The 230,686-nt window shown below is 40.2% G+C and carries 214 protein-coding genes, 5 tRNA genes and 1 rRNA gene (1 of these 220 cut by a window edge); 84 read left to right on the top strand and 136 right to left on the bottom strand.

Annotated elements, in window-relative coordinates:
• Window positions 1-266, bottom strand: the 5' portion of a protein-coding gene (locus BFP71_RS08700; RefSeq protein WP_069835102.1) for a nucleotide pyrophosphohydrolase. 76 nt of this gene lie to the left of the window's left edge; the window shows 266 of its 342 coding nt (coding positions 1-266); it begins with the start codon at window positions 264-266; the stop codon falls past the left edge of the window.
• Window positions 266-718: a D-aminoacyl-tRNA deacylase gene (gene dtd / locus BFP71_RS08695; RefSeq protein WP_069835101.1), complete on the bottom strand. Its 453-nt coding sequence runs from the start codon at window positions 716-718 to the stop codon at window positions 266-268. Before dtd ends, BFP71_RS08700 begins: the two co-directional genes overlap by 1 nt.
• Window positions 719-828: 110 nt before the next feature.
• Between dtd and BFP71_RS08690 the strand changes: the two genes are divergently transcribed.
• Together BFP71_RS08690 and BFP71_RS08685 are read left to right on the top strand one after the other, a co-directional pair.
• Window positions 829-2,013: a hypothetical protein gene (locus tag BFP71_RS08690; RefSeq protein ID WP_069835100.1), complete on the top strand. Its 1,185-nt coding sequence runs from the start codon at window positions 829-831 to the stop codon at window positions 2,011-2,013.
• A gap of 62 nt (window positions 2,014-2,075) precedes the next feature.
• Window positions 2,076-3,917, top strand: a complete 1,842-nt coding sequence (locus tag BFP71_RS08685; protein WP_069835099.1) for a Xaa-Pro dipeptidyl-peptidase — start codon at window positions 2,076-2,078, stop codon at window positions 3,915-3,917.
• A 52-nt stretch (window positions 3,918-3,969) separates the two neighbouring features.
• Here BFP71_RS08685 and BFP71_RS08680 read toward each other — a convergent pair whose 3' ends face one another.
• From BFP71_RS08680 to BFP71_RS08665, 4 genes are read right to left on the bottom strand one after another with little or no spacing between them, the layout of a single operon-like run.
• Entirely contained in the window at window positions 3,970-4,620 is a 651-nt protein-coding gene (locus BFP71_RS08680; RefSeq protein WP_069835098.1) for an NAD(P)H-binding protein, read from the bottom strand.
• Window positions 4,578-5,213: a thioredoxin family protein gene (locus BFP71_RS08675; protein ID WP_069835097.1), complete on the bottom strand. Its 636-nt coding sequence runs from the start codon at window positions 5,211-5,213 to the stop codon at window positions 4,578-4,580. Before BFP71_RS08675 ends, BFP71_RS08680 begins: the two co-directional genes overlap by 43 nt.
• 39 nt (window positions 5,214-5,252) lie before the next feature.
• Window positions 5,253-5,669 (bottom strand): YkvA family protein, encoded by a 417-nt coding sequence (locus BFP71_RS08670; protein ID WP_069835096.1) that lies wholly within the window; start codon window positions 5,667-5,669, stop codon window positions 5,253-5,255.
• Between the two features lie 8 nt (window positions 5,670-5,677).
• Window positions 5,678-6,199 (bottom strand): DUF7935 family protein, encoded by a 522-nt coding sequence (locus tag BFP71_RS08665; protein ID WP_069835095.1) that lies wholly within the window; start codon window positions 6,197-6,199, stop codon window positions 5,678-5,680.
• Window positions 6,200-6,306: 107 nt separating this feature from the next.
• Here BFP71_RS08665 and BFP71_RS08660 point away from each other — a divergent pair, with 107 nt between their 5' ends.
• Entirely contained in the window at window positions 6,307-6,618 is a 312-nt protein-coding gene (locus tag BFP71_RS08660; protein ID WP_069835094.1) for a HesB/IscA family protein, read from the top strand.
• Entirely contained in the window at window positions 6,618-7,508 is an 891-nt protein-coding gene (locus BFP71_RS08655) for an ATP-grasp domain-containing protein (RefSeq protein ID WP_069835093.1), read from the top strand. Before BFP71_RS08660 ends, BFP71_RS08655 begins: the two co-directional genes overlap by 1 nt.
• Window positions 7,509-7,515: 7 nt before the next feature.
• Here the strand turns inward: BFP71_RS08655 and BFP71_RS08650 are convergent, their stop codons facing one another.
• The 4 genes from BFP71_RS08650 to BFP71_RS08635 are packed head-to-tail and all read right to left on the bottom strand — an operon-like array spanning window position 7,516 to window position 11,589.
• Entirely contained in the window at window positions 7,516-9,399 is a 1,884-nt protein-coding gene (locus BFP71_RS08650) for an IGHMBP2 family helicase (protein WP_069835092.1), read from the bottom strand.
• Between the two features lie 17 nt (window positions 9,400-9,416).
• Window positions 9,417-9,782 carry a dihydroneopterin aldolase gene (gene folB, locus BFP71_RS08645; RefSeq protein ID WP_069835091.1) on the bottom strand — a complete coding sequence of 122 codons (366 nt, stop codon included), beginning with the start codon at window positions 9,780-9,782 and terminating at the stop codon, window positions 9,417-9,419.
• A 1-nt stretch (window position 9,783) separates the two neighbouring features.
• Complete coding sequence (locus BFP71_RS08640) at window positions 9,784-10,665, bottom strand: DivIVA domain-containing protein (RefSeq protein ID WP_069835090.1); 882 nt, start codon at window positions 10,663-10,665, stop codon at window positions 9,784-9,786.
• 12 nt (window positions 10,666-10,677) lie between these two features.
• The gene (locus BFP71_RS08635; protein WP_069835089.1) at window positions 10,678-11,589 is read right to left on the bottom strand and encodes a WD40 repeat domain-containing protein; all 912 of its coding nucleotides are present in this window, start codon (window positions 11,587-11,589) and stop codon (window positions 10,678-10,680) included.
• A gap of 137 nt (window positions 11,590-11,726) precedes the next feature.
• Between BFP71_RS08635 and BFP71_RS08630 the strand changes: the two genes are divergently transcribed.
• Window positions 11,727-12,332: a 4'-phosphopantetheinyl transferase family protein gene (locus BFP71_RS08630; protein WP_069835088.1), complete on the top strand. Its 606-nt coding sequence runs from the start codon at window positions 11,727-11,729 to the stop codon at window positions 12,330-12,332.
• A 3-nt stretch (window positions 12,333-12,335) separates the two neighbouring features.
• Here the strand turns inward: BFP71_RS08630 and BFP71_RS08625 are convergent, their stop codons facing one another.
• The 4 genes from BFP71_RS08625 to BFP71_RS08610 form a co-directional block, all read right to left on the bottom strand.
• A complete protein-coding gene (locus BFP71_RS08625) occupies window positions 12,336-13,193 on the bottom strand; it encodes a transglutaminase-like domain-containing protein (protein ID WP_069835087.1) in 858 nt (285 codons plus the stop codon).
• 2 nt (window positions 13,194-13,195) lie between these two features.
• On the bottom strand, window positions 13,196-14,824 hold the full coding sequence (locus BFP71_RS08620; RefSeq protein WP_069835086.1) for an acyl-CoA carboxylase subunit beta: 1,629 nt from the start codon (window positions 14,822-14,824) through the stop codon (window positions 13,196-13,198).
• Window positions 14,825-14,917: 93 nt separating this feature from the next.
• Window positions 14,918-15,895, bottom strand: coding sequence for an MlaD family protein (locus tag BFP71_RS08615; protein ID WP_069835085.1), 978 nt, complete (start codon window positions 15,893-15,895; stop codon window positions 14,918-14,920).
• Window positions 15,896-16,786, bottom strand: a complete 891-nt coding sequence (locus BFP71_RS08610; protein WP_176723339.1) for an N-acetylmuramoyl-L-alanine amidase family protein — start codon at window positions 16,784-16,786, stop codon at window positions 15,896-15,898.
• Between BFP71_RS08610 and BFP71_RS08605 the strand changes: the two genes are divergently transcribed.
• Window positions 16,767-19,535 (top strand): putative LPS assembly protein LptD, encoded by a 2,769-nt coding sequence (locus BFP71_RS08605; RefSeq protein WP_069835084.1) that lies wholly within the window; start codon window positions 16,767-16,769, stop codon window positions 19,533-19,535. The two genes, BFP71_RS08610 and BFP71_RS08605, sit on opposite strands and share 20 nt — an antisense overlap.
• A 6-nt stretch (window positions 19,536-19,541) precedes the next feature.
• On the opposite strand, the gene lysS is transcribed toward BFP71_RS08605, so the two are convergent.
• Window positions 19,542-21,272, bottom strand: a complete 1,731-nt coding sequence (gene lysS, locus BFP71_RS08600) for a lysine--tRNA ligase (protein ID WP_069835083.1) — start codon at window positions 21,270-21,272, stop codon at window positions 19,542-19,544.
• 148 nt (window positions 21,273-21,420) lie between these two features.
• On the opposite strand from lysS, the gene BFP71_RS08595 reads away from it, so the two are divergent.
• Both BFP71_RS08595 and BFP71_RS08590 read left to right on the top strand, forming a co-directional pair.
• Window positions 21,421-21,780, top strand: coding sequence for a BlaI/MecI/CopY family transcriptional regulator (locus BFP71_RS08595; RefSeq protein ID WP_069835082.1), 360 nt, complete (start codon window positions 21,421-21,423; stop codon window positions 21,778-21,780).
• Window positions 21,773-23,035 (top strand): M56 family metallopeptidase, encoded by a 1,263-nt coding sequence (locus tag BFP71_RS08590; RefSeq protein ID WP_069835081.1) that lies wholly within the window; start codon window positions 21,773-21,775, stop codon window positions 23,033-23,035. Before BFP71_RS08595 ends, BFP71_RS08590 begins: the two co-directional genes overlap by 8 nt.
• A gap of 66 nt (window positions 23,036-23,101) precedes the next feature.
• Here the strand turns inward: BFP71_RS08590 and BFP71_RS08585 are convergent, their stop codons facing one another.
• On the bottom strand, window positions 23,102-24,280 hold the full coding sequence (locus BFP71_RS08585; RefSeq protein WP_069835080.1) for a proline dehydrogenase family protein: 1,179 nt from the start codon (window positions 24,278-24,280) through the stop codon (window positions 23,102-23,104).
• Window positions 24,281-24,362: 82 nt separating this feature from the next.
• On the opposite strand from BFP71_RS08585, the gene BFP71_RS08580 reads away from it, so the two are divergent.
• The 8 genes from BFP71_RS08580 (at window position 24,363) to BFP71_RS08545 (ending at window position 32,869) form a co-directional block, all read left to right on the top strand.
• On the top strand, window positions 24,363-25,466 hold the full coding sequence (locus BFP71_RS08580) for a chorismate mutase (protein ID WP_069835079.1): 1,104 nt from the start codon (window positions 24,363-24,365) through the stop codon (window positions 25,464-25,466).
• A gap of 268 nt (window positions 25,467-25,734) precedes the next feature.
• On the top strand, window positions 25,735-26,829 hold the full coding sequence (locus BFP71_RS08575) for a bifunctional 3-deoxy-7-phosphoheptulonate synthase/chorismate mutase type II (protein WP_069835078.1): 1,095 nt from the start codon (window positions 25,735-25,737) through the stop codon (window positions 26,827-26,829).
• Complete coding sequence (gene aroB / locus BFP71_RS08570; protein ID WP_069835077.1) at window positions 26,826-27,860, top strand: 3-dehydroquinate synthase; 1,035 nt, start codon at window positions 26,826-26,828, stop codon at window positions 27,858-27,860. The genes BFP71_RS08575 and aroB overlap by 4 nt, the downstream gene beginning before the upstream one ends.
• 1 nt (window position 27,861) lies before the next feature.
• Window positions 27,862-29,076 carry a 3-phosphoshikimate 1-carboxyvinyltransferase gene (locus BFP71_RS08565; RefSeq protein ID WP_069835076.1) on the top strand — a complete coding sequence of 405 codons (1,215 nt, stop codon included), beginning with the start codon at window positions 27,862-27,864 and terminating at the stop codon, window positions 29,074-29,076.
• 94 nt (window positions 29,077-29,170) lie between these two features.
• Window positions 29,171-30,922: an ABC transporter ATP-binding protein gene (locus BFP71_RS08560; protein ID WP_069835075.1), complete on the top strand. Its 1,752-nt coding sequence runs from the start codon at window positions 29,171-29,173 to the stop codon at window positions 30,920-30,922.
• Window positions 30,923-30,925: 3 nt separating this feature from the next.
• Window positions 30,926-31,504 (top strand): GDP-mannose pyrophosphatase NudK, encoded by a 579-nt coding sequence (nudK, locus tag BFP71_RS08555; RefSeq protein WP_069835074.1) that lies wholly within the window; start codon window positions 30,926-30,928, stop codon window positions 31,502-31,504.
• A 45-nt stretch (window positions 31,505-31,549) separates the two neighbouring features.
• Window positions 31,550-32,200, top strand: coding sequence for a GDSL-type esterase/lipase family protein (locus BFP71_RS08550; protein ID WP_069835073.1), 651 nt, complete (start codon window positions 31,550-31,552; stop codon window positions 32,198-32,200).
• 159 nt (window positions 32,201-32,359) lie between these two features.
• Window positions 32,360-32,869, top strand: coding sequence for a DUF1036 domain-containing protein (locus BFP71_RS08545; protein ID WP_069835072.1), 510 nt, complete (start codon window positions 32,360-32,362; stop codon window positions 32,867-32,869).
• A gap of 31 nt (window positions 32,870-32,900) precedes the next feature.
• Here BFP71_RS08545 and BFP71_RS08540 read toward each other — a convergent pair whose 3' ends face one another.
• The 3 genes from BFP71_RS08540 to BFP71_RS08530 all read right to left on the bottom strand — a co-directional run bounded on the left by BFP71_RS08540 (window position 32,901) and on the right by BFP71_RS08530 (window position 36,393).
• Window positions 32,901-33,671, bottom strand: coding sequence for a helical backbone metal receptor (locus tag BFP71_RS08540; protein WP_069835071.1), 771 nt, complete (start codon window positions 33,669-33,671; stop codon window positions 32,901-32,903).
• Window positions 33,671-34,741 (bottom strand): M42 family metallopeptidase, encoded by a 1,071-nt coding sequence (locus BFP71_RS08535; RefSeq protein WP_069835070.1) that lies wholly within the window; start codon window positions 34,739-34,741, stop codon window positions 33,671-33,673. The genes BFP71_RS08540 and BFP71_RS08535 overlap by 1 nt, the downstream gene beginning before the upstream one ends.
• Before the next feature lie 65 nt (window positions 34,742-34,806).
• A complete protein-coding gene (locus BFP71_RS08530; RefSeq protein WP_069837007.1) occupies window positions 34,807-36,393 on the bottom strand; it encodes an acyl-CoA carboxylase subunit beta in 1,587 nt (528 codons plus the stop codon).
• 138 nt (window positions 36,394-36,531) lie between these two features.
• On the opposite strand from BFP71_RS08530, the gene BFP71_RS08525 reads away from it, so the two are divergent.
• Window positions 36,532-37,473, top strand: a complete 942-nt coding sequence (locus BFP71_RS08525; protein WP_069835069.1) for a Ppx/GppA phosphatase family protein — start codon at window positions 36,532-36,534, stop codon at window positions 37,471-37,473.
• A gap of 2 nt (window positions 37,474-37,475) precedes the next feature.
• On the top strand, window positions 37,476-38,552 hold the full coding sequence (locus BFP71_RS08520; protein ID WP_069835068.1) for an Ldh family oxidoreductase: 1,077 nt from the start codon (window positions 37,476-37,478) through the stop codon (window positions 38,550-38,552).
• Window positions 38,553-38,557: 5 nt separating this feature from the next.
• Here BFP71_RS08520 and BFP71_RS08515 read toward each other — a convergent pair whose 3' ends face one another.
• The 5 genes from BFP71_RS08515 to carA all read right to left on the bottom strand — a co-directional run bounded on the left by BFP71_RS08515 (window position 38,558) and on the right by carA (window position 42,696).
• Complete coding sequence (locus tag BFP71_RS08515) at window positions 38,558-39,133, bottom strand: hypothetical protein (protein ID WP_069835067.1); 576 nt, start codon at window positions 39,131-39,133, stop codon at window positions 38,558-38,560.
• Between the two features lie 54 nt (window positions 39,134-39,187).
• Window positions 39,188-39,487: an FtsB family cell division protein gene (locus BFP71_RS08510; RefSeq protein ID WP_069835066.1), complete on the bottom strand. Its 300-nt coding sequence runs from the start codon at window positions 39,485-39,487 to the stop codon at window positions 39,188-39,190.
• Between the two features lie 49 nt (window positions 39,488-39,536).
• Window positions 39,537-40,121, bottom strand: coding sequence for a hypothetical protein (locus BFP71_RS08505; protein ID WP_069835065.1), 585 nt, complete (start codon window positions 40,119-40,121; stop codon window positions 39,537-39,539).
• 163 nt (window positions 40,122-40,284) lie between these two features.
• Complete coding sequence (gene eno, locus BFP71_RS08500; protein WP_069835064.1) at window positions 40,285-41,571, bottom strand: phosphopyruvate hydratase; 1,287 nt, start codon at window positions 41,569-41,571, stop codon at window positions 40,285-40,287.
• A 12-nt stretch (window positions 41,572-41,583) separates the two neighbouring features.
• Window positions 41,584-42,696, bottom strand: coding sequence for a glutamine-hydrolyzing carbamoyl-phosphate synthase small subunit (gene carA / locus BFP71_RS08495; RefSeq protein ID WP_069835063.1), 1,113 nt, complete (start codon window positions 42,694-42,696; stop codon window positions 41,584-41,586).
• Window positions 42,697-42,903: 207 nt separating this feature from the next.
• On the opposite strand from carA, the gene BFP71_RS08490 reads away from it, so the two are divergent.
• Window positions 42,904-45,762 carry a hypothetical protein gene (locus tag BFP71_RS08490; protein WP_069835062.1) on the top strand — a complete coding sequence of 953 codons (2,859 nt, stop codon included), beginning with the start codon at window positions 42,904-42,906 and terminating at the stop codon, window positions 45,760-45,762.
• 56 nt (window positions 45,763-45,818) lie between these two features.
• Here BFP71_RS08490 and rplQ read toward each other — a convergent pair whose 3' ends face one another.
• From rplQ to BFP71_RS08265, 47 genes are all read right to left on the bottom strand, one after another.
• Window positions 45,819-46,451, bottom strand: a complete 633-nt coding sequence (gene rplQ / locus BFP71_RS08485) for a 50S ribosomal protein L17 (RefSeq protein WP_069835061.1) — start codon at window positions 46,449-46,451, stop codon at window positions 45,819-45,821.
• 5 nt (window positions 46,452-46,456) lie between these two features.
• Complete coding sequence (locus BFP71_RS08480; RefSeq protein WP_069835060.1) at window positions 46,457-47,446, bottom strand: DNA-directed RNA polymerase subunit alpha; 990 nt, start codon at window positions 47,444-47,446, stop codon at window positions 46,457-46,459.
• A gap of 31 nt (window positions 47,447-47,477) precedes the next feature.
• On the bottom strand, window positions 47,478-48,083 hold the full coding sequence (gene rpsD / locus BFP71_RS08475) for a 30S ribosomal protein S4 (RefSeq protein WP_069835059.1): 606 nt from the start codon (window positions 48,081-48,083) through the stop codon (window positions 47,478-47,480).
• 17 nt (window positions 48,084-48,100) lie between these two features.
• Window positions 48,101-48,493, bottom strand: a complete 393-nt coding sequence (rpsK, locus tag BFP71_RS08470) for a 30S ribosomal protein S11 (protein ID WP_069835058.1) — start codon at window positions 48,491-48,493, stop codon at window positions 48,101-48,103.
• Window positions 48,494-48,518: 25 nt separating this feature from the next.
• Window positions 48,519-48,896: a 30S ribosomal protein S13 gene (gene rpsM / locus BFP71_RS08465; protein WP_069835057.1), complete on the bottom strand. Its 378-nt coding sequence runs from the start codon at window positions 48,894-48,896 to the stop codon at window positions 48,519-48,521.
• Window positions 48,897-48,898: 2 nt separating this feature from the next.
• Window positions 48,899-49,015: a type B 50S ribosomal protein L36 gene (ykgO, locus tag BFP71_RS19145; RefSeq protein WP_045460160.1), complete on the bottom strand. Its 117-nt coding sequence runs from the start codon at window positions 49,013-49,015 to the stop codon at window positions 48,899-48,901.
• A 6-nt stretch (window positions 49,016-49,021) separates the two neighbouring features.
• Complete coding sequence (gene infA / locus BFP71_RS08460; RefSeq protein ID WP_069835056.1) at window positions 49,022-49,240, bottom strand: translation initiation factor IF-1; 219 nt, start codon at window positions 49,238-49,240, stop codon at window positions 49,022-49,024.
• Window position 49,241: 1 nt separating this feature from the next.
• The gene (gene map / locus BFP71_RS08455) at window positions 49,242-50,015 is read right to left on the bottom strand and encodes a type I methionyl aminopeptidase (RefSeq protein WP_069835055.1); all 774 of its coding nucleotides are present in this window, start codon (window positions 50,013-50,015) and stop codon (window positions 49,242-49,244) included.
• Between the two features lies 1 nt (window position 50,016).
• Complete coding sequence (gene secY / locus BFP71_RS08450) at window positions 50,017-51,345, bottom strand: preprotein translocase subunit SecY (protein ID WP_069835054.1); 1,329 nt, start codon at window positions 51,343-51,345, stop codon at window positions 50,017-50,019.
• 4 nt (window positions 51,346-51,349) lie between these two features.
• Complete coding sequence (gene rplO / locus BFP71_RS08445; protein WP_069835053.1) at window positions 51,350-51,796, bottom strand: 50S ribosomal protein L15; 447 nt, start codon at window positions 51,794-51,796, stop codon at window positions 51,350-51,352.
• Between the two features lies 1 nt (window position 51,797).
• Complete coding sequence (gene rpmD / locus BFP71_RS08440; protein ID WP_069835052.1) at window positions 51,798-51,977, bottom strand: 50S ribosomal protein L30; 180 nt, start codon at window positions 51,975-51,977, stop codon at window positions 51,798-51,800.
• 6 nt (window positions 51,978-51,983) lie between these two features.
• On the bottom strand, window positions 51,984-52,499 hold the full coding sequence (rpsE, locus tag BFP71_RS08435) for a 30S ribosomal protein S5 (RefSeq protein ID WP_069835051.1): 516 nt from the start codon (window positions 52,497-52,499) through the stop codon (window positions 51,984-51,986).
• Window positions 52,500-52,504: 5 nt separating this feature from the next.
• The gene (gene rplR, locus BFP71_RS08430) at window positions 52,505-52,849 is read right to left on the bottom strand and encodes a 50S ribosomal protein L18 (RefSeq protein WP_069835050.1); all 345 of its coding nucleotides are present in this window, start codon (window positions 52,847-52,849) and stop codon (window positions 52,505-52,507) included.
• A gap of 8 nt (window positions 52,850-52,857) precedes the next feature.
• Window positions 52,858-53,412: a 50S ribosomal protein L6 gene (rplF, locus tag BFP71_RS08425; protein ID WP_069835049.1), complete on the bottom strand. Its 555-nt coding sequence runs from the start codon at window positions 53,410-53,412 to the stop codon at window positions 52,858-52,860.
• Window positions 53,413-53,427: 15 nt separating this feature from the next.
• On the bottom strand, window positions 53,428-53,823 hold the full coding sequence (rpsH, locus tag BFP71_RS08420; RefSeq protein WP_069835048.1) for a 30S ribosomal protein S8: 396 nt from the start codon (window positions 53,821-53,823) through the stop codon (window positions 53,428-53,430).
• A 154-nt stretch (window positions 53,824-53,977) separates the two neighbouring features.
• Window positions 53,978-54,247 carry a 30S ribosomal protein S14 gene (gene rpsN / locus BFP71_RS08415; protein WP_069835047.1) on the bottom strand — a complete coding sequence of 90 codons (270 nt, stop codon included), beginning with the start codon at window positions 54,245-54,247 and terminating at the stop codon, window positions 53,978-53,980.
• A gap of 2 nt (window positions 54,248-54,249) precedes the next feature.
• Window positions 54,250-54,813 carry a 50S ribosomal protein L5 gene (gene rplE, locus BFP71_RS08410; RefSeq protein WP_069835046.1) on the bottom strand — a complete coding sequence of 188 codons (564 nt, stop codon included), beginning with the start codon at window positions 54,811-54,813 and terminating at the stop codon, window positions 54,250-54,252.
• Window positions 54,814-54,823: 10 nt separating this feature from the next.
• Complete coding sequence (gene rplX / locus BFP71_RS08405; protein WP_069835045.1) at window positions 54,824-55,141, bottom strand: 50S ribosomal protein L24; 318 nt, start codon at window positions 55,139-55,141, stop codon at window positions 54,824-54,826.
• Between the two features lie 2 nt (window positions 55,142-55,143).
• The gene (rplN, locus tag BFP71_RS08400) at window positions 55,144-55,512 is read right to left on the bottom strand and encodes a 50S ribosomal protein L14 (protein WP_069835044.1); all 369 of its coding nucleotides are present in this window, start codon (window positions 55,510-55,512) and stop codon (window positions 55,144-55,146) included.
• 2 nt (window positions 55,513-55,514) lie between these two features.
• Window positions 55,515-55,772 carry a 30S ribosomal protein S17 gene (rpsQ, locus tag BFP71_RS08395; protein ID WP_069837006.1) on the bottom strand — a complete coding sequence of 86 codons (258 nt, stop codon included), beginning with the start codon at window positions 55,770-55,772 and terminating at the stop codon, window positions 55,515-55,517.
• A gap of 6 nt (window positions 55,773-55,778) precedes the next feature.
• A complete protein-coding gene (gene rpmC / locus BFP71_RS08390) occupies window positions 55,779-55,973 on the bottom strand; it encodes a 50S ribosomal protein L29 (protein WP_069835043.1) in 195 nt (64 codons plus the stop codon).
• A gap of 2 nt (window positions 55,974-55,975) precedes the next feature.
• Window positions 55,976-56,398, bottom strand: a complete 423-nt coding sequence (rplP, locus tag BFP71_RS08385) for a 50S ribosomal protein L16 (RefSeq protein WP_069835042.1) — start codon at window positions 56,396-56,398, stop codon at window positions 55,976-55,978.
• A 24-nt stretch (window positions 56,399-56,422) separates the two neighbouring features.
• Window positions 56,423-57,154: a 30S ribosomal protein S3 gene (gene rpsC / locus BFP71_RS08380; RefSeq protein ID WP_069835041.1), complete on the bottom strand. Its 732-nt coding sequence runs from the start codon at window positions 57,152-57,154 to the stop codon at window positions 56,423-56,425.
• A 2-nt stretch (window positions 57,155-57,156) separates the two neighbouring features.
• Entirely contained in the window at window positions 57,157-57,558 is a 402-nt protein-coding gene (gene rplV / locus BFP71_RS08375) for a 50S ribosomal protein L22 (RefSeq protein ID WP_069835040.1), read from the bottom strand.
• Complete coding sequence (gene rpsS, locus BFP71_RS08370; protein ID WP_069835039.1) at window positions 57,558-57,833, bottom strand: 30S ribosomal protein S19; 276 nt, start codon at window positions 57,831-57,833, stop codon at window positions 57,558-57,560. The genes rplV and rpsS overlap by 1 nt, the downstream gene beginning before the upstream one ends.
• Complete coding sequence (rplB, locus tag BFP71_RS08365; RefSeq protein ID WP_069835038.1) at window positions 57,833-58,657, bottom strand: 50S ribosomal protein L2; 825 nt, start codon at window positions 58,655-58,657, stop codon at window positions 57,833-57,835. The genes rpsS and rplB overlap by 1 nt, the downstream gene beginning before the upstream one ends.
• Window positions 58,658-58,667: 10 nt before the next feature.
• On the bottom strand, window positions 58,668-58,955 hold the full coding sequence (gene rplW, locus BFP71_RS08360) for a 50S ribosomal protein L23 (RefSeq protein WP_069835037.1): 288 nt from the start codon (window positions 58,953-58,955) through the stop codon (window positions 58,668-58,670).
• Between the two features lie 7 nt (window positions 58,956-58,962).
• On the bottom strand, window positions 58,963-59,589 hold the full coding sequence (gene rplD / locus BFP71_RS08355) for a 50S ribosomal protein L4 (RefSeq protein ID WP_069835036.1): 627 nt from the start codon (window positions 59,587-59,589) through the stop codon (window positions 58,963-58,965).
• Window positions 59,590-59,593: 4 nt separating this feature from the next.
• Window positions 59,594-60,226: a 50S ribosomal protein L3 gene (gene rplC / locus BFP71_RS08350; protein WP_069835035.1), complete on the bottom strand. Its 633-nt coding sequence runs from the start codon at window positions 60,224-60,226 to the stop codon at window positions 59,594-59,596.
• 320 nt (window positions 60,227-60,546) lie between these two features.
• Complete coding sequence (rpsJ, locus tag BFP71_RS08345) at window positions 60,547-60,852, bottom strand: 30S ribosomal protein S10 (RefSeq protein ID WP_069835034.1); 306 nt, start codon at window positions 60,850-60,852, stop codon at window positions 60,547-60,549.
• A gap of 18 nt (window positions 60,853-60,870) precedes the next feature.
• Window positions 60,871-62,970 carry an elongation factor G gene (gene fusA / locus BFP71_RS08340; RefSeq protein ID WP_069835033.1) on the bottom strand — a complete coding sequence of 700 codons (2,100 nt, stop codon included), beginning with the start codon at window positions 62,968-62,970 and terminating at the stop codon, window positions 60,871-60,873.
• Between the two features lie 13 nt (window positions 62,971-62,983).
• Window positions 62,984-63,451 (bottom strand): 30S ribosomal protein S7, encoded by a 468-nt coding sequence (rpsG, locus tag BFP71_RS08335; protein WP_069835032.1) that lies wholly within the window; start codon window positions 63,449-63,451, stop codon window positions 62,984-62,986.
• A gap of 15 nt (window positions 63,452-63,466) precedes the next feature.
• Window positions 63,467-63,847 (bottom strand): 30S ribosomal protein S12, encoded by a 381-nt coding sequence (gene rpsL, locus BFP71_RS08330; protein ID WP_069835031.1) that lies wholly within the window; start codon window positions 63,845-63,847, stop codon window positions 63,467-63,469.
• Window positions 63,848-64,045: 198 nt separating this feature from the next.
• The gene (locus BFP71_RS08325) at window positions 64,046-64,369 is read right to left on the bottom strand and encodes a DUF3467 domain-containing protein (RefSeq protein WP_069835030.1); all 324 of its coding nucleotides are present in this window, start codon (window positions 64,367-64,369) and stop codon (window positions 64,046-64,048) included.
• 4 nt (window positions 64,370-64,373) lie between these two features.
• Window positions 64,374-68,687 carry a DNA-directed RNA polymerase subunit beta' gene (gene rpoC, locus BFP71_RS08320; RefSeq protein WP_069835029.1) on the bottom strand — a complete coding sequence of 1,438 codons (4,314 nt, stop codon included), beginning with the start codon at window positions 68,685-68,687 and terminating at the stop codon, window positions 64,374-64,376.
• A gap of 48 nt (window positions 68,688-68,735) precedes the next feature.
• The gene (gene rpoB, locus BFP71_RS08315; protein ID WP_069837005.1) at window positions 68,736-72,605 is read right to left on the bottom strand and encodes a DNA-directed RNA polymerase subunit beta; all 3,870 of its coding nucleotides are present in this window, start codon (window positions 72,603-72,605) and stop codon (window positions 68,736-68,738) included.
• 158 nt (window positions 72,606-72,763) lie between these two features.
• Window positions 72,764-73,144, bottom strand: a complete 381-nt coding sequence (rplL, locus tag BFP71_RS08310; RefSeq protein ID WP_069835028.1) for a 50S ribosomal protein L7/L12 — start codon at window positions 73,142-73,144, stop codon at window positions 72,764-72,766.
• A 41-nt stretch (window positions 73,145-73,185) separates the two neighbouring features.
• Window positions 73,186-73,719 carry a 50S ribosomal protein L10 gene (rplJ, locus tag BFP71_RS08305; RefSeq protein ID WP_069835027.1) on the bottom strand — a complete coding sequence of 178 codons (534 nt, stop codon included), beginning with the start codon at window positions 73,717-73,719 and terminating at the stop codon, window positions 73,186-73,188.
• 2 nt (window positions 73,720-73,721) lie between these two features.
• Window positions 73,722-74,420, bottom strand: a complete 699-nt coding sequence (gene rplA / locus BFP71_RS08300) for a 50S ribosomal protein L1 (protein WP_069835026.1) — start codon at window positions 74,418-74,420, stop codon at window positions 73,722-73,724.
• A 12-nt stretch (window positions 74,421-74,432) separates the two neighbouring features.
• Entirely contained in the window at window positions 74,433-74,876 is a 444-nt protein-coding gene (gene rplK, locus BFP71_RS08295; protein ID WP_069835025.1) for a 50S ribosomal protein L11, read from the bottom strand.
• A gap of 1 nt (window position 74,877) precedes the next feature.
• Window positions 74,878-75,435 (bottom strand): transcription termination/antitermination protein NusG, encoded by a 558-nt coding sequence (nusG, locus tag BFP71_RS08290; RefSeq protein ID WP_069835024.1) that lies wholly within the window; start codon window positions 75,433-75,435, stop codon window positions 74,878-74,880.
• 15 nt (window positions 75,436-75,450) lie between these two features.
• The gene (gene secE / locus BFP71_RS19140) at window positions 75,451-75,639 is read right to left on the bottom strand and encodes a preprotein translocase subunit SecE (protein WP_088124951.1); all 189 of its coding nucleotides are present in this window, start codon (window positions 75,637-75,639) and stop codon (window positions 75,451-75,453) included.
• 22 nt (window positions 75,640-75,661) lie between these two features.
• Window positions 75,662-75,734, bottom strand: a tRNA-Trp gene (locus BFP71_RS08285).
• 214 nt (window positions 75,735-75,948) lie between these two features.
• Window positions 75,949-77,136: an elongation factor Tu gene (tuf, locus tag BFP71_RS08280; protein WP_069835023.1), complete on the bottom strand. Its 1,188-nt coding sequence runs from the start codon at window positions 77,134-77,136 to the stop codon at window positions 75,949-75,951.
• 79 nt (window positions 77,137-77,215) lie between these two features.
• Window positions 77,216-77,287 (bottom strand) — tRNA-Thr (locus tag BFP71_RS08275).
• A 79-nt stretch (window positions 77,288-77,366) separates the two neighbouring features.
• Window positions 77,367-77,439: transfer RNA gene (locus tag BFP71_RS08270), tRNA-Gly, on the bottom strand.
• An 81-nt stretch (window positions 77,440-77,520) separates the two neighbouring features.
• Window positions 77,521-77,603 (bottom strand) — tRNA-Tyr (locus BFP71_RS08265).
• A gap of 310 nt (window positions 77,604-77,913) precedes the next feature.
• On the opposite strand from BFP71_RS08265, the gene BFP71_RS08260 reads away from it, so the two are divergent.
• From BFP71_RS08260 to BFP71_RS08240, 5 genes are all read left to right on the top strand, one after another.
• Window positions 77,914-78,411, top strand: a complete 498-nt coding sequence (locus tag BFP71_RS08260; protein WP_069835022.1) for an acetyl-CoA carboxylase biotin carboxyl carrier protein subunit — start codon at window positions 77,914-77,916, stop codon at window positions 78,409-78,411.
• 7 nt (window positions 78,412-78,418) lie between these two features.
• A complete protein-coding gene (pyrH, locus tag BFP71_RS08255) occupies window positions 78,419-79,126 on the top strand; it encodes a UMP kinase (RefSeq protein ID WP_069835021.1) in 708 nt (235 codons plus the stop codon).
• 5 nt (window positions 79,127-79,131) lie between these two features.
• Window positions 79,132-79,698: a ribosome recycling factor gene (gene frr, locus BFP71_RS08250; RefSeq protein ID WP_069835020.1), complete on the top strand. Its 567-nt coding sequence runs from the start codon at window positions 79,132-79,134 to the stop codon at window positions 79,696-79,698.
• A gap of 237 nt (window positions 79,699-79,935) precedes the next feature.
• Window positions 79,936-80,268, top strand: coding sequence for a PadR family transcriptional regulator (locus BFP71_RS08245; protein WP_069835019.1), 333 nt, complete (start codon window positions 79,936-79,938; stop codon window positions 80,266-80,268).
• Window positions 80,265-82,892: an ABC transporter permease gene (locus BFP71_RS08240; RefSeq protein WP_088124950.1), complete on the top strand. Its 2,628-nt coding sequence runs from the start codon at window positions 80,265-80,267 to the stop codon at window positions 82,890-82,892. The genes BFP71_RS08245 and BFP71_RS08240 overlap by 4 nt, the downstream gene beginning before the upstream one ends.
• A gap of 45 nt (window positions 82,893-82,937) precedes the next feature.
• Here BFP71_RS08240 and BFP71_RS08235 read toward each other — a convergent pair whose 3' ends face one another.
• On the bottom strand, window positions 82,938-84,005 hold the full coding sequence (locus tag BFP71_RS08235; protein ID WP_069835018.1) for a carboxypeptidase-like regulatory domain-containing protein: 1,068 nt from the start codon (window positions 84,003-84,005) through the stop codon (window positions 82,938-82,940).
• Window positions 84,006-84,245: 240 nt separating this feature from the next.
• Between BFP71_RS08235 and BFP71_RS08230 the strand changes: the two genes are divergently transcribed.
• From BFP71_RS08230 to BFP71_RS08165, 14 genes are all read left to right on the top strand, one after another.
• Complete coding sequence (locus BFP71_RS08230; protein ID WP_069835017.1) at window positions 84,246-84,587, top strand: PadR family transcriptional regulator; 342 nt, start codon at window positions 84,246-84,248, stop codon at window positions 84,585-84,587.
• On the top strand, window positions 84,584-87,259 hold the full coding sequence (locus BFP71_RS08225) for an ABC transporter permease (RefSeq protein ID WP_069835016.1): 2,676 nt from the start codon (window positions 84,584-84,586) through the stop codon (window positions 87,257-87,259). The genes BFP71_RS08230 and BFP71_RS08225 overlap by 4 nt, the downstream gene beginning before the upstream one ends.
• A 117-nt stretch (window positions 87,260-87,376) precedes the next feature.
• Window positions 87,377-88,255: an RNA polymerase sigma factor gene (locus tag BFP71_RS08220; RefSeq protein WP_069835015.1), complete on the top strand. Its 879-nt coding sequence runs from the start codon at window positions 87,377-87,379 to the stop codon at window positions 88,253-88,255.
• 46 nt (window positions 88,256-88,301) lie between these two features.
• The gene (locus tag BFP71_RS08215) at window positions 88,302-88,913 is read left to right on the top strand and encodes an SRPBCC family protein (protein WP_088124948.1); all 612 of its coding nucleotides are present in this window, start codon (window positions 88,302-88,304) and stop codon (window positions 88,911-88,913) included.
• A gap of 142 nt (window positions 88,914-89,055) precedes the next feature.
• Entirely contained in the window at window positions 89,056-89,394 is a 339-nt protein-coding gene (locus BFP71_RS08210; protein WP_069835013.1) for a PadR family transcriptional regulator, read from the top strand.
• Window positions 89,394-92,006 (top strand): FtsX-like permease family protein, encoded by a 2,613-nt coding sequence (locus BFP71_RS08205; protein ID WP_069835012.1) that lies wholly within the window; start codon window positions 89,394-89,396, stop codon window positions 92,004-92,006. Before BFP71_RS08210 ends, BFP71_RS08205 begins: the two co-directional genes overlap by 1 nt.
• Window positions 91,999-94,596: an FtsX-like permease family protein gene (locus BFP71_RS08200; RefSeq protein WP_069835011.1), complete on the top strand. Its 2,598-nt coding sequence runs from the start codon at window positions 91,999-92,001 to the stop codon at window positions 94,594-94,596. Before BFP71_RS08205 ends, BFP71_RS08200 begins: the two co-directional genes overlap by 8 nt.
• Complete coding sequence (locus BFP71_RS08195; protein WP_069835010.1) at window positions 94,589-97,207, top strand: FtsX-like permease family protein; 2,619 nt, start codon at window positions 94,589-94,591, stop codon at window positions 97,205-97,207. Before BFP71_RS08200 ends, BFP71_RS08195 begins: the two co-directional genes overlap by 8 nt.
• A gap of 46 nt (window positions 97,208-97,253) precedes the next feature.
• A complete protein-coding gene (locus BFP71_RS08190; RefSeq protein WP_069835009.1) occupies window positions 97,254-98,279 on the top strand; it encodes a TlpA disulfide reductase family protein in 1,026 nt (341 codons plus the stop codon).
• Between the two features lie 117 nt (window positions 98,280-98,396).
• Window positions 98,397-98,735 (top strand): PadR family transcriptional regulator, encoded by a 339-nt coding sequence (locus BFP71_RS08185; RefSeq protein ID WP_069835008.1) that lies wholly within the window; start codon window positions 98,397-98,399, stop codon window positions 98,733-98,735.
• The gene (locus tag BFP71_RS08180; RefSeq protein WP_069835007.1) at window positions 98,728-101,331 is read left to right on the top strand and encodes an ABC transporter permease; all 2,604 of its coding nucleotides are present in this window, start codon (window positions 98,728-98,730) and stop codon (window positions 101,329-101,331) included. Before BFP71_RS08185 ends, BFP71_RS08180 begins: the two co-directional genes overlap by 8 nt.
• Before the next feature lie 19 nt (window positions 101,332-101,350).
• Window positions 101,351-101,806 carry a hypothetical protein gene (locus tag BFP71_RS08175; protein ID WP_069835006.1) on the top strand — a complete coding sequence of 152 codons (456 nt, stop codon included), beginning with the start codon at window positions 101,351-101,353 and terminating at the stop codon, window positions 101,804-101,806.
• Window positions 101,807-101,898: 92 nt separating this feature from the next.
• Window positions 101,899-102,243 (top strand): PadR family transcriptional regulator, encoded by a 345-nt coding sequence (locus BFP71_RS08170; RefSeq protein ID WP_069835005.1) that lies wholly within the window; start codon window positions 101,899-101,901, stop codon window positions 102,241-102,243.
• Window positions 102,230-104,893 carry an ABC transporter permease gene (locus BFP71_RS08165; RefSeq protein ID WP_088124947.1) on the top strand — a complete coding sequence of 888 codons (2,664 nt, stop codon included), beginning with the start codon at window positions 102,230-102,232 and terminating at the stop codon, window positions 104,891-104,893. Before BFP71_RS08170 ends, BFP71_RS08165 begins: the two co-directional genes overlap by 14 nt.
• A gap of 64 nt (window positions 104,894-104,957) precedes the next feature.
• Here BFP71_RS08165 and BFP71_RS08160 read toward each other — a convergent pair whose 3' ends face one another.
• The 8 genes from BFP71_RS08160 to BFP71_RS08125 all read right to left on the bottom strand — a co-directional run bounded on the left by BFP71_RS08160 (window position 104,958) and on the right by BFP71_RS08125 (window position 113,524).
• Complete coding sequence (locus BFP71_RS08160) at window positions 104,958-107,126, bottom strand: acylase (protein ID WP_069835004.1); 2,169 nt, start codon at window positions 107,124-107,126, stop codon at window positions 104,958-104,960.
• Between the two features lie 67 nt (window positions 107,127-107,193).
• Window positions 107,194-107,805 (bottom strand): thiol:disulfide interchange protein DsbA/DsbL, encoded by a 612-nt coding sequence (locus BFP71_RS08155; protein WP_069835003.1) that lies wholly within the window; start codon window positions 107,803-107,805, stop codon window positions 107,194-107,196.
• A gap of 98 nt (window positions 107,806-107,903) precedes the next feature.
• Window positions 107,904-108,560, bottom strand: a complete 657-nt coding sequence (locus BFP71_RS08150; RefSeq protein ID WP_069835002.1) for an ExbD/TolR family protein — start codon at window positions 108,558-108,560, stop codon at window positions 107,904-107,906.
• 101 nt (window positions 108,561-108,661) lie between these two features.
• Window positions 108,662-111,268, bottom strand: a complete 2,607-nt coding sequence (locus tag BFP71_RS08145) for a DUF5686 and carboxypeptidase regulatory-like domain-containing protein (RefSeq protein WP_069835001.1) — start codon at window positions 111,266-111,268, stop codon at window positions 108,662-108,664.
• Window positions 111,269-111,461: 193 nt separating this feature from the next.
• The gene (gene nadD / locus BFP71_RS08140) at window positions 111,462-112,037 is read right to left on the bottom strand and encodes a nicotinate (nicotinamide) nucleotide adenylyltransferase (RefSeq protein WP_069835000.1); all 576 of its coding nucleotides are present in this window, start codon (window positions 112,035-112,037) and stop codon (window positions 111,462-111,464) included.
• A gap of 3 nt (window positions 112,038-112,040) precedes the next feature.
• Window positions 112,041-112,613: a guanylate kinase gene (gene gmk / locus BFP71_RS08135; RefSeq protein ID WP_069834999.1), complete on the bottom strand. Its 573-nt coding sequence runs from the start codon at window positions 112,611-112,613 to the stop codon at window positions 112,041-112,043.
• Window positions 112,614-112,618: 5 nt separating this feature from the next.
• A complete protein-coding gene (locus tag BFP71_RS08130) occupies window positions 112,619-112,912 on the bottom strand; it encodes a hypothetical protein (RefSeq protein WP_069834998.1) in 294 nt (97 codons plus the stop codon).
• Window positions 112,913-112,918: 6 nt separating this feature from the next.
• Window positions 112,919-113,524 (bottom strand): sigma-70 family RNA polymerase sigma factor, encoded by a 606-nt coding sequence (locus tag BFP71_RS08125; protein WP_069834997.1) that lies wholly within the window; start codon window positions 113,522-113,524, stop codon window positions 112,919-112,921.
• A 152-nt stretch (window positions 113,525-113,676) separates the two neighbouring features.
• Between BFP71_RS08125 and BFP71_RS08120 the strand changes: the two genes are divergently transcribed.
• From BFP71_RS08120 to BFP71_RS08075, 10 genes are all read left to right on the top strand, one after another.
• Window positions 113,677-114,771, top strand: a complete 1,095-nt coding sequence (locus BFP71_RS08120) for a glycosyltransferase family 4 protein (protein ID WP_176723338.1) — start codon at window positions 113,677-113,679, stop codon at window positions 114,769-114,771.
• Window positions 114,772-114,900: 129 nt separating this feature from the next.
• Entirely contained in the window at window positions 114,901-115,128 is a 228-nt protein-coding gene (locus tag BFP71_RS08115) for a hypothetical protein (RefSeq protein ID WP_069834995.1), read from the top strand.
• Between the two features lie 931 nt (window positions 115,129-116,059).
• On the top strand, window positions 116,060-116,257 hold the full coding sequence (locus tag BFP71_RS08105) for a hypothetical protein (protein WP_069834993.1): 198 nt from the start codon (window positions 116,060-116,062) through the stop codon (window positions 116,255-116,257).
• A gap of 29 nt (window positions 116,258-116,286) precedes the next feature.
• Window positions 116,287-117,153, top strand: a complete 867-nt coding sequence (locus BFP71_RS08100) for a hypothetical protein (protein ID WP_141719713.1) — start codon at window positions 116,287-116,289, stop codon at window positions 117,151-117,153.
• 7 nt (window positions 117,154-117,160) lie between these two features.
• Window positions 117,161-119,335 carry a peptidase domain-containing ABC transporter gene (locus BFP71_RS08095; RefSeq protein WP_069834991.1) on the top strand — a complete coding sequence of 725 codons (2,175 nt, stop codon included), beginning with the start codon at window positions 117,161-117,163 and terminating at the stop codon, window positions 119,333-119,335.
• Window positions 119,336-119,340: 5 nt separating this feature from the next.
• On the top strand, window positions 119,341-119,526 hold the full coding sequence (locus BFP71_RS19360; protein ID WP_176723337.1) for a hypothetical protein: 186 nt from the start codon (window positions 119,341-119,343) through the stop codon (window positions 119,524-119,526).
• 186 nt (window positions 119,527-119,712) lie between these two features.
• Window positions 119,713-121,977 (top strand): ATP-dependent helicase, encoded by a 2,265-nt coding sequence (locus tag BFP71_RS08090; protein ID WP_069834990.1) that lies wholly within the window; start codon window positions 119,713-119,715, stop codon window positions 121,975-121,977.
• A 62-nt stretch (window positions 121,978-122,039) separates the two neighbouring features.
• The gene (locus BFP71_RS08085; RefSeq protein WP_069834989.1) at window positions 122,040-122,696 is read left to right on the top strand and encodes a DUF4290 domain-containing protein; all 657 of its coding nucleotides are present in this window, start codon (window positions 122,040-122,042) and stop codon (window positions 122,694-122,696) included.
• The gene (gene murA / locus BFP71_RS08080) at window positions 122,697-124,004 is read left to right on the top strand and encodes a UDP-N-acetylglucosamine 1-carboxyvinyltransferase (protein WP_069834988.1); all 1,308 of its coding nucleotides are present in this window, start codon (window positions 122,697-122,699) and stop codon (window positions 124,002-124,004) included.
• 185 nt (window positions 124,005-124,189) lie between these two features.
• Entirely contained in the window at window positions 124,190-124,867 is a 678-nt protein-coding gene (locus BFP71_RS08075; protein WP_069834987.1) for a hypothetical protein, read from the top strand.
• On the opposite strand, the gene BFP71_RS08070 is transcribed toward BFP71_RS08075, so the two are convergent.
• The 6 genes from BFP71_RS08070 to dnaN all read right to left on the bottom strand — a co-directional run bounded on the left by BFP71_RS08070 (window position 124,868) and on the right by dnaN (window position 129,679).
• The gene (locus tag BFP71_RS08070) at window positions 124,868-126,205 is read right to left on the bottom strand and encodes a sulfate adenylyltransferase subunit 1 (protein WP_245701829.1); all 1,338 of its coding nucleotides are present in this window, start codon (window positions 126,203-126,205) and stop codon (window positions 124,868-124,870) included.
• Window positions 126,117-127,022, bottom strand: a complete 906-nt coding sequence (gene cysD / locus BFP71_RS08065) for a sulfate adenylyltransferase subunit CysD (protein WP_069834985.1) — start codon at window positions 127,020-127,022, stop codon at window positions 126,117-126,119. Before cysD ends, BFP71_RS08070 begins: the two co-directional genes overlap by 89 nt.
• Window positions 127,023-127,024: 2 nt before the next feature.
• Window positions 127,025-127,723 carry a phosphoadenylyl-sulfate reductase gene (locus tag BFP71_RS08060; RefSeq protein ID WP_069834984.1) on the bottom strand — a complete coding sequence of 233 codons (699 nt, stop codon included), beginning with the start codon at window positions 127,721-127,723 and terminating at the stop codon, window positions 127,025-127,027.
• 8 nt (window positions 127,724-127,731) lie between these two features.
• Window positions 127,732-127,980 carry a DUF2061 domain-containing protein gene (locus BFP71_RS08055; RefSeq protein WP_069834983.1) on the bottom strand — a complete coding sequence of 83 codons (249 nt, stop codon included), beginning with the start codon at window positions 127,978-127,980 and terminating at the stop codon, window positions 127,732-127,734.
• 79 nt (window positions 127,981-128,059) lie between these two features.
• Window positions 128,060-128,473, bottom strand: coding sequence for an RrF2 family transcriptional regulator (locus tag BFP71_RS08050; RefSeq protein WP_069834982.1), 414 nt, complete (start codon window positions 128,471-128,473; stop codon window positions 128,060-128,062).
• An 84-nt stretch (window positions 128,474-128,557) separates the two neighbouring features.
• Window positions 128,558-129,679 carry a DNA polymerase III subunit beta gene (gene dnaN / locus BFP71_RS08045; RefSeq protein ID WP_069834981.1) on the bottom strand — a complete coding sequence of 374 codons (1,122 nt, stop codon included), beginning with the start codon at window positions 129,677-129,679 and terminating at the stop codon, window positions 128,558-128,560.
• Window positions 129,680-129,943: 264 nt separating this feature from the next.
• Between dnaN and BFP71_RS08040 the strand changes: the two genes are divergently transcribed.
• The 4 genes from BFP71_RS08040 to BFP71_RS08025 are packed head-to-tail and all read left to right on the top strand — an operon-like array spanning window position 129,944 to window position 133,767.
• Window positions 129,944-132,088 (top strand): nitrite/sulfite reductase, encoded by a 2,145-nt coding sequence (locus BFP71_RS08040; RefSeq protein ID WP_069834980.1) that lies wholly within the window; start codon window positions 129,944-129,946, stop codon window positions 132,086-132,088.
• Complete coding sequence (gene cobA / locus BFP71_RS08035) at window positions 132,088-132,858, top strand: uroporphyrinogen-III C-methyltransferase (protein WP_069834979.1); 771 nt, start codon at window positions 132,088-132,090, stop codon at window positions 132,856-132,858. Before BFP71_RS08040 ends, cobA begins: the two co-directional genes overlap by 1 nt.
• 1 nt (window position 132,859) lies before the next feature.
• Complete coding sequence (locus BFP71_RS08030) at window positions 132,860-133,453, top strand: precorrin-2 dehydrogenase/sirohydrochlorin ferrochelatase family protein (RefSeq protein WP_069834978.1); 594 nt, start codon at window positions 132,860-132,862, stop codon at window positions 133,451-133,453.
• The gene (locus tag BFP71_RS08025) at window positions 133,450-133,767 is read left to right on the top strand and encodes a rhodanese-like domain-containing protein (protein ID WP_069834977.1); all 318 of its coding nucleotides are present in this window, start codon (window positions 133,450-133,452) and stop codon (window positions 133,765-133,767) included. The genes BFP71_RS08030 and BFP71_RS08025 overlap by 4 nt, the downstream gene beginning before the upstream one ends.
• Here the strand turns inward: BFP71_RS08025 and gldG are convergent.
• Genes gldG through BFP71_RS08010 form a run of 3 tightly spaced genes read right to left on the bottom strand, consistent with a single transcriptional unit; the run spans window position 133,748 to window position 137,798 of the window.
• A complete protein-coding gene (gene gldG / locus BFP71_RS08020; RefSeq protein ID WP_141719712.1) occupies window positions 133,748-136,249 on the bottom strand; it encodes a gliding motility-associated ABC transporter substrate-binding protein GldG in 2,502 nt (833 codons plus the stop codon). The two genes, BFP71_RS08025 and gldG, sit on opposite strands and share 20 nt — an antisense overlap.
• A complete protein-coding gene (gene gldA / locus BFP71_RS08015; protein WP_069834976.1) occupies window positions 136,174-137,073 on the bottom strand; it encodes a gliding motility-associated ABC transporter ATP-binding subunit GldA in 900 nt (299 codons plus the stop codon). Before gldA ends, gldG begins: the two co-directional genes overlap by 76 nt.
• Before the next feature lie 20 nt (window positions 137,074-137,093).
• Window positions 137,094-137,798 (bottom strand): SDR family oxidoreductase, encoded by a 705-nt coding sequence (locus tag BFP71_RS08010; RefSeq protein WP_069834975.1) that lies wholly within the window; start codon window positions 137,796-137,798, stop codon window positions 137,094-137,096.
• A gap of 122 nt (window positions 137,799-137,920) precedes the next feature.
• Here BFP71_RS08010 and BFP71_RS08005 point away from each other — a divergent pair, with 122 nt between their 5' ends.
• Complete coding sequence (locus BFP71_RS08005; RefSeq protein WP_141719711.1) at window positions 137,921-138,517, top strand: hypothetical protein; 597 nt, start codon at window positions 137,921-137,923, stop codon at window positions 138,515-138,517.
• Between the two features lie 7 nt (window positions 138,518-138,524).
• Here the strand turns inward: BFP71_RS08005 and BFP71_RS08000 are convergent, their stop codons facing one another.
• Window positions 138,525-139,343: a purine-nucleoside phosphorylase gene (locus tag BFP71_RS08000; RefSeq protein WP_069834973.1), complete on the bottom strand. Its 819-nt coding sequence runs from the start codon at window positions 139,341-139,343 to the stop codon at window positions 138,525-138,527.
• A 156-nt stretch (window positions 139,344-139,499) separates the two neighbouring features.
• Here BFP71_RS08000 and BFP71_RS07995 point away from each other — a divergent pair, with 156 nt between their 5' ends.
• A complete protein-coding gene (locus BFP71_RS07995; protein WP_069834972.1) occupies window positions 139,500-140,024 on the top strand; it encodes an NADPH-dependent FMN reductase in 525 nt (174 codons plus the stop codon).
• Window positions 140,025-140,147: 123 nt separating this feature from the next.
• Here BFP71_RS07995 and ftsZ read toward each other — a convergent pair whose 3' ends face one another.
• From ftsZ to mraZ, 13 genes are all read right to left on the bottom strand, one after another.
• Complete coding sequence (gene ftsZ, locus BFP71_RS07990; protein WP_069834971.1) at window positions 140,148-141,716, bottom strand: cell division protein FtsZ; 1,569 nt, start codon at window positions 141,714-141,716, stop codon at window positions 140,148-140,150.
• Between the two features lie 61 nt (window positions 141,717-141,777).
• A complete protein-coding gene (gene ftsA / locus BFP71_RS07985; protein ID WP_069837001.1) occupies window positions 141,778-143,085 on the bottom strand; it encodes a cell division protein FtsA in 1,308 nt (435 codons plus the stop codon).
• A gap of 4 nt (window positions 143,086-143,089) precedes the next feature.
• Window positions 143,090-143,863: a cell division protein FtsQ/DivIB gene (locus BFP71_RS07980; protein ID WP_069834970.1), complete on the bottom strand. Its 774-nt coding sequence runs from the start codon at window positions 143,861-143,863 to the stop codon at window positions 143,090-143,092.
• A complete protein-coding gene (gene murC / locus BFP71_RS07975) occupies window positions 143,860-145,230 on the bottom strand; it encodes a UDP-N-acetylmuramate--L-alanine ligase (RefSeq protein ID WP_088124945.1) in 1,371 nt (456 codons plus the stop codon). Before murC ends, BFP71_RS07980 begins: the two co-directional genes overlap by 4 nt.
• Window positions 145,227-146,342, bottom strand: coding sequence for an undecaprenyldiphospho-muramoylpentapeptide beta-N-acetylglucosaminyltransferase (gene murG, locus BFP71_RS07970; protein ID WP_088124944.1), 1,116 nt, complete (start codon window positions 146,340-146,342; stop codon window positions 145,227-145,229). The genes murC and murG overlap by 4 nt, the downstream gene beginning before the upstream one ends.
• Window positions 146,342-147,502, bottom strand: coding sequence for an FtsW/RodA/SpoVE family cell cycle protein (locus tag BFP71_RS07965; protein WP_069836999.1), 1,161 nt, complete (start codon window positions 147,500-147,502; stop codon window positions 146,342-146,344). Before BFP71_RS07965 ends, murG begins: the two co-directional genes overlap by 1 nt.
• Entirely contained in the window at window positions 147,502-148,839 is a 1,338-nt protein-coding gene (gene murD / locus BFP71_RS07960) for a UDP-N-acetylmuramoyl-L-alanine--D-glutamate ligase (RefSeq protein WP_069834968.1), read from the bottom strand. The genes BFP71_RS07965 and murD overlap by 1 nt, the downstream gene beginning before the upstream one ends.
• Before the next feature lie 10 nt (window positions 148,840-148,849).
• A complete protein-coding gene (gene mraY, locus BFP71_RS07955; RefSeq protein ID WP_069834967.1) occupies window positions 148,850-150,067 on the bottom strand; it encodes a phospho-N-acetylmuramoyl-pentapeptide-transferase in 1,218 nt (405 codons plus the stop codon).
• Between the two features lie 3 nt (window positions 150,068-150,070).
• Window positions 150,071-151,540: a UDP-N-acetylmuramoyl-L-alanyl-D-glutamate--2,6-diaminopimelate ligase gene (locus BFP71_RS07950; RefSeq protein WP_069834966.1), complete on the bottom strand. Its 1,470-nt coding sequence runs from the start codon at window positions 151,538-151,540 to the stop codon at window positions 150,071-150,073.
• Entirely contained in the window at window positions 151,540-153,639 is a 2,100-nt protein-coding gene (locus tag BFP71_RS07945; protein WP_069834965.1) for a penicillin-binding protein, read from the bottom strand. Before BFP71_RS07945 ends, BFP71_RS07950 begins: the two co-directional genes overlap by 1 nt.
• Window positions 153,629-154,006, bottom strand: coding sequence for an FtsL-like putative cell division protein (locus BFP71_RS07940; protein ID WP_069834964.1), 378 nt, complete (start codon window positions 154,004-154,006; stop codon window positions 153,629-153,631). The genes BFP71_RS07945 and BFP71_RS07940 overlap by 11 nt, the downstream gene beginning before the upstream one ends.
• A 2-nt stretch (window positions 154,007-154,008) precedes the next feature.
• The gene (gene rsmH, locus BFP71_RS07935) at window positions 154,009-154,917 is read right to left on the bottom strand and encodes a 16S rRNA (cytosine(1402)-N(4))-methyltransferase RsmH (RefSeq protein WP_069834963.1); all 909 of its coding nucleotides are present in this window, start codon (window positions 154,915-154,917) and stop codon (window positions 154,009-154,011) included.
• 5 nt (window positions 154,918-154,922) lie between these two features.
• Entirely contained in the window at window positions 154,923-155,369 is a 447-nt protein-coding gene (gene mraZ / locus BFP71_RS07930) for a division/cell wall cluster transcriptional repressor MraZ (RefSeq protein ID WP_069834962.1), read from the bottom strand.
• Between the two features lie 370 nt (window positions 155,370-155,739).
• Here mraZ and BFP71_RS07925 point away from each other — a divergent pair, with 370 nt between their 5' ends.
• Window positions 155,740-156,300 carry a hypothetical protein gene (locus BFP71_RS07925; RefSeq protein WP_069834961.1) on the top strand — a complete coding sequence of 187 codons (561 nt, stop codon included), beginning with the start codon at window positions 155,740-155,742 and terminating at the stop codon, window positions 156,298-156,300.
• A 165-nt stretch (window positions 156,301-156,465) separates the two neighbouring features.
• On the opposite strand, the gene BFP71_RS07920 is transcribed toward BFP71_RS07925, so the two are convergent.
• Both BFP71_RS07920 and BFP71_RS07915 read right to left on the bottom strand, forming a co-directional pair.
• Window positions 156,466-157,440 (bottom strand): polyprenyl synthetase family protein, encoded by a 975-nt coding sequence (locus BFP71_RS07920; RefSeq protein WP_069836998.1) that lies wholly within the window; start codon window positions 157,438-157,440, stop codon window positions 156,466-156,468.
• Between the two features lie 121 nt (window positions 157,441-157,561).
• A complete protein-coding gene (locus BFP71_RS07915; protein WP_069834960.1) occupies window positions 157,562-158,509 on the bottom strand; it encodes a lipid A deacylase LpxR family protein in 948 nt (315 codons plus the stop codon).
• 56 nt (window positions 158,510-158,565) lie between these two features.
• Here BFP71_RS07915 and BFP71_RS07910 point away from each other — a divergent pair, with 56 nt between their 5' ends.
• From BFP71_RS07910 to BFP71_RS07900, 3 genes are read left to right on the top strand one after another with little or no spacing between them, the layout of a single operon-like run.
• The gene (locus BFP71_RS07910; RefSeq protein ID WP_069834959.1) at window positions 158,566-159,669 is read left to right on the top strand and encodes an aminotransferase class I/II-fold pyridoxal phosphate-dependent enzyme; all 1,104 of its coding nucleotides are present in this window, start codon (window positions 158,566-158,568) and stop codon (window positions 159,667-159,669) included.
• Between the two features lie 56 nt (window positions 159,670-159,725).
• Window positions 159,726-161,420 carry a 1-acyl-sn-glycerol-3-phosphate acyltransferase gene (locus BFP71_RS07905; RefSeq protein ID WP_069836997.1) on the top strand — a complete coding sequence of 565 codons (1,695 nt, stop codon included), beginning with the start codon at window positions 159,726-159,728 and terminating at the stop codon, window positions 161,418-161,420.
• A complete protein-coding gene (locus BFP71_RS07900) occupies window positions 161,413-162,447 on the top strand; it encodes an NAD(P)H-dependent glycerol-3-phosphate dehydrogenase (protein ID WP_069834958.1) in 1,035 nt (344 codons plus the stop codon). The genes BFP71_RS07905 and BFP71_RS07900 overlap by 8 nt, the downstream gene beginning before the upstream one ends.
• Here the strand turns inward: BFP71_RS07900 and BFP71_RS07895 are convergent.
• Window positions 162,442-163,677, bottom strand: a complete 1,236-nt coding sequence (locus BFP71_RS07895) for a M48 family metallopeptidase (protein WP_069834957.1) — start codon at window positions 163,675-163,677, stop codon at window positions 162,442-162,444. The two genes, BFP71_RS07900 and BFP71_RS07895, sit on opposite strands and share 6 nt — an antisense overlap.
• A gap of 8 nt (window positions 163,678-163,685) precedes the next feature.
• Window positions 163,686-164,732, bottom strand: coding sequence for a PorP/SprF family type IX secretion system membrane protein (locus BFP71_RS07890; protein ID WP_069834956.1), 1,047 nt, complete (start codon window positions 164,730-164,732; stop codon window positions 163,686-163,688).
• A gap of 217 nt (window positions 164,733-164,949) precedes the next feature.
• Here BFP71_RS07890 and BFP71_RS07885 point away from each other — a divergent pair, with 217 nt between their 5' ends.
• On the top strand, window positions 164,950-170,271 hold the full coding sequence (locus tag BFP71_RS07885) for a T9SS type B sorting domain-containing protein (protein ID WP_069834955.1): 5,322 nt from the start codon (window positions 164,950-164,952) through the stop codon (window positions 170,269-170,271).
• Between the two features lie 61 nt (window positions 170,272-170,332).
• On the opposite strand, the gene BFP71_RS07880 is transcribed toward BFP71_RS07885, so the two are convergent.
• The 12 genes from BFP71_RS07880 to BFP71_RS07825 all read right to left on the bottom strand — a co-directional run bounded on the left by BFP71_RS07880 (window position 170,333) and on the right by BFP71_RS07825 (window position 183,976).
• A complete protein-coding gene (locus BFP71_RS07880) occupies window positions 170,333-171,520 on the bottom strand; it encodes a phosphoglycerate kinase (RefSeq protein ID WP_069834954.1) in 1,188 nt (395 codons plus the stop codon).
• Window positions 171,521-171,522: 2 nt separating this feature from the next.
• A complete protein-coding gene (locus tag BFP71_RS07875; RefSeq protein ID WP_069834953.1) occupies window positions 171,523-172,485 on the bottom strand; it encodes an L-threonylcarbamoyladenylate synthase in 963 nt (320 codons plus the stop codon).
• Window positions 172,485-173,201 (bottom strand): tetratricopeptide repeat protein, encoded by a 717-nt coding sequence (locus tag BFP71_RS07870; protein WP_069834952.1) that lies wholly within the window; start codon window positions 173,199-173,201, stop codon window positions 172,485-172,487. Before BFP71_RS07870 ends, BFP71_RS07875 begins: the two co-directional genes overlap by 1 nt.
• 52 nt (window positions 173,202-173,253) lie before the next feature.
• A complete protein-coding gene (locus BFP71_RS07865; RefSeq protein ID WP_069834951.1) occupies window positions 173,254-176,103 on the bottom strand; it encodes a FlgD immunoglobulin-like domain containing protein in 2,850 nt (949 codons plus the stop codon).
• Between the two features lie 33 nt (window positions 176,104-176,136).
• The gene (locus BFP71_RS07860) at window positions 176,137-176,709 is read right to left on the bottom strand and encodes an NUDIX hydrolase (RefSeq protein ID WP_069834950.1); all 573 of its coding nucleotides are present in this window, start codon (window positions 176,707-176,709) and stop codon (window positions 176,137-176,139) included.
• On the bottom strand, window positions 176,699-177,067 hold the full coding sequence (locus BFP71_RS07855) for a carboxypeptidase-like regulatory domain-containing protein (protein WP_088124943.1): 369 nt from the start codon (window positions 177,065-177,067) through the stop codon (window positions 176,699-176,701). Before BFP71_RS07855 ends, BFP71_RS07860 begins: the two co-directional genes overlap by 11 nt.
• On the bottom strand, window positions 177,067-177,657 hold the full coding sequence (locus BFP71_RS07850) for a hypothetical protein (protein WP_069834949.1): 591 nt from the start codon (window positions 177,655-177,657) through the stop codon (window positions 177,067-177,069). Before BFP71_RS07850 ends, BFP71_RS07855 begins: the two co-directional genes overlap by 1 nt.
• Before the next feature lie 35 nt (window positions 177,658-177,692).
• Entirely contained in the window at window positions 177,693-179,630 is a 1,938-nt protein-coding gene (locus tag BFP71_RS07845; protein ID WP_069834948.1) for a RecQ family ATP-dependent DNA helicase, read from the bottom strand.
• A 14-nt stretch (window positions 179,631-179,644) separates the two neighbouring features.
• A complete protein-coding gene (locus tag BFP71_RS07840) occupies window positions 179,645-180,424 on the bottom strand; it encodes an enoyl-CoA hydratase/isomerase family protein (protein WP_069834947.1) in 780 nt (259 codons plus the stop codon).
• A complete protein-coding gene (locus BFP71_RS07835) occupies window positions 180,406-182,499 on the bottom strand; it encodes a ComEC/Rec2 family competence protein (protein ID WP_088124941.1) in 2,094 nt (697 codons plus the stop codon). The genes BFP71_RS07840 and BFP71_RS07835 overlap by 19 nt, the downstream gene beginning before the upstream one ends.
• A gap of 99 nt (window positions 182,500-182,598) precedes the next feature.
• A complete protein-coding gene (locus tag BFP71_RS07830; RefSeq protein WP_069834945.1) occupies window positions 182,599-183,036 on the bottom strand; it encodes a GNAT family N-acetyltransferase in 438 nt (145 codons plus the stop codon).
• Window positions 183,014-183,976, bottom strand: a complete 963-nt coding sequence (locus BFP71_RS07825; protein ID WP_069834944.1) for a PhoH family protein — start codon at window positions 183,974-183,976, stop codon at window positions 183,014-183,016. Before BFP71_RS07825 ends, BFP71_RS07830 begins: the two co-directional genes overlap by 23 nt.
• 89 nt (window positions 183,977-184,065) lie before the next feature.
• On the opposite strand from BFP71_RS07825, the gene BFP71_RS07820 reads away from it, so the two are divergent.
• The 9 genes from BFP71_RS07820 (at window position 184,066) to BFP71_RS07780 (ending at window position 192,749) form a co-directional block, all read left to right on the top strand.
• A complete protein-coding gene (locus tag BFP71_RS07820) occupies window positions 184,066-184,833 on the top strand; it encodes an SAM hydrolase/SAM-dependent halogenase family protein (protein ID WP_069834943.1) in 768 nt (255 codons plus the stop codon).
• Window positions 184,823-185,119 carry a putative quinol monooxygenase gene (locus BFP71_RS07815; protein ID WP_069834942.1) on the top strand — a complete coding sequence of 99 codons (297 nt, stop codon included), beginning with the start codon at window positions 184,823-184,825 and terminating at the stop codon, window positions 185,117-185,119. Before BFP71_RS07820 ends, BFP71_RS07815 begins: the two co-directional genes overlap by 11 nt.
• A gap of 84 nt (window positions 185,120-185,203) precedes the next feature.
• A tRNA-Leu gene (locus tag BFP71_RS07810) sits at window positions 185,204-185,288 on the top strand.
• A 228-nt stretch (window positions 185,289-185,516) separates the two neighbouring features.
• Window positions 185,517-186,413, top strand: a complete 897-nt coding sequence (locus BFP71_RS07805; protein WP_069834941.1) for a hypothetical protein — start codon at window positions 185,517-185,519, stop codon at window positions 186,411-186,413.
• Window positions 186,414-186,760: 347 nt separating this feature from the next.
• Window positions 186,761-187,792, top strand: a complete 1,032-nt coding sequence (locus BFP71_RS07800; protein ID WP_069834940.1) for a DNA cytosine methyltransferase — start codon at window positions 186,761-186,763, stop codon at window positions 187,790-187,792.
• Complete coding sequence (locus BFP71_RS07795) at window positions 187,767-188,780, top strand: BsuBI/PstI family type II restriction endonuclease (RefSeq protein WP_069834939.1); 1,014 nt, start codon at window positions 187,767-187,769, stop codon at window positions 188,778-188,780. Before BFP71_RS07800 ends, BFP71_RS07795 begins: the two co-directional genes overlap by 26 nt.
• 204 nt (window positions 188,781-188,984) lie before the next feature.
• Window positions 188,985-189,644, top strand: coding sequence for a hypothetical protein (locus BFP71_RS07790; protein ID WP_069834938.1), 660 nt, complete (start codon window positions 188,985-188,987; stop codon window positions 189,642-189,644).
• 160 nt (window positions 189,645-189,804) lie between these two features.
• Entirely contained in the window at window positions 189,805-191,502 is a 1,698-nt protein-coding gene (ggt, locus tag BFP71_RS07785; protein ID WP_069834937.1) for a gamma-glutamyltransferase, read from the top strand.
• 167 nt (window positions 191,503-191,669) lie between these two features.
• Window positions 191,670-192,749 (top strand): alpha/beta fold hydrolase, encoded by a 1,080-nt coding sequence (locus tag BFP71_RS07780; RefSeq protein ID WP_069834936.1) that lies wholly within the window; start codon window positions 191,670-191,672, stop codon window positions 192,747-192,749.
• A gap of 32 nt (window positions 192,750-192,781) precedes the next feature.
• On the opposite strand, the gene porU2 is transcribed toward BFP71_RS07780, so the two are convergent.
• Both porU2 and BFP71_RS07770 read right to left on the bottom strand, forming a co-directional pair.
• A complete protein-coding gene (porU2, locus tag BFP71_RS07775; protein WP_176723336.1) occupies window positions 192,782-197,851 on the bottom strand; it encodes a putative type IX secretion system sortase PorU2 in 5,070 nt (1,689 codons plus the stop codon).
• Window positions 197,841-199,034, bottom strand: a complete 1,194-nt coding sequence (locus BFP71_RS07770; RefSeq protein WP_245701828.1) for a putative type IX sorting system protein PorV2 — start codon at window positions 199,032-199,034, stop codon at window positions 197,841-197,843. Before BFP71_RS07770 ends, porU2 begins: the two co-directional genes overlap by 11 nt.
• 254 nt (window positions 199,035-199,288) lie before the next feature.
• Here BFP71_RS07770 and BFP71_RS07765 point away from each other — a divergent pair, with 254 nt between their 5' ends.
• The 6 genes from BFP71_RS07765 to BFP71_RS07740 all read left to right on the top strand — a co-directional run bounded on the left by BFP71_RS07765 (window position 199,289) and on the right by BFP71_RS07740 (window position 205,599).
• Window positions 199,289-199,621, top strand: coding sequence for a PadR family transcriptional regulator (locus BFP71_RS07765; protein WP_069834934.1), 333 nt, complete (start codon window positions 199,289-199,291; stop codon window positions 199,619-199,621).
• A 6-nt stretch (window positions 199,622-199,627) separates the two neighbouring features.
• On the top strand, window positions 199,628-202,123 hold the full coding sequence (locus BFP71_RS07760) for a PspC domain-containing protein (protein WP_069834933.1): 2,496 nt from the start codon (window positions 199,628-199,630) through the stop codon (window positions 202,121-202,123).
• A gap of 164 nt (window positions 202,124-202,287) precedes the next feature.
• Window positions 202,288-202,869 (top strand): RNA polymerase sigma factor, encoded by a 582-nt coding sequence (locus tag BFP71_RS07755; RefSeq protein ID WP_069836994.1) that lies wholly within the window; start codon window positions 202,288-202,290, stop codon window positions 202,867-202,869.
• Window positions 202,859-203,662 carry a hypothetical protein gene (locus tag BFP71_RS07750; protein WP_069834932.1) on the top strand — a complete coding sequence of 268 codons (804 nt, stop codon included), beginning with the start codon at window positions 202,859-202,861 and terminating at the stop codon, window positions 203,660-203,662. The genes BFP71_RS07755 and BFP71_RS07750 overlap by 11 nt, the downstream gene beginning before the upstream one ends.
• Before the next feature lie 23 nt (window positions 203,663-203,685).
• On the top strand, window positions 203,686-204,567 hold the full coding sequence (locus BFP71_RS07745; RefSeq protein ID WP_069834931.1) for an outer membrane beta-barrel protein: 882 nt from the start codon (window positions 203,686-203,688) through the stop codon (window positions 204,565-204,567).
• A gap of 84 nt (window positions 204,568-204,651) precedes the next feature.
• A complete protein-coding gene (locus tag BFP71_RS07740) occupies window positions 204,652-205,599 on the top strand; it encodes a hypothetical protein (RefSeq protein ID WP_069834930.1) in 948 nt (315 codons plus the stop codon).
• A 27-nt stretch (window positions 205,600-205,626) separates the two neighbouring features.
• On the opposite strand, the gene BFP71_RS07735 is transcribed toward BFP71_RS07740, so the two are convergent.
• Entirely contained in the window at window positions 205,627-206,139 is a 513-nt protein-coding gene (locus BFP71_RS07735) for a hypothetical protein (RefSeq protein ID WP_069834929.1), read from the bottom strand.
• A gap of 66 nt (window positions 206,140-206,205) precedes the next feature.
• Between BFP71_RS07735 and BFP71_RS07730 the strand changes: the two genes are divergently transcribed.
• The 5 genes from BFP71_RS07730 to paaD are packed head-to-tail and all read left to right on the top strand — an operon-like array spanning window position 206,206 to window position 209,658.
• A complete protein-coding gene (locus BFP71_RS07730) occupies window positions 206,206-206,787 on the top strand; it encodes a TetR/AcrR family transcriptional regulator (RefSeq protein ID WP_069834928.1) in 582 nt (193 codons plus the stop codon).
• A gap of 5 nt (window positions 206,788-206,792) precedes the next feature.
• Window positions 206,793-207,779 carry a 1,2-phenylacetyl-CoA epoxidase subunit PaaA gene (gene paaA, locus BFP71_RS07725; RefSeq protein WP_069834927.1) on the top strand — a complete coding sequence of 329 codons (987 nt, stop codon included), beginning with the start codon at window positions 206,793-206,795 and terminating at the stop codon, window positions 207,777-207,779.
• Window positions 207,780-207,784: 5 nt separating this feature from the next.
• Window positions 207,785-208,399: a hypothetical protein gene (locus BFP71_RS07720; protein ID WP_069834926.1), complete on the top strand. Its 615-nt coding sequence runs from the start codon at window positions 207,785-207,787 to the stop codon at window positions 208,397-208,399.
• On the top strand, window positions 208,396-209,151 hold the full coding sequence (gene paaC, locus BFP71_RS07715; protein WP_069834925.1) for a 1,2-phenylacetyl-CoA epoxidase subunit PaaC: 756 nt from the start codon (window positions 208,396-208,398) through the stop codon (window positions 209,149-209,151). The genes BFP71_RS07720 and paaC overlap by 4 nt, the downstream gene beginning before the upstream one ends.
• A gap of 15 nt (window positions 209,152-209,166) precedes the next feature.
• A complete protein-coding gene (gene paaD / locus BFP71_RS07710; protein ID WP_069834924.1) occupies window positions 209,167-209,658 on the top strand; it encodes a 1,2-phenylacetyl-CoA epoxidase subunit PaaD in 492 nt (163 codons plus the stop codon).
• On the opposite strand, the gene BFP71_RS07705 is transcribed toward paaD, so the two are convergent.
• Window positions 209,651-210,445: an alpha/beta hydrolase gene (locus BFP71_RS07705; RefSeq protein WP_069834923.1), complete on the bottom strand. Its 795-nt coding sequence runs from the start codon at window positions 210,443-210,445 to the stop codon at window positions 209,651-209,653. The two genes, paaD and BFP71_RS07705, sit on opposite strands and share 8 nt — an antisense overlap.
• A 90-nt stretch (window positions 210,446-210,535) precedes the next feature.
• On the opposite strand from BFP71_RS07705, the gene BFP71_RS07700 reads away from it, so the two are divergent.
• The 3 genes from BFP71_RS07700 to BFP71_RS07690 are packed head-to-tail and all read left to right on the top strand — an operon-like array spanning window position 210,536 to window position 213,466.
• Window positions 210,536-211,090: an RNA polymerase sigma factor gene (locus BFP71_RS07700; protein WP_069834922.1), complete on the top strand. Its 555-nt coding sequence runs from the start codon at window positions 210,536-210,538 to the stop codon at window positions 211,088-211,090.
• On the top strand, window positions 211,087-212,205 hold the full coding sequence (locus BFP71_RS07695; RefSeq protein WP_069834921.1) for a T9SS type A sorting domain-containing protein: 1,119 nt from the start codon (window positions 211,087-211,089) through the stop codon (window positions 212,203-212,205). Before BFP71_RS07700 ends, BFP71_RS07695 begins: the two co-directional genes overlap by 4 nt.
• Before the next feature lie 4 nt (window positions 212,206-212,209).
• Window positions 212,210-213,466 (top strand): TIGR03435 family protein, encoded by a 1,257-nt coding sequence (locus tag BFP71_RS07690; RefSeq protein WP_088124940.1) that lies wholly within the window; start codon window positions 212,210-212,212, stop codon window positions 213,464-213,466.
• 12 nt (window positions 213,467-213,478) lie between these two features.
• Here the strand turns inward: BFP71_RS07690 and egtD are convergent, their stop codons facing one another.
• The 3 genes from egtD to BFP71_RS07675 form a co-directional block, all read right to left on the bottom strand.
• The gene (egtD, locus tag BFP71_RS07685) at window positions 213,479-214,444 is read right to left on the bottom strand and encodes an L-histidine N(alpha)-methyltransferase (protein WP_069834919.1); all 966 of its coding nucleotides are present in this window, start codon (window positions 214,442-214,444) and stop codon (window positions 213,479-213,481) included.
• A gap of 1 nt (window position 214,445) precedes the next feature.
• The gene (gene egtB, locus BFP71_RS07680; protein WP_069834918.1) at window positions 214,446-215,720 is read right to left on the bottom strand and encodes an ergothioneine biosynthesis protein EgtB; all 1,275 of its coding nucleotides are present in this window, start codon (window positions 215,718-215,720) and stop codon (window positions 214,446-214,448) included.
• A 147-nt stretch (window positions 215,721-215,867) separates the two neighbouring features.
• On the bottom strand, window positions 215,868-216,959 hold the full coding sequence (locus BFP71_RS07675) for a ferredoxin--NADP reductase (protein WP_069834917.1): 1,092 nt from the start codon (window positions 216,957-216,959) through the stop codon (window positions 215,868-215,870).
• A 195-nt stretch (window positions 216,960-217,154) separates the two neighbouring features.
• On the opposite strand from BFP71_RS07675, the gene purB reads away from it, so the two are divergent.
• Window positions 217,155-218,498, top strand: coding sequence for an adenylosuccinate lyase (purB, locus tag BFP71_RS07670; RefSeq protein ID WP_069834916.1), 1,344 nt, complete (start codon window positions 217,155-217,157; stop codon window positions 218,496-218,498).
• Between the two features lie 52 nt (window positions 218,499-218,550).
• On the opposite strand, the gene BFP71_RS07665 is transcribed toward purB, so the two are convergent.
• Genes BFP71_RS07665 through BFP71_RS07655 form a run of 3 tightly spaced genes read right to left on the bottom strand, consistent with a single transcriptional unit; the run spans window position 218,551 to window position 222,963 of the window.
• The gene (locus tag BFP71_RS07665) at window positions 218,551-220,059 is read right to left on the bottom strand and encodes a TolC family protein (protein WP_069834915.1); all 1,509 of its coding nucleotides are present in this window, start codon (window positions 220,057-220,059) and stop codon (window positions 218,551-218,553) included.
• Between the two features lie 10 nt (window positions 220,060-220,069).
• The gene (locus tag BFP71_RS07660) at window positions 220,070-221,449 is read right to left on the bottom strand and encodes an ABC transporter permease (RefSeq protein WP_069834914.1); all 1,380 of its coding nucleotides are present in this window, start codon (window positions 221,447-221,449) and stop codon (window positions 220,070-220,072) included.
• An 11-nt stretch (window positions 221,450-221,460) separates the two neighbouring features.
• Window positions 221,461-222,963 carry an efflux RND transporter periplasmic adaptor subunit gene (locus tag BFP71_RS07655; RefSeq protein WP_069834913.1) on the bottom strand — a complete coding sequence of 501 codons (1,503 nt, stop codon included), beginning with the start codon at window positions 222,961-222,963 and terminating at the stop codon, window positions 221,461-221,463.
• Window positions 222,964-223,306: 343 nt separating this feature from the next.
• Here BFP71_RS07655 and BFP71_RS07650 point away from each other — a divergent pair, with 343 nt between their 5' ends.
• Window positions 223,307-224,074 carry a class I SAM-dependent methyltransferase gene (locus BFP71_RS07650; protein WP_069836993.1) on the top strand — a complete coding sequence of 256 codons (768 nt, stop codon included), beginning with the start codon at window positions 223,307-223,309 and terminating at the stop codon, window positions 224,072-224,074.
• Here the strand turns inward: BFP71_RS07650 and BFP71_RS07645 are convergent.
• From BFP71_RS07645 to rrf, 7 genes are all read right to left on the bottom strand, one after another.
• The gene (locus tag BFP71_RS07645; RefSeq protein ID WP_069834912.1) at window positions 224,053-225,033 is read right to left on the bottom strand and encodes a glycosyltransferase; all 981 of its coding nucleotides are present in this window, start codon (window positions 225,031-225,033) and stop codon (window positions 224,053-224,055) included. The genes BFP71_RS07650 and BFP71_RS07645 overlap by 22 nt on opposite strands.
• Window positions 225,030-225,992, bottom strand: a complete 963-nt coding sequence (locus BFP71_RS07640) for a glycosyltransferase family 2 protein (RefSeq protein WP_069834911.1) — start codon at window positions 225,990-225,992, stop codon at window positions 225,030-225,032. Before BFP71_RS07640 ends, BFP71_RS07645 begins: the two co-directional genes overlap by 4 nt.
• Before the next feature lie 3 nt (window positions 225,993-225,995).
• On the bottom strand, window positions 225,996-226,505 hold the full coding sequence (locus tag BFP71_RS07635; protein ID WP_069834910.1) for a DUF4199 domain-containing protein: 510 nt from the start codon (window positions 226,503-226,505) through the stop codon (window positions 225,996-225,998).
• Window positions 226,506-226,624: 119 nt separating this feature from the next.
• Entirely contained in the window at window positions 226,625-227,158 is a 534-nt protein-coding gene (locus tag BFP71_RS07630; RefSeq protein WP_176723335.1) for a DUF4199 domain-containing protein, read from the bottom strand.
• On the bottom strand, window positions 227,148-228,416 hold the full coding sequence (locus BFP71_RS07625) for a dihydroorotase (protein WP_069834908.1): 1,269 nt from the start codon (window positions 228,414-228,416) through the stop codon (window positions 227,148-227,150). The genes BFP71_RS07630 and BFP71_RS07625 overlap by 11 nt, the downstream gene beginning before the upstream one ends.
• A 1-nt stretch (window position 228,417) precedes the next feature.
• Window positions 228,418-230,415 carry a BatA domain-containing protein gene (locus BFP71_RS07620; RefSeq protein WP_069834907.1) on the bottom strand — a complete coding sequence of 666 codons (1,998 nt, stop codon included), beginning with the start codon at window positions 230,413-230,415 and terminating at the stop codon, window positions 228,418-228,420.
• A 152-nt stretch (window positions 230,416-230,567) separates the two neighbouring features.
• Window positions 230,568-230,679 (bottom strand): 5S ribosomal RNA (gene rrf, locus BFP71_RS07615).
• Window positions 230,680-230,686: the final 7 nt, after the last annotated feature.

Genomic DNA, 230,686 nt, shown 5'->3' with positions numbered 1-230,686 from the left:
GCCTGTAAGTCAACTCCTGTTTGATTTGCCAAACATACGACGACAAACATTACATCGGCCAATTCTTCGCCTAAATCTTTCTCTTTATCCGATTCCTTCTCAGATTGCTCCCCATATCTACGGGCAATTATGCGAGCTACCTCTCCTACTTCTTCTGTCAACTGAGCCATATTGGTTAACTCATTAAAGTAGCGTACGCCCACATTTTTTATCCACTCATCTACCTCTTCCTGAACAGCTTTTAAACTCTGAATTTCTCCGCTCATTACTTCTTATCTTTTGTATCTATAATAATCGTCACCGGGCCGTCATTTACAAGGGCCACTTTCATATCTGCACCAAATTCTCCGCTACCAATTGGCTTGCCTAAATCCTTTTCAATCTGACTTTTAAATGCCTCATATAATGGAATTGCACTATCTGGTTTTGCTGCTTTTATATAGGAAGGACGATTCCCTTTTTTAGTGCTTGCATGAAGGGTAAATTGACTCACAACCAATATTTCACCATCGATATCTGCCAAACTACGATTCATAACGCCTTCACTATCAGGAAATAAGCGCATATTAATCACTTTTCGGCTTAGCCATTCTATATCTTCTGGCCGATCGTCTTCCACGATCCCTACCAAGATCATAAGCCCCTTCCCTATGGCGGACTTTACTTTATGATCAATGGTAACCGAAGCTTCTGTAACTCTTTGAATGACAGCAATCATAGCGATGCAAAAAACTTGATAATAAATTTATGATTCAAGTTTCCCGTCAAATATGCTATTCATATTTTCTTTCGCGTGAATAATAGATACGAATTGTATATTTTCACTTCATGCGAATCAAACGCCATTGGCTATACATTTTTTTGACTGTCGCATTGATATCTTTTTTTGGATATCAAGATGTTCAAGAGCCACTCAGCTATGAATTCGCCCCACAATTCGACGGTAACGATTACGAGCAACTTTACCTTTTACTAGGCAATAGTGATACTGCTAAAGATGTGATTGCCCCCCATCCATTTAGCCAACGGATACTCGTGCCCTTAATAGCTAGCCTCTTAAATACCGGAAGCATTATTAAAGACTTTCAGTACGTGAACTTACTCTTTACACTGCTATCCGTATGGGTGATTTTTGAGCTCTGGCGCCACCTGGGTTTTGAATTGAAATGGTTTTTAGCCGGCTTTACTTGGTTGCTATTTCATTGGACAGGAATAATCCGGCTAAATGCTTTCGACCCAATCACGGTAGACGTCCCATTATATTGCTTTCAAGCACTCTTTCTCTTGCTTGTAGTAAAGAGAAATTTCGTTCATTTAATATGGCTTGCCCCACTAGCCACAATTCAAAAAGAATCCTTCATTGCCTTGATGTGCATACTGCTTGTCTACGGCCTTTGGCACAATAAAAAAACAGATGAGGGCTTTTATAAAATACCTTTTATTGTGGCAGGATTGGTCTTGGCACTATTGGCCAACTACCTTGTAAATGCACAATTTACACCTACGGAAAGCACTAGGAATGCATTGCAGATGTTAGCCTATCAAGCAAAAGAAGCAATTTTAAACCCCTTTGAAATGGTTAGGTGGCTGGCAGCCTTGTCCATGGCCTTTGGGCCAGCACTATTTCTAACGTTGCGACAATACGGCGCCACTTATCGGTATGATAATACAAGAAATCTATTGCTAATTTTCAGCCTCACGTATTTTGCTTTTGGCATTTTGGCTGGGGGCGACATGACTAGAATCATCTACCTAGGTTTCCCTTTTATCGCCACGTGGATATTATTCGAATTAAAAGATTTAAAAACAAACCAAGTATTGCTAATCGGATTGCTCTCCTTGCCCCTAATGGTCATCTATAAAACAATACCAGACCCTGCCTTCTATTGGGATCTTTGGCAAAGCTGGTACCCTGAATTTGCAGAGAAAAGCATGGTATTGATCGTTTTAGGCTATGTTTTATTGGTATGGTTTATTCTTGAAAAATCATTCAACCCTAAACCATCCGCTTAAAATATTATCGCAATTGGAATGCTATTTCTTTCGTATTTTCGATCTAAACAAATCATCATTTTATGCAAAGCCTGACTTGGCTAAGAAAGCCAACTATTACTCTTTTTTCTCTATTCATAATTAGCGCTTTAAGCTTCGGACAAGCAAAACCGATCTTTAAAGATGGGGAAGCTCAAATCGTCGATGCTTTTAAGAATCCGGAGGATTGGATTCGTCATGACTTATGGGTAGAAACGGAATTTGATACCGATGGCGACGGAAAATTAGACCGAATGCATGTTGATGTTACGCGACCTAAACAAACTGATACTGAAGGGTTAAAATTACCAGTTGTTTATGAGTCTAGCCCTTATTATGCAGGCACGGCAGGCACTGTCGACGGGCTTTTCTGGAATGTAAAGCATGAGATTGGTGCTACTCCCCCTCCAAGAGTTCATGTAGAGGTGCAGCGTAGAGGTGAAAGACCAATTATTTCAAACTCGCAAATTAGGACTTGGGTGCCCAGAGGATACATTGTTGTGCACTCTTCTTCCCCCGGAACAGGACTTTCTCAAGGTGCACCTACCGTGGGTGGTGATAATGAGTCACTCGCGCCTAAAGCTGTAATAGAATGGCTTTCAGGAAAAGATAACGGTTACACATCTCCCGATGGCGATGAGAAAGTAATGGCTACCTGGTCTACTGGGCGAATTGGTATGACAGGAACTTCTTACAACGGAACATTACCATTGGCAGCAGCCACCACTGGAGTAGATGGTCTAAAAGCCATAATTCCGATCGCGCCGAATACGTCTTATTATCATTACTACCGATCAAATGGCTTGGTTAGAAGCCCTGGAGGCTATCTAGGAGAGGATATCGATGTACTTTATGATTACATCCATAGTGGTGCTGAAGATAAAAGACCTTACAATAACAAGACGGTTCGCGATACGGAAATGGCGAATAACTTAGACCGAATTACTGGAGATTATAATGACTTTTGGGCTGGCAGAGACTACCTAAACGACATGAAACCCATGAAGGCGGCACTTTTGATGTCACATGGCTTTAATGACTGGAATGTAATGCCAGAACATAGTAATAGAATCGCTCAAGCAGCAAAGAAAAAGGGTATTCCTACCCAAATCTTCTATCACCAAAACGGACACGGTGGGCCTCCACCCATGAAAATGATGAACAGATGGTTTACAAGGTATTTGCACAATGTAGAAAACGGGGTCGAAAATGATGCAAAAGCATGGATCGTAAGAGAAGACGACAAAAGAACTGAACCGACTGCTTATGCAGACTACCCTAATCCAGAGGCGAAGAATGTAAAGCTTTACTTTGAAGCAAAAAGTCCCAATGATGGGAATTTGACGACCAGCAAAGTCAAAAAGAAGTCAACTGAAACAATTATCGATGACTATAATAAGTCAGGAACAACGCTGGCGCAAGCCAAAAATTCCAATAACCGACTCTTATTGCTTTCTCCGATTTTAAAAGAAGCAATTCACCTTTCAGGAACCTCTACCATCAAAGTGAAGGTAGCAAGCGATAAACCTGCGGTAAACTTATCGGTGTGGATGGTTTCTTTGCCTTGGAATGGTGACGATAAAGCAAAAATCACTGATAATATCATTACCCGCGGTTGGGCCGATCCTCAAAATCATAAATCAATTAGTAAAAGTGCTCCACTTACCCCCGGAAAGTTCTATGACGTGACTTTCAACCTTCAGCCAGATGACCAAATTATCCCTGCAGGGCAGCAAATTGGCCTCATGATTTTTGCTAGCGATCAAGACTTTACATTGCATCCTGAACCAGGCACCAAATTGATGGTAGAGTTAAAAGGAAGTTGGATAGAAATACCAGTAGTTGGCGGAAAAGAGGCTTATAATAAAGCGACTTCCGCTAATTAAGACGAATATCAAGGCTGAATCAACGAACTGGTTCAGCCTTGATATTTCTATATTACATTTTGCGCATAATTTCTGATTGATAGAAATAGCAGCCCTTATCTTCCTGTTTAGCCACTTTCATAATAGCGTCGGCAACCTTACTTCCGTGAATCGGTCGGTATTTCTTCCAAGGACCGACAAACGGAATAATCCTAGTTATAAGTTGTGCCATCTTTTCTCCAAAACGACTTTCGCTTCTTGAGCCTCTTAAAAGTGAAGGCTTAAAAATATAAATCGTGCGATAGCTTAGAAATGATATTTGGTGTTCAATTTCACCCTTTACGCGACTATAAAAATTCCGCGAATCGATATTTGACCCCAAGGCTGAAACCAGAAAAAACCGATTCGCCCCCTCTTTTAATGCTCTTTGGGCTAATTCATAAGGGTAGGTAAAATCTACTTTGTAAAAAGCTTCTTTTGACCCCGCTTTTTTCATCGTAGTGCCTAAAGCACAAAACACATCGTCGGCCTTTGGAAAATTCTCCATGGTCGACAATTCATCGAAGTTAATTGTTAATTCTTGCAGCTGGTCATGCTGAATCCCGAGAGGCTTTCTCACTAGCGCAATGACTTGACCATAATCATCGCTGTTTAGTAACATTTGAGTTAGTGACTTGCCAATCAACCCGCTTGCGCCGGCAATGATAGCTGTTTTTGAATCCATACATCTAAAATAGCCAAAAATTCATTTTGTAGGGTACGTCCCCTATCTTTGGCATACCATAAATGCAGAAATTCGGTAAATTCCTTCCCCGAACGCTCTTGAGACACCTTATTTTCTAAAAAAGCTTTTTGCATCGGTTCTGGCCTTGGTCCCCATGAACCTAAAACGCTCAACGATTCATCCAGCGCAATCAACTTTGGTATGGATCTTCCGCCGTTAGTCAAAAACTGATCCATCAACTCAAGGTTCTCGTCTCTCAAAATGAATCTTAAATTAATATTCGGATTGACTTGAGCCATTTTATTGAAGAAAGGTAGGTTTTGGGCCGCATCACCACACCAGCCCTCAGTAATCACCAACCAAGTCATTGGTCTGTCAATTTTGGACAAATAATCGGTAAGCTCAGGGCTTAATTTTCCAATTTTATCCCATTTGCGCATACGTTTTTGATTTAGCTGCGCATAGTTGATCATCCCTTCAGACTGATTACTACCAGTAGTTTTACCTTCAAGTAAAAGGTTATCTAAAAACTCACGGTAGGCATCATAAGTCCATGCTGAGTCAAGAAGTTGGTTGGTAATTAAATGTGACATCTTTCCTTTTAATGTTCTAACAACAACCTAACAAATTAGCTAGGCAGAAAGGTTCGATTTTTCCCAAGTTTTATAATTTTCTAGGTCTTCATTAAAGCACTTACCTAGCCAGATCAGAATGGTAGCGTCGTCTAAAAGACCAGCGACTGGAATAAAATCGGGAAGTGCATCGAGCGGGGCAATGAAATAGAGTAATCCACCCACCAGCATCACCATAGTTTGCCATGGTAAATCTTTATAATTACCGTTTATCGTGTTACCGATCATGCGAGATAACAACTTCAGATAGTCGACTAATTTTGTCTTGAGCGAATCATCGTCCTTCGAATCATCCAGCTTTGTTTTCAACTTTATCAGCAACTTTCTAAGCGCATCATTGTCACTAACAATACGCTCAGCCTTACTTTTAAACTTATTGAAGAACTTTTTCTCTCTGCTTGATGGCTCTTTTGACATATCTATATTCAGAATAAGTGTTGTGTTTCATTTCTAACCATTGCCAAGGCTTCTCCTACAGGATCGCGATCCAAGCCAATCATATAAGCAAAAATCTCCTCCGCTAAATCTATGGCATTTTTACTGTCGTCCATCTTTTGGGCCGAATCCTGAACAGCCGAAACAATATCATTGACGGTGGCCTTTACCTTGTTCCAAACGTCTTCTGACATATAAACCTGTTGCGATAGGTTATGGTTGAATTCCTCCCGAATTTCTTTCAATAACAATTGCTGAAAAGCAAAGGCACTCAACGAGGGGTCGCTTAACCTAATCAGCATATTATTTGGAGAAATTCGCTCCAATAACAGGGCTATCCTTTCATAAGCTTGTAATCGAATAGGTAGAACTGTCTCGTTATTCTTGATTTTTAAATCCAATAACCGATTATCGAACTGTTTTTGTAAAAAATTCCTTACCACTAGATACATGGCATACATTACCAAGAGTGCTGGGATCAAAACCTTCAATAATTCTGTTACAGTATCCATAAACTATTCTTTGTCGAATTGATTATATCAATTAATGTCTGAAAATAGTGAGAATCTACAATAGGTATTATGTTTACATCTGAAATCATGAAATAATTCTTGTTCATATGACGATCGAACCTGTAAGTCTGACTGAAAAAGCGATTGCTGAAGTAAAAAACATCATGGAAAACAAAGGTATTCCAGAGGGTTATGGCCTGCGCATTGGTGTAAAAGGTGGTGCAGGTTGTTCAGGAATGGGTTTTATGCTGGGCTTTGACAAGCCCAAGGAAGGAGACATATCATATACTGTTCAAGATATTACTGTTCATGTAGAAAAAAGGCAAACTATGTACCTCGTTGGCCTGGAAGTAGATTTTTATGACGAAAACGATGCAAGAGGGTTTACTTTCGTCAATCCTAATAGCACCACTTCTTGATGAGCCATATTTATGATTTTATAGTTCTAACGGATGACCGTTATGTTAATCCGACAAGCCAAGAAGATTATGTTCAAAATATCTTATTGGAAGATGGCTTGGTTGTAAAAGCTTTAGAGCAACAAGGCCATCGCGTTGGCAGAAAAAGTTGGTCAGATAGCGACTTTGATTGGTCAACCACCAAGGCCGTTATTTTCAGAACAACTTGGGATTACTTCGATCGCTTTGAGGAATGGAAAACTTGGCTCGCCCGAGTGAGTGACCTAACGGAAATGGTGAACCCTTACAGTTTAATCACTTGGAACATGGACAAGCATTATCTCGGTGACCTAAAAGCAAAGGGCGTGAATATTCCCGAAACTCGATACATAGAAATTGGCGATTCGACGAGTCTGTTCAAATTACAACAAGAAACTGGCTGGGATAACTTGATCCTGAAGCCCTGTATATCCGGAGCATCTCGGCATACTTATAAGCTTAACAGCAGTAACCTTAACGCTCATGAATCAATATTTCAATCCCTAATTGCCGTTGAGGCCATGATGCTGCAACCCTTCCAAAATAATGTGGTAGACAAAGGCGAGATTTCCTTGATGGTTATGGGCGGGCAATTCACTCACGCCGTTTTGAAAGTGGCGAAACCTGGTGATTTCAGAGTTCAGGACGACTTTGGTGGAACAGTGCATGCCTACGAGCCAAGTCGAGAAGAAATGGCTTTTGCAGAAAAAGCGGTAGCCGCTTGCTCCCCTCAACCTAAATATGCTCGGGTAGATATTATTCGAGATAATAACGGCGAGCTGGCAGTAATAGAACTCGAGTTAATCGAACCAGAATTATGGTTCAGAATGAATCCAAATGCTGCAGAGGTTTTAGCTAAAGCGATCGGCTAAGGTATTATCAATACAAAAACTCGAAAGCGCTTCTATATCCTTCTATTTGCTGAGCATAATCGATTACTGCGTTAAAAAAGTTGTCCTTGCCCAACGTTGCGGAATCACCAACTATAACTAATCGGGTCTTTGCCCTTGTCATCGCCACGTTCATTCGGCGGTATTCCTTTAAAAAGCCAATCTCGCTCTTTTCGTTACTTCTGGTCAGGCTGATGTATATGACATCACGTTCCTGCCCTTGGAAGGCATCCACAGTATTTACCGAGACTTGATCGCGTACCGCATCAAAGGCTGAACTCTTTAATACTGAGTCTCTAATCACTTCTATTTGTGCTTTATAAGGAGCAATGATCCCCACGGTTTCTTGAATCGAGAGGTTGGACGATAGATGCTTAATCAATAACGCCGCTTCATCGGTGTTGTATGTACTGAGGGTCTCCTTTTTGACCTTTTCATTAAAGCCGCAGCCAGCCGTATCGATAAATAGAAAATGATCTGATTCTGAATTGCTCTCTCTTAGTATAACTTCTTCGGCAGTGATCAAGCCCCCATTATAAAAATGGTCACCAGAGAACTTCACAATATCTGGATGCATTCTATACTGGGTCGATAACATGACCGACTGTTCAATATGGTTAATGGCTTTTTCAAAGAGTGTTTCCGCTAAACCAGATTTCGCAGCCTTCAACGATTTAATAGTCGGAGGCAGTTGTAAATGATCTCCTGCCATAATCAAGCGATGGGCTTTGCGAATAGCGATCCAACAAGCGGGTTCTAGCGCTTGGGAAGCTTCATCAATGAATATGGACCTAAATACTCTGTCGCGAAGTAGATGATGGGTAGATCCCGTCAACGTACAAGCCACTACTTGTGCTTCGTCAACAAGGTCTTCCATGATTTGAGATTCGACCCTATCTGCATCTTCTTTGAACATGCGCGCCTCTTTCATCACAAGCTTTCTCTGCATTCGCTCTTCAAATCCGAAGTTGCGCTTGTACTTTTGTGCCATCCTACGGTACTCTTCAGATCGCTTTCGTATTTCTTTGAGCTCCTTAAAAAACGGATGCTTAGAAATTTTAACATCCAAACTATTCTCTATTACCTCGGGAGTAAGCCTAGCTGGGTGCCCTAAACGCAAGACTTGAAGTCCCAGAGTATCGAGTTTTTCTACAATTAAATCTACCGCAGCATTACTTTGAGCACAGACAAGCACTTGCTTTTCTGCTTTAACAACCTCTTTTATAGCGTTGACTAATGTTGTGGTTTTACCTGTGCCTGGAGGCCCATGGATTATTGCTACGTCTTTAGCATTAAATATTTGAGTTAACGCCTTATTCTGTCCCTCATTTAGATTGACGGATTGAAAATCGAAGCCGTTTTTAAAGTTGGCGGTTTTAGCCCCATATAGTATTTCCCGAAGGTCAGCCAAACGGCCTGTCTCAGCACCAATAACTTCTTTTAAAGCCTTATTCATTTCCCGATAGGTACCTTCATCAAATAAGAGGTTTACCCCGAGTTTACCCTGCTTGAGCCAATCCGGAAGGTCATCAGTGTTAAGGACTACCTTCATTCTGTCTTTCCTGACATAACTAACCACTGCTGGCAGTGTGTCAGCATCAACATCCAAACCAGAAAAGACACTGACTACTGCCCCAACTTGAAAAGCATGATGCCGGTCTTGGTGCGTGGTCCTATCCAATTCTAGGGTGAAACGCTCTCCAGTGCTGATATATTTATTGGTAATTTGAATAGGGTACCAAGTCACTCCTTGCTTCCGTCGTTCATCTACAGATGTATGAAGCACCTTCCGTTCATACTGGGCGTAATCCTCTTCTTTTTCAAGTTTTAGAAGAATTGAGAGGTCTTTGAGCGTTTCTTGTGCTTGAGTCATTTCTCGATACTACAAGCTTATTCGCGAGTCCGGATCATGGTAATTCTAGAACGATTTACTTGACCTCCGACGGGCGGGTTTTTCTTAGCTACAGATATTTCGATCGCTGAAGCCGTGCTAAACGCTTCAAAAAGTCTATCTAAAATCCTTTGCCCTAGCCTTTCCAAAAGCTTGGTGGAGATTGACATCTCCTCTTTCGTAATAGTGTATATTTCTTCGTAATTGACAGTTCCCTCTAGGTTATCACTTTCAGAGGCTACTGAAAAATCAGTTGTTACATGTACGTCAACAACAAAATCATTTCCTTTCTCTCTTTCCTCAGCGTAAAAACCATGAAAGGCATAGAACTCCATGCCTTCCAGTGAAACAATATCTTTATTCATTTTAATCGAATTGGTCGAAGAAGGAACCACTTTCCTTAGGCTCTTTCTTTGGCTCATCAGTTACACTTTTTTCTTCAACTTCGGCTGTCGGACTATTAACTTCTTCAGAAACGGTTTCAACTGGTACCTCCTCCTTAATTTCTTCCTCAACTTTTGGTGCTGATTCAATCGGTAATTCAACTTGCGCCTCTGCAACAGGTGCTTCAGTCTCTTCTGGAACATCCTCCACCATTTCTGAAATACTTGCCTCTGCTGCCTTATGTTCGTTTTCTACAATAATGCGCTCAACATCCACAGGTTGAGAGGTGTTATCATTTACCTCGCGGCTGAGGTCTTTACCTTTCTTAATGTGAGATTTTATTTCGGCTGGAAAATCTTCGTGACGCTCGATCTTTCCTAATATATCACCTGCTAGAAGTTTTAAATCCGAAATCAGGCTTGTCTTATTGGCATCTAGGCTTCTGAAAACTTGTTCCAATTGGCGAATCTCATCTTCCATATCATCGATGATAACCCGCGCTTTATTTTCAGCTTCTTCAATGATGGACCTGGCCCTAGATTTGGCCTCATTCATCAGTGCATCGGCTTTCATTTCGGTTTCCTTCATGTGCAATTCGGCCGTTTTAGTGGCCTGCTCAATCATATTTGAACCGGTATCCTCTGCTGTTTTCAAAGTCTTGAAAAGGGAGTTTTCAACTTCTCGGAGCTTCACCACCTCATTTTCAGCCGACTCAAGTCTTAATTTGAGTTCTTTGCACTGATCATTTAACCTCTCCCATTCTATAGAAAGAGAATTTAAGAACGCACTAACTTCGTCCTTATCGTATCCACGAAAGCCTTTTTCGAATTCCTTTTGCCTAATCTCAAGCGGTGTAATATTCATACTTACCGAAAATTAAAATTTGATATCCCAGATTGATATACTTCGGTCGTCACTGGCCGACAATAATAGATTGTTGTAGTTTGACCAAAGCACTTTATTAATGGAAGTACCATGACCTGCATGTCGCGCTTTGTCAATTACTTTAAGGAGTTGGAAAGTCCTGGCATCCCAGACCTTTATGGACTTGTCCATGCTACAAGTTACAAAATGTTTACCATCAGGACTAAAATCCAAATGGTTTATTGCGAACATATGCGCCACAATCGATTCTCTTAATTGATAATCATGTTGCGGATCCCAAATTTTCAAATGCGCATCTCGACTACCACTGACGAGATAACGCTCGTCGGGTGAGTAGCGTACCGCAAAGACAGAAATTTTATGCGCTTCAATCTCCTTGATCAAAGAGAAGTCTTCAAGACTGTAAATCCTTATATAATTATCGCTGAAACCTACTGTTAAATGGCCATGAATCTCAGAAATAGCAATGCTTCTAGCGCTTTTTTCAGAAGCTTGGATTATGCCAATCGTTTCTAATGTAGTAATATCCAAAATATGCACTTCACCATTGGCCAAAGCCACGAAAACGCGATCCTTTAGGACTTTAATATCAAAAATGGCACTGGTCCCAAGCTTTATAGATCCTACTTCTACCTTCTTTTCAAGGTCTATTAAATGAATACCATCAAAGTTCTGCCCCACGATCAGTACATCGCGTTCAGCATAATAGCATAGTGCATAAACAGAGCTAGGAATCTTAACGATCATTCTACCATTTTGAAGATCATTCAAGTCCCAGGCAACAACCACTCCATCGCCACCGCTAGAAAAAAACATATTCTCCCTTGGACCTTTCTCTAATGTATAAACACAATCAGAGTGTCCGCCTAGTGATTCTATTTTCTCAACTTCTATTTTTGGCATCTTTTGAAAAGGTACTACCTTCGATTTGATACAAAGCTACGGCCTGTACGGTTCTAAAGCGAGTGTATAGCTGGATTCTATCATATTTTTAAATCACTCGATCTAGGCTTAGATTTGATACTTAGAATAAGTTTTTAATGCCAATATCATTCAGAAAAAGTGTTAGTGATTCGATTAATTATCTGGTGTGGGAAATCACCGAAACGGAAGATGAATTATTATCACACTTAAATCTAAATGATGAAGAATGGGCAGATTTTAATTCTATTAAGGTCTCGATTAAACGTTTGGAATGGTTAGGTGCCAGAACTGCATTGAAACACTTGGTAAAAGAGATCGGTCAGTTCTATATCTATAAGGATCAGTTTGGCAAACCTCATTTAAGAGACAGTGCCATCGGCATCTCTATTTCACACGCTAAGGGCATAGGTGCGGCAGCTATTAATCTAAATGGAGCCATTGGTATTGACGTTGAATTCCCCAGAGAACAAGTCTTGAGAATTGCACATAAATTTCTTCACCCATCGGAAGTTTCATGGGCGCAAAACGACGTTGATAAACTAACAAGGATATGGAGTGCTAAGGAGGCCCTGTATAAATTACATGGCAGAACTCAACTCATCTTTTCAGAACAACTTAAGGTTCAAGAATCATGGGGAACGATCATAGAATCATCCACAGAATCTAGATATCATCTGCTGTTCTCAAATGATCATAATTATGTACTCAACGTAGCTTATTAGGAGTTAATTATCCTTATTAATGATCTTTAGTAGGTCGCCGAGTTCTTCAACTTTTTCAGCATGACCTAACTTTTCATGAGAGTTAATCAGATTTCTCAACATACGAGCTATAATGTCAATATTAGAACATGGCTCGTAAAAAAGGTCGTTTGGGGTAAGCTTTAAATTTGAAATGTACTCGTCAATTTCTTTACGGGAGAAGACCAAACCTCTATTGAAGGCATTGATATAAAATTGAACATCGTCCTTCTTATATGTCATCACAAAAAGGTTCGGCAGGTTGACACCATAAATCGGCATCTTTAACTTCTGTGCCACCAACATGTAAATGACACAAAGCGAGATTGGATTTCCTTTTTTCGTCTGTAAAACCACGTTGAGCATTGAATTTCCCGGTGAATGGAAGTTTTTAGTATTTGCTCCGAAATGGAGCTTATTAAAAAGTACCGAGTTCAAAATTTTTATCTGGTCAACTGGGTGTATTTCTGATTTAAACTCTAACCACGCCTCATAATATATCTGCTCTAGCGATTTGGCTAAATCTTCAAGTTCTAAATCTGGGTATTGATAGGTGTTTAACAGCCATACACCTTCTAAAAGATCTTCAGCGCCACTCACTTTCCAGGCATAGAGCTTTTCTTTCAACAGTTCGAACTGCAGACTATGAACAAGTTCTTCAATTCGTTTTTGAACTACGGGATTAAAGCTAGATTCCCACTCAAACTCCAAATAAGGAATAATATGAGTGCCCAAAGACCTGATCCTCCCTTCTACATGTTGAACTATCTCTTTATCGTCATCATCTAACAACGACACTAAAGCTTTCAGCTCTTTATTATTTAGGTTTCCCTCTTCCAGCATATTTAGGTTTGAATAACCCCAACATTAAATTTTTCGGTAATAGGTGCTTGGTTGGCTACTGCTATTCCCTTAGAAATAACTTTTCTAGTGTCACGTGGATCGATGATACCATCTACCCAAAGCCGTGAAGCAGCATAGTATGGACTTAGCTGTTCATTATATCTTTCAGTAATTTCATCCAGCAATTCTTTTTCTGCTTCAGGGGTTATTTCTTTCCCTTGGGCCTTCAGAGTCGATACTTTTATTTGAAGCAAAGTTTTTGCTGCAGAGGCACCGCTCATTACAGCCATTTTTGCTGTTGGCCAAGCGTAAATCAATCTAGGATCATATGCTTTGCCGCACATAGCATAGTTTCCTGCACCGTAAGAGTTTCCAGTAACGATGGTAAATTTCGGAACAACCGAATTGGCCATGGCATTCACCATTTTAGCCCCATCCTTGATTATTCCGCCATGTTCGGCCCTGCTGCCTACCATAAAACCGCTCACATCTTGGACAAAGACGAGTGGAATTTTTCGTTGATTGCAATTCATAATGAATCGTGCTGACTTATCGGCTGAATCCGAATAAATCACACCGCCCATCTGCATTTCGCCCTTCTTAGATTTAACCACAATCCGCTGGTTCGCAACGATCCCGACAGCCCAGCCGTCAATTCTCGCATATCCACAAACGATCGTTTGGCCATAAGCCTCTTTGTATTCATCAAATTCAGAATCATCAACCAGCCGCTGAATGATTTCTTTAACATCGTATGGCTTAGCACGATCTACTGGCATTAAGCCCATAATTTCTTCGGCGTCTAGTTTTGGTTCTTTTGACGTTGTCCTATCAAAGCCAGCCACCTCAGCAGCACCGATTTTATCGAAGATGTTTTTAATGTAATCAAGACATGCCTCATCATTAGGAAACTTATTATCAGTTACGCCTGAGATTTCGCAATGAGTAGTTGCCCCACCCAATGTTTCATTATCGACAGTTTCTCCAATGGCTGCTTTCACTAAATATGAGCCTGCTAAAAATATAGAGCCAGTCTTATCAACTATTGCAGCTTCATCACTCATTATCGGTAAGTAGGCACCTCCAGCCACACAGCTACCCATTATCGCGGCCACTTGAATAATCCCCATTGAGGACATTTTTGCATTGTTTCGAAATTGCCTACCGAAATGCTCTTTATCAGGGAAAATCTCATCTTGCATTGGCAAGAATACCCCCGCACTATCTACAAGGTATATAATAGGTAATCGGTTTTCCATGGCCACTTCTTGGGCCCGCATATTTTTCTTAGCGGTAATCGGAAACCATGCTCCAGCTTTCACGGTAGCATCATTAGCTACTATGACACATTTGCGACCGCTAACCTCACCTATACCCGTTACCACGCCTCCAGAGGGGCAACCGCCATATTCTCGGTACATACCATCTCCTACAAATGCGCCTATTTCGAGAAAGTCACTTTCATTATCTACCAGATAAGCAACCCGCTCACGTGCAGTAAGCTTGCCTTTCTTGTGCTGAGATTCGATTTTTTTCTCCCCACCTCCTAGTTTGACCTGCTTCAATTTTGTATCCAATTGAAAGACCAATTGACGCATTTCATCGTCATTCTTATTGAATTCGATATTCATAAGGGCTTGATTATGCCAACGGTGTTGGCCATTAATTATAGTTTACTTGTGCCTAAATTAGACCCAAGAATCTACATTTCAAATGTAAAATAACTAGCGATTCTTTTTCTTCTTCTTGGCGATCTCTCTACCGTCAGCTGGTGGACGATTTTTACGGCCAAAAATAGAGAAATGCATATATCGCTTCGGGTTATACCTAAGGTCAATAAAGAGGCTATCTAAATCGGCCATTGTCTGATTGAGCGTATTGTATAATGAATCGTCAGACATGAGCTTGCCAAAGGTTCCTTCGTTCGAATTGAGTCTATCCAGAAATGTTTGAGTTCCCGTTAAAACTGAATCTAACTTGTTTAGCCTTGCCTCTATGTCAATTGCATTCATCTTTTCGCCAAGCGCTTTATACTCAGCCATCAAAGGTTCAATTCCTCCCATGGCAGCAACTAAAGAATCTGTGACATACTCTATCTTCAGTTCGATTTGCTCCAGTGAGTTCCTTCCTTGCCTAGCTAAAGGCGCAAGTTCTTCCGAAAAAGCTTTAAAATTATCTATTGCCAAGGCAATGGTGTCTTTACGATTGACAAAGGGACTTAAAGCATCCTCCAGATCGTCGACGAGAGAGGTTAATTTATTAGCGGCACTTCTTCCTTCCTCTGTTAGTAGCTCCGTGATACTCTTATCTACATCGCCTTTGAGCGTGTCTCCTGGTAATATGACTTTATTACCTCCGGGGTTAATATATAACTCAATTTGGGTGCTACCCAGTAAATCAGCCTGCGAAAGCCTAGCATAGGTACTATCAGTTAAATTGATCGTTTTGTCAATGGCGAGCGTGACTAAAATCGCGTCGTAGGTATCATTAACAAACTTTCGCTCGATCACACTACCCACATCAAGTCCGTTCAATATCACCCGATCGCCCTTTTTCAGGCCACTTACGTTCTGATAACTTACGTAATACGTACTTAGTGGAGAAAATACATCAAGTCCTCTTAGGTAATTAAAACCTATATAAAGGGCCGCTGCCATGAGCGCCATAAATAGCCCAACCTTAAATTCTTTTCCTTTTGCCACTTAATTACCTGTTGATTCTATATACTCAAAATAATCACGGATTGCTCTGAAAATCGCAGAGGCAAGATAATCTTGTACTTCTTTATTCCCTAAGTCCTTTTCCTCTTTAGGATTCGTAAGATAGCCTAATTCAATTAAAACACTAGGCATATAGGTACTCCAAAGTACCCAAAGACTAGATTGTTTTACACCACGACTCTTTCTTCCAGCTCTTTTTATGAATTGCTGATCGATATTATCGGCCAGAATGATGCTATTTTCTTGATAGGCCTCTTGCTGAATTGAGAACATAATATCTATCTCAGGAGAATTTGGATCGAAACCCTGATAGATTTCCTCATAGTTTTCTTCGAGTAATATTACCGAGTTTTCTCGCTTCGCAACCTCAAAATTTCGGCCTTCATTTTTTGTTCCCATTACAAAAACCTCAGTTCCTGAAACGGACTCATAGCCTGGGTTCATGGCATTTGCATGAATTGAAACAAATAAATCTGCTTCGGCTTCATTGGCCATAATGGCACGAACTTTGGGGTGACTGTACACATCTTTTTTTCGTGTGTAAATCACCTCAATGTTATCAGTAAGTGTCTCTAAATACTTCCCCACCATCAAGGTTACAGGCAGTACTACGTCTTTTTCTTTGAGTGATTTACCTCGAGTCCCTGGATCTTTTCCGCCGTGTCCAGCATCAAGCACTACTTTATATTTTTTTGCTTTTGAAGCAGGTCCTTGCCAAGCCATTGTAGGTTGGCCCAAAAGTGTCAACAAGCAGATAAGCAGGCTATAATTTTTCAATTTGATGTAAATGGAACGGTTGATTAAAATAACTTTACGCAAAATTCTAAAAAATTCGGCAAAACCGAAAAGTACCTTGATTTCAAAACGGTTCATTTTTTTAATACTATTCACCTTTATCTCACTTGAACACTTAAGTGCACAGGTAGCGACTAAACCTGATTCTACCGTTCTTATTCAAAACCGTGCCGAATCTTTAGAGACCGAAGAATTCCCGCCTAAAAATGACACCATCCCCGGAGTTCAAGACTCATTAAGCGTAAATGTCAACGGTATTGAAACCACTATTGAGTATTACGCCAAGGATTCTATCATAACTCAAACAAAGACAAACACCACTTACTTATACGGTGATGCCCGCATCAAATACGGCGCTATCGACTTATTAGCAGCCATCATTGTTATCGATCGGAATAATAACGAATTGATCGCTCGTGGAGTTCAAGATTCAACAGGAATTTGGCGGGGCAGACCCATTTTTAAAGATTCGCAAGGGGTTTACGAGACTGAAGAAATTAGGTACAACTTTGTTACCCAAAGGGCAAGAATAAAAGGTGTAGCTACCGATCAACCCGATGGACAGCTTCAGGGTGAGGTCATAAAAAGAAACCCTGATCAATCTGCTTACATTTTAAATGGAAAGTATATTCCTTGTTTAGATGATCCTGACGCGCAAACCTTCATTAAGGCTAAAAAAATCAAAGTTAATCCAGGAGTAAGTGTCATCACAGGGCCATTTCTGCTGTACGTTGGGGGTATTCCCACTCCGCTAGGCTTACCTTTTGGTTATTTCCCTGACACAAGAGAGGCAACTTCTGGAATTCTATTTCCTAAATACGGCGATGAACAACGTAGGGGTCTATTCTTGCGAGAGGGGGGCTGGTATCAGGCCTGGAATGATAAGGTTCATACGGCTTTTACTGGCGATATATATTCAAAAGGTAGTTGGGGTTTAAAAGCGCGTACTGTCTATAAAAACCGCTATAAATACAGTGGATCGCTCGACGTAACTTTTAACAGAAACTACACTAACCCGTTGACGGACGAAAACCCACTGGATTCTCAAGATTTTTGGGTTTCATGGACACACAGACCAGACTCTAAAGGTAGAAACTCAAGGTTTTCTGCGAGTGTGAGAGCTGGAACAAGTTCGTTCAACCAGAACAACTTATCCACGGTAAATATTAGTAATAACATTCGATCGGAATTTAGGTCAAACGTTAATTTCAGTGGGTCTATTCCAGGATCACCTTTTAACTACACGATCAGTGCGCGACATAACCAAAACGTTGAAACTAAGATTCTAGACGTTTCCTTACCAGAGCTTGGGCTGAACATGAATAGGATCTATCCTTTAAAGTCTTCCAAAGCCGATATTCTTAAAAGTTTCAATCTTGGTTGGCGTTTTAATGCCTCGAACCGGATAACCAACTTGGTACGCCCTGGTACAGCTGGCTTCGACATAGCGAATAGAACACAGACCACTGACACCATACCAGTGCAGTTTCAGACATTGGATCAGTTATTAGATAATGCCACAAATGGGGCTCAACATAACATTGACCTTTCCACCTCATTTTCAGTAAAAGAATATTTCAATTTCACACCTTCTTTTAACGTACAGGAACTTTGGTATTTAGAAGAACTGGATTACGAATATTTGGCGGATGAAAATGCTGTAAGAATTGATACAATTCGTGGGTTTAGCAGAGCTATGACTTATAGTGTGGGCATCGGTGTTTCGACTCAGATTTATGGATCTTATCCTGCGAAAAAGCTGAAAAGAATTGAAGGAATTAGACATATCATTACTCCTACGGTCAATTTCTCTTATCGCCCAGACTTTAGTGATGATCGATTTGGCTATTATCAAACCGTACAAACGGACACCGCTGCGGACGGTAGTCCAGTCCTTCAACAACTATCCATTTACGACGGATTTAGATTTGGTAGCCCAACACTAGGTGAGGCTGCTGCGCTAAGCTTTCAAGTCAGCAACAAGCTTGAAATGAAGGTTAAAAATGATACCGCAAAATCTAAGAAAGTATCTATTATCGATAACCTATCACTTAGTGGCGGTTATAATTTCTTGGCCGATTCTTTTCAGCTATCTACTATTGCGATCACAGCTAGAACATCCCTATTTGATAAAAAAGTACAGATTAACATGGGTGCTGTTTTAGACCCTTATACTTACTTGACAAGTACTACGGAAGGCGTAACGACAACACAAAGAATTAGTCGATTAGCGGTAAGATCTAATCAGGGACTTGGAAGAATCACAAGTGCTAGATTTTCTTTAAGTACTAACTTGAACTCGCGAGCCAATAGTTCTAGTAATCGGAGTAATCAAGGAGGTTTTGCAGGGGGCGGCTTGGCCGGCGAAAACGATCTGGGCGGATTTCCAGGGGGAGATAACCCTGGACAGTTTGGTTCATTAAATGATGGCGGTGAAAATAATCGAGGTATAGTACCAGAGTATTTCTACGACCCCAACGCCTATGTCGATATTAATATTCCGTGGAATGTGCGATTGAGTTATGACTATAGTTACCGCTGGGCTACGACAGGTACGGTTGTGCGGCAATCAATAAAAGCATATGGTCAACTCGAACTGACTCCAAAATGGCAGCTTACCTACAATACTGGATACGATTTCGACCAGAAAGATTTTACGCAAACATCTCTGGGGGTTTATCGAGACTTAGGCTGTTGGGAAATGCGTGCCAACTGGATACCATTTGGTGCATTCACTTCTTACACGATCGATATCCAAATAAAAACTTCTGCCCTAAAAGACCTGAAGATCAGTAGGCGCAGAAGTCAATTCGATAGAAGTTTCTAATCCTTGTTAATCAGCTAACCAGCTTTCTATTTCTTCTTTTGTAGCAGCAGGAACATCAGTAAGCTTTAATTTCTTACGCATTCCTCCCATATCATTAAGAAGTTTACCAGCCTTCTGTTCTTTCAATTGCTGAATCGTCATAATGTTCATTTGTCTGAGTATTGGGATTAACTCAGTTCTAACGCCAACATCCTCAAAGTCCTTATCCGTAGCTGCTACAGGCGCAGTATTTTTCTCGGGCTTCATTTGAGGGAAGAAAAGAACATCCTGAATAGAGTTCGAGTTGGTCATGATCATGGACAACCTATCGATACCAACTCCTAGTCCAGCCGTTGGTGGCATACCATACTCCAAAGCTCTTAGGAAATCTTCGTCCAGTACCATCGCTTCATCATCACCACGCTTTCCTAGCTCTAATTGCTCCTCAAAACGTTTACGCTGATCGATCGGATCGTTTAACTCAGAAAAGGCATTGCAGATTTCTTTACCATTACAAATCGCTTCAAAACGTTCTACCAAACCTTCTTTAGTCCTGTGTTTTTTGGCCAAAGGAGACATTTCAACTGGGTAATCCGTGATAAATGTCGGTTGAATCAATTTTGGTTCGCAGTGCTCACCAAAGATTTCATCAATGAGTTTTCCTTTACCCATCGTCTCGTCAATATCGACATTCAACTCTTTTGCTGTTTGCCTAAGTTGACTTTCGTCCATTTCGGATATATCAATCTTGGTAAAGTGTTCTATAGCTTCAAACATAGTGAAACGCTTCCATGGACGCTGGAAATTGATCTTGTGCTCACCTACCTGCACCTCAGTGGTACCATGCAAATCAAGCGCTACCTTCTCTACCATAGCCTCCACAAGGTTCATCATCCAATCATAGTCCTTGTAAGCAACGTAAAGTTCTACCTGCGTAAACTCAGGATTATGGAATCGAGACATTCCTTCATTACGGAAATCTTTAGAGAATTCGAAAACACCATCAAACCCACCAACTATTAGTCTTTTTAGATATAATTCATTTGCAATACGAAGATATAAGGTCATATCTAGCGTATTATGATGTGTTTTGAACGGCCTGGCTGCAGCCCCACCATAAAGTGGTTGAAGAATTGGCGTTTCTACCTCTAAGTATCCTTTTTCTGCCAAGAAATTCCGCATGGAATTCACAAGATGAGTTCTTTTGACAAAGGCATCTTTTACGTGGGGGTTGACTACCAAGTCTACATAACGTTGTCTGTAGCGTTGTTCAGGATCAGTAAATGCATCGTGAACATTCCCTTCAGCATCAGTTTTTGGCAAAGGAAGTGGTTTCAATGATTTAGATAAAACCATAAGTGAAGTTACATGGACCGAAACCTCTCCCACTTTTGTTTTGAAAGCATAACCTTTAATGCCTATGAAGTCGCCGATACCGAGAACTTTCTTGAATACGGTGTTATAAAGTGTCTTGTCTTCATCTGGACATATATCATCTCTTCTTAGATAGATCTGAATGCGTCCGTCTTTATCCTGTAATTCAGCAAACGAAGCCGAACCCATTATTCTACGGCTCATAAGCCTGCCCGCAAGTGTCACTTCTTTAAATTGCTCCGGATTTTGATCGAATTGAGACTTTATATCTTGAGAATAAGCAGTTACTTCAAAAGTTTCCGATGGATAAGGGTTTATCCCTAGCTTTTGTAAAGTTTCTCTTTCTTCCCTTCTTAGAATTTCCTGTTCGCTTAACACTTGCATTTACCGACAATTTTAAAGTGCGCAAAGTTAATGATTCATGTAGATTATTTAAACATTTAATCGCTCTCCATCAAGGGTCTCTAAATTTTATTCCTAAATCTTTAGGATTACTCCTAATTTATTCGGAGATTTCCTAAAATATTAGGAGATGAAAGAACTTACTAAGGCAGAAGAACAGATAATGCAGGTCGTTTGGTCGCAACCTAAACTGTTTATCAAAGACATTGTAGACCTACTGCCCGATCCCAAGCCCGCCTACAATACGGTAGGGACATTTTTGAAAATTTTGGAGAATAAGGGCTTCGTAACACGAGAAAAAGTTGGGAACACTTTCGCTTATACAGCATCGGTTAAAAAGAAAGCCTACACACAAAACTTCATGAATGGTTTTCTGAGTAATTATTTCGAAGGTTCAGCCGAAAAACTCTTTTCGTTTATGGTAGAGGAGAAAAAACTGAATATCAAACAGGTTGAAGATTTAATGAAAAAACTCAAGGACAATGACTAGTTATCTAATAGAATCATCGATTTGCCTAGCTTGCTTTTATACTTTTTACTGGCTCTTTCTGCGAAGCGAAAAACTCTTAACTATTAATAGAGCCTATCTGATCATTACGGCAGTTCTGGCCATAAGCATACCGCTATTCGATTTCGATTTGCCTATAAATGTACCTAGTGCCATTGAAGGCATAAGCAGCCAAACGATTAACCCAGGTCTTGAAGGAGTTGAAAAGTCGTCGCCTTTTACAATCGGCTTATCCTTGACGAACATTTACGCCATAGGGGTAATCATCGCTAGCATTATCTTATTACTCAAAATAGCAACACTCAAAAAAAGGCTGGGCGCAAAGTTCTCTTTGAAGAACAAACGAATAAGTATTTCCCAAACTGATGGTTTTAATGCATACAGTTTTCTAAACACCATCTATATCGGTCAGGATATAAAGGACAATGAACAGCTTAAATCCCATGTAATTGCCCACGAACTAGCTCATATTAGAGGCAAGCATTCCGTAGACATATTCTTTTTCGAGATTTTACAATGTGTGTTCTGGTTCAACCCTTTCAGTTACTTCTATTTAAAATCAATCAAGCTACAGCATGAATACATCGCAGACGATCAGGCGCTAAAATTGACCAATGCGAGAAGTTATGAGAAATCTCTTTTAGAGCTGACATTATCAAAACTCAATACTGGACTTGTTTCAAGCTTCAGTGAACACCCTATTCAAAAAAGATTAAATATGATTCAAAAATTAAACTCAAATGTTATGAAAAAATTCAAACCCTTCTTCGCACTACCGGTCATTGCTATTTTAATTATAGGTTTTGCTTGTACACCAGATCCAGAGACAGAACCAGTAAATATTAATGATCCCAAGCAATCAATTGATTCAGAAGCCGAACTCATCACAGAGCAAAAGGCAGCTTTTTACGATACACTTAATGTATTCTTAGATGAGAACCGCAAACCTGTACTTATCCAAGGCATATTGAAAGAGCAAGGCAGCGAAGGCACAACCACAATCGACATTACTGACAAAAATTCAGATAAAGTCTATTTCGAGTCGGATGTTTTAATCGTTAAAGAATTGAAAGAAGACTCGAACAACACAATTGTTGAACAAGTAAGATCTGAATACAACCACAAAAACTTACAGAACTTAACTGAAAATCAGGTAAAATCTCTTAATGCCTACCATGAAAAGCCTGTAAAAGTAACGAGAGTAGCTAATGTAAGAGCAGAAAAGAGAAAACAATAATTCGCCCATTGGTCAGCAAAAAAGGCCCTGATATAATCAGGGCCTTTTTTAGTTTTTCAACTCGATTTAAGATTTTCGACGCTTCAGCTCTTTCGTTACCAGCGTAAGTTCTCTTCCGCTTTGCCCTTTTACTGACGTGTTTTCAGCCGCTCGCCTAATCAAATAAGGTATAGTGGCTTTCAAAGGACCATAAGGCACATATTTTATCACATTATAATTGCCGTGCGCAAGGTTGAAAGAAATATGATCACTCATCCCGTATAGCTGACCGAAATACACCCTTTGATCATCAGGTTGTAAATTATGCTCATCCATAAGCAACGTCAACCTATAATTCGACTCCTCGTTGTGCGAACCAGCAAATAGACCAATTTCGTTCAAGTGCTCAATACAGTATTGGCATGCCGCGTTAAAATCATCGTCGGTGGATTGCTTAGTGGGTTGAATTGGATCTAAATAACCCATTTCCTCGGCCCTTTCTCTTTCTTTCTCCATGTAAGCGCCTCTAACCAACTTAGCACCTAAGATATAACCGTCAGAAACGGCCTGTTTATGAAGCGATTGTAAGTTATCCAACATCGCGTGACAATACATCTGGAACGTATAATAAATGACGGCTTTCTCTTTATTATACTTCCTCATCATGTCGATCGTAATGTCGTCGATCGGCTTTTGGATCCAAGTTTCTTCAGCATCAATTAGAACCGTCACATCAAGCTCGCTTGCCAAGGCACAAATACGCTCTACACGTTTTACAATACGATCATATGCCGATGATTCCTCCGTAAACAGCGTTTCCCCCGCATGAATTTTAGCCAACAAATCGAAAGCACCAACGCCTGTAATTTTAAAGGCAGCAAACTTCATAACATCCGATTTTGATGCTGTTTCGATTGTTCGAAGTACTTCTTCAGCGGTGGCATCAAAACCAGTTTCGGTTTTTTCACCCTCGACAGAATAGTCAAAAATTGCTCCTATACCATAGTGTTCGAGCTCATTGCAAGCATCGGAACAAGTTTCTAGCGATTCTCCTCCACAGAAAATATCGAATATGGTCGACTTGACTAATCCTTTTACTGGTAGGCCAGCAGAAAGGCTAAACTTTGTGAGTGAGGTGCCCACACTCACTAACCAAGGCCATTTCATGGTAGAAAATATGAAATGGCGTTTTTTTAACGCTTTATCAGATTTTGCTTTAAATGCGATATCAATCTGATCAAAATCCACGAATTTTTTCAGCTCCATAGGTCGAATTAGAAGGCCAAATATAATTAACAAACATCAAGTCTTTTACATTTGTTATAGCAAAGAAAAAACGTTTTAAAGGATGGAAATTGATGGTTTGAAGGGACGGGTAAAAGACCACACTAGGCCAATGATAATCGCTGGCCCATGTAGCGTAGAATCTGAAGATCAGTTTCGGCAATCTGTCACTTCGATACGCCATAAAGCGGACTTTATCCGGGGTGGGATTTGGAAGCCAAGAACAAGACCTGGTTCTTTTGAGGGAGTTGGAGAAGATGCTCTTGTTTGGGTAAAATCTTTGAAACAGGAGCTAGACTTTAAGTTTACCACAGAAGTTGCCACTCCAGAACATGTGGACCTTGCATTGAAGTATGAGGTCGACGCCTTATGGATCGGAGCCAGAACTACTGTGAATCCATTCAACGTGAGTGAAATCGCTACGGCTCTGAAAGGGGTTGATATTCCAGTTTTTGTTAAAAACCCAGTACACCCTGAACTTTCGCTTTGGAAAGGAGCTTTAGAAAGATTTTATAAAGCAGGAATCAAGCAACTTGGCGCCATTCACAGGGGCTTTCATACGTATGAAAAGAATAAATACCGCAACCCACCTTTTTGGCAAATTCCCCTCGATTTAAAAAGCGAATTCCCAAATCTGCCGCTCATTTGTGACCCAAGCCATATCGGCGGAACGAGAAAACTAATTGGTGAAATCTCGCAAAAAGCCCTTGACCTCTATTATGACGGGTTAATGATTGAGACTCATTACAACCCAGACAAAGCCTTGAGCGATGCAGCCCAACAAGTTTCTACAGATCAATTCCTAGAAATTGTAGACAATTTAAATCTTCGGGATGCCGGATTCACAGATAAGAGTTACCTCAACCAATTGGATATTATCCGACAGCAAATCGATCAGGCGGATAGAGAATTGTTAGAAGCAATCGCTATTAGAATGAATCTTGTGGAAAAGATCGGTGAGTTTAAGAAAGAAAATAATGTTGCCATATTTCAAGTGGGCAGATGGAAGGAAATATTCAAATCCAGACCCGAATGGGCTAAACAAATGAATCTTGACCCAGAATTCGCTACAGAGCTTTTAAGACTTTTGCATCAACAATCAGTTAAGAAACAAACCGAAGTATTTAATAAATCGGAAGAAGACGCACGTCTAGATCAGAAAGGATAAAGCTTTTAAATACGGGCCTTTAGCCCCAGAAAGAAGTAAGAATTCGAACGAAAGGAGAAATAATTCAATCGATTTACCAAAATTTCCTCAAATATGTTTCTGACTTCTAGAGAAGATACATATGTTTAGCGTATGAAAAGATGGCCAGCGTCGTATTATTACTTTTTTTACTTTTTGATACCCATCAAGTAGAACCGCTGTCTATAAAGAAACTTAATTAAAACTTTAAGCCCGGTTCATCAGAATCGGGCTTTTTTATTTTAGAGATATGGATATCGTTGATATTAAAGATTGGGGTTTAGGTCTAGACGAGCACGTACTTATTGCCGGACCTTGTTCTGCCGAAAGTCAGCAACAAATTGAAATAATCGCCAAAGGCCTTAGAGGAGCAAATTTAGGCTTGTTTCGAGCCGGAGTTTGGAAACCAAGAACAAGACCGGGTTCCTTTGAGGGTATTGGAAACGATGCCTTATCATGGCTCAACAGTGCAAGAGAAATCTTGAATGTGCCAGTCACTGTAGAGGTAGCAAATACTAGTCATGTAGAGGCTGCTTTGAAAGCTGATATTGAAGTGCTGTGGATAGGTGCGAGAACGACTGTCAACCCATTTTCGGTTCAGGAAATTTGCGAAGCTTTAAGAGGTACAGACATCCCAGTGATGGTTAAAAACCCTATCAACCCAGATCTTCAACTTTGGCTTGGCGCGATTGAGCGGCTCAATAAAGTGGGTATTAACAAGGTTGCCGCTATCCATAGAGGCTTTTCTGATCCATATGAGAAGCGCTATAGAAACAAACCAGAATGGAGTATGCCCATCCACCTCAAAAGAATGATCCCAGGCATATCTGTAATCTGTGACCCTAGCCACATAGCTGGTACCAGAGAAATTATTGCTTCTGTAAGTCAACGTGCAATTAATTTCGGACTAGACGGACTTATGATTGAAACACATCACGATCCTGATAATGCTTGGAGCGATGCTAAACAACAGGTTACACCAGATACTTTTAAAATCATTATCGAAAACCTCAATTTCAGGGAAACTTTAGACAAACACCCAGAGGCAATTAGTGAACTGGATAAGTTCCGTCAAAAAGTAGACTTGGTGGACGCACAAATCATAGAACTGCTCTCGGATAGGTTTCAAATGATCAAACAAATTGGTGAGTACAAACGCTCTCATAATTTGGCAGTTTACCAACCCAATCGCTGGCAAGATGTAATGGAGTCACGGATAAAGTCAGGGACGAATAAAAACATGACCGAAAAATTTATGAAAAGCTTTTTATTTGCGTTACACGAAGAGTCGGTCAAAATGCAAGAAGCTCAACTCAAGGAAGTCAAATCTGCTAGTCAAGCATGAGTCAAATTCAAATAGACGATATTAAAACAAGCCTAGGCGCCTTCTTTGAGGAAAATACTTATACCAAAGTGTCTGTTTTGGTAGATGAAAACACACACAATCACTGCTACCCAATCATAAAAGACTTTTTACCCGATCATTTAGTCATTGAAATAGCATCTGGGGAAAGCAATAAGAACCTAAATACCTGTCAACTGATTTGGGAAAAACTCACGGCTAACGCATTTGACAGAAAATCTTTATTAGTGAATTTAGGGGGCGGCGTGATCGGCGATATGGGAGGTTTCTGCGCGGTTACTTACAAAAGAGGAATCGACTTTATTAATATCCCAACGACGCTTTTAGCAGCTGTTGACGCTAACGTGGGCGGAAAACTTGGTATCGATTTTCAGGGTTTAAAAAACCATTTAGGCTTCTTCCAAGACCCTAAAGCAGTCTTTATCGATCCAATATTTCTTGAGACACTGTCGAAAAAAGAGTTGAGATCGGGTTTTGCTGAGGTTATTAAACATGGACTCATTGTAGACAAAGACTATTTCCAGCAGGTCAGTAATAAAGGCCTTGATCAGGAGAATTGGAATGCTGTTATCGCCCATTCCGTAGAGATCAAAAATGAAGTGGTCAAAGCTGACCCTAAAGAAGCAGGGCTAAGGAAAATTTTGAATTTTGGTCATACGATCGGCCACGCGATTGAAAGCTTTTACCTCGACGGAGAAAATCACTTGTTACACGGTGAAGCGATCGCTATAGGGATGATTTGTGAAGCCCATGTTTCCAAAAAATTATTAAGTCTTGAAGTTGATACGCTAGGCGCCATTTCATCGTATATCCTTAAGATTTATCCCGATCTTAATATCCAGAAAAGAGACTTTACATCAATTATTAGCCTGATGTATCAAGACAAAAAGAATGTGAATAATCTACTTAACCATTCACTACTCTATGAAATCGGTCGTGCTACGTATGATGTGGCGGTAGATGAAAAAGATGTGATGGATGCTTTATTTTATTATATAAACCTGAAAGCCTAAAGTGGAGTCAATCGCCTTAAAACACTGTCCTAAATTAAACGCCGTAACAATCCCACTTGAAGCTTCAAAAAGCGAAAGTAACCGAGCGTTGATCATCAATGCACTTAGCGGAAATACGTCAGCAATTTCAAACCTGTCTAATGCTAGGGATACCCAGACTATGCTGAGGCTTTTGACCAGCAACGAAGAAACACTGGACGTTCTAGACGCGGGAACGACTATGCGCTTCTTGACGGCATATTCGGCGTTGGGGAAAAATCCTCGGGTTCTTACAGGCACGCCAAGAATGCAGAAGCGTCCGATCAAGATTCTTGGAAAAGCACTGAAACAAATTGGCGCAAAGGTTAAATACTTGAAGAATGATGGGTATCCGCCCATGAAAATCACCCCAATAAAGGATCAAAAAAAAGAACGGATTCGGATGAAGGGTGATGTGAGCAGTCAATTCATTTCAGCTATTCTAATGATTGCTCCTGCCTTACCTGAAGGACTAATTCTTGAGCTGATTGGGAAAATCGGAAGCCGCCCTTACATTCAAATGACTTTGGATATGATGAAGCTCTTTGGTATTCAGTCTTCTTGGACTAACAATACCATTGAAGTAAAACCACAACCTTACCAATCTTATCCGTATCAGGTAGAATCAGATTGGTCTGGAGCCAGTTATTGGTTCAGTTTTGCAGCCTTAGCTGAAAGCGCGGAAATCAAATTATTAGGCCTGCGCCAAAAATCGCTTCAAGGAGATATTGCCATCGTAAGGATTATGAATCAGCTTGGCGTTATGAGTACTTTCGAAGCCGACGGCGTATTGTTACAAAAAATTCCGGCTCGAAACGAAGTTGAAATCGATTTTTCAGATTGCCCTGACCTTGCCCAAACCGTGGCAGTAGTTTGCGGCGTCAAACATATTTCTTGTAAAATGACGGGCCTTGAAAGCTTACGGATTAAAGAAACTGATAGAATCAAGGCGCTAAAACGGGAACTCAAAAAGTTCAATATCAAGCTAAAAGAGACAGAGGAAGGTGTTTGGGAAATCAAATCTAAATTTCAACCTGGCCAGCCAGAAGTAACCATAGAAACCTACGAAGACCATAGAATGGCCATGGCCTTTGCCCCACTTAGCACACAACAGGACATTTTGATTAAGGATCCATCAGTTGTGGATAAATCCTACCCTAGTTTTTGGAATCATGTGGGTTTAGCAACAGGCTCATGAAATTGATCTAAATCAAGTGTCAGCTAAATTACTTTCTATAACTTGGAATCAATTTGGTGAACACTTCGTTTAGCCATCATCCAACAATATTTTCATGGCCAAAAAGAAAAAGCTAAACAACATTACCGTAGGGCAGGTATTCAAGACCATAATATGGCCTAAAAGAGGCTTACTCCTCATAGGACTTATTCTAATTCTATTAAGAAGCGCGGCGAGTCTTGTGCTTCCTGGTGCGACTAGATTCTTGATTGACGATGTAGTGGTGAACAAAGACATGCAGAAGCTATGGCTTGTGATAACTGTTACTATTGCAGCCATTATCACCCAAGCAGGAACCTCATTTGCACTGACTAGATTACTCAGTGTTCAGGCACAAAAACTGATCGCTCAACTTAGAGTTAAGGTTCAAAAGAAAATACTTTCTCTACCCATTAATTATTTCGATAGCACAAAATCTGGTGCTTTGGTGTCTAGAATAATGACCGATGTGGAGGGTGTAAGAAATCTGGTCGGTACTGGCTTAGTTCAGCTTCTCGGAGGTTTATTAACCTCCATAGGTGTGCTATACATTCTCATTGATATGAATGCAAAACTAACCGCATTCGTTATTGCTCCGGTTGTAATATTCGGGCTTGTCGCCATGAAAGCCTTTGCATATTTAAGACCAATTTTCCGAAAGCGCGGCCAACTCAATGCAGAGGTTACAGGTCGTTTAACAGAAACATTGAATGGTGTAAGGGTGATCAAAGGATTCGGTGCCGAATTACAAGAGATAGCTACTTTCGAAAAAGGGGTAGACGAATTGTACCAAAACGTTAAGAAAACTTTGACAGCCACTGCCATCGTTACGAGCTCCGCTACATTTCTTTTGGCTGGGGTGGCTAGTACTGGCATACTTGGTATTGGAGGATATTACATTATCCAAGGTTCCATGACCCCGGGAGAATTAGTGGCCTTTATTGCTTATTTAGCCGTCATGATCGCTCCTATCGTTCAAATGTCCAATATCGGTAGTCAAATTACAGAAGCCTTTGCAGGTTTAGATCGTACTGAGGAAATCATGATGACTGCTACCGAAGATGAGGACCCTAAACGCACGGTGGAACTCGATGAAATTCAAGCGAATATGGTCTTTGACGATGTGACTTTTTCATACGATGAAGGCGTGGATGTGCTAAAAAACATAAAGTTCGACGCACCATCGGGCAGTGTGACGGCATTGGTTGGAACTTCTGGATCAGGGAAATCGACGATCGCTGGTTTAGCTGCGACTTTCCTGACCCCAAAATCAGGGAAGATTACTGTCGATGATATTGACCTTTCTACGGTCAAACTAAAAAGCTATCGCCGAAACTTAGGTGTGGTACTCCAAGATGACTTCCTTTTTGAGGGTACAATCAAAGAAAATATCCTTTTCCCCAGACCAGATGCTTCAGATGAAGAATTAGACGTTGCTGTAAAAGCGGCTTATGTAAATGAGTTCACTGATCGGTTCGAAGACGGCTTGGATACTTTGATTGGAGAACGAGGCGTGAAGCTATCTGGTGGCCAAAGACAGCGTATTGCCATCGCTAGGGCGGTATTGGCCGACCCAAAAGTTTTAATACTCGACGAGGCCACTTCTAACCTAGATACCGAAAGCGAGACATTTATTCAAAAGAGTTTAGCCGGGTTAATGAAAGGTAGAACCACTTTCGTGATCGCTCATAGATTAAGTACCATTCGACAGGCAGATCAAATTCTAGTGATAGAAGACGGAGAAATCGCAGAACGTGGTACTCACGATGAATTGATTGCCAGCGAAGGGCGGTACTATCAATTATATACTTATCAGGCTAGAATTTAAAGTATGAACGACCGGATCAAAATAATAGATAAAGAGGTACTATCCGATAATTGGTATACACTGAACAAAGTAACTTTTGAGTACACCAAAAACGATGGTTCTGTTCAAAGGCAAGAACGTGAAGCATACGATCGGGGAAATGGAGCCACTATTCTACTTTACAACAAAGAAAAAGGTACAGTGGTACTTACGAAGCAATTCAGAATGCCTACTTATTTGAATGGAAATAAAGACGGCTTTTTAATTGAAGCTTGTGCCGGTTTATTAGAGGAGGATAATGCTGAAGATTGCATACGCAAAGAAACGGAAGAAGAAACGGGTTATAGAATCAAAAATGTTCAAAAAGTCTTTGAAAGCTATATGTCACCCGGATCAGTCACTGAGATTCTTTACTTCTTTGTGGCCGAGTATGAAGACGTTATGAAAGTTAATGATGGTGGCGGTACTGACGAAGAGGAAGACATTCAAGTATTAGAGCTTTCATTCAAAGAAGCACTGCGCATGACCAGCAATGGAGAAATTAAGGATGCTAAGACTATAATGTTGCTCCAATACGCTCAAATAAATTCTTTGCTCGCATAAATAATTTAGGGTTTATAATTCTCCCAAATTTTCTAACTTAGGTCAATGCGCCTAGCACTCACCCTATCTCTAATTTTTGTGACCATAAATTTGTGGGCACAAGACCCAAAGCGTTTCGCAGAAGAGGTAAGTCAGTTTGCTGGTACAGAAGATAATTACCCATCAAAAAATAGAATCTTATTTACAGGAAGTTCGAGTATTCGCCTTTGGGTAGATTTTAAGAGTTACTTCCCCAACCACAATGTCATTAATACCGGTTTTGGCGGTTCTGAAACAAGTGACTTGATTGTTTACAAGGATCAACTCATTTCGAACTTTAAACCTAAGCAAGTATTTATCTACGAGGGTGACAATGACATCAATTCGGGTGAAGACCCTTTGTTTGTGCTTGCCGAACTATCGGCTCTGGTGATTGACCTAATCAAAAAAGAGAAGATAGAGAATATTGTGCTTATCTCCGCAAAACCGAGCATAGCCCGCTGGGAGTTAAGAGAATCTTATAAAAAATTCAATACCGGACTATCCCGTTTAGCTGAACTCTCAGATAATATTTCTTATGTTGATGTATGGAGTCCAATGCTCAAAGAAGATGGTTCTTTGAAGAAAGATATCTTTATCGAGGATGGTCTTCATATGAATAAAAAAGGCTACGATCTCTGGATTAAAGAGATAGAACCATTGCTCATTAGCAAATAGCTAAATTATTTTCGTCCTAGAAAATAGCTAAAAAAGAGCCTAAAAATCTCTTAAACGCACTTTCACTCCTCCACCACTCTTAATGTGAAATAATTTTTTATGAATATATGTTGAATATTTCATATAAGTTTTTCATCTTTATATCAGTAACCTAAACATATGAAACCATTAGCAGTATATGCACTGTTTATGGGCACGGCTATGACGGCCTTTTTCTCTTCATTGCATGAAGGAAGGCCATCATACTATGCTCAACTGGAACCGATAGAACTCGGATCTCCAGTAAAGCTTTCGGGAGTCGTCGAACTTCCTACAGAGCTACCGGCCTTCGAGGAAGCGCCCAGTCGCAAATCTTACAACATATTTTTCGAGAATAAGACCAGCAGCCCAATGAAGGTGGCTATTCGCTACAAATCAATTGACGGCGGGTGGCAAACTGATGGCTTGACTACTCTTCCCCCAGGCGAAAGAAAGCTAATGGGTCAGTCAGATGAAAAGGTCTACTACTATCATGTCGCGGACAAGTCGAGATCTAAAAAGAAATCGGCAACAGATGGGTACAAGTTTCCGATTAAGACTAAGTCGCGTAAAAAAGTCGCTTTTCAGAAAAAAGAAATTTGGGAGTGTTACAACAAGGAAGTGTGCAATGCACTTGCCGTGTTTAGGTAACAAGGACGGGGGAGTCTGCTGGAGGCTCCCCCTATTTTAAACTTTCAAAATAATCCGGTGATTTCTTCAATCGGCTGCCGTACCAACTGAACATTTCCCCATCCACCAGATCAATTCTAGCATTTGGCAATACAGCCTGAATCTCAGCAATATCTTTTGTCTTGAAAGGATATGGTTCTGAGGAAAGCAGAACAACGTCAGGATTCAGCGTTTTAAAGTCTGCCAGCTCAAGCGTGGGGTAACGCTCCTCCTCTACAACGTTCTCAAAACCGGCGTACTTCATCATTTCATTGATGAAAGTTCCATTTCCAGCCACCATATAAGGTTTCTTCCAAATCAGATAAAGAGCTTTTTGCTCACTTAATCCTCTCGGTAATTTACTGAAGCCATCTAAAATCTCGTGACTCAATAAATTGGCTTTAGACTGTTCTCCAACAATATTTCCTACCTCCTGAATCATCGCTATAGCATCAGCAAGTGTAGCTATATCACTCATCCAAACAGGAAAATCTTTAGCAAGTTTTTCTATCCCTACTTTATCGTTCTCTTCTTTATTACCGATAATCAAGTCTGGAGCAAATGCCGCTATTGATTCAAATCTATATTGCTTTGTTCCACCAACAATCTGTTTTTCCTTTCGCCAATGTGACGGATGGATGCAGAATTTAGTAATTCCAACAACCCGATCACCTAAACCAAGGTCGTAGAGCAACTCGGTTTGGGAGGGGACTAAAGAAATGATCTTTTGAGGGTTTTCTGGTATGTTTACCTCCCTCCCCATCTGATCATTTACCCTCGGCATTACTTGAGATAACTAAAGTCGTGTTTATTGGGCAATTGGATCAAAAACTCATACATGAGGTCAATTACATTCGCTATATCCGACTCATGCGCGGTTTCTACTGTAGTATGCATATATTTTAGCGGAAGCGAAATCAAAGCGGAAGGCACGCCTTCATTTGAGTAAGCAAATGCATCGGTATCAGTTCCAGTAGATCGAGAGGCCGCAGCTCGTTGAAAATCAATTTTGTTAGCCTCGGCCACACCAATAATCATATTTAGCAGGTTGTTATGAACTGCCGGTCCGTAAGTCAAAACTGGACCTTTACCTGCTTTCTGATCTCCACTTACCTTTTTATCATACATTGGTGAATATGTATCGTGGCAAACGTCAGTAATGACCGCAACATCAGGTTTAATTCGCGCAGCAATCATTTCTGCACCTCGTAAACCGATCTCTTCTTGTACGGCATTTACGATGTATAGTCCGAATGGTAACTCGACCTTATTTTCTTTCAATTTACGGGCTACTTCGGCAATCATATATCCTCCGATCCGATTGTCTAGCGCTCGACCACACCAATATTTATCGTTGAGCTTAAAGACTTCGTCTTCGAAGGTGATGACAGACCCAACATGAATACCCATTTTTAATACCTCATCTTTAGACTCGGCACCTACATCAATAAAGATATTTTTGAGGGACGGTGATTTCTCATTTGCTCTATCTCTGACGTGAATTGCTGGCCAACCAAAAACGCCTTTTACCACACCTTTATCTGTATGGATATTCACCTTTTTGGAAGGGGCTATTTGATGATCGCTACCTCCATTTCTGATTACATAAATGTAACCGTCGTCACCAATATAGTTTACAAACCAAGCGATTTCATCGGCATGCGCCTCTATCACAACTTTATAGGGTGCATCTGGATTGATGACTCCAACGGCGGTTCCGTACTTATCAGTGAAATGTGAATCTGTGTAGGGTTTTATATAATCCAACCAAATCTGCTGACCTGAGCTTTCAAACCCGGTTGGAGATGCATTATTTAAATATTTGGTTAAGAAAGCTTCACTCTGTTTGTTCATAGTCTTATCAGTGCATCAACGCACATTTAGAGTTTTTCTGAATACGTAAAAACGCTTGAAATTATTTAAAGTGGTATGTTTCCGTGCTTTTTCTTCGGTAATGAATCAACCTTATTTTCCAGCATTTTAAACGCTCTTATTAACTTTAATCTTGTCGTATCTGGGCTTATTACTTCATCTACATAACCACGTCTTGCAGCTCTATAAGGGTTGGCAAACTTGGCAGTATATTCATCCACTTTCTCCTGTAGTTTAGCTTCAGGATCATCAGCAGCGGCTATCTCTCTTTTGAAAATAATTTCAGCAGCACCTTTAGCTCCCATTACGGCAATTTCTGCCATCGGCCAAGCATAATTCATATCCGCCCCAATGTGCTTGGAGTTCATTACATCATAAGCTCCGCCATAGGCCTTACGTGTAATTACAGTGATTCTTGGGACTGTCGCCTCGGCAAAAGCATACAAAAGTTTAGCGCCATTGGTAATAATACCTCTCCATTCTTGATCGGTTCCAGGCAAGAAACCTGGGACATCTTCTAGCACTAACAAAGGAATGTTGAAACTATCGCAGAATCTTACAAAACGAGCACCTTTTACACTAGCATCTATATCTAATACTCCTGCCAATGAAGCAGGCTGATTTCCTACAATACCAATACTTCTGCCTCCCAATTTTGCAAACCCGACAATAATATTTTCAGCGTAATTCTTGTGCACCTCAAAGAACGAATCTTCATCAACCAAATGCTCCACTACTTCGTGCATATCATAAGGCTGGTTAGGGTTTTCCGGGATAATATCCGTAAGTTTTGGTCTGATCTCATCTTGTTCGTCATAGGCATAAACTGGTGAATCTTCTTCGCAGTTCTGCGGAATGTAATTTAGAAGCCTTTTAATATCGTTGAGACATTGAACTTCGTTAGCCGATGAAAAGTGAGTTACGCCGCTTTTACTACTATGCGTGCTGGCTCCACCAAGCTCTTCTGCTGTTACATCCTCTTGCGTAACTGTCTTCACCACACTCGGACCTGTTACAAACATATACGATGTGTTTTCCACCATAAAGATAAAGTCTGTAATGGCTGGAGAATATACAGCCCCACCTGCGCAAGGACCCATGATGGCAGATATTTGTGGAATAACTCCAGATGCTCGCGTATTTCGATAAAAAATATCGGCATAACCACCTAGCGAAACTACTCCTTCCTGAATTCTAGCGCCTCCAGAATCGTTCAGTCCAATCAATGGTGCACCATTCTTGGTGGCCAAATCCATGATCTTACATATTTTCTCCGCATGCGTTTCTGAAAGAGACCCGCCAAATACGGTAAAGTCTTGTGAGTATAGGTAAATCAATCTACCATTAACGGTTCCATAACCTGTAACCACACCATCTCCTAGGTAGACCTCTTTATCTAGCCCGAAATCAGTAGCACGGTGTTCCACAAATTTACCAATCTCTTCAAACGATCCATCGTCCACTAGGAGTGTGATCCTCTCTCTGGCCGTTAATTTGCCTCGTTTATGCTGTGCTGCAATCCTTTTTTCACCCCCTCCTAGTAGGGCTTCTTGATTTTTAGATTCTAGAAGTTTAAACTTTTCATCTTTAGAAAGAAGATGCACTTCAGATTGCTGATTATTCTGATCCGCCATAGGTACTTTATTATCTGACCAAAGATAGATAGATCGCATCAAAAAAGAATTTTGAACCTAGGTAATTCCACAATCGGAAGATTCATTATTTGGCAATATCTCTTATCTTCGGCCAACGTTTTAAGCGGCTACTAAGTGATGCGCAAAGCAGTAATAGATCTCGGTACGAATACATTTCATTTGTTCATTGTAGAATTTCTCAATGGCAAAATGAATACGCTCTACAAAGAGAAAATTGCTGTGAAAATTGGCCAAAATGGTATTAGCAAAGGTAAAATAGCCCCTGACGCAACCAAAAGAGCTATTCATGCATTATCCATCTTTAAAACTGTAATTGATCAGTTTGAAGTTAAGGATGTAAGAGGTGTGGCAACTAGTGCAATCAGAAATGCGAAGAATGGTCAAAAGTTGCTCGATGAAATATTTGACGAAACCGGAATACGTATCAATATTATTTCTGGTGATCGTGAAGCCGAACTAATTTTCGGTGGAGTTAAAGCTGCTTTAGATATGCGGATCGATAACCAATTGGTGATGGATATAGGCGGGGGTAGCGTAGAGTTCATCATCGGAAATAAGGATAGTATTCTTTGGAAACAAAGTTTTGAAATTGGCGCTCAGCGATTGCTGGATAAGTTTCACACGGAAGACCCAATGCCTCCTCAAAGAATTGAAGACTTATTCGCTTGGCTTAACCCTCAATTAGAGTCATTAACCTCTGCAATAAGTCAGTTTAATCCTACGGGGTTGATTGGTTGCTCAGGAACTTTCGATACGATCTATGATATTTTCTTGAGTGAAACCGGCTCTAAAAAAGACGCGCATGCGACAGCTTTTGACCTACCCATCAAGGCTTATCATGACATACATAGGGAACTCTTGATCAAGGATAGACAGGAGAGATTATTGATTCCAGGCATGGTGACGATGCGTGTTGATATGATTGTAGTAGCTAGCTGCTTGATTTCTTTTGTGCAGGAACATCTTGAGATAAACGAAATCAAAGTTTGTGCTTATGCTTTGAAAGAAGGTCTACTATTTTCGGAAGACACCGCAAAAAACGTAACAGAGACGATTTAAATATGGCATTATATTCTCACGACGAGCTTCACACATTTTCTCAATCTGTATTTAAAAAGATAGGCTGCTCGGCAAAGGATGCCAAAATAGCCGCCGATACATTACTTTCTGCTGATTTAAGGGGTGTAGATTCTCACGGTGTGGCTAGACTCAGCGGCTATGTCAGGCTATGGGAAAAAGGAAGGATTAACCCTAATCCAGCTATTAAAATTGTACATGAAACTCCTAGTACGGCCGTTGTGGATGGAGACGCAGGTTTGGGATTAGTGGTGGCGCCGTTTGCCATGCAGATCGCTATTGAAAAAGCCAACATTGCAGGGACTGGTTGGGTTGCCGTAAAAAATTCTAATCATTATGGTATAGCGGGCTATCATGCCATGCAGGCCTTAGATCATGACATGATTGGAATCTCTATGACTAATGCGAGTCCATTGGTTTCTCCGACCTTTTCTAAAGAACGCCTTTTGGGTACTAACCCTATTGCCGTTGCCATTCCAGCTAATGAGGAACCTCCATATGTAGGTGACTTTGCCACTACAACTGCGGCTAACGGAAAACTTGAAATTTTACAGCGTAAAGGGGAAGAAGCTCCTGAAGGTTGGATACAAAATAAAGAAGGCGAGGTTACAACTAACGCTTTTGGTGTGAAGGAGGGCGGTGCCCTGAGACCTCTCGGTGGCGATCGATCTAACGGAAGCCATAAGGGTTATATTCTTGGTTCCATGGTAGATATTTTTTCTGCGGTTTTATCAGGTGCTAACTATGGCCCATGGGCACCACCATTCGTTAGCTTTATGGATCCTGTAAGTGATCCTGTTGGTGAAGGGTTAGGCCATTTTATGGGTGCTATGCGCGTAGACGCTTTTAGACCTGCTGATGAATTTAAAGACAATATGGATCAATGGATTCAACGTTTTAAAAACTCGGCACCAATAGATCCAGAACAAAAAGTACTTATCCCTGGCGATCCTGAGCGTGAAATGGAAGCCATTCGAATGAAGGACGGAATACCGCTACTCGAAGCTGTAAGAAATGACCTTTCAGCATTGGGAGAAAAGTTCGATATACCCTTTCAATAGGGATATTAAAGGGTTATTCCACCTCTAATTATAAAAGCACTGTTATATGGCGATCGGGCGTCATCATGTAATAAATTATACAGGACAGTCACATTAATCCCTGCTCTACCAAACACCGGTTGCGTATAGCCACCTCCAATGAAAAAGCCAGGCACCCAGTCTCGACCAATACTGCTCCTCCCAAAATTATCGAACTCGACAACTTCAGTATTGACTGTTTCTAATTCTACATGAGCGAAATAATCATCTAGAATATTGTGTCGAGCGAACAACCTTCCACCATAAACACCATTGGATAAAGTGAATCTATCACCATTAAAAGCATTAATAAACTCTCTTCTTAGATACTGATAATTGACTCCAGCGCCAACTGAAAAATCGTCAGTCAATAAGTAACCTGCTAACGGAGATATGTCGATGAATGTGAAACGGTTCCCGATATTAAATGAGAAGTTTCCACCAAAATAGAGTTTATCCTTGAAACTTAATGAATCTACCTCATCCTCTTCAAAATAGACTTGAGCTGAAGCTACTCCATAGCTTCCGACAATTAACAAAAGGCCTAGAATTATCTTTCTCATATGATGTAAACGAAAAAGTCCTCAAAAGAGGACTAATGTGAGTGAATTATTTTTTTAGTCTTCTGAGACTACCACGTATAAATCTTCGGAAGGTTTCTTCATGAGATACTTCTCACGGGCAAACTTCTCTAATAGCTTCTTATTGGTACTTAGCTCTTCTTTATCTTGAAGTACTTGAACTTTCTTATTGATATAAAATTCTTGCTGAGCTTTCAGACCATTAAGTTTCTGAGTCATACGAACTTGGGAAACTACATCGTTTGAGTCTATCAGAAACATCCAAACCAGGAAGAACATCCCGAAGAGGAAATAGTAGTTTTTGAAAATTTTTGGAATCTTTGTGAAAGGATTCATACTATAAAAGTAATCAACTTTTCGTCAAGATTCCAAAAAACAGGCAATTCTAGTTGTCTTGGGCACCATTATCTACCCACGCAACAATAATATCAATTTGCTGATTAGTTAAAGCTGTTGCGCTAGCAGGAGGCATTGTTCTGCCCGCTACTCTTGCTTTAAATCTTGCCGCTCTTGGCTGTGCATCGCTAAATCCATTGATGGCAAATGGCGCATTACCACCAGCCACATGACAACCCGCTGTAGCACATCTCATTTCTAGAATTGGGAGCACATCTGAAGCAAAAGATACTTGTAGCGCTGAATTCTCTCCTACTGTAACTTGTAGCGTGTTAGAACAACCACTAGTTCCTGTAGCTGTAACAGTATATGTTCCAGCCGCTAAATCAGTAAATGTACCTGAAGATTGAAGCGCACCACCATCGATACTGAATTCAAATCCGCCACTTCCTCCTGTTGCGGTAACTGTAAAGGAACCGTCGGACTGGCCAGCGGTAGCATTAATAGTGTTTGTAACCGTAATAACTACTGGCGTAGCGCATGGGTCTGGCTGATCATCTCCACCTCCATCATTTCCGCACGCGAAGGAGATAAGTGCAATTGCTATAAGAGAAAAAAGTACTTTAGTTTTCATAATTAAGTCGTTTGATGGCCTATACCTTCCTTAACAGCAAAAGGCTGCTACAATTCTGAAGTTATTTTGATTTTTTTATTGCGTGTCAGCTGAATTACATAAAAAACCCTTCCCCAAGCCGTTTGACTTAGAGAAGGGTTTAAAATCTTAAGTTTCTATTTGGCTAGTAAGCCTTTCTGAAATCTTTACCTGGGAATTTGGCTACTTCGCCTAACTCCTCTTCAATTCTGATTAGCTGGTTATATTTTGCCATTCGGTCAGAACGGGAGGCAGAGCCTGTTTTTATCTGCCCTGTATTCAAAGCAACTGCTAAATCTGCGATTGTATTATCTTCTGTTTCACCTGATCGGTGTGACATCACTGCGGTATAGCCATTTCTATTGGCTAAGCTAACGGCTGCAATTGTCTCTGTTAGCGTACCAATCTGATTTACTTTAATTAAGATCGAGTTGGCAATGTCATTATCAATACCTCGCTGAAGGCGCGTTACATTGGTCACAAATAAATCATCTCCTACCAACTGTACTTTATCGCCAATTTTAGAGGTTAGTGCTTTCCAACCTTCCCAATCGTCCTCGAACATACCATCTTCAATAGAAATAATCGGGTAGCGTTCGCTTAGATCGGCTAGGTAGTCAGCCATTTCAACTGGAGAAAGTTTTTTACCTGTTGAATCTTTGAAATAGTATACGTTTTCATCTTCCAAATAGAACTCAGAAGAAGCCACATCTAAGGCGTAAACAATATCATCTCCTACTTTATACCCTGCATTTTCCACAGCTTCTGATATCACCTGTAATGCTTCGTCGTCGGAACCAAGATTCGGTGCAAAACCACCTTCATCTCCTACGTTTGTCGCAAGACCTCTAGAAGAAAGAACTTTCTTTAAGTGATGGAATATCTCTGCTCCCATTCGGATTGCCTGAGAGAAACTCTCCGCACCTACAGGCATAATCATAAATTCCTGAAAGTCGATAGAGTTATCGGCATGCGAACCACCGTTAATGATGTTCATCATTGGTACGGGAAGTGTATTCGCGCTCACGCCACCAACATACCTATATAAAGGCAGTCCTAGCTCTGCCGCGGCAGCCTTAGCTACTGCCAAAGAAACTCCAAGGATAGCATTAGCCCCTAATTTGCTTTTATTTTCTGTTCCGTCAACCTCAATCATGATCTTGTCAATCAGATTCTGCTCGAAAACTGAGAAACCAATCAACTCGGCTGCTATCACATCATTTACATTTTCTACTGCTTGGGTTACACCTTTCCCAAGGTACAAGTCTCCTCCATCGCGTAGTTCGACAGCTTCATGCGCTCCAGTTGAAGCTCCAGACGGCACTGCTGCTCTTCCCAAAACACCACTATCGGTAATTACATCTACTTCTACCGTAGGATTCCCCCTAGAGTCCAGGATTTGTCTTGCATGAATGCTTTCTATTAAACTCATATTTTCTTTTTCTTATGATTTGATAAGGTCTATAAATTGATCGAACAAATAACGGGAATCGTGTGGGCCCGGCGAAGATTCTGGGTGATATTGTACGGAAAACGATTTCTTACCCTTTACCTGAATACCAGCACATGTATGATCATTTAAATTGACATGCGTTAATTCAACTAAATCAGAATTTTCCACATCCTCTCGGTTAACCGCGAATCCATGATTCTGAGAAGTAACTTCGCTTTTGCCTGAGATTAGGTTCTTTACTGGGTGATTCAAACCTCTATGTCCATTGTGCATTTTAAACGTAGAGATTCCACAGGCCAATGAAATAATTTGGTGACCTAAACAAATCCCAAAAAGGGGTTTGTCTTCAGCTATGATCTCTTTTGCGGTTTTTACGGCATAGTCCATCGCAGAAGGATCGCCAGGTCCGTTCGACAAGAAGTAGCCGTCAGGGTTCCATTCCTTCATTTCTTCAAACGAAGTCTTTGCATTAAATACTTTTAAATACGCCCCTCTACTGGCTAAATGTGTAAGTATACTAGTTTTGACGCCTAAATCTAGTACAGCCACTTTGTACGGAGAATTTTCTTCACCTACGAAATATGGTTCTTTGGTACTGACGAATGATGATAACTCTAAACCATCCATTGAAGGTACTTCTGCCAGTCTTCTTTGCAATTCATCTTCTGAAAGATCCTCTGATGAAATAATGGCATTCATGGCTCCTTTATCTCTAATCTGACGGACAAGGAGTCTGGTATCCAATTCAGATACTCCAACAATTCCATTCTTTTCTAAATAATCTTGAAGTGAGCCATGGCCGGTATTTCGGCTAAAATCTTCGGAAAATGTATTGACGACAAGACCTGTGATTTTAGGGGCATCTGATTCTTGTTCCGAATCCTCTACACCATAGTTTCCGATATGGGATGTCGTGTTCACAACGATCTGACCATAATAAGATGGGTCGGTGTAGATTTCTTGATAACCTGTCATGCCTGTATTAAAGCAGATTTCTGCTCCTACAGTTCCGATTTTTCCGATGGCAATTCCTTCAAAGCGTGATCCGTCTTCTAGTAACAGGATGGCTTTTTTTTGAGATAGATTTAACGTATTCTGCGACATATTTTGATTGGCGTGCGACTTTTCGCATCGTACAAAAATAACGGCAAATTCTTAGTCACCAAAACTGATGATTGAATGATGGAAATACAATTTAGATAAATGCACTAAATCATGATTAAGACGTGTAGAGTTTAGCCACAAAGGCTTAATTTTTCAGTTTATCATTTTGACATATTTTCACTATTTTGGTTTTACAACCAAAATATTATGATGAACTACAGACTTTTTTTAGTGTGTGTAGCGAACCTATTATTAACTTTCAGCGCTCAAGCCCAAAATTCCGTTTGTAACGATTTTAAAAGCGGTAAGGAGCAAAAAGCATCGCCCCTTAATGCCATTACAGATATTCAGAAAATAGAAACGATAATTCGTTTCTATAAAAATCTCCAATGGGAAATTGACGGTTCTAGTGGCACCAAAGTCTTAAGGTTACTCAATAACAACCCACCTAGTGGTCCAAACCAAAGCGGTGTTTTTTCCAGACCTGTGGCAACAAGTGAATTAGTTAAAAAACACTTCCCCGATTCTTATTGGAAAGATTTTAATGCATGTAGTGGTCCTTATGCCGGCACAAATACAATTATAGGTGCAAAGCCACCGAGTACTAATAAAGCTTTATATGAGAGCTTTGTTGAAAAAGAACATAAAAAGTACTTAAGAATTGTAGAAGAATGTGAAAGAGCTGCATTCGCCCTCAAAGATTTTCAAAGAAGAGCCAATGCCTTACAAAAAGATATGCAGGCTTATTGTAACAATTTAAATGCTCAAGCTCAAAACAACAATCGTGCTTCAGCGCCTCCTGGTATTGCTAACCGTTCTGACAGCTCTAATCCTTCAAATCCTTCCACTAATAATTCTTCTCAAACTACCATTAGTTACTCGCAAGCCGCTAACCAACAGCGGTCAGCACAGAGCAGACAGCAAGCCCAATACAATGCTTGGAAGGTAAAGCAAGACAGAGAAATTCAACAGTTCAATCGAGATTTCGAGACAAGAAGACAGCAAGGTATTAGAAACAGACAAGCTAAACAGCAGCTGGTAGACCGAGCCTTAAACCGATTCGCAAACGTCTTAAATCAAATAGCAGATCAGCGAGAGCGAGAACAAGAACGAAAAGAACAGGCTAAACTGAAAAACCAGTTTAATCGTGCGTTCGATCAGGCCCTTAGGCCTTTTGAAAACTACCTAAACCTTAATAAAACATGGCAATCAAGATTGAGCGCTTGGTTTACAAAATATGGCTACAGCTTAGATTACAAAATAAAATCGAGAGTAGAGAATGACCTGAAAAAACTAAGAGAGGGCTCTAAAGTAGCTTACGAGTATATAAACAAACTTTATGAAGACCGAATTGAAGCCGCTGAAGACATGGAATTGGCCGCTGGTGATATTGAAGTAAAAGGCCAACGATATTGGAATAAGTTTAATGGCGATTATCGGGTCCGCTACGTGTCCTCAGCAATGTCTGAGCTAACCACTTATTTAAGCCAAAAGGATACACCACAAAATAGGCTTATGGTAGCAGATTATGCTAAAATTGGTTACGATTTTGAGTTGCAAGTAGAAAAAAGTGAACGAGGTGCTTACTGGTTTGCCAAAACCATCACAAATTATTTTAGCGACTACCCGGGCTCTGGCTCAATGAAGAGCCTAATAGATAGAGAAGATAAAAGAAGAGCCGAAGAAAGAAGAAAAGCGTTAGTTCGAAGCTCACTTAAAAACCTGCCCATTCTGGCGAGAAGTGGCAAACCTGAAGAATTAAATAACCTTGTAGATTCATTAGTTCGATTTGGTGATCGAACCGCAATTGGGGAAGCCCTAACTAGCAACAGAACACCAGGAGAATTACATAGCCTCGTCTATAGCGGTGGACATTATGATGCTTACATACGCTTGGCCAAATGGCTTGGTAATGGTTATATGGGAAGTCAGTATGATCGATCATCCGGAAGTCGAAGTGGCTACACAAATGAAGAAACAGCTTACTACAATGGTATTGCTCAATACGTAACTGGAAATAATCAACGCGGATATTTAAGCCAAAGAGTGCAAGGAATAAGTTTTTTAACGTATCAAATCTCTCAGGCTAATTATACCTTTCAAGCGTTATTGGATCCGACACCGGAAAAGATAAAGAAGGCTTTAGATGCACAAAAAAAGGCTTTCAAGTATAAAGGAGCATATGGAAGTAAGAGTAAAAGAGTAACTGTGATGTGGTACCATATCGCTCTCGCTTTTCAGATCGATAACTTCAAATACATTGCCAATGAAGGTTATGCTTACCATGGCATTTGGGTTGAGGCAATTGAAAGCAATACGCAACTAGTCGTGAGAAAGGTTGATCTCAATAGCCCTGCCTTCCAAAACAATATTGAAGTGGGAGATATCATTTTGAAAGTCAATAGTAGGCCAGCAAATTCAATTATAAAGAACCCCGGAAAACCAATCGATTTTAGAGGCTTTGGTACTAATTATGAGGCACCTTCTACCTTGAAGGTTGAACTAAAAAAGAAAGATGGCAATGTCTATCTCAAAACTTTCCCAATTCGTATTACAAGTAAAAATATCAAATCTGGTTTTGCCGGAACAGAGAATTTACTGAGAAAAGAAGATCCTATTGAGGAAGAAAAAACACAAACTACTTCAAGACCCGAAACAAGTAGTAGCCCGCCTACATCATCATCCTCAGCAGGTACTGTTAAAGTTGTATCAGTGATTGATGGTGTTGAAATAAAAGAAACAGGTATTATGTCTTTGGAAAGCCTTCAAAGGGTTGAATCCCGATTAAAGAATGTTTATACATCTCGAAATCTCGAAATGCCGGAAGTGATTGAGAAGAAACCCGCGACGTACCCTCAACAAGCCTTATTAAGAGGTTTATCCGGAGAAGTACACTTCTCGCTAGCCGTACAAAACGGAAAGATTGTAAGCCTTAGACCTTTTGTCTCAGATGAATCTCACAAAGTCTTCGTTCAGTCTGCCATAGACGCGGTCTTACAATCTACCTTTAAGGTGCTCCCTGAGAAAAGAAGTTCAATCGTGATTTATCAATTCAAAACTCAATAAAAAAAGCCCTAACCAATGGCTAGGGCTTTAAGTGCTTATGTGAAACGCTTTGTTTGTTACTCTGCGTCTTTCTTCTCTTCGTCAGAAGATTCTTCAGTTGCTTCATCGGCGCTAGCCTCAGGAGCATCTTCAGTTTCAGCCGTAGGAGTTTCTTCAACTTCTGCAGCCGGAGTCTCTTCCACAACATCGGCAACTGGTGCTTCTGCCACTTCGTCTTCAACAACTACAGCATCAGTAGCAGTAACTTCTGCCTTAGCAGTAGTTTTCTTTTTACCACCTCTTCTGCTTCGCTTAGCTTTAGGTGCCGGAGCAGCTTCAGCTAATAACAATTCATTGTAGTCAACCAATTCGATGATACACATATCGGCATTATCTCCTAACCTGTTGTTAGTTTTGATAATTCTAGTGTAACCGCCTGGTCTTGAAGCAACTTTCTCTGCAACTTCGTTAAAAAGTGTCGTAACAGATTCTTTGTCTTGAAGATAAGAGAACACAACTCTTCTTGAGTGAGTAGTATCATCTTTAGCCTTAGTAATCAATGGCTCAACATACTTTCTCAAAGCTTTCGCTTTGGCTACAGTAGTCGTGATTCGCTTGTGCTCAATCAACGAAGAAGCCATATTAGACAACATCGCTTTTCTGTGTGATGCTGTTCTACTTAAGTGGTTAAATTTCTTCCCGTGTCTCATTTCTCTTAATCCTCTTCGAGTTTATATTTAGCTAAGTCCATACCGAATGTTAGGTTTTTCTCAGCTACAAGTTGCTCTAGCTCAGCTAAAGACTTTTTACCAAAGTTTCTAAACTTCATCATGTCTGAAATCTCTAGTCTAACAAGATCGCCCAAAGAACGAACGTCAGCGGCTTTCAAACAGTTGTAAGCTCTAACTGAAAGATCAAGATCATTCAAGTTAGTCTTCAACAACTTACGCATATGAAGCATTTCTTCATCTACCTGCTCTGGCTCGTCCAATGCTCCTGTTTCTAGGATCATGTTTTGATCAGAGAATAACATGAAGTGCTGAATAAGAATATGTGCAGCACCTTTTAATGCGTTTTCAGGGTGGATAGAACCGTCGGTTTTGATATCCAACACAAGCATTTCGTAGTCAGTCTTCTGCTCTACCCTTGTGTTTTCAACACTGTACTTCACATTCTTAATAGGTGTGAAGATTGCGTCGATTGGAATAAATCCGAAAACTTGCTCAGATGGCTTATTTTCTTCAGCAGGAAGGTATCCTCTTCCTTTTTCAATAGTCAATTCGATTTCGAATTTGATATTGTTATCCAAATGACAAACCACATCTTCTGGATTTAAAATCTCAAAAGCAGAAGTGAATTTTCCAATGTCACCTGCAGTGAATTTGTCTTGTCCTTCGATCACTACATTGATCTTGTTGTCAACTGTATCAGAGATTTTCTTGAATCTTACTTTTTTAAGATTTAGAATAATTTCAGATACGTCTTCTACAACACCTTCAATAGTAGAGAACTCGTGAAGTACACTTGGAATTTTAATACCTGTGATAGCATAGCCTTCCAAAGAAGAAAGTAAAATTCTTCTAAGTGCATTACCAATAGTTACCCCGTAACCTTTTTCCAATGGTTTAAAAGTGAACAGACCGTGAAAATCGTCTGCCTTCTCCATTACCACCTTCTCCGGGATTTGAAATGCTAGTATTGACATATATCTAAATTTTTTAAGGTTCTTAAATGTATTATTTAGAGTAAAGCTCGACTATCAACTGCTCTTTGATATTCTCAGGAATATCTTCTCTTGCTGGCACGTTGATCATTCTACCTGTCATCTCTGCTTTATTCCATTCTAACCATGGGTACTTCTGTACAGAATTTGCACCCAAACTGTCAGTAACTGCTTCAAGAGATTTTGATTTCTCTCTTACACCAATCACGTCAGTTTCTAATACGTGATAAGAAGGAATATTTAACACCTCGCCGTTTACGGTAATGTGTTTGTGAGACACTAATTGTCTCGCTCCTCTTCTTGTTGGAGCTATTCCCAATCTGTATACTACGTTATCCAATCTAGTCTCCAATAATTGAAGTAAGATTTCACCCGTAATACCTGATCTTCTTGAAGCCTTATCAAAAAGGTTAGCGAATTGTCTTTCTAATACACCATAAGTGTATTTAGCTTTTTGCTTTTCCATTAACTGGATTGCATATTCAGACTGCTTCTTTCTTCTTCCTCTGCCGTGCTGGCCTGGAGGATAAGCCTTCTTTTGTAATGCTTTGCTGTGACCAAAAATAGGATCATTAAATCTCCTTGCAATTTTAGCCTTTGGACCTCTATATCTTGCCATTACTAATAATATCTAAATTAAACTCTTCTTCTTTTTGGAGGACGACATCCATTGTGTGGTAGTGGTGTTACATCTCTTATCAGCGTAACTTCAATACCAGTATTTTGGATAGTTCTGATGGCAGATTCTCTACCCGCACCAGGTCCTTTCACAAAGACTTCTACTTTTCTTAAACCTAAGTCATATGCTTTTTGAGCACAGTCTTGAGCTGCTTGTTGTGCAGCATAAGGTGTATTCTTTTTTGAGCCTTTAAAGCCCATTTTTCCTGCCGAAGCCCAAGAGATCACTTGACCTTGTTGGTTGGTCAAAGAGATGATGATGTTATTGAAAGACGCCTTGATGTGCGCCTGTCCAAGTGCATCCACCTGTACAATTCTCTTTCTTGCTTTATCTTTTCTTTTCTCAGCCATCTTTATAATATTTTATAAGCTGTTATTACTTAGTAGCCTTTTTCTTGTTAGCAACAGTCTTTCTCTTACCTTTTCTGGTTCTAGAGTTGTTCTTCGTATGCTGACCACGAACTGGCAAGCCTCTTCTGTGTCTTAAACCTCTATAACAACCGATATCCATCAAACGCTTGATGTTCAATTGTACTTCTGATTTAAGTACACCTTCAATTTTAAACTCTTCACCAATGATGGTTCTGATTGCTTTTTGCTGATCATCATCGAGATCACCAATTTTGGTATTTACATCGATACCTGCCTTGTTCAACACATAGTTTGCTGAGCTACGGCCGATACCAAAAATGTATGTTAAACCAATTTCTGATCTTTTGTGATCTGGAATATCTACTCCTGAAATCCTTGCCATAATTATCCTTGTCTTTGTTTGAATCTAGGATTCTTCTTGTTAATCACGTAAAGCTTTCCGTTTCTACGGATTACCTTACAATCAGCGCTACGCTTTTTGATGGACGCCTTTACTTTCATCGTTTTTTATTTATACCGGTAAGTAATTCTTCCTTTAGTTAAATCATAAGGAGACATTTCAAGTTTTACTTTGTCTCCAGGTAATATTTTAATGTAGTGCATTCTCATTTTACCAGAGATATGCGCTAGCACAATATGTCCATTTTCCAATTCTACACGGAAAGTCGCGTTGGGCAATGCCTCTACGATTGTTCCGTCTTGTTCTATAGATCCTTGTTTAGCCATATTAAAGTTTTACTACTTCTTCTATGTATTTATGCGTTGTTAAAACTTCTGTTCTATCCTTGAAGATAGCGACTGTGTGCTCATAATGCGCCGACGGTGCCCGATCTCTCGTTCTTATAGTCCATCCATCGCTTTCTTGAACAATGTTGCGAACACCCAAATTGACCATTGGCTCAATAGCTATTACCAAACCTTCATTCAACTTCGGTCCTCTGCCGCGTTTACCATAATTCGGAACTTCTGGTCCTTCATGTAGACTTCTGCCTAAACCATGACCAACCAATTCTCTCACTACTGTGTAACCTCTTTCTTCCACATAATTTTGGACAGCAAAAGCTACATCACCAATTCGATTTCCAAACCTGGCTTCTTCAATACCTTTATACAACGACTCTTTCGTTGCTTTAAGAAGTGCTAATGTCTCTGAGGGGATATCTCCTACCGGGTAAGTATAAGCGGAATCGCTATGAAAACCTTTGTAGAAGACTCCACAATCTATAGAGATTATATCACCGTCTTTCAATTCATATTCGCTAGGAAAACCGTGAACTACTACTTCATTCACTGAAATACAAAGCGTTGCTGGAAATCCATTGTATCCTTTAAAAGATGCTTTGGCTCCATGATCTGCGATAAACTCTTCAGCTATCTTGTCCAGATCTTTTGTTCTTATGCCAGCCTTTACATGCTTGGCTACTTCTCCGTGAGCTTTGCCTAATATTTGAGCACTCTCACGAATGAGTTCAATTTCTTCCTCAGTCTTGTAAAATATCATTTTACGCAACTGCCATATTCTGAGATCTTCCTCTCATCTTGCCAGATTTCATCATACCCTCATAATGTCTCATGAGTAGGTAACTTTCAATCTGCTGTAGTGTGTCTAGTATTACTCCGACCATAATCAATAGCGATGTTCCTCCGTAGAAATAAGAGAAATTTTGTCCTACGCCTGCGTTGTAAGCAAATGTCGGTAGGATGGCAATAATCGCTAGAAAAATTGATCCTGGTAATGTAATTCTATCCATTACGTCTCCGATAAAATCGGAAGTTGGTTTTCCAGGCTTAATACCTGGTACAAAACCACCGTTTCTTTTTAAGTCATCCGCCATGCTTGAAGGATTGACTGTAATCGCAGTATAGAAGAATGTAAATGCTATAATCAATAGCGCAAATACTAAGTTATACTGCCAAGAGAAAGGATTCACAAATGCTTGTGTAACCTTTAACCAAAAATCGCTTGAATCGGCCCAAATCTGGCCAATAAGTGTTGGCAAAATCATCAGTGCTTGAGCAAAAATAATCGGCATTACACCAGAAGCATTTACTTTCAATGGTATAAACTGGCGCTGACCGCCATACACTTTACCTCCAACTACTTGCTTAGCATATTGTACTGGAATTCGGCGCGTCGCCTGTACTAAAGCTACGGTCACGATAACGACACCAAATAACGCTACAATCTCAACAATCGAGAATAATGCATTATTCAATCCATTAGTAACATAAAACTCGTTGATTGCTGCTGCTGGAAGACTAGAAATAATTCCAATCATAATTAGCATAGAAATACCATTACCAATTCCCTTATCAGTAATTTTCTCCCCTAACCACATACAGAACATTGTACCAGCAGTTAAGAGGATCATTGACGACACCATGAATAAGTTTTGATCTACGCTTGGAGATACAGCTCCTGGAGCGATGATCGCTGTTTTGATGTAACCGAAACTCTGCGCTAATGTCACAAGGATCGTTAGGATGCGAGTGATTTGAGTCAGTTTCTTACGTCCTGACTCTCCTTCTTTTTGCATTTTCTGGAAACTAGGCACGGCCACCGTCATCAACTGAATCACAATTGACGCAGAGATATATGGCATGATACCCAAACCAAAGATAGAGGCTCTGGAAAAAGAACCTCCTAATAATGAATTTAGAATTCCAAAAATACCACCGTCAGCATCTACCAATTGTGTTGGGTCAACACCTGGCAATACTACGAATGAACCAAGTCTGAATATGACCAAGAATCCCAAAGTTGCTAAGATTCGATTTCTCAGCTCTTCAATGGAAAAAATGTTCTTTATGGTGGTAATGAATTTCTTCATGAAATTAAATGTTTGTGCCTGTTCCTCCTGCTTTCTCGATTGCTGCTAATGCAGACGCAGAAAACTTGTGAGCAGTTACATCTACTTTTGATTTTAACTCGCCTCGTCCTAGAACCTTAATTAGGTCATTCTTTCCAGCCAAACCATTAGCGATTAGCGTCTCTACGTTAATCGTAGCTTCACCAGTCTTTTCAGCCAGTTCCTGAAGTGTGTCTAAGTTAATGGCTTTGTACTCAACTCTGTTCGGGCTGGTGAAACCAAATTTAGGTACACGTCTCTGTAAAGGCATTTGACCTCCTTCGAAGCCAGATTTACGTGAATATCCAGATCTTGACTTAGCACCTTTGTGTCCTCTTGTCGAGGTTCCACCTCTACCAGAACCAGTACCACGTCCTATCCTTTTATTATTTTTTGTAGAGCCTTCTGCAGGCGTTAATGTATTCAGTTTCATCTTATGCTTCCTTTACAGATACAAGGTGATTTACTTTATTAATCATACCAGCAATCTGAGGTGTATTTTCTACTTCAACAGATCTGTTGATTTTCCCAAGACCTAAGGCTTTTATAGTCCTTTTTTGTCTCTCGGGTCTATCAATGGTACTTTTTACTTGGGTGATAATAACCTTTGCCATGATCTCTTAACCGTTAAAAACTTTGCTTAACTCGACACCTCTTTGTTGTGCAACAGCCAATGGATCTCTCATTTGCAATAATGCATCGAAAGTAGCCTTTACAACGTTATGTGGATTCGAAGATCCTTTAGACTTCGCTAGTACGTTATGTACACCCGCGCTTTCAAATACAGCACGCATAGCACCACCAGCTATTACTCCTGTACCTTCAGAAGCTGGCTTAACTAGTACTAAACCTCCGCCATATTTACCAAGAACTTCGTGAGGAACCGTACCTTTGAAAATAGGTACTTTCACTAAGTTCTTTTTAGCATCATCGATACCTTTAGTGATAGCGTCTGTCACCTCATTGGCTTTACCAAGTCCGTATCCAACTACACCATTACCATCTCCTACTACAACAATTGCAGAGAAGCTGAATCTTCTACCACCTTTAACTACTTTGGCAACTCTTTTAATGGCAACAACTTTTTCTTTCAAGTCGATGTCACTAGCCTTAATATTTCTTACTTTTTGTGTCATCTCAATTAAAATTTAAGGCCGCCTTCTCTAGCACCTTCCGCCAAAGCTTTTACTTTTCCGTGATATACATAACCGTTTCTATCAAATACCACGCTAGTGATACCTGAAGCAACTGCTTTCTCTGCCAACTTCTTCCCTACTTCCTTAGACATCGCGACGTTGGTGTTTTCTTTAGCACCTAGCTCTGACGAAGAGGCAGATACAATTGTATGTCCTTTCTCGTCATCAATAATTTGAGCATAAATCTGAGCGTTACTTTTGAACACTGAAATTCTAGGTCTCTCTGTAGTACCAGAAATCTTAGTTCTAATACCTTGCTTTATTCTTAGTCTACTATTTCTAACAGCCATGATATCTATTATTTAGCAGCAGTTTTACCAGCTTTTCTTCTAATCTGCTCACCCACAAATCTGACACCTTTCCCTTTGTAAGGTTCAATTTTCCTAAGTGATCTAATTTTAGCAGCAACTTGACCGATAAGTTCTTTATCAGCACTGTGCAATGTTACAAGAGGATTCTTACCCTTTTCCATTTTTGCTTCTGTTTTCACTTCCTCTGGAACAGCCACATAAATATTATGTGAGTATCCTAAGTTTAGCTCTAAAATATTATTAGAAACAGCTGCTTTATATCCTACACCAACAAGCTCCAATTCTTTTTTGAATCCCTCGTGCACACCAATAACCATGTTATTAATCAGTGAACGATATAGTCCGTGTAACGCTTTATGTCTTTTTTGCTCCGTAGGTCTTTCTACGCTAAGCACTCCCTCATTAACAGTAAGCTTAATTTCAGGATTGATTTCTCTACTTAATTCTCCTTTAGGTCCTTTTACAGTTACTACATTTTCAGCTGTAATATCTAAAGAAACACCTTCTGGCAGATTAATGGGTTGATTACCTATTCGTGACATTGTCTTTCTCCCTTCTTAGTATACGTGACACAATACTTCTCCGCCAATATGCTGTGATCTAGCTTCCTTATCAGTCATAATACCTTTAGAAGTAGAAACGATAGCTATACCAAGACCATTTAAAACTCTTGGAAGCTCGGCCGCACCAACATATTTTCTCAAACCAGGCTTGCTAATTCTTTCGAGCTTAACGATGGCTGGTTGTTTTGTAGATGGATTGTACTTTAAGGCAATTTTAATATTACCCTGAGGTCCAGCTTGCTCGAACTTGAAGTTCTGAATGAAGCCTTTGTCATGCAGTACCTTTGTGATTTCCTTCTTCACCTTAGACGAAGGAACTTCGACTATTCTGTGATTCGCACTGATGGCGTTTCTTAGTCGCGTTAAATAATCTGCTATTGGATCAGTCATTGTTTTGTTTTTTGTTAGTCAACATTTATCGACTAACTCGGTTCTTCTGGCGATATCTCCCAGAATTGTACTTTTTTTAAATGTTAAATACCTTCCGGCCTTAAACCGGCCTGCAAAGGTATTAAATATTTTTAGTTAATAAAAGAAAAACAGTTTACCAACTTGCCTTGGTAACACCTGGAATTTTTCCAGCTGAAGCCATTTCTCTGAATGTCACCCTTGAGATACCAAACTTTCTCATGTATCCTTTAGGACGACCTGTTAGTTTACATCTATTGTGCAATCTTACAGGAGAAGCGTTTCTTGGCAGTTTATCTAAACCAATGTAGTCGCCTTCTGCTTTCAATCTTGCACGCTTTTCAGCGAACTTAGCAACAAGTCTTTCTCTTTTTCTTTCTCTTGCTTTTATGGATGCTCTAGCCATTTCTAGTCGTTATTTTTTTTGCCTCCAGCGAAAGGCATACCAAACGCCTTTAGCAATTCGTAACTTTCTTCATCGGAATTAGCAGTTGTTACAAACGTAACGTCCATACCAGATATCGCTTTAATCTTATCGATTGAGATCTCTGGGAATATAATCTGCTCTTTAATTCCTAATGTATAATTTCCTCGGCCATCAAAACCTTTGTCTTTCACACCTCTGAAATCTCTTACTCTTGGTAAAGCGATATTCAAAAGTCGATCGATGAATTCATACATTTGATCACCTCTTAGTGTCACTCTAGCACCGATAGGCATTCCTTCTCTTAACTTAAAGTTCGAGATTGAATTTTTTGCCACAGTAGCCACAGCTTTCTGTCCAGTGATTGTGGTTAACTCTTCTACTCCAATATCAACCAATTTCTTATCAGCGACTGCTCCACCAATACCTTTGTTTACAACCACTTTCGTGATTTTAGGTACTTGCATAACAGTTGTATACTGGAATTTATCTTTTAAAGCAGGAATGATTTCCTCTTTATACTTATCTTTTAATCTAGGACTAGCCATTTTTTATAACCTATTTCTTGGTTTTAAAATATCTTTCTAGTTTCCCTTCGCTATTCAACTGTCTACCAGTTCTTGCAGCCTTACCTGTAGCAGGATCTATGACCATAAGATTTGATAAATGAATAGGAGCTTCAACTTTATCTATTCCACCATTGGGATTTTCAGCGGATGGTTTAACATGTTTTGAAACAATGTTCCAACCTGAAACGATGGCTTTGTATTTAGAAGGTTGAACTTCTAATACTTCACCTTCTTTTCCCTTATAGTTACCAGAAAGAATTCTAACCTTGTCTCCCTTTCTGACGTGAAGTTTGTTTGCCTTAGTCATAATTATAGTACCTCTGGAGCTAGTGAAACAATTTTCATGAATTGCTTTTCACGCAATTCTCTCGCAACTGGACCAAACATACGAGTACCTCTTGGCTCGTCATTCTGATTCAATAATACAGCAGCGTTATCTTCGAACCTGATGTAAGAACCGTCTTTCCTTCTTACTTCTTTCTTTGTTCTAACTATTACAGCTTTAGATACGGTACCTTTCTTAAGGCTACTAGATGAGTGAGCAGATTTTACTGAGACCACGATCATGTCACCTACACTGGCGTACTTTCTTTTAGTACCACCTAATACACGAATACAAAGCACCTCTTTGGCACCACTGTTATCCGCTACGTTAAGTCTTGATTCTTGCCTGATCATAATTACTTAGCTCTTTCAATTACCTCAACTAATCTCCAACGCTTGTTTTTACTCAGCGGACGAGTCTCCATGATCTTTACAGTATCTCCGATACCACAATCATTTTTTTCGTCATGAGCCGCAAATTTGGAAGTCTTCTTAACAAACTTTCCATACATCGGGTGCTTTTCTTTCCTTTCAACAGCTACTGTAATGGTTTTATCCATTTTGTTGCTGGTTACTATCCCGACTCTTTCTTTTCTCAGATTTCTGGTTTCCATGCTCATCTATTTAGCAAGTTCCTTAGCCCTTATTTCTGTTTTTAATCTTGCGATTAACTTTTTTGCCTCTCTGATTTTCATCGGATTCTCAATAGGAGAAATTGCGTGAGCAAATTTCAACTTTTGGATACCATCTTCCTCAGCTCTTAGTTTTTCGTTTAGCTCTTCAATTTCTAGAGCTTTGATTTCTGAATTCTTCATAACTATCCTCCAACGTAATCTCTACGAACAACAAATTTTGTAGATATCGGAAGTTTCTGAGCGGCTAATCTCAAGGCTTCCTTAGCTAATTCTATATTAACTCCTGAAGATTCGAATAAAATGGTCCCTGGCTTAACAACTGCTACCCAATAATCAGGAGCACCTTTACCTTTACCCATTCGTACCTCAGCAGGCTTCTTTGTCACTGGCTTGTCTGGAAAAATTCTTATCCAAACTTGACCTTCTCTTTTCATCGCTCTTGTCATAGCGATACGAGCAGCTTCTATCTGACGGCTTGTAATCCATCCTGGCTCTAGTGACTTAATACCAAATGTTCCAAAAGACAGTGTGTGACCTCTTTGTGCAAGTCCACTTACACGGCCCTTCTGCATTTTTCTATATTTAGTTCTCTTTGGCTGTAACATCTTCTAATTCTTTTAAAAAGGCGATTACTTCTTTCTGTTGTTACTTCTATTAGGACGTCTTCCTCCGCCACCTCTACGGTCGCCACCCATGTTGCTGTTTCCAGCACCCACGTTTGGAGAAAGGTCTCTCTTGCCTAATACTTCACCTTTGAATATCCACACTTTGATACCGATTTTACCATAAACAGTATCGGCTTCAGAGATGGCATAATCGATGTCAGCTCTGAGTGTATGCAAAGGTATTCTTCCGTCCTTGTACATTTCAGTTCGTGCCATTTCAGCACCACCTAATCTACCAGAACATTTGATTTTAATACCTTGTGCGCCTACTCTTACAGCAGAAGCAATTGCTTGCTTCATAGCTCTTCTGTAGGAAATTCTTGCTTTAAGCTGTTGTGCGATTGACTCACCTACTAGCTTAGCATCTAATTCAGGACGTTTGATTTCGAAAATATTGATCTGAACATCTTTGCCAGTCAATTTCTTCAATTCTTCCTTGATACGATCAACTTCCTGTCCGCCTTTACCAATAACAACTCCTGGTCTAGCAGTATGTACAGTAATCGTAATTCTTTTGATGGTACGCTCAATGATGATCTTAGAGATTCCTCCCTTAGGGATCCTTGCATTGATGTATTTTCTGATTTCCTGGTCTTCTACCAATTTGCTTGGGAAGTCTTTACCACCATACCAGTTAGAGTCCCAACCTCTGATGATACCTAAGCGGAAACCAATAGGATTTACTTTCTGTCCCATCTTTAATTATTCTCAGTTTCGTTAATTACTTCTTCAACTACGTCAGCGGTAACAGCAGCTTCGTTCTTAGAAGCGATAACTAGTGTTACATGATTCGATCTTTTTCTGATTCTGTGAGCTCTACCTTGTGGAGCAGGTCTCAATCTTTTCAGCATACGGCCACCGTCAACGGTGATAGACTTGATAAAAAGATCTGCATCTTCTAATCTCTCATCCTCATTTTTGCTCTGCCAGTTAGCAATTGCTGATAACAACAATTTCTCTAGTCTCGCAGCACCTTCCTTAGATTCGAATTTCAAGATGTTCAATGCTCTGTTTACTCGCTGGCCTCTGATCATATCAGCAACCATCCTCATTTTACGAGCAGAAGTAGGAACATTATTTAGTTTAGCTACAGCTTCCATTATCTTCTCTTATCCTTTTTAGCAATGTGACCTCTAAAGTTTCTGGTTGGAGCAAATTCTCCGAATTTGTGACCTACCATATTTTCAGTTACAAAGACAGGAATAAATTTATTTCCGTTATGTACAGCGAAGGTATGACCTACAAAGTCAGGTGATATCATTGATCTTCTTGACCATGTTTTGATTACTGACTTCTTACCAGAACCATTCATGGCTTCGACTTTATTCTCAAGCCTGAAATCGATATAAGGTCCTTTTTTTAATGAACGTGCCATTATTTCTTCTTTTTACCAATTATCAATCTATTCGAGTATTTCTTAGGTGTTCTAGTCTTCTGACCTTTAGCATAAAGACCATTTCTTGATCTTGGATGCCCTCCAGATGACTTACCTTCACCACCACCCATTGGGTGATCGACTGGGTTCATTACCACACCTCTTACTCTTGGACGTCTACCTAACCATCTTTTTCGACCAGCTTTACCTAATCTCACGTTCATGTGCTCAGCGTTACCCACTGAACCGATAGTCGCCATACACGTTACCAAAATGTTTCTCATTTCGCCAGAAGGTAATTTCAACGTTGCGTATTTACCTTCTCTCGCAACAAGCTGTACATATGAACCTGCACTTCTCGCCAATGCCGCACCCTTACCAGGTTTAAACTCAACATTATGTACAATTGTACCCAAAGGAATTTTTGACAATGGCAATGCATTACCCACTTCAGGAGCTACACCTTCACCAGACACAACTGTCTGACCAACTTGAAGTCCGTTAGGAGCAATTATATATCTTTTCTCTCCATCAGCGTAGTATAGCAATGCTACTCTCGCAGATCTTGATGGATCGTATTCTATAGTTTTAACAGTAGCCGGCACGTCAAACTTCTCTCTTTTGAAGTCAACGATTCTCAATTTTCTTTTATGACCACCACCTAAGTATCTCATGGTCATTTTACCGCTGTTATTTCTACCGCCGGATCTCTTCAGAGGAGCCAACAAGGACTTCTCAGGAGTAGCCGTTGTTACATCTGCGAAATCAGGAGCTATTCTGCCCCTTGTTCCCGGTGTCATTGGTCTTAGTTTCTTAACGCCCATTGCTCTCTAATTAAATGCCGCTGTAAAAATCTATAACTTCTCCTTCGGCAACTGTAACAATTGCTTTCTTGAAGGAATTCTTTCTACCAGAGATCACTCTAGCTTTTGTAAACCTAGACTTCAATTTGCCTTGGTATCTCATAGTGTTTACATCTTCTACTGTAACACCATACATTTCTTCAACAGCTTTTTTGATCTCTACCTTGTTAGCAGTTTCATCTACTATAAAACCGTATTTACCGATTTCATTAAGGCCTGATACTTTCTCTGTTACTAAAGGTTTCTTTAAAACACTCATGTCTATCTTACTTTAGTAGGTTTTGAAGTTTTTCAACAGAAGATTCGCTAATCAACATTTTGTCAGCATTAAGCACATCGTAAGTACTTAATTCATCTGTAGTAGTCACCTTAGCATTTTGAATGTTTCGGCCAGAAAGTGCCACATTCTTATCTGTGTTTGATACCACAAAAAGAGTCTTTTTGTCGGCTACAGATAAGCTGTTTAAAACATTCACAAAGTCTTTAGTCTTTGGTGCTTCGAAAGAGAAATCTTCCAATACCATCAAGCTATTTTCTTTCGCTTTGTAGGTCATTGCTGACTTACGCGCTAAAGCTTTTAGCTTTTTATTTAACTTAAAACCGTAATTTCTTGGCTTAGGGCCGAATACACGTCCACCACCTCTGAAAACAGGAGACTTAATACTACCAGCTCTGGCTGTACCTGTTCCCTTTTGTTTCTTTATTTTTCTAGTAGAACCAGAGATTTCTGCTCTTTCCTTAGACTTGTGCGTTCCTTGACGTTGGTTTGCCAAAAACTGCTTTACATCTAGGTAGATGGCGTGATCGTTTGGTTCAATACCGAAGATATCATCTGCAAGGGTAACTTTCCTTCCAGTGTCTTCTCCACTATTTTTTAATACTGCAATCTCCATCTTCTTATTTCTCTAGGACTACGATTGAATTATTTGCTCCTGGAACAGAACCACTCACTACGATAAGGTTCTTTTCTGGTACAACTTTCATGACTTCAAGGTTAATCACCGTTACACGATCATTACCCATTCTACCTGCCATACGTGTACCTTTAAATACTCTTGCAGGATATGAAGCACCACCAATAGAACCCGGGGCTCTTAATCTGTTGTGCTGTCCGTGAGTAGCCTGACCAACACCACCGAAGCCATGTCTTTTTACTACCCCTTGGAAACCTTTACCTTTTGAAGTTCCAATGGCATCAACAAAATCACCTTCTTTGAATACATCTCCAACAGTGATCTCATTACCTAAGGCTACCATTCCTTCGAACTCCTCTCGGAAATCTCTAAACTCAACTACACTTTTCTTTGGAGTTGTGTTGGCCTTTTTAAAGTGCCCTTTTAACGCTTTTGGAGTATTTTTCTCCTTACGCTCTCCATAAGCCAATTGAACAGCTTGGTATCCGTCTGTCTCTTGATTTTTTACTTGCGTTATTACGCAAGGACCAGCTTCTATCACCGTGCATGCGACATTACGTCCATCGACACTGTATACGCTAGTCATTCCGATTTTTTTTCCGATAATTCCAGACATCTTTTAAATCATTTTCTAACCCATAAACATAGGGCTCCCGCAAAACGGATTGCAAAGATAGGAATTTAATATTTTGTTACAAGGCAGGGGTTTAAAAAAAGAGGGGTAATTTTTCCAATACGTCAGTGATATTTACATTCTGAAGTTTAATGGCCTTTTTGCCTCACATTATTGTTCGAAATTTGTTTCGTTAAGCCTTTAATTAATAGCGTCTTACACTCAAAGGGAGAGTGGCAAAGTAAAAACCTATTGCAAAAAAAATTCACAAAAAAGGGGCTCACTTTACAGTGAGCCCCTTTTGTTTTATAATAACTAGGTAATTAAACCTTGATCTCTACATCTACACCTGAAGGTAATTCAAGCTTCATCAAAGCATCCACAGTTTTTGCACTTGAAGAGTAGATATCTACTAATCTTTTGTAAGTACAAAGCTGGAATTGCTCACGTGCCTTTTTGTTCACGTGTGGTGACTTCAATACTGTAAATTTCTCTTTCACTGTTGGTAGTGGAATAGGACCACTAACTACGGCTCCAGTAGTTTTTACTGCTCTCACAATTTTCTCTGATGACTTATCCACCAAGTTGTGATCGTATGACTTTAATTTGATTCTAATTTTCTGTGTCATTATAGTAAAATTTACAGCTTATTCTCCTTTTGATTTCTTGATCACCTCTTCGGCAATATTGTTCGGTACGGCTTCATAATGAGAGAATGTCAATGAAGCAGTAGCTCTACCTGAAGACATTGTTCTCAAATCAGTAACATAACCAAAAAGCTCTGATAGTGGTACGTCTGCTTTTACAACAGTGGAAGTACCTTTGGTATCCATACCTTTCATCATTCCTCTTCTACGGTTAAGGTCACCTGTAATACTACCAGTATATTCATCTGGAGTCACTACATCCACCGACATAATTGGTTCCATCAATTTTGGAGCTGCTTTCCTAGCTGCTTCTTTGAAACCTAGTCTTGCTGCCATTTCAAAAGAAAGAGCATCTGAATCCACATCGTGGAATGAACCGTGGAATAATCTCACTTTCATTCTTTCGAGTGGGTAACCAGCTAAAGGACCATTGACCATTGCTGATGCAAATCCTTTTTCTACTGAAGGAATGAATTCTCTAGGAATCACACCACCAGTAATGCCATTTTCGAATTGCAGACCATCTTTTTCGTGATCTTCATCCGCAGGACCAAGCTCAAATACGATATCTGCAAACTTACCTTTACCACCTGACTGCTTCTTATAAACCTCTTTATGCTCAACTGTTGAGTTGATAGATTCTTTATAAGCTACCTGCGGTGCACCTTGGTTTACTTCTACTTTGAACTCACGTCTCATACGATCCATGATGATATCTAAGTGAAGCTCTCCCATACCTCTTAAAATAGTCTGACCAGTTTCCTCATCAGTATTTACTTTAAGCGTTGGATCTTCTTCAACTAGTTTGGCAATTGCCATACCTAGTTTATCCACATCCGCTTGAGTTTTAGGCTCAATTGCATATCCAATTACTGGATCAGGGAAGTCCATTGATTCGAAGATTACCTTATTCTTCTCATCGCAAAGTGTGTCTCCTGTTTTGATATCCTTAAATCCTACAACTGCAGCAATATCACCAGCGTGAAGACTATCAATAGCGTTCTGCTTGTTAGCATGCATTTGGAAGATTCTAGAAATACGCTCTTTCTTGTTGGTTCTTGTGTTATATACATAAGATCCAGAATTAAGCATTCCTGAATATGATCTTACGAAACAAAGTCTTCCTACAAATGGGTCAGTAGCAATTTTAAATGCTAATGATGCAAACGGCTCTTCCGGAGAAGGTTTTCTAGACGTTTCTTCTTCTGTATCAGGATCAATTCCAACAATACTATCTCTATCTACTGGAGAAGGAAGTAATTCCATCACGTAGTCTAGTAGTGTTTGAACTCCTTTATTTTTGAATGCTGATCCACACATCATCGGAACGAAATCCAAGTTGATTGTCGCTTGTCTTAAAGCGGCTAAAATCTCGTCTTTCGTGATTGAATCAGGATCTTCAAAGAATTTCTCTAATAATGAGTCATCATACTCAGCGATCGCTTCCAGTAAGCCTTCTCTGTACTCAGCAACTTCATCAACCATATCAGCAGGGATTTCGATTTCTTCGAAAGTCATCCCTTGGTCAGCTTCATTCCAAACAATTGCCTTGTTCTCTACAAGGTCAACTACTCCTCTGAATGAATCTTCTGCACCGATTGGTAATTGAAGAGGTACTGCTTTCGTACCTAACATTTCCTTTACCTGGCCACAAACCATTAGGAAATCAGCACCAGCACGGTCCATTTTGTTTACAAACCCGATACGAGCAACTTTATAGTTATCTGCAAGTCTCCAGTTTGTTTCAGATTGAGGTTCTACACCATCAACTGCTGAGAATAAAAATACCAACCCGTCAAGAACACGTAATGATCTGTTTACTTCAACTGTGAAGTCAACGTGACCCGGGGTGTCAATAATGTTGATATGATACTCATTGTTTTTATATGGCCAGAATACAGTTGTTGCAGCTGAGGTAATTGTGATACCTCTTTCTTGCTCCTGTTCCATCCAGTCCATTGTAGCATCTCCATCGTGAACTTCACCGATTTTATGAGATACACCTGTATAATATAGAATACGCTCGGTGGTAGTTGTTTTACCAGCATCAATGTGTGCTGCGATACCAATATTCCGAGTTAGTTTTAAATCTCTTGCCATTTTAGTCTAGGAATTAAAATCTAAAGTGTGAAAATGCTTTGTTGGCTTCAGCCATTCTGTGCGTGTCATCTTTTTTCTTGACGGCAGCACCCTCACCTTTTGAAGCAGCAATTACTTCTCCAGCTAGTTTTTCAGTCATGGTTTTCTCACCTCTCTTACGAGCAAACATGATCATCCATTTAATACCTAGTGAGGTTTTACGATTTGGTCTTACCTCAATAGGTACTTGAAAAGTAGCACCACCTACTCTTCTACTTTTCACTTCGACTGACGGCATGATGTTACTCAATGCTTTCTTCCAAGTTTCAAGACCATTCTCACCAGTTCGCTCTTCTACAATATCCATTGCTTTGTAGAACGTGTTGTAGGCAATACTCTTCTTTCCATCGACCATCAGGTAGTTCACAAACTTTGTTACCAAAGTATCATGGAACTTAGGATCGGGAAGAATATATCTCTTCTTTGGTTTAGCTTTTCTCATTGCTTATTTGATTGTCTATTTTTTGTCTTTTGGACGTTTAGCGCCATACTTCGATCTTCTCTGAAGTCTTCCGCTTACTCCTGCAGTATCTAATGCACCGCGAATAATATGATATCTTACTCCTGGAAGGTCTTTTACTCTTCCTCCTCTGATTAAGACAATTGAGTGTTCTTGAAGGTTGTGACCTTCACCAGGGATATATGCGTTCACCTCTTTACCATTGGTTAACCTTACCCTTGCTACTTTTCTCATAGCTGAGTTAGGCTTTTTAGGTGTAGTCGTATATACCCTTGTACAAACACCCCTTCTTTGTGGGCAGCTGTCCAGCGCAGGAGACTTTGACTTAGAAGTCAACTTCTTTCTACCCTTTCTTACTAGTTGTTGTATAGTAGGCATTTACAATTGTTTTTAAATTAATTTTTTCCTAGTTGCAATTTTCGGACTGCAAAGGTAACGAAAGAACTTTTTGAAACAAACACCTCATCTTAAATAAAATAGGATTGAGCTAATTGTTCTAAAAATCTGTGCTCTCGCGGTTTAGACATAAAAAAAGGGTCGCCGAAGCAACCCTTTTTTCTCTATTCTATTTACACTCTAAGCTTCTCCCACTGTGCCTCCAAAATTCATTGGAAACTTTGGTGGTTCTTCGCTTTGCTTAATTGGCCCAAAGTTTTTCTCGAACTTATCGATGTTGTCTTTTAAGGCGTAAAGCAAACGCTTGGCATGTTCTGGCGTGATCACAATTCTCGATTTCACTTTTGCCTTGGGAACTCCCGGCATCATTTTAATAAAATCTATTACGAACTCGCTATTCGAATGAGCAATCATCGCCAAGTTTACATATTGACCTTCCGCAACTTCTTCGGACAATTCAATATTCAATTGATTTTGGTTTGCTTGCTCGTTCTGATCTGCCATTTTCTTAGAGTTCTACGCTTTCACTTTCTTCTGCCTGAGCTCTGTAAGCTTCTTTAGCAGCTAGTAACTTGTCATATTCCTCTTGACTACCTACGATCAGGTCATTGTAATGTCTCATACCTGTTCCCGCAGGAATCAAGTGACCAACAATTACATTTTCCTTCAGACCATTTAGTGTATCAGCTTTACCTCTAATAGAAGCTTCACTCAATACTTTAGTAGTTTCCTGGAATGATGCAGCTGAAATAAAGCTATCAGTACCTAATGAGGCTTGAGTAATTCCTTGAAGTTTAGGCTTAGAAACGGCTGGTTGCGCATCTCTAACTTCCACTAACTTCATGTCTTTTCTTCTCAAGCTTGAGTTCTCATCTCTAAGATCTCTCGGCGTAACGATCTGCCCTGGCTTCAAGTTTTCTGAATCTCCAGCCTCAGATACTACCTTCATATCAAGGATAGCATCATTTTCTTCTCTGAAGAAGAATTTGTCTACTACTTGACCTGGAAGGAATTGAGTATCTCCAGCATCCATAATCTCAACTTTCTGCATCATTTGCTTAACGATGGCCTCAATGTGCTTATCGTTAATCTTAACACCTTGTAAACGATAAACTTCCTGAATTTCATTTACCAAGTACTCTTGTACAGCTGTTGGTCCTTGAATATTTAGAATATCGTTTGGTGTAGTTGCACCATCAGATAATTGGTAACCTGCTCTTACAAAGTCATTGTCTTGAACAAGAATGTGTTTAGACAATGGCACCATGTACTTCTTCTTCACTCCATCCTTAGATTCGATGAAGATTTCTCGGTTACCTCTCTTAATTCCACCGTAGGTTACAACACCATCAATTTCAGACACAACGGCCGGGTTAGATGGGTTACGCGCCTCAAACAATTCTGTCACTCTAGGAAGACCACCAGTGATATCCCTTGATTTACCCATTGTTCTTGGAATCTTAGCCAATGGCTGACCTGTTTTTACTTTATCACCAGCATCGACAGCTAAGTGGGCTCCAACAGGAATATTGTATGCTTTAGAATCTGCCTTTGCGTTAACCACAACAGCAGGGTTCTTCGTTTTATCTTTGGTATCAGTAATTACTTTCTCTCTGTGACCAGTTTGCTCATCAAACTCTTCCTTATAAGTAATACCTTCTTCGATCGCATCAAACTCAATAACTCCATCGAATTCAGAAAGAATTACAGCATTGTATGGATCCCACTTACAAAGTTGGTCATCCTTTTCAACTTTCTGTCCTTCCTTAACTTCTAGGATAGCTCCGTAAGGCACGTGATTCGAGATAAGGACTTTCTTAGTCTTAGGATCAACAATCTGAATTTCTCCAGTTCTACCCATCACGATATTGATTTTATCTCCTTCGTCATTAGTAGTTGGTAGTGATCTTAATTCTTCAAAAGCAATCTCTCCAGCAAACTTAGCTTTTACAGTAGCATCAACCGCAATGTTTGACGCTGTACCACCTACGTGGAACGTTCTTAGTGTAAGCTGTGTACCTGGCTCACCGATCGACTGTGCAGCAATTACACCGACAGCTTCTCCTCTTTGTACCATTTTGTTGGTAGATAAGTTTCTACCATAACACTTAGCACAAACACCTTTCTTAGTCTCACAGGTCAATACTGATCTGATTTCTACTTCTTCTATAGCTGTTTGATCTATTAAATCAGCTATTTTTTCAGTGATTTCATCACCAGAAGCTACAAGTAGTTCTTCAGAGATTGGATCGTATACATCGTGAACAGACACTCTACCTAAGATTCTTTCTGATAGTGGCTCAACCACATCTTCATTATCTTTTAGTGCAGAAACTGTCAATCCTCTTAGTGTACCACAATCTTCTTCATTCACCACACAATCCTGCGCTACATCTACCAAACGTCTTGTTAGGTAACCTGCATCGGCAGTTTTCAATGCTGTATCGGCCAAACCTTTACGAGCACCGTGTGTAGAGATAAAGTACTCTAGTACATCTAGTCCTTCTTTGAAGTTTGATAGAATTGGGTTTTCAATGATGGCTCCTACAGAACCAGCGAGGTTTTTCTGTGGCTTAGCCATCAGACCTCTCATACCACCCAATTGACGAATCTGCTCTCTAGAACCACGAGCTCCTGAGTGCATCATCATAAAGATAGAGTTGAAACCTTGCTGATCCTCTTCCATCTCTTGCATCAAACCATTTGTAAGTTTCGTGTTTACACGAGTCCAAATGTCAATTACTTGATTGTATCTCTCGTTGTCAGTAATAAGTCCCATTAAGTAGTTTTGCCAAACCGCATCTACTTCTTCCTTAGCACTGTCAACTAGTGTTATCTTGTTATCTGGAATGTGAATATCATTCAATCCCATTGAAAGACCGCCTTTATAAGCCATCTGGAAACCTAGCTCCTTAATATCATCCAAGAACTTGGCTGTTTTTGCGATACCGCAAATATTCACAACCATCTGGATAATTTTCTGAAGCTTCTTCTTGGTCAATAGCTCATTTACATATCCTACTTCTTCAGGAACACTTTGGTTGAAAAGTACTCGACCTGCAACGGTTTCGATTACTTTATCCACCAACTCATCGTTTTCACGAACTGTAGTTTTTACATGAACATATGCATGCTTAGAAACTACTCCTTCGTTCATGGCGATAATCACTTCTTCAGCTGAGTAAAAACGCATGCCCTCACCTGCTACTTTATGATCATCAGTCGATCTTCTTCCCTTAGTCACATAGTAAAGTCCCAATACCATGTCTTGAGAAGGTACTGTTACTGGTGAACCGTTCGCTGGGTTTAGGATATTGTGTGAAGAAAGCATTAGTGTACTTGCTTCCAGCACAGCATCATGTCCGAGCGGTACGTGCACAGCCATTTGGTCACCATCAAAATCCGCGTTGAATGCAGTACATACTAACGGGTGTAATTGAATCGCTTTACCCTCGATTAATTTCGGTTGGAAAGCTTGGATACCTAATCTGTGAAGCGTAGGAGCTCTGTTCAATAGTACTGGGTGTCCTTTCAATACGTTTTCAAGGATATCCCAAACTACTGGGTCTTTTCTATCAACAATTTTCTTTGCCGACTTCACTGTTTTCACGATTCCTCTTTCAATCAGTTTTCTGATAATGAAAGGTTTGAATAGCTCAGCAGCCATGTTTTTAGGCAAACCACACTCGTGTAGTTTTAGCTCAGGACCTACTACGATCACAGAACGACCAGAGTAATCCACACGCTTACCTAATAAGTTTTGACGGAATCTACCTTGCTTACCTTTAAGCATATCACTCAAAGATTTCAATGCTCTGTTTCCATCAGAACGAACTGCATTTACCTTTCTTGAATTATCGAAAAGTGAGTCAACAGCTTCCTGAAGCATACGTTTCTCATTCCTAAGAATTACTTCAGGTGCTTTAATATCGATTAATCTTTTCAGACGGTTATTTCTGATAATAACTCTTCTGTATAGATCATTTAAATCTGATGTTGCAAATCTACCACCATCAAGAGGTACTAATGGTCTTAATTCTGGTGGAATAACTGGAACCATTTTGATGATCATCCATTCAGGACGGTTCTCGATTCTAGTTTTTGCATCACGGAAAGCTTCAACAACTCTCAAACGCTTTAAGGCTTCTGCCTTTCTCTGTTGAGAAGTATCTGTAGCTGCTTGGTGACGAAGTGCATATGACATGCTATCCAAGTCAAGTCTCGCTAATAACATTTCAAGCGCCTCAGCACCCATTTTAGCGATGAACTTTTCTGGATCATCATCGTCAAGCATTTGGTTCTCACGTGGAAGCTTATCAAGGATGTCTAAGTATTCATCCTCAGTAAGGAAATCCATGTAGCTAATGCCTTCCTCTTCTTTAATACCTGGCTGGATTACCGCATATCTTTCGTAATAGATAATCTGATCCAGTTTTTTTGTTGGTAACCCAAGTAGGTAACCTATTTTATTCGGCAACGATTTAAAGTACCAAATGTGTGCAACAGGAACGACCAACTCAATGTGTCCCATTCGCTCTCTTCTAACCTTTTTCTCGGTTACTTCAACACCACACCTATCGCAGATGATACCTTTATATCGAATTCTCTTATACTTCCCACAATGACATTCCCAATCCTTAACAGGTCCGAATATTCTTTCACAGAATAAACCACCCATTTCAGGTTTGTAGGTTCTATAGTTAATAGTTTCTGGCTGCGTAACCTCACCATGAGAAGACTCAAGGATAGATTCAGGAGAAGCTAAACTAATAGTGACCTTGTTGAAGTCGTTGTTAAGTTTTCTATTCTTTTTAAATGCCATAGCTTTTTTTAATTCTTAATTGTGGCCTAAACCAAACCCAAAATGTAATTAGTCTAAAGTGATTTCAAGTGCGAGTCCTCTAAGCTCGTGTACCAGTACATTAAATGATTCTGGAATGTTTGGCTTAGGAATAGAATCTCCTTTGACAATCGCTTCGTAAGCTTTCGCTCTACCAATTACGTCATCTGATTTTACAGTCAGGATTTCTTGTAGTACGTGCGAAGCACCAAATGCCTCAAGTGCCCATACTTCCATTTCTCCAAATCTCTGACCACCGAATTGTGCTTTACCACCAAGCGGTTGCTGCGTAATCAATGAGTAAGGTCCAATAGACCTTGCATGCATCTTATCATCTACTAAGTGACCTAGCTTCAGCATGTAAGCGATACCTACCGTTACTGGCTGATCAAATCTTTGTCCACTTAGACCATCATTTAGGTATTCACGTCCAGCACTTGGAAGACCTGCCGCTGTAAGTTCAGCTTCTACTTCTTCCATACTTGCTCCATCAAAAATTGGAGTGGCGTAAGTTTTACCTAGTTTAAGACCAGCCCACGCAAGAACAGTTTCGTAAATCTGTCCGATGTTCATCCTTGATGGTACACCGAGTGGGTTAAGTACGATATCCATTGGTGTTCCATCATCCAAGAAAGGCATATCTTCCTCTCTTACGATTCTTGCAACAACACCTTTGTTACCGTGACGACCGGCCATTTTATCACCTACTTTCAGCTTACGTTTCTTAGCCACGTAAACTTTAGCAAGTTGTACAATACCTGTTGGCAATTCATCACCTACTTCAATCGTAAATCTTCTACGCTTGAATTCACCAGTGATGGCATTACGTTTCAGGTTGTAGTTTTTAACAATCTTAACGACAAGGTTATTGATCTTTTCGTCATCAGTCCAACCATCAAGGTTTAGATCAGAAACAAGATTCACTTCTTCTTGAACGCTGTAGTTACTCTCATCTCTGTAAATATTCTTTTCAGGGAATAGGTTATTAGAGATGTTATTTCTGTTGAACTTAACGCCTTTGGAAATTACCTCATCTCCAAATTTGTGTGTTACACCGCTACAAGTTTTTCCTTCTAACAATGAAACAAATTTGTCAATGATCTGAGCTCTTACTTCAAGAAGGTCCTTGCTGTATTGTGCTTTCAATACTTCAACTTCTTTCTTAGACTTCGCTCTGAGGTCTTTGTCCTTTTTAGGGCGAGAGAAAAGTTTAGTATCGATTACCACACCTCTCAATGAAGGAGAAGCTTTCAATGAAGCATCTTTTACATCACCTGCTTTATCACCGAAAATAGCTCTCAAGAGTTTTTCTTCTGGTGTAGGATCTGTTTCACCTTTTGGTGTGATTTTACCAATTAGAATGTCACCTTCTTTAATCTCTGCTCCAACTCTGATAACACCGTGTTCATCAAGGTTTTTAACAGCTTCCTCACTTACGTTCGGAATCTCAGAAGTTAATTCTTCCTGACCTCTCTTTGTATCTCTAACTTCTAGCTCATATTCATCAATGTGAATAGAGGTGTAAACGTCATCTCTTACTACTCTTTCTGAGATAACAATTGCATCCTCGAAGTTATATCCTTGCCAAGGCATGTAAGCCACCATAAGGTTTTTACCTAGGGCTAACTCACCGTTTTGTGTAGAATAACCTTCACAAAGCACCTGATTCTTCTCAACCTTCTCACCTTTCAGTACGATTGGCTTAAGATTCACCGTGGTGTCTTGGTTAGTTCTTCTAAACTTAATGAGGTCGTAAGTTTTGTACTCAGTATCAAAGTTGATTAATTCATCTTCTTTGCTCTGGTTGTACTTGATTACAATCTTAGTAGCATCTACAAAGTGTACTGTACCAGCTTCTTCAGCAATAACTAACATTCTAGAGTCACGCGCAGCTCTTGCTTCTAAACCAGTACCAACAATTGGTGCTTCTGGTTTCAACAATGGTACTGCTTGACGCTGCATGTTCGATCCCATCAGGGCACGGTTTGCATCATCATGCTCCAAGAATGGAATTAAAGAAGCTGCAACTGATACAATTTGGTTAGGCGCAACATCCATATAGCTGAGCTCTTTTGGCTCTACCACTGGGAAGTCACCCTCGTATCTTGCTTTAACTTTCTCATTAACGAATACACCGCTATCCTGAACTGGCGCATTTGCCTGAGCAATGTTATGCGTATCTTCTTCTTCAGCAGTTAAATAAATGATGTCATCTGACATATTTACTTTACCGCTATTTACTTTTCTGTATGGTGTCTCGATGAAGCCCATGCTATTAACTTTCGCATGAACACATAGAGATGAAATCAAACCAATGTTGGGACCTTCTGGTGTCTCAATTGTACAAAGACGACCATAGTGCGTATAGTGAACGTCACGTACCTCGAAACCTGCTCTTTCTCTAGAAAGACCACCTGGCCCTAGTGCTGACATTCTTCTTTTGTGCGTAATCTCTGCTAATGGATTCGTTTGATCCATAAACTGAGATAATTGGTTTGTTCCAAAGAATGAGTTAATCACTGAAGAAAGTGTTCTCGCGTTGATCAAATCGACTGGTTTAAAGTCTTCATTGTCTCGAACGTTCATTCTTTCTTTGATTGTTCTAGCCATACGGGCTAAACCAACACCGAACTGAGCGTATAATTGCTCTCCTACGGTTCTAACTCTTCTGTTTGATAAGTGATCTATATCATCAACAATCGCTTTCGAGTTGATCAAACCGATCAAGTACTTCACAATTGAGATAATGTCTTCAGTTGTTAAAACGAGTTTTTCAGAATCGATCTGAAGGTCGAGCTTCTTGTTAATTCTATATCGTCCTACCTCTCCAAGGTTGTATCTCTTATCTGAGAAGAATAGTGATTGAATAATATCACGTGCCGTTTGCTCATCTGGTGCATCAGTATTTCTCAACTGACGATAGATTTGCTCTACTGCTTCTTTTTCAGAGTTTGAGTTGTCTTTTGAAAGCGTATTATAGATAATCGTATAATCAGCAATGTTGATGTCTTCTCTGTGGAGAATTACTGACTCAACATCAGCTTCCAAGATCATATCTACATGCTCTTCAGAAAGCACTGAATCTCTTTCTAACAATACTTCATTTCTGTGAATAGATACAACTTCTCCAGTATCTTCATCCACGAAGTCTTCAACCCATGTTCTAAGAACTCTCGCTGCTAATTTTCGGCCAATGGCTTTTTTCAAAGCGGCTTTTTTAGCTCCAATCTCTTCAGACAGGCCAAAAAGGTCAAGAATATCTTTATCTGTACCGTAACCAATCGCTCTTAAAAGCGTGGTTACTGGGAATTTTTTCTTTCTGTCGATGTAAGCATACATTACGCTGTTTACATCTGTAGCAAATTCAATCCATGATCCTTTGAAAGGAATAATTCTGGCTGAATATAAAGGTGTACCGTTGGTGTGCTTGCTTTGCGCAAAGAATACACCTGGAGATCTGTGCAACTGAGAAACAATGACTCTTTCAGCACCATTAATTACGAATGAACCTTTTACGGTCATGTAAGGAATGTTACCTAAGAATACTTCTTGTTCTATGGTTTCGAAATCCTCATTGTCCTCATCATTACAAGTCAAACGAAGTTTCGCTTTTAGCGGCACAGAGTAAGTCAAACCACGATCGATACATTCTGCAACGTCGTATTTTGGTGGGTCAACCAAGTAATCTACGAATTCAAGAACGAAATTCTCTCTTGAATCCGAAATAGGAAAGTTCTCAGAGAAAACCTTGAACAAACCATCCTGAGTTCTTTTATCTGCTGGTGTTTCTAATTGGAAAAAGTCTTCAAAAGACTTTACCTGAACATCAAGGAAATCAGGATAATCTAATATTGATTTAATCGAAGAGAAGTTTATTCTTTTTGATTGATTTGCTAGAATAGCCAAGGCCTTAATTTTTTTGTTATCAAATAATTATAGTTGCATCTCTAGAGATGCAGAAAAGGGACAATTCCCTAAAATGTATACAAACAGGAAAAGACCCGTGATCTCGGAAGATCAGGGCCTATTCCAAAGCCATTATACAATGGCCAATCAAATTACTTCAGCTCTACTTCAGCTCCAGCTTCTTCAAGCTGCTTCTTAAGTGCTTCAGCTTCGTCTTTAGCTACTCCTTCTTTTACAGCTTTAGGAGCACTGTCTACGATTTCTTTTGCTTCTTTTAATCCTAAACCAGTTAATTCTTTCACTAGTTTAACTACTTGTAGTTTAGCACCACCAGCAGCAGTTAATACTACGTCGAATTCTGATTTTTCTTCAGCTCCACCTTCGTCTCCGCCACCAGCAGCAGGGCCAGCAACAGCTACAGCAGCAGCTGCAGGTTCGATTCCGTATTCGTCTTTAAGGATATCAGCAAGTTCGTTAACTTCTTTCACAGTTAAGTTTACTAACTGCTCTGCGAATTCTTTCAAGTCTGCCATTTTAATTATTTGTTATAAAGTTTTGTAAATCTTGTTTGTTATTAATTTTCACGTTCAGACAACGTCTTAAGGATTCCTGAAAGTTTGCTACCTGATCCTTGAAGACCAGAAATAACATTCTTAGCAGGAGATTGAAGTAATGTAATTACTTCGCCAATCAGCTCAGCCTTAGACTTAAGCTTGCTTAGCATATCTAAATTTTCCTCTCCGATGAAAAGGTCAGTGTCAATTGACGCACCTTTAAACACAGGAGAAACCATGCCTGACTTTTTTCTAAATTCCTTGATCAATTTTGCAGGAGAGTTAGCGTTCTCACCTGAGAACATAACGCCTGTAAAACCTCTCAAAACACTCTCGTCAAAAGGAACATAGTCAGTATCTAACTGAGCAAGTGCCTTCTGTACCATTGTGTTCTTTACTACTTTGTACTCGATTCCTTTCTCGAAGCACAAACCTCTCAACATGTTGGTTTCAGCTACCGTCATTCCGGAAGCATCAGTAATGTAGAAGTTATCGTTACTAGAAAACTTCTCTACCAACTCTTCGATTAGTACTGCTTTTTCTGCTCTATTCATAATTATAGTCCGGAAATTGAGTTTGTATCTACCTTAACTCCTGGGCTCTGCGTAGTCGAAATATTGATACTCTTGAAATAAGTACCTTTCGCTGATGCAGGCTTCAGTTTAGAAATCATCTGAAGTACCTCTCTAGCATTATCAGCAATCTTCTCCGGAGAGAATGAAGACTTTCCAATGCTGGTATGGATAATTCCAGTCTTATCTACTTTAAAGTCGATTTTACCACCTTTTACATCTTGAACTGCCTTAGCAACGTCAAGTGTAACAGTACCCGCTTTTGGGTTTGGCATTAGACCTCTTGGTCCTAATACTCTACCTAAGCGACCAACTTTGGCCATAACAGTCGGCATTGTGATAATCACATCGATATCAGTCCAACCACCTTCAATTTTTGAAATGTAATCGTCCAATCCTACGTGATCAGCACCAGCGTCTTTAGCCTCTTGCTCCTTATCAGGAGTACAAAGCACAAGAACTGTTACTTCTTTACCAGTTCCATGAGGAAGTGCAACAACACCTCTCACCATCTGGTCGGCCTTACGAGGATCCACTCCTAAACGTACGTCTATATCAACTGAAGCATCATAAGAGGCATTGTTAATTTCCTTAACGATACCTGCAGCTTCATTTAGCGCATACTGCTTGGCTGGATCATATTTACTAAAAGCTATTTTTTGCTTTTTTGTCAATTTTGCCATTTGTACAAATCTTTAGTTATTCCAAGGTGCTTTACCTGTCACCCTTAACCCCATACTTCTAGCAGTTCCCGCTATCATTTTCATAGCAGATTCTATTGTAAAAGCATTCAAATCCGGCATCTTAACCTCAGCGATCTCTTTAACCTGATCCCATGTAACACTACCCACTTTAACTCTGTTAGGCTCATCAGAACCCTTCTTTTGTTTAGAAGCTTCTAGCAGCATTACCGGTGCTGGAGGTGTCTTGATTACAAACTCAAAAGACTTATCACCAAAGATTGTGATGACAACAGGTATTACCTGCCCCATCTTATCTTGAGTACGTCCGTTGAATTGTTTACAAAACTCCATGATGTTAAGTCCTTTTGCACCAAGTGCAGGACCTACCGGCGGAGAAGGGTTGGCTTGGCCTCCCTTGACTTGCAACTTCAGATAACCAGCTATTTCTTTAGCCATATTAATCTTGTTTTTCTACTTGCATGTAACTTAATTCAACAGGAGTATTTCGGCCGAAGATCTTAACCATAACATTAAGTTTTCTTCGTTCCTCAAATACCTCCTCAATTACTCCCGTAAATCCACTGAAAGGACCATCCATTACTTTCAAGGTCTCTCCTACTATAAATGGGGAATCTAGTTGCTCGTCAAAATCATCAATCTCTTCAACCTTACCTAAGATACGGTCGACTTCTGATTGACGTAATGGAACTGGCGGAGTGGAAGCCTGGCCAGCCTTTTGACCTAAGAACCCTATGATTCCAGGGATATTTTTAATCATGTGAATGACTTCACCATTGGATATATCAGCTTGAACCATGATATAACCAGGAAACATATTTCTATCGCGAGATTTCTTTTTACCATTTCTGATCTCATATACTTTTTCCGAAGGAATCATCACTTGCGGAATTTGCTCTGAGAAATTCTCACGATCAATCTCGTTAACGAGATAATCTTTCGCTTTTCTTTCCTGGCCAGATACGGCCCTAACCATGTACCAATTTAGTTCTGACATTCTATTGATTGTTTCTTATAGATTGTAAAACAAATCCATCACTTTATCGAAACCCAAATCTATAACACCGATAAATAGTGCAAAGATTAACGAGGCGACTAACACTAACACTGAGCTACTCTGGAGGTCAGAGAGTTTTGGCCAGCTTACTTTATGCCTCATCTCATCATAAGAAGCAGTAATAAAGGACTTTAATTTACTCATCGGTTTTACTCCTTTTATTTTGCACGGGTGGTAAGATTCGAACTCACGACCTTTGGTTTTGGAGACCACTGCTCTACCAACTGAGCTACACCCGTATTAAACTCCATTTGCTCCAAAACCCCTTAACCAACTGATTTTCAGATGATTGAAAGCCGTACTACTGTCGCGTTTTTTTGATAAAAAAAGTATTCAAAACGCCGCAGAAGCCCGAAACGGGCTGCAAATGTAGAAAATTTATAATAACGAAACAAACGCGTTTCCGAAAAATCGAAAACGCGTTTGAAATAATAATCTATTTAGATTGAAGGATTAGTCAAGGATTTCAGTAACCTGACCTGCACCTACAGTTCTACCACCTTCTCTGATCGCGAATCTAAGACCAGTTTCAAGCGCAACCGGGCTATGAAGTTCTACTTCAATAGTTACGTTATCACCAGGCATTACCATTTCGATGTCAGCTGGAAGCTTGATCTCACCAGTTACGTCTGTTGTTCTTAAGTAGAACTGAGGACGGTACTTGTTAAAGAATGGCGTATGACGTCCACCTTCTTCTTTTGAAAGCACATAAACCTCAGCTTTAAACTGAGCGTGTGGCTTCACAGAACCAGGCTTACAGATAATCATACCTCTTTTGATATCAGACTTTTCGATACCTCTTAGTAACAAACCAACGTTGTCACCAGCTTCACCTCTGTCTAAAATCTTCCGGAACATCTCAACACCAGTGATTGTAGACTTCATGTCTTCAGCACCCATACCGATGATATCAACTGGGTCACCTGTGTTAATAACTCCTCTTTCAATTCTACCAGTAGCAACAGTACCACGACCAGTGATCGAGAATACGTCCTCTACAGGCATCAAGAAATCTTTGTCAGTCAAACGCTCAGGAAGTGGAATGTAATCATCCACAGCTGCCATTAATTCAAGAATTTTTGGCACCCACTTGTCGTCACCATTCAATCCACCTAAAGCAGATCCTTGGACTACAGGAATATCATCACCTGGGAATTCGTAGAAAGAAAGTAATTCTCTCACTTCCATTTCAACTAGCTCAAGAAGCTCTTCATCATCAACAAGGTCAACTTTATTCATGAACACAACCAAAGCAGGAACACCTACCTGACGTGCTAATAAAATGTGCTCTCTTGTTTGAGGCATTGGGCCATCAGTAGCAGCTACTACAAGGATAGCACCATCCATTTGCGCAGCACCAGTAACCATGTTTTTCACATAATCGGCGTGACCTGGACAGTCAACGTGCGCATAGTGTCTATTCTCAGTAGTGTACTCCACGTGAGAAGTATTGATAGTAATACCTCTTTCTTTTTCTTCAGGAGCATTGTCAATTGAAGAAAAGTCTCTGTTTTCAGCAAGACCTGAGTCTGCTAGTACTTTTGTAATCGCAGCAGTTAATGTGGTCTTACCGTGGTCAACGTGACCGATAGTACCAATATTAACGTGCGGCTTTGAACGGTCAAAGGTTTCTTTAGCCATGTTTGAAAATTAGTTAATATTCAATTTATAAATTAAAAATCTGCACTGAGAGTGAATTTTTCACTCTTAATATCTTTAGAGCCAATGACGAGATTTGAACTCGTGACCTCTTCCTTACCAAGGAAGCACTCTACCCCTGAGCTACATCGGCTTTTCAGCTTTTAAGTTCCCGACTTTTAGGCTTTCCTTTTGGTCGTAAAACATTGAACGCGGAACTCAAAGTATTTATGAGCGGGTGACCAGGTTCGAACCGGCGACCTACAGCTTGGAAGGCTGTCGCTCTACCAACTGAGCTACACCCGCTTATACATCTTAGCATGCTTTAATGCTAGCATTTTTACAGCTAAGTTGTTGACTTTCTTTGTATAACAAATCAAGTCATTGTGGGGGGAGCAGGATTCGAACCTGCGAAGTCATAAGACAACGGATTTACAGTCCGTCCCAGTTGGCCGCTTTGGTATCCCCCCTTTGATTTTCAGAACGTGAATGAACGCATAAAAAACCCTTTCTGGGAAAGGGACTGCAAAATTAGACCCTTTTTTATTTTATTCAAATAATTGCAATAAAAAGATGAAGCTTTTTCTAAAACCTAAAAAACAAGCCTTAAACAGGCGCAGGGGCTGTTTTAATGGACATATAATTTTCCTTTTTGTATGACTAAAAGTTGCTGGTGATCCGCATCGGGTGATTCAAAATAGTTCTATATATTTGCGTGATTTCGTCGTGGATACTCAGGCGTCTTCTACCGTATCGTCAAGCACGATTAAAGATTATTCAATGTTTCAAACAAAATCCACTTCTGGAGAAAATACTTCGCTCGAATTTCAAGGAGACCAACTGCTATTTAACGGCAAACCTTTCAACTGGTCTCTCAATAGAAAAAACAATAATACCTACCTTATTATAAAGGATCATAAAAGTTATAGAGCTGAAGTATTATCTATCGATCGAGTAGCCAAATCTATAAGCATAAAAGTCAATAAATCCGTTTTCGATATTGAGTTGAAAGACAAAATGGATTTGTTACTCGCTGAAATGGGGATCGACAATCTAAATACAGCTGTCGTCAATGACTTAAAGGCTCCAATGCCAGGTTTGATATTCGACATATTAGTTACACCTGGTCAAGAGGTAAAGAAAGGCGACCAATTGTTGATTCTGGAAGCGATGAAAATGGAGAATGTTTTGAAGGCACAGGGCGATGGAACGGTTCAAAGTGTAGAAGTGGCCAAAGGTAAGAGCGTAGAAAAGGGTCAAGTATTGATAAAATTTTAAAAATAGAATGGGTTACAAAAGAGTTCTCTTAAAACTGAGTGGCGAAGCACTAATGGGTGAGCAAAATTACGGCATTGATTCTAGCCGTTTAGAGCAATACGCATTAGACATTAAGAAAATTCACGATGAAGGCGTTGAAATCGCCATTGTGATTGGTGGTGGTAATATATATAGAGGAGTCCAAGCGGAAGCTTCGGGAATTGACCGTGTTCAAGGCGACTACATGGGTATGTTGGCTACTGTTATCAACGCTATGGCTATTCAGAGTACACTTGAAAAGCACGGCATGTACACTAGGCTTATGTCTGGTATAAAAATGGAAGCGGTGTGTGAACCTTTTATTAGGAGAAGAGCCGTACGCCACTTAGAAAAAGGTAGAATTGTAATCTTTGGAGCTGGAATTGGCAACCCATATTTCACGACAGACTCCACAGCAAGTTTGCGAGCTATTGAAATAGAATCAGACGTAGTGCTTAAAGGAACAAGGGTAGACGGTGTTTACTCAGAAGACCCAGAAAAGAATCCTGATGCAGTGAGGTTTGAAAACTTAAGTTTCAAAGAAGTCATTAGTAAGGGATACAATATTATGGATATGACGGCTTTTACCCTGTGTCAAGAAAACAATGTACCGATCATTGTCTTTGATATGAATAAGCCTGGCAACTTAGAAAAACTTGTCCTTGGCAAGGAGAAGGTTGGTACATTTATAAGCTAAATCTTATGGAAGAAATTGAAATTTACCTTGAAACAGCCAAAGAAATGATGGAAAAGGCTGTAGCACACAGCAAAGCTGAATTAGCTAAGATTAGGGCTGGTAAAGCAATGCCGAGCATGCTTGATGGAGTTTTGGTTGAATACTACGGTACCCCTACCCCTATTAACCAAGTAGCTTCAGTGTCAACCCCCGATGCACGAACCATCTTTATTAAACCTTGGGAAAAATCAGTATTGCCTAACGTTGAAAGGGCCATCATGAATAGTGACCTTGGCTTTAACCCACAAAGTGACGGTGAAAACATAATCATTAGCGTACCTCAATTAACTGAGGAGCGCCGAACCCAGCTTGTAAAACAGTCGAAGGCCGTAACCGAAAACGGTAAAGTAGGTGTTAGAAATGCACGTAAAGAAGCGAATGATGAGTTAAGAAAATTACTCAAAGAAGGTGAAGGCGTATCGGAAGACGCGATCAAAGGTGCCGAAGCCAGAGTACAAGCATTAACTGATGATTTTGCCAAAAAATTAGACGAGCTACTAGAGCTCAAGGAAGCTGACATCATGACCATCTAAAGGCGACTTTACTCAATGAAAAGCGTAGTACTTCAGAGTGCTACGCTTTTTTTATACCCAAAATATAACGATTGAGTACAACCCAAACCCAATTCAAGGCATTACACTTTATCGGCAATTTGAAAGCTTGTAACCTTATGCTACGAAATGTACTCTAAGTATATATTCATGTTTTGTATAAAAAAGGCATAACTTCAGATCTATTTTTTATACAAATAAGGAATAAATGTAAAGTCAATGAAGGGAACTAACCTTGGAGAATTTGAAGAAGTGGTCTTATTAACCATTGCAGCACTATTAAATGATGCTTACAGTGTAGCCATCTGCGATGAGATAGCCCGTGTGACGGAAAGAAAAGTCAAACTCAGCGTAGTGCATGCAGTACTCAACCGACTGGAGAAAAAAGGATATGTGAAATCGCACCTAGGTGAACCAACCAAAGCCAGAGGGGGTCGAAGAAAAAGATTTTTCACTATTAGCCATGCTGGAAAAGTGGCTTTGACCAAAGTAAAAGAGCAAAGAGATCAACTATGGAGCCTTGTTCCTGATTTTAACCTCAAGTTCATATGAAAAAACAAGGTACTCCTCCACGTTGGGCCCTTAGACTTTTAGAATGGTACTGTAGACCAGACCTTCTAGAAGATTTACAGGGCGACTTGCATGAGTACTTCGAAAGAAATATTGAAGAAAAAGGCGTTCGTAGGGCACGTCTGAATTACATCGTAGATGTATTCAAATTTTTTAAGCCCTACACGGTCAAAAAACTAGACATTCTAGATCAATTAACTCAATTCGTTATGTTTAAAAACTATTTCAAAACATCGGTTAGAAGTATAGTTCGCAACAAACTATTTTCTGCCATCAACATTGTAGGACTTGCCATCAGCATGTCCATTTGCTTACTCGTAATTTCTATAGTCTCTGAAAGTTTCAGCTACGACAAATTCCATGCAGACTACGATAGAATTCATCGAGTTATTACCCAATATCAATTCTTAGAAGACGATCCTAATGATTTTGCTTCAACCTCCATACTCGCCGGTCAAAGGACAATGGAAGAAGTACCTGGGCTGGAAGCTTCTACGATGTTGGTCTCTAATTACTCCGAAGACATCTTAATAAATGACAAGTATTACCCAATTGAAGGACGCTTTGCCACCGAAGACTTTTTTGAGGTATTCTCATTTAATGTACTTCGCGGAAATGCATCAACAGCTTTGGAAGAACCCAATTCAATCGTGATTACCGATAAAACAGCAGAAAGACTGTATGCGGGGAAAGATGCTTTAGGTAAAACAATGGTGACTAAGAGTGGAAAGAACTACTTGATCACAGCTATTGTGGAAACCCCACCACATGCGTCACATTTCACCTTTCAATCGCTGATATCTTATTCGACTTACAAGGCGGAAAGAAACGAGAACCCAGACAGTAAGTATTGGATATCGTGGAATAACATATGGAGTAATCATGTATATATTAAACTCTTAGAAAACACTAAACCAGCCGAAGTAAACGCGCGATTACTTTCCATAAGTGAAGAGGAAAACAAGGCATCAGATAGAATAAGTAATACGGTAAGTCTGCAACCCCTAACCAATATTATTATGCGATCCGACCTATCTAATAGCAATGGCAAGGTCATTGGTATAGAAGTGATCTGGATCTTAACAGGACTTACCTTGGTGATTATTCTATCGGCAGGTTTCAATTACACCAACCTTTCAATTGCCCGTTCACTGCGCAGATCAAAAGAGGTGGGAGTACGAAAGGTAATTGGTGCAACGCGAGGGCATATTTTTACGCAGTTCATCCTTGAGGCTACAATTATCTCAATGATTTCACTCTGCATATCGTTTTTCTTGTTGCAAGTGCTTAAACCACAGTTTGTACAACTATTACCAGAATTTGCAGAGGCTTATCAGCTAAACACCGAGGTTTCACTCGTACTTTATTTTATTCTTTTTGCCGTGATTATAGGGGTAATGGCAGGAACATTTCCAGCACTTTTCCTATCGAAGCTCAATGCCATTAATGCCTTAAAAAACTCTGGATCAGGCCGACTATTTTCAAGAGTCAATGTCCGTAAAGCCTTAATTGTGATTCAGTTCACACTGTCAATTGCCTTTATTGTAGCCGCTTCCATCGGGTATAAGCAGTACAAATATGCACTTGGTTTTGATTTAGGCTTTAATACCGAAAATATCCTGAATGTTCGCGTGCAAGGGAACGACGTCGGTCAACTAGAAGCGGCTTTCAGTAAAATCCCTGAAGTCACAGATATTTCAAAATCAACCCTAGTAGCCAGTACTGGCAGTACATACAGTGCAACATTCAAGTTTGAAGATCCGATGGACTCTACTAGCCTCTTTTATAATGCGGTTGACGAAAAGTATATTCCTTTAATGAAGCATGATATAATTGCCGGAACAAACTTTACAGGCCTCTCGAAAGACCCGAAAGAGGAAAGTGTTGTCATTTTGAACGAAACAGCTATTAAGCACTTCAATATGGGCACCCCTACGGAAGCTTTAGAGAAGAATGTAGAAATTGATGGCAAGAAGCTTAAGATAATAGGTGTAGTACGCGATTTTCATTATGCTAAAATCCAAGATGATATAGAACCATTTGGTTTCAGAAACACCAACAACCAATACTATATCATGAACTTAAAAATTGACACAAAAGATGTTCTTAATACCATGCAGAAAATCGAACAGGCATGGGATTCGGTCGATGAAGTTCATCCGTTGAACGCTCAATTCTATGATGAAAGAATTGAAAGAGCCTACGCTGATTTTTCAATCCTTTTTAAAGTAGTCGGCTTTTTAGCCTTCGTCTCCATTTCAATTGCTACAATGGGCCTTCTCGGAATGAGTGTTTACACGGCTGAAACGCGCTTGAAAGAAATCAGCATACGTAAAGTACTCGGTGCCACTGAAGGTAGCTTAATCAAACTCTTAGCTAAGAGTTTTATGTGGCTTTTGTGTATTGCTGCCCTTATCGCGGTACCGATCACGTACTTCGTATTTGATTCACTCATACTGATCGACATGGCCAATAGAATCAATATTGGTGTTATTGAGCTATTTTCAGGAGTTGTGATCATATTCACCATTGGCTTCTTTACCATTGGTAGTCAAACTTGGAAAGCGGCAAAATCAAATCCAGCACAAACGCTAAGGTCCCAATAATTAAGAAAAAGACAGGCAGACCGATAACAAGAATTGGTCTGCCTGTTAATTTTCTGAGTTTAACCGATAATTCAACGGTACTCGATCTGCCATTTTTTCGAACCCCCAAAAGCCATATTGATAAAAATCAAGTGGATTTATGACATAACCGCTCGACTCAAAAAGAATCGGTTTATTCTGATCAACCATCTTTATCCAAGATCGTTGTCTATTCCTCCCTCCTGTTCGTTTGACCTGATCATTAATCATCAGCATCGCTTTATACCTCTCATACTCTTCCGTTTCGTACGCTCCAGTGTAAGTAATGAACAGGTAGTCTTCGAATGACATACTTTTAGTGGTAATATTACTTTGGACCTTAGTCATACTAATGTCAACGGTATCCGAAGCTACCAATAATCCCCCGCCAATAGTATCCCTGGCTGTGCGGACTATAAATCCTTCCTCCAGAAGTTTACCCTCAAATATTGATAAGAAAAAATGCTCAATTGATCCCAAATAAGCCTCTCTTCTACGTTTAACAACTCTTGATGAGGGTTTACTTAATGAAATTTCTTTGAATAAAGGATAGCCTAAATACCTGCTATAACTCTCCGTATAGAATAACTCGAAAGTTTCGAGGTAATACTCAATATCGTAACCCAAGGCTTTATTTCGAATCATTAACGGTTCATCTGCAAAAGCTATGAGCTTCCCATTCTCCCGATCATTATAGAAATTCATGACCTCTTCGTTGAGAATTTTGGTTGACTCAGCATTACTAGAAGTACCCAAAAATACATCCTTGAAAAGCTTTAGATTCTTTCGCCACTCAGATCTATTCTTGGCTACAATAGTAAAACTTCCTAAATCTCTATTTTGAGGCTTCAGGGAAATCTCTAAACCCTCGATTCCATCCGATTCAATCACCAAAGTTCTGGAGAACGTCTTATACCCCGTGAATCGAACAATTAGCTCGTATGTTCCCGGTCGATCAACCTTAATCTGAAACTTTCCCTGTCGATCGGTGATCTTTCCGAACGTTGTATTTGATAAAAAAACATGTGCGCTTGGCAGCGTACCTTCCACGTCAGTCGCCCGAACTGTACCACTGATGGCAAGTGGGTTTTGCATTGCGCTACTAATCGCAATACAGCGAAAAAACAAGACAACTAATAGCTGATACTTTATCATGTTTTCCAAAACCTAGGCCTTCAATAAGTTCAACACTCAAACTGAATGAAGGTTTTTGCGATTCTTAAAATAAGTTTACCACAAATGACTATTACACTGTTTAGCGTATTTAAAATCTATTTTATTGTCATTTACGAATTTAATCATTAGTATTAAATCGTCATTTACGAATTTAATTCAATGAAAGGAACAAATCTGGGTGAATTCCAAGAGCTAGTTATGCTAACCATAGGGGTATTATATCCTGAAGCTTATGGTGTAGCGATAAAAGACGAAATACGAGAAAAAACTGGTAGAAGGGTAACGCTCAGTACGGTACATGCAGCCTTAAACAGGCTTGAAAAAAAGAGTCTGATTGAAAGTAGTTTCGGTGAAGCTACCAAGATCCGTGGTGGTAAGAGAAAAAAGTACTTTACAATTACTGCTTACGGCCTAAAAACACTGCAAGAAACCAGAGAACAGCGTGAACAGTTCTGGAATGCTATGCCAGAGCAAGTATTTCAAGTGAACTGGGAATCATGACAAAGGTCGTGAACAGTCATAAACCACCATTGCTCCCGAAAAGATTCTTAAAGTGGTATTGTAAGCCAGATTTGTACGAAGATATCTCAGGAGACATTGAAGAAGATTTTAACAGAAGACATGAACTAAAAGGAGCTCGGTCGGCTCGGTTCTTTTATTACCTCGACGTCATCAGGTTTTTTAGACCTTTTGCAGTCAAAAATTTATTCAAAACTCAAATCGACAACAGTATGTTCAGCATCAACTCAAAAATTGCGCTACGCAATCTCGGAAAGCATAAGCTTTACTCTTTCATCAATATCAGCGGTTTAGCGCTAGGCATAGCAGCTTGCTTGGTCATAGCTCATTATGTAGCATTTCAACTTAGTTTCGACAAACAATTTGAAAATTCAGATACGCTCTATCGTGTTCATATGACTCGGTACCAAAATGGGGTAAACCAAGGAACCAACGAAGATGTAGGCTTTGGTTTAGGGCCCGCGATCAGAAAAGCCGCACCAGAAATAGAAAGATCATCACTTTTGCATACCTACTCGGATGGTGCCGTTGTCAGTCCCTTGGTTGACTCTATTAGCACAGCTGCATTTCAAGAGTACGACATCCTATTCGTAGAACCATCTTTCTTGGATATGTTCTCAATGAATTTCTTATCTGGCGATTCAAAAACGGCACTCGATGACCTGAAATCGGTAGTCATATCGGAATCAACGGCTAAAAAATACTTTGGCAATACCAACGATTTATTAGTTGGCCAAACCCTAAATATAGAAGGTAACTGGGGCGAATCAGGTGCATTTACCATAGCAGGCGTATTCGAAGACTTTCCAGATAATTCGCATTTAGCTTTCGACATACTCCTACCAATGAGTAATGTGTTGAAAGATTCACAATACCAAAGCGATGACGCAGCTTGGGGTTGGAGCAACTTCGAGCTTTACGTGCAGTTAAACCCCCAAACCACAGAAGCCATTGTCGAAGGGAAAATCGCCTCTTTGATGGAAGAATATGTCGGTGAAGAAATGCAGCAGAACGGTGAAGAACGAATTCCTAGTATCCAATCCATAAAAGAGCTGCACTTAAAGTCAGAAAGAACAGGCGAAGAGGGGGCCATGACATCAATATACTTCCTTATACTTATCGCATCTTTTATACTCGTTATCGCCTGGATCAACTTCATCAACCTTTCGACAGCTAAGGCAGCAGAAAGAAGTCGAGAAGTGGGAGTAAAAAAGGCAATGGGTGCTGTAAAAAGACAAATTATCATACAGTTTTTGACTGAATCCTTCTGGATTAATCTGTTGGCCACGGTACTTGCCATCGGTATAGCCTACGGTTTACTACCAGAAATGGGACTAATCATTGGCGAGGACTTAAGCCTTGACCTTGCCAACCCAGTCACGTTAATCATAATTGGTGGCATGATATTCATTGGCCCATTACTAGCCGGTATATACCCCGCTTTTGTGATGTCGGCTTTTAAAACTACTGATTCACTAAAAGGCCATAAAACGCTGGGTTCTGGAAAAGTCCCTTTGAGAAAAATATTGGTTGTCTTCCAATTCGTCATCTCCACGCTTATGATAGCTGGTACCTATGCCGTGACCGAGCAGCTAAAATTCATGAGCAACCAATCTACTGGTTTCGAAAAAGACCGAATTCTCGTTGTCAATGGCCCTCAAACCGACATAGCCTTTACCAGCTTTGAGAAGTTTAAACAGGAAGTCAAAGCGATTCCTTCAGTCGAGCAATTCGCTACTTCTAGAAGTATTCCTGGAGGAGGGTATAACTGGGGAACTGAAATGTATAAAGAAGGGGATGATAAATCTACCCGAAAAAGAATCAGTATAATTTGGGTCGATTCAGATTTCATACCCACCTATGAAATAGAAATGATATCTGGGCGAGACTTTTCTGATCCTATCAGAAAGGCTGAAGATATAAGCATTGCAAATGGCCTAATTATTAATGAGGCTACGGTCAAAGCTTACAATCTCGGCACCCCAGAAGAAGCTATTAACAAAAAACTGGTGGTTAGTGGTGAAGTAATTCCAGTCAGGGGCGTTATGAAAGACCACAACTGGCAATCGCTACACAATAAGATCGCTCCGAGTGCTTTTCTATTTTCTAACGCATCAAAAAGGCACTTTTCATTGAAGCTGAATATGCAAAACACCGAGCAAGTGATTAGTCAAATCAGCAGCTTGTATGAAGAAAATTTTCCAGGCAACCCTATTGAATACCACTTTTTGAACGACTTTTTTAATGAGCAGTACCAGGCCGATCAAGAATTTGGAAAGATTTTCAACAGCTTCGCCATTTTTGCAGTCATAGCGTCTTGCTTGGGCCTACTTGGTTTAACAGCGTTTCAAATGCTTCAAAAATCAAAGGAAATCGGTATTCGAAAAGTATTAGGAGCAAAAATGACAAGTATCACCATTCTATTCTCTAAGAATTATGTGAGCCTTATTCTCATCGCCAACGTGATAGCCGTGCCGATCACTTATTTTGGAATACGATCTTGGTTAGAGGATTTTGCCTTTAAGATTTCGATTTCCCCCAAGCTCTTTATCGTGCCAGTAATACTTTTGATGGGCATAGCCTTGATTACAATTACTTTTCAAACACTAAAGGCCGCACAAGCAAACCCAATAAAGAGCCTGAGATCTGAATAAGTTTAAAAGGATCAAAAAACGGGAGGCCTAGTACATAAGTATTGGGCTTTTCTATTTACTTTCTATAAAGTTGTAACACATCGATGATTTCTTGATCATAAGCTAAACAGACTTTATATGAACCCATTTGTAACCACTTATTCTACCGATCAAGATGACCAATCTTTAATCAAGCAGGCCGTAAAGGGTAATAAAGCAGCCTTAGAGGCATTGCTTAAAAAACACCAACCCTACATTTACAATATTGCCTGGAAAATGGTGCAAATGCCTGATGACGCCAAAGACATTACCCAAGAAGTAATGGTCAAGGTCATTACCAACTTATCCAAATTCAGAGGTGAATCGGAATTCCGTACGTGGCTATATAGAATTGTCACAAACCACTTCCTGAAAATGAAAAAGCAAAAACGGGAAAAGTTGGTTAATGAGAGTTTTGATGCCTTTTCTGATAGACTTTCCTCCATACCGGATACCGAAATGTCGACGCTAGAACAAGAGGAGAAGGCTATCGAGGTTAGAGAAATGAATATGGCCTGTATGTCGGGAATGCTCCTCTGCTTAACCCGAGAGCAACGCCTCGTTTATATACTTGGTGCCATGTTTAATGCCGACCATACGATCGGTGCAGAAATACTCGATATTAGTAAAGGTAATTTTAGAGTTCGCCTATCTAGAGCAAAAAAGGACCTTCATAGTTTTATGAATGACAAATGCGGACTCGTTAATAAGTCTAACCCATGCCGATGCCATAAAAAAGTAACAGCAGTAATAGAAAACCAGGTTTTAGACAGCAAAAACCTTCTTTTTAACCGCGAAGAGTATGCCTCTTTCCAGCAATATATAGGCAATAGTCCTCAAGATTTTTCCGACTTGATTGAAGAGAAAGTTTTGGAATTGCATAGTCAATTACCATACAACAACACCTTTAACAAAAAAGGGTTTCTCAACGACTTCATCAATGACCAAAGAGTTATTTCCCTGCTGAATCTCAATTAAGTTGTAACACATAGACCCGCTCTTGCTCTAAAAAAGAAAAAGAACTATGAGAAATCTATTAACAATTTTAATGATGACAGTAATGGCGATTTCGGACTCAAATGCCCATGCGCAGAAGGATAAAAGAGTTCTAAAATTCGAAGTCTCGAAGGTCATTCCCTTTCCAGCCGAAAAAGTTTGGGCAATTGTAGGAGAAGACTATGGCGCTGTGGCCTATTCACACCCTAAAATCATTGAATCTGAGTACATAAATGGGAGTTTAAAAGCGGAGGAAGGAGCTGAAAGAGTATGCTACTTCAACGAAAAACACACGCAATATCTAGAGGAAAAAATGATAGACTACTCTCCTGAAACCATATCATTTACAAACACGGTTTCGCAAGCAGGTCGGTTTCCTGTAAAGCCCGAATATACCCGAGCTGTATATAACGTAGATGACATGGGCAACGGCGAAAGCATGTTGACATTCACGATGCAATACCGGACCAAACCAGCATTTATGGGAGGCTTCGCCAAGGGTAGTTTTAAAAAGCTTATCAATGACTATTTCATCGCAATCGAGCACCACTTACGTACGGGGGAAAAAGTAACCAAGACCAATTTCAAACAGATTAAAAAAGAAATCAAAAAGAGAGAAAGGCTAAGCACCTCCAGATAAATTAATAAAAAATGTCAGCAACAAAGCCCTCTTCAGTGAGCCTGAAGAGGGTTTTTTAGTTATTGATAAATTTTTTTTCTTGTATTATGTCTTCATTTAAGAAATAAATCATTAGGTTTGGTCTTCATTTAAGTATTAAATCATGAAGGGAACATATTTAGGAGAGTTTCAGGAGATAGTACTACTCACCATTCTTGTCTTAGGGGAAAATGCTTACGGTATTACCATCCAAGATGAGATTGCAAGTAGAACTGGACGTGAAGTTAGTAGAGGCGCATTACATACTGCGCTGACTAGGTTAGATGAAAAGGGATTCATTTCATCTGAGTATGGTGGTGCGACTGCCGAACGTGGCGGCAGAAGAAAGCGATATTATCAAGTGAGCAACTTGGGAAAGAATGCATTGGAGGAGGCAAAGTCTGTTAGAGACGAATTGTGGAGTAGTGTACCTAAAGTCTCAGTACAAAACATCAAGGGGTAATGAATTTAGATTCAACCCCAAAATTCTGGACTAATCTGTTCAGGAGAGTCTGTAACAGAGACTTCTTCGAGGAGTTGCAAGGCGACTTAGAAGAACGCTTTTTTCACGATTTAGAGGTCAAAGGGGGAAAAGTAGCTCGTCGAAATTACAGAAAAGAAGTACTAAAAATGCTTCGTCCATCGGTCATCAAAACAACAAAAATGAAACAACAATTCTCATTCTCCATTTTTAGAATGCATCTCGTGCTCACAGCGCGAAATATGAAGCGTAATAAGGTCTTTAGCTTTGTGAATGTATTAAGTCTAGCAGCCGCTATGACCCTTTGTCTTTTCGCTGTAAACATGATTTATACGGGTTACAGCTACGACAAACAACACATCAATGCCGATCGCATTTATAGGGTCATTAATAAGGCAGTAGAACCAGAGAGAACCCTCAATCTTGCCTCCTCCCCATACGCTTTAGACAGACATTTGAAGGCAATGCCTCAAATAGAATCATCGACATTTTTTATCACCAATATCAATGGTTCTTATGATGTAAAGGGAGAAACTTTAGGTTTAAGAGGTTATTCGGTTGATGAAAACTTTTTTGATGTTTTCAACTTCAAAGTTATAGCTGGCAATCCGCAAGATATTTTTAGAGATTATTCGTCTATTGCAATTACCGATAAGGCTGCCAAAAGGCTTTTCGGAAATGATAACCCAATTGGCAAAAAAAGTAATTCTGGAGCCGTAATCAGAGCCGTAATTGAGTCTCCTGACAAGATTTCCCATCTAAAATTCGACTTTATTCATAATGTAGCCTTTATGGGAAGCCGTATGAGCCCCGAAGAAAAACAGGCTCGCCTTTACGATTGGGGACGCTATATTGACGATCATTTCAATTATTTCCGCTTGGCAGAAAACGCCTCGGTAAGCGATGTGAATAACCTCCTATCTGCCTTCAACCAAAACATAGAAGAAAGCGCTAGCCGAAATACTAAAATCACATTAGGTACTCAAAAATTGAGTGACATTATGTTCGGACCAGAGTTCATGATTGAAATGAGGCCTGTTCATTCAAGAGCAACATTAATCGCTTTAGTTATCGCAATTGTGGTACTAATTGCCTTAGCAGGATTCAATTATACAAACCTGTCCATTGCCAGGTCGCTTCAGCGCTCGAAAGAAATCGGTATCCGTAAACTAACAGGTAGTACAAAGTGGCAGGTAATCGGTCAATTTCTGACAGAAACGACAATCTTCTCTGTTTTTGCGCTAGCCATTGCTGTGTTCGCATATCAGCTTGTATTGCCAAGTTTTGAGCAGTACATCCAAGAATTTTCCTCCCTCTTTAGACCAGATTTAAATACAGAAATGCTCATCTGGTTTGGAATTTTTAGCATTCTAGTGGGCCTTGCGGCAGGTATTTTTCCAGCACTACACTTTGCCAAAATATCGCCTCTATTAGCCATTAATAATCGACTAAAAAAAGGTGTTATCAACTTACCGACCATGAAAAAAGCGCTTGTAGGAATTCAAGTATGCGTTTCAACCTTTAGTATTCTTTTCATCGCGCTGATAGCCCACCAAAAAAACGAAGTGCTAAGCGCTGATTTAGGCTATGAAACTGAAGGACTGCTAGCAGTACCTATCAATAAAATTGATCTTGACATTTTTACCGCTGAGCTAGATAAACTGCCTGAAGTAAAGTCCTATACCCTGTCTTCTATGATTCCTGGTGCTGGAAAAATGAATAGAAGATTCATGGTATCCGAAAACTTACAAGACACTTTCGCAACGCTTTATGGTATAGCTGATGTTCAATTTCAGGATGTTTATGCACCAAGTCTGAAAATTGGGGCTGGTTTTTCCAAAGGAAGACCAAATGAATTAGTAGTTGATGAAGCATTTCTGAAAACGATCAATTTACCGCTAGAAACCGCTGTAGGCTCTACTGTTCAGGTAATGCACTGGGACATCATTGAAGAGCTGAGTATTGTTGGCGTATTAGAAAAATTCACCTTCTCAGGTCTTAAATCTAGAAACAACTATCCACTTGCTATTAGAAACAAAGTTGATACCCTAGAATCTAAGTTTATCACCCTCAACTTAGCTTCAAATAATATTCCTAATACACTCAGAAAAATTGAGTCCGGATGGTCCATGAGCGCCTCCGATCAAGTTTTCAACCCGATATACGTTGATGATGTCATCGCTAAAAACTATACCTCTTTTTATGGTATGATGCATTTGATGGAGTTATGTGGCGCCATCATTATCCTAATCGCTGTACTTGGTCAATTCGGCATTGCATTGTTCAATGCAGAAAGTCGCGTAAAGGAAATAGGTATTCGCAAGGTGCTCGGAGCCAATTTTACCTCATTGGCAAAGCTTTTCACCAGAAGTACTTTAACTACCCTTGGTATAAGTGCACTGATCGCTATCCCAGCAGTCTACTATTTCTTCAATGAGTCCATTGTACCGCAATTTGCCTTAGAATTAAGCTTGCCTGTATCGGTAATCTTGAAAGGAATCTTCACGCTATGGGCTGCCATAGTGGCGATTGTCGTGATACAAACTTGGCAAACTGCAAATCTTAACCCAGCCGAATCACTCAGAAATGAATAATAAGCTACCAAAATTTTGGACGAAACTCTTCCATTGGTTTTGTAACGATCAGTTTGCAGAAGAGCTTCAAGGAGATCTAGAAGAACGATTCTATGCCGATGCCGAGAAACTTGGCGAAAGAAAAGCAAAATCGAACTACAGAAAGGAAATTATTAAAATGGTTCGCCCATCAGTGATTGGCTTAAAAAACAAAGTCCCTATGATCATAAGAACTTCTATTTTAAAAATACATTTCTTACTTGCCGTAAGAAACATGGCTAGGAATAAGGTTTTCAGCGTAGTGAACATCTTCGGCCTTGGAGCAGCAATCGCTGTGAGTCTATTTATGGTCAACATACTCTATACAGGGTATCAATTAGATAAACACCATACGGATGCTGACAGAATCTATAGAATTTCTAATTACATAGAAGCAAACTATGGTAAGAACCTTTATGCAGCAAGCGCATTCCCACTAAGTGATAAGGTTCGAGAAACGATACCTGACTTTGAATATGTAACTCATATCAATAACTCCTTTAGGCCAAAGTTTAAAATTAACGGTGTAGATGTTGCACTGGAGGGGCTTTACACCGACGATAACTTTCTAAAGATTTTTGACTTCAAAGCCATAGTTGGTAATCCAAACTCAATTTTTGATGACATCAACTCGCTAATTATTACGGATAAAGTTGCAGAAAGACTTTTCCCTGATGAAAACCCTTTAGGTAAAGTAACTGAGGATGGCTTCGTTGTACGTGCCATCATCGAATCATCCCAAGGGAAATCTCACATACCATTCGAAGCAATTACTTCAATTGAATCCTTCAAAAAAGACATCATTCCAGCTTTAGAGGGTTGGACATTTTACTATCAAGATTTCACATATGTAAAATTATCAGCAGGGGTTGACCCATTAGAAACATCTGACAAACTCGAGGCTCTTTCGGAAGAGATCAATGCTTTACCGTCGAAATCCGAGAAAAAGTTTCAGTTTAAACTTCAGCCAGTCATAGGTCTTGTATTCGCAGAACAAGCCATTAGCGAATTAGGGCCAACAATTGGTAAAGAGGGTATTTATGTTTTTTCCGCACTGATCTTAATAATGATCTCTATTGCGAGCTTCAATTATACGAATTTATCTATCGCTCGAGCAATTCAGCGGACCAAAGAAGTGGGGATTCGCAAAGTAGTCGGGAGTACAAAGTGGCAAATCATCAATCAGTTTATGATTGAAACACTGATTTTCTCTTTACTTGGACTGGCCGTTGGCTTCTTTGTTTACCAATACTTCAGCCCGAGCTTCTTAGAAGTGGCAAGTGATTTTTCAAACATCTTCCAAACCACCATCAACACACAGATCATTTTGATCTTTGTCTTATTCGCGATACTTACTGGGCTGATTGCAGGCATTTTTCCCGCGATATATTTTTCAAAGATTAAGCCTCTTTCCCTTTTCAAATCAAAAGACAAGTCTAAAAAATTATCCTTTCAAACTTTAAGAAAACTGCTAGTAGGCTTCCAGCTTACCCTTTCCATGTTTGTGATAATTTTTGTAACACTCATCATAGAACAAAGAAAATCCGTGCTATCAGCACCGCTAGGCTTCGACCAAGAAAACCTTCTGGTTATAGATAGAACCAAAGGTGACCCCAAAATTATCTTAGAAGAATTTAGAAAAATAGCAGAGGTAGAAGCCGCTAACCTTATCAAAGGGTTACCAGCGGTTAATACTGATGGAGTTATCGTGTTCAAAGACACCCTATCAAATGATAGTACAACTGTGGTGAACTTCATGCTCAGCGACAATCAATTTGCTAAAGTCTTTTCTCCCAAAATTTCAAGAGGTACAGGCTTCTCAGAATCCACGGAATATAATGGCTTTATAGAAGTACTGGTCAATGAATCCTTCGTCAATACATTGGGGCTAGACTTAGAAAACGTGATCGGAGAAACTGTTCAAAGTAACGATGTCACTTATAAAGTGGTCGGTTTATTAGATGGTATCTCTGGAGGCAACTTATTCTCTTACGAGAAACCATCTTTGATGATCGCCAATCTGACACCTAATAATGGCAACCTGGTCGTGAGAATAAATCAGGCTAATCCGAATGTCGCTATCGATAAAATGGGAGCAGCTTGGAGCAAAATATACCCTGAAGATCGGTTTCAACCGAGGTTCTATCAAGATGTCTATGAATCAGCATTTAGTTCGGTAACCGATATCTTACGTTTATTCAGTTTTCTGGGAATTTGCATTATCTCGATTTCAATCCTAGGACAATTAGGCATGGCGCTCTACAATGCTGAAACGAGAGTCAAAGAAATAGGTATTAGGAAAGTTTTGGGTGCAAAAATGCGTGCCATTATAAAACTGTTACTCAAAAACACTGTGGTTACTTTAATCATTGCCGCGATAATTGCCTCACCACTGGCTTATCAATTATTCGAAACGAGCTTTATGAGTGAAATCAATACCTCTTTTGAGCCAACTGCTTGGGTTTTCTTAAAGGCAGTTTTTGGTCTCTCAATTATTGTAGCAGGTGTTGTATCACTACTGACTTGGAGAACAGCAAGAGTAAACCCTTCGGAGTCTTTGAGAAATGAATAATACCCCAAAATTCTGGACAAGACTATTCGAATGGCTCTGTGATGATTCGTTTTTCGAAGAACTTCAAGGCGACTTAGAGGAGCGTTATTTCATTAATCAAGAGAAGTTTGGTGCTCAAAAAGCAAAGGCTGCTTACCGAAAAGAAGTACTGAAAATGGTACGGCCTTCAGTTTTAAAGCTGAAAAACAAACTTCCAGGGCTCTTCAATGTATCCCTGTTCAGAATACATCTTATTCTATCGCTGAGGAACTTAAAACGCAATAAGGTTTATAGCACTATTAATATACTTGGCCTAGGAGCAGCACTTTCCGTCTGTCTACTCATTGTCAACATGGTTTTGACAGGACTTCTTGAGGATCATCAGCACCCCGAAAACGATCGGTTTTATCGCATTACTACCACCCAGACTTATAGCAATGGAGTGAAAAATAGAAGTGCTACCAATCCTAAACCGTTAGAAAGAATACTTAAATCAGAATTACCGGAAATCGAGCTGATGGCATTGGTAGATTTCGGGCCAAATTTTAAATTCGATTGGGGAAATGCCGGCTTTGAAACAAACAGTATTCTAGTTGATCCAACCTTCTTCAAGTTATTTGATTTCAAAGTGTTAGAGGGTAATCCGAACAACTTATTTGAAGACCTCAATAGTATAGTGATCACTAGTGAAGTAGCAGAACAGATTTTCTCTGACGAGTCCGCCATTGGAAAAACCACACTAGACGGAAAGGTAGTCAAAGCTGTAATTGAGAACCCAAAGGCTGTTTCCCATATGGATTTTCAAACGATCGCTAGCAGGGACATAAACAAACTCAGTGACTTTAAAGACAAGAGTAGCCCCGCCGATTGGGAAGCCTTTGATGGCTATTTCATCTATATAAGGGCCAATGATCAATTCAAGAAATCAGAGATAGACCTGAAACTTCGTGAAATTTCCAATCGAGTTAATTCGTTTGATAATATCGGCGATCGAAGCTTTCTCTTCTCTAGCCAACGCGTTCGAGATGTTACCTTCGGAGACTTCTTTATGTTTGACTTCGGCATGGTTGTCAATAGAAACTGGCTCTACACAATGCTAATTCTAGGTGCCATAATTCTGGGTGTCGCCATCTTCAATTACACAAATTTAGCCGTCGCCAGAGGAATACAGAGAACAAAAGAGATAGGGATCCGAAAGATTAATGGCAGCACTGAGTTTCAAATAGTCAGTCAATTTCTAACAGAAACTGTATTGTTAGCAATTCTGGCATTTGGTATTGGCTTGGTGAGCTATAATCTTTTTGCAAGTACATTCGTATCGACATTAGAAGGCGTTTCCGGCATATTTACAGAAAGCTTGAGCCCTAAACTGATCTTATGGTTCCTATTTTTCACCGTTTTAATAGGTCTGATTGCTGGGATTTTACCTGCACTTCATTTTGCTAGAATCAAACCGCTAGACGCCATAAAATCAAAATTGCTTGGCAATAGGCTATCTGTACCAAAACTAAGAAAAGTCTTAACCGGTATTCAACTGACCATTTCCATGCTCAGTATTCTACTAATGACCATTGGAAATGATGTTTACAAACAAGTTTTAAGCTCTGACTTAGGTTTCGATTATGAAAGCGTGGTAACATTCAATACTTATGAAGTAGATACCGAAATACTTCTAAATAGTCTTTCGAAGATTAGCACGATCGAAGAAATTTCAAGGAGTGACTTCACTCCAGGTGTAGAGCATAATGGCTTAATGAAAGCCTTTATGGGCAAGACTATCGATACCGTTCCTATCTATGTGGGTACAGCAAATTACGCGTTTGGTAATTTGTATGAGCCTAAAATGCTGCGCGGAGAATTACCACAAACACTCGAAAAAACGTCTGATCATATACTGGTAAATCCACTGTTTCTTCAAAGACTTAATATTCCGCTTGATAGCGCGCTAGGCCAAAAAATATATCTAAAATCTTCTGGTGGTCAGTCAGTCCAAACCAAATATATCGCTGGCGTGATGGACAGTTTTGTCAGAAATGCCATGGAGTCTTATGGCGTACCCTTTGTCATCGAATTATCAGAAGAAAACGAAGAACTCAACACCATTTCACTCAAGATTGACTTTGAAAACCTCAGCACAACTTTGGATCAAGTAAATAAGATTTACAGTGATCTAAGTACAAAAAGTACCTTCGAGCCTAAATTTCTCGATGATCAAATTGAAAATTCATACTACGAGTTATTAGGCATTATTAAGACCATTTGGTTTCTCGGCATAGTGATTATACTCATCGCCATACTTGGGCAACTGGGAATTACACTTTACGATGCCGAAAGTCGAACTAAAGAAATTGGTATCAGAAAAGTGCTCGGAGCAGGGCCAATACACTTGCTTAAACTTCTATTGGGTGGCACTTTGAAAACTCTATTGATCGCCCTAGTCATTTCTACTCCATTGGCTTTCTTATTCATTGGTAACGGAATCATGGTAAATATTTCAGTGCAAACACACATTAGCATATTCGCCGCAATAGAAGGCTTTTTAGGGCTATCGACGCTGGTTATCGGTGTGATTTTATTACAAACGCTGAGAACTGCGAGACTCAACCCAAGCGAATCTCTGAGAAATGAATAATTCACTTGAATAAGACTTTAAATCAATTCACACAAATAAAAGCAACATGAAAAACTCAAGAAAATTACTTAGCATAATTGCCCTTTCACTGATTTGTATCTATGGAAAAGCTCAGCAGACACTGAACTTTGAAGTTGAAGGTTCTACTGAACAAGACTACAATGATTTCATTTATTTAAGCTTTGGGGAAAAGGTCGATAGTCTGAAAGTGGTAGACAACAAGTTCTACTTTAAAGGTCAGGTGAATCATGTGACCGAGGCGAGAATTCATACGAAGAATGGCTATGTAACAGAGGGCGTTTACCTAGAGGATGGTAAAACTGTAGTGAAAATTTCGATTAAGGATAATATTACATCCATCACTTCGATCAGAGGAAATAAAACACACAACATAACGATGGACCTTGTGTCTTTTTATGAAGAGAACAGTGAGAAAGAAGAATTCAGAGGCTTGTTCTACGACAAAATGGATGAAGTAATTTCGCAAAATCCACGGAATCAACTGAGCGGCACCATGCTCTCTGAGATCATCATGGACCCGATCTTCACTTTCGAAGAAGCCATGTCACTATTCAGTAAATTAGATACCACCGTTCAATCCGCAAATGATTTAAGCGCTATTAAAATCTCTCTTGATAAGCTCAAGAATACCAAAATTGGCAATCCATTCCCAACCTTCAATTTTCCAAATAAGGATGGCGAATCCATTGACATAGCAGATTATAGAGGATCGTATCTACTTGTTGAGTTTTGGGCTTCTTGGTGCGGTGGTTGTAGAATAGCCAACCCAGCGTTAGTAGAAATAAGAAAGGAATATGCTAGCAAGGGCTTCGACATAATGGGTGTCTCGATAGATCGAAGCAGGGCGGCTTGGTTAAAGGCAATTGAGAAAGATGGGCTTACTTGGGAAAACACTCTTGCTGATGGTGAATTCAACAATGAGACTTTGAAAAAGCTGAAAATCCAATACCTGCCTTCAAACTACTTACTAGATCCTAACGGTAACATTGCGGCCATCAACATCAAGCCCAAAGAACTAAAGCGGAAATTAGAGGAGCTGATAGAAAAATAACCTGCCAATAAACACTCACAGAGGAGGGGAAATCGTCATTTCCCCTCTTTTTTATTTACATATCTCCATTTAAGAACAAAGATTTATATATTAGTCTCCATATAAGAACTAGGTTTTATGAAAGGGACGCATTTAGGGGAATTTCAGGAAGTCGTTTTACTCGTCATTCTCTCACTGGATGACAATGCTTACGGAGTAACGATTAAGCAGGAAATGATGGAGAAAGTAAATCGAAGTATCAGTCGTGGAGCGCTTCATACAGCACTTACTCGGCTTGAAGAAAAGGGATTTATTACTTCAGAACGTGGTGAAGCCAATGAGGATCGCGGAGGTAGGCGAAAACGCTATTACACGGTGACAAAAACTGGAATTGCGGCACTTCACGGTGCAAAAGAAATGCGAGATCAATTATGGTCTCAAATCCCTAGGTTAAAACTCTACCCCGATTATGAATAGGAAGCGTCAAGAACCTTCTCGGTTTTTTAGATTGCTCTTTGAAAAATTCTGTAAAGAGGAGCTTTTCGAAGAACTACAAGGAGACCTGCAAGAGGAGTTCAAAATGAATTCAGCCAAGCATGGCTTAAGTAAAGCTCGACAGCTTTACAGAAAAGAGGTGCTACAAATGATAAGGCCTTCTGTCCTAAAAAGTAAAAAACGATCTCGTAATTCCTTTCAACCAACTATTATGTTCAAAAACTATTCTGTCGTTGCCCTACGAAATATTTTGAGGAACAAGTTATTCTCCTCTATAAACATAGTCGGACTGTCCATTAGTATGGCTGTCGGATTGATTGCCATCACCTTTGTAAGTGAAATTTATTCATACGATGATTTTCATCAAAAGAGAGATAATATTTACAGAGTCGTGAGTGATATTACGAGACCGGCCAGAGGTACTTCGAACTATGCCACCACGCCACTAATCGCCAACGAGCGGCTCACCACGGATTTCCCAAATGTGGCTACTCTTGTTCCAGTCGATCGGGGAATGAGGGGTAATTTAATCTACAATCAAGAGAGCTATGCAGTTAAGGGGATTTCTACAAGTAGTGCCTTCTTTGAGATTTTCACCTTCCCGATGATTCAAGGCAATGCGGAAACAGCTTTAAATAATCCGTATACAGCGGTGATTACCGAATCAACCGCACTGAAAATTTTTGGCAAGGTTGATGCCCTTGGCCAATTTATTGAACACTCGAGATATGGTAAAATAACGATTACTGGCGTCGTAAAGGACCCTCCGCACAATTCACACCTGCAGTTCGATATCATAGGTTCAATAGAAACTTTACGCGCACAAAAAAGCAGATTATTAACGCGTTGGAGTCAGAGTACAGCCAGTTACTTATATGTATATATCCCAGAAAGCCAGTCAAAGGAGAACTTCTTGGCTAACCTTTCAGAGTTGTCTGCTCAAGAAAATGAGAAGGTCAATAATTTCGAGATTGAGCTTCAGCTTGAGGCCTTAAACGATATTTTCCCAGGTGATGGCCGTTACAACCAGTTTGGAACGGTTATGCCTCAAAAAAACGTGAATTCGATTATTATTCTGGCACTTATCGTTTTGCTTTCAGCCTGTTTTAACTACACAAACCTCTCTATGGCCCGATCACTGAAAAGAGCTAAGGAAGTGGGTGTAAGGAAGGTTATTGGCGCATCTAGAACCCAGTTACTCGCACAATTCATTTTAGAGGCAATATTTATTTCCACATTTGCGCTGCTCATTTCTGTATTTTTATTCAGGCTCATTCGGCCAGAATTCCTAGCACTAAATTTCTACATAGAACGCACGACTACCCTCCTATTAAGCCCTAAGATTTATCTATTTTTCTTTCTTTTCGCACTTTTAATCGGTGGTGTTTCAGGTTTCTTACCTGCCCTTGTCATGAGTAAATTAAAGCCTGTTTCTGTCATAAAAGGCGTCGCTTCCATTAAGGCTTCTAAGGGATTGGATGTTAGGAAAGTGCTGACCACCATACAATTCACCCTATCTATGGGCTTTTTTGTGCTGGTCACCTTAGTTTATAAGCAATACAAGTACGCCCTCAACTTCGATTTAGGATTTACGACAGAAAACGTGCTTAATGTGGATATTAAGGGTGAGGATATCGAGGTACTTCGAAATACCTTCAGTAAAATCCCTGAAGTGGTCGACTTATCATCTTCGGCAATGATCCCGAGTACTGGTTCCTATCAATCATTTACCGCCAAATATGATAACCCACAAGATTCTGTTTCAATCAATATGATAGATATTAGCCCTGGATATATCGAAAACATGGGGCATCAGCTCTTGGCCGGCAGTAGTTTCGATGCCCTGAATATTGACCATATTATCCTAAACGATCTGGCTGTAAAACGCTTCGGCATAAACTCACCTCAAGAGGCTATCGGAGAAACAATTTCTTTTGGTAGAAAAACATGGACCGTCATTGGGGTTGTAGCCACCTTCCATGATCGCAGTATTGATAAACCTCTGGCTCCGTTTGCTTTTACTTCAGGTATCAATAATCACTATTATCTCAACTTGAAATTACAATCCGCAGACATGATCGGCACTATGCAACGTCTCTCAGAAACATGGGACGATGTAAGCGGAAATTCAGATTTCGAGGCAAGGTTTTATAGCGACTATATTGAGATGACCTACTCAGATATTTCAGCGTCGGTCAAGACTTATGGATTGTTAGCCATTATTGCCATTTCCATTTCTGTATTAGGCCTATTGGGCATGGCTGTGTATACCACAGAATCAAAAGTGAAGGAGTTGGCTATCAGAAAAGTGCTGGGAGCAGATTTATCGAGCTTACTGGCATTATTAAGTAAGAATTTCATGGTTATTTTCATCATTTCCGGCATAATCGCCATTCCTACGGCCTACATGATGTTCAATCGTGTAATAGTACCCGATATGGTGTACACAATTGATGTAGGTTTCTGGGAATTAGCTGGTGGTGCGTTGTTGATCATACTGATCGCATTTTTAACCATTAGCTCTCAGACCTTAAAAGCTGCAAAGACCAACCCAGCCCACAGTTTACGAAATGATTAGTCACTAATTAATCACAGTAATGAGTAAAAATTTATCCTCGAAATTGGACTCATATGCGCTGATGATCATCGCCCTGTTGGCTGTTGTTGTCTCGATTTGGCAAGTAAGCCATCAGCGTAAGCACGACAGGATTTCGATGATGCCCTATGTAAGTTGGGACGTAGAAACTGTAGGGGATTCTACAATGATCAAACTATGGAATAAGGGTGCTGGACCAGCGCTCATTAAAGAATACAATTTCTCAATTAATGATAGCACCTTTGGTTCATGGAGTAGCGCTTTCAAATTTGCTGACTCTACAATCAAAATTTATCAAGAAAAAATCTTCGGCAATTACACTCTTGCTCCAAACGAAGTACTCATATTAGTGGCCTACAAAAAGGGGCTGTACACTGATCATAACATACGGATAAATATTGGATTTGAGTCGGTCTACGGTGACAAAAAAGAAGACTACCTCATGTCAACCCTTTGAAGGCTCCTACTCTGTAATTACAAACTATTTCCTTATCGAGTATTCAAATTAGAACAAGAATACTATATTAGTCTTCAAATTAGAACTTGATTATGAAAGGATCAAACTTAGGAGAGTTTCAAGAACTGGCCCTACTCACCATTTTGGTTTTGGGCGATGAAGCTTATGGCGTGACCATCAAAAGAGAAATCAATAAAAATGTAAAACGTGCAATTAGTAGAGGTGCCCTACATACAGCATTAAGCCGACTTGAAGAAAAAGGCTATTTGAAGTCGAAACAGGGTGAAGCAAGCACAGAAAGAGGTGGCAGGCCTAAACGCTATTATGAAGTGACTAATAAAGGAAAATCTGCTCTTCATGAAGCCAGAGAGGTTAGGGATAACCTGTGGAATAAAATACCAAGTGTGAGGCTAGAGCTACAATATGCCCTCTCCTAATGATTCTATACCGAAACTGTATCAGCGACTTTTTGAGATTTTCTGCAAAGAAGAGCTGATCAACGAACTTCAAGGTGATCTTGAGGAAGAATTCTTTCTCAACAAAGAAGAATTAGGCCTTCGGCGCGCTCGGTCGATCTATAAAGCAGAGGTCATAAAAATGCTTCGACCATCAATTGTAAAAAAGACAAAACTCAACAACTTAAATTTTGCTGCCATGTTCAAAATCAATGCTAAACTTGCTTTTCGGAACCTAGCAAAGCACAAACTTTACACGTTTATCAATATTGGTGGCCTTGCCATAAGCCTAGCGGTGTGCATGCTCATTCTACTTTATGTAAACAGTGAGGTCAATTACGACAATTATCATCCCAACAAAGAAAGGTTATACCGTGTAGCATTAGATAGATTTTACCCAGACCATACATCCTACTACGCCTTAACTCCTTTTTCCATGGCAGAACAAGCGGCTATTGATTTCCCAGAGGTCGAGGCTTTTTGCCGAATATTCCCTGGTTTTGGCATAGACGTTACTTATGAAAATGAGAGTTTTCTTGAAAACGGTCTGAAAGCGGCAGATAAGAACTTCTTCGAGGTTTTTGGAATAAAAATTATCGAGGGAGACAAGGCCGACATTTTCAATGTTCCTAATGCTGTTGTCCTCTCCGAAAGCACGGCTCGTAAATATTTTGGAAATGATCAGGCTATTGGGAAAATTCTCAAATCTGCGTTGGGCGATCTTATCGTAAGTGGAGTAGCCGAGGATACCCCTCAAAACACACACTTTAAATTTGATTTATTACTTAACCTAGAGTTACTAAACTTTCTTCAAGCTCCGAACTTCCTCAATTTTTCAGTTCACAACTATCTTTTACTTAAAGAAGGTGTAGACCCTGAATTGATTAATGAAAAGTATGTTGACTTGGTTGAAAACTATGCTGCTGGTCAAATTGAAAGAAGTCAGAACATATCGTTTGAAGAATATAAGGCTAGCGGAAATGGTTATAGATATTACCTACAACCCATTCAAGACATTCATTTAAAGTCGCAATTAGAGGCTGAATTCGAAGTCAATGGAAATATCACATACATCTATATTTTTCTATCGATCGCAGTTTTCATCGTAGCACTAGCGGCCGTCAATTTCATCAATCTTGCTACGGCTAGGTCTACAGAACGCGCTAAGGAAGTTGGTATTCGGAAAGTCTTAGGTTCTGAAAGAAAACAATTGATCAGTCAATTCTTATTTGAATCTATTTTTGTAAGCGTCGTCAGTCTTCTTATCGCAGTTGCTTTGATATTTTTGATTATGCCAGCATTCAATGGTTTTACTGAAAAAACCATGGCACTAGCCACTTTTCTGACGCCGTTAAACATTGGGATACTGTTGCTTTTTAGTCTTGGATTAGGCCTTTTGGCTGGTTTATATCCGGCGTTTATTCTTTCCTCTTTCAAACCCGTGACGGTTCTTAAAGGCAAACTAATAAGCAGTAAAAACGGCGCTTGGATACGTAACGGGCTTGTGGTATTTCAGTTTTTCATTTCGATAGTCTTGATCTGTAGTACTTTAATTGTGGGCCAGCAAATGGACTATTTGCAAAACAGAAACCTCGGCTTTGACAGGGAAAATGTTTTGGTGATTCAAAGAGCATTTAACTTACCCGATCTTGAAACATTCAAAACGGAGGTTTCAAAAATACCCGGCGTCAATAGTATTGGTGGCGCTAGCGCCATGCCAGGTAGTGGAATTTATTTTGGTGCCTCTTTTAGACAAGAGGGAATGAATGAGGCCGTCGCGTTGAATTGCGCTGTTTTTGCAGATGAATATCTAGAAACCATGAATATGGAACTTGCGGAAGGCCGATCTTTCTCAAAAGATTTTCAAGATACGTTGGCATTAATGCTTAATGAGTCAGGAGCTCGAGCGCTGGGAATAGCAGATAATCCCATTGGGGCCAGAATTTCAAATGTCCAAGGAGCCAACAATCCAAATGGTAATATTACTTATCAGGTCGTGGGAATTATCAAAGACTACAATTACAAATCCCTTCATACCGAGATAACGCCTATGGCTATTTTTAGCAGCGAAAGTGCACAAGGCGGTAACGTAGCGAACCTCGCTCTTAAAATAGATCCAGCTCAATCCGCTGCCATCGTCGATCAAGTTCGAGAGATTTGGCGTGGACAGGCACCGAACCAAACCTATGTTTATAACTTTTTAGATGACTCATTGAACGGGCTTTATGAGGCTGAACAGAAGTCGGGGAAATTGTTCTTAATCTTTACGAGTATTGCGATATGGATCGCCTGTATTGGTCTTTTTGGTCTTGCCACTTTTATTATCGGAAGTCGCATAAAAGAGATTGGGGTGAGAAAAGTCCTTGGTGCAAGTTCTGCCCGCGTTGTCTTTCTACTTATGAACGATTTCAATAAGTTAATTTTAATCTCAGTCTTGCTAGCAGTACCAGCCGCAATTTGGGTAATGCAAAAGTGGCTGGCTGGTTTTGCTTACCGAATTGATTTGACGGACACATGGGTATCTTTCTTCATCGGAGGTATTGTATCATTGCTCGTCGCTTGGCTCACTGTAAGCTATCATTCTATTAAGGCTGCCATGTCAAATCCTGTGAAGAACCTTAGGACTGAATAGAAGTCCATAAAAAAAGGAGGAATCCGCTTGATCGAATTCCTCCTTTTTTAGTATATAACTAAGACTATCGCTTACCCGGTTTGTAAGTTTCTTTAGCTCTTGCTTCTACATCTTCCTTGTAATAGGCTACATCTTTAAACTGAGCATCGGCATATCGCTGGGCTTGATCATCGAAGTGGGGTGAGTTGGGATCATTACTCTGGCCGCCAGCCAACATACTTTTGGCTTTCACTCGGTCCCCAAACTCTACCATCGCCACGAAGCTGTTTCCTCTGTAGCCATAAATTTTCTTAGTGCCATTGAAACTTCTAGCACCATATGCTGCCAAGGCCCCCCAACGACTAGTCGTCATACCAACTGGGATACTCGGCGCATTATCATCATATTTTAGATCCATGTCTCCCGACAGCCTTTGAAAGCGATTGTAGTCTCCCCAAGGTACTTCCCAAGTGCCAAAGTCTTCTTCAATTTGAGCCACTGCATCTTCGAAGATGGAAATACGCTCAGCATAGGGTGATCCTGTTCCGAAAAAATCAAATCTCTCGTTTCCTCTTAGTCCTTTAGGATTCTTCCCTTGAGACATGTAGCGAATGCCGTAGAAATGCGCTAATGTCATAGCTACAGATTCTTTCGAGGTCTTTAGGTCCCATTTTTTTAATACTTGATATGGTCCTTTTAAAGTTCTCATTTTGGCAGGACTGCTTTCAATAGCTTTTAGTAAGCCTGGGATCACTTTTTCAAATGCTGGTAGATAAGGATCGTGTGCGAGTTCAATCAAACCATCTATGGTCAAATCTTTTACATCCTTCAACAATTGCACTGCATGAACCCCTCGGAAATTTTCAGCATCTGGTGCCATGTAGAAAGGATAATCTTCACGTTTAGGACTGAATTCGGCGGCAGCTGTAAAAGGTGTTGAATTACAATTCTGAATCCATCCATTGTCGGGATTCACAATGGTAATAATTTCATCCAGCTCATGCATTCCTTGCCAATCGGTGGCTGGATTACTACCATCTACTGGTCGCTGATAATCAAATTGTGGATCTCTTTTTGGTACAAAATCGCCATGGTAGTAAGCGATCGTACCATCTGCATCTGCATACACTGTATTGTTAGATGAATTTCTTCTAATCTTCATCATCTCCCAAAACTCGTCATGGTTCTTAGTTTTAGATCTGGTGAATGATTGGATGAGTGCATCAACTGGTTCCCAGTTCAATTTTGTCGCCACCCACTTATCGTCAATTTTACCAGTGATCGGTCCGTGATGAGTTCTATAAGTCGGGAAAGTTCTCTCTTTTAGCTCTTCTCCATCTTTGTATTTCAAGGTAACTTCTGATACCTCAACATCGCGCCACTCTTCGCCATATTTATACTGTAGTTTACCATCGCGTTCTTCCACAGTTTCCAAGAAGTCATCCATAAAATCTACCCGAGTAGAAGTATGCATCCAACCATTCTTTTCATTGAAGCCCTGATATATGAAAAACTGCCCCCAAGTAGCTGCTCCATACGCATTCAGTCCCTCTTCGCTCACAACTTGAGACTCGCCACGGAAATAGAAGGAAGTATGCGGATTTATGAGCAACATAGCGTTACCTGATGCAGTATGTTCACCTGAAATGGCAAACCCATTCGAGCCTTTTGGCTCTTCCTTTAATAAATCTTGTGGAAGGAAATCGGCCATTGCGGTAGCTTTTCCTTCTCCATAGAAATTTCTAATACGTCTGGTAGAAACACTTTCAATATCGCCTCCAGTGGAACCTTCAAAGAAGAACATCGGGAACCATGGCTCGAATTTCGTGAGCACTTTTGGTTTTACTTCAGGATGGGTATGTAGGTAATAATTAATGCCATCTGCATACGCTTCGCAGAGCTCTTTCAACCAATCGGGTGCAGAAGCATAGGCTTCTTTGGCCTCGTCAATGGTCATATAAAGCCTTGCGCGTAAATCGCTGTACAGTGCCGACTCTCCTTCGGCTTCTGCTAAACGACCAATAGCCCAATAATAGTTTCTTTCTACTCTTGGAAAATCATCTTCACATTGAGCGTAAAGCATGCCGAATACGGCGTCAGCGTCGGTTTTTCCATAGATATGAGGAACACCAAAATCATCACGAATAATAGTGACTTGCTCTGCTTGCTTTTCCCACTTCGCCACTTCATTATCTCCTGCCGACTGGCAAGAGGCGATTACAAAGACTAGGAGTAAAAAGTATAAATTCTTCATCAGCTTAAGGTTTGTCCCTAAGTTGAATCAAGAATTGGCAGGGATCAACAGATTTTTTTTAAGTGGATTACTTCTCGAGCAAGTAATTGGTCAACGATATTAGCTCGGCTAAACTTCGTACACTATTGATATCAATTTTGTACATACCGTTCACGACCAAAGTAGGTACGTTGTCAACGCTTTTCTTGCTCCATAGCGTAGACATTTCCGTTGCTCTTTTGATCAAATCAGGGTTAGTATAAACCTTCTTGAATTTGTCTTCTGATACGCCATTAGCTAAAAAGATTTGCTTAATATCTTCTTCAGAATCTAGGTTTATATTTTTGATATGGATGGCTGCGAAGAACTGTGGTACAAGGTCTTTTTGCATGCCCAAATCTTGCATAGCCACAAATGCCTTTACAATGCCGAACTGAGCCTCTTCATTGTTTCTTGGCAAGTAGTTTACATGAGATTTTTCAAATTTAGTCCCCTCTTTCAGCCCTGCCTTTAGCTGATCGATAAGTGGCTCAAATTGAAAACAGTGACCACAATACAATGAAAAGAATTCTGTTACGATTGATTCATTTGATTTCTCAGTTGAAACGATTTCATAATGCTTTCCCTCTTCAAAAGTCGTTTGTGCCTTTAAATGAATTGCACAAATAGCGAATAGCATAAATAAGGATACGGTTCTCATAATTGGTCTTTTCACTTGGTAAAAGTAATGTATAAGGGGTTCTCCTAAAACCCAAAATTGTATTATTCTTCTACCAGGCAAAAGCGATACCAAAATAGCTATCCACCGTTTGTTGTAGGTTCAGCCAATGAAATGGCTCGGCCTATGCCTAACTTACCTTTGTCATAAAGGAGTTTTTGCCTTGGATCATTTCGGTTGAGTTTTCTGTACTCTTCCGAAGTTAGACCTACCCGCTGCCCATAGATTTTGTAATAAGCAGCACTAATTTCATCCATTACCTTAATATAGACGTCATAACCACTTCCTCTATCTGTTTTTAAGGAAACAACTGCTTCACTTGGTCCATCGGAAGAAGTTTTCAAACTCAAATTTCGTCTAATATAATTCTTCATATCAACGGGTAAGGATGCGAATAATTCTTGATCGCTAATTTTTGATTTCCCCTTCTTTTTGATATCCGGATTACCAAAATTCAACACGAAATCATAGACGATCTCACTGATCTCATCAATATCGTCTAAGGGATCATTTTCGACCAAAAGTTGATCTGAAGAATTGATTTGAATCTTTAGCACGTTTCGTTCATTGAGTGGAACGTTGTCAATTTTATCCAGTTTGGGTGGTAACACCATAGTAATGCCCTTGTTGGTGGCTATTTGAGTTGTTACCAAAAAGAAGATTAAGAGTAGGAACGCAATGTCTGCCATTGAACCTGCATTTACTTCTTGAGCAGGTCTATTCTTTCGATTGATCATAGTCTAAGGTTTAAAGCCTCGACTAATTAACTATATCTTTAGTTTAAATACAACTAAAGATATAGTTTTAACAATTCCCTTACGTTGTGATTGGCATATGATTAGTTTTCTTCGATTCTGAATATAGATGCAATGCCGATTCTAACGGCAAATTCACGTGCTTGCCATCCTTGAAACGACTGAACGAACTCTACTCTGAAAATTCTAAGCACATTATCAATGGTATACCCAACTTCCATATAATTGTCTGATGTTGGCGTATGCAGATAGTTTACAAATAGATTTTCTTTGATCCCACTGAGTCTTAACACTGGCAAATGAGTCAACAATAGCTTTCTAAACCTGATATGCGTTAGCGCAGAAACATATTCCTGGCTAGTGCTATGTCGGTAATAGTCTAAAAGTCGAAAGCCCCCTGTAACTGCTAGCGGAGAAAATCCTAAACGATTTCCTCTGAAATGTTTAAAATCAGTGAATAGCAGCTGTGGCGTACCAAAGAAGGTACCCGCTTCAAGGTCTAAATCTATTCTAGCCCTTACACCTAAACTGAATTCGGTTTTCAGACCAAATTCCAAATTATCGTAGCTAGTCTCACTGTTCAAAATCCCATCAATACCTTTTCTATAAGTCAATCTTAATTCTGGAGAGGTGGTCTCTAAAGGAATTAGTGTTCCATTGTATCTCCTAAACTTGAGCCATGGCCTTGCCGCGACAGTAAAAGCAGTCTTTACGGCACCACTATTAGTAAACGGAAGTATGGCAGACTCAGCGTTGACAGGTGTATTCGAAGTAAATGTTCGGTTGTCTCTGTCCACTATTGAATAGTCGTCATTGTTGAACAAGCTAGATCTGGAAGCATACTCTAATGATGCTCCTACAGTATATTTATATCTAAACCTTTTTGCCCAAGAAACTTTGGCAAAGTCTTTTTGATAGAGCTTCATGAAATTCTGCTCCCTTAGAAGCGTGTAGAGTGTATTAATGAAAGGATCCACAATTCCAGGGTTGAATTGCTCTACATAACTACCTGCCGATACCCTAAAGGTGCTCCTCTGTTCTCTCTGGCCGATACCGAACCTCGATTCTACTTTTCCATAGAGCCTATCGCTGCCAAAACCATATCTTAAAAACGGTTCAATCCTTAATCGAGTGGTCGTGTCATTTCGCCAAATAAACCTACCCGTAAAATTCAGATTTAAACCCTCGACGGTATTAAACCTTGTCTTGAAAAGCATTCCCGGGAAATTGAATCTTAATCTCTCTCCCAATTTGTAGTAGCCTCCAAAGAGAATATCCTTGGGTCGGAATTTGGTTCCGTTTCTTACAACCATAGAATCAGCCTCAGCTTTTTCCTTGTCCGCCACATAGGTGCTATCCTCGCGTTTGTAACCTTGTATTTCTTTTTTGGTTAGGGGAACTGGTCTTAACCTGGCCCAGTATAATGAGTCTTTTTTGGCAGCTAGTGAATCGATTTCGTATCGGTAGTCTCGAATTACATCCGGTTCCTTTTCTTCTTCTCTTTCCTCTTTTTCATAGGCCTTCATCAGTTTTTTAAACTGTCTTCTCGAGACCTCTTTATCTTCTTTAAAAACTTCTTTTACTCCGATATCTAGATCTCCAGATTTAATCGCCTCAATTTCTTCGGGCGCTGGCGCAATCTTCTCGTCTACTAAAACTACTGAAGCGTCTAAATCGGTATTTGGAGTAACCTTATAGTTGCTCACTGATGCCAAATATGAATAAGTCCCTGCCAGACCGAAAATGGACCCTCCGAACTCAAATTGCTGTGTCACCGGCATCCAAGTTTCGCCTTCGATCGGCGCGTAGATTTGCTCAATTTTAATGCTAAAACCCAATAAACTGGTCGATAGGTTTAGCGAATGGATGTTCCAGAAGTCTTCTCTAATGTATATCTCTCCTTCGAAAACATCATCTCCCTTCGATCTAGGCGTCACTTTAATCTTGTTAATCTCGTAGCCTCTTTCTCTAAAACTACCTTGGTATTCAAACTTGTAATAAGCAAAAGCTCTAGGACTTAGCGGAGAAATGGCGTTAACTACTCGTGGTAGATAGAAACTACTGTTTATGTATGAGTTTGGATTGGCATTATCCATATCCTGACCTGAAGCACGTACAGAGATTACCTTCTCCGAAAACCTATTGGGCCTTTCATAAGATATTTCACTAACCGATTCCGATGTAAAAACCTGGCTTGTGTCTATTCCTTCCTTTTCAAAAGTTCTTTTGAGTAACCACGGTACTTTAGTCACCCTGCCCGTCCCTTTCATATAGACCTCTGCGGAATAGCTATCATTCTGCATTAAATGATACTGGGCTTTGGCGATCGCCTTACGCATAATGGTGTAAGAAGGGTCTTCTGCTTTACCTGTGACGACTACGGTTTGTAATTCAATGACTTGTGGCACCAAAACAACATTAAGTTCGGCATATCCATTGGTCACCTGAACTTGTTTGACCTGGGTAGTGAAGCCCATAAATTGAAACGTGACTGTGTATTTACCAGATTTCAGTGGGATTTCGTAATCACCTTCAAGGTTTGAAGATGTACCAGTGCCTACCTCTTGAACATAAATCGAAGCAAAAGGCATAGCTTTTCCTTCATTGTCCTTGATGGTACCTTTAATTCCTTGTGCAAAAAGTCCGGCTGGGAGAATTAGTAATAGTGTGAGTGTTAATAATCGTTGCATATGTTGAAGTTTCAGAACCAGGCACAATTTACGCGCCAAAAAATTCTTGCTTTTAAATTTTGAGTTGACAGTTCATAGACGTGACAAACGGATAAAATGTCCGCTGAAGATTTACAATTTTTTAAAGCTCTATAATTCTATAGACAAGCGAGTGCTAAGAATTGTTAATACTGATAAAAAAGTGTAAAGAGAATTATTGGTAGAACTTCTTCAAGTTGATGTACTCTACTACTGTCGGCGGCAAAAGATATTGTACGGAATGCTCGTTTTGGATCGCATTGCGAATAAAGGTAGCAGAAATATCAAGCATAGGTGAATCCACATATCTGATATTTTGGTGACTCACTTTGATTTTATCTTTATCTACTTGTGGCCTGGGGTAAACATAGAGTCCAAAATTATCCAGAATAGCCTGATGATTCTTCCACTTGTGAAAATGTAGTAGATTATCTTCTCCTATAATCAGCTTAAAACTGTGTTGAGGGTTCTTGTCGGATAAATAAGCAAGGGTATCTGCCGTGTAACTCGGCCTTGGCATATTGAATTCAACATCACTCGCACGAAACTTATAATTATCTGCGACCGCCAATTCTACCATTTTTAATCTGTCGAACTCATGTAAAAGCGTACGACTATTTTTGAATGGGTTTTGAGGACTAACCACAAACCAAACCTCATCTATATCAGTCTGGCTCGCCATAACATCTGCTATAACAAGATGTCCAATATGAATTGGATTAAAAGAGCCGAAGAATAGGCCAATATTCAAAATCTATGACTTTAAAAAGTTGTTGACGAGTGCCTCTGCCTTTTGGAAAGAGTCATCGAGCTCTTTATTAAGCAAAGTTACATCAAACTTGTTTTCGAATGTCATCTCAAATTTCGCTCGGTAGAGACGTTGTGAAAGACTCTCTCTCGACTCTGTTCCTCTGCCAGTTAGTCTTTTTTCGAGCTCCTCCATACTGGGTACCTTAACAAATATCGCCAAGGCGTCATCGCCGAAATACTCTTTGAGCTTTAGCGCCCCTTTGACCTCAACATCAAAAACTACATGTTTACCCTCATCCCAAACGCGTTGAACTTCGGCTTTGAGTGTGCCATAATAGTTTCCGGTGTAGACTTCCTCCCATTCGATGAAAGCGTCTTCGTCAATCTTTTGTGTGAATTCGTCTCTACTTAAGAAATAGTAGTCTTTACCATTTTCCTCCGTTCTTCCTCGCTTATCTCTAGTGGATGCAGATATAGAAAAACCCAGTTTTGGGTGCGTACTAAGGAGGTGTTTTACTATTGTTGTTTTTCCTGAACCAGAAGGAGCAGTAAAAATAAATGCCTTGCCCTTTGTCATTCTTACTATAGGTTCACGCTGTTTCTGATCGTTTGGGCTAGATCAGTCGGGATTTCACCGGTATGCGCGCTCAATTTCTTCTGAATCTCTTCCCGCATACTTTTTTCATTCTCAAATGTAAAGTTTGACTTTACACATGATTTAATCTTTTCTTCGAAAATAGCTCTTGATTCCTCGTCAGCCTCGTTATCTAATACGAGTTGAACGATTTCAGCGAAGCGTTTTTCATCGATTAAATTCCCTTGCTCGCAATAACAGTTCTTAAAAGTCTCTTTGAACCAATCTGAAAACTCTGCCATTATATTCTATTTATTAAATCCCATTTCTTTCGCATAAGCCGCTAACTTGTCTTTCAGCATGTTTCTGGCTCGGTGTAACCTAGACCTTACCGTACCGATCGGAATGTCCAAAATCTTAGACATCTCCTCATAGGTAAACCCTTCCAAATCGCTAAGAATAATAACCGTTCTAAAATCTACTGGAATACCATTTAATGCACCAGAAATCTCATCGCCAATCATATGTTGAACCGTTTCAACCCTTAAATCCGTGGTGATTTGTTCCCCAGCATCATCAGAATTATAAAATTGCTCAACTTCATTGTAATCAACTTTAGCAGGCTGTTTACTCTTTTTCCTGAATTCGTTGATAAAGCTATTTTTCAATATGCGGAACAACCATGCTTTTGCATTAGTTCCTCTTTCAAAGGAATTGATAAATCTAAACGCCTTTAAATAAGTGTCTTGAACCAAATCCTTGGCATCATCTTCATCAAAGGTTAATCGATAAGCGAAGTTGTACATAGAATCCACATGAGGCATGAATTCCTTATCGAAGATTTCAGTCTTTTCCATCTCGGAATAGTTCTGTCGTCGAACTTCGTGTTCATCTTGTAGTGCTTCTTCAGACATGTTTTAAAATTAGTCAAAAAAATAAGCTAGTCCCTAATCGTAGGGCGATGTTTATACATCAAAAAAATACCCTTATAGAGGCAAATTCGTTCCCAAAGCTACTCAAGTTTGTATATCAACCCACGTTTATTCTTTTTTGTATCATCAAAAATTTGAATCCACTCAAAATATTATTTCTCACCTATCAAGGTGATGTTGCTGGGTCTACCAATTCGATCGCTTACCTAGCGAAGGGTTTGGCCGAAAGAGGACATGAAATCCATATTGGTATACGCCGAGAAAGCTTACTTTGGAGCTTGCTGGAGGGGTCCGCTGTCAATAGAATCCCGATGACTTTCAAAGGAAAGTTTGACCTTAAAAACTGGCGCCAAATAAGAGATGCTGTCCAGAATCATGGTATTCAGTTAATAAATCCTCAATCCAGCCACGACAGGTACACGAGTGTTTTTGCCAAATGGCGTTATGGATTAGATGTTAAAATCATACATACTAGAAGGCAAATGCCAAAGAGCATGGGCGGGCCATTGCAGTTACTACTATATAATAGGTATACAGATGGTATCGTGGCCGTTGGCAAACAAGTAAAAGAGGGTCTTATAAAGGTTGGTATCAAGGAGAAAAATATAGCCGTTATTTATAATGGCACTCCAACCGAAAAATATGATCAAATCGATATTGATCGCGTATCTGCTTTACAGAAGAAATTTAAGCTTCAGCATGAAGACTTCGTTTTAGGTTGTGTTTCAAGGATTAAGAATCAAATCCAGATTATTAAAGCTCTCAAGCTGATAAAAGAGCCCATCACCGTTATTTTCTGTGGCATTGAACCTACAGCCGAAATGAAGGAGATTATCAGCCAATATTCCACAGATCATAAACTCCACTTTGAAGCCCATGTCGACTCTCCCGAAATATTGAACTACTACAAACTATTTGATGCTAATATTTTGGCTTCTACTATGGAAGGCCTCTCTCAGGCGCTGTTAGAGTCCATGGCCCTAGAAGTACCCGTTACGGCCACAGCTTTTGCTGGTAATTTAGACCTAATAGAAGATGGTGTCAATGGTCTCCTTTTTGAAGATGGTGACATTGAAAAAATAGCCGAAAACGTACTTGAGTTAAAGCATAATCAAGCACTACGGGAAATGCTTAAAACTAATGGAAAAGAAACTGCGCTAGTGACCTTTAACATCGAAAATACCATCTCGAATTATGAGGAGTACTTTAAGAACGTAATTCATCCTTAGCAGTGACAAAGTCATTATACCTGTCCTCAGGTAAATTACAAAACATAACTTTTAACATTTATTCTATTACTTATTAATTATTTAATCCTACCTTTATAAATCCTGAGCTGTATTTAATATTGGATGCATATGTTAAAACAGACACAAAGAATAGAAAGGCTCGATCAACTCATAAGACTAGGAGCAACAGGCAATGCAAGAGAGTGCGCAGAAAAGCTCGATATAAGCGAACGCCAATTCTATAATACCATCGATTTAATGAAAGAAATGGGAGCTCCCATCTATTTCGATAACTCTATTAGATCTTACTGCTACGAGTACCTTGTAGTATGGAATCACGGCTTTACGAAAGTATAATTTATAATTTTTTAAACATTTTTTTGTCACTGCAATTTTATTTCAGTCACCGCTCATACATTCGTTAATCAACGAGACACAAGTGAAGAAACACCTAGTTACTCTATTACTAATCAATTTATCAATATATGCTTTAGCTATATATGTTGAATTAAACTATCTGTATTCAGATGAAATGTATTTCCGGTCGTTTTCAAGTTCTCTTAGTCCAGAAAATATCGAGAATCTTATCAAAGAAGATAGAGATTCTGAATGGGTAAACTATTTACTGGTGATTCCTTACATGATGGCCATAATACTCTTTTCATTCGTATCAGTTTGGCTCGGTAACTTTATATACTTTCGAGAATTAAAAGGTGCCTACGTACTCAAATCATCATTTGAATCTCACTTTATCTTTCCTCTTAGCTACATGGTTCTTGTTGCAACAAAAATCTTATTCATTAACCCGAATATCTCAGAGATTGAGAACAATGATTTCCAATCACTACTATGGTTTTTTAAAGAAAAAACCATCAATCCTACTCTACGAGACATCTTAAAGTTCATTACAATTACTCAAGCAGTATATATTATTCTCTTTGCAGTTAGGCTTCATAAAAATGGGAAACATTCATTTTTTCAATGCTTCAAAACAATCGCCTTATCTTATTATGGCATACTATTACTTATTGTGTCAATATTAAGTTTATCAAATTTTATTTTCAATTAAACTATATAATTATGCAAAAATTAAAGAGTGAACAGTTATCGAATCTAACAGGTGGCAAATTTTGGGGCTGGACTGATTGGAAGTGTACGAGCACTACAAACAATGGACTGTGTTGGACAAATTGCGTCCGAAAACACTTTACATTTTTTATCCGAGATTCCTACGAATACAATTCTGGAACTTGTGAACAAATTGCGAACGAATTAACTGTTAATTAAGATGAAAGAATTAAGTCTAAAATCTATGGAGAACATCAGTGGATCTAAGTTTTTTGGCTGGACTGATTGGGAATGTGGAGAGGTAGTTTGGTACAGCCCTTTTCAATGTGGTAAAACCTGCACAAGAACATATCACGCTTTCTTCATTCGTACCAAAACAGAGGTCAAAAGTGATATTGGATTATGTATCCGTGTATGACAGCATGTTTTTTTAAACAATTTAATTTATTGGCTCTACTGGTTGTGTCATCTGTGGCTAATGATACGTTTGCCCAAGGCAGAACTTTCATACTCCTAGATAAAACAAACTCAGAGCCAATATCTTATGCTACAGTCAAAGCCAATAACGGGAACTTTACCTACTCAAATGAAACAGGTATTTTTACTGTGGAATTTGTTGAAAGTATAAAAATTCAACACGTCGCATATAGCAGTACAATTTTTTTTGCAAAGTCTATTATATCTGACACATTACTCTTAGAACCTCTAGAGGTCAATTTAGGGTCGTTCGTTGTCAACGCTAATGCCGAAAAACAAGAGACTATTGGTAATCTCACAAAGAAGAAAAATTTCACTATCAACATAAACACTAAAATGGAGATTGTGTTATTCATCCCTAACGATGAGTACCCTAAGAACAGTCGAGTCTTATCGATAAAAATACCGCTATTCAATCTAAAAAAGGTCGAATATAATGATCTAATACTTAGACCAAAATTTTATACATACACTCATGGTAATGAGTTTCCAGACAAAGAATTTGGTAAGGTAAAAGAGACCTTTTTTGTTTCAGATAGTAATCAAAAATATTATTCAATTGATGTAAGTGAATACGGACTCAGGTTACCCGATAATGGTTTTTATGTAGGTATTGAGTTGATTGGATTTGTTGATTCCAAGGGAAGATTGGTGCAAGGCAACGTTGATATGAATACTATTGGCCTCCGAGGGAAGGTCGATAAAAAAGTATCGAAATACAAAACATTCACGAAAACAAATGACGCCAAATGGCACCTTGCCCATTTTAACGAATTGTTTATCGGTAAAAAAACCTGGAATGTGAATCTGTCATTAGGTTTAATTGTCTCGAAATGAGTAATTCATGATAAGCCAAATACGAATTAAACATGTAAAGCAAAGAGATCAATCGGACTGCGGAGTCGCTTGCCTTGCTACCATTCTTCGATATTTTGATTCCGAGATTAGTTTGGAAAGACTTCGAGAAATCAGTGGTACAACCAAGGAAGGAACGACGCTGTTAGGACTTTTTCAAGCAGCAAATGAAATTGGACTGAAGGCAGATGGTTTTCAGGGTAGGTTAAAAGATCTAAAATCTCTTAAAAACCCTGCCATATTACATGTAATTATTAATCAAGAACTACAACACTATATTTGCTTATTTGGATATCGAAATGGCAAATTTCTTATCAGTGATCCAGCAGAAAAGATTAAATATTTAACTGAGCAAGATCTTACAGAGATATGGAAATCAAAAGCACTTCTCTTACTTAAGCCTACAAATAAGCTCAAACGCTCAAAAGAACAAAAAAGCAAAAAGAAGAATTGGCTCCTTTCCTTGGTCAAAGAAGACTACGGCATCCTTGGTATAGCCACATTTTTGGGGATTATTATATCAGTTTTAGGCATAAGTACTGCTATTTTTTCACAACGGCTAATTGATGATATTCTACCAAGTCAAGATTCTGAGCGGCTTATTTTGGGCTTAACACTCCTTACCACTTTATTACTTGCGAAGTCTGGTGTGCTCTATTTAAGAACACTAATAATTCTTAGGCAGTCAAAAGATTTTAATAATCGAATTATAAAAAAATTTTATAGCGCATTACTTTATTTACCTAAACGCTTTTTTGATACACGTAAGACTGGTGAGTTAATTGCTCGAATGAATGATACCAACAGAATTCAACGTACCATCAGCTTTGTACTTGGAGATACTTTGATTCAGTTACTTTTGGGTTTAACGTCCATAGTTTTTGTCTTTACTTACTCTTGGGAAATAGGTGTGTTGCTCTTGTCCTTTATTCCCATTTACCTCTTTGTCATTTGGAAGTTTATTAACCCAATCACAGCAGGGCAAAGAGAGGTCATGCAGTCTTATGCCTTGAATGAAAGTAATTATGTAGATACGATTCAAGGGATTGAGGTCATCAAAAACCAGACAAAAGAGTCTGTTTTCAGTAAAATAACTGAATCTATTTATGGCCGTTTTCAGAACAAAGTTTATCACTTGGGATATATTGGCCTCAAATATGGAATTATTACTCAAGTAGTGGGCGTTCTGGCTATGACTTCTATTTTGGCCTTTGCGTCGTTCCTTGTCCTAAGAAATAAACTTCAAATTGGCGAATTGGTAGCCCTAACATCAATGGCGGGAGGGATTTTCCCCGCAATCGAAGGAATGACGAATGCACATATCCAAATTAGAGAAGCTAAAATTGCTTTCGACAGAATGTATGAATTCACATCAATCGAACCAGAATTTAATCCTACTATAACCTTTCAAGAAATCAAGGAAGTTCAATCATTGACGGTTGAAAATTTAAGCTTCCGTTTTCCAGGAAGAAAACAATTATTAAAGGAGTTCAATCTAGAACTTAGAAAAGGTAAAACGGTTTGTCTTTTGGGTGAGAGCGGAGGAGGCAAGAGTACTTTTATACAGATTCTTCAAAAATTCTATACGCAAGAGGGAGGTTGCATAAAACTTGATAATCAAGAATATTCAGAAATTAATACAACGGCCATTCGATCCAAAATCGGAGTCGTCCCGCAAGAAATTAAGATATTCAATGGCAGCCTCCTTGATAATATCCTTTTGGGGGTGTCTGACGCTGAACCCAAAAAAATAGAAGCATTTATGTTGAAATATGGTTTTGATGAATATTTCAATCAATTCCCACAAAGTTATGGGACGATTTTAGGTGAAGAAGGTGTAAATATTTCTGGAGGACAAAAGCAGCTAGTTGGTCTTGCGAGAGCTTTGTGGTCAAACCCTGAAATTCTTTTACTCGACGAGGCTACATCTGCCTTGGACCGAAAGACTGAGCAGTTTGTTTTAACAATTCTCAAAAAGCTGAAAGAGTCAAAACTTATTCTTTTGGTAACTCATAGAATAACCACGGCAGCTAAGTCAGACAAGATTTACATTTTGGAAAATAACACCATAAGTCAGTCGGGTTCTCCATCGGAATTACTAAAAAACGGAAACTTTTTTAGTGATTTTTATAGGGAAAACAATCTTAAACTTATAATAAACTAACATTTGTGATCAAGCCTCTTCGTATTATTCAGGTGCTCTTGGTTCTCACATATATTTTGCTTTACTTCTTCCCTGAATGGTTTGTATTTGACAGTCAAGGGTGGGCACATTATCTAATGGCATTCTTGTTTGGTACATTCATCATTACAGGATGGTATGATTATCAAAACAGAAAGAAGAGACAGAAGTAGTTTGTCCGCTGTATGGATAACGGGATATTTCTAATTAGTTAGAACACTTCTTGGAGAAAGTAGCTAAGAAAGAAATAATTGAAAAGCACCTTTTATTTTCAACTGACCCAGTAACTTTAAGTGTTTCCCGAGTCGAAAGTCTTATCTTGCAAACAGATCGACTTTAGATAGAAATCACCCTTTTTCATGGATTACTTAGCATCACTCAACGAGCCCCAATACGAAGGTGTAGTCAACACCGAAGGACCTGCAATGATTATTGCCGGTGCTGGGTCTGGTAAAACGCGTGTGCTGACTTATCGCATCGCTTATTTGATCAAGGAAAAAGGTGTCGATCCATTTAGCATTCTAGCGCTGACCTTTACCAATAAGGCGGCAAAAGAAATGCGTGAGAGAATTGCCACCGTTGTAGGAAGTAATGCTCGTAATTTATGGATGGGCACTTTTCACTCTGTTTTTGCTAGAATTCTTCGAGCAGAAGCTGACAGATTGGGTTACCCCAGCAATTTTACAATTTACGATGCCGACGACTCGAAGTCTTTGATCAAGACTATTGTAAAAGAGTTCGGTCTAGATGATAAGGTTTACAAACCGAATGTAGTTTTTAGCCGTATTTCAAGCGCTAAAAACAGGTTAGTTTCATGGCAAGAATATGTAAACAATCCAATCTACGCTGCAGATGACGAAACGGCGCAGAAACCAGAAATGGGGCGTATTTATAAGACTTATGCCCAAAGGTGCTTCAAAGCTAATGCCATGGACTTTGATGACCTGCTCTTCCAAACAAACGTCTTATTCAGAGATCATGTAGATATCTTGAACAAATACCAACATCGGTTTAAATATGTATTGGTAGACGAGTTTCAGGACACCAACGTTTCTCAATACTTAATCACTAAAAAGCTTTCAGCGGTAAGCCAAAATATCGCGGTGGTTGGTGACGATGCGCAATCTATTTATGCCTTCCGAGGTGCCAATATTGAGAATATCCTGAATTTCGAGAAAGACTTTCCAGATTTGAAAGTGATCAAATTGGAGCAGAATTATAGATCGACTCAGAATATCGTCAATGCTGCCAACTCGGTTATTGCCAGAAATAAAGGTCAGATCAAAAAGAAGGTTTGGACAACAAATAATGATGGGAATAGGATTGACCTTATCAAATCAATCTCTGATAACGAAGAAGGTCGGTTCGTGGCCTCTGCCATCTTTGAGCAGAAAAGTCAAAACAACTATAAAAACGAAGATTTCGCCATTCTCTATCGAACGAATAGCCAATCTAGGGCAATTGAAGAATCTTTAAGGAAATCTGGTATTCATTATAAGATTTATGGCGGTTTGTCTTTCTATCAGCGGAAAGAAATCAAAGATTTAATGGCTTACCTGAGGTTTGCCATGAATACTGCTGACGAACAGTCATTTCGTAGAATCATTAACCTTCCAAAACGTGGAATCGGCCCAACTTCTGTTGAAAAGATAGTTGTCGCAGCTTTCGAGCATGACATTCCGCTATGGGAAGTGTTGAACAATGTAAATGCATTTCTGCCGGGAAGGGCTGCTAATGCTGTCAACGATTTCGTAACGCTCATTAAGAGTTTCCAGATTTACGTTCAATCGAAAGATGCTTACGAAACTGCTAGTCATATTGCCAAAAACTCCGGCCTACTCAAAGAGCTTTATGATGATAAGACTGTTGAAGGGCTTAACCGATATGAAAACGTTCAAGAGCTTTTGAACGCAATCAAGGAATTTGTTGAAACGCCCGAGGTTGAAGATAAAAGTCTCGGTGCCTTCTTACAGGATGTAGCCCTATTGACCGATCAGGATAACGAAGATCCAGATAATAAGGATTTTGTGTCGCTAATGACAATCCATTCTTCCAAAGGGTTAGAATTCAAGAACGTGTTTATCGTTGGATTGGAAGAAGACCTTTTTCCATCGCAAATGATGATGAGCAGTCGCGACGACTTAGAGGAAGAGAGAAGACTTTTTTATGTGGCAATTACAAGAGCCAAGGAAAATTTATACTTCTCCTATGCTCTATCACGTTATCGCTATGGAAGGTTGATCAATTGTGAACCTAGTAGATTTATTGAAGAAGTAGACCCTAGTTTCATTTTTGTCAATACTCGGTACGGCAGCAGAGAGCCAAAACTTGGAAGAAATGATGGGCCTCCGGGTTTTAATGCAAATTTTGCAAGGAACTTGATGGCCAATAAAAAATCAGCACCTAAGAAGCCACTGCAGTATCATAAGCCATCGGCCGACTTCAGACCTAGTGATACTTCTGGTCTTCAAGAAGGCATGAAAGTGGAGCATCCGAAATTTGGTTTTGGAAAAGTATCCAAAATGGATACTTCTGGAGCCAATAAAAAAGCCAAAGTTATTTTCGAAGACTTCGGCGAAAAGACATTATTACTCACATTCGCCAAACTAAGGATAGTGGAATAGGCCAAGTGCCATAGCCGCGCTTTAAGATATTTATTGTTAATTTGGTGTATACTTAAAAATTAATGGGATTAGAATACAATACAGAACGAACTGACGTAAGGCTAAAAGAATATGGCCGCAATATTCAAAAGTTAGTTAACCACATAAGAACCATCGAGGACGACGAGAAAAGAAGTGCTTATGCACAAACGCTCACGGACCTTATGAAACAGATCAACCCTAATCTAAAGGCAAATGTCGATAGCGATCAGAAAGTATGGGATGATCTATATATCATTTCCAATTTCGACTTAGCCATAGATGCTCCTTTCCCAATGCCAGAAAAGTCGGCTATTGGTAAAAAACCACAAAGAGTAGCTTACAAGAGCTCAAAAATCAGATATATGCACTATGGAAGAAGTGTTGAGATCATGATTGAGCAGGCTATCCAAATGGAAGATCCTGAATCAAAAAAGTCGGCGGTTATCCATATCGGTAGGCTAATGAAAGGCTTCTACAATACTTGGAATAAGGATAATATCGATGATGAAATCATCCTCAAGCAGATCAAACAACTTTCGAACAATCAACTCGATATCCCAATCGAAGAAGTGAAAGAATTCGGTCTTTTCAACAATAACATCAAAGAGAAAAGACATCATAACCGCGACAATAGAGGCGATCGCGATAAAAAACATCACAACCGAAGAAGAGGTAATAACAATAGACGCAGAAACTAAATGTCCTCATTTGTCATTGAAGGTGGCACCAGACTTTCAGGGGAAATTATTCCTCAAGGTGCAAAAAATGAAGCATTACAAATCCTATGTGCGGTTCTCCTAACTCCGGAAACCGTTACTATCCATAAAGTACCGGACATCCGTGATGTCAATAAACTCATAGAGCTGCTGGCTGATATGGGTGTGGAAGTGAAACACCTCTCTGGCGAGAGCTACTCTTTTTGTGCTAAAGATGTTGATATAGACTATCTCGAAACTGACGAGTTTAGAAAAAAAGCTTCTTCTCTACGTGGGTCGATTATGATCTTAGGGCCTCTGTTGGCTCGATTTGGAAAGGGTAAAATCTCTAAACCTGGTGGAGATAAGATAGGCCGAAGAAGACTAGACACTCATTTTATTGGGTTTCAAAAACTTGGGGCAAGATTTTTATACGAAGCTGAAACGGGCATGTACCATATCGATGCTTCAGACTTAAAAGGCACTTACATGCTTTTGGATGAAGCTTCTGTTACAGGTACGGCCAATATTCTTATGGCAGCTGTCTTAGCCAAAGGCAAAACCACCATTTATAATGCAGCCTGTGAGCCTTATTTACAGCAGTTATCTAAGATGTTGAACAGAATGGGCGCCAAAATCACAGGCGTTGGTTCAAATCTACTACATATTGAAGGTGTTGAGGCCCTAGCCGGAACAGACCACACCATGCTACCTGATATGATTGAAATTGGGTCTTTCATTGGTATGGCTGCCATGACACAATCAGAAATCACGATCAAAGATTGCCAAATTCCAGAGCTTGGTCTTATTCCAGAAACTTTTAGAAGACTTGGGATTAAAATGGAGTTTCGAGGCGATGATATTTATGTACCTGCACAAGAGAACTATGAGATAGAAACTTTCATCGATGGTTCTATCATGACAATTGCCGATGCCATATGGCCTGGTTTAACGCCAGACTTACTGAGCATTGTATTAGTCGTTGCTGCGCAGGCAAAAGGCACCGTTTTAGTGCATCAAAAGATGTTTGAAAGTCGCCTATTTTTTGTAGATAAGCTCATTGACATGGGTGCTCAAATTATCCTTTGTGACCCACACAGAGCGACTGTTATTGGTCTTAATAGGCAGCAAAAGTTAAAAGGAATTCGAATGACTTCCCCTGATATTAGGGCGGGTCAGGCACTATTAATCGCTGCATTATCCGCGGAAGGTACTAGTGTAATTGATAACGTGGAACAAATCGATCGGGGTTATCAGCATATAGATACTAGGCTAAATGCACTTGGTGCTAAAATCGAGCGTATCGAATAATATTTTCAAAGTACTGAATTAATTGCGTTGAATCTGCTGTACCGTTAAGCCATAGGTCAAATTAAAGGTCGAAAGCTTGTTCAATGATATAATCGATACTTATCATTAAATTCGAATTTGTGTATACAAGGTGTTTAATCATCTTTATACAACTGAATTCTAGATTAGGCAAAAGCTCTTAGTTCATGGTTAAATTTGGCACTTCCAGAAGACTCAAGAAAAACGACATCTACACTTATTTGATGGAGATTTTCATAGTGATTTTTGGTATCACGGTGGCCTATCAGCTCAATGTTTACTATGAAGACAAAAAAGACTTAAAGCTTGAAGAATCCGCCATAGAAAGGGTTTTGAGTGAAATTGAGGCCAACCAAGGTGCCTTTGGGAACCTTATCCAAAATAGATTGAAATTACAGAACGACACCCGTCAATTGGCTAGATTTTTATTCGCGGGCGATGCTCTTTCAGAAGATAGTATCAGTCACTATCTATTTGACATCAATAAGACCTACAAACCAATTATGCAGATGGAAGCGCTAAACTTCTATCTAAACACCAATTACACTAATAAAAATTCCGACCTGAAAAGTGACTTACTTATTCTCAAAGGTCTTTACCTTGAACTTCGTGATGTGGTAGAATACTATGTCCGAATGAAAGAAAAATACTATGGTGATTTTCTTGTTTCAGATGTAGATTTTGGGGAAGAAAGAATCGTATCACTGGAGAAAATCAAAAGCGTTGAGTTCAAGAACCTTGTCGTGAATTTGCTTTCCAACGAACTTGAACTAAACGCTTTGCTAGACAAAGTTTTTGGTGAGTCTATGCCGGTTCAAGAAAAATTAGAGGATAGAATCCGCTAATTAGTCTACAAAACCGACCCCTACCGTATTATTAGTTGCCTCATCAATTAAAATAAAAGCACCATTATCTCGATTCTTTGCATAAGAATCGGCGAAAATAGGTTTTGCTAATTTGAGTGAAACTTTTCCTATATCGTTCAATTCAAGTGCAGATACACCGATCTCTTTGTCAAAAGTAGATGTATTGAGTTTGTGACTTATCGCGGACACTTTAACCCTGGTTTGATTGATACCATGTTGCAGTCTGTAGCCTTTACCAGCAAATAAAGGCTCACTATCCATCCAACAAACATCGGCACTTAACTGCTTAATACCCGTGGGTAAATCGTCTTTCACAATCATATCACCCCGACTAACATCGATATCATCTTCAAGTCTTAAAACCACTGATTCACTTGCGGAAACGGCATTTAATTTCCCATCAAACTTTTCCAAGCTTTTGATTTTAGACCTTAAGCCTGAAGGTAAAACACTGACTTCATCTCCAACACGAAAATCACCACTCGCTACCCTCCCAGCGTAGCCTCTGTAATCATGAAATTCGTCAGATTTGGGCCTAATAACATGCTGAACTGGAAAACGAGCAGGGAGATCATCAGTGGATTGTTGTGCATCGACAGCTTCTAAAGTTGTTAGTAGGACATCTCCAAGGTACCACTCCATTTGGTTCGATCTTGACGCGATATTTTCGCCATATAAAGAGCTTACTGGAATAAAGTCTACAGAAACATTCTCAAATTCCTCATGATCCAAAACAGTATGAAAATCCTTGACGATCTCATTGAATCTTTCTTGGCTATAAGCCACTAAATCCATTTTATTAACACAAACGACAATCTTAGGCACCTTCAAAAGTTTGGCAATATAAAGGTGTCGATAGGTTTGCTCCACCATGCCATTTCGGGCATCCACTAACACGATCGACAGATCGGCATTGGAAGCACCAGTAACCATATTTCGAGTATACTCAATATGTCCGGGAGTATCTGCAATGATGAACTTTCGGCTCGGGGTAGAAAAATAAATATGAGCAACATCTATAGTTATCCCTTGTTCTCTTTCGGCCACCAAACCGTCGGTTAGTAAAGATAAGTCTGTATAATCAAGCCCTTTTCGCCTACTACTTTCCTCAATCGCTAAAAGTTTATCAGTCTCGATTGAATTAGTATCATACAAAAGCCGACCAATTAAAGTACTCTTGCCATCGTCTACGCTACCTGCCGTAGCGATCCGTAATACCGATTTGTTTCTAGAAATAGCCATCGTTCTTTCTTTTTTCCATTGCAGCTTCAGATCGGCGATCGTCCATTCGGGCACCCCTTTCCGAAATTGTTGCACTTAAAATTTCCTTGATTACATCGTCAATATGATCCGCCTCAGATTCAACTGCCGCTGTACAGGTCATATCGCCAACCGTTCTAAACCTCACTTTCTTTGTTAGCACCTGTTCATCGGAAGTCTTATTGATGAATTGTGAGTCAGGCCAAATCATGCCATCTCTTTCAAAGATTTCTCGATCATGAGCATAATAAATCGAAGGAATGGCCAACTCCTCTTCTTTGATATAATTCCAAACGTCAATTTCTGTCCAGTTAGAAATCGGAAAAACCCGCACATTTTCGCCGACATTAATCCGCCCATTTAGCATGTCAAACAGTTCGGGCCGTTGGCGTTTCGCATCCCACTGACCAAAATCGTCTCGGACCGAGAATATCCTTTCTTTTGCTCTTGCCTTTTCCTCGTCGCGTCGAGCACCTCCGATACAAGCATCGAATTTATGCGCTTCGATAGCCGATAATAAAGTGACGGTCTGTAGGGCATTTCTACTGGCATATTTGCCTGTCTCCTCGCTAACTATTTTCTGGTCAATAGCATCTTGTACATAGTGTACAATCAACTCAAGACCTAACTCTTGAACAAGGGCGTCTCGAAAAGCGATGGTCTCTGGAAAGTTATGCCCAGTATCGACGTGTAGGAGCGGAAAGGGTATTTTGCCTGGGTGAAAAGCCTTTTGGGCAAGTCTAACCAAGGTAATAGAGTCCTTGCCTCCTGAAAAAAGGAGTACAGGTCGTTCGAACTGGGAAACAACTTCCCTAAAAATATAAATGGCCTCGTCTTCAAGTTCTCGAGGGAACTGTCCATTATTGATACTCATGATTAGGCTGTTTTTAATTGATGCAGTCCGCATTCCTTCTGTGATGTTTCCCACCACCAACGTCCGGCTCTAGAATCCTCTCCTGCTGTGATAGCTCTTGTACAAGGTGCACAACCGATGCTTATAAATCCTTGGTCGTGCAACTTATTGTAGGGCACATTATTCTCCTTTAGATAATCAAGAAGTTGATCATATGTCCAATCCAAAATAGGGTTGTACTTGATAACCTTATTTTGCTCATCCCATTCAACTTGCTCAAATTCTTCTCTATTCACAGATTGACCAGAGCGTAGTCCTGTAATCCAAACAGAAGCCCCTTCCAAGGCACGTTTTAGCGGCTCTACTTTTCTTACGAAGCAACATTCCTTCCTCGATGCTACCGAATTGTAGAAACTGTGCATCCCTTTTTCTGTCACTAACTGCTCAACATTCGCCGTATTGGGGTAGTAAACCGAAATTGGTTTTTTATATCTAGATCGAGTCTGATCGATCAATTCATAGGTCTCTTTGAAAAGCCTACCTGTATCCAAGGTAAAAACCTTAACATCGATATCATTTTTGAAAATCGCATGTGCTATTGCTTGATCTTCCTGACCAAAGGCTGATGAGAAAACGACTTTACCAGGGTACTGATTTGCTACAAACCTTAACCCTTCCTCAAAAGATTTTTCTTTTAGGCTACTCTTAAGTTCTTCGATCATCTTTTTGATTATTTATTCGATTTGACGTTAGCCCAAGCCCGCTCATGCAGGTAATAAAGAATCATTTTTGACACTACTTCTACTGAACCGATTGACAGGGCCATGGCCACTTCACCTGTTACGAAGTAGGAAATGATTATGGTATCAAGTGTCCCTAAAATCCGCCAACTGATTGTTTTTAGCAAGCTTCTTAAGTTGCTATCGGCACCAGATGCATTGGCTTCAACCTTTCTATTTATGACAGTATCCAGTAGCATTTTTAGTCATTTAAAATTTTTCGAATTACAAATCTATATAATCCCTACCATTTTTGTAGACTAACAACGCAAAAAAAATCTAACGGTTCCGCAAAATGTCTTTTAATGTCTTATTCTCTAGAACTTTTAATGTGTTATCCCTTACGTCGGCCATTACTCGATTAAGGCCACACACCTCTTCTTGGCAGTTTTCACATCGTTCGTAATAGTTGAGACTTACGCAAGGCAAAAGAGCGATCGGACCATCCAAAACCCTGATTATTTTGGCAAGCGCAATTTCATCGGCTGGCTTAATGAGGTAATAACCACCACCTTTACCCTTCTTACTTCCTAAGACTCCGGCCTTTTTAAGTTCGAGTAAGATGTTTTCTAAAAACTTCAAGGAAATCTGTCTCTCTTGGGAAATTTCCGAAATCAATACGGGGCCTTTACTGTAATTATCAGCTAAATAGGTTAAAGCGTGAAAAGCGTATTGTGTTTTCTTAGATAACAATGGCGTACAATTGAGAAGACAAGTTATTCAAAATTTAAACAAAAAAGGAGCCGAAGCTCCTTTACACATTTGTTTGTGATTCTTTTAGTAGTTGTTCAGCATCACTGGCATCACAAGCATTAAAATATCTTCACTTTCATCTTTCTCAGCCGGCACTATCAAACCAGCACGGTTTGGAGCAGACATTTGGAGTGTGATACTCTTTGAATGTAGGTTCGTCAACATTTCTACTAAGAACTTTGCATTGAACCCTATCTCTAGATCTTCTCCCTCATGTTCACAAGCTAAAGTTTCTTTCGCCTCGTTTGAGAAGTCTAAATCTTCCGCTGAAATAGTGAGCTCGCTACCAGTGATTTTTAATCTAATCTGGTGCGTGGTTTTATTGGCATAAATTGAAATCCTCTTTAACGAACCCAAGAATTCATTTCTGTCAATCGACATTTCTATCGGATTCTCAGTCGGGATTACATTTTCGTAATCAGGGAAACGCTCGTCGATGAGACGGCAGATCATTTTAATATTATTGAAATGGAAATATGCGTTAGAAGCATTGTACTCCATAATCACATTCGAATTTTCCGAAGGCAATGTAGATTTTAATAAGTTGAGCGCTTTTCTTGGTATAATGATCGACATACCAGAATCAGTAGCTACATCTACTCTTCTATATCTTACTAATCGGTGACCGTCAGTAGCTACAAAAGTTGTATTTGTATCATCAAGTTTAACGAAAACACCAGTCATGGCAGGCCTTAATTCGTCATTACTTGTCGCAAAAATTGTATTGTTAATCGCGCTACTCAATACATCGGTAGAAAGATCTACAGAGTAAGCATCAGTAACGTCTGGTACTTTTGGAAAATCGGTTGCGTTTTCTCCCGCTAATTTATATCGACCGTTATCCGAATTAATCTCAACGCTGTAAGTTTCCTTGTCTATACTGAAAGTCACTGGCTGCTCAGGTAAGTTTTTCAGCGTATCCATTAGTATTCTCGCTGGAACAGCAATACTTCCATCTTCTTTCGCCTCAACGTCAATTTCGGTAATCATGGAGGTTTGTAAATCAGATGCGGTAATGGTCAAAAGGCCGTCACTGATTTCGAATAAAAAGTTCTCTAAGATCGGCACCACAGGATTTGTAGTGATCACTCCATTGATATTCGAAAGGCGTTTCAGGAGTTCAGCTGAAGAAACAATAAACTTCATATAATGTCGATTTTTGCGGTGGTTTTATTAAACGGATAAAATTAACAATAAAATCAATACACCATACTTCAGGCTGGCTTTTTGAGCGGTACAAAAGGCCTTTTTTCAAAGAAAATATTACTTCCAATCCTGCGATAATGGCAAGGCTTCTGACCAATCAAAAATTATTTCTTCAATATTACCCTACTTAATTGGTAGATTTTATATCCTTTTAATTTTATTTGCGTACCAGTTCCAAATAAACGAGTAAAAAAAGTAGAAATCATGGCCCTAGAACTATCCGATAAAGTTAGCCCAGAAGCTAAAAAGGACATTATTGAACTTGAAAACAGAATCAACAAATTCAATGCAGGAGGTATTGAAGAGGATAAGTTTAAGCTTTTTAGGTTGACCCGTGGTGTTTACGGCCAGCGCCAACCTGGCGTACAGATGATTAGGATTAAACTTCCTTATGGTAAGGTCACAACGAAGCAACTGATAAAAATCGCCGACACTTCTGATAAGTACGCCACTGGCAATCTTCACCTTACCACGCGTCAGGATATTCAATTGCACTATGTGAAATTGGCCGAATCTCCTGCGCTTTGGTCGGAACTGGAAGAAGAGGGCGTTACGCTAAGAGAAGCCTGCGGAAACACTGTCCGAAATGTGACGGCATCACCCGATGCAGGCATCAATTCCTCCGAGCTCTTCGATATTACTCCTTATGCACATGCATTAACGCATTATTTTCTTCGGAATCCTGTTTGCCAGGATATGGGGCGAAAATTTAAAATTGCCTTTGCTGCCGATGATAAGGATTCAGCGATGACCTACTTTCACGATCTTGGTTTTATTCCAAAAATCAAAGAAGTCGATGGCCAAGCTATTAAAGGTTTCAAAGTGGTCATTGGTGGTGGTCTTGGCGCTCAGGCTATTCCTGCCCAAACAGCCTACCAATTTCTGGATACAACTCAGTTTATCCCATTTACTGAAGCCCTCATTCGGGTATTCGATCGGTACGGTGAGCGTGCCAATCGTAACAAAGCCAGGATGAAGTTCTTGATGAAAAAAATTGGCTTAGCCCAACTCTTAAAGCTTGTAGAAGCCGAGCGCAAGGCGATCAAAAATCAAACTTTTATTGTCGATGAAAAGCTAACGCAAACGCTTATTCCAGAACAGAAAATTTTACCAAAAGTAGAAGTTCTAGATTCTAGTGAGTTTGAAGATTGGAAGCGCACCAATGTATTCGAACAAAAGCAACAAGGTTTTTACGGCGTTTGGATTAGAGTTCCTTTGGGTGACATTCAAGCTCAAACTGCCCGATCGCTAGCTGAATTAGTGAGGCAATGTGCTGCGGATGATATACGCGTAACCGTAAACCAAGGGCTTCTTTTAAGATTTGTAAGGGCTGGGGCCCTTCCATTTTTATACCAGTCGCTAAAAGAACTGAAACTTGCTAAACCTGGGTTTAATTCCACGCATGATATTACGGCTTGTCCGGGTAGTGATACTTGTAATCTGGCCGTAACGAATAGCACTGCACTTACCACGAAGTTGGAAGAAATGCTCCATGCAGACTTCAAACAACTGCTAGACGAATCTCACATTAAGGTCAAAATCAGTGGTTGTATGAATGCCTGTGGCCAACATATGGCAGCTAATGTTGGGTTTCACGGCAGCTCCATTAAAAATGGCGCACTAATTATTCCTGCCATGCAGGTTGTAATCGGGGGTGGCGTATCTCCGACTGGCGAAGGTTTTATTGCCGAAAAGGTGATCAAGATTCCAACGAAAAGGATTCCAAGGGCTTTGGCTACCATTCTCAATGCCTACGAAGAACAATACGAAAAGGGCGAGTATTTCAACAATTTTTACCAAAGGCTGGGTAAAATGCATTTTTATCACCTCTTAAAACCATTGGCCAATGTATCTTCTCTAGAACAATCCGACTATATGGATTGGGGAAAGACGGAGAGTTTTGTACCCGAAATTGGAGTCGGTGAGTGCGCGAGCGTTATGCTAGACGTCATCGGAACGATCATCGAAGAATCGCAAGAGAGGCTCGACTGGGCAAAAGATGGACTCGATGATAACGCTTATGCAGATTCTATTTACAACAGCTATAGTTCGCTGGTGATAGGTGCAAAAGCACTTTTGCTAAGTGAAGATGTGAAGTGCAACACTCAAATTGGAATTATAGAAAGCTTCGAAGAGCACTTTGGCAACTATAGTCTATTCGTTCTAAATAATGGTTTTAAGGCCTTGGTACTTGAAATCAATAAGCAAGTGCCAACATTTGAATTTGCCACTTCCTATTTCAACGATGCCCAGTCTTTTCTGGAGCGTGTACGCATTTTCCGTGACTTACAACTGAAGGAAAAGGGTGGTTTGGATAAACAGGTGATCACCGATTTTTATAAAGCCTAATGAAAAGTACGATTGACCCACAATTAACATTGGTCGGTGCAGGGCCGGGTGATCCTGATTTAATAACTGTTAAGGGTATAAAAGCTATTGCTGATGCCGATGTGATCTTGTATGACGACTTGGCTTGCAAAGATTTGCTTCAATATTCTAAAAGTAAAACCGAGCATATTTATGTTGGAAAACGGGTTGGGAAACATAGCCACACCCAAGACACCATCAATGAACTCATCGTCCATTTTGCGAAGGAAAAAGGGCATGTTGTTCGGCTAAAAGGTGGCGACCCTTTTATTTTTGGAAGGGGTTATGAGGAGATACATTACGCACAAGCACACAATGTAACTTGCCAAATGGTACCGGGTATTAGCAGTGCTCACGCTGTCCCTGCCCTACGCGGAATACCGCTGACCAGCCGGGGTATTAGCCAAAGTTATTGGGTAGTAACTGCTACTTCACAGACCAATGAGCTCACCGATGACATTTCATTGGCTGCGCAATCCTCAGCAACCATAGTCGTTTTAATGGGCACCCGAAAACTTCGAGCCATCTGTGAAATTTTCCAGCTCTTGAATAAAGGGGAAACACCTGTGGCTATTATCCAAAATGGCTCACTCAAGAATGAAAAATTCGTGCGAGGAACCATTAATAGCATTGAGCAACTAGCAGAAGGTGCGCAAGTCTCTTCTCCTGCCGTCATAGTAATTGGTGAAACCGTTGCTTTATCTGAAAAAGCGCGACTGGCTGACTTAGCCTCGAATTATATAATCAATTGATATGGCTAACGAACTATACCCCGTTTTCCTAAAAGTTCACCAATTCGATACGTTGATTATCGGTGGTGGTGAGGTCGGTTTAGAAAAGCTAACTTTCTTATTGAAAAGTAGTCCATCGGCTAAAATCACCCTAGTTGGTCAGTCTATCAAAGACGAGATAAAGAAACTTGCCGCACAGCATGGTTCGGTTAGGCTTTTTGAAAGAGGCTATTTTAATGAGGATCTAACGGGTATGCAGATTGTGATCGCTGCAACGGAAAATAACGAAACGAACGATGCTATTTATAAGGAGGCAAAACGCAGAGACATTTTAGTAAATGTTGCCGATACTCCCGAACTCTGTGATTTTTACATGGGAAGCATTGTCAATAAAGGGGATTTGAAAATCGCCATTTCGACCAATGGAAAGTCTCCGACAGTCGCCAAGCGATTAAAGGAGGTTTTAAACAATGTTTTACCCGAAGAAATTGACGATTTGCTTCAAAATATGCGCCTGATCAGAGATAGTTTAAAGAGTAATTTTGGAGAGAAAGTAAAAAAGCTGAACCAAATCACAGAATCACTAGTTTCCAAGAACAAGACACAATCCCAATGAAAGAAGTAAGCGTAAAAGAGCTAAACGAACTAAGAAATTCTGGTGCAGATTTTCAATTAATTGATGTTAGAGAACCTAACGAATTTGAGATTGCAGAAATCGGTGGCGTTTTAATTCCCATGAACTCTGTTCCTCAAAACGTTGATAAATTTGACAGAGAGAAGCAGGTGATCGTACACTGCCGAAGCGGCAAAAGAAGTGGTGATGTGATCCAATGGCTAGAAACCAATCATGGCTTTGACAATCTTTACAATTTGAAAGGTGGTATTCTTGCTTGGGCTGATGAAATTGACACTAGCGTTCAGAAGTACTAAAAGCACCGTATTTGCGCTTGCGTAATATCCCTCGGGTCACACCAAAAAGGATAATAATCAGTAGTGGCCCCACTAAATTCAGAACTTGCCAGTAGGCACGTTCTTCCTGAACTTTTAATCTATTTAATGGTCTGAGCGTAACCTCTTTGGCTCGCGCGGTAATCAATCCATTCTCATCAGTCAGATAAGTCAGTGCGTTGAATAAAAAGTCCTTATTGGCGTACATTACTTTCTCGCCTCTATCGGCGAACGGATTGATGCCTAATTCCATCGGAGCACCGGTCTTTAAGTCTCGCTCGTTCCTAATCAGGTCTCCATCTGATGCTACAATAATCTTGGTCTCTAAACTCTCCTCTTTAAAGTCATCCTTTTTGTCATTTGATAGCACCCTGTTTCTAAATACCGAAGAGAACTTACCTTCTAGTAAATAAGCCACCGCTTCTTTGCCATGCTGAAATAGACTAGGGTCAGGGGGATTTGCATAGTCTTCAAAAGCCACTCTACCACCAGCAGCAATGACGCGAGTAGCTTCAGAGGTAAACATAAAAGGCGTTTTCCGGATACCCACTGCTTTTACCGTATCAATGGTACCAAAAGTTCTCGCATAAACAGCGTCTAAGTTTTTTGTAACGGGATGTTCTGCAAACTCATTAATAGAAGCATAGAAAGGCCATGGTAGGTTAATGAGATTATCTTGATCATCGATAAAAACAGGAAAACGACCGAAGTTCTGGATATCCTGTACGTAGTTTTTATTGATCCGAACGCCGTATTTGAAAAGCAGATCGTCCAGCCCATGATCAATCGGAAAAGCGATCGTACCGGCACCTTCCGCTCGATTCATTTCGGCACTTAAACCATCAATCAGGAAGATGGCTTTTCCGCCGTTCATGATAAATTGGTCAAGCTTGAATTTATCATCTGTCTGATATTTTTCCATCGGCTTAGACACAACTATTGCATCAAAACCTTGAATACTTTCAACCGATCTGATATCTATTGGTTCTAAGTCGAAATATTGGACCATTTCAGCCCCAAACCCGATTATATCTAAGGAATCTAATTCCCCGTAGCCGGTTATCAAACCAACCTTCTTTCTATCATATTTAGATAACCGTTGAATCCCAACCGCAAGATTGAATTCTAGATTTTCGGCTGCTTGGTTCAATACTTCATCGGGTGTCAATCCAACTTTTCCTGATCCAGCTATTTCTACGGCCGCTGACTGGCCATCATAATTCATAATCACATAAGGAAACACATATCTCCTTACCTGATTTCCATTTTCGTTGTAGATAGCTTGCGTTGGTGAAAGCCTAAGTCGCTCCATCAAATAATCGTAGTTCTCGCGTCGCTCTTGTTCGTTAGCGGCCTCACTCGGATCCGTTTGAAAGAAGTTAATGTTACTTCCAGCTTTCTCATTAAACTCTTTTAAGGTTTGAACAAGCGCTTTGTTTAACCTTTGGTATTTTGGAGGTAGGTCACCCGCCAAAAGAATCTCCATGGTCAAAGGCTTATCTAAAGCGTTTAACATTTCGGTAGTCGCTGGTTTCAAGGTAAAACGCTTATCAGCGGTTAGGTCAAGCCTTAGATAAGCGTTGGCCGACACTATATTCAGCACCAAAACCACCACCAAACTGATTGCAAACTGCCGCCAAATCTTGACTCGTTTCGGTTTAAAGGATAAAAATCGGCTAGCCAATTTTAAGTGTGCTAGAAGTAGCGCAAGTACTGCGGTACTGATGAAATACGCCACATTTCGGGTATCAATTAGGCCCCGACTCATCGCCTCATAATGATGTGTCAGGCTGAGTTCTTCTATATAGAGTGTCAACTCTCCTGAGAAAAGCCCGGCCATGGAACTAATCCCTGAGTAAAGAAAGAAACAGGTGAAAACTGCGATGATAAAGGCGATGATCTGATTTTCGCTCAATGATGATGATAATATACCGATAGCTGCAAAGACGCCCCCCAATAATATCAGGCCTACATATGAGCCTGCAATTCCTGGCACATCAAGGTTGCCAACAGGATTACCCAAGGCTGAAATTGAATAGCAATAAACAAGCGTTGGCAAAATGGCGAAGGCAACTAAGGTAAATGCCGCTAAAAACTTGCCCATTATGATCTGAAAATCACTTAAAGGTCTTGTCAGCAAAAGTTCTATGGTTCCTGTCTTATTTTCCTCGGCCAGCATTCGCATCGTGATGGCAGGAATTAGAAACATAAAAACAAAAGGCCCTAAAATGAAAAGGGTTTCTAAGTCAGCATAGCCATAAACAAGCACACTAGAATCAGGAAATACCCAAGTCAAAAGCCCTATACTCGTCAGGAACACTCCGATTACAACATAGGCAATAAGAGAATCCAGAAATTGCCTGACTTCTTTCTTATAAATGGCCCACATCAAGTTTCTTGGGTTAAGTTTCTGAATACTTGTTCCAAATCTTTCTCCTGCTGCTGCATGCTTAAAATCACCCAATCATTGGCTTTAGCCAGCTCAAAGAGTTGCGGTCTTAGCTCTTGCTTTCCATCGTGGTTGATCTCGTATAATCCATCACCCAGGGATCGAACAGCACCAAATGATTCAAGTGCCTCTGTTGAAATCGCACCCTGAAATTCTATCCTTAAGACATACTGTCCTCCCGTCAAGTTTTCAACAGTATCGTCCGCTACAATCTCTCCTTTATTGATAATTATCACTCGCGTACAAAGTGCCTTCACCTCTTGCATGATATGTGTGGACAGAATAACGGTTTTATTCTGACTGATCTCTTTGATGAGATGCCGAATTTCAACGAGTTGATTAGGGTCTAAACCCGTGGTTGGTTCGTCCAAAATCAGCACACTTGGATCGTGAATTAAAGCTTGTGCAAGCCCTACCCGTTGCCGATAACCTTTACTCAAGGCAGATATTCTTTTATTTTGCTCCACCACCAACCCGCAAAGCACAATCATTTCTTTTACACGCTCTTTCAGCCGACTACCTCGCAAACCATGAAGCTCTCCGATGAAAGACAAGTATTCGTGCACATACATATCTAGATAAAGTGGATTGTGCTCAGGCAAATAGCCTATACATTTCCTTGCGTCGATCGGCTCTTTGGTTACATCTAGGCCTTCAATTTCTATAACACCTTCGGAAGGGGGTAAAAAGCCAGTCGCTATTTTCATAGTAGTGGATTTACCAGCACCATTTGGACCTAAGAATCCCAAAATATCACCTCTGTTTACTTCAAAAGAAATCTCATTGACAGCTTTTTGATTTCCGTAAACTTTGGTGAGTTGACTGACTTTGATTGACATCGAAGAACTAACGTATTGACTTATTTTTTATTGGGTCTGCCTTTTGGCATTAGCGGCCTCACTTCTACATCTACCACATGATAGTTTGGATGCGTCTGAAGGCTTTGCAATATAGTCATTGCAATGTCTTCGGGCCGCATCATGTTCTCATTGGCATTGGCAAATTCTATACTATCGAAGAAATTGGTATTCGTGGAACCTGGGTAAATAGTAGACACTTTAATGCCATGCTGTCTCAGTTCTTTGAAAATTGACTGGCCAATACCTCTCACCGCATGTTTTGTCCCCACATAACCAGACATGGTTTCCACACCATTTGTACCCGCAATGGAAGCAATGTTGACGATGTGGCCCTCTTCCATTTCGATCATATCTGGCACTACCATTTTAGTACAATAGAACAGCCCGTGAACATTTACATCGAACATTTCTTTCCACTGGTCAACAGGCATTTCATGGATCAATCCTTGGTATCCAAAACCAGCGTTATTGATGAGTATGGAGGCTTTACCTAGCTTCTCCTTTGTTCTTTGGAAGGAGCCTTGAACATTCTCCCAATCGGCGACATCGGTACCGAAAAAATGGTAATTTTCATGGTCTATTTCAGGGTTAGTCCTACCCCACCCTGCCACTACGACACCAGCGTCTAATAAAACTTTTACGGTTTCTAAACCAATCCCTTTACTTACTCCTGTTACGATTGCCAGCTTACCACTTAACTCCATAAATCTTTATTAAAATTACGCTACTCTGTTTCTTTATCTCACCTCTTCCTAAGAATACGTTGAGAGGTCTGTAGTCTATCATCTCAAATGACAGACTTCAAATAACACACATATAATGCATTATGAAAAGACTTTTATTAGCTTCTCTTACGATACTTCTTTTACTCAACCAATCCATGCTCGCCCAAGAAGAAGTTCCATATGATTGGGCAGCATTTTATCAATTAATTTCGATTGAAGCAGAAGCTTATACTAGTTTCAAATTAACCGGTGCGGTTAAGGCTAATGGCGACCAACCAGACGCAAACGATGCCGCCGCACTATGGGCGAGAGTTGAAAAGGCTGACGGGACACCAGCTTTTTTTGATAATATGGCCGATAGGCTGATCACTGCAAAAGAATGGAATAAATATATCATCCAAGGCGATATTACTTCTGATGACGTCAATATATACTTCGGTGGTCTCGTGGTAGGCTCGGGTAGTTTCTTCTTTGATGCACTGAAGCTTGAGTTCAAGAAAGCAGATGGCACTTGGACCACTTTTGATTTAAAGGATGGTGGGTTTGAAGCTGAGGTAGAAGGTAATAAAATGAAGTATTGGCTAGAAGGCATTCACATTTCAACGGATATTAGATCCGTTAAATACAGTATTAGCGCTTCTATGGATGCTTACGAGGGGAAAAAATCGCTTCTGATAAAGCGTAGAAAGAATTTTTAAAGATGAACTAGTTTTTAGCTATCAACTCTTTAATAATTAAAGTCATCCCTTTTTCCGCTTTAAATGCCGCCTCAAGAATTTTACTGATTTCGGCTTTTTCCAAGTTATCTGGGTCACATAAATCGGTAATCGCGGAAATGGCAAAAACCGGCAAATCCATGTGGCGAGCCACGATTACCTCAGGAATGGTAGACATACCGACAGCATCGCCTCCAATACGCCCGATGTATCTATATTCTGCTCTTGTTTCTAGATTTGGACCGCTAACACCAACATACACTCCTTCGTGACAGGGAATATTATTAGTTTTTGCTACTTCAAGTCCTTGGTCAATCATTTTTCTTTCATAAGGCTCGCTCATATCTGGAAAACGACCGCCAAATTCATCGAGATTTGCTCCTGTTAGTGGATTTTCTTTAGTCAGGTCAATATGATCTTCGATGATCATTAAATCGGCTACTTTGAAGTTTAGGTTTACACCTCCCGCGGCGTTAGAAACGAATAATTTTCGAATACCCAATAGTTTCAAGACGCGCACTGGGAAGGTGACGGCTTTCATATCGTACCCTTCGTAGTAATGAAAGCGGCCTTGCATGGCTACCACTTTTTTACCTGACAACTCACCGAAAATCAACCTCCCTTTGTGACTCTCGACAGTGGACACAGGGAAACCAGGAATATCCTCGTAGGCAAGCTCGTGATGAATCTTGATATCGTTGACCAAGGCGCCCAGTCCAGTACCCAGAATAATCCCGAATTCTGGGGTAAAATCAAATTGTGATTTTATAAAGTCTGTTGTTTGGTGAATTTTCTCAGAATATGTCATAGGGTAATTTTTCGGCAGATCAAATATGCAAAGTTTTTGATTTGTGTTGAACTATTTCTCAGAGATTAGGTTTTAAAGACACTTGAAATTTACTTATAGTTCCAAGGGGTTTCGATTTCAAAATATGCCATTATTTTTGGCGCAAAATATAAATTTATGATCACCATAGTTGTAGGTACAAATCGCAAAAATTCAGTTAGCCGTGCGGTTGCAGATTATTATTCGACTTTACTGTCAAGCAAGGGTTTGGAAAACCAAATTGTTGATTTAGTAGCATTACCTGCTGACTTTACACATACTGCTCTTTATGAGAACAATGGTTCCAATGAAGATTTTAATAGCTTGAGAACAACGGTTCAAGCTGCTGATAAACTTGTCTTTATTGTTCCGGAATACAACGGTTCTTTCCCAGGAGTTTTAAAAGCATTTATTGATGGGTTAAAATACCCCGAAGGTGTTCGAGACAAGAAGGCAGCGATTGTTGGTGTGTCATCTGGCGTTCAAGGTGGTGTTTTCGCCATGTCCCACTTGACAGATATTTTCAATTATTTGGGCATGCACGTGTTGGCACTCAAGCCAAAGTTAGCGGGCATAGAAAGAAACTTCCAAGACGGAAAAATAACCAACGATCTGTATAATCAATTGCTGAACGATCAAATCGATAAGTTCATTAAATTTTAGTGGGCTTCAATTTCTTCAGCAAAGACTGAGTTAAAGCCCTTTGGTAGAAATCACAAAAAACAGCCCATGGCAGTAGGCTGTTTTTGTTTACGTCACGTTATAATGCTCTTTCGAGCGTGTAGACTAATCTACATTATCATGTAAGAACTTATTGTCTCCCATAATCTCGTCATCGTCATTTAGGTTGAAACGAGATACACTTCTTTCTGAAGATGGAAGGTTATCAGTAAGTCTTACTTGTTTTCTCTGATAAGCTGGAATTTCTAACTTCTCTTTGAAGTCTTGGTTATCGATCTGGTTAGGATTAGTTCCTCTTAATCTTTCCTCCCGAATTCTAGCTTGTTCTTGCAACTTAATACGCTTCATTTCCAAGAAATTCTTATTGCGTTCCTCTCTAAAGTCATTGTCTAAAGATTGGTTGCGCTTTTCGATTTCCGGGTCTTGAGCAGCTTGCGGCTGTTGAGGCGGATACTCTTCTATCTCATACTTTTCTGCCAATCGGCTGAGAAACGAGTATCCAGAAGTCATATCTTCCTCTTCTTGTTCTTCCTCTTTTGCCTCAGGTTGAGCCTCCTCGCTTTTCGCAACTTCTGTATCGTCAAAAAGGAGTGCTTGCGAGTTGTGTTTAGGTGATAGAGAGTCGTCGCTTCTTGTTTCAATCTCGAGATTACTCTCTAGATCGATAACCCTCTTCTTCTCTACCGAAATTGTTTCCAGCTCTGGAGTCTCGAAACCTGTTGCAATTACTGTTACGCTAATGTTCTGACCGTGCTCTTGATCAATACCATGACCAAAGATGACATCGGCATCATCACCAGCTTTCTCTTGGATATATTCTGTGATTTCTGTCAGCTCATCCATTTGTAGTTCGGCCTCTTCGCCTGATACAATGGATAATAATATTCTTTTTGCCCCGTGAATGTCCTTGCTATTAAGCAATGGAGAAGAAATGGCCATTTCTGCGGCACGTAGTGCTCTTCCTTCACCTTCTGCCATGGCAGATCCCATCACTGCGGCTCCAGCACCTTTCATAACGGTCTGAACGTCCATGAAATCGACATTTACATAACCTGGTACTGTAATAATTTCTGCTATTCCTTTAGCAGCAGTGGTTAAGACATTATCAGCTTCACCAAAGGCGCTACTGATCGGCAAGTTTCCATGAATTTCGCGCAGCTTGTCATTTAAGATAACTAGTACTGTATCGCAATTTTCTTTCAACTCGGCAATTCCTGCATTAGCCGCGTTTGTCTTTTTCTTTCCTTCAAAACTGAATGGTGCTGTGACAATACCAACAGTTAAAAGGTCCATATCTTTCGCAATCTTAGCAATTACGGGCGCGGCTCCGGTACCCGTACCTCCACCCATGCCGGCAGTAATGAATACCATCTTGGTGTCATCGCCAAGCATTTCTCGAATTTGCTCTTTGCTTTCAATTGCTGCGTTCTTCCCAGTTTCAGGATTTGCTCCTGCCCCGAGACCTTCAGTTAGTCCAATTCCAATTTGTAACCTATTTGGAATGGGGCTACTTTTTAAAGCTTGTGCATCTGTATTGCACACTACGAATTCCACATCTCTAATACCTTGATTAAACATGTGGTTTACTGCGTTGCTTCCGCCGCCACCAACACCAATTACTTTGATAATCGATTTATGGTGTGATGGAAGTTCAAACATGTAAGAATCTGCCATGATTATTGTTTTTTAGTTTGACGCTTGATTCCAGAATACCGAAACCAAGCTTCCATTTTTTTTAGTATTCGTTTTTATCGTGAAAATCGTCCATTAATAAACCCTTGGTACGATCGATCAACTTGCTAAAGAATTCAGAGCCTTTCTTATTGCCCTTTTCATCTCTTCTGCCGTTTGCACCCGGTTTACTTTCCATGTATCTATTTTCTCTTTCGTCAATTGCTCTGAAACCTGAAAGCACCAATCCTACAGTGGTCGCATACATCGGACTCTTTATAGCTTCCACTTTAGATTTCCCTAAATGCTCGTTCGGATAACCAATTCTGGCATCCATACCTGTCATGTATTCGAATAACTGCTTGATATAAGCCAACTGAGACCCACCTCCTGTAATGACAATACCTCCTGCGAGTTTGCTTCCATAACCTGATGTGATAATTTCAGCATGCACCAACTCGATAATCTCTTCCATTCTTGCCTCCACGATATGTGCGAGGTTTCGAATAGAGATTTCTTTTGGCGGTCTATTTCTAAGCCCTGGAATGGACACTATTTCATTAGGATTTGCCTCCTCTGCGATAGCCTTACCAAACTTCGTTTTCAATAGCTCGGCTTGGTTTTGCATTACTTTTAGCCCTTCCTTAATATCTGTAGTAATGATATTGCCACCGAAAGGTATTACTGCGGTATGCCTAATAATGCTGTCGTGGAAAATCGCAACGTCTGTAGTACCGCCGCCAATGTCTACCAAACAAACACCAGCTTCCTTCTCTTCATCTGAAAGCACCGACATACTCGATGCCAGTGGTTCCAAAATGAGATCATCGATTTCAAGTCCAGCGCGTTTAACACATTTATTGATATTTCTTATGGCATTGGTTTGGGCCGTAATCACGTGGAAATCTGCCTCTAATTTAACACCCGACATGCCTACCGGATCTTTAATACCATCTTCGTAATCGACAATGTAGTCTTGCGGCATTACATGGATAATCTCGCAACCTGGAGGCATTACGATTTTATGAATGTCGTTGGTGAGCCTGTTGATATCCTCAACAGTTATTTCATCATCCACTCTGTCACGCGTAATACTCCCGTGATGCACAGAGCTTTTGATATGCTGGCCGGCTATACCCACATTTACCACATTAATTTCAATCCCTGATTGCTCACTGGCCTCAGCGATTGCCTTTTCAATGGCAAGTACCGTTTTGTCAATATTCGTTACAATTCCTCGGATAACCCCGTCTGAAACGGCTTTACCCATACCGAGTACTTCGAGTTTTCCATACTCGTTTTTAGTACCCACTATAGCACAAATTTTTGTTGTGCCGATGTCTAATCCTACTACAATTTTATCGTTTTGCATGGCATTATTTGGTATCACAGATGATCTGGTCTTTGAAAGCTACATTTACCCTTTTATAGGTGTTCCAACCTTTGGTTGGCATTATTTCTTTGAAAAATATTTTCAAGTTTTTGAATTTCCTCTCGATGTTATTCGCATCTCCAAACTCTAGCATTTGATTTCCGACTTGCGGATACATGACTATATCGTCGCTAGCATTTATGATGATTTGACCGACTTGCTTGGCCCAAAATTTATCTTCATTAATAAAGTTAACCATGGCAAATATGTTGGCGTCATCTTCCCGCTCATTCACATTGCTGAGTTCAAGCATATCCGAAACGTATTTGCCTGTAATCACAGGGACACGTGCTGTATATTTTGGAGAAACTGGCAAAACGTCACCGTCTTCACCTAAATAAGCGCTTTCCCCTCGGTTACTGATCAGCCTAGCCACTGGCTTATTTTGCCGTGCTTTTACCACTAAATGGCCTTTCAGGTCTCTAAATACCTCGGCATCTTTCACAAAACTGTGCGACTCAATTCTACTTTCAATAGCCCTTAGGCTTACTCTTCCGTATTGGTCTCCTAAAATCGAGTCTCCTTCATTTTCCATGATCAAAGACATCACATCAGCTTCGTCTATGAAGAAGTTTTCAAAAGCATTTTCGATTTCTACATCAATGTCTTCGATCCTGTAGCCCAACTCTCGTTTCTCTACAAAACTGATCATTAGAAAAATGATTACACTGCCTCCAATGATCCCCGCTACCCTCAATATTGTTTCTCTTGTTTTCATAATAAAGAGTTTTTAATAGGTTCAACTAACTTGTCAATATCACCTGCACCGATCGTCACAAGGACTTCTGGCTTCCAATTGTTGATTTGACTTATGAGGTTTTCTTTCGTGCTTATTGTTTTTTTCTCTGTTCGAATATCTTTTAATAATAATGCTGAACTAACACCTTCTATCGGCAGCTCTCTCGCCGGATATATGTCCAATAGTATTACTTCATCGGCAAGCGATAGACTTTCTGAAAAGCCTTCCGCAAAATCTCTTGTTCTTGTAAAAAGATGCGGTTGAAAAACTGCCGTCACTTTTTTCGTTGGGAACAAATCCCTCACCGATTTCAAGAACATTTCTATTTCTACTGGATGGTGTGCATAGTCATCGATGTAAACCACATCAGCCGACTTATGAATAAATTCAAATCGGCGTTTTACACCCTTATAAGTACTTACGCCGGTCTTTAAACTTTCTGCATCTGCACCTAACTGGCTACATACCGACATGGCGGCCAGCATATTTTCAACATTGTGGTAGCCGGGAACATTGAGTCGAACTCCTTCAATTGTTTGTGATCCACTATAGTCAAATACAAAGGCTGCATCCTCAATTCTTAGATTCGTGGATTTAATGGCACCTTGGGCCAATCCATACCCTGTTTTTCTAATCTTATCTGACGGCGTAAAGTCCTCTTTCAGGTCATGCTTTACAAATAGATGCCCACCATCATTAATCTGATCTACAAACTGTCTGAATGAATCCTTTAAGGCTTCTTTATCACCATAAATATCCAAGTGATCTGCATCGGTGGCTGTTACCACTGCTATATCTGGGTGAAGCGTCAAGAATGATCTGTCAAACTCATCAGCTTCAATGACGGCGATACTATCTTCGCTATCATTCAGAATCATGTTGGTATTGTAGTTGGCTGAAATCCCACCCAAGAATCCCGTGCAATCAATCCCTGCTGTTTTAAGCAAGTGCACAATCATAGACGAGGTAGTGGTTTTACCGTGGGTTCCTGCTACCGCAACATTTTTCATGTTTTGCGTAATCAGGCCCAATACCTCTGATCGTTTCATTAGTGGGTATTGATTGGCTCTAAACCAGTTTAGGCCTTTATGATTACTTGGAATAGCAGGTGTGTAAACCACCAATACACCTTCGGTTGACAGTTTCACCGCCTCGGCAATATGCTCCAAGTCGTCTTGGAAATGAATTGCTATACCTTCTGACTGCAAACTTCTAGTCAAATCTGTTTCGGTCCGATCGTACCCAGACACGGCTTTGCCGTTATGCTTAAACCAACGGGCTAAAGCACTCATTCCGATCCCTCCGATTCCTATAAAATAGACGCTATGTAGGCTATCTAAATTCACTCGATTAAATTGACTATTTCGTTTACTATTTCTTCTGCAGCAGCCGGTCGGGCCATTGTCTTTATATTCTTTGCTAATTTTTCTTGTTCCGCCTGATCGTTGATCAGTTCAATCGCCCTTTTGATCAAATTCTCCTTCGCCTCTGAATCTTTGACTAAAAGTGCCGCTTCATTGTCGACCATTGCCTTCGCATTTTTCGACTGGTGATCTTCCGCTACATTTGGTGAAGGCACAAAAAGCGTAGGTTTTCCAGCTATGCTTAATTCTGACACCGACAGCGCCCCTGCTCGACTGATCACCACATCTGCTGCGGCATAAGCCAAATCCATTTCTTTTAAGAATTCGAATAGATGAATCAAACCACCATGTGCTGATGCTTCAAGTTTGGCGCTCATTTCTTTATAGTAAAACTTACCGCATTGCCAAATCACTTGAACATTGGCTCCAACTAAGGCTTCGATACCGTCAACCATGCTATCGTTGAGGGTTCGAGCACCAAGGCTACCACCCAAAATCATTAAAACTGGTTTGTCTTCGCTTAGCCCAAAGTGCTTTAGTCCAGTAGCTCTTTTATTCGTCAGATTACTGATATCGCTTCTGACAGGGTTACCCGTCATTACTATTTTGTTAGCTGGAAAGAATTTCTCCATCCCTGGGTAAGCCACACATATTTTACTCACTCGGCCAGCTAGTACTTTATTCGTCAGACCAGCATATGAGTTTTGCTCTTGAATTACGGATGGTATACGCTTTTTAGTAGCAACTCTTAACAAAGGTCCCGACGCGTAACCACCCACGCCAACTACGGCATCGGGCTTGAAACGCTTTATAATTTTGCGGCTTTTTAAAATGCTATCGATCAGCTTGAGCGGAAATGACAGGTTATCAAGTGTCAATTTCCTTTGTAACCCACTAATCCAGAGTCCTTCAATTGGATAACCAGCCTCAGGCACTTTCTGCATTTCCATTTTCCCTTTAGCCCCAACAAAGAGGATTTCAGCATCTTCGAATCTGGCCATAAAAGCATTGGCAATAGCTATGGCAGGATACACGTGGCCTCCTGTGCCTCCACCGCTTATAATGAGTCGATATGGTGTATTTCTTACTTTCACTAAATAGCCTTTGCCGTATTTCTTGATTCGCCATTGATGGCAGAAAAATCTTCTCTTTCTCCTCTACTAATACTTAATATGATGCCTAGCGCCAACCCTGTAAAGATTAGTGAGGTACCTCCCATACTTATTAATGGTAAGGTTTGCCCTGTAACTGGGCCTAAACCCACAACTACTCCAATATTTACCAGCGCTTGGATGACAATGGCAAAACTGAGCCCTGCCGATAATAGCCCTCCAAAAGCACGGTCGCTATTTGCTACTACCCGCATTCCTCTATAAAGCAATACCAGGTAAAGCAGTAGCACGATGGCTCCTCCCACAATTCCATATTCTTCTATGATGATGGCGTAGACAAAATCTGCGTAGGCTTCTGGCAAAAAGTTTCTTTGCACACTATTTCCCGGGCCTTTGCCCATCACCCCACCCGTAGCGATCGCGATATAGGATTGCTCTACTTGATATGGGATTTCTGTTCCTTGAACAAAGCTCTTTATTCTACTTTCAGCCGTTGTTCCACGCTGACCTACTTTGATAGCGATGAGCCCTGCAAAGACTCCGACCACGGCTAGCATGGCTAAATATTTCATCGGTACTCGCCCTATAAAAAGAAGTAACATACAGGTAGCGAAAAGTAAAACCGCGGTAGAAATATTGGTCATTGCAATTAGACCGCAGATGCCTCCGCACCATGCGAGCATTGGTATCAATGATTCTTTGAAATCTTTTATGTTTTGTTGGCGTTTAGCCAGCATTGTTGCCAAAGCAGCTATTAGGGCCAATTTAGCTAAATCCGAAGGCTGGAATTGAATGCCTACAAAAGGAAGGACAATCCATCTCGAAGCATCATTGTGACTTGCACCGTAAAGCCAAGCGTAGAGTAATAATGGTACTGATGCGATGAGGGCGTAACGGGTCAATTTAGAGTAATATCGATAATCAACTTTATGGGCCAACCACATGACGCCAAGGGCTAGAACTACCATAAATGAGTGCCTAATGAGGTACTTTTCGGTATTTCCGCCGGCCGATCGGTATGCCAATGAGCCAGTAGCGCTGTAGATCACAAGGATCCCAAACACGGATAGACATATCACGACGATCCATATCACCGGATCCCCTTGAATATTCTTATCAGTCCACGCCTTTATCTTGTCCATCATAGATTCAGTACTGCCTCTTTAAACTTATTTCCTCGGTCTTCATAATTGTCAAACAAGTCGAAACTTGAGCATGCTGGAGAGAGAAGCACCGTATCCCCCGGCTTTGCTATTTCCTTTGCCCATCGAATAGCTTTGATCAAATCATCGGTCGACTTAACGGTCGGCACAATGTTTTCGAAAGAGGTGACGAGCTTGGTGTTATCTTTTCCTAGACAGATCAAAGCCTTTACTTTTTCACTGACTATCGCCTCTACTAGGCTATAATTATTTCCTTTATCTATTCCTCCTGCAATCCATACAATCGGTGTATCGAATGCATCGAGGGCATATTTCACAGAATCAAGATTGGTTGCTTTGGAGTCATTGATATAGTCGACCTCTTCTAGCCGTTTGACTAATTCTAGTCGATGCTCGGCATTTTTAAAGGTCTTTAATCCTTTGAGTAGATCTTCTTTATTTACTCCCGCCAATAGGGCCGCGTTACCCGCTGCCATGGCATTTTGAACATTGTGTAGTCCCTTGATTGAGATATCTGCTCTGGGGGCAGATATCTCAAAATCAAAGGGAACATAAAACAACCTATCAAATTGTATATGTGTTATCTCAGCGGCGTCTCCACTAAGCGAAAAGGGACGTACATTCAGGCCACTAGTGGCGCTGGCAATGCCTTCCCCGATATGGGCGTCATCTTGCCAATAGACAGCATGACATCCCAGGTGTACAAGGTGAAATATGCGCATCTTAGATGCGATATATTTTTTGAAGTCGTAATCGTATCGATCCAAGTGATCTGGCGTGATATTCAATAGGACTCCTATTTCTAATTTTAATTCGTAAGTATCGTCTAACTGAAAGCTGCTTAGCTCCAAGACATACCAATCGTAGTTTTCTGTCAGTACTTGCCTTGCAAAGCTTTTTCCTACATTTCCGGCCATCCCAACATTATATCCTGCACCTTTTAAAATATGGTAGGTCAGCATGGTGGTGGTGGTTTTGCCATTGGTTCCTGTGATTCCTATGAGTTTGGCCTTGGTAAACTTTCCAGCAAACTCGATCTCGGATATAATCAGGTTGCCACTATTTCTCAGGGCTTGAACGATGGGTGCCGTATCAGGAATGCCCGGACTTTTCACCACTAAATTGCTCTTTAGAATTCTGGCCTCACTATGCCCATTTTCTTCGAATTCTATACCTGCTGATCGTAACTCATTTTTGAAATCTTCGGCAATTATTCCGAAGTCTGAAACGAACACATCATACCCCTGCGCCTTTCCCAAAAGGGCAGCACCAACACCGCTTTCTCCGGCTCCTAGTATGGTTAGTATTCTATTCAATGCTTTACTTCTATCTTAATTTCAATGTGGCTAATGCTATAATGGCCAGTAGAATACCGATGATCCAGAATCTTGTGACAATTTTGGCTTCTGGTATATCTAATTTCTGGTAATGATGATGCAGCGGAGACATTTTAAAGACTCTCCTGCCTTCACCGTATTTTTTTCTAGTGTACTTGAAATAGCTTACCTGTATGACTACCGATAAATTTTCAATTATGAAGATTCCGCATAAGACCGGAATCAAGAGTTCTTTTCTGAGTACTAGTGCCAAAACAGTGATCACGCCTCCTAAAGAGAGACTACCTGTATCACCCATAAAAACCTGAGCTGGGTAAGAGTTGTACCATAGGAAACCTACGCATGCTCCTACAAAGGCTGTACAAAAAATTACTAACTCACCCGAATTTGGTATGAACATCACGTTCAAGTAATCGGAGAAAATTGCGTTACCTGATATGTACGCCAAAATAGCCAGTGCCAGCCCTATAATTGCCGAGGTCCCTGCCGCAAGGCCATCAATTCCATCTGTTAGGTTAGCGCCATTCGAGATTGCTGTAATGAAGAAGATGACGATCAAAATGTAAATGGCAGCCGTAATCCACTCCTTATCTGTTGGATTTAGCTTGCTATAATCCAGTTCATTATCCTTTACAAAAGGGATGGTGGTAGTGGTTGACTTTACATCATTGTATCTAATGGCTTGATCTGTACCTTCAGTGATTTCGGTGCTCTGTGGCTCTTCAAATTCCCTGACCACCACGTTGTCACTAAAGTAGAGGGTAGCCCCTACAATTAGGCCTACGAATATTTGACCAAAAACCTTGAATTTGCCAGCTAATCCAGCTTTGTTCTTTCTAAATACCTTGATGTAGTCATCTAGGAAACCAATTGACCCTAATGCTAGCGTAGTCACTAGGAGCAGTATAACATAGATGTTTTCTAGTCGAGCGAAAAGCAGCGTGGGTATGACTATGGCAGCGATGATGATTAGTCCACCCATAGTTGGCGTACCTTTCTTCTCCATCTGCCCTGCAAGACCAAGGTCGCGAATAGATTCGCCCACTTGCTTCTTTTGCAGAATTTGAATCAATTTCTTGCCGAAAACGATTGTAATCAACAACGAAAAGAGCGTAGCCATACCCGCCCTGAATGAAATGTACTGGAATACCCCAGCCCCAATCAGGTCGAATTCTTTGTCCAAATAATCAAACAGATAGTATAGCATTTCTTAATTCTGTTTGTGGATTAGGTTCAACATCTCTTTTAAAATGGCTCTATCGTCAAATGGCGTTCTTTCTCCTTTGATTTCTTGATAGGTTTCGTGCCCCTTACCAGCCACCAATATGATATCGCTTGGTTCAGCCAAGGCGCTTGCCGTTTTGATCGCTTCTTTACGATCCTCAATCACAAGCGTCTTTTTATAGTTAGAAGGAGTGACCCCCGTCTGCATTTCTTTGATGATTTCCATCGGCTCTTCGAACCTTGGATTATCTGAAGTCAAAATGACTTTGTCGCTCAATGCACAGGCAATTTTGGCCATGATTGGTCGCTTTTCCGCATCGCGATTTCCTCCACAACCGACTACCGTAATCACCTTTTCGTTTCCTGTCCTAAATTCCTTGATCGTCAGCAGCACATTTTCCAAAGCATCTGGCGTATGCGCATAATCAACAATAGCAGTGATATCCGTTTCGGTTAGTACTTGCTCAAAACGACCCGGCGCTGAATTAACGGTTGAGAGTACTCGAAGCACTTCTTCTGGGTCTTCTTCCAGCAAAACCGCCGTACCGAAAACTGCTAACAAGTTGTAGGCATTAAAATCACCTATTAATCGGAACCAAACATTTTGATTAGCCAAATCAAGTTCTAAACCCTGTAGGGTGTTCGAAATAATTCTAGCCTTGAATTCAGCCATGCTTTTTAAAGCATATTTATGCTTGCTGGCTTTGGTATTCTGGAGCATGACCATGCCACGTTTGTCATCACTATTCGTCAATGCAAATGCAGTTGATGGTAAACCATCGAATAATAATTTCTTTGCCTTTATATACTCGTCGAAAGTCTTGTGATAATCTAAATGCTCATGCGACAGGTTAGTAAAAACCGCCCCTGCGTAAGATAGTCCGGCAATTCGATGCTGAACTATAGCATGTGAACTAGACTCCATAAAGCAGTGTGTGCAGCCTTTGGCCACCATTTTCGCCAACATTCTATTAATAGTGATAGCGTCTGGTGTCGTATGAGTTGCTGGTATTACTTCATCGTTAATCTTGTTGTCAACAGTCGATAATAACCCCGTATTATAGCCTAAGTCTCTAAAGAGGTGATACAATAAGGTGACGCAGGTAGTCTTTCCATTTGTACCTGTTACGCCAACTAGTTTTAATTTTTGAGATGGATTTCCGTAGTAATTGGAAGCCATAAAACCCAGAGCTTGTGCCGAGTTTTTCACTTGGATGATCGCGATATCATCAATTGTCGTTCTTGGAAGCTCTTCGCATACGATCGCCACCGCTCCTTGTGCAATGGCCTGCTCGATGTAGTCATGACCGTTTACCTGTGTTCCAGTTACGGCAACGAATACACTTCCTACTTCTACCTTTCTTGAGTCAAAGGCAAGCGTGGTCACTTCAGTTTCCATATCTCCAGAAACAGAAGTCAACGACACTTTATATAATATGTCCTTTAACTGAGGCATTATCCAAGTTCTATTTTAATTCGGGCTCCTTGTGTAATTCGCCTACCGGCCGGAACAGATTGTTTTTCAACTCTGCCCGAACCGGTAACCGATACTTTTAACCCTATATTTTCGAGGATATAAATCGCATCCCGTAGTGACATTCCTTTCACATTCGGCACTAGATTTTCTCCATCATGATTTTCTTTCCAAATAATGGCGTTATTACTCACCGTAGACCTTACCCATTCTGACTGGCCTTCGAAATAGTTTGAAATCCCTAGTTGATTACATAACTCGTTTAGCTCATCGAATTTGCCTGCTCTAATCACTGGAAACTTGCCTTGGCTGGCCATTAGATCAGATTCAAATGAATCGTGGATTTCCAAATTCTTTGCATAGATCATATCAGCGATCTCTTTGAAGACAGGAGCAGATACATCACCGCCAAACTTATCCATCCCTTTAGGACTATCGATTACCACTATACAGCTATAAAGCGGTTCTTCGGCTGGAAAATAACCAGCGAATGATGCGTAGTACGTTTGCCAGGTGTACCGACCATTGATCAGTTTTTGGGCTGTTCCTGTTTTACCAGCAATCTTGTAGATATCATTTTTAATATTCTTGGCGGTTCCTCTCTCCACCACGCCTTCCAGCATTTTTCTTAGATCGGCGAGCGTTTCATCTGAGGCAATTTTCTTATTCAGGACTTTAGATTCAAAAGTCTCAATAGTCTTATCGGCTCGTCTGATACTTTTGACAAGGATCGGTTGGATCATTTTGCCATTATTAGCCACAGCATTATAAAGCGTTAGCGTCTGCAATGGAGTCAACTGCATCTCGTAGCCAATGGACATCCAAGGCAGGGTAACATTAGACCATGATTCGTCATTTGCATCCTTTATATAAGGAGTACCTTCGCCGATCAATTGAAAATCAAGCGACTTCCCTAAACCTGTTTGCTTTATTATGTCTACATATTCCTGAGGGTTGTCACCAAAATGCTCTGCCACTAACTTGGCTGTACCAACATTAGACGATTTCACAAATACATCTTCCACTGTAAGCATACCGTATCCTCCATTTTTGTGGTCTCTCATTGTACGGTCACTGAATTTTGTAGCACCTTTTTCCGTATCTACAGAATCCGTCAACTCCACTTTACCAGCCTCTAGCAAAGCCAACATGGAAGCTAATTTGAAGGTGGAACCTGGGTCATTATTTTCAGCCACAGCGTAGTTGAAGTTCTCCGCATAGGTTCCTTTAGAAGTTCTTTTTAAGTTGGAAATCGCCTTGATTTCACCAGTCTTAACTTCCATTAAGACTACAGTCCCGTATTTGGCATTTAGCTCGGAAACCTTTCTTAATAATGCACTCTGGGCTACATCTTGAAGGTTTACGTCGATCGTCGTATGAACGTCATAACCGTTGACAGGTCTTATGTCTGAAGAAGCATTAATCGGTCTCCAATTGCCTTTACCAGCCATTTTCTGGAACAAACCTTCTCCATCCTTTCCTGCTAGAAAATGGTCAAAGCTTTTTTCGATGCCATAGGCTGCTTCCATTTCAGCATTAAGACCACCAATGGTTCTTTCCGCAAGGCTTTCGAATGGATTGTGTCTTTTATCAATTTTTTCAAAGATGACGCCACCTTTCATTTGGCCTAAACGGAAAATAGGCCATTCGGCCACTTGTTCTTTCTCCTGATAATTTAAATCTCGATTGTTGAGGACTAGATACCTCTTTTGGGCTTGTCGAGCCTCCGAGATCTTCTTCTGATAGTAGTCGGAAGAATGATCTCGGAAAAAAGCTGACAATAGGTGTGAAAGGGAGTCTAATTTGGACGTAAATGTTGTGTCATGGGCCACTGACGGATCAAAGGCCAATCTATAAAAGGGTAATGAAGTAGCTAATAGGTCTTCCCCATCAGAATATATACTTCCCCTTGTTGCTTTTATGGTTCTAAAATCAAGGCTATTAACCCTGGCTTGTTCTCTCCATTGTTCACCATCGATAACCTGAATGTCTACCATACGATAAACGATCGCAAGGACGAAGACAAGAGCACCTAAAAAAGCGATGCGCACCCGAAGCAATATGTCCTTCTTAATATTCATTGTCTTCTACAATGATTTTTGCGGGTGGCTCCATACTTTCAATCAATCCAAGAGGCTTAACCTTCTTGGCAACTTCTGATTGCTTACTACCATACATGTAGTTTGCTTCCAGCGTAGTCACATCTGCTTTTAAATCCTCTACTACGTCTTCCAAGCGATCGATCTCTCGAATAGATTTTTCAGCGTAGTGATTATTCCAAACGTAGAAAACACCTAGTAAAACAGTGAATACTACTTTGGGCAAATGCTTAACAGGCAACTCTGAATTCAATTCCTGACCGATGTTGAACTTCGCAGACAAAAAGCCGAAGAATCCCCTGCCGCGAGGCCTTTCGTTTTCTTTGACTCTAAATCTATTCTCAGCCATTTTTAAATTCGCTCAGCTATCCGAAGTTTCGCACTTCTGGATCTACTGTTAGCTTTTAGTTCCTGTTGATTCGGTTGTATTAATTTTCTATTTATAGCCTTATAGGGCTTTATTTCGTTTCCGAAAAAATCTTTCTCCACATCGCCAAAAATCTTCCCTTTGTTGATGAAATTCTTCACCATACGATCTTCAAGTGAGTGATAACTCATAATCACGAGTCTACCGCCCGGCTTGAGAGATTCGGAAGTTTGATTCAAAAAATCCTCTAGCGCTCCCATTTCATCGTTGACCTCAATTCTCAATGCCTGAAACACCTGAGCGTAGTATTTATTTTCCCTACCTCGTGGCGCATACTTTTCAAGCAATGCAATCAGGTCGAAAGTAGTCTTGAATGGCTTAGAGAATCGTTCGGAAACGATAGCTCCAGCCAAGGTTTTGGCATTCTTTACTTCACCATAGATTCCCAGAATGCGGTGAAGGTCTTTTTCAGAATAGTCATTTACCACATCTTGCGCAGTCAAGTCTACTCCTTGGTCCATTCTCATGTCTAACTCAGCATCTCCTCGGATTGAAAACCCGCGAGACACCTCATCTATCTGATGAGAAGAAACTCCTAAATCAGCCAAAATACCATCTACTCTCCCAACACCATAGAGCTTTAAATACCGCCTTAGGTGCCTGAAATTGGCCTGTATAAATGTGAAAGAACGATTTTCAATTTTTGAGGCATTTCCCTTAGCATCATCATCTTGGTCAAAACTCAAGAGCTTTCCCGATTCCGATATATGCTTCAGTATTTCAATTGAATGACCTCCGCCTCCAAAGGTCACATCTACATAAATTCCTTCTGGTTTAATCGCCAGTCCTTCGATGCATTCCTGCAACATTACCGGCACGTGATAGTCAACCATTCTTTTTAGTCATCAGCCAAGTACTTTTCGGCCAATTTCGAATACTCTGACACGTCATTGATGAGGTTTTCTTCATACAGGTCTGGATTCCAGATTTCGATTCTATTCCCCAACCCTACAACAACCACCTCTTTCGTCAAATCAGCATACGCTAGCATACGATTCTGAATATTGATCCTTCCAGCACTGTCCAACTCCACTTCTGCATTCCCTCTAAAGAAACTGCGCTGAAACTTTCGATAATCTTCATTGAACTCACTCAATGACCGAACTCGATTAATAATCTTTTTAAACTCCACCTTCGGATACAATACCAAGCATGACTCAAAACCTCGTCTTAAAACGAGCTCCTGAACAGCTACATCAGGCAATGCCGCCTTCACCTTAGCAGGTAAAGCCAACCTTCCTTTTGCATCTAGCTTGCAATCATATTCTCCGGTAAAAAAAGACATTACACACCTGAACTAATACAAAGATAGAAAAACTTCCCACAGTCACCCACAATTTTGCACTTTTTTCCACTTCTCTACAAAAGTTAAGTTTTTTTCTTAAAAACACAACTCAAGCCTTAAAAAAGGGACATTAGTGGCTGTTGACCCAAAATGAATAATCGGCTTATAATCAAATACTTATGCTAAAGCCAGTTCTATAAGCAAGACTAGGGTTAGATTTTGGAGAAAAGTGGACCTGCGTGGGGGCTATTTCTTTAATTCCATCCTTTTCAAGTTTTATTGTGTCGAATTATTCAGTAATTCGGATTAAATCAGACCAATTGAATACCTATTGCGTTTTATGTTTTAGTTTCGCATTAATCGATTAGCTATGAAAAGAACAATTTTATTTTTGACGCTTGCCACCTGCTTCTTGTGGAGTTGTGACAATAATGATGAGCCCACGGCAGAGGAAAGCAGCGTTCTTATTTTAATGGTGGATTATAATAGCAACACCTTTCAAGCCGGCGCTACACTTTTCACCCCAAAGGTTGACCTAACCTTTAGCGAGCTGCCCGTCACTGCTGATATTCAAGAACCAACTAATGATTTAAACGGCTCGGTATCTTTGACGCTGACACCAACGAGTTTGCAGATTTTCAATGCTGAAATCTCAGAAACGGGAGATGCTATTGTCTTTGCCCCTTCTTTTGTTGGCGCTGGTAATTTCTTTATGCTGGTGGATGAATTACCCTTCCCAAGTGCATTAGTTGTAGATGATATTGAAGGGCCTTACACTGAACCTTTTGAAACAACTTGGGATGCCATAAGCAAACTAAATATTGTAGACCTTTACAGGCAAAACGATGCCCTTTTTGGACGATATCTTTACAAACCATCAGAAACTATTACGGATAATTGGAAATGGATCATCATGATCTACAATCAATAATCCAGTGACAAAATCGACTGATTTAAAATTTTTCTAGTATCCGAATAAGGTTAGATCTATAGAGGATTGTCTTCTATATGGATATTAACTATATCTTATATTTCTACACAAATATACTACTAAGCTAAACTGAAGCGCCCATTGCCAGAAAGCAATGGGTGTTTTTTATTTGGACCGTTCTATAGTGAATTGAACAAGCTGACCTAGAGAAGTTTTGAACTCAGAATCTGGGAATTCATCCAGTATTTCTTGCGACTTTCTGTAATAATCGTGCATCACGTTTTTAGCGTACTCAATACCACCGTTGGCCTTTACATACTCTATGACTTCCTGTACTTTCTTATTGTTCTGCTTATTACTCTTGATAATTCTTTTGATCCGCCTTTTATCGGCACTTGAAGATTTTTGCAGTACATGGATCAATGGAAGGGTCATTTTCTTCTCCTTGATGTCTATGCCTAATGGCTTCCCGATTTCACCTGTTCCATAGTCAAAAAGATCGTCCTTGATTTGGAAAGCCATTCCCACATTAAGCCCGAATTCCTTCATTTTAGCGATCACCTCTGGGTCATCTTGTACAGATGCAGCCCCTACGGCACAGCAGGAAGCGATCAATGAAGCCGTTTTTTGACGAATGACTTCATAGTATAATTCTTCGGTGATATCCAGGCTCCGAGCTTTGGCCATCTGGAGCAACTCACCCTCACTCATTTCCCTAACGGCCTCAGATACAATTTTAAGTAAATCGAAATCGCCGTTATCGATGGATAAGAGTAAACCTCTCGATAAAAGATAATCGCCAACTAGTACTGCAATTTTATTCTTCCAGAGGGCATTAATGGAGAAGTACCCTCTGCGCATATTAGAATCGTCTACCACATCGTCATGGACTAATGAGGCAGTATGCAATAATTCTATGAGTGATGCACCGCGATAACTTCTTTCTGAAATATTGCCAACTACTCCTGCCGAAAGGAACACAAACATGGGGCGCATTTGCTTACCTTTTCGCTTGACGATGTAGTTGGTCACCTTATCGATAAGGAAGACTTTGCTTTTCATGAATGACCTGAACTTATGCTCAAATTCGAGCATCTCAGTCTTCACTGGTGATTGTATATCTTTAAGTCTCAGTGCCATTAGTCTAGCCGCTACAATATTAATAGGTAATACACCAACACCAAACACATATTCGACATATTCATCAATTCCCGAACGCTAGCACTAAAACGCTCGAATGAATAGAAATTCAATGTTGCGATTAGTCTTGATTTCTTGGGAATCGAAGCTGAAGTTCGAAACCAATATAGGCATGGTTCTCATTGCCTCTTATCTCTGGACTTGACCAATTATAGGTGACTTTAAAAGTCGCTCGATCTGAACTAGACGCCCAACCAAATCTTAAGTGCCTTACCCAAGGTCTGATCGTTTCTGTATGTGGCGCATTATCATTCCAAACCGATCCGTTGATAGTGATATTCTGTGCTACGTATTGAAGGCCATAACCAAAAAAGAAATAATTGTGTTTAGGAATATTCTCACTTCCTGAGCCAATTAATGCATTCGTAAATGCGGAGTTTCTTAAAGGCTGCAATTTCCCAAATCGAATATCTAATCTTTGGAAGGCATGTGTAAAAGCGGTTCCTAAAGAAAAGGCCGTAGTTGAAACTGCATCTAACTTCCCTGGCCTTAAAACATACTGTTTATTGAACTCACTTTTAATGTTAAAAACGAGTTCATTGGGCATTTGGAAGTCCCATCCTCTGGGCTGAGGAAACCCAAAAGTTTCGTGATACCATTTTTGAAATCCTTCAGCACCCGAAATGGGCCCAACCAAGCCAACCTCTAACCCGATCATAGACCTTTTTGATTCCTCTTTATAAGTACTGACACTGTAACCACCATAAAGCAACCCAGCGTAAGGCCGATCGAAATTCTCGACCCGACCAAGCAGCAAGTCTTGTGGTGTGAAATATTTCTGAGAAAACTCTAAATCAACAATTTTCTTGATGGTATCTGCTCTAAAAGCCTTGGGAACCCATCTAAAATGAGTAATCAATCCATTGGAGTAGTATTTATCCCGATCCTTTAAAAGGTATACATCATTTTCGTTGGTAAACGAAAACTCACTATTCTTGTAGCCACCTTGTGCATAAAGACCGCAAGAGATAATCAAGACTAAGAAAAGGCATATACCTTTTGAGAACATATTGCTTAGAATTGGCGCAAAAATCAGTATAATTTATCTTAAAATCAGCATCAGAAATGAATAAGGAAAGCCGCATCGGTTTTTTATTAGAAAAAAGAAGGCAGGACGACGCTCTGAGAGAACTTAAGCCATTTTCTGATAGTCTTGTGGACTTTTCTTCGAACGATTACCTGGGACTAGCCCGATCTGAAGCACTAAAGGTTCGCATCCAAGAAGCTTACCATGAACAGACTTTCAAGAATGGCTCAACTGGTTCACGGTTGTTAACTGGAAATAGTCAATTAACAGAAGAATGCGAGGTAAAGCTCGCTCGCTTTTTTGGGTTCGAAGCCTCCACGGTATTTAATTCTGGCTACATGGCCAATTTAGCCTTCTTCTCTTCTGTACCACAGCGCGGAGACACCGTGATTTATGACGAATATGCTCACGCTTGTATTAAAGATGGCTGCCGTTTAAGTCATGCCAAAAGATTATCCTTTAAACACAATGACCTAGGCGACCTAGAGAAAAAAATCAAGGAGAGCACTGGCGAAATTTTTATCGCATGCGAGTCTGTCTATTCAATGGACGGAGACCTTGCACCCATTCAAGATATTATTGCTTTGGCTAAATCTCATCAGGCTAAAGTGGTGGTAGATGAGGCTCACAGCACTGGAATTTTTGGAAACCATGGCGAAGGGCTCATCGCTCAAATGGGGGTACAGGAAGGCGTATTCGCTGTTATTTATACTTTTGGAAAAGCTATGGGCATACATGGAGCTTGTATTTCAGGATCTCAATTACTCAAGGATTTTATCATCAACTTTTCGAGGCCCTTTATTTATACCACGGCTCCTAGTGCTTTTGAAATCACATCAATTATGCAATCCTATGATTTCCTCAAGGATAACAGTGTTTTGATTCAACAACTCAAGGATAATATCGCATACTTTAACCAACAGTTGCCCGATCATCAAAGCCCATCTGCGATAAAATCAATCATTATCGGAGGAAACGGGCCGACAAAGAAGTTGGCCGACAAACTAAAAGACATTGGGCTCGACGTTCGACCAATTTTAAGTCCAACTGTTAAAACTGGAACCGAAAGGCTAAGGATTTGTCTTCATGCATTCAACACAGAATCAGAAATCGATTTAATTTGTAAACAGATTAAGGGCTGATCTCAATGATGGTTTTTTTATTCTCCTATCTTTGAGACTCTATTTGGATGGAATCAATATCTCAAGACTACGTAAAGAAGAAGTACGATCCTGTTGTTCCAGGAGGTATAAATGAATGGCCAGTAGTGGCGCTCAGTCGCAATAGACAAGAGTTTGTTGAAGAAGTAGCCACGGAAAGCATCAAGCGGATTAAGGCTCAGGCACCTACCCGGGAAGCACTTATCGAAGAAATTGAAACCACAGTTTTTCGAGAGAAACTACGAATTAAAAGAAATCCTTGGGCGGTTGATCCAGAAGATGATCAAGCATTTTTAAATACTGTAAAAGATCGCCTTTTAGATATTTCTTTATCTGATAACGATGCCGAAAAAGATGAGCGTTTGGATTCTATTCTGAATGACATGGTTTTACGCTATTCGGACGAAATTGCGGGTAACTTTAAAAAATCTCGATATCGGATGGCTCGGTCCATCGTCACCTTCGGTTTTGCTAGACTATTAAATGCTTCTAGGGCCAGAGGGTTTTGGTCAATATTTAGTACACAATACACCTTACAAGATAAAATCAATATCACCGGTGAGGTTGACAATCTGAGACTTTTGGCTAAAAAGGGCACCATAGTGATGGTACCAACCCATTTCAGTAACCTCGACTCCATTCTCATCGGTTGGGTGATTAATGTTTTGGGCTTACCAGCCTTTATCTATGGCGCTGGTCTAAACCTTTTCAACATTAAAATCATCTCTTATTTCTTGAATAGCCTTGGTGCTTACAAGGTGGATCGAAGAAAAAAGAACATGCTCTATTTAGAGACGCTGAAATCTTACTCAAGCCTAGCCATTCAAAGAGGCTGCCATAGCTTGTTTTTCCCCGGAGGTACGCGATCTAGGTCAGGAAAAATCGAAAGCCGCCTTAAACTTGGTCTCTTGAGCACGGCTATTGAGGCGCAGCGCGTTAACTACCAGAAAGGAAAGCGAGACGCTCGAGAAAAAATATTCGTAGTACCAGTTACACTGAACTATAACTTTGTTTTGGAGGCTCCCAGCCTGATAAAACAATACCTGAGGTTACAAGGCCAGGAACGATACTATGTTGAAAATGACGAGTATTCTACGTCTTATAAAATCACGGCCTTCTTATTAAAATTCTTTACCAAAGGATCGGATATTTCTGTTTCTATCGGCAAGGCCATGGATGTGCTCGGTAATTATGTTGATGAAAATGGTCAGAGTTACGACCAGAAGGGACGAACTATCGATACCCAAGAATACTTTACGGCAGATGGAAGAATTATATCGCAAAACGATCAACGCGAAGTAGAGTATACAAGAATGCTCAGCGAACGGATTGTTGAGGAATATCTAAAAATCAACAAAGTCTTTGCCAGTCACTTAGTAGCATACACGGCATTCATTATTCTTAAAAAGAGATTTAAAAAACTAGATTTATATAACCTTTTGCGACTGCCAGAAGAAGACCTGATCATTCCTTACGAGGAGTTTAAGGCGTCTTTTAAAAGCGTGCTCGCAAAAGTGCACAAAATGTACGGTGAAGGTAAACTGAGCGTTTCGCCTCACTTGGCAGGAGATACCGACGGTATTATAAAACACGGATTAAAAAATGTTGGCATGTATCACGCCAAACGCCCTTTAATTCGGAATAGAGCTGGAGATATAACTACACAGGACCTGAATGTACTGTTCTATTACCACAACAGACTGACGGGTTATAACCTAGAAAAGTATGTCTAATAAAACAGTTGGCGTATTAGGAGGTGGCAGTTTTGGAACTGCCGTTGCCAATATTTTGGCAAGAAATGCGGAAGTCTTTCTGTATGTAAGAAATCCAGAAACTATCGCAGAAATAGAAAAAACACGGATATCTGCAGGGCAACAGCTTGCAGATAACGTCCATGTAGTCAACGAACTAGAAGAGGTACCTAAACGCTGCAATGTTATTTTCCCGGTGGTTCCTTCTTCAAACTTTAGAGAATTAATACTTCAGCTGGCACCTTATCTCAGGCCTTATCATATGATGATTCATGCCACGAAGGGTTTAGACTTACAACTACCAACGCAGCAATCGCCAGATTTTTCGCTCACAAAAGAACATGTGTTCACCATGAGCGAAATCATAAGGCAAGAAACTGTGGTGGTGAGAGTGGGTTGTATGGCCGGTCCAAATCTGGCAAGCGAACTTTCTATGGGGCATCCAGCAGCCACTGTTATTGCTTCTCCATTTAACGAAGTAATACAAGCTGGCAAGTCGCTTTTAAGTTCAGAGAACTTTCAAGTTTACAGTAATTCTGACCTGAGAGGCGTAGAATTATGTGGTGTACTGAAGAACATTATTGCGATAGCCTCCGGAATTCTATCCGGCTTAGGCATGGGCGAAAACTCTCGTGGACTTTTGGTGAGTCGCGGTTTGGTGGAAATGATCTACTTAGGCCGAGCACTCGGAGGTGAAATATCGTCTTTCATCGGTCTAGCAGGGATTGGTGATTTAGTAGCCACGACGACCAGTACCAATAGCCGCAATTTTACGCTAGGTTATAAAATTGCTCAAGGCAAACCATTGGAAGAGGCTATTCAGGAAATGGACGAAGTGGCCGAGGGTATGAATACTATCAAAATCATTAAACAACTAGCCGATAGTCAGCAATTAAAACCTTTAATTACCGAGACGCTCTATAAGATTCTTTTCGAAGGCATGTCTGCCGAAAATGGCGTAAACTTCCTTATGAGATATCAAGGAAACATCGATATAGACTTCCTATAATTTTTCCATTGCCTCAAGTCGCTGAAGCAAAGTCGGGTGCGAATAATGCGCTTTGACATACCATGGATGAGGCGTCAAATTACTCAACGATTTCACGGATAGTCTCTTCAAAGCTGACATGAGTGGCTTTGCGTCATAGGTTTTTGCAGCATAAGCGTCCGCCTCATACTCATTTTTACGACTTAGCATGTTCATGAGCAAACCAGTAAGCCTTGAAATAGGTGTATAAAGGAGCCCGAAGGCTATAAAGTTTAGATGAATCGCTAACTCATCCCCTCCTAATGCCATCGATAGCCGCTCATTAAAGATCAATAGGGATAGAATGTAAAAAGTGATAGCCATTTGCACTAGGCTTAAGATTAGGCCTGTTACAATATGCTTTTTCTTGAAATGCCCAACTTCATGTGCCAACACGGCGACTACTTCTTCTGTGGTATGATCTGAAATTAGCGTATCATACAAGACTATTTTCTTCTTTTTACCGAGGCCTGAAAAGAAAGCGTTGGCCTTCGTCGATCGTTTAGATCCATCAATTACAAAAATATTATCTAGCGGGAAAGAGACGCCAGCAGCGTATTCGTTGATACGATCTTTTAAAGCACCATCTTCTAAAGGCACCAGTTTATTAAAAAGTGGCAGAAAAAGAGTGGTATAGAATACATTCATAACAAGCATGAAGCCTGCCACTAACAAAAGTGCGTATATCCAGAAGTTTGATCCCAGTTCATTAACGATCCACAAAAGCGCATACCCTAAAACACCTCCTATTAATACTGTTAGTAGATAACCCTTGAGCTTATCGACGATAAAGAGTTTTGGTGTCATTTTATTGAAACCAAACCGTTCCTCTATGACAAATGTGGCATAGTAACTGAATGGAATATTGATTAAATCTGACAGGATAAAAAGTACTCCGAAAAATGCTAACGATTTAAGAATAGGGTCGCTGATATAGGGACTCAACTGAGCATCTAAATAGCCAAAACCACCCAAAAACAGCACTAGAAGCGTGGTTACAATGCTAAAGGCAGATGACAAAAGCCCGAAGCTACCAAGTTGTTTCTGATAGGCTTGTGACTTTGCATACTCTTCCTCTTCATAAATTCCCTTTAATTTTTCTGGAATAGTCCCTTTGGAATGCCTTCGGTTTAAGGCATCTAGAAACTGATCCAAACAAAAGTCTAGTATGACGATACCCAGAATGAGGTACAGCAGTTGGTCAGCAGACATAGGACGACTTAGTTTTTAGGACATGGAATTCTCCAGCGGCTCCTTGGTGTGATTTGCGGCTTGCTGAAATCTATAATATAGGATAGCGAGAATTCATGCGCACCACCGGCGTTTATGGTCAACTTAGACAGTGTATAGTCAAAGCTATAGCCAATATTGAAGTTATTGGTAGTTACTCCCAATGAAAAGATTAAAGATTCGTGGTTAGGAAAATCTTCGAACTGTTTATACGGCAACCCTCTGTACTGCAAACCAAAATTGATTGGTTCTAAGTGCAAAAAAGCACCGATATCTAACTGAGAAAACGGCCCTTGCTCCTTGTACTGGAAAACTGGCGTAATACTTCTCTCCTTTAATGTGTAAGTTAAATCGTTTCTTAATCCACCCGATCTTAAGTCAATTTTATAACCGCCGTGAATGGTCAGCCTGGCTGGCAAAACACTAAATTCATCACCGTCTAATAATGACTGATTCGGCTCTGTAATGTGCTGAAGCGCTACCCCTAAAAACAGTCTTCTAGAATAAAGTACCCCACCAACGCTTATATCACCGAAATTGGACTGTAAATCTTGTCCTGCAATGATCGCTGGATCGGTAATCGTTCTGTCAATTTCACCAGTAATTGTATTGATTTGATTGGTGAAAACTAGATTCTGAAATGCTGCATTCCTTGAAAAAAGACTGTATTGAACTCCTGGTCTAAAAACTAAGTTTTCTGTCAGTTGCAATTGATAAGCATAACTAAAACCAATGTTGGTAGAAGTTAAACCCTCTTGTCCTTCTCGATCGGTGGTGACGATTAAACCAATACCGCTATTGTACCGATCGATATAGTGATCGGCATAAAATGAAAACGTTTCAAACGAAGCCTGAAGGTTAGGCCATTGACTTCGATAGTTCACTCCAAAACGAGTAAACTGAGAAGCCCCAGTAAAGGCCGGGTTGATATACAAGGGAGCTGCATAAAACTGAGAAAATTGGGCATCTTGAGCCTTTGCCTCTCTAGAAGTACAAATGGCCAAAAAGCCTACTAATAAAACAAATGCCTTTCTCATGTAATGTCTTAAACAATTTAACTCCTAACGACCCTGATACAATTATATTTTCTTCAATGGATTTGAAGAATCAAATTACCAAAACAACGTTTCCTCAATAAACTTTTCCGTTATCTTAGGGCGTGTTTAATGAGGCGTTGAATATAATAAAAAGTCCATTAACCGCGTAATAAGGGTATCAATTTACCTTGGTGTTTACCAGAAAGAGAATTTCACTGTGAACAGAAAACTACGACTTGTTTTTTTATTTTTTGGCCTGGTTTTGTCCTTAACCGCTCTAGGCCAAGATTTTACCAGGCACAACTGGTATTTCACAGGTAATGATGAAGCCCTGATTTTCGGTAAAAGTATTACAAGTGAAGCCTTTTTGGATCAAGGAAAAAGGCCACAATTGAACATTGGTGAAAAAATTACCTCCACCGATCCCACGAGTGGCGATCTCATCTTCTACTCAGACGGGATTAATATTTACGATGGTACAAATGAGATAATGCAGAACGGTAACGGGATTATTACCGATGCCACTGGTATTCAGGCCATGAGTACGAGTCCTGTGCCTGGGGCAGGAAATGAAGACCTTTTTTATCTATTCCATAGAAATGCAGCAGGAGAAATTCTATACACAGTAGTAGATCGTAGTGTGCAGGGAAATAGAGCCGATGGCCCTCCTGCTGGAGAGGTGACCGCAATTGGAAAAAACTTGTTATCAGGCATTACAGATCGCGGTAATGGTATGATTACCATAGGGTCAAGAGACATGACGGAATTTTGGCTTATCACGCAAAACGCGACCAACGGATTATTCGAAATACATAGTATTCCTGAACCTGGAGGTTCGTTCAACGCGGTTGGAAACTTGAATTTAACCACGCCAATAGAAGCCCTCCACATGGCGTATAATACCGCTACAAGTCAGATAGCAGTCATTCCGTCCAATAATTCTAATATTCAGATATTACATTTCAATGAAGCAGTTCCAGAATTAACCTTCCGCAGAACTATTTTGAACACTTTCGTTTTAGGCGAAACCTTTGGAGGTTCTGCCGGCTGGTCGGTATCTGGAAACCATCTATTCTTCAGTAGAAATGATGGGACTTCGGGTAATATTTACCGATTCAATATGCTCGATATTCGAGACGATGCTCCACTAGAATCGGTCTTGACGACCCCGGTCGAAGAAAGTCTAAGTTTACAGTTGGCGCCAGACAGCACGATCTACCACATTTATCGAGATGCGCCGGGAGGCAGTCGGTTTATGGGTAAAATCAATCAGCCCGATAGTGCGATAACCATTGTCAATTACGAAAGTGGTTTGTTCGATGGAGTGGATGTCAATTCAAACTATTTCAGTCAGTTTAGCCCAGAGGCTAATGTGGAACCTGTCGTTACGGCAGTGGCGCAAGATGGAGAGTTCTGTATGAACAACCCGATTCAGTTTTTCCCTATGATTGAGCCTTCAACGGCTGTACCAACGGACTATTTCTGGGATTTTCAGCCTTTTGGATTGACTTCCAATCAACAAGCTCCTGTGATGACGTTTGAACAAGCTGGATTTCTGTCCGCAACACTTTCGGTTATTATTAATGGAGAAGTGGTCACTTCCAATGTGATCATGCGGGAGATTTTAGAGAACGATTTACAAGTTTCGCTGCCCGATACCACGATCTGTGAAGGCGAAACTCTAGAGTTAGATGCCGAACCAGAACAAGGCGGGCAAGGTCAGCAAGGAGGTGCCACGGGCGGACCTTTCGAATACCTATGGAGCACTGGAGAAACCACCTCCACCATCACAGTAAGCGATGCCGGTGATTATTGGGTAGTAATTACACCTTCCAATGGTTGCCCGATTTACGCCACTGCACGCGTGCAAGTTTATGCCGACGATCGCACCACTGCTAACATTTGGTATTTTGGAGATGGTGCAGGACTTGACTTCAATGAAATAGATGGATTGGACCCTCCTCCAAGGAGTATCACAACGCCACATGCCATGGATGCGCCTGCAGGAACTTCAACAATTTCTGACGCGAATGGCGATGTCTTATTCTATACCAATGGATCGCGTGTTTGGAATAGAGAAAATGGTGTCATGCCGAACGGTACCGAAATCGGTGGAGATAGCCTTTCCAATCAAGCCGTTATCATAGTCCCTTTTGTGGATGACGAAACGCTTTACTACTTGTTTACGACCCAAAAGGTGTACGGAGAAAATACCTTTGAACTGAAATATAGTGTGGTGGACATGAAGGAGGATAACGGGCGAGGTGATGTCACCATCAAGGATGTCACTATGTTTACCCGAAGCACCGAAAAAGTAGTGGCTTACGGAGGAGCTGGTAATGACTCTTGGCTACTCGCTCATGAATATGGCAATAATACCTTTAGGGCCTACCCAATAACTGTTGAGGGAATCGGTGCACCTGTGATCTCATCAGCTGGCGCCATACACTCCTTTAATGACGAATTAAGCGGACAAGCCGGCATGAAGTTTTCAGCCGACGGCGGTAGAGTCGCGGTGGCACTGATAGAAGGAACTGATGACTACGCTGAACTCTTCGAATTTGATTTGATGACGGGTGAAATTGTGGAGTTCCAATACGGAATCGATCTGAATGAAGGCGGCAGCGCCAATGACGAGGTGTACGATGTCCACTTCTCACCTGGTGGAGGAAAGCTCTTTGCCACTATGAACAATCGCAATACGGGAAGCCCGGGCGGTAGAGTGCTCGAATACCGTATAGATACCTTTTCAACCGAAGCCTCACGACTAGCTTCGCGAATGGATATCACCGATGGTCTGAACCTTCAGTTAAACTTCGGACAAATACAAACAGGACCAAACGGACAGCTTTACGTAGCCGTTGAAACACCTGGTAATCCTGCAGGCAGCAGGTTTGTCAGTTCGATCGCCGCGGTAGACGATACCTTACAAAACTCTGGTTTCAGTCCTCAAGCCGTAATTCTTACCACAGGTAATTCGCGTTTGGGTTTGCCGAATATTGTCCAAAACAACGCTAATCCTCAGATGGAGCCAACCATGTTTGCCCCTGACCTTACTTGTACAGAGGAGCGAATTGAAATGACAAGTACAGGCACATCTGACATAGACGAATTCTTATGGTCTATTACCAACCAAGCCGATAATAGCACAGTATTTAGTGCGGCCGGAATGGATACAGCTTACACTTTCCCACAAGGGCAATCTGGTTTGTTCAACATCTCAGTGAACATCTCCAACCGTTGTGGATTTGACACAACACTGGTACAAGAAATCATGGTAATGGATATACCAGCAGTGCCTACAGTGCCGCAGGCCATTTCAATCTGTGAGGGACAGGACTTTCCGTTAGATGCGATTCAGGGTCAACCTGATGATCCAAACCTGTCTTTCGAATGGGTAAATAGCCAAGGAGTGGTTGTAAGCACTGACCGAAGTTTCACCATTACTGAACCTGAAATCTATACGGTAACAGTAACCAATATTGCAGGATGTAGTAATAGTCGTGAGATTTTTGCGGGACCGCCATTTGAGATAGAGTTGCCAGATGCTGCTAACATTTGTCAAAACGAAGAGCTAATACTCGACCCAAATGTCACCGCGGATAATTACATCTGGACAGTGATTAACCCCGATAATTCTACCGTCACGCTACCAAACCAAAGAAGGGCGACGGTCGATACGAGTATTCCAGGAATATTTAGCTACGTGGTATCGATCGAAGATCCGGTAACTCCTGGTTGTTTCGTGAATGACACCACTTTAGTTACTGTTAATGCGATCGCACAGGCGACACTAGGAACTATCGTAAATCCAGCTTGCGGCAATACCGATGGTAGTTTTGAATTCTCTATTACCACCACAGGAAGCTATTCTTACACGGTTACTGGTGCCAGCAGTGGTATAGTGGCCCAAGTGAATAATCTTTCGGGGCCAACAGCCTCACCAGAGCTTGTTTCGGGTCTGGCAGCGGATATCTACAGTGTTCAGATTACTGATAACAGTAGTGGCTGTAATAATACACTGGATGGTATTCAAGTTCAGAATGATCCACCAGATTTTACCATCGATAATATCGCTACGGCCGATGCCCAGTGTGAAGTCAATGATGGCTCAATGACCGTCACACTCAGTGCCGATATATTCCCAGTTACATATACCCTCACCAATACGGATGACGGTACCATTACCAATGGCGGAGCAGCTACGGCTACAGCCATGACAACTTTCGACTTTACAATTACTGGTTTAGCTGGCGGAACTTATGACCTGAATATTGTTTCGAATAGCGGTTGTAATCAAAGTCAAACTGGCATCATAGTCAATCAGCCACAACCAGTTGATTTAACGGTTGACCCATTTGTTGAGATTTGTGGTCCAACAGCACCACTTGCCGCAAGCTCTACCACTGGCGGCGCTACCTTCTCATGGACAGGACCTAATGGATTTACGGCCAATGGTGCAATGATTTCTGCGCCAGAAAGCGGCGCCTATACGGTCACAGCATCTGCCCCAGGTAGTTGCGATGTTTCAGAAACTGTTGTTGTTGACTTAACCATTCAACCTATTGTAGAGATAAATCGCGTAACTGACGGCTGTGATGGCACAATCACTTTAGAAGCAGTAGTAACGAACCCAGCGCCAAATACTACTTATGTATATAACTGGGATAACGGTGCCAACACCAGCGTAATAACGGTAGATATGGATGGTACTTATTCCGTTTCTGTGAGACCATCAGACAACCTTACCTGTGAAGGAACCGATTCTGAGGATGTGACAATTCCTGAAGAACTAATTGCAACAGTCTCCTCAACTCCTGCCTGTGACGATGGATCGCCTATTACTTTGACCGTAGACTTACTTTCAGGGGCTGCCAATTCTTTCACTTGGACACTGGATGGACAGCCAATTACCCAGTCTGGTAGTGTAATTAATGTAAACGACGAAGGTGCTTATACAGTGACCATTTCAGATGGCACCTGCTCAATTGAGAGAAGTATCCAAATCACAAGACAAAATATTCCTGAGGGCCTTTTGCCTGACGTAGAGCTTTACTGCCCAACTAGAACTGATAATGCTGTATTACTTGCCGGGGTTGGTTTCGAAACTTATGAATGGACGTTGAATGGCCAGCCATTCCCAGATGCTAATGAAAGACTTACTGTTACTGGGCCTGGTGTTTACACGGTGACAATGACAACTTCGACTGGTTGTGTTAGAATAGATACGGTGACTATAGTGGAAAGCTGCGACCCAAGAATTATTGCACCTACAGCATTTGTACCGTCTGGCAACCCACCGAATAATACTTTCACGGTATTTCCGAATGACTTTGTCAACGAGTTTCAGATTTTCATTTATTCCAGATGGGGTGAACTAATCTACCAGAGCAATACGCTTGAATTCTCATGGGATGGTACTTTTAACGGAGAAGTTGTGCCACTTGGCACCTACCCTTATGTGATGAGATTTACTTCACGTTTTGAACCAGAGCGGGGTACTTTCGAACAGACGGGTTCCATTACGGTAGTTCGGTAATCTGTGTTTAGCCGATAAAATTTGAAAAGGATAGATGATCACATCTATCCTTTTTTTCTTTTTATACCTCTAAAGCCGCAACTCCAGGCAACTCTTTTCCTTCCATATACTCCAAGAGTGCTCCACCACCTGTTGAGACGTAAGAAACATCATTACCAAAGCCTAGCAAATTCACTGCAGCAGCCGAATCTCCACCACCAATTAGGGAGAAACCACCATTCTTAGTCGATTCGACGATGGCTTCTGCAACGACTTTAGTTCCTGAAGCAAAATTTTCCATCTCAAAAACACCCATGGGGCCGTTCCAAAGTACAGTCTTAGAATCCTTAATGGTATTAGAGAAAACTTGTGCCGCTTGAGGCCCTATATCTAAGCCCATCCAGCCATCAGGAATAGCATTGTTCATGGATATTTGGGTATTGGCACCGTTATTAAAATCATCTGCCACCACTGAATCAATCGGCAAGAGTAAGTCCACTCCAAGTTCTTTCGCCTTTTTAATTAAGGTAGATGCTAACTCAAGTTTATCTTCTTCAACCAAAGAGTTACCAATTTGGCCACCCATCGCTTTAAAGAAAGTATAGGACATGCCACCACCAATGATCAAATTATCTACACGCTCTAAAAGCTGCTCGATGATCAGAATTTTATCTGAAATCTTAGCGCCACCCATAATGGCCGTAAAAGGTCGTTCCGATTTCTCTAACACTTTTTGCGCATTTTCTAGTTCTGCCTGCATGACATAACCGCAACCCTTTTCGCTGAAAAATTGTGCTATAATTGAAGTAGAAGCATGGGCTCGGTGAGCAGTACCAAAGGCATCATTAATATAGATATCTCCATGCTCCGCTAGCGATTTAGCAAAATCAACATCTCCCTTAGTCTCCTCTGTGTAAAACCTTAGATTTTCGAGTAGCAATACTTCACCACCTTTCAGGCTCGACGAAATTGCTTTCCCTTCATCACCAATACAGTCGTTGGCGAATTTAACCTCTGTCTCAAATACATCGGATAAATGAGCAACTAGGTGTTTCAATGAAAACTTCTCTTCAGGGCCTGTTTTAGGTCTCCCTAAATGCGACATCAAAACTACTGCACCACCTTCCGACAGTATTTTTTTGACAGTTGGTGTCGCAGCTTTAATTCGGGTAAAATCAGTGATTTCAAAATCGGCATTCAATGGTACATTAAAATCTACCCTGATTAGGGCCCTTTTTCCATTAAAGTCAAAGTCGTTGATGGTTTTCATAATTATGATTTAGCTGTTGCTCGTTTTATTCTATCATTAATGGCTCTTCCAAGCCCTATATTCGGCACAAAATCGGTTACAATTGTTTTGATCTTATCATGCTGATCAAGCGTTCTTAAACCCAAAAACAGCCTTGATGCTGCTTCTTTTAGATCGCCAGACTCAGAAAGTAAAAATTGGTTCTCCTTGGGTATCACTTCGTCAAATTGATCAAATAATAGCGCTCCAATTTCACTTATTTTATCTTCAGAAATCTGATCAAACTTTGATTTTAAGACAATCGATTTTCTAGGTGCATAATGACTCTTTAGCATTCCTGGTGCAGCAGGTGTAGAACTAGAATGGTTAGCAACTTGTACTGGACCAATGACTTGTTCTATTTCTTCTACCGATAATCCACCCAAACGCATCACCTTCGGCACTTCATGCTCAAAGCTAACTATTGTCGATTCTAGACCAACTTCGCAATCTCCCCCATCTAAAATATAATCAAGCCGATCTCCCAACTGCGCATTTACATGTTCAGCCTTTGTTGGGCTGATATAACCAAATGGATTTGCGCTCGGGGCTGCAAGTGGAAAATCTAGCACCGTTAATAAACTCCGTGTCAATTCTTGAGCGGGTACCCTGATTGCTACTGTATCTAAACCTGATGTGACTAAATCTGATATGATCGATTTTTTCTTGAGTAAAATCGTTAAGGGGCCTGGCCAGAAAGTATTGGCCAATTTAATGGCATTTTCTGGGATAAATTCCACGTATTCGGCCGCAGACTCAAGACTAGCCACATGCACAATTAAAGGATCAAAAGAAGGTCTGTTTTTCGCTTCAAAAATGCTCGTTACTGCTTGATCATTTAGGGCATTTCCTGCCAAACCATAAACTGTTTCGGTAGGAATAGCCACTAGACCGCCTTTAGTCAAGATTGACTTCGCTCGTGCTATATCTTGACCAATTTCAGCCATTATTGAGCGCAATTCTGTCCGATGGCCTCACTCGCTGCTTCAAAGTTTAAAGTTTGCGCGCTGAGTAAGTACTCACACCCTTGTGGGCGATTATCTCGAGCCAACTCTGCAAGTCCAAGCCAATAGTAAGCTTCACCATAATCTGGCTTCATTTCTAGCGCTTTTTTTAGGTCAAAGAAGGCATCTTCTAGGTTATCTATTCTTAGTTCGGTTTTTCCTTTATTTAGGTATAAGAGCGGGTTATTGGGTTGAAGCTCCAGTGCAAATTGGAAGTCAAACAGTGCGCGATCAAATTCTTTATACTTAAAAAGTAAAGCACCTCTGTTGATATAGGCATCCACGATATCGGGTTGGATTTGAATCACATAATCATAATCCAACATCGCTTCGTTGTCTTTACCCAAAATTCTGAAGGCGTTACCACGATTAAAGAAGGCTCTGTAATTGGTCGTATCTGTATTGATACCGTCGGTAAATACCCGAATAGACTCTTCAAGTTCGCCTATTCTTAACAATGCCACACCTTTCGCATTGATCGCTGCGTAATTTTGAGGATTCTTTTCAAGTGCCTGATTATAGGTCTTTATGGCTTCAGAATAATTCTCAGCTTCCATATAGCCTCTAGCCTCCGCAACGAGTTCTTCTTCCGAAGGACCGCAACTGGATACGGAAACCATTATTAATAGCGCAAGTAATACCGTGGTTTTTAACTTCATCTATCTGATTTTGAGCCGCAAAGATAAAGCAAGGATGTTAGACCTGAAAGGCTTATTGTCTACTTAGAATAACACGGCGAACGGTACTTTCATTTTGATAGGTAATTCGAATCAAATAGACCCCATCCTGTACCGGATTTCCTAATGTATTTGTCCCATCCCAGAAGAAATCATTTTCACCAATAAAGCCCAAACCGCCCGAAATACTTCGTATTTGATTGCCAGCCGAATCGTAAATCCTGATCAGGAGTAGGTTCGTTTCGGGTAAGTTTACATTGATCGTGACAAGATCGGAAAATGGATTAGGATAAACATTAGTCAATTCGAACCCGTCCGAGCCATTGATAGGCTCAGGAGGAACAACGTTGGTGATCGATGAAGTAAACATTCCTCTACCATGTGTGGCAGCCACAACTTTTCCATCTATCCTTCGGTAATCGATCATATTCACCACGGCATTACCTATTGCATCTGGCCCTTCGATAGACCAATTCGTAGATTGTCCGTCTAAGGTGCTTGTTCCATAAAGTCCTGTACTCGTAGCAGCGTAGTAAAGTTTGGTGCCATCATTTTGAGGCACAATAGTTACCCACCTCACCGATGGACCATTACCCTCTCCTGAAGGATTTTCTTCCAATGAGCCCGAAACATCCTCAAATGTGTCACCGCCATCGGTGGATCTGAAAATACTTGGAATACCATAGTTAGAGAAGGAAACAAGAACCTCATCTGCATTTGTAGGATCGATCGCTATCGACCTGATAAATCCATCTGTCGGAAATGAATCCGCAGTGATTTCTTCTACCTCATAAACATCAGTATGTGCATTCGTAATCTTGAATACTCTCCCTGTCGACGTGCCATAATAGACTATATTTTCGGGAGTGGTAGATACCTGTACCGCCGAGATTATTCCCGTATTAATTTCGGTTTCTTCTAGCCTTGTCCAGTTAACAGAAGTTGTTGCTTGAGAACCTGTCAAAATCTGAGATAGGTTTCTATTTCTCCATAGAAAGTCACCACCTGCGAGGAACATTCGGTTGGCGTTATTCGGATCTAACACATAGGGATTGATGAATAAATAGGGCTGCGAAGGGTCAGAGCCTCCACCTGTCGGATCAACCCGAGCGAAGGAGGTTAGCTCAAAATCATCATTCAGCGTAAGTCTAAATATTCTTGAGTTTTGGAAAGATAGATAGTAAAAAACGCCGATCGGTGTCGTAGCAACAAAACCACCATCGCCACCAATCACTCTAGTGCCATTACTACCCGTGGTAAATAGTGTATTTGCCGTCAAAAGGCTACCGTTGTCTTGAGTACCCCCGATAACAAAATCATCAGAAGGAAATTTACTGAACACACCTGTAAAGAATTGTGTGGTGACATACCCTGTATTTAAGGGGGTGTATTCCACATTAGCGGCTAAGTTATCGTCGGTAATAAATATTCCTCCATCGTTAAACGATATCATCTTATTCGGATCGGAGGGAATGAAAAGCACACCATGCTGATCGGGGTGATGGTCTGGGTAAATACTGATACCATCGTCTTCGGGATCATATCCACCAATCCACTGGGTATCTCTTCGCGTAGAAAAGGCATTTGTTGATCTGTATAAATTTGTACCTCCCAAGTAAACCACGTCAGGATTTGTTGGGTGCACGCTCACCATCATATTATAAGAACTTTGAGAGTCAAACGCTTCTATGTCATTACTACCATCTGGCACATTAGGTGACAAGCGGATGGACTGAAAAGTATTGAGATTGTACCGCCAAAGGCCATAATCTATCACTTGATCGGCTAGGGCATAAATAATTTCGGGCGAAGAGGGCGAAGAACCTAACTCAATTCGTCGGGTATTAGTACCTGCAAAATTGAGGATCAAATTCCAATTGACCCCATCTACAGATGAATAAACTCCGGCGTCAGGCGCCGCTACACCAGTATTATTGGTGGCACTGCTGAGGGAGGCTATAAATACGCCATCGGCTGTTCTATGAATATCGGTGTAAAAAACTGCCGAAACAGAATTTAAATCTCCATCTAAAGGGAAGGAAAGTAAGTCGTTTCCAAGTACGGTGGTCCAAGTTTCACCACCATCAGTCGACCGCACAATTCCACCATAAACGGCAGCTAAGATTTCATCGTCTGTACCGTTAGGATTCGTCGTGATATCCCAAACATATTGGAAAGGAGAATTAAACAATCCGGGTGAATTTGTTTGTGTTGATTCAAGCGGCTTCCATGTCACCCCATTATCGACAGATTTAAAAATACCATCGCCTCTAAATGGAGCGCCAGGTGCTCTAGATGAGTTTCCTATTAATTCGCCTGTTCCGTAGTACCAAATATCTTCTTGGCCAGGTTTTACGTTTTGGGTCAAAGCCGTAACGCTTTGTAATTCTTCCGTGGTCGACGATCGTACCCAAGTCACTCCTTGGTTATTTGAACGCCACATACCGCCAGAAACACCACCGGCAAGCAACATATTTTCATCACGCACATCCATACCTACGGCTCGTGTTCTTCCGCCAAAATTACCGGGGCCCACATGACTCCAGTTTAGTGCGTTTGTAGCCCTTGCGAAATTGGTAGCGTTACTTTCAGTGGTACCCGTAGGAATATCAACGAAACGTTGTTTTTGGGATCTAGCAAATTCCAGTTCTTTTGCTCTTATGTTTACAGGGACTTTGCCTGTCTTGGGATCGGCAAGCATAGCCTGATTGTATTCAGACCTTGATTGTAAGTCCTCTCTTCCCTCAATTTCAGATTTGGATTGAATTAGTTTGACGGTTTCTTCTTTCTTTTCCTGCTTTGGAAATACCGCCCAAACTATAGCCACTAATACATAAAGAAATACTGATGCCAGTAGATAGTTTTGCAGTCTCAATTTCTTCATAAGGTCAAATATAGCTTATCAGTAGCGATCGGTTTAAATCATAACTGACAATCCCTTGCTTAGTTGTTTAGTTTTCTCAATCATTCTCAAAATCGAGTCATTTTCATTACATAACGCAGGAATCTCCGACAGTGACACCCATGCTACCTCATTGGATTCATGATTGAATTTAATTTCTTCCGCTTTATCGGCCATAAATAAGAACCGAACATCAAAATGTTCATGTTCTGGAACGTTTTTACGTTCGGGGATGGTATGTATGTCTATGTCGAATATTTCAGTCGTATATGGTTTAAAAGACGTCAGACCAGATTCTTCTGACAATTCCTTTTTAGAAACGTTTAATAAATCTTCATCACCATCCGCATGACCACCCAATTGCAACCAACGATTGAGTTTTACATGATGGGTCAGTAAGGCTTCGTTGAACTCTGGGTCAATTACCCAAGCCGAAGCTGTAAAGTGGGCTTTCAGTGAACTTCTTAAAAAGCAATCAGGCGCTTTTAAAAGCGCCAGCATTCTTTGCCTAAAGTCAAGCTCCTCCTTGTATTCTGGAGCATATACCGATAGTTTGTTTATGAAATGTTCTCGGGTGCTAAATGCCATCTGAGATTACAATATTCGCTTTATTTACCTTACCCTTAACAAGTTTACTGACCACTTCGCCTCCACCAGAATTATCTTTATCTCCTTTTCTGACAATGATATAGTAAGACTTTGTATCCAGTTTTTTAAAGGTTACTCTTCCTTTACTATCCGTAAGTTTAAATGGCTGCACTGGGTTTACCTCTTTATTGTAATCTGCTTCGTTCGCAAAAAGAATCACTTTAGCATCTGGTACCACATTGCCCAACTCATCTACCACGGTAATTTTAAGCTTTGTCGATAAAATTTGTGCCTCTGCGTCGTTTGAAATGGCAATGGTAGAAAAAGCAATTAGGCTTAATAGTATTAATCTTTTCATTATTTCTCTGGTTTAAATAATAGTTCTATAAGTTCCGTAAAAGGTTTCGCTTCTGTATACTGTCTATCCTGATAAATGTTGGCCATTAACTTCATATAGTTCTCTTTTCTGTCGATCGCCACCTTTTCAATCAGAATATTTCCGTATTTCTGGTCAGCAATTCCTGTACTATCATCTACGCCATTTGGCTTGAGGTACCACTTCTCTATTGTTTCCTCGTAGGTATCCTTATCTAGAATTCTTCGATCGGCCTGAGCCAATTTATATCCCTGATCTAGCCCTTTTTCCTTAAAGTAATCAAATACATGTTGGAAGTTTTCGGGCGTAAATTCTTGGTTAAACGTGATGGCAAAACCGTTAGAATATTGTGATTCTAACAGGTGAACTTCCATTGAAGACGCAATACCCTGTTTTTTCAAGTAGTAACCCCGCTCGATGTCGGCGATAATTGTTGAGCATTCAGGTGTGTTTTTCCAAGCTTCGTAAGCCGATATTTCGCGCTCAGAACGTGACAGAACTTCATGAATGAAAGCAGATTTACCGTTTTGCTTACCAAATAATTTCCCTACCACATTATCGAAAAAACCCATGAATCAAAGATAATGATTCTGACTCCGATTTTGTATTAATTCTTGGTTCTAGAAATTATAATATGGTTAAGCTGATCGTAGTGTAGGTCACCATGATCGAGCATTTCTGATAACAGATTGAAAAAGACCTCACGGTTACTCGGCACTAAGGCGCCTACAAGCTTTTCTTCAGTCACCTGTTCATTAGCCCTCAAGAAGTTCAAAATCTGTTCGCGATAAAGTTTTTTAAACTTTGAATCATCTTTATGCCTCGCCCGGTTGATGCAATTATCACAAATACCACATTCACCATAGTCAACCTCACCAAAATAGCTGAGTAGCATTTGTGTACGGCAGGTTTCTTCCTGATGTACATAATCGATGACAGACTCCATTTTGGCCATCTTGAGCTTACTTTTGGCCGTTAAAGCCGCTTGATCTAACGGCAATTGACCCACTGCCTGTTTTGGAATAAGAAATGTCAGTTGTGGCTTATCCTTGTGCTTCTGATAATCGATTATTTCCCTTTCATGAAGCGCATTTAAAGACATCCTTATCGCATCCGTAGAAGCACCTAACAGTGCTGCTAAATTGCTCTCTTGAACTTGAAGACTCTCTTGGTAAATTTCGCCACCATAAAGCCTCAGCAGTCCTTTAATTACTGGTTCAAAATTGGAGTTGGCGATCTGAAACTCGTACATTTTTCGCTGATCGATTAAAAAAGCGATACGTGCTGGGCTGTAAAATGCTTCGGTTAAATGGACCAACCCTTGTTCTTGAAGCACTTTTATGGCATTGAATATTTCGAGCGGATGCCTATCGAAACGCTTCGCGAAATCTTGAAAATCAAAATTGAAACTTGTCTCTGGGAAACTACCATTGGCTAGCTGAAAGTAGTTGCCTAGCATTTGATATACATTTTTAAGCAAGTCAATACTCGGTAAAGATTGCTTGGTCTTTACCCTCAAATCTTCAATATCTTTTTGGTTACAGATAATGACCGCAAAAGCCTTTTTCTCATCTCTTCCCGCTCGGCCTGCTTCTTGATAATATGACTCGAGATTATCGGGTAAATCCATATGCGCCACCAAGCGTACATCGGGTTTGTCAATGCCCATTCCAAAGGCATTGGTCGAAACGATCACTCGCGTTCTGTTATGCAGCCAGTTTTCTTGCTTTTGGTTTCTTTCTTCATGCGTAAGGCCTGCATGATAAAAGTCTGCTGAAATTCCGTTGTTCATCAGCTGCAAAGCCACTTCTTTTGCATGCCTTCGCGTTGCCACATAAACGACTGCCGAACCTCCTACCCGATTCAATGCTTCTATAAGCTTACGTTCCTTGTGCTCTTCAAAACGAACTGAGTAGGATAAATTTTCTCGGGCAAAACTCTTGGTAAAAACCTTTGGCTTTTTGAACGACAGCTTGTCCTGAATATCTTTTCGCACCTTCGGGGTAGCCGTGGCGGTAAGGGCAATCACGGGGACGTCAGGTAACAGTTCTCTCAGCGCGGAAATTTCCAGATAGGCAGGCCTAAAATCATAGCCCCATTGTGAAATACAATGCGCTTCGTCCACTGCAATTAAACCAACACCACGCTTTTCTTGAACACGCTTGATACGTGCCTTAAAAAGGTCTGTTTTTAATCGTTCTGGTGAGCAATAAAGAAATTGAAGATCGGAGTTAACCGCATTATCTAAGGCATGATCGATTTCTCGCTTGGATTGCCCCGCATGAAGGGCGATGGCCGAAATTCCTCTCTGTTTTAACTGATAGACTTGATCTTTCATTAAAGCCACCAGCGGAGAAACTACAATGCATAGCCCTTCGGCCATAAGTCCCGGAATTTGAAAACAAATGGACTTACCGCCGCCAGTGGGTAATAGAGCGAGCGTATCATGGCCATCGATCACCGATTGGATAACCTCTTCCTGCGTGGGTCTAAACTCACTGTAGCCCCAGTACTGTTTAAGGATATCAATCGGATGGTTCATCATACCATTTTAGATTTCTACCAAGTAGGTTTCTCTTTATTTAAAAATGCGCCAATTCCCTTCTGACAATCTTCTGAGGCGCGCGCTTTGGCATTTTGCGCTGCCGCAAAATCCAACCCGCCATTCAATGTCATTTCTTGTACCTGAGCAATCATCTGTTTGGTATAAGTCATGGATTGACCCGAATTCTTTTTTACCAAGGTTTGGGCGAAAGCCTCGACCGTTTCATCTAGCGAATCGGCAGCTACTGTACGGTTTATAAGCCCCATTTCAACGGCCGTATCTGCATTGATCAGCTCTCCAGAGAGCAGTAATTCTTTTGATTTTCCTTCTCCGATTTTGCGAAGCAGGAAAACCATGACAATGGCCGGAATAAAGCCAATCCGAACCTCGGTATAGCCAAATTTGGCTTCAGGTACGGTAAAAGAGTAGTCACAAACAGTAGCCAACCCGCTACCACCCGCTATGGCATGGCCTTGAATTTTAGCGATGACTACTTTAGGGTGGGTGTATATCTGCTGGAATAGTTCTTTTAGGTGGTTAGAGTCTTCTAAATTCTCCTCGTAGGTATTTTTTTGCAAGGCTTGGAGATATGCTAAGTCTGCACCAGCGCAAAATGCATCGCCCACAGCAGCGAGTATGATCACCTTAGCGGTGTCGTCTTCGGCGGCATGTTTAAAAGCGTTTTTCAATTCTGTGACGACTTGCGCATTCAATGCATTGCGCTTTTCTGGTCTATTGAGAGTGATGGTCGCCACACGATCATTCACCTCATACGTTACAAATTCCTGTTCCATCTTTCGCTATAATAACCATTTTGCCGTACCGAATGATATTCTTTTTTCAACTGGTCTAATTGTCTCGTCAATTGGCGATCTGTGTACCAAGAGTTTGATCGATCAATGATCAATTTGGAGAAATCAATCTTCCCTTTTAGTTGGTCTAAATTCGTTACTGCATTATTCCCTAAAATTAAGCAATCAACGAGAATTGGTACCCTAGGTTTAAAGCGATCGGTCAGTTGATGATTTAAATGCATAATCGTTTTGCCCTGAAAGCGGAAAACCGTTCCTAAAGTTGTTTTTGACTTATTCAAGACCAATTGATCTTCCGTAGGCTTCTGTTTACTACCAGCTAATAATCGCTTGGGGTACAAATTGAATTTCTGCTGGCCGATGTCAACCTTAAAAGCAGAATCTGCGATCATTTTAGACTTAAAGCCTATTCTAAAGTCCATCACACTCGCCTTGGAAATATCGAGTACTGAAAATTCGTTAGTCTGCGCATAGCCATAAAAATGATCGACTTGGGATAGTCCAAAACAGCAGGCAAAACACAACGCACCTCTGATGTAGGAAAACTTCTTTTTCACGAAGAAAAGCACGGTAAATAGGATAACAACGTAGAGCAAAACGGCATCCATGGTCGACAAATAAATACCCTCGATTTTACTTCCTGGCCAATTGCTCATGCCTACAATCAAGAAATTGACCGACAGAATAACTTTTGACAGTAGCCAAGCCACTGCACTGGCAAGTACTGAAATAGGTGACAACACAAGTACCGATAAGCCAAAAATAAGGATGACAAAGGCTGCGGGGATGATCAACAGGTTGGAGACTAAAAAGTAGGTGGGAAATTGATGAAAATAGAGTATTGAAAGTGGTGCAGTTGCAATTTGCGCAGCGATTGACACACAAGTGATCGCCCAGACTTTTTCTAAAATCAGGTGCCTTGTTTCTATGAGTCCAAAGAGCTTTGGTTGTAGATAGACTATACCAAAAACAGCGACGTATGACAGCTGAAAACCCACATTCAAGATTAAATAGGGGTTGTACAGCAGCAATGCCAGCGCTGATGCTGTGAGCGTATTGTATATACTGCTATTGCGCGACAGCGCCTTTCCGATGGCCACAAAAGAGAACATGGTGACTGCCCGAAGCACTGAAGGAGAAAGTCCGGTCAAAAAAGCATAGGCCCAGAGCACCAGTATGCTGACTATAGCGAGAAACCATCGGTATTTTCGTTTTGAAAGACCGAGCTGCTTTAACATCAGTAAAACCAAAGCGTAAATAATCCCAACATGCAGTCCGGATACTGCCAAAACATGCATGGTTCCTGTTGCAGAAAAGGCTTCAAGGGTTTCGTTTTGCAGGGCATCTTTCACACCCAAAATCAAGGCAAGCGTTACCCCTTGGGCGTACTTATTCTTGATGTATTTTTTAACTCGCACTATGCTCGCCTGACGTAAATTATTCGCCTTTTCCGTGATCAGGCTGGGCGCTTTATGACCAATTAGAGTAAACTGACCATTGATAAAGTGCTGATGATGGATAAGGCGAAGCGCCAGATAACGCTGAAAGTCAAATACACCGGGATTACTCGGCGGTGTTGTCGGGCTGGGCCTTCCTTCAACAAAGAGTAAATCACCATAATTGATTTCTCCACCCTTTTCTGGCGATAAATAGGCATTGATGGGAATAGAAACGGTGGCCCAAGATTTACCATTCCAAACGGCATAAATCGACATTCTACACAGATAGCTTTTCGCTTTTTCTTCTGGCACACTCGTCACTACCGCCTTGTAGGCCTTTACCACGGCAAGTTCTTTGTCAGTTAGCTTCTGACTAGCGCTATCTTTAAATAAATGCAGGCGCCAAGCGCCTAGACTAAAGAAAAGCAGGAAACAGAGTGATGATAGTAGTGCCTGTTTGAAAAAGGTTCTTTTTAAAGAAAGCACCAAGTAAATACCAAAAGCAATGACCAAAGCCCACCAAGGAACCAATGTGACTTTACCCAAGTAGTGATACGCCAACAAACCGCTCACAAAGCATAGCGTCAAGCGTATGAAGGGATTTTTAGATAAGGTCAATTTTAATATAATATTTACTTAAAAATATTATATTAATTATACTATCCTAAATAATTGAAGATTAGATGAATAGCCCTGGTCACTTCTCAGTGCTATGGATCAGCCTTCGAGCACTTTTTCCATCTTAAAATGCTGGATACCTGCTTCTTCGAACTGCTCTCCTATTTTCTGAAAATTGTATCGTGCATAGAGGGGCATCGCGTCTAACTGGGCATGCAAATAGAGCAAAGTTCCAGGCTCAAAACTGGCCGAAATCTGGCTTAGGGCGGTTTGCACCAATCTTTTCCCTGTTCCCTTGCCTCTAGACTCCTTCAGAACGGCAAAACGTTCCAGCTTCACTCCTTTTTCGGTGGTTCTATAACGACTTGTTCCAACGGGCTTTCCATCGATGTACGCGATAAAATGTACAGACTCCTCGTCAAAACCATCAAACTCCTCGTCAACGGGACATGCCTGTTCTTCTACAAAAACTATTGTACGAATAGCGAAAGCTTGCTCTAGTTCTTCTTGATTCTCAATCTTTTTTACGCGTATCACTTTTTTCTTGGTCTTTGTCGTAAGCCTTAATTATTTCTTTCACGAGTGGATGTCTCACCACGTCCTTTGTTGTTAATTCTACGGTAACTACACCTTTAACGTTTTTAAGTAGGTCGACTGATTCCGATAAACCCGATTTTTGATGTCGAGGTAAATCTACCTGAGATCGATCGCCCGTCACGATCACTTTCGAATTGGGTCCCATCCGAGTCAGAAACATCTTCATCTGCATGGAAGTCGTGTTCTGTGCCTCATCTAGTAACACAAAAGCATTGTTCAATGTTCGACCTCTCATATAGGCTAAAGGTGCTATTTCAACCACATTGCCTTCTTGATAACTCTTAAGCTTTTCTGCAGGAATCATATCGCCTAGGGCATCATAAATCGGCATAAGGTAGGGATCTATCTTCTCTTGTAAATCGCCAGGCAGAAACCCTAAATTTTCTCCCGCCTCAACTGCTGGTCGGGTGATGATTATCTTCTGAACCTCTTTATTTTTCAAGGCGCGAACGGCTAATGCCACAGAAACATAAGTTTTTCCAGATCCTGCTGGCCCAATCGCAAAAACCAAATCGTTTTCCTTTACTGCTTTGACCAACGCGCGTTGATTGGCCGTTTTGGGTTTAATGCTTGATCCACGAGCCCCATAAACCAGTGTTTCATCGGGTTCATCTAAGGCGTATTCGGACTCACGCTTCACATAAGCCCTCACATTTTCATGCGTTATTTTTCCATATTTATGGAAGTGCTGCATCAAGCCCTGAACTATATCATTGATCTGAATAATCTCGGAGGCATTCCCTTTTATAAGGATTTCGTTTCCCCTAGACACAATTCTACTCTTAGGAAATGCCGAGGCTATTTCCTTAATATTTCGATTTTCTACGCCTAGAAAATCGACCATTGCCATGTTCTCGAGTGTAATTAACTTTTCAACCAAACGTATGAAGGTGTTTTAGTAATTGTCTTAGCTTAAAAAATCGATAATTTTGTTGGCATCTAAATTATAGAAAAACGCCTTAGTCGCCTATGCCTCTCATCACTTTCACTTCAGATTTTGGCCAAAGTGATCATTATGTGGCATTTACAAAGGCGAGAATTTTAAAAGAATACCCTCAGGCGCAAATAATAGACATTAGTCATCAGGTTAAACCTTTCAATTTAGCGCATCTAGCCCATGTGATACAGTCTGTTTTTAGAGAATTCCCAGAGGGCACGATTCATTTGATCGGAAACGATGCGGACAGCCAGAAAGCGCAATCCTATTTAGTGGTGAAAATTGAAGGACACCTTTTTGTTGGAGCCAATAATGGTGTAATGAGCTTGATTAGCGAAAAACAACCCGAAGGTGTCTACTTACTCGATATCCCTGTGGCTAAAGGATTTACCTCCCTTCCTGCGATAGTCGCCAAACTGGCACAAGGTACGCCACCACAAGAATTGGGCACAACAACCGATAATTTCAATCAATATATTGCTAGAAAAGCACGCGCTACAAAAAAGGAAATCGCTGGGCATGTCATCCATACCGATCATTACGGCAATTTGGTCACCAATATTGATAAGGTCGATTTCGATATTTTAAGTGCCAACCGATCGTACACCATTACGTTTGGAAGAGATTCTGTGCAAGTAGTGAATCAATCGATACCCGAGGTGGAGCCTGGCGAAGTATTTTTCATTTTTAATAGCAATGACAAATTAATGCTTGGCATTAATCAAGGGCACGGCGGCCAACTACTTGGACTTACTTATGACAGCCCTATTATCATAAAATTTGATGAAGATGCTCATTAGAATTGTTCGCATGACTTTTAGACCCGAGGAGCGACAAAACTTTCTGACGCTTTTTGATGAGAAGAAAGAAAAGATTCGGCATTTCCCTGGTTGTACGCATCTAGAGCTTTTAGAAGATTATAACGACCCTAATATCTTTTCAACCTACAGCTATTGGGATTCAGAGGCCGATTTAAACAACTACAGACACTCGGATTTATTCGCCGAAGTTTGGGCAAATACCAAAAGTAAATTCGCGGCTAAACCGATCGCTTTTTCCCTCAAAAACTACATCAAGGTAGATTGACGTTTTCGTTGATTTGAGTGTTGGATAATCAAAAATCTTTATCCATTTTTGCACTCCCAATTCAAGCGCTTGCATAAAGCATTAGCCCAGATGGCGGAATTGGTAGACGCGTTGGTCTCAAACACCAATGCCTTCGGGCGTGCCGGTTCGACTCCGGCTCTGGGTACCATACAAAAGGAGAGCAAAAAAGTTCTCCTTTTTTAATATCATTCACGCCTATATATGCTGAAGATCAATCCCTTAAGGCATTCATAATTGTACTATTTCCGGTTCGACATTTAAAAAAAAGAAAGTCAAATCTTTTCAAATAGGTCGTTTGCCCTACAAAATCAAAACTCATTTGTTTTATTTAATCAAATCCAATAAAAGCAACATAAAACTTGTAATTTAATGGATAATGCGGAGAAGGTTTAGAACATTATCACGGGCTGGGAGATCTGTTCAAAGAGTCATTACTGTTGAAGAAAAAGAAAAATCAAAAGATGCAACCGTCTACTTAAAATGGATCCCTGTTGGTTACTTAGCTCTCATTCTTTATTCAATAATTGGAAGCCTCGGACTTTACACTCCATTCGGCATAGACTTTTTTAGCTTCATCACTCTTGAAGAATTAATTCTATTACCAATATCTAAAATCTCAAGATCACTCTCCGTAGTTTTGGCACTATCATTTCTAGTGTTTCTCTATAAGATCTTTATAGACTTCTTTTTCAAGTTTTGGAATTTCATTGAAGATTATAGAGCAGCCAAAAAGAAAGGAATGGAAATCGGAGAGTATCGCAACTCCATAGCTGGAATGGTAAGGTTAAGAAAAAAGTTGACTTACTATTTCGATATAAAAAGACTACTAATTTTATTTTGGGTACTTAGGGCATTTATATCTATTGTCACTGAGATAAGCATATTAGATTCAAAAGTATATTACTTCCTAATCATAACACTAATCCTTATCCTTCTATATACTCTCTTTGTCTACAGTTCAACGGCAGGTATAAGGCCATCATTTTTTATTTTGGTCTACCTACTAATTTCAGTGACCCATTTCCAAGATCAAACCATAAATGCTCAATCTTGGTACTCCAGTGGACGCGGTATACAAGTAGAATTCCAATATCAAGACTCAACCTATCAAACAAGTCAAACAGACCTTTTGTATGTAGGAAATTCTAGAAGCTATTTTTTCTTTTACGATAAAGGGAGTGATAAAGCAAAAGTCTTTCCTATCAGCAAAATGTTTGCAATCTCAGTCCAAGATGAATCTTCGGTTTTAGAACTTAGTTCAATTGAACACTAATGTCAATCTGACGAATCAGTTCAACAATCGAATTAAGTTGACCTCAACTTACCATGGCCAATCTCTGTGATAAAAGAAACATTTCGTACAAGTCTCAATAAACTTGGTTCGACAATTGGCCAGGCAAAAGTACTACAAAAAGCTCCTCTCATCGAGGGGCTTTTTTCGTTTATAGACTCGTTTATATCCCGACTAACAATAGCATAGATTATTCTTTAAGTATAAAAGAAATCCAATCTCCTCTAGACAAAATGAAGTTCAATAGTTAGCTTTAGTAGTGAGCGTTATACAACGTTGTGCCTAATGGAAAAAACAGAAACCACATCACAAATTTGTAACTTTCGTAAATGGAATATTGGGAAGAAATAAATGACAAGTTGAAACCTTGGGTTGACTCTGATTTGAATAAAACAGTTGTTGACCTTTTTGCAGGTTGCGGTGGACTTTCCCTCGGTTTTGAAGCTAATGGATTTAAAACCATAGGCTATGAAATGGACGAACAGGCGACTAACACCTATAACAAAAGCTTAATTGGAGAGTGTTTCAATGAAAAATTAACAATAGAGTCAGAATATCCTAAAGCTGACATAGTCATTGGTGGTCCTCCTTGTCAACCGTTCAGCGTTGGTGGTAAACAACTTGGCTTGAAAGACTCTAGAGATGGATTTCCAATATTCTTATCTGCAATCAGACAACTAGACCCAGAAGTTTTGATGTTTGAAAATGTTCGTGGAATGCTTTACAAGAATAAGTGGTACTTGCGAGAAGTTATTGAAGAGCTTGAAAGTTTAGGCTATTATATCAATTATGCACTTTTAAATGCTCTGAACTATGAAGTCCCTCAGAACAGAGAAAGGGTAATTGTTATCGGTTCAAAGGAAAGAATCAATCTTCCGAAAAAAGTAAACAGAAAAGTAACAGCGGGTCAAGCACTAGGAGAACTCGCATTTCAATTCGATGAAGATTCTAAATTCTTCACGGAATCTATGGACAGATATGTTGCTAAATATGAAAAAGCGTCAAAATGCATCAATCCAAGAGATTTGTATTTAGACAGACCTGCAAGAACATTGACTTGTAGAAATTTGGCAGGTGCTACAGGAGATATGCACCGAGTAAGATTGAAAGACGGTCGCAGACGAAGAATTACCGTTCGAGAAGCTGCAAGACTTCAAAGTTTTCCTGATTGGTTTGAATTTTCAGGAACAGAAACAAATCAATATAACCAAATTGGAAATGCAGTTGCCCCAAACTTCGCATACCATTTGGCTTTAAATATCAAAAATCATTTGACAGGAGATTTAGACAATCAATATGTCACTACAGAAAACGACCAACTAACATTATTTGAGAATGAAGCAGTATATCAGTCCCGATAAATCGAAAACATTTATAGCAAAAACCCAACAGATTCAGGAACTGATAAATACCACGCTTTACATTCTTGAGTCTTTTGGTATTCCTTTGGATTCAACTCCGAGAAGATTGGAAAGAATGGCTGTTGCGTTTTTAGCAAGTGGCGATATCAAAAAGAAGTCGGACTTTAAAAAAGCAAAAGACTTAAATAGTGGATATGGCCTCAAGACCAGAGATATAATAATATATATCAACAACAACTTTGGAGAGAACATTAGTTCAGGTTCATATGATGATATCCGCAGAAAAGACTTAAAACTACTCACAGTCGCCGAAGTCGTTTTACAATCAAGCCCAAATTCTGCGACAAACGACTCAACCCGTGGATATTCAATCAACCCGACTTATGCTGAACTTTTAAGAACTTTTGGATCAAAGAATTGGGAGAAGACGGTCGCAGTCAAACTAAAGAATATTGAGCCTCTAAGCAAAAAGCTTAAAAGGGAAAGAGACATCGCAAAAGTCAATGTAATTCTTCCTTCAGGTGGCAAACTCACTTTTTCGGCAGGAGCGCATAACGATTTGCAAAAGGCAATCATTGAAGATTTCCTTCCGAGGTACGGACACGGTGCCGAAGTACTATATGTCGGAGACACCTCAAACAAGTATCTTTACTTGGAAAAAGACAAACTCGAAAAGCTAAATTTCTTTGAAATTTCTCACGAAGAATTACCAGACGTGATTGTCTACTCCAAGAAAAAGAATTGGCTCTACTTAATTGAAGCGGTACATTCATCAGGACCTATAAGCGAATTAAGGTTAATTCAGCTTCAAAAACTGACTAAAGATTGTAAAGCAGATCTTGTTTACGTTACTGCATTTTTAAACAGACCTAAATTCCGACAATTTATGACTGACATTGCTTGGGAGACAGAAGTTTGGATTGCTGATAATCCTGACCATTTGGTACATTTTAATGGCGACAAATTTCTTGGCCCATACAAAGAATAAAAAACACTAGGCACAACATTAGGTGAAAACTATGATCAGCTTGATTTATCAACTGATCTTATCTGCGTGACGGCAGACAGGCTCTCTGAATGTTCTAAATCTCACCTTTCAATCGTATATTAATAACCAAACACTAAGTTCGAGTAACAACGCCGTGAAAGAGGACAAGCTATCATTTTGATATTCCTCCATAATTCACAGTTCATGCATTCGAACGTTGTGGGTAATTACCAATCGATGAACACAAGACTCCCATTAATTCTTATTTGCGCTTTGCTCATTTACAGTTGCGAACCAGAAGAGAATCCTAATGATATCATTCAACAGGCAATTAACGTATACCTAAGTACAGACATAGAAGAAAAAAATAAAATTGACAGCTCGCTCTTTCTGACTAACAAGACATTAAAAATCGACAATCAAAATTTTGATGTCCTTAGTCACAAAGCAACGCTACTTTTTAGAAAAAAAGACCTCTCAGGCTTGATACAATTAACAAATGAAATGATAGATCTGAGACCTGACCATCCAATCTATGTTCGGCAGCAGGCATTATTGCTAGAAATTCAAAGCAATATGAACGAAGCCCAACAATTGTACAAAAAGTCAATTGCAGGATATCAAAAACTTATAAAAACTGATCCCAATAACTTCGATTTACTACTAGAATATTATGGATCGTTAGAGGCTTCTGGAGATTCGATTGGAGCTAATTCTCTACTTGTGAACCTTAGGCGAATGGAATTGGAGGATTATCAAATTGAGATACTAGACCAATACAAAAATCAGTATATCTCCAAAAATGAATTTATTAAATTTTGGAAAGGCGAAATCAATTATGATCAACTGGGTGGAAAAGAATAAACTACCCATAACAAAACCTATATACAATTCGGCTGACGGTAGTACCGAGGCTTCTGTGCTTACTACCCGCCAAACAAACTCCAACACTACAAAGGCATTACAGTTTTTTCTGCGCTAAGCAGCAATTTTTCTTAGTTTTGGATTCATAAATTCCAACGTCATGAAAAGACTGTTCAGCTTCCTAATTCTATTGACTTCTTTCATTAGTCTGAAAGCTCAGGATCGTCTCGCAGGTCAAACTTTTACCACCCGTTCTGAGGTCTTGGCCAAAAATGGAATGGCTGCCACCAGTCAACCACTCGCCACACAGGCAGCCCTTAAGATCCTACAACAAGGCGGATCGGCTATGGATGCGGCTATTGCGGCAAATGCTGTCTTAGGCTTGGTAGAACCGGCTAGCTGCGGCATTGGCGGTGACATTTTCGCCATTGTATGGGATGCTAAAACCGAAAAGCTTTACGGTTTTAATGGTAGTGGCAGATCACCCAAATCGCTAGATATCGACTATTTCATGGACAAAGGCATGAAAGAGATACCGCTCTTTGGCCCGCTGGCTGTTTCTACTCCAGGAACAGTAGATGGTTGGTTTATGATGCATGACAAATTCGGTAAACTATCGATGTCGGAGATTCTAGCGCCAGCTATTCAATATGGCAGAGAAGGGTTTCCAGTATCGGAGGTTATAGCCTATGAAATGGCCACTAATTATCAAAACAAAGTAGACTTGCCTGGCTTCGCCGAGACTTATTTACCCAATGGTCGACCACCGAAGAAGGGTGAAATGTTCGTGAATAAAAACTTAGCGAACACCTATGATCTGATTGCCAAGCAAGGCCGAGATGCCTTTTACAAAGGTGAAATCGCGCGTACTATTGACGCTTATATGAAGAAACATGGTGGTTTTCTGTCTTATGAAGACTTAGCAACTCACACCGGCGAATGGGTAGAGCCTTTGAGTACTAATTATAGAGGTTATGACGTATGGGAGCTACCGCCGAATGGGCAGGGTACTGCTGCATTGCAAATGCTCAATATTCTAGAAGGTTATGATGTACGCAGCATGGGATTCGGAAGTGCTGAGTATTTACATGTATTAACAGAGGCCAAAAAATTAGCCTATGAAGACAGAGCCAAATTCTTTGCTGATCCAGCTTTTAATAAGCTTCCAATTAAAGAACTTCTTTCTAAAGCGTATGCGGCTGAGCGCAGTAAACTGATTAAATCCGATCAGGCTGCTAGTGGCTATCCTGCGGGTGACTTTGAGATAGAAACGGGTAACACCACTTACTTGACTGTTGCCGATAAGGACGGTAATATGGTCTCTTTAATCCAAAGTATTTATTATGAATTTGCTTCAGGCATGGTGCCTGATGGACTTGGTTTTGTGCTTCAAAATCGAGGGCAAATGTTTAATGTACAAGATCGCAACCATGCAAATGCGCTTGCGCCTGGCAAAAGGCCTTTTCACACCATAATTCCAGCTTTTATTACCAAGGATGGTAAACCTTGGGTGAGCTTTGGTTTAATGGGTGGTGCGGTACAACCACAAGGACACGCACAAATTGTGGTAAACCTCATAGACTTTGATATGAACTTACAAGAGGCGGGTGATGCGCCTAGAATGCGTCATGTCGGCAGTTCGCAGCCGACAGGCTCTATCATGACCAATGGTGGCACCCTGAATCTTGAAAGTGGATTTAGCTATCAAACCATTCGCGAATTACGCAAATTGGGGCACCGACTTGGTACTGGCGTTGGTATTTATGGAGGTTATCAGGCAATTGGTTTTGACTGGAAATCAAAAGTTTATTCTGGCGCATCGGAATCGCGAAAGGACGGGCAAGCAGCGGGTTATTAGACTCATCTACCAAGCAATAATCTGCCTAGGGCGATCCTAAAATCTCAGCGAAGAAGTTCTACGCCTTAGCAATTATGTTGAGCTTTAACTTAGACCTCAAATTCTTCCGAATTTAACGGCTGGTGAAGTATCATTGTAAAAGATTCAGGTTTAAAGAAATCTAACCAATGAGTAGCGCTAATTCAGTCCTCTACATTTTCTGCCTCCTTTTCGCCGTTCTCAATGGTTACGCCCAACAGGTGGAAAATGGAAATGAGCCAGATAACATTCGTCAATTATATGAAAATGCGCTAGCGGAGTACAACGAGTACGAGCGAATCCATGGCGGTTTTATCAAAACTAAAAATGTCGACCTCCACTACCTAGAATGGGGAAATCCAGAGGATACCCCGCTGATTTGGGTTCATGGTAGTTTTACTAACGCTTATGAACTCGCTGATTTTGCAGACACTTTGGTTAAAAATGGCTATTACATTATTGCCATTGACTACTACGGTCATGGAAAAACAACAATTCCGGCGAAAGAAGTATCACTGTACCATGTGGCCGATGACATCAATACGCTAATGACCGAAAAGGGTATTAACAAAGCGATTATTGGAGGCTGGTCGAGGGGAGGAATAATTGCGACAGCTTTTTATGATACTTATCCAAATAAGGCAATGGGGTTGATCCTAGAAGATGGTGGTTCGGTATCGACAAATACGCATTATCATAAAATGGATGATAGCCAGTTGACAAATCGAGTTAAAGATATTTTCAAAGACAGAATTGAATACCCAAAATTAGACAGTCAATTTGAGGCATATCGTGCCTTTTATGATCAAAGCGCTGGCGGTAACCAATTCAAGCTTTTGGCTTGGTTATCTCAGGAGCCCAATGGCCAATGGACTATTGGAAGCGGTGTGGAAGAATTGTTCAATATGGCCAATGAAAAGCAATTCCTAAATACTATTCTCCGACCTACACAATCCTCTCTTTTTGGTGAGTCTATGGCGATCATAGAACCGAAAATCATCTATCGCAATCTTAATATCCCAATGCTGATACTTGATCCTATGAGTGACAACGACATATTCCCTTATGAAGAAGAGAATAAGGCACTGGCAAAGCAGCATCCAGCACTCATTACGCATAAAATTTTCCAAAATACGGGACACAATGTTCACTATGAAAGACCTAATGAATTTATAAAAGAGGTTGGTCTATTTCTCAGCGTAGTGAAAGATTTTTGGTCAAAAAACTAAAAGCTAAACCCATTATTTTGGGTTATGGCTGTTTATCGAATGATCACCAGCTTTCCAAAACCATTGTCAAAGGCTCGGCTGTCTTTTCCAGTACCTCTTCGGCCGATTTCTGCCCCACTGCTATTCCTAATTTGCACTCGGTAGAGATAAGTGCCAGTGGCTAGTTTATCGCCATATTCATCACGGCCATCCCAGGCATATTCTGAAATATTACTGCCAATCTGGATCGGTCCGAGTTCGGCTTGGGTAATTTCTCTGACCAGCTTACCTGATACGGTAAAAATTTGAATTTTAATCTGGTCAGGTATTTCGTTCCCCGTGAGCGTAAATACAAATCGCGTACTGGTTGAAAATGGGTTCGGATAAGGATAAAAATTAGTCACAGTCGATGCATTAACCACTTCAAAATTTATCTGATATGGACCAATTCCCGCCTGATTTCCCGATGCATCCGTGGCATTTACTTGTAATTGATAAGTGGCATCTTCTAGACCTTCTGGCCTATACTGCACTTTAAAGTTTTCGTTTTCCGAAGCTGGTGTAAAAGTTACCTCTGGATCAGAAAAATTAACCCTCTCCATCAGACAACCTGGACATACTTGCCCCAGCATAATTTCAACACCAAGTGTATCCGTCTTGAAAATAAACTCATTATTATCCCTTAACTCCACCTCAATTAACGGAGTTGGAGAAACTATATCTCCATCAATGATGTAAATACCATCAAAGGTCACATCCATGGCAGGATTTACATCGTCACGCCTCACGTTATAAAAAGACTCTAATCGGATAACATTATTACTCGTGAATTGCTCAATCTCATCGCCCAAATTCACTAACACTTCAAGATCATTTAGACCTACTTTTCCGCCCGTAGCAATCGGCAAACTGAAATCGACGAATTGTCCTGAGGCAACTGCCGGAATTTGAGACGTTTCCGTGACCTCTTCACGGGTGTTTTGGTTGGTCAAAGTGTACCGAACGTTTAATGGACCTTGAAAGTCGTATGCTGAAATATTAGTAAACCTAAAGTTGGCCGTAAAAGGCTCCCCCTCTTGCAATTCAATATTTTGGTTCTCATCATTTTGTAAAGAAATCACACCTTCTGGTACACCTGTATAGCTAACCGACCACTGATCGAGTTGGGCTGGTGTGGCAGATGTTCTGTCAACCATATTGACAAATAGCCTGACGAATGGGTAAACGGCTGGATCAACTGAACTTAAATCGAGTTCGTTGATATCATTCAAAGTGAAAAGGGTCACTTCGGTACCATCCAACTGACGCCCTCTTACTTCAAAAGTGACATCATCTTCTGGTTCTTCAATGATACTTTTTGTGAGTAATCCCCACTGACTTACCGGACCGATAACTGGGGAAAAGACCGATCCGCTATCTGTACTGGCACTAATTGATGTTGAAAAGGAAATCTCGGTATCTGATGCGTTATCTGAAGCACCCGCTGGTACACCCCTGATCACTTGGGCTGTACCTTGTGCTCTACCTTTTTCACCAAATATGATTAACGGTTCACCTGCATTGCTAGGTATGTCATTTTGACCTACACCAATGCGCCCAAAATCATCTCGAGTTTCATTATCCCAATCGTAAATAACTGTCCCTAAAGAAAAGAATAGGACAAAATCACCCTCGTCCACTCCATTAACATACTGTCTTAACAAGCGATCATCACCAGAAGTATTGATATTAGTTAAGGTATTATTGGTAAATCGGTTGATGACTTGCGGTGTGACACCACAGCTTAAAGGATCTAGAATATCGAATTCTTGACCGGGTGTTCTTACAATCAAATATGGCCTACCGCTATCCTTATCAAAAGCAATTGCTAGCATAGCATTTGGTGAACAAGATCGGTTTGAACCTGTTGAGAACATCGATCGCCCATCAATTTCAATGGTCATATCAAATGGATTGCCACCAAGCGGGTGATCAGCCCCGTAAGTGACTACATCTATTTCAGTTGCTGTACCAGCAAAGACCCATGAATCATTTTCTTCGTTTTTACTCACCGAAGAAAGACTCAATTGTTCGAATTGATCGAATGTCGTTTGCGCCCAACCTTCGCCGCCGTTTGCTAAGTAAGTAAAAGTCGAATTAGCCCATGGTTGCGGATCTGCTAATAGGTCTTCCTCAAAAATAGATCGCCAATAGTACCGGATGGTATCATTCACAGTGGCAGGCAGAAGGTCTACATCCCAAGTCGCCAAACCCTTACCCGCTAAAGTTGTCGTTTGTTTCCAAGGGCTATCAAAGGTATTTACTGTATCTATTTCTACGATATAGGTCTTGTCATTTACCTTTAAATCAGAGGATTGCACCACGAGTTGCGTGCTGTTTGTATTGAGCGTTGCAAAATTACCAGGGGCGGAGTTAAATGTGCCAGAAGAGGTAAAGAAAAAGCTAATTTCTGCACTATTATTAATTTCGCTGCCTTCATCAACACTGTTCGATGCATCTAAGAAAACCTCAAACTTATTCTCTCCAAAAACATCCAAGCCTTGGTTGCTGATTTGGTAAAATACGGTATCTCTATTTCTAACAGGCGGCACTTCAATTTCTGGCAAATCTAGAATTGTACCATCAGATAAAGTACGTCTCACACTAACCGAAATCGGGTCGGTTGTCGTTCGGCCAGCATTATTCACAATCACACCTAGATTAAAGAATTGAGTCGCTGAAGTGATCGGTTCATCATTGATGGGCTGGCGAAATATATCTTCTTCTCTGACGATATAATCGACCTTATCATGGCCGAAAATCTTTAAAGCTGGGTCACCTTGTAATACGGTTTGTTCTGCGGTAGCAAAATCTGCTTCATCCGGTAAAAATCCAGAAATCTGTTCCGCGATCACTCTTTGCTGAATTACTCCTACAGACTCCGTCATAAAAAGCGTATCGGACATGGCGCGGTAGAAGTTCTCAGTGTATTCTTCTAACACATTTGGAATACCAACGTCGCTATGCGAGATGAAATTTACGGCACCACGGCCCTCAGCTGCTAGCCAGTTCTCACCGAAAGAATTGAAAAAGAAAATCTCGCCACCACGACAACCATTTACCAAAAACACGGGATATCTTCCATTGTTATTGTAGCCATTGTTGGGGTCAGTTACATTCCCGATATCTATATCGGTAAAAGTAGAAGAAGAGTGACCGAAAAATGTAACAAATCCTGTCCCTCTATTGATCTGATCCGAAATATTGAAATTTTGAACTGCGTTATTATTCTGTTTCGAAATATTGGTCACATCCGCACCGAGATAATCGGCGGAAACTACCTCACCAAAACTTTCAATAAAACTTCTAAAACGATTAAGTTCATCGGTACTTAGGCCTCCACTGAGTTGAATGAAATTTTTCGTCCAAGGTGAATCTTTGATGGTGGCTTCTTTTTCTTTCACTTTATCTAAGTAAAAGGCCACATTTTGTGGGTTTACTACAGAAAGTCTACCCACTGGGAATGCCGGATAATGTTCAGTACCGTCGAGCCCTTCCACGTACATAATATCGGAGCCTGGGGCACCCATCGTTGGTACTAACTCCCTCCGATTGGTTGCCAATGGATCTGAAAGCCGCTGATTCCTTCGATCGACTCGGCTAGACTTTCCTATCAAGAAAAGGTATTCAGGCGTGCCCTGAGCATAGGCCTGCACCATATATCGCCTGAGCGCCAATGGTGTATATTCTCCGTAACCAAATTCATTAATCAAGTCAGTAAAGTTCGCATAGCCCACATTAAAGGCGCCACCCTCAATCGACTCTCGGTAGTCTACATAAGCCTGGACGGGATCGTCATAGTAGCCAGGCACTTCTTGTTTGAGGTAAGGATGTGAAACGATGAAATAATTAAAGGCAGAAAGGTCTTGAAATTGGAAGGTCACTGGTTCAACAGCTGCATTCACCACATCTGCTGTTCGCTTTAAAAACAGCTCTCTTCCGTTCGCATCATTTGTCACAGCACCAGTGAAAGTGTTCGCGGAAACGGAACCTTGAATACGAATAGGATTTTGATAATCGGTAATATCAAAAAGTGCCACATCACCATCTACATTGGCAATTTCAACACGTTGATTGCCACTAAAAGGCTGTAAGTAAATACGCTTATCCTGAGCCTGCGCATCAATACGTTGCGGAAAAGTAACGCCAGCATAACTCACTGCAATTCTACTATCGGCCACCCCATCAACTTCTAAAGATTCTACTCTAATGATCAGTCGACCATTGTCGATGTCGGTCCATTCTAGCTGAAAATTGATAATAATAGAGTTGTTCCGATCAAATTCCACATCGCTTCGAATGGCTCGAAGGTTGTCAGTGGATGGTCCAACAAACACAGAGGTTTTATGACGCACATTATTAAAACCAACTATTTGCAAAGTTAACTGCGGTTTGCCACTTGTCTGGTCTTCTAGGGTAATGCCATTTACAGCTAAATCCAAGAAATTAAGCTCGTTAGACACGCCAAAGTCACTTCTAATAATTTCGCGACTCATAAACATTTGCCCTAGATCATAAAGCGATCGCTTTACCTCCCCTGATGGATTACTAAGTGGATAATATTGCCCAAAGCTAAACCTGCTCGTTTGTAAATTTCGCAACTCCTGTCGGTGCAAGTCGATCAATGAAAAAGATGAAGGGTCTGTGTTCGTCACCTGCATTCTTTTTCCCGCTGTGGAAGCTTCGGTTAGAAAAAACGCCGTAGTATCTGAGAAAAGGTTATAGAATTTATGGATTTGGTCCGATGGTCTGTAGAAGAGTTCTGTATCCTGTGTTCCGTCATTTCTTCTGCCGTAGAATTCTAAATAGTCGCCAGTTTCCAACGTACCGTCAGCACCATCTTCAATATGCAATGCTACTTCTTGTCCCCTGTGAAATAATTGAAGGTTGGCCAGATTGATCGTGGAAAGGTCCATACCAGCACTTTGAAGTGCTTCAGGAGAAATCCTATGAATGTCATTAGAGCCCGTCTTAATCTTATAATAGGTCTGGCTATATTCGATCCATTCATTTCCCTGCACCTGACCAAATACCAGGGCGGGCAGACATAAGAAAGCAACAAGAGCTAATAGCCTATTTATCATTTTCTTGATTCTTTTTTCTGATGCGTCTTTTGTTCTTGGCATAAATGGCCGCCAAAGGTTCTAACGAATAACTGATTGAAAAGACATGTGAATAAGGAGACTCCGCAACATTTCCGATATCGGTAAGCGCATAGTCAATTTTGAACTCATCTAGTTGAATACCCATCCCCATATTAGGCTGGAAAGTCCAAAACGTAGATTCTGTACTCACATCCCCTGTGGTAAAATCTTTAACACGCTGAAAATTCCCCATGCCCATGCGAAGGAAAAACTTATCCTGATAGTCAAATTCAAAACCGAATGACGGGTCGACAGATGCAATTCTATTGGGGATTAGAACATTTCTTCTTCCATCGAAACTGAACGTGATATCAGTCGAAACCAGTACATCAATGTCAGTGTATAGATTAAAAGAACGAGAAGCGCCAACAATCATTTTAGGTAGCGTTAACTCGAGCGAGTTATTTGGAATCTCATTGTTGGTTTGACTGAAAGAATTCCTCAGCTGGTCCTTATCTATAGTCCAGGAATTAAATGTTGTTGTAATATCCCTGATCATTATCCCAAAATTCCATGCATCAACTTGATACTTAGCGGAAGCGTCTAAACCAAAGCCCCAAGCTTTCGCAAATGGGCCGATCGATCTTCTTACCACCTTGAAATTGACCCCAAAAGTAAGGCCTCCACCTTGTACAAAATTTTCTCCTCCGATTAGACTAACTCCTCTTGCATAAGAGATGATCAGTGCTACGTCCGAAGTACTAAAGAAATCGATCAGACTATAATCTATCCTTCCTTGATCATCGAAAAGTAATCGAGTATCAGGAATATCATCAATTCCCAACCTAATAAGTGCCAAACCCAAATGGCTGTCAGAATCAATAGCCATGGCAGCACCTAAATAGTCATAGTTAGCTACCCCTTGAAAATAAGCGGCATGCTGAAATGAGAATTGATAGCGATGCTCTATGTCCGTGAGTGCCGCTGGATTCCAATATGCTGCAGTCACATCATCTACCACGGAAGTCATAGCATTTGACATACCCAAGGCCCTTGCTCCTACGCCGATAGACAAAAATTCATTACTGTATTTTGGGGTCGTTTGCGCATTAACACTGGAAGTGACCAGAAAGAACAGGACGAGGAATGTCCCTCCAATAAGTTTAATGAATGTCTTTATCACGAGCTTTATAGCCACTAATACACGTCAAAAATAAATATACCTACTCTAATCGAAGGAATTTTAAATAACAACTTTTTTAAGGCAGAAATATTTCCTTAAAAAGTACACTGGCGGTCATTTTACTCAAGATTTTGTCAGGCAACCAACGGCACTCTACACTGCATGGTAATATTTTTTCTATAGTACTATGCAACACATAGTACCTTTTTTCGTATGTTTGTAGCACAAGGTCAATATCTTAAAATGAAAACAAGATGAATTTAGAGAACACTCAGATACAAATGCGGAAGGGAATCCTCGAATTCTGTATTCTGAAAATTATTTCCAGAGGTGAGGTCTACGCTTCGGATATGTTAGGGGAACTCACATCTGCCAAAATAATGGTCGTAGAGGGCACATTGTACCCGCTACTCACCCGACTGCGCAAAGCAGGGCTGGTAGATTACAAATGGGTAGAGTCAAGTTCAGGTCCACCTAGAAAGTATTATACCATCACGGATCTAGGGACAGAATTTGTCAACAACCTAGAAAACACTTGGCAAGAACTCGTACAGTCAACTTCTCAAATCATCTCAAATACTAAGTAAGCGGTCATGAAAAAGAATATAAGCATAAACATAAGCGGCATCATCTTCCATATAGAAGAGGACGGTTATGAAAGATTTAAAAAATACCTCGATTCAATCAATCGATACTTTGCTTCCTATGAAGACAGTGAAGAAATCATTGCAGACATAGAAAGCCGAATTGCCGAGTTGTTCTTAGAAAAACTCGACGAAAGTAAGCAAGTTATCTCCATTGAAGACGTGGATGTTCTCATCAACACGATGGGTCAAATCTCCGACTTTGAGGCTATGGAAGAGGAAGCTGATTTCTCAAAGCAAGAACCAGTTGCTGATAGTACACAGACTGAGGATAAAGAAGAGCCGAAAAAGGAGAAAAGGAAAAAGACGACAAATCAAAAAAGAACTGTCGATCCACCAAGACGCTTGCAAAGAGATTCTCAAAATCAGGTATTAGGTGGTGTGGCAGCAGGTCTAGCGCATTATTTCAAGACAGACCCTATATGGATCAGAGGTGCGTTTATAGTACTGACCCTCACCGGCTTATCTCCGCTGGTTTATATCGTCATGTGGATCGCAATCCCTGCAAATGATGGACTAGTAGAACATACGGCCATCAAAAAACTCTATCGAAATCCAGACGAACGGGTACTCGGTGGTGTGGCTTCCGGTTTAGCCAATTACTTCGGAGTTGAGTCTATTGCTGTTCGGATAGCTTTTATCTTACTCACCTTTGCAGGCATAGGCATTCTAATTTATTTAGTCCTTTGGATCATCACTCCAAAGGCTACTTCTATTACGGACAAAATGCAGATGAAAGGTCAGAAAGTGACACTTTCGAATATCGATTCTAGTATTAAACAAAACAAGGAAGAAGAACTTAACCCGAAAGGAGAAAATACATTCACAACGATTCTATTATTCCCTTTCCGATTGATCGGTAAAGTCTTCAGCCTTACTGGAAAGGTATTATCGCCATTATTCCAGTTCATAGCAGCGGCCATTAGAATTTTCACTGGAGGCGTAATTGCTATCACGGGTATTTCTGTTATGTTCTCGTTATTGATCACAGCAGGTGTTGTACTCGGATTGTACAATGGCGATTGGTTTATCTACGGTAGCGATGCGGATTACTTCCCTTATGAAGTATTTACCAATACGTTTCCAGAGCTAGGCATACTGTTTGTCTTGGTGGCCATCTTTATACCATTCTTGTATGTCTTTATCGCAGGCATCACCATCATTGCCAAACGAAAAATCATGAGTGGTTCAGTAGGCTGGAGTATACTAGGTATTTGGATGATCGCCGTAGTTGGTACGTTCGCCATCTTACCAAACATTATCAGAGACTTTAGCGAGGAAGGTTACTTTGAGGAAATCGAAACGGTAGAAATTAAGGCAGATACACTCTTTATTGATGCCAATGATTTTCCAAACTACGAGTACGATTCACGTCGCTCTAGAAGACGTTTCCGAACAGATGAACCGAGCGAATGGACAACCGAATTCACTGATATTGACTTAGCGCCAAGCAACGACGATACTTACAGCTTGAAAAAGCGTTTTAGAGCACGTGGCAGAAATCCTAGGGATGCTGACGAAAATGCTCAAGACGTAACTTATGGCTACAAGGTAGAAGACTCCAAGATTCTTTTCGATCGTCAGATGATGTTTAAGCCAAGGGCTGAATTCAGATTCCAGGAACTAGACGCAACGTTCTATATCCCGAAAAATGTGCCTTTCCAAGTTTCGCGAGAGCTGAGAGATGTAATCAACCGATTCAGTTACCGATACTCTTGGTATGAGACTTATAGAAACACTTGGATGTTTAACGACTCGGGTAGACTAGTTTGCCTTACTTGCTCGGAAAATGATGACGACGATCGAAGCTCGAGAGTCGATTCCAATACCTTTAGCAAAACAGTCAATGTGGAGGCTTTTACCGGCCTTGATGTTTGGGAAAATATGGAGGTTTTTATCTCTAATGCCGATACCTATGAAGTAGTGGTTGAAGGGCCTAGGTCTAAAGTAGAGAATGTTTTAGTCAGTGTTTTGAATGAAGAGTTAAAAATCGATGAAGATGGCTCTGGAGGTGATTGGTCGAATGTTAAGATCTATGTGAAATGCCCTCCACTAAAGTCGATCGATCTTCAGAATGGTGCTTCGGTAGAATACTCGACTAGAGAAAGTGGCTTATTAGTAGTAAAAACTTATGACGATTCTAAAGCTGACATTAGTGGTAACCTAGACGAATTGGATCTGTATATCACTGATAATTCTAGAATCAATCTCACGGCCAACATAGAAAACTTGAAAGCAAATATCATTGAAAAAGGACGACTATATGCCTATGATGCCGATGTTGTTGAAGCGGAAGTGAGTACTTCTTCGGAAGCAAGAGCCAGGTTAAATGTTAAAAACTATCTAATCGCCGAAGCTGGAGGACTCTCTTCTATCAGATACAAAGGGACCCCTCAACTTGAGATTAGAAACGAAAGCCGATCGGCTACAATCAGTAAATATTAACCAAATTGGAGCCATCAGTCCGGTGGCTCTAATTTTTTATAAACCTATTAATCAATTACTTAAGCCCACGAACATGGGCTTTTTTATTATTTCTTGATTTTTTTTCTGGTTGGATGCAACCGAATTTATCAATCATACATCTACCTTGTGTAGTCAACCAAAAAATGCTTCAAATTAAAAGGTCAAAAACTGAAGACAAGCTTCTCGAAGGGTGCCGCAAAGGCGATCGAAAAGCACAAAGGGACTTATACGAAAAGTATTCACCCCTAATGTTTGCGGTGTGCCGTCGGTACATTAATGACAGTGCGGAAGCTGAGGACGTTTTGGTTTGTGGATTTACAAAAGTGTTTGCGAAAATAAGTCAGTTCAAATCTGAAGGAAGTTTTGAAGGATGGATTCGCAGAATAATGGTCAATGAAGCACTCTCGTACATCCGCAAAAACAAGAGCATGTATATGGAAGTAGAAATTGAAAAAGCAGATCGAGAGCCTGATTACAGTCAGATTCAAGATCGGTTAGAAGTGGAAGATCTTCAAAAGTTGATCGACCGACTTCCAAGCGGTTACAAAACCGTTTTTAATCTCTACGCCATTGAAGGCTTTTCGCACAAGGAAATAGCTAAAAAACTGGGAGTTAGTGAAAATACCTCGAAATCACAATTAAGTAGAGCAAGGGTACACTTACAAAAACTTTTAGTAGAAGCTGAGGATTTTTTGAATGATAAATTAATGAGACATGAAGGGTAATAAGACAGATGACCTTTTCCGAAATGGTCTTGGATCACATAAAATAACACCGCCCTCTACGGCATGGGACAAGATTGAGAGTCAGCTCCCAAAAAAGTCTAAGAAGGGTATATATTTCTGGATGAGCGTTGCTGCTTCAATTCTCATCATACTGTCTTTTGGATGGGTAATTATCAATAAGAATAATTCAGAAATTGGCGTAGACTCAAAAGAGAGACAAGCAGGTATTAAACCTGCGATTATCGAAGAGCCGACATTAAAGCAAGCGGATGAGCCGAGTGTGGATAAAGCAGCACCTGCTAGCCCTACACAGCTAGTGACAAAAAGCCTTCCATCAAACTTAAAACCAAAGAACGATCTACCTAAAAAAGAGCAAAAATCAGCTATAGTTCCTGCGCAAACTGCACTAGATAATAATCTTCAAGCAAGTGTTGAGGTTGAAGAAGCAACTGAAAATAAAGAACTGATCAGAATAGATCGCCTAACAATAGATTTTAATACACAACAGTCATTCATTGCTAACAATACTTTCAAGTTAAGCCCAATAAATGATACTGAAGTAAACCTAAGCAGCTACATCAATAGCTATGAAATTATGACCATGCAGTCTTCTAAACGAAAAAGGCTAAGTCTACTTTCAGGAATTGTCAACGTGGCGAAAGGTGTGAATAACAGTAAAATCGCATTATCTGAAATGCGAAAATCTAAAAACGACTTCTTCAACAACGACCTGAAATATGGAACAAAAGAGGCTGAGGCTGAAGACATCGATCAAGATTTGGACGAAAATTAAATAACAACTCAAAATATATACTAATGAAAACGCTCACTAAACTATCAGTGGTGCTAATGTTGGTCGCATTTAGCATTACAAATATCAAGGCACAGAAAAACCAATCTCTAAGTGACCTAAGAGATATTGGAATACAATTAGAAAACGAAGGACACTTTGAGCTCACCGAAGAAGTTTTTACTGAAGATGCTAATGCAGAGTTCAGCGAAGACATAAGAGTTTCAAGGAGATACAGAAAGGTGAAAAGAGGCCGCAGATTCTTCGATGATAGAGATATAGACAAATACTATCCGAGAAGAGGGACTCAAAACTTTATTAACATCTATGTAGGTTTAAACAACTACTTACAAGATGGAGAATTGCCGAATAGTAATTCAATTTTAAGCTTACAACCTTTAAACTCATGGTATTTAGGCCTAAACTTCGACAATGTAACGCACGTATTCGGCCCACTATATTTAGACTGGGGTGCCGGAGTAAGCGTTCAAAACTTTAGCTTTGAAAATACCAGAACAAGAGTAATCAAAGGACCTGATTCTATCAGCTTTACAGAAGAAGCAACGGTATCTGGTAAGAAGAGTAAGCTCACCATGAGTCACATTAACCTCCACTTTGTACCGACCATTTCCTTTGGCCGATACCGATCTTTCAGAGTAGGGTTTGGTGGATATGCTGGATACAGAATTGGCTCACATGTAAAGTATAAATACGATGACGTAAACGGTAACAACCAAAAAGACAAAGAAAAAGACAACTGGTTCATTAATCCATTTAGATATGGTGCGAGAGCCACTGTTGGCTGGGATTTCTTCGATCTGTTTGTCAATTATGACCTAACGGAATTATTCGAAGACGATATCAACGCCCCACGATTAAACCCAGTCACTTTCGGGGTAATATTCTAACAACAATCAAAACTCAAAATCGAACCTCAAGCGGCACCAGTCAAAGTGTCGCTGGTTCAATCTCAACATTAAAACTTTAGAAAGATGAAAAACATCTACAGAGCAATATTTGTGTGCATAGTGGTCTGTTTTGCCACCCAAAATGCAGAAGCCCAATGGCGCTGGGGACGATACGATGATTTCGAAAGACTCGACACCATCGTGAGTATCCCTAAGAAAAATCATAACAGTCTTTATATTTCAGACAATGACTTCTATATCAGAATGAGCTTCCTAGGACTGGAAGTAGAAGTAGAAGACGACTGGGACTACGACTGGAGAAGTAGAAGAAGAAGGTCACGTAATGTGGAATACATCGAGCAACACGATCATGGAACACTAAGAGGTTTCAACTTTGAGTATGGCATCATGAACTTCTTACAAAACGGAGAATTTCCATCGTCAAGCGACCTTTATCAAGTTAAACCATTAGGATCTACATTCGTGGGTCTAAACTGGAACCACATTACTCATATGAGTGGTGCTTTATACCTAGACTGGGGTGCTGGACTAAATTGGTATAACTACAAATTCGAAAACGCTGCTACACGGTTAGATCCGAATGGCGGAGAATTAAACTTTGTAGAAGATCTTAATATCAACAGCGCCATTAAGAGTAAACTGAAAGTAACCTATTTAAATTTTCAAGCTATCCCAATGTTCGACTTCGGTAGAGGAAAAAGATTGGTGAGAGTCTATGAAGAAGATGATGTAAGAGTTGCTTTTAGTGCCAAAAGAGGCGTTAGAGTTGGTATTGGACCTTATGTTGGACTTAGATTAAGCAATAAGGCCAAATATATCTTCAAGGATGACGACGGACGAGACAAAGTGAAAGACAAAGGCGGTTTCTTCGTAAACGACTTCCGTTATGGTATGCGATTCCAGTTAGGAATTAATGGATTTGACATGTTTGTCAACTACGATTTCAACGAATTATTCGAAGATGGAAATGGCCCGCAGCTCAATCCAGTGAGCATAGGCGTTATCTTCTAATAAGATTTATCAAACCGACCGAAAGCTTCAAGGCTTTTGGTTGGTTTGCTTTAAAAACCAATCCTTCTCCTCCCCTTTCAGCCCAAACAATTTTACAAAATACCGAGTGCTAGGTCTATTCGTGGTGATCAAGATTAAGAATAGTGTAAATACTAGCGCATACACCATATCCCCCTTTTCATACAGCCCGTAAGCGCAAATTCCTGCACCAACAGACCACATAATATTTCTATAGATAATCGGTTTACGTACCATCTGCAACTTGATATCTACCTCCTTAATCTTCTCAAGCGCCTTTAAAACATCCTTTTTCCAGGTCGCCAATGTACGCATAAGCACATATCCAATGCCTATGGCCATAACACTATGAAACATCACATCTGGTTCCTCTAAAAAGACAGATCTTAACTCGCCAGCTTTCTCTTTTTCCAAAAATACCCAACCAAAAAGAATCAATGGAATCACTAGAAAAAGATAGATTACTGATTCTAGCGACTTTATAAACTTGTCTTTGTTAAATTGAGGATCGTTGAGTACCATCTGAATGTTGAAAGTAGTTAAAACAATAATTTGCTAACGAACGTTAGTATGTTTAATTTTGAGTGAATGGAAACGCTAGTTAAAAAGAACCGCAAACAGCAAATCGAAGAAACAGCAACCAATCTCTTTAGAGAGCGTGGTTATGCCGCTACTTCAATGCGTGATCTTGCACAGGTTTTAGGCATTGAAGCAGCTAGTCTCTATTCACATATCAAATCTAAAGAAGAAATTCTTCAAAAAATATGTTTTCGCATGGCAGATGAGTTTTTCGAGGCTTGGAAGGGCGTTGAATCAGAAAACTCAAGTTTTGCAGCAAAAATGAAAAAGGCTGCTATTGCTCATGTAACGGTCATTACTAAAGACACGGCTGCTTCGGCGGTATTCTTTAACGAATGGCGACACTTAAGTGAACCCTTTCTAAGCGAATTCTTAACCATGAGAAACGATTACGAAGGTCGCTTTATTCAAATCATAGAGGAAGGTATAAATAGCGGTGAATTCGAAACAGTAGATACTCATTTCACCATGCTTACCATTCTTTCTTCTTTGAATTGGACACACAATTGGTACAAACCTCAAGGATCATTGACTCCAGATGAAGTAGGTACTAGATTATCAGAATTGATTTTAAACGGGCTAAAAAAATAAATCTTATGTACGGAGGTGGAAATACATTCGAAACAATGAAAGCCACAGCATTAGCTGAGGAAGATCCAATTAAACTAGCTGAATTTGAAGCTAGAATTGATCGTGGCGAAAAGATTGAACCTTCTGATTGGATGCCGCAACTTTATAGAAAGCAGCTAATCAGAATGATTGAACAGCACGGTCATTCAGAAATTATCGGTGCTTTGCCAGAAGGCACATGGATTACACGTGCACCTGGTTTTAAGAGAAAACTTGCACTAATGGCTAAAGTCCAAGACGAAGTAGGCCATGCACAATTACTTTATTCTGCTGCTGAAACGCTTGGAAAGCCAAGAGAGCAACAAATCGAAGATTTAATCTCAGGTAAGTCTAAATATTCAAATATTTTCAATTACCCAGCTTTTACATGGGCAGATTCATGCTTCATTTCGTGGTTAGTGGATGCAGGTGCCATAGTGAACCAATTGGCCAACTCAAAGGGAAGTTATGGCCCTTACTGTAGAGCTTTAGAAAGAATTTGTGCTGAAGAGTCATTCCACTTGAAGTACGGCCATCACTGTGTAATCCACATGGCAACAGGTACTCCAAAGCAGAGAGAAATGATGCAGGCCGCTATCAATAGATGGTGGGCTCCAATGATGCACTTCTTTGGTCCATCGGACAAAATATCTGTACACTCCGAAATCTTAATGAGATGGAAGGTGAAGATGGCTTCTAACGATGAATGTCGTCAGCAATTCTTGGATATGTACGTTCCAAAAATTTGGGAACTTGGATTGACTATCCCTGATGAGAACTTGAAAAAGAACAGCGAAACTGGTCAGTGGGAATTCACAGAGCCAGATTGGGAAGAGTTCAAACGAGTGATCAATGGTGATGGACCTTGTAACAAAGAGCGCATTGCAGTTAGACGTACTGCCGAAGAAAGAGGCCGATGGGTAAGACAAGCATTACTTGCCCCTAAATCGAAATACGTTACGCCATTAGCATAATTGCAATGTTAGAATCACTAGACCCGAGGGTAAACCGATTAGAATTACCAGAAACATTTGAGTCGCCAATGGCGGCAAAAGATGAAATGGATCAATTCGAGACCTATCAAGCTTTTGTTCAAACTAAAGAGGGTAAACCTTTCGAACATGCTGGAATAGTTCATGCACCGAATGAAGAAATGGCCTTTCTTTTTGCTAAAGAACAATTTAGTAGAAGAGGCATGTTCTGCAATGCGTTGTGTGTTGTCAAGACTGAACTTATTCAGGTATCGGCATTTACTGATAACCTTCAAGATGTCTATGATACTTTTGAAGGTACTTACTCTGGTGATGAATCTAAATCGTTTGAGGTTTTCCATTTATTGAAAAGAGGAAAGCAGCACAAATACATTGGTAATGCACTTGGCAAAGACTTTCAAGATGCGCTACTATGTGCGAAAGAATTATACCCAAGAAGTAAGCCCGTTTACAATGTTTGGGTTGTGCGCACAGAAGATATCCTAATGTCTGACGAAGATGACGTGGATATTTGGAATACACTGAAGGAAAAAAAGTATCGTGATGCTATAGATTATAGAGCAGCCGATAAAATAAAGGCATTCAAAGAAGAGAACAGATGAATCAGCAAGCATTAAAAGAGCTACTATATAAAATGGCTGATGACCAGTTAATTCTTGGCCATCGCAACTCTGAATGGACAGGATTTGGTCCTCTTTTGGAAGAGGACATCGCGTTTTCTTCTATGGCTCAGGATAAAGTCGGTCAAAGTTGGCAGCTGTTCAAGATCTTGAACGAATTAGGAGAATCTGATCCTGATACCGTGGCATTTATGAGAAATGCTGAGCAATTTCATAATTGTCAGTTGGTGGAATTACCAAATGGTGAATATGACTTTAGTCTCATCAGGCACTTTCTTTTTGATACTGCCGAACTCATAAGATTCCAAATGCTCTCCGAATCGAGCTATGAACCTTTAGCTAACCTGGCCAAGAAAATAAAAGGTGAAACTAAATACCATAGCATGCATGCGAAGGTGTGGATAAAACAACTAGGTTCGGCTACAGAAGAGAGTATTACTAGGCTTCAACAGTCGTTAGACTTGGCTATGCCTTATGCCCTAGGCATATTCGAACCATCTACTTTTGAAAACGAACTGATCAGTGAGGGTATTTTCGCTGGAGAATCAGCACTCAAGGAGCAGTGGATACCGGCAGTCACTTCAGTACTTGCCGAAACTGACCTGATCATGCCTGACCTACAGTTACTAACCCCACAAATGGGAGGTAGAACTGGCACGCATACGGAACATTTACAACCACTGCTTGATGAAATGTCGGAAGTATTTAAAGTAGATCCAACTGCTGATTGGTAGATTAATTGCCCGATTATGGTAACAGCATTAACTAAGGATATTGTAAAAGACTGGCTGGAAGAAGTGAAGGATCCTGAGATTCCTGTTCTTTCATTAAACGATTTGGGGGTTATTACTAACATTGATGTTTCACCAGATCATAAGGTAGTTGTCAATATGACGCCGACTTTCACTGGTTGCCCAGCCATGGATGTGATGCAACAGGATGTGAAAGATGTCCTTGAAAAGCGAGGCATTTCAGATTATGAAGTGATTGTTTCTTTCGAAACGCAGTGGAATTCTAACATGATTTCAGAAAAAGGTCGAATTGCCTTGAAGGACTTCGGTTTAGCTCCACCTCCTGGGCATGACATGATTGTTGATATCGATATCATTGAAAGAGCAAAATGCCCACATTGCGATAGTGAAGATACAGAAATGAAGACTCCTTTTGGCCCTACACTATGCCGATCGATGCACTACTGCAACAGCTGTCAACAGGCGTTTGAACAGTTCAAACCTATTTAGTCCCGAAAAAGTAAATCAGGGCATCATCTAGCAAGGGTTTCCAATTCCGCCAATTATGACCTTCATCCACTTCTAGATATTTGAAATCATAGCGTTTAGTTTCCAGCGTACTTTTAAGCCTTCGGGCATGTATTTCTGTGTCATTTTTTGACCCAGTACTTAGAAAAATCTTCAGCGGTAACAAATCTTGTTTCAAATAGAGGTCGTAAATCTCAGGAACGGGGTGTAATGCTGGCGATTGAATTCCCAACATATGAAATGTATCAGATGCTTTCGCCCCAAAATAAGTGGCATTTAACCCTCCGAAAGACAATCCCATAATGCCTCGGTGCTCTTGCGCATCACTCACGTTAAACCTCTTTTCAATATGAGGCACTAGTTCTTCTCGATAGAAATCCACGTAATTATCATAACCTAAGAATTGCTTGTTTCTTCGATTATTTGAAAGGTTACGGGGATCACGATTATCAACAAAAACGGCCACTATTGGCTCAATAACACCTTTGCCGATTAAGTCATCTATAATTTCATGCATGCTACCTGCCTCTAAATACCATTGTCCGTCCGTTAAATAAATAACTGGGAGATCTTTTAGCTGGTCGTGGTTTGGCGGGGTATAAACTCGATACTGCAAATCATATCCTAAAATAGTACTCTCGATAATTTCGTTGTCACTTAGTTTTCCTGCGAGCTTGACATCATTTGCAGAAACACTATTCAGACAAAAAATGAGTAGCATAAATGGTGTTAGTCTTAGCATAGTAGGCTGAAACGCAATGGCTGGCATTAGGTTTAGGTTAGCTTTTGGTAAAGCTAAATGCTAAAAGTAACTTTTACGTAGGGCTATGTTACTACATTATTGAGCAGCAACTTATACATGACAAAACAGGAGCATTTTATATCTCTCTACAACGAAAGTCACGAGCAGTTCGTGAAATTTTGCCATGCTATGGTTGGTAACTCGGAGGAAGCAAAGGATTTAATTAGTGAAACCACGCTGAAGGCATTCGAACAATTAGATCAGCTAAAAAAGCAAGAATCTTTTACGCCATACTTAATTGGCATTGCACGAAGGCTCTATTTTAATAAAATACGTCGTAAAAAAATTTTCACACCTCTTCTATTTCAACATGCTGAGCGAGTGGTGGATACAAATGCTCAGGCCGATTTATCGATTGAGATTTTGCTACTCTACGAAGCGCTCGCCAAACTTCCCATAAAGCAAAAGGAGGCTCTCATACTATTCGAAATCAATGGCTTTCCGCTAAACGAAATATGTGATATACAAAAGACCAAACTTTCGGCTGTAAAAGCGAGGCTCAGAAGAGGAAGACAAAAACTTAGAGTACTGTTGGAGGATGGAGAAGTCGCTGAGAATGAAACTAAATCCAATCAAAAAAAGCATAACCCATTACTAAAAGAACTGATATGAGTAACATGGATTCATATTTTAATCAGGCAAGGGAGAGTAAACCGTTTATTCCTTCGACAGAAGTGATAGACGGGTTAAAAGAAAAATTAAACGCGACAGAAGCAACAAACACGCATAACACTAGACGCTATACACCCTCTTTTCCCATTTTCAGAACATTACGCCTCTGGTATTTGATAGGGGCTACGACAGTGGTAATCATACTAATTATTGTAGCTGACGGACTCACTCCAAATGATTCGGGCCAAAACATACTTGGCTTAAAAACAGAGGACTTTCGTATTGAACGTGTCAATCAACAAAGGGCGGCCCTCATAAGGTACTTAGGCAAATCGGAAAATGATTCTACTCAAAACGTAGAGGTATTCTTTAACAAAAAGCAGGAACAGGTGAACAATGCTGAAATAATCCCAACCCTTAAAGTTCCTCGAGAGGTTTTATTGAAAATGGGGTTTCGGTTTGAAAAGGAAGAAACAATATTCGAAGCCAATGTTAAAGGTGAGGGCTATTTGATGATAAGCCTAGCCAAGAAAACACATGCTTTGACCATTGATGACACCCCTTTACCTGATATTAAATTCGAAGCCATAAGCCATCCACTGTTTGTTTCAGACATGAAAGGTGTACAGCGAACACGTTTTGCCTTTGGCAGAGATCCGATGAAATTAAAAGCATCCTATTTCAATCAACTCATTGACGACCTAGTGCCTATTGCAGTACCACACCCTTCTGAAGAAGAAGATTATCTGGGCATATTCTGGTTTAAATCGACCGAGGAATTGTTTGATCAACTTGTGCAAAAACCGGATATCAAGGAAAATTCCAGTACAACGCTGACCAAAAAAGATAATACTAACCAACCAACAATTAGACCACTAGGGAATCCATTTAAAGGGATACTTAATGTGGAATTTTCTATCCCTGAAGCAGATAGAGTGGCCATTCATCTGATTTCAATTGAAGGCAACATTGTCAGAGAACTCATGCCGATCAACCAACTGGAGGCTGGTAACCATAATGCCTCCTTTGAACTGTATGATTTACAAAGAGGTGTCTACCTGCTACAAATGATCACGTCCGCTGGTCGCGTGACAAAAAGAATTATTAAAGAATAAACACATGAAAAAAATAACCCAGTTTACCCTTTTAGCTACATGCTTTTTATGCATGACTGCTAGCCCAATCTTTGCTCAGATTGTGACCAAAAACATTGTTAAGAGTCAAATACCAGCAGGACAAGAAATCTCTCAACTGACTTTCGAATCTATTATTCAAGGGCCTGAAAAAAATGCATTCAACAATGACCTTTTGAAAGGAAAGGTAGTGATGCTAGAATTCTGGGGTACTTGGTGCGCGCCTTGCATCAAACATTTTCCAAAGCTCAATGATTTGGCAACTTCATTTTCGGAGGAGGGTTTCGTCATTATTTCTATCACTGATGAAGCTGAAGAAATTGTACGTCCTTTTTTGAAAAGAAGACCTTTGAATACTTGGGTCGTTTCCGATACTGATCGCTCTGTAATTGATGATTTTGGTGTCAATGTTTTTCCAACAACCGTGATTATCGATAAAAATGGAAAAGTCCACGAATACGTTAAAATCGATGATATAGACAAGGATTATATCAAAGGCCTGATAGAATCAACATCATCACCTGAGAAAGTCTCTTTCAATTTGAACGATGCATCTCAACCAAAGAAAGGTGTTCAAAAAATACAGTTTAAAGGTGCTTCCAGTCAGGAATCCAAAGCAGCACCAACGTATAGTCTTTCCATCACAAAAGATTCTACAGCCAAATTTGAAGGCGGCATTTTGGGCAAAAAAATGGGACTGATTGATATGAAGGGATGGAGTGTGAGGAAGGCGATAGCTAACGCCTTTAACATTTCTCAAACTCTGGTTGAGGGCAATGAAGAGCTTCTTAATACCAAGCTCAATGTGAAACTAAACATGCCCCGACATCAAGAGGAGCTAGTTAATATGCTACTAAAGGAAGGCTTGAAAAAAGAGTTGGGCTTAACCATAAAACCCCAAGAAAAGGAGATTGAGCTGCTCGTTTTATCAGCTCCAAATGGTTTATCGAAGTACTTAAAAGCTCCTAAATCTACTAAAGGAAAGTTCAGTGCTGATGACGGAGTCATTGCTGGAAGACATTGGACCCTAAATAGTTTAATAAAAAACATCGAAGCCACGCTGGGTGAAAGCGTCTTTGACGATACTCAATTAAGCGAGCGCTATGACTACGACTTGTATTGGGACCATAATGATCCACAAAGCATTAATGAAGCACTCAAGGAGCAACTTGGCCTAGTATTAGAAAAAAAGATCAAGAAAGTCGAAAGCTTGACCGTTGAAAAAGCGGTAACTAAGTCCTAGCAGAGTCTAGGACTATACCTTCTCCCAAAGAGAATCCACAAAATAGTCGTTGGAATCTGTAAAGTTTTTCACAATTCGGAATCCAGCCTCTTCTGCAAAGGATTCGATCATCTTGTAGGAATACTTTTGAGAAACTTCTGTGTGTATTGCTTCCCACGCTTCAAAATCGATACTTTCGCCCAAAGCTTCAATAAATACTTCCTGTTTGATCTTGCTTACAATATGACTTTTGGTTTCTCCAGTCAACGGATCATAAGTAGGAAAGTGATCGAATTGGTCGATTTTAAAATTTGCGCCAAGTTCTGAATTGATTCTGGTGAGCAGATTTAAGTTAAAGGCTTTCGTGACACCTTCTCTATCATTGTATGCCGAAAGTATTTTTCGAGGGTCTTTCATCAAATCGAAACCGATCAAAAGCATATCCCCAGCCGCCAGATTAGCACCTATATGCTTCAAAAACTCTACCCCAGAGGCTTCGTCAAAATTTCCTATGTTGGAGCCTAAAAATAGTACTACCTCTTTAGTACTATCGTTTCCACTGAGTTCTTTTAAAGCACTAAAGTATTCCCCCACGATCGGTTCTACTTTTAGTGAAGGTATTTCGGCACTTAAATCATCTTTCAGTTGTGCCAAAACATGACCAGAAATATCAATTGGCGAATAAGTAAAGTCGACTTTTTGCTCTACAAAATGCGACAATAATACTTTGGTCTTTGTACCATCACCAGCGCCTAATTCTACCAATCTAAAATTATCGTTATCACCTAAAAAGGCTTTCAGTATTTCTGCCTTTTGGCGAACAAAAACTTCAAATTCTGCTCTTGTCAGATAATACTCATCCAAATCCATAATTCTTTGGAAAAGCTCATCTCCAATCTGATCATAGAAGTATCTTGAAGGCAATGTTTTCGGAAACTGGTTTAGTCCAGTTCTTATATCTTCGGCGAAGGCACTAAGTGCCTCAGTGGAGTCATTCATATTAAATAGTTTCGGCAAGTCTTAAGCCTGTAAAGTGCCAACGCAAATTGGGGTGAAAGAAGTTTCGATAAGTGTGGCGAATGTGATTTTTCATGGTGGCGAATGAGCCTCCTCTTAGTACCATCTGATTAATCATGAATTTACCATTATACTCTCCTAAGGCGCCATCTACCTTCTGATAAAAGGGATAAGGGGCGTATGCGCTGTTGGTCCATTCCCAAACGTCTCCAAAAAATTGGGTGCTATTGCCAACCCTAGGCATTGGTCTGAAACTCCTTTGATCTAAAAAATTTGCCGACTCGGGTATTGTTGGTTCATACTGCCGACAAGCAATCTCCCACTCAAACTCTGTTGGTAAACGTTTCCCTTTCCACTTGGCAAAGGCGTCTGCCTCATAGTAGTTTATATGCGTGATGGGTTCATTAGGATTTACTTCCTCTAAACCTCCGAGCGTATAATGCTTCCAAACACCACCTTCTTTGAACCAATAAAATGGGGCCTTAATCTTTTCTCCTTTAGCCCATTCGAAGCCTTCCATTAACCAGAAGTTGAAGTCTTCATAACCTCCAGCTTCCATAAACTCTATATATTCTCCAGCAGTAATCAACCGATCTTGGATTCTATAGGCATGAACAAAGGCTTTATGCTCTCCTTCTTCATTATCAAAATGAAAATTCTCGCCAGCATAACCAATTGAGTAAATACCCTCGGCCACATCTAAAAAGTTTTGATCTAGAATGACTTCCTCTGACTTAGATATTGGAGTTTTATAAGTGGGAAATAAAGGGTTAATACCTAAAATATGCTTGATGTCGTAAACAAGTAATTCTTGATGTTGCTGTTCGTGGTTTATTCCTATTTCTAAAACGTCTATAATGGATTTACTCAAAGTTGTTTGAGAAATAAACTGAGCCATATGCTCATCCACATAGTCGCGATACGCCATCACCTCCTTTACCCAGGGCCTTGTTAAAAACCCTCTTTCCGATCGCTGCCATCTTTCGCCTTCTGTTTCATAGTAGCTATTAAAAAGGAAGTGATAATCGTCATCGAAAATTTTGTATTCAGGCATGTGATCCTTTAATATAAAATTCTCAAAGAACCACGTAGTATGAGCCAAATGCCATTTTGGAGGACTCACTTCTGCCACAGGTTGTACCACAAAATCTTCAGGTTGTAGCGGCTCACAAATCTCTTCTGTTATCTGACGACACTCGTTGTAACGCTTCAACAAACTCTGATTATTGGTGGTATTTTCTTGTGTGGTGAGTTTCATATTTCAGATTTAGTCAAATTATAGGATAAAGGCAAAAATCATCTGTTAAGCCTTAGATATCTATATGTCGTATGTGTTACAACTTTGGAGACAAAAAAAGCCCAAAGATTTTTCTTTGGGCTCAGTTTTTTTTTAAACCTTCTCTACTTAACCGATTTCTATCACTACATCATCAGTCAACGGATGTCCCACACAAGGAAGTACATAGCCTTCATCAAGTTCGGCTTCTGATAAGCCTTCATCTTCGTCCATTTTTACTTTACCGGATAAGCACTTGCCACGGCAGGCTGTACATAATCCGCTTTGGCATGAGAAAGGTAAATCCACATCTTCATCCAGCCCTTTTTCCAGAATGGTTTCATCTGGTTCTACAGTATACTTATATTCTTCGCCATCATAAATGATAGTCACTTCTCTGGCTATTAACTCATCAGAATCGGCAGTTTCTTCTTTCTTTTCACTCGCAGTGGATACAAAACTTTCCTTTCTAATTTTTGAGGACGCAATGCCTAAAGCTTCCAAAGAACTAATGGCTACATCCATCATAGGGGTTGGTCCACAAATGAAGAATTCTGAAGCTTCTTCACCCAAATTATCTAGGACCTCCTTTATAATTTCTTGTGTTAGGTAGCCTTCATGACTTGAAACTTCGGCATTTGGAGTTTCCAAGATATGCACAACGTTAAAGTTGTCATTCGACTCCATTTCTTTCAACCCCTCTTTGAAAATTATACTCTCAACATTTCTGTTTGCGTATACCAACGTGACCTTTGAATTAGACTCTTGATCGAGGATAGATTTGGCTAAAGACATTAACGGGGTAATACCGCTACCTCCACCCAGTAAAACGACATGTCTTGTTTGATTACTATCGATTGTCGTCACAAAATTACCATTTGGCTCCATTAGCTTCATGGTATCTCCTGCCTTAACATGATCATTCAAGTAGTTTGAGACGATTCCGCCATCCACACGCTTCACGGTTACAGCAGGATTATCATCTACATGCGGTGATGTACAAAGAGAGTAGGCACGTCTTTCTTCCTTACCATTTACATCAACAATGACTGTCAGAAACTGACCTGACTTGTATTCGACTCTTCTGTCGTCTGGGTGTTCAAAGTGAATACTTACAGCATCGGCTGTTTCGTGAATCACATCTTTTACTTTCAGGTTTAAAAAACCCGTTTTCACTTCAGGTACTTTATCTTGCTTCTTCTTAAATAAACCAAATGCCATAACTAGAACTCAAATTCTTTTCTGTGTAACAAAAGTTTGGGCAAAGAGTTTAAATCGCCCATTTTTTGGTTCGGCAAAGGTAATGACTAATTCCCTAGAAATGAAGCTGAGAAATAAGCATTAGGTGTCAGCGGACTTACCAGTCTTTGATTCATTTTGTATCTTTGCGCTTTCTCAAAATTTGAATCGTATTTCATGGAATTAAATAGTTTAACAGCCGTTTCACCAGTTGATGGTCGATATAGAAGAGTTACTTCAACTTTAGGTGAATATTTCTCGGAATACGCACTCATAAAATATAGAGTAGAGGTAGAAATTGAGTATTTCATCGCGCTTTGCGAAAAACCATTGCCACAACTTGCTGGTGTAGATAACGGCCTTTTCGATTCTTTGAGGAATATTTATAAAGAGTTCTCTGAGGCTGACGCTCGATCGATCAAAGAAATCGAAAAAACAACTAACCATGATGTCAAAGCTGTTGAGTACTTTATCAAAGACAAGTTTGACAGCTTAGGCCTCGCTGACTTTAAAGAATTCATTCATTTTGGCCTTACTTCACAAGATATTAACAATACTTCCGTACCACTTTCATTGAAAAGAGGTTTACATGAGGTCATTGAGCCTACTTTATTAGAAGTAAATGAGTTACTCAAAGAAATGTCTGAGCTATGGGCAACTGTTCCTATGTTGGCCAAAACCCACGGCCAGCCGGCTTCTCCCACCCGCTTGGGGAAAGAAATTGCTGTTTTCAAGGCGAGAATTGATGAGCAGTTAGTAATGCTTGGCGATGTACCATTTGCTGCAAAGTTTGGTGGAGCTACTGGAAACTTTAACGCCCATCATGTGGCCTACCCAAATGAAGACTGGATTGCCTTTGGTGATCATTTTGTAAGTGAATATTTGGGCCTAAAGCGTAGTAACCCAACAACGCAAATTGAGCATTACGATCACTTGGCAGCACTTTTCGATGCGATAAAAAGGATTAACACTATTCTCATCGATTTTTCAAGAGATATTTGGCAATATGTATCAATGGGCTATTTCAAGCAGAAGATTAAAGCGGGTGAAGTCGGTTCTTCTGCTATGCCCCATAAGGTGAATCCTATTGACTTTGAAAACGCCGAAGGTAATCTCGGCATTGCCAACGCAATTTTTGAACACCTATCGGCTAAGTTGCCCATATCAAGACTACAAAGAGATTTGACGGACTCAACTGTTTTAAGAAATGTAGGCGTGCCACTAGGTCATACACTGATCGCACTCCGATCGCTCATTAAGGGCATTGGTAAACTTGAACTTAATGAATCCGCTATTAATGCCGATTTGGAAGATAACTGGGCGGTGGTTTCAGAAGCCATTCAGACAATTTTAAGAAGGGAGGGATACCCTAAACCTTATGAGGCTTTGAAGGCGCTTACAAGAACGGGGGATAGAATTACTGCCGATACTATAAAAGCGTTCATCGAAACCTTAAATGTATCTGACGAAGTCAAGAATGAGTTAAGCGTTATTACGCCTTTCAATTATACAGGACAATAAAAAAAGCCCTTTTCGAAATTTCGAAAAAGGCTTTTTCTTATAAGGTCGACAATCATTTAGTTTTTTCAACCATTGTGTTGGTCTTTGGATCGTAATCTAACAATGGATTATATAAAAGTTTACTCTCCTCAAAATCATATAAAGTCAAAGCTCTTAGTTCATAATAAGCATTCCAGTATTGACGCAATGCAGTGATATAACTTCTAAGTGCTGAATCCTTTGTTGTTCTGGCATTTACTAGAGCAAGAATATCAACCTTACCTGCTAAATATCTTCCGTTGGTAATTTCGAAACGCTTCAATGCGATTTCTTGTCTTTTAAGTGCTATTTCTATTTGACTTCTAATCTGTTGAAAATTTCTAACTGCAATTGCAATCTCTTGCTCAAATGTAATTTGACCTTGTTCGATATTAAACTCAGCCAATTGCAATTGCTCTCTCGCCACTCTCATCCTAGCTTTATTTCTACCACCATCCAAAATAGGTAAAGCAAAATCCAATCTAAAAGTAGAACCAGTAGCCAAATTATCATCTCTATAAACACCTCTGAGCGCATCGGTTGAAATACTGTTATAGCCGAATGAAGCTCTTACTGTAGCACTAAACCTTAAGGCTCTGGCTTCAGCCACTTGACGTTCCGCATTTAATCGGTCCAATTTAAAATCAAGGTACTCTGCTCGATTATCTTTAGCATATTGTAAAGCAGTTTCGTAATCAATTGCAAGGTTGGGAACATCAGCAGGTGGTATCAACTCTAACTGTACGTCATCAGTGATGTTAATGAAGTTTCTAAGTTCAAGTGAACTTGTTTGAAGGTCTAGCCTTGCCTGTTGTGCACCACTTTGTGCAGTAATCAAGTCCAATTGAGTTTGAAGCACCTCATCTTCAGTGGATGTACCTATATTGTATCTACCCTGTTCAACTTTGTTAATTGTATCACTGGCTGCTTCATTTTGCTCTTCAATTTGTAAGTTCATTTGCTCTTCCAGAACTTGAAAAAACAACTGAGCTGCTCTTTGAGAGGTAGATTCTAAGCTTTGAACATACTGACGTTTCGACTGCTCATACTCAAGTGGTTCCGTTATCTTGTCCCATTTGAACGGATTTACATTGAATAATGGTTGAGTCAAAGTTATTCCAAAAGGGTCACCTTGGTACCTTGTAATATCCGTTGTATAGTTATCAAATCGAGCTAAGTTGGTTTCAAGGGCAATAGTGGTGTTTGTCCAAGGTAGCACTTGTTCTAAACCAAGACTTAAATTTGAATTGTTCTGATTTACCGAAACGAAATCAATTTCACCATTCTCTTGGGTGACCGGAGTTGCTCTATCGGTTATATTCGGCAAAGTACCTCTCAGTAAAAGTTGTGGTCTCAATTGAGAACTGTAAACATTAAAGCTCCAATAACCTAAATTTCTACTTGTCTCTGCTTGCTTGGCATTTCTCGACTGCGTTCGAGCCAACTCAATAACTTCCTCAAGTGTTAACACTCTTTTTTCTTGAGAAATTGATGTTTGAGAGAGGCAAAAAGTTGCCAATAAAAGAATAATGACCTTTTTCATATGTATTGAATTATTCGTGTCTTAATGATGTAATTGGATCTTGCTCTGCTGCTCGTTTGGCAGGTGTTATCCCAAAAATTAGTCCTACAGTTGCCGCAACACCAAATGATATTAGTATCGAAGTGAAACTAATTTGGGTTGGGAAATCTGCTAGACTGGATACTGCATAGGCTAAACCTACACCTAAAATTACACCCACAATGCCTCCAGAAACAGATATAACGACTGACTCAAAGAGGAACTGCATAATGATATCAGCCTTTTTTGCTCCAATTGATAAACGTAATCCTATTTCTTTAATTCTTTCTAGTACAGAAGCAAGCATGATATTCATAATACCAATACCACCTACTAAAAGTGAAATCGCGGCAATTGCGGCAAGTACAATATTGAATATGTTCTGTGTCCTTTGCTGCTGTTTTAGGAGAAGTTCTGGTATTGAAACTTCAAAATCTACTACTCCAAAATGCCTTCTTTCAAGCATTCTAGCTAAAACATCGGCTGTTGGATTTAATTTTTCAGATTCATTTACTTGAACTACCAAACGATCGATTTGGTGATAATTTGATGGTTTTTTATCACTGTCATCTGAAGTAGTCGTAGTAATGGAAAACCCACCTCTTCCGAAAGATCTGAAGCTTGTACCGAAATTCTTTTTTAAGCCTGAACCTGTTACCAAATCTCGATTAATATACCTGACAAGTACGGTCTGAATTGGAGTATAAACATCCATATTATAATCTCGAATACCTAGGTTTGAGATCGCTTTTTCAGAAATAAACCTCTCTTTTAGCACTCCAACAACTTCTAGCCATTGACTACCTACCTTGATTTTTTTACCAATTGGGTTTTCTCTCGGAAAGAATTTAGACTGTATACCTTTTCCAATAATACATACTGGTGTTCCTTTACGAAGCTGCATCTCGCTGAACATTTTACCGCGCTGTAGCTCAAAATTGGCTACCTCAAAATAACTTGGCTCTACACCAACCAACTTTGAAGATCTTCTGATACCATTTTTAATAATGTAGGTTTCTAGAAGTATTTCAGGGCTTAGTCGTTTTACACCTGGTATATTCTCTCTAATACTCTCTACATCTAACAGCTTTAGACCAGGAGAAAACTTATTCGAATCTTCGTCGGTATCGTCCCCTAACGTTTGTTCTACCTGCTCGATATTTGGTTTGACAATAATGTTATTGACACCAACTAGCTCTATTTGTTCCAAAATCTCAGATTGAGCACCATTACCAATGGCAAGCATAGCGATTACCGCGGCCACACCAAAGATGATCCCCAATGCCGTAAGGAGTGATCTCAATTTATTTGCGATCACTGCCTCCATAGCAATGTAGAAATTGGACAATAAACTTTTCTTATTAAAATCCATTCTCGACAGGCTTAGTTAGATGGTTGCCCTGATGTAGTTGCGCCAGACGTAGATGCACCTCCTCTTGGTCGTCCTCCACCACTTCTGCTTCCACCTCTATTTCCAAAACTCTTCATCATTTCAAGCGCTTCGGCAGGTGTCTTAGCACCTCTTTGTTTCAAAGCATCAATAATTCTAGGGTTCATTGGTGAACCGTCAGGCATTAGCCACTCTTCATTTAGTAATTGTTCAGGGGCTGCCTCATATTTCTGCATTCTAGTACCATCTAGCTCAGGAATAAGCTTAGGCTCTTTACCGTCTAGTGACTCAGGTAAAGACATGTAAAGCATATCTCCAGCTTCAACACCCATTTCAATTACGGCTTCATTACTGTTGGTTTTTCCAACTTTAACTTCTTGTAGAGAACCTCCTTTTTTCACAACATAATTGATTGAATCGTTGTAAACATGTAGACATTCCAATGGAACGTAAACTACATCTTCTAATCTCTCTGTTACAATGATGTTACTTGTAGTCATTGCTGGTCGTAAATCAGAATCTCTTTCATTGAGTCTCACCACTACTTCAAATACTTTTGCGTCTGAGTTAGGGTTTTGCTGACCTACTCTCGCAACCCGCATTACTTTACCAGTTAATTTCTTTTCTGGGAAAGCGTCCAAGCCCATCTCAACAGGTTGACCTGGCTTTACCTTTCGGATATCCACCTCATTAATAAACGTAGTTGATATCATACTAGACAAATCTGGCAACTCGGCTACATCGGGAGACCAAACATTGATCTGAGAACCTTCTACTACTCTGTCCCCGCCAAATCCACCTTTCGTGTAGATTACCATTCCTGCTTGTGGCGCAGTAATCGTAAAATCAGCGATTAGCTTTTGCATTCTCTCGTATCTATCTCTAACTCTTTTCAAATCAGAGGTAGCTTCGATCATCTTAGCTTTGGCTTGCTCTATTTTTAGAATATAATTCTCATTCGCTCTGAGCTTATCTCTTTTAAGCTTTTCAAGCTCATTCTCATATTTCTTTTTAGTTGCAGGCGGCTCATACTGAGATTGTTCTATTTGCAACTTTTTCTCCTCGATGTTGTAATCGAGATTTATAAGTTTGTCTCTTTCGCTACTTAACGTTAATGCTGTATCAATTTTAGCATTATCGTACTCAGCAATTTCCGCAGTTAATCGGTCTTTTTCAGCCTGAATCTTGTCGTATAATTCTCCTGGGTCTAGTTGAGCAACAAACTCACCCTCTCTTACTTGAGTACCTTCCTCGACAAGTCTCTGGATGGTCATTTGACGAATACCAAAATCTCTAGCCGCTGCTGGGCCAATGATTTTTGTTGATCGCTCTGCAGACAACTCTCCAGTGGTAGTTACTTCAACTGTAAATTCTCCGCGTTCTGCCTCAGCAAAAAGCACAGCCGAATCTTCAGCTTTCGATGGATTAAATACTTGAACCGCGACGATGATAATACCAACGACTACGATACCAAAAATTATTAATTTGTTTCTCATGACTTTCTGATTAACCTCAGTTTCTTTAAATTCTCTTCAAAATTATGCTTAATAAAAATCAATCTACTCCCATCTAAAAAAGATTAGCGCCTCTAGAATAATTGAGAACTAGCGGAATAGTTGTGGTTTTTATCGCACAGTCCATTAACCGTAAGCACTAACAATTGTTTTATTTTTTTCTGGTCAGTACACTATTTGTTTAGATGTTTTGAAGTCCCTAAGCGTTTAATCCAAGTGTTCGAATTATAAGAACGGCAAATAGGTGATACTACCTCTCTGAATCATAATTTGGGTGGTCGCCAATTACTTGAAACAGATTTCTATCTTTGACGAAATTTTAATCATGAAGAAACTAATAAGTTTCATGTTGAGGAACGTTCCTCGACGCTACTTGCAGTATTTTAGTCATTATGGGCTAAGATTTATCAGCATTTTCATGAGAGGCAACAATGTTGAGTGTCCCGTGTGCGAAATTTCTTACCGTAAATTTCTTCCTTATGGTAGATTGAACCCTAGGCCAAATGCTTTGTGCCCTGATTCTTTGTCATTAGAAAGGCACCGTCTTATGTGGCTTTACCTAAAGGATCGCACTGATTTCTTTACAGCAGACAAACGGTTACTCCACATTGCCCCAGAACTCTGCTTTATCAAGAAGTTCAAGAATATGCCTAACATTGATTATACCTCGGCAGATCTGGAATCTCCCCTGGCTGATGTGAAGATGGATGTACATGCGATTCCATTCGATGAAAATACTTTTGATGTAGTTTTTTGCAACCACGTTATGGAGCATGTAGAAAACGATATCAAAGCGATGAGTGAAATTCATCGTGTTTTAAAGCCGGGCGGTTGGGCAATTATTCAATCTCCACAAGACTATAGCCGCGAAGAGACGCTGGAAGATCCAACTATTACGGATCCTAAAGAACGTGAAAGAGTTTATTGGCAGGATGACCATGTACGCCTTTTTGGTCTTGACTATGGCAAAAGACTTGAAAAAGCTGGCTTTAATGTCACTGAAGACAAATATGTAATGGAGTTAGCCGAGGATGTAGTACAGCGATACGCACTACCGAAAAACGAAATTATTTACTTCTGCGCGAAGGGTTGATTACCTCTAGGACTGATTTTCTCGGTAATTAATCCCATGCCGTAGGCAAATAACTGTACAAATGCCGTACAAATGCTCGCAAAACCTACCGCAATATTCTTGGTCTTCAGCGATGAGTGAATCAGAATCGCTAAAAAGAAGAAGGAAATCGTTAAACCGCCGATTTTAAAAAGTAAGTCGCTCCAGAGATATGTGCTTAACCATCCGATAAACCCAAGGGTAAAAACGGCTGGTAACAAATGAATCAATTTCATTTCACCCGGAAAAAAACGATTAACATTGACCCTAGCTCTCCCAAAAAAATGTAGCTGTTTATAAAACTGAGATATACTTGTTCTCCGCTTATGATATACATAGGCAGATTCAATAAGACCGGTTTTGAAACCCGCATTTATTACTCTGATACTGAACTCAATATCTTCACCCATTCTAGTCAATCGATAACCGCCAGTTTCTTCGAAGACTTTTCTGGAAATCCCCATATTGAAACTCCTTGGATGGAATTTCCCAACATGTTTCTTATTACCACGAATTCCACCCGTGGTGAAGGGTGATGTCATGGAATAACTTATAGCCTTTTGCAATGTATTAAAAGAAGGGTGGGCACTATCAGGGCCACCAAAGGCATCAATACTATTAACTTCTAGAAAGTCATCGACGGTTTGGAAATAGTGATTGGGAATCAAACAGTCAGAGTCAAATACAATCAAGTAATCCCCTTTTGCTTTTTTAAAGCCATAATTTCTGGTGAAACCCTGACCTGAATTTTCTTTAAAGTAATATCTAATGTTAAGTTGATGGTTGAACTCTTCAACGACTTGGTCACACTTGTTAGTCGAACCATCTTCAATGATCAGTACCTCAAAGTTCTTGAATGTTTGATCGAGTAAGGAGGTTAGTAACTCTCTAACTTCTTCTGGGCGATTATAAACGGGTATTACGACGGAATATAGTCTCATTGATCCAAACCAATGGTCTCATCATATATATAATCGTTTCTCTTGTGCGAATTCATCACCATCATTTCCCCAACAAAACCTGCCAGAAAAAGCTGCACACCAATGATTATGGCGGTGATTGCGATAAAAAAGAGGGGCTGATCTACTACCTCTCGGTAATCAGAAGTCTTCAAGAAAATAGTTGCACGGACCTTTTCCCATACAATCCAGATCACAGAAATAAAGCCCAACAAGAAAGATACTGTTCCTAAGCTACCGAAAAAGTGCATCGGCCTTTTCTTATATCTTGATACAAACGATATAGAAAGTAGGTCTAGAAAACCATATATGAACCGTTCTAATCCGAATTTAGTTTTTCCGTATTTCCTAGCTCGATGCTCAACCACCTTCTCTCCAATTTTATTGAAGCCATTTCGCTTCGCAATTACTGGTATGTAGCGGTGCATTTCCCCATATATATCTAGGGTTTTAACCAAACGCTGGTCATAGGCTTTTAGGCCGCAATTGAAATCATGAAGTTTAATACCAGAAAGAATTCTTGTAACACCATTGAAGAGTTTAGATGGAACCGTCTTAGAAATCGGGTCGAATCGCTTCTTTTTCCAGCCAGAAACAAGTTGAGTACCTGACTTTACCATTTCATAAAGTTCAGGGATTTCATCCGGGCTATCTTGTAAGTCGGCATCCATCGTAATAACCACCTCACCAACAGTATGCTTAAACCCAACATTGAGTGCGGCGGATTTACCATAGTTCATATTGAACTTTATACCCTTTATAGGGTGATTAGGAGCAAGCGATTCAATTACAGTCCACGATTTATCATCGCTACCGTCGTCTACCAAAATTATTTCATAAAGAAAGCCATGCTTGTTCATAACACGGCTTATCCATTCTATGAGTTCTGGTAGTGACTCTTCTTCGTTGTAGAGTGGTATTACAATTGATATTTGTGTCAATTTCTAAAAGTCTTCGGCTTCGTTTTTATTTATTGCTGAAACTATTGCGCCCCAAATCAGACCACCTAAAAGCACGACTACATACCCTAGAATCAACGCTATTTCCGGATTAGAGAGTCCAGATGATAAACCTGACATTTGCTCTATCTGCTCTTCTGACATTCCTTGATCTCTCCAGCTGTCTACTACCGCTTGCTGCATGCGTTCCATTACTGTTGGGTCAATGAACTTGATATATATGTAGTTAACAACATTTCTAATAGCACCACCAATTAGAGCGGCAATCATACTGATTTTGAACCCTTTACCAAAAGACATATAACCACCGTTCTCAGTCTTAAACTCTTTAGTCGCAAGGGCATAGATTACTATGGCAACGATAACATTAACAACCTGCCACCAAGGTGGTTGTACCTCAAGTAAAAGAGGTATTAAATTTATTACAGTAGCTACAAGGCCATAAATTAACCCCCATTTTTTGGCCACTTGACCTGTAGTTAATTGATCTTCCATGATTATGATTTTAAGGTTGCTTGATCGAAAATTACTTATTTTCTACAATTATACCTATTCTGGTACCTCTGACATCTTTTTTTACTTGAGCGATATATTGAACGGATTAACGAAAGAATTTAGGCTTGACGTGTCCGTAGAATTATGGAAAAAACTGGCGCGATGAACAGGCCTATAAATAGTCGTTTCGCAAACTCACTCAAAACATCCGCCGAAACTGAAGTTGAGTCCATTCCTTTGAGCTGTCGTTCATAGACTTCTGGGCCAAACTCTTCTATTTTCTGTTCCTTTTGCTCGATGAGGTTCTCTTTCAAAAACTCCATTTTATCGATCAGATAATCTGGCTCTATCACTGTAATAAAAAGCAGATAAAATAGGCTGAAGATCGTAGCAATAGATAAGTAACTAATGAAGCCAATAGTCATACCATGATAGAACCTAAATTCGCCATTATTGTGCGATTTAAATCCCTTCATTGGTAAGAACATAAACATACCCACAACAAGAATTGTGGCTATAAATGAAAGAAGGCTTCCGGGAGGTAAACCAATAAAGTGGAAAACCAAAAACGCAACTATCGCTAATACACCACCAACAGCTCCAAAACGAACTGAAATTTGAGGAATGAGCGGATTAATTTTTTTAAGCTTCATATTCATTTAAGAATAAGCTCCCTTTGTTGACCACCCCAACTACAGAACCATTTAATTCTGAGTTAAAAAGTGGAGAGGCAACCGACTTGGAATTATTTGTTTTAGCATCAAATGTCCATTGGGTACTTGGGTTAAAGAGTGTAAGACAAGCATCATTTCCCACAGCGATCTGACTATTTTCCAAACCTAATATCTCACGTGGCATTGTCGAGAAGCGATCTATTAATGCATCTAGATCATCTCCGAATACTTCTAACATGACACTGTAGAATGTTTGTTGATTAGTGGACCCAAAGTCTGCTAGATCGAACTCTAACTTTTTGCACTCTTCATCGTGCGGTGTATGATCACTTACCACTACATCAATAGTTCCATCTTTTACGGCGGCTATTAAAGTCAACCGATCCGTTTCTGTCCTATAAGGCGGATTTACCTTGAGGTTTGTATCGTAATCACTTAGGTCGGCATCCGTGTATTTCAAATAATTAACCCCAACATCGCAAGTGACCCTTAAACCTTGAGCCTTAGCTTCTCTAATAAGTTCTACACTCTCGGCACTTGAAATTAAACTAAAGTGAATTTTACCACCTGCATAGGCCAAAAGACTCAAATCTCGTTGGATCATAACCGTTTCTGATAGTACTGGCATACCCTTTAGGCCTAACATAGTACTCACTTCTCCTTCATTCATATGACCAAAAGATGTCAGCAGCTTATCCTCTGGCTTATTGATCAATAGTCCATCGAACTTTTGAAGATACTGTAGCCCTTTCAACAAGATATCCGTATGCCATACGGGATTAAGTCCATCAGAAAACGCTACGGCTCCAGCCGTATGCAGATCAATCATCTCTGTGATCTCTTTTCCTTCACAATCTATGGTGAGCGCCGCCAAGGGGTGAAGTGTTACTTGTGCGCTTTCATTGAATCTTTGATAGTACGATATTCCATTTTTTGTACTTACAATCGGATCGGTATTGGGTAGGAGAACTACATCTGTAAAGCCACCTGACAAAGCAGTTTGAGTTCCTGAAATCAGGTCTTCTTTGTGCTCAATTCCAGGATCATTATAGTGCGCCCGCATATCCATCCATCCTGCGCTAACTTTTAAGTATTCAGCACTGACTATCTGACCATCAAAATCTATCTGATCTTCTATCTTGGCAATTTTACCATTAGAAATAAGTATATCTTTTTTGACCTTGTGGAGGGGAGTATTGGGTTGCAGAATCTCTGCGGCACGGATTAAAAATTCCATGCTACAAATATCGGATTAAAATTATCTCCACAAAAAGAAAAAGTAATCCAGCCAATAAAGCATACTTCCAAAGTGGTAAACCATTTATACTTGCGGTAAGATCACTTTCTATACTAGCACTACTCGCCGAGTTAAGTATCGAGATATTGTTAGAAGAAGTTAAATCTTCTAAAGCATCAAAAGCAATCGGTTTAACGTCGGACTCTTGTTTTGGTAGATTAAAGGATAGCAAACCGACTGGTGTATCGTCCAGTACTAATTCATAATGTCCAGTTTCAATAAGATCTTTGGGAATCTCCATTATCAATCGGCCTTCTTCTTGTCTTTGATCTGGAATTATTAATTCATCATTTTTTCTTAAGGAGTAAACTTGACTATTATCTGGGCGATCTATTGGAAAAAAGATCGTTTCACTGTCGGTATAATAATATAAGTTGGTCAAGCTGACCTTACTCCCAAGTGCCAGTTTGTACATGACAGGAACAAAAATTGCATGATTGGTAAAAGTGGTTTGGCCAGTTTCGAAACTACTAGCAAAGAAAAAGAGATTACCTTCACTCACTACTTTTGACAAAAAGGATCGACCATTTCGAAAAGTCAAGTAGGCCAACTCCTCATTCATTAATCTAAATGTTGTTAGGGCTGAAGGCATATCAAGGCTTGGTGAATTTTCTTCGAAAACGCCTTCAAAAAATGGATTCTCGTAGTCTGGCACATCAAGTGCGATCAATTCTTTTGTATCCATTATTGTATTAACCCCTAAACCTGTAAAACTCTCACTCCTAGCATTTTTGGCGGGTACAATTACTACAGTTTTCCCATCATTTAACGCCCCAGATATCGCTGTTTGCAATTGGTTTGAGTAATTATTGAGCTCATTGATAAGGATAAAGTCTGCGGAAGCTATCGCTTCGTTGTCAAGTGCATTGGTGTTTAACCTATTAAATTGAAAAAGCTCATTATCTTCAAAAAGCGATGACAAGTACGATGGTGATTGACTATCGTAGAGCTCGATTACCCTCACTTTATCAAGTTGATTAATCGTGAGATAGAAATCATTATCAAAAGATAAACCTGGATCATCGATGGTAAGTCTGATTTTTTCTAGGTTCGCCTCGTTGGTTGGTATCTCAAAATCATGTTCGGCGAATAATGTCTCTCCAAAATCGATCTCCGCTGTGCCCGAAAGTTGATCATCGAAATAGAGCTTACTGCTAATATTATTCGTGCTCTTATCATTTCGCTTGAACCTTACACTTAAGACGTTAGTGACATTGCCTGATAGAAAAGTATTCTTTAAAAAGGCGGTATCAATAGAGATATTTGAATAGTCGGTACCAGATATAGGAACTAAGAAATATTGACTCAATGAATCGACAGGTAGACTATTCAGACCGTCTTGTTCTTGGAAATCAGAGATTAGATAAACATCCCCCTCTAGTCCCTGGCCATTTTTTCTTTGTATGATTTCCTCAAACGATCGGCCAACTCCAATCTGTTCTACTTCTGTGAGGTTATCCGTCAACGATGCTTTAGTAAATTCGGTAGTCACGGAATTGCTATAGCCGTTTTCAATAAACCTAAACACTGTACCTTCGGGATAAGCATTTACAATACCTTGTGCCAGGTTATAGGCTTTATCAAAACCAATTTGATCACCATCACCCTTTACTGAAAGACTTTGAGAATTGTCTAAATAGAGTAACACTTCATCTTGGAAGCTCAACTCATTTTGTTCGCTTTTATATATAGGTCTGGCAAATGCTAAAACTAAACATGAGATGGCGAAGATTCTGGAGATAAGAATCAGTATTTCGACGGGACGCCTTTTCGAAGATGTTTCTTCTTTAACCTTTCTGAGGAGTGCGGTATTAGAGAACTCTATTTTCTTTACTCTTCTGAGGTTAAAGAGGTGGATGAATATAGGTATTAGAATTGCGAACAATCCGAATAGCAATGAAGGTGATTCGAAAATTATGAATACAGGCAGGGTATGCATTATGAAGTCTTTCTCTCCGTATGATACGAAAAGAATCAATTTTATTTTCCGATTCTGCCAAAAAGAGTCATGAATTATATAAATGGACTCTTTCCCTTTTATACAAGGGCAAAAAAAAGACCTATATCGAGTTGATATAGGTCATAATAAAAAGCTGGCGACTACTTACTCTCCCACCGGTAAAGGCAGTACCATCAGCGCAAGTGGGCTTAACTTCTCTGTTCGGAAAGGGAAGAGGTGGACCCCACCGCTATAATCACCATAAAATCTT

The organism is Roseivirga misakiensis, from assembly GCF_001747105.1.
GTDB classification, from domain to species: Bacteria; Bacteroidota; Bacteroidia; order Cytophagales; family Cyclobacteriaceae; genus Roseivirga; species Roseivirga misakiensis.
The sequence above is the reverse complement of the archived record's forward strand: the minus strand, read 5'-3'. Positions and strand labels throughout refer to the sequence as shown.

Bases quoted from the DNA above. Each gene is read 5' to 3' on its own strand.
- pyrH (WP_069835021.1), top strand. From the start codon at position 78,419: ATGGGTTACAAAAGAGTTCTCTTAAAACTGAGTGGCGAAGCACTAATG.
- BFP71_RS08610 (WP_176723339.1), bottom strand. From the start codon at position 16,786: ATGAACCGTTTTGAAATCAAGGTACTTTTCGGTTTTGCCGAATTTTTT.
- BFP71_RS08535 (WP_069835070.1), bottom strand. From the start codon at position 34,741: ATGAACAAACAGAGTGAAGCTTTCTTAACCAAATATTTAAATAATGCA.
- rplB (WP_069835038.1), bottom strand. From the start codon at position 58,657: ATGGGCGTTAAGAAACTAAGACCAATGACACCGGGAACAAGGGGCAGA.
- BFP71_RS08650 (WP_069835092.1), bottom strand. From the start codon at position 9,399: ATGACTCAAGCACAAGAAACGCTCAAAGACCTCTCAATTCTTCTAAAA.
- BFP71_RS08130 (WP_069834998.1), bottom strand. From the start codon at position 112,912: ATGGCAGAGTTTTCAGATTGGTTCAAAGAGACTTTTAAGAACTGTTAT.
- rplE (WP_069835046.1), bottom strand. From the start codon at position 54,813: ATGGCTAGTCCTAGATTAAAAGATAAGTATAAAGAGGAAATCATTCCT.
- BFP71_RS07620 (WP_069834907.1), bottom strand. From the start codon at position 230,415: ATGCATACCCTGCCTGTATTCATAATTTTCGAATCACCTTCATTGCTA.
- BFP71_RS07865 (WP_069834951.1), bottom strand. From the start codon at position 176,103: ATGAAGAAATTGAGACTGCAAAACTATCTACTGGCATCAGTATTTCTT.
- BFP71_RS07815 (WP_069834942.1), top strand. From the start codon at position 184,823: ATGCTCATTAGAATTGTTCGCATGACTTTTAGACCCGAGGAGCGACAA.
- BFP71_RS08220 (WP_069835015.1), top strand. From the start codon at position 87,377: ATGAACCCATTTGTAACCACTTATTCTACCGATCAAGATGACCAATCT.
- rplL (WP_069835028.1), bottom strand. From the start codon at position 73,144: ATGGCAGACTTGAAAGAATTCGCAGAGCAGTTAGTAAACTTAACTGTG.
- BFP71_RS08260 (WP_069835022.1), top strand. From the start codon at position 77,914: ATGTTTCAAACAAAATCCACTTCTGGAGAAAATACTTCGCTCGAATTT.
- BFP71_RS08190 (WP_069835009.1), top strand. From the start codon at position 97,254: ATGAAAAACTCAAGAAAATTACTTAGCATAATTGCCCTTTCACTGATT.
- BFP71_RS07895 (WP_069834957.1), bottom strand. From the start codon at position 163,677: ATGTCTGCTGACCAACTGCTGTACCTCATTCTGGGTATCGTCATACTA.
- BFP71_RS07650 (WP_069836993.1), top strand. From the start codon at position 223,307: ATGAAGAAACTAATAAGTTTCATGTTGAGGAACGTTCCTCGACGCTAC.
- BFP71_RS08200 (WP_069835011.1), top strand. From the start codon at position 91,999: ATGAATAATAAGCTACCAAAATTTTGGACGAAACTCTTCCATTGGTTT.
- BFP71_RS07705 (WP_069834923.1), bottom strand. From the start codon at position 210,445: ATGCCAGCCATTGCGTTTCAGCCTACTATGCTAAGACTAACACCATTT.
- BFP71_RS07805 (WP_069834941.1), top strand. From the start codon at position 185,517: ATGCGGAGAAGGTTTAGAACATTATCACGGGCTGGGAGATCTGTTCAA.
- BFP71_RS08085 (WP_069834989.1), top strand. From the start codon at position 122,040: ATGGGATTAGAATACAATACAGAACGAACTGACGTAAGGCTAAAAGAA.
- BFP71_RS07730 (WP_069834928.1), top strand. From the start codon at position 206,206: ATGGAAACGCTAGTTAAAAAGAACCGCAAACAGCAAATCGAAGAAACA.
- BFP71_RS08095 (WP_069834991.1), top strand. From the start codon at position 117,161: ATGATAAGCCAAATACGAATTAAACATGTAAAGCAAAGAGATCAATCG.
- BFP71_RS08635 (WP_069835089.1), bottom strand. From the start codon at position 11,589: ATGCCAAAAATAGAAGTTGAGAAAATAGAATCACTAGGCGGACACTCT.
- BFP71_RS08575 (WP_069835078.1), top strand. From the start codon at position 25,735: ATGGATATCGTTGATATTAAAGATTGGGGTTTAGGTCTAGACGAGCAC.
- gmk (WP_069834999.1), bottom strand. From the start codon at position 112,613: ATGACAAAGGGCAAGGCATTTATTTTTACTGCTCCTTCTGGTTCAGGA.
- BFP71_RS08630 (WP_069835088.1), top strand. From the start codon at position 11,727: ATGCCAATATCATTCAGAAAAAGTGTTAGTGATTCGATTAATTATCTG.
- rplW (WP_069835037.1), bottom strand. From the start codon at position 58,955: ATGAGTGTTTTAAAGAAACCTTTAGTAACAGAGAAAGTATCAGGCCTT.
- paaC (WP_069834925.1), top strand. From the start codon at position 208,396: ATGAATCAGCAAGCATTAAAAGAGCTACTATATAAAATGGCTGATGAC.
- rpsG (WP_069835032.1), bottom strand. From the start codon at position 63,451: ATGAGAAAAGCTAAACCAAAGAAGAGATATATTCTTCCCGATCCTAAG.
- BFP71_RS07870 (WP_069834952.1), bottom strand. From the start codon at position 173,201: ATGAAGTTAAAAACCACGGTATTACTTGCGCTATTAATAATGGTTTCC.
- BFP71_RS07695 (WP_069834921.1), top strand. From the start codon at position 211,087: ATGAGTAACATGGATTCATATTTTAATCAGGCAAGGGAGAGTAAACCG.
- eno (WP_069835064.1), bottom strand. From the start codon at position 41,571: ATGAGTTTAATAGAAAGCATTCATGCAAGACAAATCCTGGACTCTAGG.
- rplA (WP_069835026.1), bottom strand. From the start codon at position 74,420: ATGGCAAAATTGACAAAAAAGCAAAAAATAGCTTTTAGTAAATATGAT.
- BFP71_RS07675 (WP_069834917.1), bottom strand. From the start codon at position 216,959: ATGGCATTTGGTTTATTTAAGAAGAAGCAAGATAAAGTACCTGAAGTG.
- folB (WP_069835091.1), bottom strand. From the start codon at position 9,782: ATGAATAAAGATATTGTTTCACTGGAAGGCATGGAGTTCTATGCCTTT.
- BFP71_RS08550 (WP_069835073.1), top strand. From the start codon at position 31,550: ATGCGCCTAGCACTCACCCTATCTCTAATTTTTGTGACCATAAATTTG.
- BFP71_RS08030 (WP_069834978.1), top strand. From the start codon at position 132,860: ATGGCTAACGAACTATACCCCGTTTTCCTAAAAGTTCACCAATTCGAT.
- rplC (WP_069835035.1), bottom strand. From the start codon at position 60,226: ATGTCTGGAATTATCGGAAAAAAAATCGGAATGACTAGCGTATACAGT.
- BFP71_RS07760 (WP_069834933.1), top strand. From the start codon at position 199,628: ATGAAAAAGAATATAAGCATAAACATAAGCGGCATCATCTTCCATATA.
- rsmH (WP_069834963.1), bottom strand. From the start codon at position 154,917: ATGGTTGACTATCACGTGCCGGTAATGTTGCAGGAATGCATCGAAGGA.
- BFP71_RS08180 (WP_069835007.1), top strand. From the start codon at position 98,728: ATGAATAGGAAGCGTCAAGAACCTTCTCGGTTTTTTAGATTGCTCTTT.
- carA (WP_069835063.1), bottom strand. From the start codon at position 42,696: ATGTCGCAGAATACGTTAAATCTATCTCAAAAAAAAGCCATCCTGTTA.
- BFP71_RS08675 (WP_069835097.1), bottom strand. From the start codon at position 5,213: ATGTCACATTTAATTACCAACCAACTTCTTGACTCAGCATGGACTTAT.
- cysD (WP_069834985.1), bottom strand. From the start codon at position 127,022: ATGAGTATCAATAATGGACAGTTCCCTCGAGAACTTGAAGACGAGGCC.
- BFP71_RS07765 (WP_069834934.1), top strand. From the start codon at position 199,289: ATGAATTTAGAGAACACTCAGATACAAATGCGGAAGGGAATCCTCGAA.
- BFP71_RS07840 (WP_069834947.1), bottom strand. From the start codon at position 180,424: ATGGAACAGGAATTTGTAACGTATGAGGTGAATGATCGTGTGGCGACC.
- BFP71_RS08245 (WP_069835019.1), top strand. From the start codon at position 79,936: ATGAAGGGAACTAACCTTGGAGAATTTGAAGAAGTGGTCTTATTAACC.
- ftsA (WP_069837001.1), bottom strand. From the start codon at position 143,085: ATGCAAAACGATAAAATTGTAGTAGGATTAGACATCGGCACAACAAAA.
- mraZ (WP_069834962.1), bottom strand. From the start codon at position 155,369: ATGTCTTTTTTTACCGGAGAATATGATTGCAAGCTAGATGCAAAAGGA.
- BFP71_RS07790 (WP_069834938.1), top strand. From the start codon at position 188,985: ATGCATTCGAACGTTGTGGGTAATTACCAATCGATGAACACAAGACTC.
- BFP71_RS08525 (WP_069835069.1), top strand. From the start codon at position 36,532: ATGCGCAAAGCAGTAATAGATCTCGGTACGAATACATTTCATTTGTTC.
- BFP71_RS08125 (WP_069834997.1), bottom strand. From the start codon at position 113,524: ATGTCTGAAGAAGCACTACAAGATGAACACGAAGTTCGACGACAGAAC.
- rpsN (WP_069835047.1), bottom strand. From the start codon at position 54,247: ATGGCTAGAGCATCCATAAAAGCAAGAGAAAGAAAAAGAGAAAGACTT.
- BFP71_RS07660 (WP_069834914.1), bottom strand. From the start codon at position 221,449: ATGGATTTTAATAAGAAAAGTTTATTGTCCAATTTCTACATTGCTATG.
- ggt (WP_069834937.1), top strand. From the start codon at position 189,805: ATGAAAAGACTGTTCAGCTTCCTAATTCTATTGACTTCTTTCATTAGT.
- frr (WP_069835020.1), top strand. From the start codon at position 79,132: ATGGAAGAAATTGAAATTTACCTTGAAACAGCCAAAGAAATGATGGAA.
- BFP71_RS07875 (WP_069834953.1), bottom strand. From the start codon at position 172,485: ATGGCTGAAATTGGTCAAGATATAGCACGAGCGAAGTCAATCTTGACT.
- paaA (WP_069834927.1), top strand. From the start codon at position 206,793: ATGTACGGAGGTGGAAATACATTCGAAACAATGAAAGCCACAGCATTA.
- rplN (WP_069835044.1), bottom strand. From the start codon at position 55,512: ATGATCAGGCAAGAATCAAGACTTAACGTAGCGGATAACAGTGGTGCC.
- secE (WP_088124951.1), bottom strand. From the start codon at position 75,639: ATGAGTAAATTAAAGTCCTTTATTACTGCTTCTTATGATGAGATGAGG.
- gldA (WP_069834976.1), bottom strand. From the start codon at position 137,073: ATGTCAATCAAAGTCAGTCAACTCACCAAAGTTTACGGAAATCAAAAA.
- rpmD (WP_069835052.1), bottom strand. From the start codon at position 51,977: ATGGCAAAGGTTATTATCACCCAAGTAAAAAGTACCATTGATAGACCC.
- BFP71_RS07795 (WP_069834939.1), top strand. From the start codon at position 187,767: ATGAAGCAGTATATCAGTCCCGATAAATCGAAAACATTTATAGCAAAA.
- BFP71_RS07860 (WP_069834950.1), bottom strand. From the start codon at position 176,709: ATGGCATTTAGCACCCGAGAACATTTCATAAACAAACTATCGGTATAT.
- BFP71_RS08165 (WP_088124947.1), top strand. From the start codon at position 102,230: ATGCCCTCTCCTAATGATTCTATACCGAAACTGTATCAGCGACTTTTT.
- BFP71_RS08000 (WP_069834973.1), bottom strand. From the start codon at position 139,343: ATGACATATTCTGAGAAAATTCACCAAACAACAGACTTTATAAAATCA.
- lysS (WP_069835083.1), bottom strand. From the start codon at position 21,272: ATGCAAGTGTTAAGCGAACAGGAAATTCTAAGAAGGGAAGAAAGAGAA.
- BFP71_RS08170 (WP_069835005.1), top strand. From the start codon at position 101,899: ATGAAAGGATCAAACTTAGGAGAGTTTCAAGAACTGGCCCTACTCACC.
- rpsD (WP_069835059.1), bottom strand. From the start codon at position 48,083: ATGGCAAGATATAGAGGTCCAAAGGCTAAAATTGCAAGGAGATTTAAT.
- BFP71_RS08625 (WP_069835087.1), bottom strand. From the start codon at position 13,193: ATGCTGGAAGAGGGAAACCTAAATAATAAAGAGCTGAAAGCTTTAGTG.
- BFP71_RS08680 (WP_069835098.1), bottom strand. From the start codon at position 4,620: ATGGATTCAAAAACAGCTATCATTGCCGGCGCAAGCGGGTTGATTGGC.
- BFP71_RS07950 (WP_069834966.1), bottom strand. From the start codon at position 151,540: ATGCCTCAGTTAAAGGACATATTATATAAAGTGTCGTTGACTTCTGTT.
- BFP71_RS07945 (WP_069834965.1), bottom strand. From the start codon at position 153,639: ATGAATATTAAGAAGGACATATTGCTTCGGGTGCGCATCGCTTTTTTA.
- BFP71_RS08655 (WP_069835093.1), top strand. From the start codon at position 6,618: ATGAGCCATATTTATGATTTTATAGTTCTAACGGATGACCGTTATGTT.
- BFP71_RS07915 (WP_069834960.1), bottom strand. From the start codon at position 158,509: ATGTTCTCAAAAGGTATATGCCTTTTCTTAGTCTTGATTATCTCTTGC.
- BFP71_RS08115 (WP_069834995.1), top strand. From the start codon at position 114,901: ATGTTAAAACAGACACAAAGAATAGAAAGGCTCGATCAACTCATAAGA.
- dnaN (WP_069834981.1), bottom strand. From the start codon at position 129,679: ATGAAGTTTATTGTTTCTTCAGCTGAACTCCTGAAACGCCTTTCGAAT.
- BFP71_RS07995 (WP_069834972.1), top strand. From the start codon at position 139,500: ATGATCACCATAGTTGTAGGTACAAATCGCAAAAATTCAGTTAGCCGT.
- BFP71_RS07880 (WP_069834954.1), bottom strand. From the start codon at position 171,520: ATGAAAACCATCAACGACTTTGACTTTAATGGAAAAAGGGCCCTAATC.
- BFP71_RS08105 (WP_069834993.1), top strand. From the start codon at position 116,060: ATGAAAGAATTAAGTCTAAAATCTATGGAGAACATCAGTGGATCTAAG.
- rpoC (WP_069835029.1), bottom strand. From the start codon at position 68,687: ATGGCATTTAAAAAGAATAGAAAACTTAACAACGACTTCAACAAGGTC.
- egtD (WP_069834919.1), bottom strand. From the start codon at position 214,444: ATGAATGACTCCACTGAGGCACTTAGTGCCTTCGCCGAAGATATAAGA.
- BFP71_RS08325 (WP_069835030.1), bottom strand. From the start codon at position 64,369: ATGGCAGATCAGAACGAGCAAGCAAACCAAAATCAATTGAATATTGAA.
- BFP71_RS08640 (WP_069835090.1), bottom strand. From the start codon at position 10,665: ATGAATATTACACCGCTTGAGATTAGGCAAAAGGAATTCGAAAAAGGC.
- BFP71_RS07850 (WP_069834949.1), bottom strand. From the start codon at position 177,657: ATGGGTTTTTTCGATAATGTGGTAGGGAAATTATTTGGTAAGCAAAAC.
- BFP71_RS08160 (WP_069835004.1), bottom strand. From the start codon at position 107,126: ATGAAGAATTTATACTTTTTACTCCTAGTCTTTGTAATCGCCTCTTGC.
- BFP71_RS07700 (WP_069834922.1), top strand. From the start codon at position 210,536: ATGACAAAACAGGAGCATTTTATATCTCTCTACAACGAAAGTCACGAG.
- BFP71_RS07900 (WP_069834958.1), top strand. From the start codon at position 161,413: ATGTCTAATAAAACAGTTGGCGTATTAGGAGGTGGCAGTTTTGGAACT.
- ftsZ (WP_069834971.1), bottom strand. From the start codon at position 141,716: ATGGCAGATTCTTACATGTTTGAACTTCCATCACACCATAAATCGATT.
- nusG (WP_069835024.1), bottom strand. From the start codon at position 75,435: ATGTCAGAACTAAATTGGTACATGGTTAGGGCCGTATCTGGCCAGGAA.
- aroB (WP_069835077.1), top strand. From the start codon at position 26,826: ATGAGTCAAATTCAAATAGACGATATTAAAACAAGCCTAGGCGCCTTC.
- rpsH (WP_069835048.1), bottom strand. From the start codon at position 53,823: ATGACTGATCCAATAGCAGATTATTTAACGCGACTAAGAAACGCCATC.
- BFP71_RS08585 (WP_069835080.1), bottom strand. From the start codon at position 24,280: ATGGAGCTGAAAAAATTCGTGGATTTTGATCAGATTGATATCGCATTT.
- BFP71_RS08505 (WP_069835065.1), bottom strand. From the start codon at position 40,121: ATGAAAACTAAAGTACTTTTTTCTCTTATAGCAATTGCACTTATCTCC.
- BFP71_RS07780 (WP_069834936.1), top strand. From the start codon at position 191,670: ATGAGTAGCGCTAATTCAGTCCTCTACATTTTCTGCCTCCTTTTCGCC.
- BFP71_RS08210 (WP_069835013.1), top strand. From the start codon at position 89,056: ATGAAGGGAACATATTTAGGAGAGTTTCAGGAGATAGTACTACTCACC.
- rpsL (WP_069835031.1), bottom strand. From the start codon at position 63,847: ATGCCTACTATACAACAACTAGTAAGAAAGGGTAGAAAGAAGTTGACT.
- fusA (WP_069835033.1), bottom strand. From the start codon at position 62,970: ATGGCAAGAGATTTAAAACTAACTCGGAATATTGGTATCGCAGCACAC.
- BFP71_RS08155 (WP_069835003.1), bottom strand. From the start codon at position 107,805: ATGAGAACCGTATCCTTATTTATGCTATTCGCTATTTGTGCAATTCAT.
- BFP71_RS07740 (WP_069834930.1), top strand. From the start codon at position 204,652: ATGAAAAACATCTACAGAGCAATATTTGTGTGCATAGTGGTCTGTTTT.
- rplP (WP_069835042.1), bottom strand. From the start codon at position 56,398: ATGTTACAGCCAAAGAGAACTAAATATAGAAAAATGCAGAAGGGCCGT.
- BFP71_RS07630 (WP_176723335.1), bottom strand. From the start codon at position 227,158: ATGAAGCTTAAAAAAATTAATCCGCTCATTCCTCAAATTTCAGTTCGT.
- BFP71_RS08225 (WP_069835016.1), top strand. From the start codon at position 84,584: ATGACAAAGGTCGTGAACAGTCATAAACCACCATTGCTCCCGAAAAGA.
- mraY (WP_069834967.1), bottom strand. From the start codon at position 150,067: ATGCTATACTATCTGTTTGATTATTTGGACAAAGAATTCGACCTGATT.
- egtB (WP_069834918.1), bottom strand. From the start codon at position 215,720: ATGAAACTCACCACACAAGAAAATACCACCAATAATCAGAGTTTGTTG.
- BFP71_RS07735 (WP_069834929.1), bottom strand. From the start codon at position 206,139: ATGGTACTCAACGATCCTCAATTTAACAAAGACAAGTTTATAAAGTCG.
- BFP71_RS08690 (WP_069835100.1), top strand. From the start codon at position 829: ATGCGAATCAAACGCCATTGGCTATACATTTTTTTGACTGTCGCATTG.
- BFP71_RS08515 (WP_069835067.1), bottom strand. From the start codon at position 39,133: ATGAGAAAGATAATTCTAGGCCTTTTGTTAATTGTCGGAAGCTATGGA.
- BFP71_RS08145 (WP_069835001.1), bottom strand. From the start codon at position 111,268: ATGCAACGATTATTAACACTCACACTATTACTAATTCTCCCAGCCGGA.
- rpsK (WP_069835058.1), bottom strand. From the start codon at position 48,493: ATGGCTGAGAAAAGAAAAGATAAAGCAAGAAAGAGAATTGTACAGGTG.
- porU2 (WP_176723336.1), bottom strand. From the start codon at position 197,851: ATGATAAATAGGCTATTAGCTCTTGTTGCTTTCTTATGTCTGCCCGCC.
- rpsC (WP_069835041.1), bottom strand. From the start codon at position 57,154: ATGGGACAGAAAGTAAATCCTATTGGTTTCCGCTTAGGTATCATCAGA.
- map (WP_069835055.1), bottom strand. From the start codon at position 50,015: ATGATATTTTACAAGACTGAGGAAGAAATTGAACTCATTCGTGAGAGT.
- BFP71_RS08185 (WP_069835008.1), top strand. From the start codon at position 98,397: ATGAAAGGGACGCATTTAGGGGAATTTCAGGAAGTCGTTTTACTCGTC.
- BFP71_RS07925 (WP_069834961.1), top strand. From the start codon at position 155,740: ATGAAAAGAACAATTTTATTTTTGACGCTTGCCACCTGCTTCTTGTGG.
- BFP71_RS08215 (WP_088124948.1), top strand. From the start codon at position 88,302: ATGAGAAATCTATTAACAATTTTAATGATGACAGTAATGGCGATTTCG.
- BFP71_RS07625 (WP_069834908.1), bottom strand. From the start codon at position 228,416: ATGGAATTTTTAATCCGTGCCGCAGAGATTCTGCAACCCAATACTCCC.
- rplK (WP_069835025.1), bottom strand. From the start codon at position 74,876: ATGGCTAAAGAAATAGCTGGTTATCTGAAGTTGCAAGTCAAGGGAGGC.
- infA (WP_069835056.1), bottom strand. From the start codon at position 49,240: ATGGCTAAACAAGGATCTATAGAACAAGACGGAACAATCGTAGAGGCA.
- secY (WP_069835054.1), bottom strand. From the start codon at position 51,345: ATGAAGAAATTCATTACCACCATAAAGAACATTTTTTCCATTGAAGAG.
- BFP71_RS08685 (WP_069835099.1), top strand. From the start codon at position 2,076: ATGCAAAGCCTGACTTGGCTAAGAAAGCCAACTATTACTCTTTTTTCT.
- BFP71_RS07665 (WP_069834915.1), bottom strand. From the start codon at position 220,059: ATGAAAAAGGTCATTATTCTTTTATTGGCAACTTTTTGCCTCTCTCAA.
- rplO (WP_069835053.1), bottom strand. From the start codon at position 51,796: ATGAAACTGAATACATTAACGCCTGCAGAAGGCTCTACAAAAAATAAT.
- BFP71_RS08480 (WP_069835060.1), bottom strand. From the start codon at position 47,446: ATGTCAATACTAGCATTTCAAATCCCGGAGAAGGTGGTAATGGAGAAG.
- BFP71_RS08025 (WP_069834977.1), top strand. From the start codon at position 133,450: ATGAAAGAAGTAAGCGTAAAAGAGCTAAACGAACTAAGAAATTCTGGT.
- cobA (WP_069834979.1), top strand. From the start codon at position 132,088: ATGAAAAGTACGATTGACCCACAATTAACATTGGTCGGTGCAGGGCCG.
- purB (WP_069834916.1), top strand. From the start codon at position 217,155: ATGGAATTAAATAGTTTAACAGCCGTTTCACCAGTTGATGGTCGATAT.
- rplX (WP_069835045.1), bottom strand. From the start codon at position 55,141: ATGACTAAGGCAAACAAACTTCACGTCAGAAAGGGAGACAAGGTTAGA.
- BFP71_RS08560 (WP_069835075.1), top strand. From the start codon at position 29,171: ATGGCCAAAAAGAAAAAGCTAAACAACATTACCGTAGGGCAGGTATTC.
- BFP71_RS08235 (WP_069835018.1), bottom strand. From the start codon at position 84,005: ATGCAAAACCCACTTGCCATCAGTGGTACAGTTCGGGCGACTGACGTG.
- rpsE (WP_069835051.1), bottom strand. From the start codon at position 52,499: ATGACACAAAAAGTAAGAAATATTAAGGCTAGTGACATCGACTTGAAA.
- tuf (WP_069835023.1), bottom strand. From the start codon at position 77,136: ATGGCTAAAGAAACCTTTGACCGTTCAAAGCCGCACGTTAATATTGGT.
- BFP71_RS07690 (WP_088124940.1), top strand. From the start codon at position 212,210: ATGAAAAAAATAACCCAGTTTACCCTTTTAGCTACATGCTTTTTATGC.
- BFP71_RS07750 (WP_069834932.1), top strand. From the start codon at position 202,859: ATGAAGGGTAATAAGACAGATGACCTTTTCCGAAATGGTCTTGGATCA.
- BFP71_RS08040 (WP_069834980.1), top strand. From the start codon at position 129,944: ATGGCCCTAGAACTATCCGATAAAGTTAGCCCAGAAGCTAAAAAGGAC.
- rplV (WP_069835040.1), bottom strand. From the start codon at position 57,558: ATGGAAGCTGTAGCTAAACTAAATAATGTTCCTACTTCTGCTCGTAAA.
- rplF (WP_069835049.1), bottom strand. From the start codon at position 53,412: ATGTCACGAATAGGTAATCAACCCATTAATCTGCCAGAAGGTGTTTCT.
- BFP71_RS07855 (WP_088124943.1), bottom strand. From the start codon at position 177,067: ATGAAAAGATTAATACTATTAAGCCTAATTGCTTTTTCTACCATTGCC.
- BFP71_RS07755 (WP_069836994.1), top strand. From the start codon at position 202,288: ATGCTTCAAATTAAAAGGTCAAAAACTGAAGACAAGCTTCTCGAAGGG.
- BFP71_RS08530 (WP_069837007.1), bottom strand. From the start codon at position 36,393: ATGGCGGATCAGAATAATCAGCAATCTGAAGTGCATCTTCTTTCTAAA.
- BFP71_RS07745 (WP_069834931.1), top strand. From the start codon at position 203,686: ATGAAAACGCTCACTAAACTATCAGTGGTGCTAATGTTGGTCGCATTT.
- BFP71_RS08490 (WP_069835062.1), top strand. From the start codon at position 42,904: ATGATGAACTACAGACTTTTTTTAGTGTGTGTAGCGAACCTATTATTA.
- BFP71_RS08055 (WP_069834983.1), bottom strand. From the start codon at position 127,980: ATGCTACTGGATACTGTCATAAATAGAAAGGTTGAAGCCAATGCATCT.
- BFP71_RS08665 (WP_069835095.1), bottom strand. From the start codon at position 6,199: ATGGATACTGTAACAGAATTATTGAAGGTTTTGATCCCAGCACTCTTG.
- BFP71_RS07820 (WP_069834943.1), top strand. From the start codon at position 184,066: ATGCCTCTCATCACTTTCACTTCAGATTTTGGCCAAAGTGATCATTAT.
- BFP71_RS07980 (WP_069834970.1), bottom strand. From the start codon at position 143,863: ATGAAAACAAGAGAAACAATATTGAGGGTAGCGGGGATCATTGGAGGC.
- BFP71_RS08010 (WP_069834975.1), bottom strand. From the start codon at position 137,798: ATGGAGTTAAGTGGTAAGCTGGCAATCGTAACAGGAGTAAGTAAAGGG.
- BFP71_RS08205 (WP_069835012.1), top strand. From the start codon at position 89,394: ATGAATTTAGATTCAACCCCAAAATTCTGGACTAATCTGTTCAGGAGA.
- BFP71_RS07635 (WP_069834910.1), bottom strand. From the start codon at position 226,505: ATGGAAGATCAATTAACTACAGGTCAAGTGGCCAAAAAATGGGGGTTA.
- BFP71_RS07965 (WP_069836999.1), bottom strand. From the start codon at position 147,502: ATGGACAAGATAAAGGCGTGGACTGATAAGAATATTCAAGGGGATCCG.
- BFP71_RS08660 (WP_069835094.1), top strand. From the start codon at position 6,307: ATGACGATCGAACCTGTAAGTCTGACTGAAAAAGCGATTGCTGAAGTA.
- BFP71_RS08670 (WP_069835096.1), bottom strand. From the start codon at position 5,669: ATGTCAAAAGAGCCATCAAGCAGAGAGAAAAAGTTCTTCAATAAGTTT.
- BFP71_RS07920 (WP_069836998.1), bottom strand. From the start codon at position 157,440: ATGGCACTGAGACTTAAAGATATACAATCACCAGTGAAGACTGAGATG.
- BFP71_RS07940 (WP_069834964.1), bottom strand. From the start codon at position 154,006: ATGGCTGAGAATAGATTTAGAGTCAAAGAAAACGAAAGGCCTCGCGGC.
- BFP71_RS08595 (WP_069835082.1), top strand. From the start codon at position 21,421: ATGAAAGAACTTACTAAGGCAGAAGAACAGATAATGCAGGTCGTTTGG.
- BFP71_RS08060 (WP_069834984.1), bottom strand. From the start codon at position 127,723: ATGATCGAAGAACTTAAGAGTAGCCTAAAAGAAAAATCTTTTGAGGAA.
- BFP71_RS07890 (WP_069834956.1), bottom strand. From the start codon at position 164,732: ATGAGAAAGGCATTTGTTTTATTAGTAGGCTTTTTGGCCATTTGTACT.
- BFP71_RS07800 (WP_069834940.1), top strand. From the start codon at position 186,761: ATGGAATATTGGGAAGAAATAAATGACAAGTTGAAACCTTGGGTTGAC.
- dtd (WP_069835101.1), bottom strand. From the start codon at position 718: ATGATTGCTGTCATTCAAAGAGTTACAGAAGCTTCGGTTACCATTGAT.
- rplJ (WP_069835027.1), bottom strand. From the start codon at position 73,719: ATGAATAGAGCAGAAAAAGCAGTACTAATCGAAGAGTTGGTAGAGAAG.
- BFP71_RS08175 (WP_069835006.1), top strand. From the start codon at position 101,351: ATGAGTAAAAATTTATCCTCGAAATTGGACTCATATGCGCTGATGATC.
- BFP71_RS08150 (WP_069835002.1), bottom strand. From the start codon at position 108,560: ATGATCAATCGAAAGAATAGACCTGCTCAAGAAGTAAATGCAGGTTCA.
- BFP71_RS08540 (WP_069835071.1), bottom strand. From the start codon at position 33,671: ATGCCGAGGGTAAATGATCAGATGGGGAGGGAGGTAAACATACCAGAA.
- BFP71_RS08240 (WP_088124950.1), top strand. From the start codon at position 80,265: ATGAAAAAACAAGGTACTCCTCCACGTTGGGCCCTTAGACTTTTAGAA.
- paaD (WP_069834924.1), top strand. From the start codon at position 209,167: ATGGTAACAGCATTAACTAAGGATATTGTAAAAGACTGGCTGGAAGAA.
- BFP71_RS07645 (WP_069834912.1), bottom strand. From the start codon at position 225,033: ATGAGACTATATTCCGTCGTAATACCCGTTTATAATCGCCCAGAAGAA.
- rpsS (WP_069835039.1), bottom strand. From the start codon at position 57,833: ATGGCACGTTCATTAAAAAAAGGACCTTATATCGATTTCAGGCTTGAG.
- rpsQ (WP_069837006.1), bottom strand. From the start codon at position 55,772: ATGGAAACCAGAAATCTGAGAAAAGAAAGAGTCGGGATAGTAACCAGC.
- BFP71_RS07910 (WP_069834959.1), top strand. From the start codon at position 158,566: ATGAATAAGGAAAGCCGCATCGGTTTTTTATTAGAAAAAAGAAGGCAG.
- BFP71_RS07655 (WP_069834913.1), bottom strand. From the start codon at position 222,963: ATGAGAAACAAATTAATAATTTTTGGTATCGTAGTCGTTGGTATTATC.
- BFP71_RS08620 (WP_069835086.1), bottom strand. From the start codon at position 14,824: ATGAATATCGAATTCAATAAGAATGACGATGAAATGCGTCAATTGGTC.
- BFP71_RS08075 (WP_069834987.1), top strand. From the start codon at position 124,190: ATGGTTAAATTTGGCACTTCCAGAAGACTCAAGAAAAACGACATCTAC.
- rpsM (WP_069835057.1), bottom strand. From the start codon at position 48,896: ATGGCAAGGATTTCAGGAGTAGATATTCCAGATCACAAAAGATCAGAA.
- BFP71_RS08520 (WP_069835068.1), top strand. From the start codon at position 37,476: ATGGCATTATATTCTCACGACGAGCTTCACACATTTTCTCAATCTGTA.
- BFP71_RS08590 (WP_069835081.1), top strand. From the start codon at position 21,773: ATGACTAGTTATCTAATAGAATCATCGATTTGCCTAGCTTGCTTTTAT.
- rpmC (WP_069835043.1), bottom strand. From the start codon at position 55,973: ATGAAGAATTCAGAAATCAAAGCTCTAGAAATTGAAGAGCTAAACGAA.
- nudK (WP_069835074.1), top strand. From the start codon at position 30,926: ATGAACGACCGGATCAAAATAATAGATAAAGAGGTACTATCCGATAAT.
- BFP71_RS07720 (WP_069834926.1), top strand. From the start codon at position 207,785: ATGTTAGAATCACTAGACCCGAGGGTAAACCGATTAGAATTACCAGAA.
- BFP71_RS08545 (WP_069835072.1), top strand. From the start codon at position 32,360: ATGAAACCATTAGCAGTATATGCACTGTTTATGGGCACGGCTATGACG.
- rplQ (WP_069835061.1), bottom strand. From the start codon at position 46,451: ATGAGACACGGGAAGAAATTTAACCACTTAAGTAGAACAGCATCACAC.
- BFP71_RS08230 (WP_069835017.1), top strand. From the start codon at position 84,246: ATGAAAGGAACAAATCTGGGTGAATTCCAAGAGCTAGTTATGCTAACC.
- BFP71_RS08005 (WP_141719711.1), top strand. From the start codon at position 137,921: ATGAAAAGACTTTTATTAGCTTCTCTTACGATACTTCTTTTACTCAAC.
- BFP71_RS08510 (WP_069835066.1), bottom strand. From the start codon at position 39,487: ATGAATCCTTTCACAAAGATTCCAAAAATTTTCAAAAACTACTATTTC.
- BFP71_RS08090 (WP_069834990.1), top strand. From the start codon at position 119,713: ATGGATTACTTAGCATCACTCAACGAGCCCCAATACGAAGGTGTAGTC.
- BFP71_RS07845 (WP_069834948.1), bottom strand. From the start codon at position 179,630: ATGATGAACCATCCGATTGATATCCTTAAACAGTACTGGGGCTACAGT.
- rpsJ (WP_069835034.1), bottom strand. From the start codon at position 60,852: ATGACACAGAAAATTAGAATCAAATTAAAGTCATACGATCACAACTTG.
- rplD (WP_069835036.1), bottom strand. From the start codon at position 59,589: ATGGAGATTGCAGTATTAAAAAATAGTGGAGAAGACACTGGAAGGAAA.
- ykgO (WP_045460160.1), bottom strand. From the start codon at position 49,015: ATGAAAGTAAAGGCGTCCATCAAAAAGCGTAGCGCTGATTGTAAGGTA.
- rplR (WP_069835050.1), bottom strand. From the start codon at position 52,849: ATGGCTGTTAGAAATAGTAGACTAAGAATAAAGCAAGGTATTAGAACT.
- BFP71_RS08195 (WP_069835010.1), top strand. From the start codon at position 94,589: ATGAATAATACCCCAAAATTCTGGACAAGACTATTCGAATGGCTCTGT.
- BFP71_RS08580 (WP_069835079.1), top strand. From the start codon at position 24,363: ATGGAAATTGATGGTTTGAAGGGACGGGTAAAAGACCACACTAGGCCA.
- murA (WP_069834988.1), top strand. From the start codon at position 122,697: ATGTCCTCATTTGTCATTGAAGGTGGCACCAGACTTTCAGGGGAAATT.